The following is a 230,686-nucleotide window of genomic DNA, read 5'->3' on the forward strand; positions in this document are numbered from 1 at the left end:
CATACCTTTGTTTTCTTCATTTCAGTTTTAATAATGCGTGGTTGTAAGTATTGTTCAGCATTTTCAGCGTAGTGCTCACAAACCCAGGCGCATTTTTCAATTTCAGCTTTACCTGCTGTAATAGGTTTACCCATCTCTCTTGCAATTAATAAAGCCAGCTCATCCTTTTTATTTTTAAGTAGTTTTGCCATGTTTAACATCAGTTGCTTACGCTGAGAAAAAGGAGTTTTTTTCCATACCTTAAAGGTAAGCTGTGCGGCATCAATACAGGCCTCTATCTGCTCTTCATTAAGTAAGGGATATTCTTTTAATACCTCTTCCGTGGCCGGATTAACAGTTTGAATAATCATGTTATTACCTCCAAGTATTTTTCTTCAGTGTAGCTTATGATAGGCTGGACGCAAACTCTCAGTAAACGGTTATATTTAAAACAAAAAGTCCAACAGATGATAATTCTAACGACCAATATTTATAAAATTCATGAATTCCTTATTTAGTTTCTTGCACACTACTTTTGATTGTTGCTACTATTTTGCTAATTTTGGGTTGTATTGACTACTTTGTATTGACTACTCAATTAAAAACAAATAAAAAGCATTACGAACGAGTAACTACATAATTAGGATAAACAATGACGAAGAAAAAACTAGGCTACCACCCCGCTCATTATTTGGTTGCCTGGGCTGTGCATGCCTTCACAGCAAGTGCTGCCTGTTTCGGCGTACTGACTCTTGTCAAAATTTATCAACATAATTACATACAGGCACTATGGTTTATGGCTATTACGGTCGTCATTGATGCTGTTGATGGTACATTGGCAAGGTTAGTGCGCGTCAAAGCAGTTCTTCCTAATATAGATGGAACACTACTAGATAATATTGTTGATTATTTAAACTATGTGATTACACCTTGCTTTTTCCTTTATGTAAAACCCGACATGTTGCCTGCACATTATCTATTAATTCTTATCATAGCAATTACAATCACGTCGTCTTATCAATTTTGTCAAATAGATGCAAAGACACCTGATCATTTCTTCAAGGGCTTCCCCTGTTACTGGAATATTGCTGTTTTTTACATGTTCATTTTTGACACCTCAATGTATACCAATGCATGGATATTAGCTCTCTTGTGCGTACTTATTTTCGTACCCATTAAATATGTTTATCCCTCTCGTCTTGATTATTTGACTAAATATCGTTATTTAAAAATTATTATGCATACTTTCTCACTAATTTATGGACTTAGCTCAGCTTTGGTTTTGTGGACTTACCCTCATGTCGATTATCTTTGGTTATTCTTGTCTGTGAGTTATGTGGTTATGTATTTGGCTCTTAGTATGTACCGAACCTACTCACCAATGATCCAGACCAAAGTTGCAGTTAATGGCGAATAATATAAAGTTGATTCACTTTTAATGCAGTTATCATTAAAATACCGCTTCCCAAATTTTTATGAGGTTTTTCATGTCATTTTGTAGAGCAATGATGCCAGCAATAATGGTTATTATATATCTGGGTAAAGCATTTGGAGCTGTCTCTGCTCCTACACCATTTCCTCATGGTTGCGAAGTTAGAGGATTCGGTTTCAGCGACCATCACTTAATTCTTAATGAAACAGGTGAACAATCTTTTTATCTCATCCAAAACCGTAGCAGTAAACCTATTGAATTACAGCGGATTGAAACCCGTGAAGTATTCATGAGTCCCTCACTTACTGCAAAACTGGATCCTTTAAATTGGGCAGCTTTTGCTTCAGATGTTGAAAATTTACATTTTCAATGTTTTGTTAAAGAAGAAGAAACAATAAAGACGCTGGATTGTCGCGATGTGTTAGAGGTTTGCCAATATCCACGCGTCAAATTTGCTTTAAGTAATATGGGAAATTATTGGGTCTCTACTAATAAATCACAGAATGAAGTAATTACTGATGCAACAAAAAAAGGAATTTATTTACGCTGGTGATTAGGTGAAAACAACAAGACAGGATCAATTATTTCTTTTAGTCGGTGTAATCGGCTCGTTCATATTACTTTTGGGGCTGGCTAATACACCCGCCGAGAAATATTATGTGCTTGGATCCGCTTTACTGCTTCTTACCTCCATTCATTTCAAGTTAATTTATTTCATTGCACTTGAAATGATCCTTATGGCTGGTCATGGTGCCATTCTTTTGGGAATTGGCACCACCTTGCAATTGGCCTTACCCATTCTCCTTTGTATTCAATTGTTAGCATTCTATTTTATGAGTGGACAATTAAATAATATTTTTCTTCTAATAGGAATTACCGGTATTGCAGTCCTGTCAGTAGGTTTTTCTTATGAGAATCAATGGGTATTTTTCATAGGAAGCTTTTCCATTGCAATTTATGCGTTTTATACAACTTACAAGGGAAAATCGATTACCTTATTATGGGCAATTCTTAATTCATTATTTGCTCTAATTGCTGTTTTAAAGTTGTTTTTTTTACAAGGATAAAAAATTATGGCTAAAACTCCTTCAAATATGATTCCTTTAGGTACTCCCGCCAAACAATTCTCATTAGTTAACACTGTTAACAACTCCATAGTAAATTTCAATGAGAATTGGGATAGTAAAGCTACTGTCATCATGTTTATTTGTAATCACTGCCCTTATGTGAAACACATTAATTATGAATTAACAAAACTGGCAAATGACTATATGCCCAAGGGAGTTAGTTTTTTGGCTATTAATTCTAACGATGTGCTAGCCTACCCTGATGATTCCCCTGAAAACATGAAAAAAATAGCACTTGAACAGCATTATCCTTTTCCTTATCTATTTGATGAAACTCAGGAAGTGGCTAAAGCTTATCAGGCTGCCTGTACTCCTGATTTTTATATTTTTGACTCTAACCTTCTTTTGGTTTATAGAGGGCAATTTGATGATTCTCGTCCAGGGAATAACATTGACGTGACTGGTGATTATTTACGACAGGCATTAGATAGTTTGCTGGCAAATGAACCAGTTACTATTGAACAAAAACCTAGTTTGGGATGCAATATCAAGTGGAAAAATTAATCAACTACAAATTATCATTTTATGTTCCAAAGAGTCACCTTGAACAAGTCAAACAGGCGGTGTTTACAGCTGGAGCAGGTAGACAGGGTGATTATGAATATTGTTGTTGGCAATGCTTAGGACAAGGCCAGTTTAAGCCTCTGGCTGGTGCAAATCCTGCAGTTGGCACCATTAATACGCTGACTGTAGTTCCTGAATATAAAGTAGAGATGATCTGTTCAGCAAATTGTATTGATAAAGTAGTACAAGCCTTAAAATTTACTCATCCTTACGAAGAACCCGCTTATGAAGTAGTGCGTTTAGAGAATTATTAACAGGGTAAAAATTGGGAGTGGGAGTAAAAAGAATCTGCTAGTCGCAGATTCTTTTTATTTGGTTTTATTTTGCTGGCACAATTTGAACTTGCAAATTTGCAATAACATCGCTGTGAACATGAATTTCAACACTATACTCACCAATTGAATGAATTGGTCCTTCAGGCATCACAATTTCGCGCTTGCTGATTTCAATTGATTTTTCTTTCAACGCATCTCTGATTTCGTTAGGACCTACGGATCCATAAAGCTTGCCTTCGTCACTGGCCATTGCTGAAATTACAACAGTAATATCATTTAATTTGGCAGCACGTTGCTCAGCACTTGCCAGCGATTGCTGAGCTTTCTTTTCCAGCTCGGCACGACGCTGCTCAAAACGTTCAATGTTTTGCTCTGTAGCAAAAACAGCCTTGTTTTGGGGGATAAGGTAATTACGGCCATATCCAGCCCTTATATTAACTTTGTCACCCAAGTTTCCTAAATTTCTAATTTTTTCTAATAAAATCACTTCCATCTTATAACCCCTTATTTTGCTCAACCTGTTTTAACAGACAAGCGCAATCTAAAATTAAACAAACTATCTAAAGCACCTAAAATTACATAAATGGGAATTATGACAAACGGTAACAAAATTAAAGGGATTAATAGCAAAACTAATCTACCTATACCCCTTCTACCTTTGTTCAGTGCATTAAAGCCTATGCTTATTCCTGCACCTGCGTAATACACAGCCAATACGGGCAAAGCGCTTATTGCCAGAGGAATTTCCTGATAAGTACCTATTACAGCAATAACCAATAAAGCAACACCCGATGCACTGGCACGAAACTCAAGCATTTCCTGCCGATATCCACCTGGATAAAACAGACCAGACTGGACTGATCGCGCTAACATTAATGAAGCAATCGCTGATAAAATAATACTTACTGCCTGAATACCTATTACATAATTCGCAATAACAGCCGAATTCAGCGCACCTGGAGTGTTCAGGACATCAGCGATAACCTCATCGCCCTTAAGCTGCTTTAATACTGCCTGAATAAATTGATATTGCTCCGCTATAAACGCGGGAGCGAACCAATGGAGCAGTAAAATGCCTATTAATGCTTGCAAAACAATAAAGCTCATGGCAATACGCCAACTTGTAGTTGAATGCAACACGCCAGCAGTCAAATAGCAAGGTAAGAAAGCCATAACAGCAGTAATAAAAGCTAAAGACCAGGATAGAGAGAGTGATGATAGGAGCAATGATGTTAAAACTCCTGCCATCAACCCTTTAAATCCAGCCCCCCACCCTTTACGCAACGTTATCAAGGCTATCACTGCTACGGATAGCCATGCTGCGAAGGGCACTAAAGCTAAAATTGCGATGTAGATTAGCGCGTAAGTCTCATTTTCTAAGAGGAAACGCCCCTGCTTACGCAATAATTCACCAAAACGCGTCATTTTTTATCGGTGGCTATCACAATAGGGTAATAATCCCAAGAAGCGAGCCCATTTAATGGCTTGCGCCAACTGACGTTGAGGACGAGTTGGTGTACCAGTAATACGACTTGGAACAATTTTACCGGTTTCAGTGATATAATTTTTCAGCACATTAATATCTTTATAATCAATTTCGCTGCTACCTTCTGCACTGAAACGCATTTTCTTACGACGAAAATATGAAGTTGACATAATATTACTCCTTAAGCTGCTCTTTCATCTTTTTCTTTTTTCATTAACACGGATGGGCCTGTAATCGCGTGTTTACGCTTGATGATTAAATTTCTTAATATGGCATCATTAAATTTAAAAGCATTTTTCAATTCATCAAGGGCAGCCTGGTTACATTCAATATTCATTAATATGTAATGCGCCTTGTGGACGTCTTTAATGGTATAGGCAAGCTGTCTGCGTCCCCAATCTTCCTTACGATGAATTTTACCATCATGTTTGGTAATAATTCCCTCGTAGCGCTCAACCATTGCTGGTACTTGTTCGCTTTGATCGGGATGCACCAGAAACACTACTTCATAATGTCTCACTGAGTTTCTCCTTATGGGTAAGAGCCTTCTTCAATGTAAGATAAAGTAAGGCAAGGTTTAAAAAACGCACAATCATAACTGATTTTCTTATCAGGAGCAATTGCCATAGAATTTATTAAGGCAAAGCTACAGAGTAATTATAGAGTTTATTAATTTTATTTGTACTTCTCGAGACTTTTATTTTACTCAGCGCAAGAACTTCGATTTTATTTAACGCTCTTATAGAAAGCACGAACATGTAAATGACATTAGAAAGTATTAAACAAACAGCTCAGATTTTAATGCTTAATAATTAATTACCTGCTTTCCAGCAAAATTTAAAATTAAGACTACAATAATAGACAATAATCGCTGTTTGAGAGGTATTCTATGGGGTCATTAGAGGATAAATACCCTTTAGTCGATAACGAAACGTTTGATGCCCTTATTCAAACTCAAAGTGCTCGTGCCATGCAGTATTTATTGCTGAATGAAACCAATAATTATGAGAAGGAAATAAACAGTCTAGCAAAATCTTGCTCAAAGGTATTGCGACATGAGTCAGTTACCTCAGACTTTATAGTCGACCTCATGGAAAAATCCATGACTTCCAATTATTTACAAACATTGAAAAATGTTCAACAGGCAATCGATCTATGCCTGGAGAAGAAGAATAAAACCCTAGTGAATAGCTTTTATGGTGGAAAAGAAGCAGACGCTTTATCAAAGCGTATCGCAGTCTTGGAGCAAGCTAAAAGAATTTCTCCCCCGGTAATCATGGAGCAAGTCGTTCGTGATGTTTTGACTCAAGCTGCTGATAAACACCATGCTATAATTGACCGACATCTCTATCTCTATAATTCAAAAAATATTTAACCACTTGCTCAAGCTGTTATACCCCGCACCGATGTTCGCGGTATTTAGCAAGCTTGCAACATCACTGGATTCCATAGATGGATAGACCACAGAAGTAGAAAATAAAGTTTTTTTTATACGTAAATCCTGCAAGATTAACGTTGCATTTAGCCAGGTCATGCGATATAACATATTAAAAAGTAAAGAGGTTTTTATGAATATTATGACTATTCCCTTTGAAGAGCCACTCACTGTTAATATTAAAGGAATTGCTGTTCAGATAGTGGCATTTAAAACTTTGGAACATGGTAATATTAAATTTGGAGTGAATGCACCGCGTTCCATCGAAGTACATCGCGAAGAAATTTACCGTGCCATCAAACAAAAACAACATGATGATTCTGAATAATTTCCCCAAATGCCAAGAAATTTTCATTATTGCTCGGTTGTTTCTGCTTTTATTCTTGGCGTATTGGCATCAGTAGCTCTAGCTGTTAATTATTTCATCTATAAATTTCCCGGCAACAATTATTTCCCACCTAATACTATGTTAATTGCCCTACTTCTTTTTCTGGGCTTTCTGGGAAGTTATATACAATTTGGCAAAGCAAGTATTGTAGTTAAAATGACCAGAGAATTAATTTACTATTTCCTTGTTATGTCGATGATTGCTTTTGCAACTAACGCAGTCCAATACACGCCCTTCACTCCTGTCGATGAAATTTTAATAGAATTGGAAGCAGCGCTAAACATTAATATAGTCGCTATTGTTGGATGGACTCAACGTTATCCCTTGTTAACTCAAATACTGGTTTACATTTATGACAGTTTACCTTATCAAATGAGTGTTTTACCGCTCATTGCTATCGTCATACGAAAATTTTCTTACCTGAGAGAATTTTATTGTCTGTTACTTATCAGTGCTTTGCTAGGTTTTACAATTTATTATTTTTACCCTACTTTAGCACCCGCAACGGTGCTCAAGAGCGAGCTCTTTAGTTCAGCACAGTACGCAACGGGAATTAAATTTCAAGAAATTCACCAACACATTCCTCCCTCAACCATTGAAGGAGGAATGATTGCCTTTCCTTCCTTTCACGCAATTTGGGCTTGGCTTTGTCTTTACTTAATGCGTTGGTCACGCTTTATTTTTTTGCTGTTATTACCCATTAATAGTTTGTTAATAGTCTCTTGCGTGCTATTAGGCTGGCACTATCCTGTTGATTTGCTAGCAAGTGCAATCGTATTATTAATCACTCACGGATTATGTTTCCATTGCGCAAAAAGCAGGATATTCTAGCTTATTTTTTTGGGAATACCGCTTGGAGACTTTAGTTCAGCCTGTATTCTATTTTTTTAATATTGTTAAGCATCGCTATTCGCTTAAGTTGTATCTCAGCCAATGTGCTTAAATTTTGATTTTTTTGCTCTGCAAGAAGAGGATGTACCTGTATATACAATTCCCCCTGCAAGTAACCAAACTTAACCGGATTATTCAATACACGTACCGGTGTTCCTACTTTTACCAGTTTAAATAGATATTCCATATCTTCCGGCATCATTCTTAAACATCCTGCACTTACTCTGGCCCCTACACCATCCCGTCGATTAGTGCCATGAATAAGATAGGTAGCCCAACCAAGACGTAGTACATGCCTGCCAAGCGGATTATCCTCTCCTGCTGGAAATGCTCCGGGAATTTGTACCCCATGCTTTGCTGCCTCTTTCAATAAATTTGCTGTTGGCCGCCATACAGGATTTTTTTCTTTACCAATCACTTTTGTCTTGCCTATAGGGGTGGTCCAACCTTCACGACCAATACCTACTGGCATAGTAACAACAATATTCTCGTCAGGTAAAAAATAGTAAAGACGATATTCTGCCAAATTAATTACTATCCCTTCACGCGGTGCTGGGGGCAAAATAAACTGCGAAGGAATCAGTACAGTGGTGCGCTCATTTAAAAGATTGTGAGGGTTTACGTGGGGATTAGCGCGAACCATCTCGTAATAACCAATGTCATAGCGCATTCCTACTTCGCTCAGAGTCTCTCCCATTTCAGGAGTAACATATTGAATCTCGCCAATAATATCCTCTCTCTCAGGAAGCACAAAAGAAATAGCCCATAATGGTTGTAGCGTAAGTAAACTGACAATCAGAGTCAGTCTCTGTAGTCGACTTAACCGTTTCATACTCTTGCTTTTTCAAAAAAGCGGCAAGATAATGCTTGCCGCTAAATAAATCACTGAATTACAAACTTACATCTGCTTTAAACCGGTCGCCATATTGGGCCTCCAATTTAGCAAAAAGCTCATTGAGCTTATCATGACCAAAGTGCTTAGCATAATTCATTGGACCACCACGGAATGGCGCAAAACCTGTCGCAAAAATCATTCCTCCATCCAGCAAATCACTATCGGCAACAACCCCTTCACGTAGGCAAGTAGCAGCTTCATTGACCATTCTTAAAATTAAACGATGTGTTATATCTTTATTAGGCTTGGTAGCTGCTACTTTCTGCTTAATTGGTTTTCCATTTTTATAGCGATAGAAACCTTCACCTGTTTTACGACCAAGTTTGCCTTCTTTAACCATATCTCGCAGCCGTTGAGGCACAGTTCCACCGAAATGTGCAGTCAAATTTTCAGCTACAGCCAGACAGACATCCATGCCTACCGTGTCAGCCAACTCAACTGGCCCCATTACCATACCGAAATCTTTAGCAGCTTTATCAATTTCCTCACCGCTGTAACCTTCCTCAAGCAATTGCACACACTCCATGAGGTATGGCATTAATACACGGTTGATTAAAAATCCTGGACTTGATTTAACAGGTAGAGGCAAGCGGCCAATTTGGTTGACAAATGCGCAGGCATCTTTACCGACTTCTTTCGAAGTTTTGGAACTACTGACTACCTCTACAAGCTCCATTTTAGCAACTGGATTGAAGAAATGGATGCCAACCAAACGTTTGGGATTAATCATGACTTCACTAATGTCATCTAAAGGGATACTAGAAGTATTAGTGGCTATGATCGCAGTCTTTTTAGCCTTCGCTTCTACCTGCTTCATAATAGTTTGCTTAACTTCCAGATTTTCAAATACAGCTTCAATAATCACATCAGCTCGTGCAATGCCATAACCTTCAGGATCAGCAATCAATCTATCCATCGCGGCTTGTATTAGGCGAGGCTTACGTAGCTTCTTTTTAAATAAGGCATGTGCCCGGCCAATAGCAGGGGCAATTTGCAAATGGGATTTATCTTGCAAAGTGACGTGCAATCCGCGTAAAGCGCACCAGGCAGCAATATCACCACCCATCACACCAGCACCGATAACATGAACATGTTGTGCTTTAAAATCACTGTCTTTCGCAAAAGCTTTCATCCGCTCGCGTAATAAAAAAGCACGGATAAGATTGCGCGCTGTGTCACCTTCACTGATAAGCTGCTCAACAGAATCAGCCTCTTTCAGATAAGCACGTTCCCCAATGCCGCCCTCTTTCTCCCAGAGATCAATTACAGCAAACGGTGCCGGGTAGTGCTTTTTTGATATACGTTTAGCAACCTGCTTGCGTAAAAGAGGTGCTAGTAATGCGCGAACCCAGGAATAGTTGGTTACTGATTGCAAGAAGCTCGGCTTGTGCTTGGATGGCTTGTTTTTTACAAAATAAATCGCTGCTCGCTTTAATTGCCTTAGCGGGACAACCTCATCCAGAATACCGAAACGTTTGGCTTTTTCTGCACTTAGAGGTGCACCCGTTAAAATTACTTTAGAAAGTGCATCAAACCCACCAATTAGTCTTGGCAAGCGTACGGTTCCACCCCATCCAGGATGAATACCCAACATCACCTCAGGTAAACCTATACGCGTATCTTTATCGTCATTGGCAACGCGATAATCGCAAGCCAATGCTAATTCTAATCCACCTCCCATACAAAAACCATCAATCATGGCCACAGTGGGTATTGACAGCGCTTCCAAACGGGAGAATACGGCCTGACCCTTTCTTAAAAAATCAACAGCCTCAGCAGGTGTTGTAAATTGTGAGAAAGCATTAACGTCAGCACCCGCAATAAAACCTTTACTCTTTGCCGAATAAAGGACTAGGCCTTTTAAATTTGAGCGTTGTCCTATCTCTTGTAAAAGGCTGTTTAATTCATCCAAAACCTCGTGATTTATAGTATTGACAGCTGCATTCTGTCGATTTATTGCTAACCAGGCAATATGGTCGGCATCAGTTTGCAATTCCCAGTGTTTATAATTACTCATGTCCTTTCACCTCTGTCACACGTTCCAGATACATTGCTCCCCCTTGTCCGCCACCTATACAGATAGCAGCCATACCTCGACTTCCATTATGGTGTTTTAGTCCTTGAAGCACATGTAATACAATGCGAGCCCCACTTGCACCTATTGGGTGTCCCGCCGCTATTGCACCACCATCCATATTTAATCGACCTAATGATGGCGCACCCATTGCTTGTTTTAAACCTAACTGCGTACGGCAATATTCTTCATCTTCCCAAGCTGCCAGACAACCTAAAACTTGTGCAGCAAACGCCTCATTAATTTCCCAACAGTCAAAATCCGCAGGTTTTAAATTGTGACGCTGCATAATAGGTGTGGCCGCATGGACAGGTCCTAACCCCATTTGCGATGGATCGAGAGCAGCCCATTGTGAATCTACTATACGTCCTATTACAGATAAATTATATTTTTTAACTGCATCAGCACTCGCTAAAATTAGTAAACAAGCACCATCAGTAACCTGTGAACTATTACCTGCGGTTACCATACCATATTTTTTATCAAAATAAGGTTTTAGCTTTGCCAGTTTCTCAACGGTTGAATCGGCACGTATTCCATCATCTTGAGGATAAACTCGCCCTTTGCTATCAATGATCGGAACAACTTCTTCCATTCGTCCTTCTGCATAAGCAGCGGCCAATCGTCGATGACTTTCACAAGCAAAAGCATCCATTTGTTCACGAGTAATGTTAAAACGATAGGCAACTCTTTCAGCAGTTTGGCCCATATTCAAGCCAACAATGGGATCAGTTAAACCACGCAACAAGGCAATAACCGGGGCCAGGAAGGAAGGTCTGAATTTAGTCATTAGTACTGCCCGTTGTCCCATACTTTTGGCGGCAAACCAACTGGCTAGCCATGAGGCCATTTTTTGATTGAACAATAAAGGCGCATGACTCATTGCTTCAGTACCTCCAGCAAGAACCAAGTCACTACGACCACTGGCAATCTGCATAGCAGCATTGTCAAGTGCTTGCATACCGGAAGCACAATTCCTCATGACAGTAAATGCTGGAACTTTTTCTCCACAGCCAAGACGCAAAGCCACTACTCTGGCAATATTTGCTTCATCAGGGCCTGGCATGGCAGAACCAATGATTACCTCATCCAGGTCAGTAGGTAAAAAAGGCTGGCGATTTAACAATGGCATACCCGCCGCAACGGCCAAATCTGAACCAGTAAAAGGACCTACTCCTTTTGCCTTAAGAAATGGTGTCCGACTACCATCAACTATATATACCTCTCTGCCGCTTAAATTCGATTTGAGCTTCATTACTCCTCCTGATAGTTGCCATGCAGCTGACAATCGTTAAAAATTATCCTATAAAAGATAGCAGTTATCCTGCGCTTTTGTAAGCTTTTAGCGAATTGATAATAAAAACATTTTTAAAGAGAGTTGACGTAGGCTAAATACCTGCTATACTTCGCCTCCATTGAACGGAGAGATGGCCGAGAGGTCGAAGGCGCTCCCCTGCTAAGGGAGTATGGGAGAAATCCCATCGAGGGTTCGAATCCCTCTCTCTCCGCCACGTACACGCGCCCGTAGCTCAGTTGGATAGAGTATCTGGCTACGAACCAGGGGGTCGGAGGTTCGAATCCTTCCGGGCGCGCCATTTAAATCAGTAAAATCAAGGACTTACGAAAACCCTGGTAGAGGATCGTAAGTCACTGTGACCAAATGGGGTCTTCCCCAAATCCGGGGGCACTTTACTCATCCACAAAGCACTCTAACTCTTAATCTATAATTTTCAAAATTTCTAAACCCATAAGCCCTGCGTTGAATCAATTTCATCTTTCGATGAAACCCTTCAGTTATTCCATTATTCTTAGTAAAACGAAGCATTCTAACGACTTCCTCTCTCCATTTAAATAGTGTATTTCCTAAAGTTCTAAGCGATTGAAAAGCGCTTTGCTTTAGTTCTTTAACCATTTCCAAGAATTGCGGTAATAAGCGTTTACACTCTTTTGCTGTACAATGCTTCTTAGTTAATAGTTCATGCAACTGTTGTTTAAAATCATAAATCGCAGCAATCGCGGGTTGTTGTTTCAGGTATTGGTCGCGTTTGCTTAAACGTAATGACGTTAGATTCTCTGGCTTTGTCTTCAAAGCCATGAGTGTGCCTCTTTGATACTTCATTGTGGGATCAATTTGATGAAAGGTTTGCATGCTCAGTTGGTTAATTAATCGGATGACATGAAAGCGATCAGCCACAATCTTGGCCTTAGGAAAGTGGCGTTTCACCAAAGCCCGATAGCTGCTACTTAAATCGATACACACGACACGTACACGCTCTTTGCCTTCCAATGTTTTAAAATAAGCCTCTAAATCTCGCCCTGAGCGGCCTTTAACAATATCAAAAACCTTATGCTTACCTAAATCACATAAGGTAGTTACATAGCCCTGCTTCTTTGTAAACGAGTGTTCATCAATACCCAATACACGAGGACATAAGGGTGATGTAATCCGTTTCTCTTGCCGTTCATAACCATAATGATACCAACGTTCTATCGTTGATTTGCCTGTATGGAAATGACGGCTTAAATCTTTTTGACTAACACCCTCTGTATGATGGTGAAACACCTCTTTACGCAAGCTTTCTGTAGCTCGCTGGTATTTACCTATCCCCGGAAAACGCTGATTAAAATAGCGCTTACACCCATAGCACTGAAACTTATGCGATTTAATAAGTAAATAGCTATAACGTAATCCGATAGACTCATGACGTATCTTTCGATTAAAGCTATCTTTCTTCCTTAATCGCTTGCCATTGCAGTAAATACAACGCACAACTCGAGTATATCTTACTTCAATATAAACAGGATTGTTTCCTGTCACCTTGACTATTGTATAGCCAGGTAAATTTAGGATAATATCTTTTCTTGGCACTTTAATCCTCTTTTGATTGCGGAATCAAAGAGTTAGATTACTATAATCTGATTAAAGTGCCCCTACATTTGGGGTAGAGCCATTCTTTCTTTATTTATGGTGGGGCAATCGATGATGATCTTAATTAAACAATATGCCCAATTATAAGTCTCTTGACGAGCACACTAAATGGGTAATATTACCTAACAACTCGTTGCAACAATTCAATCTCAACTCTCTTTCATCTTAAAGGTGGTGAGTAAAATAAGCATATACACCAGTCTATTTAAGTTGCTTCCTTCATGTAACCCAGGGTAAATCGCCAGCTTGGCTGGCTGAAATGATTCATTGCATTAGAAATTTTTGATACCTCGTACAGTGTTCTCCAGCGCACTGACCTTCTCAGCAACTTCTGCTTTGAAGAAAGAGAAATGCTGGCCTGTAACTGCGACAGGTGGGTACCCTTCATCAATCAGAACAAGATGAGCCTCCTTAATGATCTCCTTACACTCTTTTTTAAATTGGGTGAGATCAGCGGGGAAGGTCTTCTCAAAACTTTGCAGTAATTTTTGATGGAGAGTATCTATCGCATCAGCGACGTTAAGATAGCCATCCGGCTTGCCGTCTTCTTTTTTAAGGGTAACTGCTTTCAATTGCGCTAAAGATATTCTTAATTCTTTTGGTAACAGTAAAAAGAGTGATTGACTAAACGCTGTCGCTTTTATAATGCTTTCATTGACTATTCTTTCCAAGGCATTTTCATAAGCCTTTATCTCATCTTTATTTTTGGGCAAGGGCACTTGAGACACGCGAGTGTTTGCTTTCTTGTAATAAGGACTCTCGCTCACTAAAAAGTGGTTCATGTACCGAAACAAGTCATTGGGAAGCTTGCTACATTCTTCTTCTATAATTTTAATTTCCTTTTTTCCATCCTTATTTTTTACTTCTACTTCAACCTCAACCTTGGAAATATACGGGGCCTTCGCATTAAAATAGCGATACAGCGGATTTATTTCCGGCGCCAGTGCCACTCTGGAAAGCTGAGCCTTACGCTTTTGAAAAGCAGCTTCCGCTACATCTTTTAAAATTACTTTGTCTCTTAAATAATCAGGTAATAAATTGGTAATTCGCTCTATAGAAGCATCTTCCTTGCCAGAAATCATGATGCTGTGCAAGCTTGAGCAACGGTTAAATACCCCATTACCAATAGAGACGACCCCTTCAGGAATGATGATAGATTGCAAGCCAATACAGCCGCTAAATGCATAATCACCAATAGAAGTGACCCCTTCAGGGATGGTGATGGATTGCAAGCCAATGCATTCGCTAAATGCATAATTATCAATAGAGGCGACACCCTCAGGAATGGTGATGGTTTGCAAGCCAGTACAGTCGCCAAATGCCCCATTACCAATAGAGGTAATACCTTTAGGAATAGTAATGGATTGCAAACCGCTGCAGCCGCTAAATGTCGCCTTACCAATAGAGGTGACCCCTTTAGGAATAGCAATGGACTGCAAGCTATTGCAACCATCAAATGCCCAATCACCAATAGAGGTGACACTTTCAGGAATAGCAATGGACTGCAAGCCTCTGCAAGCGTAAAATGCCCCCTCACCAATAAAGACAACCCCTTCAGGAATATCAAAAGAACCATCTTCTTTGATGTCACTATTAGCAATCTTTAACAGGATCTTGCCGTCTTCACTTAATTTCATACTATCTCTCTTATCATCAAACCTGGCACCACGCTTTTATGACTTCATCTCTAACTTTACGGATAGAAAGCAAACTGCACGCAGGTTTCATTCTTTCTTTATCTCATGGTGGCGCCAAGCGATGACATTATAATTAAACATTGTGCTCAATTATAAGCCTTTTAGGGGTGGTACTAAATGGGTAACTTTACCCACCAACTCATTTACCAACCAGGGTAAATCGCCAGCTTGGCTGGCTGAAATGATTCATTGCATTAGAAGTTTTTGATACCTCGTACAGTGTTCTCCAGCGCACTGACCTTCTCAGCAACCTCTGCTTTGAAGAAAGAGAAATGCTGGCCTGTCACTGTGACAGGTTGATATCCTTCACCAGCCAAAACAAGCTGAACCTTCTCAATGGCATCCTTACACTCTTTTTTAAATTGCGTGACATCGGTGGGAAAGGTCTTCTCAAAACTTTGCAGTATTTTTTGATGAAGATTATTCACAGCATCAGCGATATTAAGATAACCTTCCTGCTTATCTTCTTTTTTAAGCGTCATTCCTCTTAATTGCGATAAAGACTCTCTTAATCCTTTGGGTAACACTAAAAACAGTGAGTTACTAAACTCTTTCGCTTTTGCTATGCATTCATTGGCTATACTTTCCAAGGCATTTTCATAAGCCTTTATCTCATCTTTATTTTTGGGCAAAGGCACTTGATGCATACGGGTTTTTGCTTTCTTGTAATAAGGATTATCGTTTACTAAATAGCCGTTTATATACTTAAAAATATCATCTGGAAGCTTGCTGCATATATTTTTTCCATCCTCTTTCACTGTAATCTCGGAAATATATCCTGCTCCACAATTAAAATAGCGATATAGCGGATTTATTTCCGACGTTTGAGCCACTCTGGAAAGCTGAGCCTTGCACTTTTGAAAAGCAGCTTCCGCTACATCTTTTAAAATTACTTTGTCTCTTAAATAATCAGGTAATAAATTGATAATTCGCTCTATAGAAGCATCTTCCTTGCCAGAAATCATGATGCTGTGCAAACTTGAGCAATTGCTAAATGCCTCATCACCAATAGAGACGACTCCTTCAGGAATGGTGATGGTTTGCAAGCCAATGCAGCCGCTAAATGCCCAACTACCAATAGAAGTGACCCCTTCAGGAATGGTGATGATTTGCAAGCCAATACAGCCGCCAAATGCCCAAACACCAATAGAGGTAACTCCCTCAGGAATGATGACGGATTGCAAGCTGATACAGCCTCTAAATGCACAATTACCAATAGAAGTGACACTTTTAGGAATGGTGATAGCTTGCAAACCACTGCAACCATAAAATATACAATGACCAATAGAGGTGACATTTTCAGGAATGGTAATGGATTGCAAGCCAATGCAGCCTCTAAATGCCCCGTTACCAATAGAAGTGACACTTTCAGGAATGGTGATAGCTTGAAGTCTACTGCAATCGAAAAATGCATAATGACCAATAGAGGTGACCACCTCAGGAATGGTGATGGTTTGCAAGCCAATGCAACCATTAAATACAAAATCATCAATAGAGTTGACCCCGTCGGGAATATCAAAAGAACCATCTTCTTTGATGTCGCTATTAGCAACCTTCAACAGGATCTTGCCGTCTTCACTTAATCTCATACTATCTCTCTTATCATCAAACCTAGCACCATGCTTTTATGCCTTCATCGCTAACTTTACGGATAGAAAGCAAACTGCACGCAGGTTTCATTCTTTCTTTATTTATGGTGGGGCAATCGATGATGATCTTAATTAAACAATATGCCCAATTATAAGTCTCTTGACGAGCACACTAAATGGGTAATATTACCTAACAACTCGTTGCAACAATTCAATCTCAACTCTCTTTCACCTTAAAGGTGGTGAGTAAAATAAGCATATATAACAGACAAGGGGTCAGATCTTGCTTTTTGCTTTCTCTAAATGACCTCAAACTGTTTCAATAGGCAAAAGACAAGATCTGACCCTGTAGCTCGTAGCTCGCGATACCCATTGGCTACGAACCAAGGTCGGAGGTTTGATAAAATGCGAAGCGAAGAGCGCAAAGCCCGAAGGGTGAGAAGGAACGCAGTGACTGAATTAATCCTTCACGTAAACCTTGGAAAAATTTAAATTAATACCAAAGCAAAAATCACTCCCGAAATAAAGGTCAAAACACAAATGTTTTTGGCTCGGAAGGGTCGAACCGAAAAAAAATTATTGGCCTGCAGTGAAGAAATTACTCTCCGTTGTATGAGAATTAAAATTGATGGTTGTAATGCTGCTATCTTGCGGATTAAAAATTGGCAAGACTTTATTTTCCTCAATGGTAATTACTACAACAGCAGAAGAAACAGGCTCACCTAGTTTGCTTAATTTTTTGATACTTCCATCCGCATCAAAATCTTCTTGCGAGCTTTTTTTTTCTGAAGATTGCGATTTAATTAATTTAGACCGTAAGCCATACTCATCAGAATCAATTACTTTGTACCGGAGAACATTGCGCATATAATATTCTGCTTCTGTTGTGTCACCCACATTGTACTTATGATCCATCAAAAATTTCATATATTCATCAATTTTTTTGTCTTCTAGTTTATGTGCTTCCTTACCGCAAAGTGTGTCGAGATTATGGACATAGGCCAGCTTACTCTCAAAAATATCATGTCCATGTACGTAAGTTAGGGAGTACCCGTTTTTGCCGGCTGGACGTGTCTCTTCTATGTCTTTCATTGCTGTCCAGCGATTCCAGGTCAAATAAACCGCCGGCCAAGCGACACGTTCTTCCGCGGTCATATGGGCTACATCCTTGATTTCAGCAGTTGAAAATAGAGTATGTATGTTATTTGAATTCACAAAAGAAGAGAATTGATGATTGATTTGGTCGATAGTACGCCCTAAAGCCTCTTTAGTTGAACCATCGTAAATAACGTCTAACCGTCTTGCCAGCAATTCAATGCTATCAAATCGTACTGGCGCATGGGTAAATAAACTAATGCCATGTTCATTTAAGGTATAATCAAGAATTTTTAGAGAAGGCTTGAAGCTTCTGTTAATTAATGTGGTTAGTTTTTCACAACTGATAACATTGTTGTCTAACAATAGTTTAAGTCCCTGAATTGACTGGGTTTGGAAATCGGGAATAAACCCTGCGTTTTCGAATACACTACTCTGCACCATTTTTTCATAAGCATAAATAAATTCACAACCGTGATTGGAAAGTAAGTGAGTGGTTTTTAAATCATTAGTGGTTAAAAAATCTAGAATTCTTAAAGTCAAATAATCACAATTGCCTCTATCAGCGAACTCATCACCAAGAAATCTTATTAACACCTTGTGATTATTAATTTCCAACTTGTCCATCAACGAATTAAATTGTCCAATCAAATGAACAACTTGATCTTTAATCTCCTTAAATCTTTCTTCAATTAATTTATTAGAAGACGTGGTACTCGATAATTTATCGAACCACTGTTGTTTATCTTGCTTTAATAACTGATATTGATCTGATTGACTATCTAGCAGCATTAATTTCTGATTGATATGGGCTATTTGCGCCAAACAATTCTCAATTTTGACTTTTTGAAAATGTTGAAGCGTTTTGTTTTCTAGGCAAATTTGAAGAATTTCACCAAACTGATCATAAATTTTAACGAATTGCTCATAAACTGAATGAGGTGATTGAACATCTTCTTTAAATTTAATTATTTTATGGCGAAAAAGAATATGCAGAGCTTTAACCGGATTTCCATGTAAATCACCGATGGTTAATGAGCCAGAACAAGTTTCAAACTCATTGGGGTAGCTGTAAATCTGGATGTTTTTATTTATTATGCGACTAACCATGTCTTCCTCACTTTGAGCAATTAATCAAAAAATAAATCTCCTCCTGAATCCAATGAAATTGTATCGAACGATATCATCAAGTTGTGCTTGTGTCGCTCTTTCCCACCCTACCGAGTGGCGATCTTCCCAGTCTCTTGGTTTAAAGCTGTCTATCATACCCAAACTCTTTTAAGCGGGAGTAGATCGACTACCGAAATTGATACTCCTGGAATACCAGAGCCACTGTCGTAGTCTCTGATGCCGAAATTGATGATATAGGCCGTCTTTCCATCTCATGTAATCGCAATCTCATGAGGTAGGAAGGCAATCTTGTCTTATACCTGGAAAGGTTTTTTCCTGCACATATCCATGCTCTTATTCGACGCCAAAGTATTAATGAAGGATTTAATCAATAAGCTATTAAATAATCCCCCAAAATCCCGCTAACAGGATGAATAAAACAACTATGACATTATATAATTTTAAAAATGCCAGCAAGAGCCTAAATGATTAGGTAAGGGATTAGCTTTATATTTAATTACCTTCTAAATTGGCATCATTGCAATAGTGAATCTTTCCTTGATGAATCTGATACTTAGTTTCAATATGAAGCGATTCTAAAAAGTCCCTATCATGAGAGATGACCAACATAGCCCCTGGAAAATCGCGCAACACCTCAATGATGTGGGTACGTGTTTCCAGATCTACATTGTTGGTTACCTCATCTAAAATAAGTAATTTTGGTGGTTGAGCTGCAATCAACGCCATCGATAGTCTTACCTTTTCACCGCCTGAAAGACTTTTAACCTTAATTTCTACTTCTTCATTTTTTCGAAATAAAAAATCATTTAAATGAGCACGAATTTCTGCATGAGAGGCATGGGTCATCTTAGACCTCATTAAATCCAAGACCGTTTCATTCAAGCTCAAATGTTGATAATGCTGATCGAGATAGCCAATCGTATTCCAATTAGGAACAGTCCATTCGCCTGTCCTGATAATTTGTCTATCTTTTAATATTGCTTTGACAAAGGTTGATTTACCTGATGCGTTGTCCCCATGCAATGCCACCCGTTCGCAGCCACTAAGGTAAAAATGAATATCATCTAGAATCACAGACTCAGACTTGTAAGTAATAGAAGCATCTTGAATCCTTATTAAGCACTTATGATACTCCAGGCCATTTAATTTAAATTTGGGCTTAATAACTTCAGGAAGGTCAAAAGAAGAGAGCTCCTCTAGCAATTGTTGTTTTTTATGGTTAATGCGACTTAATCGTTTATCTCCCGTTACAATAGCATTAGCTAGTTTGCTGTGAGAACGAATTGTTGGCCACTTGCGTTGAGCTATCTTTTTTTCACCTTGCACACGCGAACGCTTGTTACGCTCTTGTTCTCTCATTAAAACAAGATGTGATTCTTTTTTCTGTCGTGCAATCCTTGATAACTCCTGTTCAATCGATGCTTTCTTGTCTTCAAGCATTTGTTGATAATCAAAATAAGCTCCTCTAAATACAGTCACTTGCCCTAAATTAATATGCCATAGAGTATCTGTGACTGTATTGATGAGTTCTGTATCATGAGAGGCAATGATCAATGTCCCAGGATAATGCTTAAGCATGCGCATTAAAGAACGACGATTACGGCTGTCCAGATGATTCGTGGGTTCATCTAACAACAAAACATTAGGATTATCAGACAATATCTTGGTCAATATTTGGTTTAATCGTTGAGCACCACTTAACTCAGGATACTCTTCAATCACTTGGGGTAAATAACCAAAATGAACATCCTGTGGCACTTTAATTTCACCAGCAGAGGCCAAACAAAGACCACACAGCATCTTGAGTAGGGTTGATTTTCCTGAGCCATTACGGCCAATGAGTGCAATACGCTCACCAAAATGAATTTCACCATTGAAGTCTTGAAAACAAGTTTTGTGCGGATAGATAAGACCTAGGTCTTTAAATTGAATCGGTTTATGGGTCATGATTACTCTTAAGTAGGTCTTTTAGGACAATAAAAAATAGAAAATCAATCATGATTTTCTCTCCTTACCCTATAGATGGGCGGACTTAAGAGGTAACTTTCATGGCGCTATAAACCTACCTTTAATATTTTCTTAAAATTAACTTTTAATCTTAAAGTAAAATAATTGAGAATGTCAATGCGATATCGAATTTTAAGCTTTATCCAAAAATTAAATAGATTCCGGCATCTTAATTTTTAATTAATTTTGGTAATCCAATTATATTTACAATAGGATTTTTATCATGTGAAGGAGAAGGCAAACTATCTTTTCCTACCGCATCTTCAGCCGTTGCTGAATATTTTTCCGCATCACTCCGAGCAGGGTCTAAAGTATTTCAATATCGTTGAGTTACTTCTCGTACGGAGTCTAGCTTAGCTGCTTCTGATATTTCATGTTCCGACACTCCTTCAGCATGTTGCATCTGGGATACTCTCCCTTGTCCACGAATCTGTCATATTTCAGAACATGATCCAAGGGTTTATCCAATTCGATTTGTTTTTTCTTGACAATATCATGTAATGGTTCATCTAGGTCGAGTTTATTTTCCTTTGCCCATTGTAATACCAGATAAGTAAATACAATTTTGCTCAACGAGGCTGCTGGAAAACGTGTATTAGTATCTACGGCAGTTATATTATCGGTGATTTTTTCTTGCCAATAGTGATTGACGTTCTTGTAAATTCATTTTTGCCTTTTTCTTTCGATTCAACATAAGCATAACCTACAGCTGAAATATGAGCAGGCTCTGTTATTTTTTGCAATGCATCACTAGATAGTTTAGGCATAATGTATTGAAAATAATCTAAAGCGATATTTATTATAAACAAATCTCCGTACAGGATAGTTTCAATCTTGACCGTTTTAAAGCATGAACCCATCCCGAAGATAAATAGATCGCTTTACTTTCATAAGATTAGAAGCAAGTTAGTTATTTGCAAAAATCATCAATGATTTCAGGTCAAGTTAATTACTCTTTAAAGCCATTTGTAGGCTTTGGTCCACTTGATATATCAAATGGATTTGGTGATTTATAAGAGGTAGCAACTCCTTTCTCATCAACCTTTAGTTCAACATTTTGATCAGCCTTATAGGCAATATCTGTCTTATAATTGTTGTCCGGAATTAAATTTTTATTCAGAAGTCTCGTAACAAATTGATCATATAATTTTAATTTTGGATCAGGGATATTAAGTCTCAAGTTATCCCCTTCTCTTGAGCGGCTAATATTTTGTGCATCTACTTCATCAGTAAACTTATTAAGCTCATCTTCAATCTTATCATAAAGCTCATTTAGATCCTTTTCATCGTCAGCACTGAGAAGTTCATTACCTTGAAAATGAATTAATCCCTTAGCTGCATCCAATTCAATCGAAAATATAGCTGAATCATTTTTAAAATGATAAAGAAAATCTTCTTCCGAATTCCAAACCTCACTATTTTCCAGATAAGAAGATAATGTTTTAACTTCTATAGTTTTAGGTACATATTTTGGGGTGGGGGCATTCTCATTGTTGAAGTTTTCATCTTTAGCTTCATCGCCACCGCCACCACCACCGCCGTGACCTTTGCAAACAGGCATACCAGAAGCACGACAAATACCGCAGGGATTATTTTCAAGAGCTTTTGATCGTTCATCCCTTCTATTTTCATATTTACTTCTCGATTCAGCTGACATTTTACCCTCTAACATTCATAAACTTTGTTCATATTCTAGTGTATTGAGTTAGGTTATAGAATAATGTCTGTGCTTTTTAACGCATTTTTAACGATTATGCCTTGCTCACTATTCAAACAAATAAATGTAAGAGCAATGAAGGAGAAATTTGAAAAAGTGACTAAATAACACTATTAATTAATATTAAAATAGTATTACAAAATCCTAATATTGGAAAACTTTATGGCTAAAGACGAGAAAAATCAGGAGCAGGAAAAAACCCATAAAAGGGAAGCAGAAGAACAATTAAAAACTGCAGAACAGATTGAAAAAAAGGCAAAAACTGAGGGCTTAGACCCCTTTGGTTCTTTTTTAAAAAACGCTATAGTGATTTAGAAAAGATTGCAGAAAATACGTTTAAGTTTGTTGTTGAAGGGAAATTAATTAACGAAGAGGACGATCCAAGTTTCACTTTTATTGAAAGCTATCAAACTGAAAAGTTCTCCCTTGAAAATGGTCAAGTAACCAATTTCAAAGAAATACTGGAAGGGCAAAATCCTGCCAGTATTGCCGATTTTATCGTAACCTACGTTAAACAGCATTCAAATGATTCTGCGCGAATTTTACAGGTTTCCTCTTATATAGAAACTTTACGCACAATCGCTAAAGGAGCAGCTTTAGAAACAGAACTGGAAAATGCTCTGGCTTTTTTAAATAAAATGGAAACTGCCATTATAGCCAATAAATTATCGCAAGCAGGAAGTTTTGGACAAACCCTTTTACATTTTTTTGCTGCAGAATCCTACCATACAGGCATGCTTATTTTGATAGAGGCAGGAGCTTCTATTAATGCACCTACGAAACACGGTACAACACCCATACATTTGTTATTTGGTGATGATCAAACCTGTCCTGAAAAATATCCTTCTAATGAATTTTTACAGAGATTAATTGATAATGGAGCCGATTTTTTTGCAAAAATTACTCGTGATTTTGACGATCAGGATGAGGTTATCACGCCGTTATCCAATCTGGCTTCAGGCTACATTTCAGAAGAAGATGAAGAATCAAAACGATGCCTTTTGTTTCTATTTGATGCTTTAAAAATCGATACTCCTGATAAAATTAAACAGGCATTACCGACCTTGCCTGAAGATGATTTAATCCAGATAATAAATTGATTTGTGGGGACTCAAGAGAGGAAACATTTCACATCTAATTTACTTCCAATTTCTAATTTTTATGGGTTAAGAAGAACATTGCTATCGACAGTTTAAGCCAAAGTTACATTTTTTACTCATTTGGCGTACAGTACTGAGTCCACTGTTACACTGTTTATATGAACTGATAACCAGGTGCCTGTTTACTATTAAAATCAAAGTGGCACATGAGTAGGGTTTTTTAACAGCGGATTCTGCTGCTTTATTAAGTTAAGAAAAACCAAATAAACCCCGTTTGTCCAACCAAAACCAGTTTCATTGCTGGAATAACTATATTTTATTTTATCTTTCGTTTTAACGCTGAGCGTTTCAACATCGTATTTTTCAAAAATAGTATGACCCTCCAGAAACCCCTTGTTGACAGTGCTAACAAATCGCTGCGCAATATCCAACGCTAAATCAGTATACCCATAGCGTTTTAAGCCATACACAGCGAAATACTGTAAGGGAGCCCAACCGAAAGGAGCATCCCACTGAAAGCCTGGATAATTTGTACTGGTCAGCAATCCTCCTTTCGCTAACAACTTGGGTAGATTATTGACAATTGCAGTAGCTTGTTCTTTTGAAGCAATGCCTGCCCAGAGAGGATAAAATGTAGTGGCATAAATGTAAGGACGCAATTCTTTATTTTTAAAATTGTAGTCAAAGTAGTAACCTTTTTGCTCATCCCATAAATAGCGGTTAATACGCTCAGCACGTTTTACAGCCAGCTCCCTCCATTTTTGAGCGGCGGGAAAATCATTTAAAATACGGTGAATTTCACTAGCCTCCTCCTCCAGTTTATAGAGAAGAACGTTCAAATCAACTGGAACGTAGTCCAAAATTGCAGCACTGAATGGGCCGTATTTTGCGGTAATGTCCAGACCAGACTCTCTAACCGTGCGATCAGCTCGATAAAACAGAGGAGTTAACTGATTCGTTTTTTTATCGTAGTACATTGATTTGTCATAGTCATTAATTTGATGAGTCTTAAAATAATCAGTGACTTTGGCATAATAGCTTAAGGATTCTTCAGGACATGGCCCTTCTCCCATTGCATAGTAACGTGACAAGCCAAGCTCAGCAATAAAATGAGGTGGTGACATCCAATATTGATATAGCTTATTAATAGCTGGTAGTGTTTTTGCCAGCCACTCTTTATCCCCTGTGCGGTGATAATAAGCTAATATCATTTCAGTTAGTAATGGAGGATGCGAACGTTCTAAATAATAACTGCGATTTGCATTAAGAATAGTACCGTAGTGATTGATTTCATAAATGATGTTATCCACCATATGGCGGGCAAGATTAAAGCGGTTATGCTCCAGTAAACCTAGTTCTATAAAATAACTGTCCCAGCCATACATTTCATTAAAACGTCCTCCCGGAACCACATAAGGATAAGGTAGATAGAGCAATCCATGTTCGCTTATGGTACTTATATCCTTTGGAAGATAGCGAAACTCGATTAGACGATTTTTGTTTGGAGGAAATTTTTTTATGGCCTCATTTCGAATCGCATTAATATCTTCTTCTTTCGATACATAAATAATTAGCCGTTGAGCTGTTAATTTCGCATCGTGCTGAGATTTTAAAAGATGATGATTATCCCGAACTAGGATATCCCAACTTTTTTCAATATAACGTGTTACTTCTGGATTCTGTGAATTTTTTAAATTATTTGCAGCCGTGTTAAGGCTGATGAAAGCAATAAAACAAATAATCGGTAGCTTACGCATCCTTTCCTCAAATTTCTTGGAACTGATCACATAGTTTAACCATAAAAATAAATTTGTTTAATTTTTTATTAGCATTACTACAATCCAGTAGATCACCTAACTTATCTTAGTTAGTGATTAAAGATTCCTTTTCCAGAAATGCTTTAAACTCTCTGACCCATGACGCACTTACATGATGTGGTAAAGGAATATTGGACTGACGATTTTCAGTGATGTCAAGAAAATGCACTTTTAGATGAGAGCGATAATACTCAAGATTTGGAACAACAAGGTCAATTATCTTGGCCTTTTCATCATTAATTCTTACCTGCAAAATCTCTTTGAAGAAAGGATGAGCCTCAAAATTTTTCATCTCCTCATTAAGCATTACTCCACCCTGAAAATTTAAAGTCCCTTTGCTTGCTGGAGAAAGACGGGTACAGTAGTTTGAATTTTTGCCAGCAAGGTAGCGTTTTGCTTCCACATGATAGCCAATCAGCAAACAAACTTTGGCTGACATTCCTAAGTCATAAGCCAGTTTGGCCCCAATCCACTCATGATAAAAAATGCCTAAATTATCCATGCTAAACTGCTGTGTTGGTGAGGCAAAATGGCCAATATCATGCAGTAAGCAGGCAAGAATGACTTCCCGGCTATGCCCTGCTTGCTCAGCAAAATAAGCGCACTGCAAAGCATGCTCCAACTGGGAAACAGACTCCCCAATATAATCAGAATGAGCTGCCTGAATTAAACAATCGAGCGTATTGTTAATTTTATTTTCCAAATTAATTTTCATTGTCTGTATTATTGATTGATTGGATTAGCCACATTGTAGACTGCCGCCCCTGCAGAGTAATCTTTGGTTGGATCACGCTCACAGTCTGGGGGAAATTTTTCCCGCTTATCTTTATAATACTCTTCCCGTTTTCTACCGCCTTCCGAAAATTTATTAAAGGTAATGAACATAGCTCGACGAGAACTATTGCTGCGATTAGATTCAGAATAATGGGGCAGATAAGAATCAAACAAGATAACATCGCCGCTTGCACACACAAGCGGTGACCATACCAATCTTTCCACTATCTTTTTTTGAATAGAACCATCAATCTCCTGCGGAAGAATTACCGGATTATTAGCGCCACCTTCGACCACTTGTAAACAACCATTTTCAAGTGTACAGTCATCAATAGCCACCATCATTGTAATATGAAATTTTTGGTTAAAACTTACAAATGCAGGAGCATCCTGGTGCGGCTTAAAGCCACCGCCACCAGGAAATTTGTAGTTAATTTTCTCCTTGAAGATAGCTGCAGGCTCACCCATTAATTCAGAGACAAGAGCCAAAGTACGCTCACCACTTGCAATTTCATTCAAAGACTTATGGTAGTCAATAAAATTTTCTATGCGACAAAGCTGGCGGCTTCCTTGATTATTTTTTTCATAGTATTTCATCCATTTTCCTGGAGTTTCTGGCAAGGCAGTTAACTCATCACACCAGCTTTTAAGCTGCCGTTTAATATGAAGAGGAAAAAAATCAGATAAGGTGATAAATCCATGTTGCTGCCAAAATCGTCGTTGCTCTTCATTTAATTGATAAAACATAATTTCCCCATTAAACAGATGATAGTATTGGTTCTGACACTAAAAACTTATCTTTTACTTTTAACTTTCTCTGCTCTTTTTCCAGAAGCTTGGTCAACAACCAACCGAGCAGCAACGTTCCAGATAAAATAGCAGTCGTTAGATAAATTCCTAGTTGCACTTGAAGCACAGGCAAAACTATCGTGCCACAGAATGCTCCAAGCTTACCAGCTCCGGCAGCCAATCCATGTCCTGTAGCCTTACAGTCTGGCTTGTAAAATTTTGCGGGCAGTAAGTAAGTGGTTAATCCAGGTCCAAAATTAATAAAGAAATTAAATAAAATAAAACCAGTAAATATTATACCTACATTGGATGACAGATAACTGATACTGAGAAGCAAGAGACCTAGAAATGACAGCAGAAAACCCCATTTCTGCAACTTCAGCAAAGGAACACTTGCCACAACAAATATAGCCGAAAATGCCCCTAGAGAAACAAACAAATTCACCAATAATGTACTTTTTAGAACGTCTGCTTGAGCGACACTCAAATTAGTTTCAACGGAAACATTAAATGCTTGTAAAACATAGGGAGTAAACAAACCTATTCCATAATAAGAAATATCGAGCAAGAACCAGCATAGACATAAGTACAAAGTGGTTTTTATCATGCTTGGGGAAAGCAGCTTTTTGTAGTGAAAAAAGAAACGTTCTTCGGAGGCCAATTTGAGTTGTTGATGAGTTTTCCATAAAAAACTTTCGGGTAATCTTGCTCTCAATAGCAAGCCGATTAAAGCCGGAATTGCACCTGAAGCAAACATTAAGCGCCACACTTCCATATGAGGATATAATTTAAACATTATCCAGGCTACAATGACACCGACGGGAGATGCCAAACAATTTAAAAACATGGCGGTAGCAATGAATTGATTTTTTTTATTTTCAGGTATCATTTCTGCCAGATAGGCAGCACAAATGGGATAATCTGCGCCTATGCCAAATCCTAAAAAAAATCGTAGAATACAAAGAGAGGTAATACTCCAGGCGCAAGCACTCAATAATGCAATGAGTACAAAAAACAGAAGATTCATGATAAGCATGCTTTTCCTGCCTATCGCATCAGCCAGGCGCCCGATTACAATAGCACCGAATGCAGCACCCAATGGTGCTGCCGCTTGAGTAAATCCTATCATCACAGCGGAGGGATGATATAAGGCATTAATAAAAGGTTCAGCAACAGACGCAATATACAAATCATACCCGTCAATGAATAATCCCAGCGCACAAACTATCCATACATGGGTGGCTAAGTGTTTATTTTCATCCATGAAAAATTCTAAACCGAGTTAATTTCTGTAATGGGTTAATCTTTTTATCATAAGCGATTTTTAAAAACAAATGGCAGATGTGTGCGAACATGGATGATGAAAATGATTGGATACAGCAAAGACTGCTTACGATCTTAAAAAAGAGGCAGGAATAGCGATATTTTTTGATGACTCTTCTTGAAATTCTTTTTCAAATTTTTGAAACATTTTTTCAGTTGATGAAGGCAATGATAAAACTCTGCTAAAAAAGCTGGGGGCTCGTTTTGTGTAAAGAACATCCCTTTCATGTTCCAGTATTTTTTGCAAAAATGTAGTCGCATCCAGAGTATTATCTCCTGCAGCTTTATGATAAATTGTTTTTAGAGCCTCAAATTTTTTTCTAGTCGCCGGATCCTCAGGATGTTTCTTAGGAATTTCTTCCAATCTTTTATAGATTTTTTCAAGCGTTGATACTTGTTTTTGCTTATCGCTAAAACCTGCCAATACTGTGGTCGGTGGCGGTGGAAGAATGTAAAAGGTATTCTCATCCGGGCTGCCATTGCGCAGCACCGTTTGGTAATTTGGATTAACAAAAAAATACTTTGAAATAGTCGTTTTAAACCCTAGGATCGCTTCGATAAGATTAATCGATGTTGTTCGACACGTATTAGTGATATGCAATTCTTGGACACCTTTTATGGTTGATTCTGGCACATTTTGTATTTTTTCTGTTGAAAATTTAACGTTGCTTAACTCCCTGTACTTTAGCGTTACATGATCCTTTCTACTTACATCGGATCTTCTGGTGGGGATATAACACTTTATTTTATTTCCCATTGCATCATCCTCTATTATTGGATTTTGCTGTTGGCTTTTCTCCATGATAGCGATAAGTTCTAAGAATTCTTTATATTGCTCATAACTAATCGCATAGGCTTGATAAGCGATAGCTTTATTCGTTTTCCCAAACATCGGTTCCTCTTGCATTCTGCTAGGAGCTCCTGGACCAAGTGCTTTTATGGCCGCTGTAACTAAACAGGCATTTCCCACATCACCCGTTTTACCCACTCTAGCTAACAATTGAGGGACCCCGTCTTCTTTAATCACCCCTAACATGACAAAACTATGAATATCCTGTTTGCCAATAGCAATAAAAAACTCACTATCTTTACGAACAACTATCGGTGGTGGTTTGTCTTTCGATGATTCATTATTTTGCTCTAGTTTTTCATCTTCTAGCTCACCATCCTCCTCTAGAGCATTACCTTCTAGCTCGCCTTCTTCGGGTTCTTTACCTTTCATCGCCACCCCAAAAGATATTTTAGTGTACTAATATTTCTATTATAGGCCACATAGATTAATTTTGACTCAATGGGTAAAAAAGTTCTCTTTGCTTTTGCAGGCACTGGCGATACCGCAAAAAACCTTGAACAAAAATATGAAAAGGAAGCATTCGATACGGATGTAATTCGAATTTATTTTAATGGTTGTCAAGACAAAGCCATCGGTGGAAGAACACCAGGAATTGGCTATATCAGCCCTAACTTAGACACTGTGGCCCGTAAATTACGTACCTGTTTTAACGATGATGGCGTGCTGTCCCTTAGAACCTTGAAACAAGAGTTCGGTAATGCTGTTGTCATTAGAGGCGTTGAAAACGAGAAAAAATTCAAGGTCGATGATATCAATATGACTGGCTTTAGCAGAGGTGCTGTAACCACGTTTGCAGTTGCTCGTCATCTCGATGATTTAGAGATTCCCATGTCTCTTTTCGCCAGCGACCCCGTTCCAGGCAATCCTAAACAAATCACTCACCACCGCTCAACATCATTTAATAAAAATTTTGATTTGAGTCATTGTGAAAATCTAAAGAAAGCGATTGTCATTTTAGGAGCTTATCAGAAAAATATTAACCCACTGCATAATAAATTTTTCCGACAAATGGCTCCCGTTTTTAACAAAAATTGTCAGTCTGCAGTTTACACTGTACCCAAAGCACAGCATCTCAGCTGGAGTGACTTTGCTGAAAATCATGAGCTTGATTTTCTTTATAACCAAGTTTTAACTACCGAATTAAATGTATATTCTGAAGAACACGCGTCTCTCTTTTTTACTCCCAAAGTTTTGCAACAAAAATTTCATGCAGGAGTAGATGGACGAGTTCAACTACCAAATCGCTATAAAGAAAAGCTTTGGGATACGCTCTCTATAGAAAATACAACTATAAAAAAATCAGATTCAGTTAAGATGGGTCTGGCGCTTTATGTGCTAGACGCCGCGCCTAAATTTGATGATAAAACAAAACTATACAAAACAATTAAAAAAAATACAGCTGAAGGCACTGCTCTTAGGGAATTTCTGGTCGAATTTGAAAGTATTAATCAATACTTATTAGCTAAAAATAAACATATTGCCCAACCGCTTGATGATGTTAAGCTTGCTGTACATCAATTATTAGCGAGTTATCCTATAGGAAGAGCAACTCACTTACAGAAGGAAAACTTGCAAAAAGCAATTCTTTCTATACTACAAACGACGTTAAAAGATAAAATTCCGAATAAGGCTTATTCTACGCTAAAAAACTTAATGGAAGATTTTTTGAAAACTAACATTGTTTTTCATTTGGATTTGGCAAAATACATCGATGAGTCGGAAACATTTCAAGCTGGGCCAACCCCTGTGAGTGATCCTGAGCAGTATTTTGTTGATATAGCCTCTATAAAGGATGCTGATAATCTTGCTGAAAGACTTTACCATATGTCTGAGCGTTCTCGAGCACGTAATTATGAAAAATATGGCCCTAATCTCTCTACCCTTATAAAAGATGAAAAACAGTTAGGCGATATTATTCGCTTTTTACCACCTGACAAAATTGCCAGGACGTTAAAAAACCCACAAATCAAACAGTTATTGAACAATATTGATGCCATTAATACGGTGATGGGAAAATTATTTACTGCTGAACAAAGAAAACAAGTCTTTGTCTCTGTGAAAGAAGTTATACCCTCTATGGAGTTTAATTTTGAACAATTAGGGCAATTGATGCAGTATCTTTCTTTCGATAAAAATAAACAACTTCTTGAGTTGGTTTCTTTTGATAAAATTGAAGAAAACTCGCCAACCGATGCAATTAAACTACTTGAACAATTAAGCTTGCAACAAATTAATCAGTTGTTACCGTTCATGGCATTGCATCTGAAAAAAATAATCGCTCAATCTGACAATCCTGCAGAGCTTCAAAATCTTCAAACATGGTTAAGCGAAAAAATAGAGGATGCCTCTGGTCAAAAAATGTTAGATGCCATTTTCTCGGAGCAACCAAAAACAAATCCAACCTCAAGGTTCAAAGCAAGATTACAAACTATCTCCGCTGAGCCAGGTGAGAAGCAAGAAAAACAAATAAAAATTATTTAATTATCGGCGTCTAAATTGAAAAAACTGGTATTAATTCCTCCACAAACGATAACTAACACCGAGTTATAATCATCCAGCACCGAATGGTTTGTATAAGCAAGTGATAAGGCTGCCCCTGCAGATAACTCGACTAAAATCCGCTTATCCCTGGCAAAAGCCCTGCAACCCTCTTCTGCGTCTGCATCACTTACCAAAACATTTTTTATTGGATGTTTAAAATGCCATTTAAATAATTGAGTAGCAATTTGCTTTGCACCAAGACTTGTTGCTTTGGAAGTAATTTTATCCAAAGTAATTTGCTTCTGGGCTTTTACAGATTGATAAAAGCTGTCAGCGCCGATAGTTTCTACCGCAATAAGTGGAATATCATTCCATTGAACCTGATGCATTCCTTCAAGAATACCACAAGCAAGACCTCCACCGCCTACAGCAACTACAATCGCTTCTGGCCGCAAATGTTTATTTGCTACTACTTCATGAATGATTGAAGCGTGTCCCTCCCAAATAATCGGGTGGTCAAAAGGCGGAATATAAGCTGCCTGTTGCTGCGCAGCAAATGATAAAGCTGCTTGATGCGCTTCGTCCCAAACCTCCCCTCCAACCACTACTTGTGCACCGTAGGCTTTAATTTCATCAACGTAAATCTGGTGACTTGTTTTTGGAATAAAAACTGTCGCTGGAATTCCTAATTTCATACCCGCATAGGCAACAGCAATACCCGCATTTCCACCGGAAGAGGCAACAAACTGTGTAACACCTTCTTTCTTATAGTGTTGACATAATTTACCGATGCCTCGAATTTTAAAAGATCCGGTCGGTTGTAATGCTTCCAATTTAAAAAACACCTCTCTTCCATAAGTGTTTTTTATAAATTGAGAGTGAATCAAAGGCGTTTCATCGTATAACTGTGTAGTAGCCATAGCTATTCTAAAATAGAGCAGAGGAAATAATTATAACATGTTATTGTATGCCATGCTATTTACCGTACATTTAATATCGTCAATCTTGCTTCAATTATAATTACCTTGAGTCGCTTGGCTCTTTTAAGCAAAAACATCAAGAAAACTTCAGAGGCAAAGGAATTATATAAAGCATAGACTTTTCTTTCTTAAATGTTGCCCTACCAGTTTTTTGATCTAATTCTCCTGCTAAACCAAAATCATTATCAGTAATCACTGCAATGTGTTTTTGCCCTACTAATGTAATCCCTTCAATCTTCTTTGCGTTTAGCCCTAGACTGGTTAAATTAATCAATTCTTGTTTATGCACCAATTCATCCTTGAGCAAATTACCCAAATGAATTAAAAAAATTTTTTTATTTTTTTTATTTTGTTCGATGACCAAAAAACGTTTTGAACCGACTGATACCATATCGCCAATTCGTCCATCTTGTTCGTCGAGTGGGTAGGAATATTGTGCTGTTGTTACTTGCTTATCGATATCAAACTCAACAATCGGTAAAGTTTTGGAGTTCTTTATACCACTTTGCAAAATAGCGAATACCTTTCGATTTTCCAGGGCGATGCCTTCAAATCCACGATTAAGTTTCCTTTGCTTTATATAGGCAGGTAATCCTTCTCCTGGCTGAAATAAATTGAGTAATTTACCTTGTGAAGAAAAATGAACAATAGAGGGACCGTATTCTTCGGCCATCCAATAACTTCCATCTTTTGCGATAGCAATTCCCTCAAGATCCATTCCCAATTTATCAAATGCCAAAGCTTTACCTTTAAGATTAACAGGATGTTCATTCGATCGTTCCCGGGGCAATCCTGTAAGTAATTTGCCTTTTGCATCCTTTAATTGAATTTGTTTTTTAATCCGCATTGTTTTTGTAACTATATCCGCCTCCAAAAAAATCAAGCGTGGGGTAAAGTTCGGCAGCATAAAAGGTCTTTGGACAATTCTGTCTCTTATATATGCCTCTGTGTTAGGTCCTCTATCCGTATGGGTTAGAAATAACAATTTCCCTTTGGAGGTTTGTCGCAAAAATCTCAGACCGGAAAAACCACCTATCGCTATTGACTGTTGTGCTTTGGTTTTATCAAGAATATCAGGATTTTTTAGGGTGATTTTGATGACTTCGTCAGCTGATAACTTCAACTGGGTACTTGCTTCACAAAAAGGTGAGTTAACAATCTGCAACAGCACGCAGCATAATAAAGCAGAAATAATTTTGTCGATCTTCATTATTATATCCCTATTTTTACAGCGATTAATCAAAACCATTATAGTACTTAATGAAAATAGCATTATAAAATAGCTTGCGTATGTATCAGCATTTAGAGAAAAATTTTATTTTCCCAATCAAAGTGTTATAGCTTGAATTACTCCTTTCCGGTAAGATGTGGGCTCTTGCGTTTTTAGAACTATTTAAGGGGTTTAAATGAAACGGATTTTAGTTTTGTTAAGTTATGTTTTTATTGCAGTAACTCATGCCGCTGTTTTCTCACCTGCAGAAATAGCAACACTAAAACAAAATTTTATTGCCAATATTACTGATACAGGTGCAGTCATTGCTTCACCTTCCAGATATTATCCTGATTACTATTATGACTGGGTACGTGATGCTGCAATTACTATGGATTTAATTGAAACCTGGTATGAAAAAGATAAAAAGCCTGAAGACAAAGCTCGACTGGTTAATTATGTACATTGGGTAGAAAAGGCACAGCATCAAACAGATACTCTACCGGGACAAGATATTTTAGGTGAGCCTAAATTTTATTTAGATGGTCGTGCTTATGATGGACCATGGGGGCGGCCGCAAAATGATGGCCCAGCACTTAGAGCATTAACATTAATACGTTTTGCTCATTCTCTGATAAAAAATAATGAACTGCCGTATGTCCAGGCTCATCTTTACGGTGGTGGGCTAGATCCTGAATCCATGGGAGCGATTAAAATGGATTTGGAATATATAGCGCATCACTGGCAAGAAAAAAATTATGACCTATGGGAAGAAGTTTATGGAGATCACTTCTTTACTGTAATGGTCCAGAGAAAGGCATTAATTGAGGGCGCTAAACTAGCACGCGAACTCAATGAAGCATCAACAGCCGCCTTTTACGAAGAACAAGCTCGTTTAATGGAAGAGCGATTAAACCAGCATATTGATCAAGACAGAGCCATTATACAAGCTACTCTCGCCCCACATCCGGGTCCTCAAAAGACAAATGAGCTGGATTCAGCAGTGATGTTAGGTGTCTTACTTGGGTATACTGAGAATAATCCATTTCTTCCTACGAATCCCTATGTTAGAAATACTGCAGATGCTCTAAGAGAGCAATTTAAAATGCTTTATCCTATTAATGATAATTACACTGATGCTTTGTTATTTGGACGCTATCCAGGTGATACTTATGATGGCTATCGTAATGATGGGCTAGGGAATCCCTGGTTTATTCTAACAGCAACAATGGCTGAATATTATTATAAAGTAGCTGCAATGCTTCCCGCTGACCGGAAACATCAAGCATTCATTAAAGCCAATGTAAAGCAGGGAGACCATTATTTAAGACTTATTAAACAGTATGCCCCTGATTTAACCATGAGCGAGCAGATTAATCTCAATACAGGCATTCAACAAGGTGCTAACTCCCTGACTTGGAGTTATGTCGCCGTTCTTCGAGCAATTAATTTGCGGGAATCATTGAATTTGCATTAATCACTTGTCTGATGCTGTCCCTTGATCACTTCTCTTTCTACGCCCCGCAGCTTGTCGTGGGCGTAGTTTCTAAATCCCGCACAAATCCTGAGATGATCACAAAATAAATGAATAAGTGCTTGTTTAGTATGAGGTTTAGACTGCCTACTACCACTTTATGTAGAATCCACCTTAATATTGATACGAGATTATAGATGCTGTGCATAAGGCACAGCATCTAGGCCAACAAGGAGCTTTTGTGCTAAACGTTAGATGCGTTCACTCTCAGGTTTAATAACAATAATGTGTTTACCCTCTAATGTCAGAGCCCTTTACCTAAATTACTCATAAACCAGCCCATCCTCATTAATTGAAGTAATTTCTTCATTTCGGCCCAGATCTCGTAAGGGATAACCGCGCATTAAATGATCTTCAATGGCTTCCAAGCTAAGATTTTTGGTTTCTGGCATGTAGTAATAGGCATAAAAAAGACCTAATAGACAGATTAAGGCATAAAGGGCAAAAGTAAATTCGATACCAAATTGATGATGCAAAATTGGAAAACTGAACACAGTTAACGTATTAAATCCCCAATTACTAATGGAAGAAAGTCCCATTCCTATACCCCGAACATGTAGGGGGAAAATTTCTGACATTGCTATATGAGGAACAGGCCCTATACTAATTGCAAAGGAAAATATATAAACCGTCAGACATAGCACGGAGAGGTAAGCTAATAAAGAGGCGTTATAGAAAGAAAAGAGGCTCAGTGAAGCCAAACTAATGCAGGCACCAGTAAAACCAATTAGCAATAATTTACGTCGACCTATTTTATCCACATACACCATGGCAATAATGGTAACTAATAAATTCACCAGCCCAATACCCATTGTTGCCAGAATCTGCCCTATTGTATTGGTAAAACCAAGATTTTTAAAAATTTCTGGCGCAAAATAAATGATGACATTAATCCCACTTAGTTGCTGCAAACAAAATAATGTCATCCCTAACAATAGCACAGGTAACAAGGGTTTTTTAAACATCATACGCCAGTTGTTTTCTTTAGGCTCATTAGCCAGAGTTCTTTGGATTTCAGTTAACTCCTGCTCAATGGATAAATTGCTACGCAGACGTTTTAATGCTTTAGCAGCTTCATCATCCCTACCCGCACTAACCAGCCAGCGCGGTGACTCTGGCAAAAAGAAAATACCCAATACCAGAATGAATGCTGGAAGTGCACTTGAAGCAAACATTGTTCTCCAGGCTTGATGTTCTATTAACAAATAGTTCACCGAATAAGCACACACAATTCCTATCGTAATAGCCAATTGATAAACAGCTACTATAGCTCCTCTAAGTTGCACAGGAGCAGTTTCAGCCAGATAAAGAGGTGTGGTAACCGCAGCTGTTCCAATGGCAATACCAAGAATAAACCGCGCAAAAATTAATATCCATTCTTCTGTAGCTATAGCAGTGCCTAATGCACCAATAAGAAAAAGAATTCCTGCAGCAAAAAGAGTAGAACGTCTACCAAAACCTTTAGCAAGACGCGAGGCTAGAACCGCTCCAATAAGCATGGAACCTATTAAGGCGCCAAAAGGTAAAGCAGAAGTCATAACGCCAACATCCGTGTGCGTCAAACCAAAATAATTTCGCACCAAATCCAAAGAACCAGCGATGATCCCTTCATCATAGCCAAATAAAAAACCTGTTACGGATCCAATAATTGCTACCAACCAGGCCATATTTTTATCCTTAATGTTCTATCCTGTTAATCAAAGTATACGGTTTACCTGCTCTCTTGCAGTTGCAGCTAACTCAGTAATACGATGCCATTTTTTTTCTTTCATTGCTTCCGCAGGCACAATCCAGCTTCCGCCCACACACTCTACATTAGGTAAACTTAAATAGTCCAGAAAGTTTTTTTCATTAACACCTCCTGTTGCACAAAACTTCAAACTCGAGAAAGGGGCGTAAATTGCTCTTAGCATCGCCATACCTCCTGCCACTTCAGCAGGGAAAAATTTAAAATAAGTATGGTTGAATCGCATCCCCTCCATTAACTCTGAAATACTTGAAGCGCCCGGAATAAATGGAATTTGAATTTCACGACATGTCTGTAACAACTCCACAGTAAGTCCAGGACTAATCATGAATTGTGCGTCTGCTTCAATACAAGCTTCTATCTGCTGTCCTGTAGTCACAGTACCTGCACCTATTACTGCACTAGGGATTTCTTTTCTTAATAGACGAATTGCTTCAAGTGCAACTGGAGTTCTTAACGTTATTTCCAATATGTTAATGCCGCCAGCGATGAGTGCATTTGCCAAAGGTAGTGCATCTTTGAGATCATGAAGCACGATTACAGGAATGATAGGGCTTAAAGAAAATAGTTTTTCAGCGTCAAATTTTTTATTGTCACATAACATAAGCACTCCTTCCCATGATTTGTTTTAAATAGGCAGCTGCACCTAACAAACCGGGCTGCTCCGCTGTGATGACATACGTGGGAATTTGAACGTTAAAACGACTGGATCGCCCCTTGTTCTCAAAACGTGCTCTAAAACTACTTGCTTCCATTAATGGCAGTAATTTAGGAACTATGCCCCCAGCAATATAGACTCCACCTAATGCCCCTAAAGTTAGTGCCAAATCGCCAGCATAACATCCAAGGCTAGCAAAAAACTGGTTGACTGCCGCAAAAGCCAAGTCACATTGCTTTGTTAACGCAAATGTTGAAATTTGTGCGGCCGATAAAGGTACTACCTTTATTTCTTGATAAGAGGCCAATGCTAAATAAATTGCCTCAAGACCTGCCCCAGATAATAGACGTTCACAAGATACATGCCCATACTTAGTGGTTAAATAACGTTGAATAAACCACTCCTGCTCCGTTTGAGCAGCCCAGGTTGCATGACCACCCTCACCTGCTATAGGGATAAATCCCTTGTCAGTTGGAATTAAATGAGCAACGCCTAAACCAGTACCTGCGCCTAATACAACCATTGGTTTGCTTAAATCAGCAGACCCTTGACCAACTTGAACTTTTTCCTCATTTCCCAGCAAAGGTAAACTCATTGCAGCTGCGGTAAAATCATTCATGACTTGTAACTCGGCAATATTTAGTTGCTCCTTTATCTCTCGAATAGAGAATTGCCAATGGAAATTTGTCATGCGAACCACATCATCAATAACAGGACAGGCAATAGCGATAGCAATGTGTTTTATCGCAGAAAGTTTCTGACTCTCTTGATAGTAAGCTAATGCTGCAACTAAACTTGGAAAATTAGCGCAAGGATAGACTGCCACTTTATCTACATGCCAATTACAAAAATCAACCCGACTAAAGCGTGCGTTAGTACCACCAATATCAGCCACAATGGCAAATTGCTCATCAATAGAGAAAATAGACTGTGAATTAATCATGGGCACCAACCTCGGTTGGAAATAAACAAGAGGCCCCTAGTTCTGCACCCGTTAGTTGTCTACGCATGTTGCAAAAAAGCTCTCGGCCCATGCCCAATGGAGTGCCTGAGTGTTCCTCTTCACTATGGCGCTTTGTCAGCTCTTCTTTTGAAACCAGCAGTTGCAAAATCCCTTTTCTGCTATCAATTAATATCATGTCACCTGTTTTAATCCTGGCAATCATACCCCCATCAGCAGCCTCCGGAGTAACATGAATAGCTGCAGGTATTTTTCCAGAAGCGCCTGACATACGCCCATCTGTAACCAAAGCCACTTGAAATCCCCGGTCTTGTAATACGCCCAGTGGTGGTGTGAGCTTATGAAGCTCAGGCATGCCGCATGCTTTTGGCCCTTGAAAGCGTACAACAATCACACAATCTTTATTCAATTCACCCGCCTTAAAAGCAACTTCAAGGTCATGCTGACTGGAAAATACCACTGCCGGAGCTTCGATTATTTCAGCATCAGGATGTAAAGCTGACGTTTTAATAATACCACGACCTATATTTCCTGAGAGAACTTGCAGTCCACCTTCTGCTTTAAAGGGATTGGAGGGAGATCTTAATACGGTTAAATCAAGTGACTCCCGAGGACCCTCTATCCAAAATAATTCTTTATTATCCAATACTGGTTGCTTGGTGTAATGGCGTAAGCCAAACCCCATTATCGTATTGACATCTTCGTGGAGCAATTCAGCATCGAGTAAACTACGAATCAAATAAGCCATACCACCCGCTTGCTGGAATTGGTTAATATCAGCATGTCCATTGGGATAAATCCGAGCGATTAAGGGGGTAACAGCAGATAAATCCGCAAAATCAGTCCAATTAATAAGCACCCCTGCAGCACGAGCAATAGCTACCAAATGCATGGTATGGTTTGTTGACCCTCCTGTTGCCAACAAAGCCACCATGCCATTAACAATCACTTTTTCATCAATGATTTTGGCAATAGGTAAATAATTATTATCAAGATGAGTCAGCTCAATTACTCGCCGAGCAGCTTCCTGAGTTAAGGCGTCTCGTAATGAGGTTCCTGGATTAACAAAAGAGGCACCAGGTAAGTGTAATCCCATTGTTTCTACAATTAGCTGATTGGAATTGGCTGTCCCATAAAAAGTACAGGTTCCTGGTGCATGATAGGATGCAGCTTCAACATCCAGTAATGCTTCTTTACCTACTTTTCCCTCTGCATAAAGCTCCCGGATACGTGCCTTTTCTTTGTTAGCAATGCCAGAAGGCATAGGGCCTGAAGGGACAAACACAAAGGGCAAATGGCCAAAGCTTAAAGCACCTATTAACAAGCCCGGAACGATTTTATCGCAAATTCCAAGCATTAAGCCCCCATCAAACATGTTATGTGACAGTGCGATAGCCGCCGACATTGCAATTATATCGCGGCTCATAAGACTGAGTTCCATTCCCGGCTGTCCCTGAGTGACGCCATCACACATCGCCGGAACGCCTCCTGCAAATTGAGCTGTTCCACCACTCTCACTAATTGCTTTTTTCAATATTCGTGGATAATCTTCATAAGGTTGATGAGCGGATAACATGTCATTATAGGCGGAGATAATGGCAATATTCGGTTTTGTTAAACCACGAAGCAATGCTTTTTCATGGGTTTGACAAGCAGCAAATCCATGCGCCAGATTTCCACATTGCAAAGAAGCACGATGAGGCCCCTTTTTCCGGGCCTGCTCAACTTGCTCCAGATAATTTGCTCGATAGTTTTTACTGCGATCCATTATTTGCTCAGTTATTTTTTTTATTACTGGGTGCATGTTCGGCCCTAAGGTGAATACATAATTTGAATGTTTATGGATGGATGATGTAAAAAAGCTCTGATCGGCATCTCTAGCGGGTTCACTCCAGCAAGTGCCTTATTGAGCGTTTCCAGCTTTTTCTTACCGACTAAATGTAGGAAAATTGTTCGGCTATTTAGCAACCGGGTTTTACTCAAGGAAATTCGGCGATAAGGTGCTGATGTGGGTTGAACTGTTAATACAGGATCAGAATTATCAGCAAGCCCCGCATGGATTTCAGCACTACAAGGAAACAGTGAGGCAGTATGTCCATCTTCTCCCATACCGAGTATGACTACATCAAACATTGGTAAAGTGGCAATCCAAGTTTTAATTTCATCAGCATCCTCATGCATTGCACGGTATAAACTGATGAATGTTGCTTTTTCAGCTTTATCCTTAAGCAGATAAGTTCGTACTAACTGCTCATTACTGTCACTTTCCCGTGGATCTATCCAACGTTCATCAGTTAGAATAATAATAACTTTTTCCCAATCTAAAGCGGTTACAGCCAGCTTCTGAAATAAATTTACCGGTGTTTTTCCCCCTGAAACTGCCAGATAGGCTCGACCACGTTCAGCGATCGCTTGCGTAATGAGTAGTGCAATTTTTTGGGCAAACTGCTGATTAAGCTGCTCAGCATTATCAAAGTGATGTAAGTGCATCTTATTCATCCCAGTTATGTCCACCGCGAGCCAACAATGACGTTGCAGCAACAGGTCCCCAGGTGCCTGCTTGATAAGGTGTCGGCGGTTCTTTAAAGTTATGCCATGCATGTAAAATTCCATCAACCCATTTCCATGCCTGTTCCACCTCATCCCGACGCACGAACAGATATTGATTTCCTAACATCACCTCAAGCAATAACCGTTCATAAGCATCAGCAATACGCTGGGATTTAAATGTTTCATCAAAACTTAGATCCAGTTTTGACTGTTGCAGCTGCATAGTCTCGCCCAGCCCTGGGATTTTATTCATCATTTGAATTTCCACCCCTTCGTCAGGTTGTAAACGGATAATCAGTTTATTAGGCGCCAAATGCTTATAAATTTGTTGAAAAATATTATGGGGTTGAGGCTTAAAGCAGATTGCTACCTCACTATGTTTTTTAGGCATACGCTTACCAGTGCGCAAATAAAAAGGTACGCCAGCCCAACGCCAATTATCAATGTTAACTTTAAGCGCTACAAAGGTTTCTGTTTTACTGTTCTGTCTGGCATCCGCTTCCTCCAAATAGCCAGGCACTGATCTACCATTGACAAATCCATGTACATATTGCCCTCGCACCGTATTTTCCTGAACATTAGTAAGATTAATAGGCCGTAATGCTTTCAGGACTTTAAGTTTTTCGTCTCGAATGCTATCTGCATCAAGATTTTGAGGTGGCTCCATAGCGATGAGTGATAAAATTTGCAAAAGATGATTTTGTACCATATCTCTGGTTTGGCCAGCATCATCATAATATCCCCAGCGCCCTTCTACGCCAACTTCTTCAGCGACAGTAATTTGTACATGATCAATGGCTGTATTGTCCCAGTGAGATGAAAAAAGTGCGTTGGCAAATCGTAAAACCAGTAAGTTTAATACTGTTTCCTTACCCAAATAATGATCAATACGATAAATTTGGTCTTCATTAAAATAGTTTGATACTTCATTGTTAATAACAATGGAGGAGGCCAAATCATGCCCAATAGGTTTTTCTAAAACCACACGAGCAGGCGCTTGTGTTAGCCCTATTAAGGACAATCCATGACTAATTTGACCAAATAAGGAGGGTGGTGTTGCAAAATAGCTCACAGGAACACGTGCGGTCGGCTTCGTGACAGTCAGCAGCTTTTCATAATCAATCGCTTGACTTAGATCAATTTTTGCATAGCTCAATCTTTGCTGTAAGCGTTGCCATACCTCAGCTTCTATCGGGGCTTTTAAAAATTGCTGCAGTTTGATTTCTACAGTATTAATATAACTATGATAATCCAGCTCTTCACGAGCTACACCCGTAATTTGAGTATCAGCATGAAGTAAATTTGCTTTCTCAAGTTGATAAAGTGCAGGTAATAGTTTGCGAGACGCTAAATCGCCTAAAGTGCCAAATAAAATCAAATCACAGGCTTGTTTGCTACCTAACATTCTTGTCATGTCTAATCCTTGACTCAATGCCTTCATAAGTTACTCCAGGGGCTTTGACCTGAGCCGACTTAACTACAGAAAGTGAAATTAATTCTACAGCACTCAAAGTAAGCGTCAACCTAATTCTCTGAGTGGATGATAGTTAAGCTAAAACGTTTCATCCCACAAGCTTAACTGATTTGGTAAGGATGATTTAGCGGGTGTTTTTTTGAATTTATCTGTACTCAGCTCATCCAGTGATTTTTGATTTAAATTAAATCGTTTACAAGCTAGGCGAAAACGAGTTTCTATTAAATTGGCAAACTCCCCCTCGCCTCGCATTCTTTTACCAAAAGTAGAATCATACTCCTTGCCACCGCGCATTTGTCGTATAAGACTCATGATATGCTCTGCTCGTTGAGGAAAATGTTGGGCAAGCCATTCTTTAAATAAATCCTTTACTTCATAAGGTAATCGGATTAAGACATAGCTTGCATATTCCGCCCCTGCTTCGCTAGTAACTTGTAGAATTTTTTCTATTTCCACATCGTTAACCATAGGAATAATAGGAGCCACCATGACACGAACAGGAATCTGATGCTCACTTAAATGTTTAACAACTTTAACCCTGGCTGAGGGTGCGGAAGTTCTTGGCTCCATTATATGTTTTAATTGTTTGGAAAGCGTAGTAATGCTAACGGCCACTCGAACGAGATTATCTTTGGCCATGTCGTTAAGAATATCGATGTCACGTTCAATTAACGAATTTTTGGTTATGATAATGACTGGATGTCTATGCTCCCTTAGAACTTCAAGAATACTTCTTGTAATTTGTAATTTAGATTCTGCCGGTTGATAGGGATCGGTATTTGCGCCAAGAACAATCGGTTTGCACCTATATTTCGTTTTATTTAGTTCTTCTTTTAATAATTTTTCCGCATTCACTTTGTAAAAAATCTTTGTTTCGAAATCAAGGCCGGGCGATAAGTTCATATAGGCATGACTGGGTCTTGCATAACAATAGATACAACCGTGTTCACAACCTCGGTAAGGATTGATGGACTGTTCAAAACCAAGATCAGGAGAATCGTTGCGGGTGATAACCGATTTGGAAGTCTCGGGTAATAAAAAAGTTTCTAAAGGAGGCAACGCCTCTTCTTCAAGCATCCACCCATCATCAAAATGTTCATACGCTTGGCTTTCGAAACGTCCCTCAGGGTTGCTGAGAGAACCACGATTTTTTGTTGAAATATTTTTCTTCATAAGGGAAGCTATTTAACCATACTGTCGCTAAGATAGCATAATTTAAAGAGATCGGGGATAACACCCTATTTTAAATCTTAATAAAAATTTTCTTTCGATAAAGAAGTGTTAATAGGAGTAACCAAACTAACGTATAGGTTAATGCATAAAGTAAAGAAGCGTTTTCAGGAGAAGCCCAACCAAAAAGTTGTTCGGTAATAAAGGAACGTAAATTTCCGGAAGGAGCAGGTGTCATAAGCTGAATCTTTAGAAAAAAGACATGTAAAAAATAAACTGCAAGGGCGTTAAGTCCAAAAATTTCAAAAGGTTTTGACCATTTTTTCCACTCTCTAATATCAACCAGCCAATAACATAGAGCGAATACCAACAATGCTTGTCCTCCGGTCACTAAGACATAGGAGCTTGTCCAAAGTGTTTTATTAATGGGAAATTGTAATCCCCAAACCCAACCGATTATCATACTTAACAAACCAACGCCTATTAATCCCATACATTTAACTGACGCTCTGCGTGAAGAAATTAACCAGCAACCCGTCAAATTTCCTAATAATCCGGTGGCAATAGCCGGAAGCGTACTAAGCAATCCTTCCGGGTCGTAAGATTTGCCGTATAGATGAGAGGCAGAAAAAAGCATACGATCGACAGCGGCTGCCACATTCCCCTGAGGTGTTAAATTACCAGCACCATAACCCTGTACAGGAATAAGAAACATTAGCAGCCAATAACCAATCAATAGCAAAACTAAAAGAATAAGTTGTGTGGTAAAACGGGTTGTTAAAAATAATACAGCACAGAGTAAATAACAGATTGCTATTCGTTGTAACACGCCAAAGACACGCAAAGTGGCTAAATCGAAGTGGTAAGGAAAGGCGTTTAAAAACAAACCAATTAAAAAAATAATAATGCTGCGTTTTAGAATTTTCGGAAGCATTTGTGTGGTAGTTATGCCCTGGGTTTTGGCTTTTGTCAATGAAAAAACCACAGAAACCCCAACAATAAAGATAAAAAAAGGAAAAACAACATCCGCCAGAGTACAACCATTCCAGGGAGAGTGCTCTAACCAGGTATAAACTGTATTATTACCGGGACTATTCACCAAAATCATTAAAGCAATTGTTAATCCACGAAAGACATCCAATGACAATAAACGAGGGAATTTTTTTTCTGAACTCGTCATAATTGATAAAAATATTGCTTACCTAAATCTGGCAGCATAACAATTATCGCTCGTTTTAGAAATTAAATCTTATTCTCTGCAGGACAAAATCATCCCATTTTTGCATTAATTCAACACTGTCAGCTTGCACAATTACTATCATTCTTAAACGAAGGGATTCTTCACTACGTTCAGAATGACATTTTATGCAGAATGACATTTTATGCCGTACGCCAAGGCTGTGCCTTTTTAAATTTGATTTTGACCTGTTACTCACTGCAAGAAATTCCCAATGAATTTAATCCTCTCTCAATATCATCGGGCATTGTCGGCCTTGCCAAAAGATATTCACCCGTACGATTTGTCCATTGCTCTCTAGCGACACGGTAGGCATCTTCCCACTCAGCTTCAGTATAATCGCCACGCCCTATGTACATCAGAGCGACTAGTGTGGCCTGTTGGTCTGGGCGTAAGTTATTGATTGCTTGTGTAACTTCTTGATAAGTAAGGTCATCTGCGTGATCAGCCAATACATAAGAGGCATCCATATCATCCGTCACTTCCGGAAAACTTACATTTTCCTTGGCCTGAAACTGACGTGCCTTAAGAAGTATATCGCAAATGATGCCTGAATTTACGTTCAACATAAATCTCTCCCTGGTTTATGTTTCTCTTTTAAATTTATTCTATCTATTAAAAAAACACAATTTTTAAGAGGATTAACCGCAAGTCTTATATAGCGTCTCACGAAATTATTACGAAAATTACTTGACCATTTTTGCTTATTGTGAGATCATTTTGAATTATTTTTGATCTCATTGTTGTATGGTGGTAATTCTATGGTAACCCTGACTGAAATAAACCAATTGCTTCAATCTTATAAAGCATTACAAGATAATAATGATCCTCTTAAGATCTCCAAGAAATGGAGTCATCTCTTATTTATTTATTTTCCCGAACACTCTACTCAAACAGAGTTTGAAAAACAATTTCTTTCCAACGCTTTAAAAGCGGACAGGGAGACACTGGGGGGATTGCAAAGCTAACATCTCTAGCTTTGCAATTTATAAAAAAAGACAAATTGACTAACGCTGCCCCTATACTAGCGCTATTGACAGAAAGATTGGCCAGCGAGCGTGAGTATTTAAATACGGTTAATCCAATCTTTTTAACTCCTAAACCAGGAGCCATCCCCAGTCCCCAAGAAATTCATGATCTTTATAAGCTAGAGTTAGCCTTTAAGTTAAATATCAGTGCCTATTATTCTTTAATGGGTGCACTACTAAACATTATAAAAGAATCGTTTACTTTAAAAGATAAAAGCAAACTTTTGGATGTCGATTCTCTTTATAGGGAAATTTCAGAGGACATCAAAGCACTAAATGAAGCCTTAGCACAATATGAAAATATTAAAGCTACAAAACAGCAACCTAAAGCTCAGGAAAACAAAAATTCAGTTAAAACAGAAACAGGAGACAAAAAATTTAGAAAATCCATCAAAAGAGCATCAACGTTTAGTCTAAAATGTGAAGAAATTACATCGGAAGAAGCAGAAGAAGCAGAAGAAGCAGAAGCTAAGGCAGTTGATCCTGATGAAACAATGATATCCGAAGAAACTATTACGGATAATCCTGAAAATTCTGACCCTGGTAATACTTCAGATACTATTAAAATTACAGAACCTAAAGCAAGAGAATCCATTGTAGAACGACCACATCGCCAAGAATTTGACTCTGCTCTGAATACTTTAGTAGAAAAATTACAGGACTTATCAAAGATAGCAAAAACAAATAAAAACTATACAAAAGCCGCAGCAGAAGCAAGCGCTTTACACCGAGCACTACATGAGGCTCGCGAGGCTTACTTTATTAATAAAAACACAACTACAGACACTTTTAAGAGCACCTGTATGGATGCAATTAAGACCGCTCGACAGGAATTAGCGCATCATCGCGGATGGAGCGAATTTTTGCTTAATTTAACGCATGTGGTATTGTCCATCGCCACATTGGGCTTAGCTAATATTGCCAGTGTACTTGCTACTGGCCGCTATCGCTTTATCCCTACGGTTAAAACGGATTCTGAGCAAAAACTGGATGAATTTGCTACTGTGCTAAACACACTGTAGAGATAATTTTAACTCACAGACCCAGATATCTAGGGCTGTGAGTTATTTTCCATGTCTTTAGTACTTCTTAGACCTCGAACTGGGATATCAATGTCATAGACATAGTGCTGAATGATTTGCTTAGCTTGCTCACTGGTCAAAGGTTTCGTTAGTGCTCCTTCCATAAAATAATCCACACAGTCATATTTAACCACATCGGCTTCATAACCAGTTAGGGCAATAATAGGCACACGATATTCTGATTTGTCTTCCATTTTTCGAATTTCTTTCGATACCACATAACCTGATGTCCCTTCAAGACCAATGTCCATGAACACCAAATCGTATTTACCGGGTTTAAATAGACTAATTGCCTTATCCCCTGAATCCGCCACATCCACGTGGCAATCCAGCTGCATCAGCAATGCCTGCGTTGCTTTTTGCGCGATGGAATTATCTTCCACCATTAAAATTTTAGGTATCTTTTTTAAATTGGCAGATTTGGCATGCCTCATGACTGGGACTGTGTGCGATTTTATATTGTTTTGTTGCAATTGCTCTTTTATTTTGGCTAATTGCTCTTGCATCCTTTTATAGGCTGTTACATCAGTTAAGATAACAACCAGTCCAACTACATTTTTGTCTTTATCCAAAATGGGCACTCTTGAAGATTCGTAATAGAGGACATTATCTTTAGCACGAATAATCGGTGGTTCACTCACTTTGTAGGCAGATTCACCTGATAGTAAAGCATTAATATCATCTCGTTTAAACATTTGAGTACGCTCGTCAGACCAAGGTAAAAATTCAGTCATTTCCTTATAGGTTTTACCTGCTAACTGCTCATTGTTTTCAAACCCTACAAGCGTTAGAAAATTCGTATTTGCTCCCACGAATGTACAATTTTTATCTAAAATATAAACAAGATTAGGCATTGCTGCTAGAATATCCTTACTGTATTGATGGATAATTTCAGACTCTTCCGTGCGTTTGATATGAGACATGACAACCATTCTCCCAAGGTTATGATTATGCTTGTAAAAGTATAGTACATAGCGAATGAATGGGGAGACTTGTACATCCATTAAAAATCCATTGAACAGATATTGCATCCTAGGCAACCGGGAATCCACATCTCCAGGACTTCAGAGGATGTTTTTTTAAGGTTATTCTAGAAAAATAATAATTTTTGCTCTATATCATTAGCAAGGGATAAATTTATAATGAGTTATCTTCTGTATGAAGTAGAGTGCTAATTAAACAAAAGAAAAGGGTTAAACTCACGTCATGGCAATTCCAGCAACTTTTACACAATTTCTTTCTGATATCGACAGAAATTATCGACAACAAATGCAACAAAATTCTCTATTTGATAAAACACAAACTTCTTGTTTGACGAGTAAGCAGAAACGTTTTTTTGCCGGTCTTTTTTATCATCTGCGGGGACATTTTATTAATTTCATGTGGTATGTGGCCAATTTTGCTAACGATGACTACACCAAAACAATAATACTGGAAAACATTCAGGAAGAGTTAGGATTAAAAAACCGGGTTTCACATGAAAAATTGTATGAAATTTTTGCAAAAGAGTGTGATCTCGACATTCATGACGAAATTGTTAACGAAACCCATTATTTACCTTTTGCCAAAGCATTTAACACAGGTCATTTACATTGGCTTTCTACTCATGATGCAAATGAACGCCTTGCTGCTTTTGCAGCCTATGAAAGACTGGACAATATCGATTATTTCTATCTTACCGAGTTTGCAAAATCGCTCCACTTACCTAAAGTTGCTACCGCATTTTTTAATGTGCATATGCATGTTGAGCATTTTGAGCCTGTAGTAGAAAAATTAACTCCTATCTGGTTAACGTCTGAAGAAAAAGTAAGAGATGCTTTTCATTTTATTTATTCTCACCAACGACAAATGTGGGAAGAATTATCAGCCACCATACTGGATATTAGCTCATAATGCCTTGTCAGTTTGAACAAAATGTCTAATCTACTTTAGGGAATTTTAGAATGAAATGCGCTTGCCCAGGCTGATTTCCATCACAAGTGATATCACCACCTGCGGCAGACATTAATAATTTACAATAAGCCAACCCTACACCAGTACCTCCTTTTCGCGTTGAATAAAAGGTATCAAAAATTTTTTCCGGATTATTAATCCCTTTGGCAGTATCTTTAAAATGCAAATAATTAAAATCATCTTTCTCTTCACCCGTTACCAGCCAAATAGTAATCTCACCTCTTCCGGTTTCCTCAATAAAATCCAAACTATTTTTTAGTAAGTTCCATAGTAAGTTCTTAAAGGCTACCTCTCCTATCCATATGGAGAAATCAGTTTCCAGATTCATATGAATGAATTTCTTTTGTTCCTTTCTTAAAGGATATTCTTCAACAGATCTTTTCAACAATGACTTAATGGGCATTATGGAAAAGCTTTGGGTATCAAGTTTATCACGCTGTATGTTGCTTAACTGCATGCTGATTAATTGATTACTCATCTCAATACCGCGAGTTATTTTATTGAGCCCTTCTTTCAGATGCTTTCTTACTTCGGGATTTTTCAGTTTTTCAACCAACATTTCCTGCAATTCTGCCTGCAGATGAATACTGGCCAATGGCGTGCGCAAATCATGAGCTATACTGCCAGCCAGCAAGCGCATTCCAGAAATTTTTCCTTCATAAATTAACTCCCTATCACGAGCAAACAGTGCTCCAATAACAATTGCCGCGATAAAAGTAATAATTAAGCTAAATAATGAAACATTTCCAGGATTATAATCAGCTACATGACCTGCAATATAAAAGAATCCAATAAAGCCAATACTCACACCCATCACTAACAGACTCAATGCTCCAACGACACTTGTTACCAAAAATAGAAAGAAAATCGCAGAGACACAATTCATAAGCCATAAAGTAGAACCATGGTTTAACAACGTCAGGTAGGAAAAAAAGAATGGGAGGCAAAACAATAATGTGAGATACCACAGCAGTGGTAATGCTTTAAGCCAGGATGAACGCCAAAATTGATGAGTAGCTAACATAGCACACAATGCTGTAGCAATCATTCGCAATACAAACTCTTCCGTCAACTGAAAAATTTCAAATTTCCACAGGACTCCAAAAAGAGGAAAATTAATCATCATAACCATGGCAAATAGCGTAATTTGATGACTAGCCTCTTCAGTTTGTTTACTTAAATATAGATAGATATAGAGAAGAGCTTTTTTTATTGCCCTCATAGCAGCCTAAGTACTCTTAAAAAGAGTACATATTACATCAGGCTTAAAGAGAGCTCTATCCTTTTAAAAATATTCCATGTGGATTCTAGGCAGACTCTCCGCTATACCACTTATGGGTTTCCGTTCTAGGTAAAGCAACCACGCCATGGGCTTCAATGAATGCAACAATTGCCCATCTTGCAAAAGGTTTACCAACCCGTGTTTCATCCAGTTGAATTACATCATGCCATCCTGCTGACAACTCCTCAGTAGGCATGATTTGCTTAAAATTACTCGAAAGCATAAAAATTGCATGACCCTCTTTGTGTTCCACCAACTTTAAGTTTTCCGGACAACTACCAATGCGTAAACCAGGAGAGCTTTCTGCAATTGCCAAGGTAAAAGAACCTGCATCAAAATGAGGTTTTGCCAAATATTTACCTGATTCCTGCCAGTCATATTTTAAAAATCTTAATAAAACATGGGCATGTTCCGTTTCAAACACTTTTTTAACCAGTGCAGGAAATTTTTTATCCAAAGCCTGTAAAATTCCATACACGGTCTTGTATGCTAAATCCCATATAGGTTTGGCTTTTAAAACAAAATCAAGCACAACAGCATTTGCCTTTAAAAACGTGTCATACTTTTCAAATAAGGCTGGATGGAAATGGAAAAAATCTTTCGAGTCATTATAGAGATGCTCATTAGCATGCCGATGTTTATAACCAACATCACCTCTTCGATGAAGTGGTGCAATAGTAAAATCAATGTGATTTTTGATATCCTCAGGTTCATTCAGAAATTTAAAAAAGGCATTTATGGCGTTTTCAACGACAACAGTTTCCAGTGGAAATGGGACTGGTGCATAATAGAGTTTCTGCAATTGTTTAAAAATCAACTCATTAGAAAACATGAGAGGCTCGACTCAGAAAACATGCTTTTGCTAATATTAGCAAAAGCATGTGGTGATGCCTAATAAAATTCTAATGCTATGCTAATCAAGTAAAGTTTATTTGATTAGCAGTCTTGGAACCGCGCTCATTCTCCCGGCTTATTGAACTTTGCAATTCAAGTTCACTTCTTAAGCTTCCCGCGAGCTCTTTTTCAATAAACCCACAGTGCCTGGTCAAAAGGTGATGAAATTTCTCAAACAGAGGGTGTGACTTTAATTCTTCTTCAGAAGAGCAATTTTTATTCAGATGCTCCCTTAGCCCCACCATAAGGTTAAAGAGAATCTTTTTCTTTATATCCACGCCAAAAGAGTCTGAACTATTTAAGAATTCCTCTGCAAGAGGTAATGCTTGAGAAATACGCTCGACCCTGCGATATAGCAGTATAATATTTGCCGCTAAAGCAGCGGCTGTTTCAATATCATTACTATCCTTACAAAGACGATGCATCTTCAATGCATCTTCATAAGTGATTAAACTAAGTTCTAGCTGCTGCATGGAATAATATTCTCTGGCTTTAATTCTTAATGTATCACTATCTCCTGAAACAGTTACCATTTTTTTAGACATTTCTGCCAGTTCAGAGGGTAAATACTCATCAAGAAATTTTTTATATTCAAGACAAAATTCGACAGATCGTCGAATAAAAGCATTATTTACTCTTTGTGTCTCAATGGTCTCAGAGATAACAGCTAATATATTGAATAGTATTTTCTTTTTTATTTCCGCCCCTGCTTCAACAGAGGATTCTAAAGCATTTTTGGCAACATCAAGCGCCTCGTAAGGTTGTGATAGTTTACGAAGCACCAAAACCATATTGGAGTAAAGAGTTACTACCTCTGAGTTAGAGTTGCTATCCACATTTTTATCTATTTCCAGCGCCTGACGGTATATTACCAAGGCCAAATCAAATTTTCCTGCCTTGAACAATTGATTTCCCACCTCTTTATAGAGAACAACAAGCCCCTTTAATCTTTTTTGGCCTCTTGAGCCTCATTATCAAATAAAGGCGGTAATTTAGTGCTTGCTTTCAGTAAACCCTCTGCTGCTTTAATTAAATTAGAAACCAAGACTCCCGGATTAAATCTTGGGACGATAATTTTATCTTGGTAAATATACGTGGTCAGGATATCGAGCGCATCATAATAAGCAATTCGCGCGGTTATTTCTTTTAAGCGCTCCTGAAATTGAGGCTTAGCATCAGCAATAAACGCTTCCTCATAATATCCTTTAGCCTCACGTAGCCATCTTAAAAAATGTTCCTTGCGTTCCTTATAATGATCAATGAGTGACTGTTGATGACGAGTCAGTGCACTTTTAACATCATGTTCATAATCTTCCTCATCAAAATAGTGAATTTTCCCGTCGATAATAATTAATCCTTTAATCATCGCGTCAATACGCTCAAAGGACTCGACAATCCCATGCGCCAACACATAATTAGGCTCAATTTGCGTATCCCCCTGAGTAATCACATAGGGTAGCCCTTTTTCCTGGTAAGAAAAGCGATTAAGCTGTCGTGGCTCGACTATAAAGGTGGTCAATCGTGGCTTTGATTGATATTTTTTTGAGGGCGGTAATTGCTGAAAATGAATTGCTGAATTGCCTGTTCCACACTCCAACACTGTTTGAAACCACTCCTCCTTTTTTTCTCCAGGAAGATTATCAGGAGCTTCCAAGTAAAAACAAACTTTATCTTTACCGAATGGCATACTGTAGCAACGTGGAAATGCCATTTCTCGCCAACCAAACTGACGCAAACGCTCCATGGCCTTTGCAAATTCCAAAGGTGATTTTCCTATAAGACTGTTGCTTTTATGGCTAGGATAGCGTTTAGACGCTAGAAAATCTCGTTGGCCCATGGTTACATAGGCCAACATATGGTTTTTAACCATGACCTCTTCAGAAACGGGTGATAGTTCAAAAGGCGGCGGATTCAGGCTTTGTTTTGCACGGTCATTGATTGCGTGAACCAAAGCTCGCTTTGAGCCTGTACAATCGAATGCAAAATCACAAGCTAAGAAACTCTCAACCTCCTGATTAGAAACGATAATTCCTTTTTTATCCTCTGAAAATTTTACAAAGGTTCCTTTTTCTATCGTAATACCCATATTAAGAGCAAGTTTATAGAGTTTACGCTCAATATCTTTAATATGAGCGGTTTTAGTGCTAGCGCGTAATTTTCGCCCGACACCCTCTTCCGCTCTTGTAAAAACCGAAAAATTTATGTGACCCGGTCTAACATATTTCCCGTCACGCGGACCAATCACTTTAATATTTTTTACACCAGCTTGCTTTAATCTAATGGCAGCATAAAGTCCACTTGGACCATCTCCAATAATTACAACACTCATAGTAAATCATAGTTGGTTGGTTAAATTTTGAATAGTTTATTTTAATGAGCTTAAGGAAATATTAAATGCTTGATTTGTATTTTCTGTTTCGATAAGATGTGAAATGCTGCCTAAAAAAAGAACATTAGTGGAAGCACACATGGGCATGAGTTAGTTCAACTCATAGCAAGAAACGAGGATGTTTTATGTCTCTCAATGAGATTACCGTGAATCTACCTGAAGCAGAAAGTCATATTTCAAAATGGCATAAGCAAGATACCGTCTGGATGCTCAGTCTTTATGGTACCGCAATTGGTGCAGGTACTCTTTTTTTACCGATTAATGCGGGATTAAATGGCATCTGGCCTTTAATTATCATGACCTTGCTTGCGTTCCCCATGACTTATTTCTCACATCAGGCTTTGTGCCGATTTGTGCTTTCTGGCTCCTCCCTTAAAGATGATATTACCACCGTTGTTGATGAGCACTTTGGTAACTTTGCCGGTAAAATATTAACCTTCCTGTATTTTTTTGCTATTTATCCCATTTTATTAATGTATAGTGTAGCAATTACTAATACTACCGAAAGCTTTATTGTAAATCAGCTGGGTATGCAAGCACCACCCCGCGTGTTACTAGCTATTGTACTGATTTTGGCTTTAATGGCTATTGTTCGTTTTGGTCAGCAGATGATTGTTAGATCCATGAGCTTTCTCGTTTACCCTTTTGTTAGTATTTTAATCCTGCTTTCCCTCTATTTAATTCCTCATTGGAACAATGCTATTGTTCAGCAAAGCAGCGCGATCAATGGCGAAGGTGCTCATGGATTGGCAATGACACTCTGGCTTATTATACCGGTGATGGTATTTTCCTTTAATCATTCACCTATCATTTCTTCATTTGCCGTGGCTCAAAAAAAGCAATATGGGAAAGATGCTGATGAAAAAAGTTCCTGGATTCTAAGATACAGTCATCTTCTTATGGTATCCACTGTCATGTTTTTTGTTTTCAGCTGTGTCTTTAGCCTCTCTCCTCAAGATCTTGCCTTGGCAAAACAACAAAATATTTCCATTTTATCGTATCTTGCGAACCACTTTCACACGCCAATGATGGCTTATATTGCTCCATTTATTGCCTTTGTCGCGATTTCAAAATCATTTCTTGGCCACTATTTAGGAGCCAGCGAAGGTTTGCAAGGATTAATTATCAAAGGATTTGCTAACCGTGGTAACGATTTAAATCCCAAAAAAATACAGTATTTCATTGAAGGATTTATGATCATTACCTGCTGGGTCGTGGCAACATTAAACCCCAGTATTCTTGGTATGATCGAAACGCTAGGTGGCCCAATTATTGCCGTAATTTTATTCCTTATGCCTATGTATGCCATTGCTAAAGTACCGGCAATGAAAAAGTTCAGAAATTCAGTGGTGAGTATTTTTATTAGTTTCATCGGCTTAATTGCTATATCCGCCATACTTTATGGCCTTTTTAATTCCTAATTGTTTACTGCGACCTCTTTGTCGCAGTTAGACCTCTCGCTAATTCATCATTTTTCGTATTTATTTTTTATAGATAGCGCCTTCTTCCGCCTATCTTCTCTATTATAGAGACAGGCAATTTAAAACTAAAATTCGCAATGAAACTTAGAATAATTGAGACTTAATATGCTAAAATTACTTCATAGATATAAATAATTTTCCCTCAAAAAGTGAAGCATAAATATACCACAAAAATCCATTTTTAAGATGGGAAAACTGCAAAAAACATGGAGATAAAATTTCAAAATTGCTAGAGTGGATGCAAACTGAGTCAAAAAAAATTTTTGTCATATTAGTGGTGAGATTATTGACAATAAATTACATCGAATCATTAAAAATCTTCAATATGATCCGCTTGATACAATTTAGCTTATGGAGAAAATTATGTATGGAAAAGTTCATTAATCGACATGAGGCAGGAAGAATTCTAGCGGATCAGCTGCGACACTATGCTCACAATCCTCAGGTCATTGTTCTGGCCTTACCCCGCGGTGGCGTGCCTGTTGGTTATGAAGTGGCAAAAGCACTTTCCGTGCCTCTTGATGTTTTTATTGTCAGAAAATTAGGTGTACCCGGTCATGAAGAATTGGCTATGGGAGCAATTGCTTCAGGTGCAACCACTATTTTTAATGAGGAAATAGTTGAAGCTTTGCATATTTCTCAAGAAGCGATTGACGAAGTTATTCAAACAGAAAAGAAAGAATTAAATAGACGAGAATCCCTTTACCGTCATGGCAAGCCTTTTCCTGATTTGAATAGTAAAACTGTTATTCTTGTAGATGATGGTATCGCTACTGGTGCGACTATGCGTGCTGCCATAAAAGCACTGCGAAAGCATAATCTAACTCGACTTGTTATGGCGATTCCCGTTGCTGCCTATTCTACTTTTAGCGAGATGGCTACACTGGTTGATGAAATTGTGTGTCCTTTGCAACCACTACATTTTTATGCAGTAGGCTTATGGTATGAGGATTTTGCTCAAACAACGGATGCTGAAGTGGCAGAATTATTAGCCAGTTTGCCTAACAATCATTTAAAGGACATCTCGCCTGTTTTATAAATAACTGTGCAAAGGGAGGTTGTATGGAGTATCCCCTGAATACAGAACATGACATAACCATCGTTAATGAGGATATTTCTCTTAATGGTTTTTTATACCTACCACAAGCTCCCTTAGGCTTGGTTTTATTTGCTCATGGTAGTGGAAGCAGCCGTTTTAGCAGCCGCAATCATTGTGTTGCTCAAGTTTTAAACAAAGCGCGACTGGGCACGCTGCTCTTTGATTTACTCATGCCACAAGAAGAAGCAATTGATCTTACTACTCGTGAATTTCGCTTCAACATTCCTCTCTTGGCTCAAAGACTGGTAATTGCAACGAACTGGTGCTCGGAAAAAACTTCAATTTGCCTATAGGTTATTTTGGAGCCAGCACAGGAGCAGCAGCCGCTTTAATAGCATCCACAGAATTAGAACAAATTAAAGCAGTAGTTTCGCGCGGAGGTAGACCTGATTTAGCGGATGAATTTTTACCGTCGGTTAAAGCGCCTACTTTGCTAATAGTAGGCGGTAATGACAATATTGTTATCTCCTTGAATGAAGAGGCTCTTTCAAAATTGAAGTGCATTAATCAATTAGAAATTGTTCCTGGAGCGACCCATTTATTTGAAGAAGCAGACACTCTTAATCAGGCTGCTCAATTAGCAAGAGACTGGTTTATTCGATATTTAACTCATCCATCTCAAACTTGGCAAACAACGTATGAGGAGATGTTATGAATAATCAGAATCAAAAAAAATTAATTGACGCTTTAAACAACAAAATAGAACCATTCGATCCAACAGCAGCTGATTATACCTCTCTCTTAACTAAAATTGGCAACGCACGTTTTGTGATGCTCGGTGAAGCTACGCATGGAACTGAGGAGTTTTACCAAAGCAGAATAGACATTACGCGCCGATTAATTGAGGAAAAAGGGTTCATGGCTGTTGCTATTGAAGGAGATTGGCCTGATGCTTATCGTGTCCATCGCTATATTCAAAGCAATAAACAGCTATCAGAGGATGCAGAACAAGCACTGGAAGATTTTAAGCGATTTCCCACATGGATGTGGCGCAATACAACCATCCCTCCATTTATTGAGTGGCTACGACGTTATAATAATGATTTGCCTCTAGGACAAGGAATTGGCTTTTATGGGCTTGATTTGTACAGTCTTAATACTTCCATGCAGGCTGTAATTGGTTATTTGATGCAGGTTGATCCAGAAGCAGCACAGCGAGCAAGAAAACGTTATGCTTGTTTTGATCATACTCAAATTGATCCGCAGACTTATGGTTATTTAACCAATATTGGTTTAAAAAAATCATGCATTAATGAAGCCATTGCTGTTTTAGTTGAACTCCAACATCATGCCTTTAAATATATGCGTGAGGATGGACTAACCGCTGAAGATAATTATTTTTTTGCCACGCAAAATGCCCGTGTAATTAAGGATGCGGAGGCTTATTATCGAGCCATGTTCGAAGGACGTGCCTCTTCTTGGAATATTCGTGATAAACATATGGTCGAAACACTAGCCATTCTTGCTGATCATCTGGAAAATCGCTTTAATCGACCTGCAAAAATAGTTATCTGGGCTCATAACTCCCACTTGGGCGATGCTCGTGCTACAGAAATGAGTGAACATGGCGAAATCAATATTGGACAGTTAGTTCGGGAGCAGCATGATAGAGACAGTTATGCACTTGGATTTTCTACCTACGAAGGCTATGTTACAGCTGCTAACGAATGGGGAGAGCCACCAGAACGCAAAAAAATCACTCCTGGATGTAAAAGTAGTTATGAGGAACTATTTCATCAATTAAAAGTGCATAATTTTTTATTAGATTTAACCCCTGAAGACCTTGAGCACTTTTTAAAAATTCCTCGATTGCAACGCGCGATAGGTGTTATTTATCGGCCAGAAACAGAGCGTCTGAGTCATTATTTCTTTACTCATCTAACTTATCAGTTTGATGCTATTGTTCACTTTGATCACACCGAAGCTGTTGTTCCTCTCGATAATAATTCTGCATGGACTATCTATTAACTCTTAAGTAATCAATGTTCTATACTATGCTGAAATAAACCTCACCAGAAGAGAGTGCAATGAAAGTGAATTACGTGATATGTGCTTCTCAGGAAGGATTTCACAAAATAGCTTACGCGGAGTGGGGTCTACCTGAAATAGAGGGCTCTGCAGTAATTTGTGTTCACGGTTTAACACGCAATCGTTGTGATTTCGATCCCTTGGCTCATTATCTAAGCAACCAGGGGCGCCATGTATTTTGTCCTGACATTGTCGGCCGCGGTGACAGTAGCTGGTTTAAAAATTCAAAGCATTACAACTTCCAACAATACATTAGCGATATGACAACCCTTATAGCAAGAACAGGGGCCCATACCATTGACTGGATAGGTACCTCAATGGGAGGACTTATAGGAATGGCGATTGCCGCTTTACCTAATTCCCCTATTCGATCCTTAGTGTTAAATGATATTGGTCCACAAATTCCCGTTCATGCACTTTGGCGTTTAGGACACTATGTAGGGAAGCATCCAGAGTTTGTCAGTGAAGAAGATGCAAAGCGCTACTTTAAAACTATCTATGAAAGTTTTGGCAACTTAAGTGAAGAGCATTGGAATTATTTGACCACTCACAGTATTAAAGAGCGTTCTCCTGGTGTTTTTGTTGCCAAAATAGATCCTAATATTAAAGATTCAAAATCAAGTGGGCAATTCATTAAGGAGTTTTTTGTTAATCCTCACCGGGCCCTGGAAGGAATAATTTTTGACATCGACTTATGGTACCTGTGGCAAAAAGTTACCTGCCCCGTACTGGTTATCCGAGGTAAAAATTCCGATATGTTATTACCAGAACATATTAAACGGATGCAACGAGGTCATCCTAATGTCGCTGTCATCGAAATAGAAAATGCAGGACATGCACCCATCTTATTTGAACCATCAGAGCATGAAAAAATTGCTGAGTGGTTAGCTACTAAAGGCAGTTCCTTATCCTATTAATTGATTTCTACTCCCCTTTTCTGTAGTATTCTATACCAAAGCTAATTTAGCTAAGCCCCACAAGTATTGCTCGAACAATAACAATAAGAGTTGGGTTCAATAATCAATCTACGAGGTTGTTAATGAAAACAAAAGTATTATTGTTAGGACTTTGTTGTTATCTACATTATAAATATTTAAAAGCCACCCGAAAAAAAATAACGCCTATTCGTATAAACCTTCAGGATTTAGCTTTGGCTATGGAGAGCTCATGGGAACAAACCCTCCATTAATCCATGAGATCCATGCTTAAAAATTTTTGATCTTTATTCAGTTTGCTCTAATATCATAAGATAGTATTATTGTTAAATAAAATGACAAGTATAACTCGAGCACCTAATATTTTATCCGTACTTTATGCATTGGTTTTTGTATGAATTGGGGATGCACTAGCAATAAGAAAGGCTAAAAAACTTGCTTATAAAACCAGACTTTAAAGCTGCATTTTAGAAACGATTAAATCAATTTCCCAAATTGCGTCATGTCGAAAGGAGACATTATGAGAAAGGAGCCTCAGATTAAACCAGCCTGGAATCGTGTTGCTTTTATATTTCAGGGCGGGGGAGCTTTGGGTGCGTTTCAAGTAGGGATCTACGAAGCACTACATAATGCAGGCTATGACCTTGATTGGGTTAGTGGTATCTCTATTGGTGCGATCAATGCAGCAATTGTTGCAGGAAATAAACCAGAAGATCGAGTGGCAAAGCTCAAAGAATTTTGGCAAATTATTACCACCCCTATACATTTTTCATGGTGGGATGACTATGTGGAAAATCTGGACATGAGACGTTGGTATAACCAATTTCATGCGCAAACTACCCTTCTTTTTGGACAGCCAGGATTTTTTCAGCCACGTTTAATTAACCCACATTTTATTTTAAATGCGACTCCTGATGATATTAGCTTTTATGACACCTCGTTGTTAAAAGAAACACTCGAACAGGTAATTGATTTTGATATTCTCAATAGCGGCAAAACACGACTAACCCTCTCTGCTGTTCGCATTGATAATGGTCAACAGGTTCTTTTTGATACCAAGCATCAAACACTCTCTCCGGAACATATTATGGCTAGTGGAGCCCTGCCTCCAGGGTTTCCGGCTGTTAAAATTGATGATGTGTATTATTGGGATGGCGGTATTGTTAACAACACACCCATTGAGGTTATCCTAAATGATTTACCCCGTGTGAGTACATTGTGTTTCATGGTGCAACTTTTTGATCCCGAGAGCAAATTACCTTCAACACTGGATGAGATCGAATTGAAGAAAAAAGACATGACCTACGCCAGCCATTATAAACGCGTTATAAAATCCTTTTGTGAAGCGCATGATTTGCGTCATGCGATTTCTGAACTTTACAATATGTTACCGGAAGATATTAAAAATCAGGCAAAAGCAAGGGAAATACGTTCAATGGGCTGCAAAACAATTATGACATTAGTAAGATTTCATCGACATGGCCTGGATACTGATTTGTCTTCAAAAGACTATGCTTTTTCACCCTTATCAATTAACGAAGGTATTCGATTAGGTTATGAGCAGGGTCAAGATGCTTTGAAACATTCACCATGGCTTCAATCTATTCCAGAAAATGTAGGTGCCGTTCTTTATGATGTAAGCCCACATGAAGAAAAAGAAACACTTTTTAAACACGGTCATAAGAAAACAATCTCTTCTTAGCAGGTTAACTACAATAAAAAGGAGTTTGTCATGTGTACTGCCAGATGTATCCTTCATGGAATTATTGCTGGTATCGTTGCAGGTGTAGTTTTCGCAATTTTTTTATTGATGAGCGGTAGGATTGAGACATTGGGATCAGTCATCAATATGCCCACCAAAACGGGAGGATTGTTGATTCATGCAGCTGTCAGCATTATTGCCGGTATTGTTTTTGCGCTTGTGTTAGGATGGCTTATACGTTCCTGGATAGCTGCTATTGTTTGGGGATTACTGTTTGGTTTTGGCATGTGGATAGTTGGACCAATGACTTTACTCCCCTATCTCACAGCAGGTACTTCTCTATTCTCTAAATGGACTCTTGTAGGCATTAAAGCCAATATTCCTCCTTTAATCGGCCATCTAATTTATGGTTTTGTGTTAGGCATTGTGTTTTATGCATTAAGAAGAAAAGCTTAGTGTTACAGTGATAAAAGCATTCTTGTCCGCAATACGTGACTGCGGACAAGAAGATAACTGCTTTTTACTGTGGTATAAACTTTGCTTCCATTTGCATCAGAGCTTAAATGAGGAGTCTCATGCGCATACTTATTGTTGGTGCCGGTATTGCAGGATTAACTTTAGCCGCTTTACTCAAACAACGGGGGATTAAAAGTGAGATTATTGAGCGGCAGCCTGATTTTGCTCACAGTGGTTATATGTTAGGCCTTTATCCGTTAGGCAGTAAAGTTTTATATGGTCTGGGACTGATGCAAAATTTCTTGGACTCAACCACCGCCGGTGATACCTATGTAATGTGTAATGGCGATGGTTCTGTTATTCAAGAATTAGCATTTCATGAGCTTTTTACTCACTATGGACCTTACCGTTGCTGCTCCCGTAAAGCATTGATTGAAACGCTAATGAAAAGTTGTGAAGGATTAGCCATTAAATTCAATACTACAATACAAACCCTCAATCAGTTTAACGCTAAAGTTCATGCCATTTTAACGGATGGCACCCAGGGAGAGTATGATCTTGTTGTCGGCGCCGACGGCATGCATTCCAGCGTTCGAAAATTAATTCTTACAGCAAAAGATTATAAATATTACGATACTGGCTGGGGTGGCTGGGTATGGTGGACTGATAGTGAAACGCTTAATAAAAATGAAATAAGGGAATTTTGGGGAGCCGGTAATTTTTTTGGTATTTATCCGACAGAGGAAAAATTTGGTGTGATTGCCGCAGGCCCTACCTCAGAAAAAGAAATAAAACCTTATGCCGGCCGTACTAAAGAGATTATAAAGCAATTTCCTGAACTGCATGCTCAATATCCAACAATTTTTTCACAATTACCTGCAGATAATGAAGACTCATTTTTTTATTGGCCGTTAAGCGATGTTCGTTCATAAAGATCGCGTTGTACTTTTGGGTGATGCCGCGGCAGGTTTTTTACCGACAGCAGGCATTGGTGCTTCAATGGCGATGGAGTCTGCTGCTGTGCTTGCGGAAGAACTTTCCAGAACAGACAGAACTTATCTTCACTGGGCTTTGTCGCTTTATCAAAAACGTCGACAGAAACGAGTGGAAAAGGCCCAAAACGATTCACGTCAACTGGCAAAATATATGTTCGTGAAATCGGAAGTTTGGGCCAAGTTAAGAAATAAATTATTAAAATATTATTCTATTAAAAATATGGCTAAAGGAATTGATAAAAGTTTTCAGGAACCTATTTGAATGGCTTATTTATACCATCAATTAACCGCGTATAAGGACGTTGGGTTGAAAACAATCAACCAACGAGTATATACAATTAATAGTTGGGTGAAAGCACTCAAACCTGACGCGATGGGATTCCTATGCTGAAATGAATCTTAATTCTACAAAACTCTATTATTATCTAATTCCTTCGTTGTTACTTGTTGCAACCATTTTCATTGAATGGCAACTAATTCTTGCTATTAACCATTCGTTTTTCAGCTACTCTCTGGATGACCCCTATATCCATTTATCACTCGCCAAACATATTGGCATCGGTGAATATGGGGTTAATAAAGGGGAAGTTTCCAGCCCCTCATCGAGCATCCTATGGCCTTTTTTGCTTGCCCCATTTTCTTTTTTCTCCTTTTTTGAGTTCGTTCCTCTTATCTTAAACAGCCTTTTCTCTGGCCTTATTTTAATAGTTTTTATTTCAGTATGCCTATCTGTAGAGACTGACCAATCAAAAGTACACTGGAAAAATGTGGTGCTTTTTTGCTTGCTAATTCCTTCGCTTAATCTGATTGGCCTTATATTTTCAGGCATGGAACACTCCCTGCAAATGTTGTTGAGTGTTCTTATCATGGCGGGACTCATTGAAGAAAGCAGGACACAACGTTATTCTAAATGGTTAGCCCTTGTTATCGTCCTGGCTCCTCTGGTACGGTACGAAACCTTGGCCATCGCTGTTCCTGCCTTGATTTTTCTATTTTACAGAGGACACCGAAGCGAAACTCTTATTACCAGTGTTATAATGCTGAGTCTGTTAGGGTTGTTCTCTCTATTTCTCTATTATATTGGTCAACCCCCTCTCACTGCCTCCATACTACTTAAAATTGATTTTGGCCATAACGTATCTTTGGGCGAAAAATTATTTGATGGATTTAGTCTAAATCTGACTCAACGTCAAGCGCTTATTTTTCTCATCCTGGCGTTCGGTTTAATAGTTATTATTGCTTTCTCTCAATGGGCTGCTGTTAAAAAACAATTATTAATTGTTGCTACTTCGGCGTTAATACTACATTTGGTTTTGGGTAGATTTAACTGGTTTCATCGCTATGAAGTGTACCTTTACGCAGCTGTTTTATTGCTCATTTTTTACCTTTATTTTGCTAATTATCATCAACTTAAAAATCCCATTCTTTGGTACATAATTTTTATAGGCGGCCTTATCTTTGGCAGTTATCCTTATTTCACAGTTTTGGCCAGTTTGCCAAAAGCAACAAACAATATCTATCATCAACAGTTCCAAATGCGAAGATTTGTACTGGAGTGGCTTAAGGGGCCAGTGGCGGTAAATGATATAGGCTGGATTTCTTTTAACAATCCTTATTATGTATTAGATCTCTGGGGGCTTGGAAACTATGAAAACTACCGAAAAAGAAGAAATAGAAAAGATCCTCTCTGGATGGATGAGGCTGTAAAAAAATCAGGTATTAAACTGGTTATGTTATATAACAACTGGTTTGATACGCTTCCCAGGAACTGGGTCTTGTTAGGTTGTTTATCTTTTTCAGGAGCTCGCGTATCAGCGGCAAATACAACAGTCTATTTTTATGCCACTGAGCAAAACTATGCTCCCGAGCTTAAACAAAAAATAAGTTTCTTTATCAATACATTACCCCAGGAAGATAAATTTAAATTTAATTGTAAATAATGCAGAATAAACGCCTCTAATAGCAAATAGATAATCTAATGGCAGGAATTCCCGCCAACTTCATAGATAGCGGTAGCAATGGTTTGCTGCCAGGATGATGAGTTGTAGCAGCTAGCATTGTGCCATACTTAACACAGACTATTTTCCTAATAAAGAAATAATTTGAAATAAATTCATGGTTACTAAAGAATGGCTTAATTTAACACCTCAAGGTCTTTATTGCATACCTGGCAAGTTCTACATTGATCCTGTTGATAAGGTAGAAAGTGCCATTATTACTCATGCACACAGTGACCATGCTTTGCCTGGTCATCACAAAATTTTAGCCAGTCCTGAAACGATAGCTATTATGCAATTGCGCTACGGGAAAGAATCAACACTCCATTGGCAAAGCTTATCTTGTTTTAATTCTATTGTTATTAATCAGGTGAAGCTGACTTTTTTGCCTGCCGGGCATGTACTGGGAAGCGTACAGGTCGTGCTTGAATACGCCCATAACCGCATCACTATTTCTGGCGATTACAAACGCCGCTTTGACCCAACTTGCCTTCCTTTTGCAACATTACCCTGTGACCTTTTTGTTACTGAAGCAACATTTGGTTTGCCCATTTTTAAACATCCACCCATTGAAAATGAACTTAAAAAATTACTAGATTCTCTGGCAACCTTCTCTACCTGCCACTTGGTAGGTGCGTACCCGTTAGGAAAGTGTCAGCGATTAATTAAGTCATTACGCGTATTGGGTTACGACGAACCCATTTATCTGCATGGGGCATTGGTTAAACTGTGTCAGCTTTATGAATCATTCGGTATTTCACTTGGTGAGCTTAGGCTTGCCAGTACATTGGATGCAAAGTCTTCGGCTGGAAAAATAATATTGTGCCCACCTGCAGCCCTTAATGACAGATGGACACGGCGTTTTGGTAGTCTAGTTAAGGCATTTGCTTCAGGATGGATGCAAATTCGTGCCCGAGCTAAGCAAAAATCAGTCGAATTACCACTTATCATTTCTGATCATGCGGATTGGCCTGAATTGTTAACAACAATTGAGGATATTCAGCCTGAGGAAATCTGGGTGACTCATGGACAGGAAGAAGCATTAGTCTATCAAGCACTAAAAGAAGGCTATAAAGCACGCCCTTTACATCTTATGGGTTATGAGGATGAGGACTGAACAATGAAAAAATTTGCTCAGCTATTAAACAGTCTTTATTTTTCATACAGCAATCTCGCCAAACTGCGCCTGTTACAAAATTTTTTCGCGACGACCCCAGATCCTGAGCGAGGCTATGCCATTGCTATTTTGGCTGATACACATGAATTCCCTACTTTTACACGCGCCTTAATACGTGAATTAATTGATGAACGCATTGATCATTATTTATTTTCCCTGGCCAATGATTATGTAGGTGATATCTCTGAAACATTGGCTTTAGCATGGCCTGAAGCAGTGAAGAAATTGCCTAAACTGCCAACGCTTACTGAGGTTATTCATACTCTTAATAAAATACCCGCAAGGCTAATGGCAGACTATCTTATTGAGTTATTGGATAACGCTAACGTCATTGAACGTTGGGCGCTGTTAAAATTAGGTACAGGAAGTTTAAGAGTTGGGGTATCTGCTCGCTTTGTCAAAAAGGCATTGGCCCAGTATGGAAAGGTCGATATTAAAGACATTGAACATGTTTGGCATGGTTTAAACCCCCCTTATATTGAACTATTTGCATGGCTTGAAGGAAAACAGGCTGCTCCCGAACTATCTGAAGCCGTTTTTTTTCATCCAGTGATGTTATCTCATCCTCTCAAAGAAAAAGATTTACCTTTAATTACTGCTGATATTTTTTTTGCTGAGCATAAATATGATGGTATTCGAGTACAACTGGTCAGCAGCGCACAGAATAAAGCCCTTTACTCCCGCACTGGCGATAATATTAGTGGTTCATTTCCAGACGTGTTGCGTGAAATCAGTACTGATGTTGTGCTAGATGGTGAATTAGTCATTAAAAGTAAAACAGCTATCGGTAGTTTTAATGATTTGCAGCAGCGACTGAATCGGAAAAAAATTAGCGACAAGATTCTTAGAGAGCAACCTGCTGCTATCGTTTTATACGATATTTTACAAGAAGGCTCTACTGATTTTCGTAGCTTACCTTTAAAAGAACGACGCCAAAAACTTCAAGATTGGTATAGACGTCATCAGCCCTCAAATATGTGGTTATCTGAACTTTTATCCTTCAGCGACACAGAGAGTCTTCTTCAGTTAAAAGAAACCGTTCTTGCAGAGCAACACGTTGCGGTTGAGGGGTTGATGCTAAAACGCAAAAATAGTCCTTATATTGCTGGTAGACCAGTAGGACATTGGTATAAATGGAAAAGAGATCCTCATTTAATCGATGCCGTGTTGATGTACGCGCAACGGGGACATGGAAAGCGCTCCTCATTTTATTCCGATTATACGTTTGGCCTGTGGCAAGGGAACAGGTTGTTGCCTATTGGCAAAGCCTATTTTGGCTTCACTGATGAAGAATTATATCAATTAGACAAATGGATTCGTCATCATACCCTGCACCACTATGGACCGGTGAGAGAGGTGGAAAAAGCGCTGGTTTTTGAAGTGGCATTTGATGCCGTGAATTTTTCCTCGCGCCACAAATCAGGCGTAGCGTTGCGTTTTCCACGAATCAACCGGATCCGCTGGGACAAGCCCGCTACTGAAGCAGATCAGCTGGAAACACTTTTAGCGCTTATTAACTAATTAAAACTTGTTATAAGAAGGACAAGATCACTTTGAACACGATTATTCTGCGCAAGTTACCGTCATCTTGAGCAGAGCCAAGGATCCCTAGCAGATAAATCCCGCTCTTTGAACGAAAGGATCCTTCAAGCGACGATGTCGCTTTCAGGATGACGTGTGTTGAACTCTTTTATATATTTTTTACCTCTCGTCATCCAGAACGCGGCAAAGCCGCATGAGGGATCTTCTGCAAGTAGAACCCTGAACCATATTGAATTCTTCGCTTTGCTCAAGATGACGTGTGTTGAGCTCTTTTATATTTTTTACCTCCCGTCATCTAGAATGCGGCAAAGCCGCATGAGGGATCTTCTACAAGTAAAACCCTGAACCATATTGAATTCTTCGCTTTGCTCAAGATGACGTGTGTTGAGCTCTTTTATATATTTTTTACCTCCCGTCATCCAGAATGCGGCAAAGACGCATGAGGGATCTTCTGCAAGTAGAACCCTGAACCATATTGAATTCTTCGCTTTGCTCAAGATGACGTGTGTTGAGCTCTTTTATATATTTTTTACCTCCCGTCATCCAGAATGCGGCAAAGACGCATGAGGGATCTTCTGCAAGTAGAACCCTGAACCATATTGAATTCTTCGCTTTGCTCAAGATGACGCCTTGTTGTTTATAATGTAGATAAAGTATGAGGTTGCCCAGTGGTCATAAGCTCTGAATCTTTTAAAAACTATTGCCATCTATTATAGTAAGGTAGCTTGATTAACTTGGGAAACACGGATGTCTTTACAGTTAAGTTGGCGTTTAATCAAAGAAACCATTGCAGGCTGGAGTAAAGACAGGGTCTCTACTTTGGCGGCAGCGCTTGCCTATTACACTATTTTTTCAATCGGTCCATTACTTATCATCTGTATAGCCATTGCCGGCTTGGTCTTTGGTAAAGAGGCCATACAAACCCAGGTTTTACACCAAATTGAGAATATGTTTGGTAGTGGTAGCGCAAAACAAATTCAAACCATGTTAATGCACGCTTTTGAACCTACCACCAGCCTGCTCGCACAAATTATCGGCATAATTATTTTACTTTTTGGTGCCGCAGGTGTTTTTAGTGAATTGCAGAACGGCTTAAATAAAATTTGGCATGTAGAAGCGAGAGCAGCCAAAGGGTGGCTTGGTATGATAAAAGACCGATTCTGGTCTTTTACAATGGTTCTAGGCATAGGGTTTTTATTGTTGGTTTCATTGCTTTTGACCGTTTTATTGACTGCAATGAGTGATTTTTTAAGCCAATTTTTGCCAGGCGGTGCTTTGCTGGGTCTAATGCTTAATTTTCTCATTTCTCTTGGCGGAATCACTGTATTATTTGCAATGATTTTTAAGATTCTACCTAACGTTGATCTTCGATGGCGTGATGTATGGTTAGGTGCTTTCATAACCACTTTATTATTTACAGTAGGCAAATTTTTATTAGGCATTTACCTTGGCAGCAGTAATATAGACAATGGTTTTGGAGCTGCAGCATCCTTAATTATTATGCTTATTTGGGTCTATTATTCGGCGCAAATTCTTTTTTTAGGGGCAGAATTTACCAAAGCTTATGTCAATCGAAAACATTGATCAAAAAATAAAGCTCATGTCCCCATCTTAAACATGCAAGCTCGTTTTTTTTCTTTCATATGTTAAAGTTTCACTGCGTTTTGGATTGTTTACGAACAGAAGAGAGAGGTCCTGTGAGTCGTGAGTTAATTTTTCGTCTTTTTACACGAAAATCTATTTATATAAAGCTACTTCTAATAGCTATTGCGTGCACTTTGCTTATCTTCGCTTATCAACTCTTTGGGGGATTAAAAAAACAAATAGACAATGAACCCTTAAAAATTGTCGAAGTGGAAGAAGTAGCATTTAAAAATATTCAACAAACGGCCGAACTAATTGGAACAATTCACCCTAAACATGCCACAATTTTAATTGCCAAAGCTAATGGCATGCTTGATGCATTTATTGCGACTGGTCAACGTGTTACAAAGGGTACTTTAATTGCCAAAATTGACAATCCCGACGTGGAAAAAAATCATTATCTTTCTGAAACTGCGGAAAATATTGCAAAAACTCAGTACGAACGATTATCCAGTTTGCTTAAAACAGGCTATGTCAGTGCAAAGGAAGTTGAAGAAAAAAAACAAGCCTGGATAGAAACATTGAGAAATCTTTCCAACACCAAAATTGAACTGGACACGCTGCGTTTTTATGCCCCCTTTGACGGTATTATAGGAGCTTATAAAAAACGGGAAGGTACTCAGGTTAATATGGGTGATCCCATCGTCACTTTATACGACCCCACAACCTTGACAGTTGATTTTGATATCCCTTGTACAACGATTAAAACGATAAAAGAAGGTCAGGAAGTGCGTGTATTAGGTGAATCCTATCGGCTTACCCATCTACAAAAAATGATTGATGAAGATACTCATATGTGTCCAGCCGATGTAGATATTCGCTGTGAAGATTGTGTAATAGGAGCCAGTATTAACGTAGAACTCGTAATACGGGAAAAGAAAAAAGTGATAGTTATTCCTCAGCAGGCTATCTTCCTTCGTAATGGCAAACGTTTTGTTTACCTCGTGAGCGACCATAAGGTGGAATTGGTTCCGATTCATGTTGGTCTGCAGGATAAAGCTTATATTGAAGTTACTTCTGGTTTAAAACCTGGGCAATTACTCGTTACCAAAGGTCAGGAGCGCCTCTATCCAGGAATGACTGTGGGAATTTATAAACCAACCACTGCCACTATAAACTAACTATGAATCTGCCAATTTATTTTATTAAACACCCTGTTACCGCTGTTGTTTTAAATTGTCTGCTTATTATAACAGGCTTGCTTTGTCTACATTCTTTGCCGATCCGCGAATACCCAAATATCAGTTTTCCGACAATTACTGTTTCAACGAGTTATCCCAATGCCAGTTCAGAACTTGTAGAATCTGAGGTAACTAATCTATTGGAAGAACGATTGGCTGGCGTAGAAGGCCTTGAAACAATCACCTCTCAATCCAGTTCAGGTTCATCCTATATCACACTTTCTTTTCGTCCAGGCAGCTCTATGGATAGATCTCTTAGTGCTACTCAGGACGCTGTTTCTCTAGCAAAACCGTTATTGCCCGTTGCAGTCAAAACGCCTGCAATCGAGCAGCAAAAAAAGTCGAATGGCTTACCTTTCATTGGACTTTCACTTGAATCATCTTCGATGGATTTTGGTGAGTTAACTCATTTTGCCAATCTTAATTTAAAAAATACCTTTCGTAGTTTAAAAGGGGTATCCTCTGTCGATGTATGGGGACAACCCTATACGTATGCTATTCGTCTTGATCCTAAAAAATTATTTAGCTTTGGAATTAATGTAGATGAAGTATTTGATGCCATTGCCAAAAGTAGTGTCTCCCTTCCGGCCGGTAATTTTCAAAACAAAATCCCGAGTACTGTCAATTTTGCATTAAAAACAACCAGAGATTATGAGAATTTACTAATAAAAACCAATAACTATCATCCAGTGTTCCTAAAATCAATTGCCAAAGTCAAACTCACAACAGACAAAGACCGGATGCGAGTTAGAGTGAATGGGCACACTGGACTTGTATTAGCAATCAATCGCGCCGACGATGCTAACCCCCTTGAAGTTTCCAGGCTTGTTCGTCAAGAACTTAATCATTTAAAGGAAAATTTACCTGGCGATGTAAAAATAAAAATTATTATTGATCAATCTGACTTTATTAATGCTTCACTAAAAAATATCCAGTCTTCAATTGTAGAAGCAATCCTTTTAGTGCTTATCATTGTTTTTATTTTTTTAAGAAACGGCAGAGCTACTTTTATTCCTCTGGTCACAATCCCAATCTCGCTGTTAGGTTCATTAATTTTTTTAAAATTATTTGGTTTTTCAATTAATTTGATGACACTTTTAGCCATGGTTCTGGCTGTAGGTCTGGTGGTGGATGATGCAATTATCGTATTAGAAAATATTTGGCGTCATATAGAGAATGGGCTATCCCCACTGAATGCTGCCAAACAAGGTTCAAAAGAAATTGGTTTTGCTGTTGTGGCTATGACATTAACACTGGCAAGTGTTTATGCGCCTGTTGCCTTTATACCAGGAATGCTTGGACAACTTTTTATTGAATTTGCCGTAGCATTGGCAGGAAGTGTATTTATTTCCGGAATTGTCTCGCTAACACTATCTCCTTTAATGTGCGCTCATCTTTTAAATAGGAATAATAGGATACGATGGCCTCGTTTCGATGATTTTTTAACCGTGTTGGAACAGAGATATGCCAATATTTTAAGCCACAATATCGCACGAAAAAAATTTATCCTTGCTGGCGTGGTTTGCCTTCTGGTTAGCAGTTTATTTTTCTATAGTTTGTTGCCCAGAGAAACAGCACCAAAAGAAGATCGTGGTTTAATGGGAGTATATACACCCATGCTGGCCGGAGAAAACCTGCAAACACTGGATAGAAAAATTTTACCCATAGAAGATAAAGTTAAAAACTTACCTGATATTAATAGCTCATTGACTTTTATTGGTGATTGGGGGGCAAGCGTTGTTCTTCCATTAAAACCACACTCCCAAAGAAGACTCTCAGCAACAGAATTAGTTAATAAGCTGCAACCACAGCTTAATAATTTTCCTTCGATGGATGCCCATGCCTGGAGCTGGGACACTGCGTTGCCAGGCATAGATGATGCTGGGAGTGGCTCTGAGCTGACGTTAGTTATTTCGACAGTGGATAATTTTCGTCAATTACTCAATGTGGTTGAAAAATTAAAGACAACACTTGATCAAAGCAAAGCATTTGCCGCTACTCGCTATGATCTGCGACTTGATTCGATGGGCTATAGTATTAAAATTGACAATAATGCACTTTCTCAACTGGGGCTCTCAGCTAAACAGGTCGCCAAAACAATAGAAGTATTTTTTAGCGGAGATAAATCACTTACCTTTCAAAAAGATGGCGTTAGTTATAATCTAACTCTACAAGGAACCCAAACGCCATGGACTTTAAATGAGTTATATCTTACTACGTCCACGGGCAAACATGTTTCTCTGGGCGCTCTGACAACAATGAAACCTAAAGCTCAGCCCCCTACTCTGGATCATCATAACCAAATGCGCTCAACAACCCTACATGTTAGTCTTCTACCTCAAGATTCTATTAAAAAAGGAATGGAAAAGCTTATTACCATTGCAAAGAGCGAATTACCCAGCAATTACAAAATGACTTGGGAAGGAGCTGCCAAAGCTTATACCCAATCCTCAAATACAATGCTTATTTTATTTGGTTTATCGCTGCTTTTTATTTTTGCCATTCTGTCTATTCAATTTGAAAATTTTATTGATCCTTTAATTATTATGTTTACTGTGCCTCTGGCCAGTAGTGGTGCATTATTGTTTGCCTATTTATTTAAACAATCTTTTAATGTTTATACCCAAATAGGACTAATTACCTTGATAGGCTTAATCAGCAAGCATGGAATTTTAATTGTTGAATTTGCAAATCAATTAAGAAAAAAAGGGTTACCCGTGTTAGAAGCGGTGCAAAAAGCCGCTGTTTTGCGCTTACGTCCCATTTTAATGACAACTGGAGCCATGCTTTTTGGTGTTTTTCCACTTATTTTAACGCATGATGCCGGCGCAGAATCTCGTCATGCCATTGGATTTGTTTTACTAGGAGGCTTAAGTTTGGGGACGCTGTTGACACTTTTTATTCTGCCAGCGGTTTATTTCATGGTAAAAACCAGAAACTCATTAAAATCTTGAGCTATAGTTAGACGAGAGGACTCTCTAAGGATATAAGAGTATGACTGAATTGGATATTTTGATGCTTTTTTATAATAAAATGAAAGCCCAAGGAAAGAGTCGCGCCCAAGTATTTTTAAGCATGGACGAAACAGCAGTTACCACACTTGCTGAAAAATTTGGTGATAGTGTTACTTTAGAAGAAGTTCATCGATTAACTGACATTTGCATTGCTAATGAGTGGTTAGAGCGGACTACTATTGATCCTGGTTATAATTTTTTATCACTTACTGCAGCGGGACTACAGATGGCATTAGTGCATGAATATAATCAGCGCTAATAAAAAAAAGCAACTGTTTTTCCTGTAAATTTTACCAGATATATCAAAGAAATGGCTTAAAATTACTCTTAATCTTTACTTAATTCCTTGGTAGCCGGGTTTGCATTAACGTCTATTTCGTGTAAAATTTGCCCAATGAAAAGAAAATTAATATATTCATTTCTCACTGCCGTTGTTGTTATTGCCGGTCTTTCAGTATGGTGGTTTTGGTCACAACCGAAGCCCTTACCCTTGGCTTTGCGACAAGGTTCCTTCGAACAGCTACCAGGCTGGAACAGGGCGAATGTAAAAAAATCACTGGAGACATTTCAAATCTCCTGTAAAACTTTTTTAAGACAGAATCCTGAGAAACTTGTAGGGAGCCATCACTTACACCTGAAGGCAAAAGATTGGCAGCCGGCCTGTCAGGCAGCGCTTACTATTAAACCAATCACAAACAAGAAAGCAAAAGAATTTTTTCAGCAATGGTTTAGCCCGGTGGAATTCTACAACAATCGTCCTGTGCAAGGCTTATTTACTGGTTATTACATGCCCTTGCTTTATGGTAGTCTTACTAAAACAGAAAAATATAATGTTCCTATCTATGGTGTTCCCTCTGATTTAGTCACCATTGATCTTGGGCAGTTTGACCCTAGTTTTAAACATAAAAAACTGGTTGGACGCGTAGCAGGTCATAAAATTGTGCCTTATTACACTCGCGCAGAAATTAACAAAGGGATGATTAAGAAAAAAGCACCTGTCTTGGTATGGATTGATAATCCAATTGATCGTGTTTTTCTGGAAATTCAGGGCTCCGGAATTGTTCAGCTTCCTGATGGTAAACAAATTTATCTAGGCTATGCTGCACAAAATGGCGCACCTTATACAGCTATTGCCAAAGTATTAATTGATAAAGGGGTTATGACCAAGCATAACGCCTCCATGCAAGCCATTAAACGATATTTAATGGCACATCCCAAAGAAATGCACAAAGTTCTCGATCAAAACAAATCTTTTGTTTTTTTTGAACTTCTCTCTCATAATGCAGCCTATGGTACGCAAGGAGTAGCATTAACACCCGGTTACTCCCTGGCGATTGATTTAAAATGGATCCCTATGGGAACACCACTTTGGTTGACCACTACCAGGCCAGACAGACGAAGCGATGATCAAAAGCCCTTTCAACGTCTAATGATAGCGCAAGATACAGGTGGAGCTATTCGTGGGTTAGTACGTGGTGATGTTTTTTGGGGTGCGGGCAAACGAGCAACTTACATTGCAGGTCATATGAAAAATGAAGGACATTATTGGCTTTTACTACCCCAACACGCTGTGGATCGTTTAAAACAGGAATTTGAAAACCTTCGTCTAGAGATAACGGATAAAAAACCATTAAATAAAAAATCTTCTTGAATAGGCATAGGGTTTATGGGTAATTTTACCCATGTAATTTTTGCAAAATAAGATTTATAATTGCGCAATAATGATTATAAATATTCAAAAAGATTCAATATGCCACAAAAAACCCTGATAAAAGCATCCGAAGTTACTACAGAAAGCAGATTATTTTCATCAAACCCCGATCCTTATTTATTACAACAGCAAGAATTTACGGGTGGCGGAAAGGAGCTCGGCAAAGGCAGTTATGCTCGGGTTGTCGAAGTTGTTTTTCGCGGTAAAAAGGCTGCCCTTAAAATTTTGGAAGATGAAAAAACAGGGACAAATGAAAAAGAAATCATGTGCTACCTGGCCGAATTTCACAATACTTGTATTGTACAATTTTTTGGCTACATGCTCTGCGATGGCTATTATCTTATTGCTATGGAGCACATGGCTAAGGGCTCTATAAGAAATAGAATAGAAGCCAGCAAGGAGCCTTTACCCTGGTCGCTAAGGCTTCAATGGATAAAACAAATTACGAAAGGCTTAGCATTCTTGCATGAAAATTTAATTGTTCATCGTGACATTAAAGGCGCTAATATCCTTATAGATGAGCATTCAAACGCTAAAATAGCTGATTTTGGTAGTGCTGTAAAAATAGGAGATAAGCCTTTAGAAGATATAGCTGGCACTCTATGCTGGATGGCCCCGGAAATTTTTCTTCAAGAACCCTATGATAAAGAAGTAGACATCTACAGTCTAGCTGTCACTTTTTGGGAAATTGTTAGCTGGAAAATGCCTGATATTGAAGAGATCGTTAATGCTAAAAACCTGGATACTAATTCAAGTAAAACAAGTGCTGAAGATACGAATGCTATCGAAGATATTTTTACCCCTTCAGATACCCTACTTCCCTTTTATAAAGCAATTCTTTCGGGCAAAAGATTACCCTTACCACACAATACACCACCTAAAATAGCTAAATACATCACTTGGGGATGGATGGGCAGATCTGACGAAAGACCCACCGCAGGTCAATTATTGTCTAAACTTGAAACCCACTATGAGGAAATCCTACACGCTTCTCAGCCAAAATAAAAAAGCACGTCTTCATAAGGAGAGCTACGGTGATGAACATGCCGTGGCACCCTCTCAATTTATTAACCTTTTTGATTAAACAGTGCTTTAAGAACACTGTCACTGAAAAACATGTCATAATGTTCGTCTTCTCCAGCAGGAGTATTAATTGCTTCAGCAGGGGCTGATAAGGCCTCTTCCAGGCTAATAATTTTATAACCGTTTTGTCGATACAGATCGATAATATCTCCTAAACAATGGCTATTTAATAAATTAGCGTGTATCAATAATATTTGTTTTACCGGTTTCCCTGGATTTAATTTTTCTGCCTTTTTTTCTGCCTTTAAGGTTTGATTCCAAATAAAATCCAGATATCGCTTTTTAAGTTGCGGTAGATTTTTTTCTCTTTGACGATAAGGAATGGCAAAAAGTTGCTGATTAAACACAAAATCCTTACTGTCCACGGTGACCGGAGCAACAGTATAATGGTGAGCCGCCAAATAATCATAAACTGCCTGCTTTTTCTGCCCAGAACTTTCGGCCAAATAGGGATAACGGAAATATTTATGTTTAGGGAATAAGGGCGTTAAAACTTTATCAGCCCTATCCACATCATCTATATATTTTTCTGCTGTAATACTGTTTAAACTTTTATGGGAATAGGTATGATTTCCCAACGTGAAACCTGCTTGACGAAATTGTTCTAACAGCTCCCATTGCCCCTTCTCTATAGAGCCTGCAATCACAAATCCTGTTGCAGGGACTTTTTTGTCAATTAAAGTCTGCAAAATTTTTAAAATACGCTCTCTCTCACGCTCTAATTTTGCCGGATTATTATTACTAGAACCCACAAAGGGCAGATCGTCAATGGTAATTGCAATTTCTCGCTCTTGAGCAAAGGCCAAGCTATTGATTACACATCCTAATGCCAAATAAAGCATCGTTTTTTTAACCATGTTGACTATCCCTCACTTGATAATCTGCAGTGCTATTTCTTTTGCAAACTTTATACCAAAAAGAGATGCCTTTGATTAAACTCGTTGAATGTATGCGCAAGTAAACGTTAAGCTTAATATATTACCCTTTATCCTTCATCCCAAATTCCAACCACTGTAACTTCCATAATTCAAAGAGAAAAAATATATCAGCCTCTTTTTGTAAAAATGGTTGTAATTTTTCAGTTACTATATGACGACAGTTTGCTATTAATTTAATCAAAGCAGTAGAAACACCTTCGACATTCCATTCATAACCATTTATAAATAAGAGCATGGATTTTTCCTCACCCTGGTAAGCAAATCTGCACAAAGGATTACGAAGTATTCTCTGACTTGTCTTTAATTCTTGCAGAAACTCATCAATGCTCACCTCTTCTGAAAGAGGATCAGGTAATAATTCTTCAGCATGCTGGTCTAATTTAGTTGCAAAACATCCGAACCATAATTTAAGTTGGGATTCATTTGCCAGCAGTTGTTGCATTAATTCTTTAGCATTTCTCCACGCTGTTGGTGGTAATTCCGAGGTTGCATTGATGGTCGTCCAGTCTGGATCTTGATATAAACTCTCAGCCTGCTTTTTTTCAGCAAGATACTCGCCAAAGCTATCCCACAACTCCTGACTTTGATAACTGCGATAGCCAAATGAATAGGTAATGCATTCCTCAGATAGAGCTACACCATAATGTCCAATATGAGAAGGCAAATATAACATATCACCCTCTTCCAAAAGATACTCTTCTTCTGTTTGAAAATTCTCCATAATCCTTAATTCAACATCGGGTAATCGATTATTTTTATGACAATTTTTCGTCGTTAATGACCATTTTCGCCTTCCTTGTGCCTGATATAAAAATACGTCGTAATTATCATAGTGAGGGCCGACGCTGCCCTGATTTACTGCATAACTAATCATGACATCATCAACGCGCCATTGAGGTATAAAATCAAAATAATTAAGCATGAGCGCAACTTCAGGGATAAAACGATCGACCGCTTGCACCAGCAAAGTCCAATGTGTTTTAGGTAATGTTTTAAAATCCTTCATAGAGAAAGGGCCACGCTTGAGATGCCAGTAAGGCGCCTTCCCAGGCGTTTCAATCACCATACGACTTTCTACCTCTTCTTCCAAAGCCAAACCAGCCAGCTCATCCGGAGTTAAGGGATTTTTAAATAGGGGCAAAGCCTTACGAATAACTAACGGTTTTTTTTGCCAATATTCACTAAGAAACGTTTTAACGCTTAAGTTGTTGAAATTAACCATAGTACTACTCTTTGTTTAATGAATTTTTTTAATCTATTATTTTCATAGTTATGGAAATAACAGATCTTAAAAATAAGGACCCCTGGTATGGATAGAAAATTAGGATTCCTATTCCTTTTTCTCTTATTATTTTCTGTCGCAAGTTTTGCAGAGAGTAATTCATTGTGTCAACGCAATGAACAAATTCTCTTCAGTTGTCCTACAAAAAATGAGAAAATTATTTCTCTTTGTGCGTCCGAAAACTTATCAGCGACTACTGGATACCTCCAATATCGATTTGGGAAAAAAAATAATATTGAATTGTATTATCCAGAGCGTGAAATTCCACCTGGTAAAGCGTTTACTGGCCGCTCCCAAATGTTTAGCGGAGGTGGTGGCATTTATTTACGGTTTAGCAAAAATAATTATGATTACATTATCTATAGTGGCATTGGTAAAGGTTGGGAAATTAATGGCCTTATTTTATTGAAAAATTTAACGTTTTTATCCTACTTTCCCTGTACCATGCACCCCATTTCTCAAATAAGCCCAGAACAACTGACTACCTTGAATATACCCATGGATCCCGCTAATAAAGAATTTTTCCCTGGAGATATACCTCAAAATAAAACAGAGACACTCAGACGATTTGATTTATCTTCTGAGGAATTAAAAAAAATTCAGACTTGTTATGAAAATGCAGTCACGACAGTAGCAATGAAAGCCTGTGCCCAGAGTGAATATGTATTTTATAATAATTTACTCAATAGGCGTTACAACACACTGCTCAACCTTTTATCTCAAACTAATCAGAATCTATTAATCACCACTCAAAAAGCCTGGTTAGATTACCGCAAAAAAGAATGTGACTTTGAGGGATTGCAAAACGAAGGCGGCACCTTAGAATCGCTTTCCGTTATTGAATGTTATACCAAACACAATAAAGAGCGGATAAGCGAACTTAATGAATTTATTAAAATTTACCAAAATTAAATCTGGCGACTATATTAGGTATATATAGCTAAAAATAATAACTAGTAAGACAATACCAATGGATGATCAAATTGTATGGATTATAGGAAGTCCTAAAGAGCTGGATCTCCCTTGTCCGGTTCGATGGGTCTCTTCAGACAAAGAGCTTCCTGAAAAAGCATGTTTTGCACTAGCCCTGGATTTAAACCTTGGGCACAACTATTTTGAGCTATTAGCAATCCTAAGACAGCGCAAGCCCTATCGCTTCACCCCAATTTTTTATTTAGGCCAACTAGAGGAAGATGATGCGGGCATTTTTGATGGCCAATTAGGAAAAGATTCACCAGGTATTGCACTAGCCATTCACGAACGTCTATCCTTAATTCCGCTTACAGGTTTACTGGAAGATCAGGAACTATTTTTATTAAGTTATTTATTTACACGCTCCAATCTGGTGATTCACGGCTATTTAACACCTCATTCTGCAAAAGGCATTTACTTTCCTTTGCTTCAAGTACTGTTTGGGGAGAGCAACAGTTTCGATGAATGGAGTTTTCTACAAAATCTGGTATCAAGGGATTTGCTTTCCCAGGAAAAGCTGGTTGATGAAATTCAAACCTGCCCCTCTTGCCATTCGGGCCTTTTGAACTATAAAAATGCTTGCCCGAACTGCCACAGCATTAATATACAAGTCCAGCAATTTATTCATTGTTTCAGTTGTGGCAACATTGAACCCTCAAGCGAGTTTTTAAGGCAAGAGCGTTTAATTTGCCCGCGATGCAATGCGAAGCTAAGACATATTGGGATGGATTATGATAAACCGCTTGAAGACAAGTTATGCAATCAATGTGGTTTTTATTTTCTTGACGCTGAAATTATTATAATTTGTATAAATTGTTCAAAAAATACCAGACCAGAAAATCTGGTTAGCCGTCGACTGTATACTTATAAACTTACAAAGCATGGGGAATTTTTAGCACGCGGTATCGAGAAAAAATTACAAACCCGCTTTAGTAACTTTTTTGAATTCATTGAGTTTGACATATTTTTTGCCATTATTAAATGGCAACTTAAATTGACAATGCGTTACAAAAACTTGCATTTTAGTGTCCTTGCTTTAAAAATTGTGAATGAAGAAGAGCTACTTGATGAACTGGGTCTTTTTCATACTGAAAAAGTATTGACTGAATTTTATGAGCGCTTGCGCTATGTTTTCAGAGATAGCGATCTGGCCTCACACGGCGAGAATTTTGTGCTCTTTTTTCTTCCTATGACCGATGATGAGGGATGCGAAGTTTTACTAAAAAGAATTCAAGCGTTTAGTGAGGAGCAACAACTTAATAAGAGCGAAAAAAAGTTAATTGTGCATATGGGTTTTATAACTTCCGGGGAAATTAATAAATCAAAGCAAGATGCTGAATATATGATTGCAAATTTACATTCAAGGATTGATAGGTATGAATGACTTTTTTTATCCAGTCTATGTTTATTTGATCACGATATTTAAGACAGATAATCTATGGTTTTTTGTTACATTTTTTTTCCCCTTTGTAATTTTATTAGAATTGCCTTTCTATACTATTACCCTTCTCTATGTCATTAAAGGTTGGTTACGCATACATTTTGAAAAAGAAATACCTTCTGCCTCCTATCCTCTCGTTAGTGTGGTCATAACTGCTTACAGCGAAAGTAAGGAAGAGCTTGAAATTTCCTTGCGTTCAGTTGTAGAACAACTATATCCAGGAAAAATAGAGCTCTTGTTTGTTATTGATGATGCAATAAGAAATTATAAAACTGTCTTGAGCATGAAACAATTAGCCTGCAAGTATAAAGATACTAAAAATTGTTTAATCCGCATTATTGAAAAAAAGACGCGTGGTGGCCATGCAAGTTCGATGAATCTGGGCTTAAAAATGGCGCGTGGAGAGATTTTAGTGATGATAGATGCAGATACCTCCATTGATAATTTAAGTATTCGAAAAATTGTTAAACATTTTATTGATCCTAACGTTGTTGCTGTTTCTGGTGCTATTCGCGTTAGAAACTGGTATGAGAATTTTTTAACCAAATTGCAAGCACTGGAATATATGCTGGGTATTCAGCTTGGCCGTTTTGGTTTAACGGAAATCAATATCACTAATAACATTTCCGGCGCATTTGGAATTTTCCGAACTAGTTTTTTACGACAAATGGGTGGTTGGATGAGCGGTACAGCAGAAGATTTAGATCTAACTTTGCGAATTCATGCCTATTGTCGACGTTACCCCCAATTTAAAATCGTTAATGAACCTGAAGCAGTGGCCTGGACAGTTGCTCCCTCAACGCTTAAGCGCCTTTTAAAACAGCGCATGCGTTGGGACGGCGATTTGTATTATATCTACATCCGCCGTCATTGGCGTATGTTCAGCAGTAAAATCATGGGTGGCAAAAAAGTATTTTTATTTAGTTGGTATGCTCTTTATTATCAGTTAATGCTTCCTTTCTTAATTTTGCTTTACTACCTCTATCTTCTCATTCGCTTTGATTTGCCAACAATGGCCGCTGTCAGTATTTTGGTTTATAGTTATTATTTTGCAGCCACTTTTTTTCTATATATTATTTTCTTACTACTAGTATCCGAGAGACCAAAATTAGACTTGAAATTAATAGGATGGATTGTAGTCACCCCTATCTATCAACAATTTATTCGCACCATGACAGCGCTATTTATAATGAATGAAATACTATTTAAGGGGCATCAGGATACGACGATGGCACCTTGGTGGGTAATCAGGAAGAGCAAATAATGGCCATTAAATTTAAAAAAATTACCGGCGAGCATTTAGCCACTAATTACGGCAGCGGCAAACGTACTCCCCCTAAATTACGATGGTTTTTATTGGTTCTCTTAATCAGCTTGCCATTAATTTTTTTAATCGCAAAACTGGCTACAGAATACCTATTCGTCCATTTTTCTGGCTTGGTCATCTTTGATACTTTCACAATTCGCGCCCCTGATTCAGGTTATATCAAATCACTTACAGTACGAACGGGACAACAAGTTCATCCTGGTGATGTTTTACTCCGCTTTGAGTCACCCACTCTTGAAGTAAAATTAAAGTATTTGCAGCAAGAAAAACTTCTTCTCGAAAACTTGATTCAGCAATTTAGTCTAGAGAATTACAAGCCTTTCGAAACAATGCTGAATATAGCCTCCCAGGATATACAGACTAGCAAAGAAGTATATGATCGCTTTAAAAATTATATGAAAAATGGAGACATGTCAGAATTGCAGCTTGAAGAGGCAAGAAAGAACTACGTGAGCGCCCAACGGGTACATTCGAATTTGCAGAAAGAAATTATAGACATTAAATTGCGCAACAAAACCACACTTGAAGTGAATTATCAACGTAAATTACGAGAAATAGACAACAAAATCACTCAATTAAACGAAAAACAAAAATATTTTTTAATTCGTTCAAATAAAGCTGGATCAATCATGCAAATTGATACTTACAACAATGAATTTGTTGCCAGCGGACAACAGCTTTTATCCATCGTTACGAAAGAAAATTTACGGATTATAGCGTTTATCGAGCCAAAGTACCTGGATAAAATTTATCTGGGTAAAGAAGTTTCCATTACTTTCCCAAATGGAGAGTCTATTCCAGGAAAAATCATCAATACACCCAGTTACGCGGAGAAGCTTCCTCTTTCTGAAGTCAATCCTTTAGCCACAAGACAAAATAAGCTAATAGCTATTATTTCGCCTCTTACCATAGTTCCAAAGGAATATCAGGTATTTGGCATCCCCGTTAAAGTCAGTTTAAAGTAAGCATTTATAAAAACAATAATTAATCTTTGCCTTTGTGCCAGATCCAGCACATAAGACAGCAATAAAATTTGTCGATGAGGCAATTAACTATTCCAAGCACCTAAATGAATATCTCCGTCCTATTATGAACTAGATCAATCTTTAAATGACACAATTTATTCAAATCACACTGCACCTTGACCCATATAATTATTCCTGCTACTGAAAAGACGGTTCTAGCGGTTTATCTCATTAAATTTTTTAATTACCATCAATACGTAATTAGAAGATTAGGTCTATTGCGCCGATAGAAATCAATATTATCGATTTCTATCGACGTTTTACAAATGAATAGAATCGTATGGAAATGGCTTTAGAAACATCATATTTATATAATTTTCACTCATCTTTAGGATCATAATTAAGTAACTTATTGAACTCATCTTTCTTCCATAAAGAATTAATACTTTAACATAAAATTCTTTTAGATCACGATAGAAATTTTCGTGCACACCAAGTGCTAACAAAAGGCTCCCATTTATAAGCTAAAAGAAACTGTTGATGATTAAAACTTATAGACATAAACACCAGCTAAATTTCCTTTTTTCTTCACCGATTTTAGGAGTGTTGATAATAACTCGCACAGCTTCATTTATTCATACTTTTTGTGAGGCAGGCAATTTTTTGTAAGCTTTTTTATATGATGTGATTAACAGCAAACCTTGTTGGACATTCATTAATGCTTTTGGTAACATTATGCGCTATTTAATAAATTGGTAAACGACTATGCTTGATTTGGCAATACTGACTGAATTTAACCATGCCTTAGTATATGGCTTTGAACCGGAGTCTAGCCCTCAACGTTTGGCAGGTTCAGAAACATTTGAAGATGCGCTTTTCCCAGAAGCTGGTCAACATCATGATGTCTTAAACGCTTATCTTTATGCTCAAAACATTATTCTTCCGCGAATTCAAGAAATTGGTTTACCTAATGTTAGCCCAACAATGTTGATTGAGTGGGTTAAAACTATACACGGTTTTATTGGAAAATCGTTAATGCAGGCTCACGGAAGAAAATCGGGTGAATATACTAATGAAATTGTTTTTCGATGGCATTTAGGTGCTGAGTTAGGTGTTCATTTTACTTTATACCTGTCTGACCTCCATGAATGCAAATCTCCGCAGCAATTTGCGAAGTTTTTAAACAAGCAATTTGATATGAATTATCAATCTGCTCTAGATTTTATTAATTTATTAGAGAAGATTGCTAAAGACAAAAATTATACGATTCATGAGTCACTGCAACCCTCTATCAATTATGAAAGTCCTGGAATAAAGGGAATTCTAGTACAAAGTAAACTGGCTAGCGCTTATAATCTCAATCTACTAAGCGAGCGTGAAAAGAGTACAGTCAACAAAATTGTCAAAATTTGCATGCTTCCTCCACTTATTCCTGAAGCTATGAATCGATGGGCCCAAACTACCCTATCTAACTTACATGCTTGTGATACCAAAGATTTGAAAAAAGTTTCCGAATTTTTAGCCATAACTTTTTATGAGCTTACAGAAGTTCATCCTTTCGGTAATGCAAATGGAAGAACAGCTACCTGCCTTATTAATACTTTTCTTCGCGCATTAGGCTACCCTAGCATTGTTTTACGCTACCCTGGAGAAAGAGAAGATAAAGATAGTCTATATCAAAAAGCACTTGCGGAAATTGATTCTTCTCTAGTGCTATTAATTGAGCTTATTCATACTCGTGTAATTGAAGCCCAAGAAAAAGCTTTTTCAAATGAAAAACTAAAAAAACTGATTACATTGCGAGTCGCCCTAAGTGACTTATTACAAGAAACAAAGTCAAAATATCCAGAGTTTAATCTAATTGCATTCCAAAAACAGGTATTTTCTTCCCCGGAGGTTTTATTCGCGATGCAGATGGCTGATGAGACTGAAGCCTCAATTTTTGTTCTCTCCATGAGTCTCGATAAACTGTCTCATGTACCTGAAAAATTAGAGCAAGAAAAACAAAAGCGACTCACTTTATTTTCAACGAGTACTTTAGATAGCAAACAAATAAATGCCGTAATAAACGCCTTAGAGAAAATATCAGGACAGTCTGGATGGAAACACAATGCAAAAAAGGGATTTGTCACTTGGCTAGAAATTTCCGATATGAAAAAAGCTAAAGAAATTGCTTGTCATATAGAGTCAACCAAAACAACCAAGGTTACTCTATCACGACGAGCTGATAATAAAATACCAGTTATAAAATGTGAAGATATCGATTATCAAAAACTCATTAATGCGGCTGATTTGGTCGATGACGAGAAATTGTCAAAAGATAAAGGCTTTGATTATAAATAAGCGATTACGCTCTTATATCTATCTTCGAGAATATTTTATTGATATGCACTTCACTTATTAGATTGGGATAAATTTACAGAAACCATCATCATTCAAAAATAAACAAACCATACCTAGAGTTGGTATGGTTTGTTGAACAAAATACTCACGGTCACTTAGACACTGCTCATTCGGTTCTAGCCAGGTATTTTTCTATTAATCAGGGCAACTATAAACGCCGCCTTAAAGGTATGTCTCTCCCTTTCGTAAAGATAGTAAAATTATATTCATACCTTAAATTAAGATACTAGTAGCATAGAACGCAAGAAATTATCCTTATAGAATCCTAAGTTTCATCTCTTTTTATCATTCGTGCGCACTTTCTCAATCAATTCTATAATTAAAACATTCCGTTTGCGGATAATCTGGAGAAATTAAATGAAAATTTCACGTAAGATGCTAAAAAAAGCAGTGGAAGCCAATATCCTCGATTCCAGGCAAGCGGAGAATTTGCTTGAATTTATTAAAAATCAACCCGAAGAAGCTCCCTCATTTAACTTAACCAATGTTCTCTATTATTTTGGTGGTTTGATTGCAATTGGCGCCATGTCTATCTTTATGAATTTAGGTTGGGAAGCATTTGGCGGATGGGGAATTTTTTATCTTTCTCTCGCTTATGCCTGTATTGGTCTTTGGCTAGCTCACCAATTTGCAAAACATGGGTATATCATTCCTGCAGGAATATGTGCCACTTTTGTAATCGCTATAACCCCTCTGGCAATTTATGGTTTTCAATTGGGCATGGGCTGGTGGCCAGATGATACGCCTTATCAACAATATCATCGTATTGTTCAATGGAACTGGTTTTTTATGGAGTTGGGAACGCTGCTTGTTGGTATTATTTTGGCCTGGATCTATCGCTACCCATTTATGATCATGCCTATAGCAATAACATTATGGTATATGTCAATGGATATCACCGAGATGCTCGCCGGTCAGTATATAACCTTTCAATTAAGCGCAATGGTATCTATGTATTTCGGTCTTGTTATGATTTTGCTGGCCTTTTGGGTTGATCTTCGCTCAAGAAATACACTGGACTATGCTTTTTGGTTGTACCTTTTTGGAGTGATCGCCTTTTGGGGCGGCTTAACCTGTCAGCATTCAGACAGTGAATTATCAAAATTCTTCTATATGTGCATTAATCTTATTATGATTGGTGTAGGTGTCATTTTGATGAGAAAAGTATTTGTTATTTTTGGAGCGATTGGCTGCGCCATTTATTTGGGTCACCTTGCATCACAAGTCTTTAAAGATAGTTTATTATTTCCCATCGCTCTGACCTGCATTGGTTTGTTAATTATTTATCTAGGTACTTTATGGCAAAAACATGAGGCTGCAGTCACGCAAAAGGCACAATCTATATTGCCCGTGCAGTTACGTGAGTTACTGCAGGCTCGCAGCAATGATGCATAACATCTGCGTATTCTATGAATTCGACTCTGACAGCACAAATAACCTCAGAGGCTTCCACAATCTCCTATTATCTAAGATTATCTAGGTGCGTCATAACGTTCTTTTAATCCTTTTGAAAAAACAATTTGCCATAACTGAAGCATTCTTGTGTTAAAACCGCCTGCACAACTGAGCAAATAATAATTCCACATTCTAAAGAATTTTTCGTCATAATTATTTTTAAGATAATCCCATGCTCCATTGAAATTTTGGTGCCATGCCAAAAGAGTCTTGTAATAATCCATGCCAAAATTTTGCCAATCTTCCATAATGAGTAATTTTTCGGTTGATTTACCTAGTTGCGCAATGGAAGGAATCATGCCATTAGGAAAAATATATTTTGAAATCCAGGGCATCGCTTGTGTTGTACTTTCATTACCACCAATGGTATGCAATAAAAATAAGCCCTCTTCTTTCAAGCACCGATCAATAACTTGCATATATTTACGATAGTTTAAATAACCAACGTGTTCAAACATCCCTAATGAAACAATCCTGTCAAATTTTTCATTCACTTCACGATAATCCTGAAGGCGAATTTCTACAGGCAGATTTTGGCAATGCGCTTTGGCAAATTCATATTGCTTTTCAGAGATAGTGATGCCCACAACGTCTACCTTATAATTTTCAGCAGCATATTTTGCTAAGGCCCCCCAACCGCATCCAATGTCCAACAAACGCATGCCTGGTTGTAGCAATAATTTTTTACAACTTAATTCCAGTTTAGCCAGCTGTGCCTCTTCTAATGTAGTTGCCTTTTTCCAATAACCACACGTGTAATTCATCCTGCTATCCAGCATAGCCACAAAAAGATCATTGCCAAGATCATAATGACGTCGCCCTACCTGAAAAGCACGTCTTTTTGATTGAAAATTAAAAAACTTAGACATCAGTAGTCGAAGTGCAAGATGGGGACTTATTTTTATATTAGTGTGAATGTTGGCATTCACAATGCGTTCAATTAACAAATCAATACGTTTACAATCCCACCATCCCTCCATATAGGATTCACCCAGGCCCAAATCAGCGTCACGCAAAACTCGCGAGTAGAATTGATCATTATAAATTTGCACATCCCAAAGCGCATTTCCATTAATGGTAATTCCTGCCAAATTTAAAATCCTGGTAACAAAGGATCTTGCTGCATTTATATTCTTGTACATTTTACTACTCCAACATTCCTTCTATTTATGTTTATACATAGCTTATTCATTGCTTCCACGAGGCAACTCATCCGCTTTTATTGATATTGCAGAATGTAGGCGGCCTGTTGAGAGAAAGCTGCGCCAAAATTTACTAGCTTGAGAAGTAAAAGGGGACTTAAATAATAGAAAAGCCCAGCCGTAGCAGCCAGGCTTTTTAACTCCCGTTATTAAGGGTTAGTAGTTGTTGTACTAGTACCTGTATCGGGGGTGGTTGTCGTGGTAGTACCTGTTGTATCTGTACCTGTAGTGCCAGTAGTATTGGTTGTATTAGTTGTGTTGGTAGTGTCTGTCGTAGTACTAGTTCCTGTATCAGGAGGGGTAACTACCGTTGTACTGCCAGGTGCAGTTGGGGTTGTTGCAGGTGTTTCTACATTAACATTGGTACCCGTTGGGGTCGTTGTCGTTGTTCGCGGGGCTCCAAAGAAATACCACAGTGCGATACCTGCCAGAATTATAATTACAATAATAGCAACAATACCAACACTGTTATCATTATTATCAGCCATGACTTTTCTCCTTATTTCCTTATCTTACTTTATAATTATAGTCACAAAAAATAATTTCTCATTTTTTCATAACTTAGGCCTACATCTAACAATAATAGCCATGATAAAAACACAAAGCTAGAGCTAGGGTGGTATAAAAGCAAATTTATTATTGCAGTTTCATTCTAATTGCTATTTACTAATTCAAATACAAGAAGGGAGTCAACGCAATGCCTATTAGTCCTGGAGTGAATGAGTTATTTGAGCAATTTATAAAATCCTATCGAAATTTAGAAGATGAATTCTATCCTCATCTTTACCCAAAATTGTGTGCAATTCATAAAGAGATAAAGCAACATCCTGAGCATTATTCTGACGAAGCCTTAATAGCTCGACTTGCCAGTTCTGCCATTGCATTAAAATTGCCCCCCGAATCAGGTTTCTCCAGATGCTTAAGAAATTTTTTAATCGCTTATGAAAAGAAAATAAATTCTTTACACATTCTGGCTGAATATAATGACGATGATTATGCGAATATTGAGCCTGATACACCTGCAGAGAACCCTCAGGTAACCGCCTCAACCAGCGCATTTTTTAAGGAATTACAAGAAGCAATTCGGCAGCGCGCTTTAAGAAGTGAGCAAAAAGAAAAAGAGGTTATCTCTATTTACCCTAAATAATTATTAACAACCTCAGGTTAATTTTATCTATGGATGAATCAATGAACGATCGCGTCTCAACAGGATGGGAATTAAAAATATTAGCTTTTCTCGCCATAATTTTCGTGCTGTACATTGCACAAGCGATTTTATTTCCTCTTGTGCTTGCCTTTTTTCTTTATTTATTATTTAACCCACTTAGTAAATTACTGCAACAGCTTAAAATTCCTAAACTTCTGACTTCAGCCACTATTACAGCCTTACTTTTAGCCCTGATTAGTTTTGGCATATCTTCGCTTACTGTACCTGCTGTAACCTGGATAGATCAAGCACCTGAAAAAATGCAAATTTTGGAACAAAAATTTTCTTTTGTAAAAAAACCTATTGCAAAATTGAGTGAAACCTTCAAAAAAGCACAAACAATTACAGAAACCAGACAGACTCCTAAAGTTGAAATTAAAACTGGTGTTACTGACATTGGCTATTCCATCTTTGATTTGACGACGAATGTTATATTATTTATTTTCCTTGTATTAATTTATTTATTTTTTTTACTCATTTATACCGACACTATTTTTAAAAACCTACAAAAAGTTATCACCTATCGGCAAACGAAAATTGCTAATAATTTTTTATTAACGATTGAAAAAGATATTTCTACGTATTTAATTACGTTTACGATAATTTGTATCTGTCTTGGTTTAGCCATTGCGACAATGCTATGGATGCTTGCTATTCCTAATGCTATTTTATGGGGAGTAATGGCTACTTGTCTTAATTTTATTCCTTATATTGGTCCGGCAATAGGGATTTTGGTTATATTTTTTGTTTCATTATTAACATTTGACTCCTATTTTTATATTCTACTCCCCCCATTACTTTACTTTCTAATCAATAATATCGAAGGACAAATTATTACGCCTATTTTACTGGGTAGTCGTTTAAATCTTAACCCACTTGTGGTTTTTTTTAGTATCCTTTTTTGGGCATGGTTGTGGGGTATCGGCGGTGCTTTGCTTTCTATTCCTTTATTAGTAGTTGCTAAAATTATGATGGCGCGCATTCCCTCTTTAGCCAAATATAGTTTGCTGTTAGAAAAATAAATAGGGATAAAACTCAAATGAAAATTGCATTAAAAAATCAAACCATACAACGAAAAAACAGTGAGCATTGTTTGGTTACTGAATACCCTGTCAATGACAAGAATATTGATTTTGCTTTGGTTAAAATCAATGGTCGCTACCCAGATACTCGCCGGGCAACCAATTTAACTTGCCAGGAAATTGTTTATATCAAAAGCGGAAGTGGTAAAGTTGTTGTTGAAGACCATGAGCATAGACTTAATCCTGGCGATGTAGTATTAATTGAAGCAGGTGAAAAGTACTTTTGGGAAGGAGAAATGGAGCTGTTAATTTCCTGCCGCCCTGCATTTCAAATAGAGCAACATCACTATGTGGATTAATTTTAAGTCTCAACATTCACAGTTTAGGTGGTTTTGCAGAGCTTATCACGGCCAGCATCAAAATTAAAAGGACCACAAATTTCATTCGTAGCTAACGAATAGCGCCAAATATTGTCTAGGGTTAAATGAACTCCACCTCGCCAACAATCAATCCCATTAATAGCTATCCAATCAGCATCACCTTGCGCTACTTGATCACCAAGAGCTGTCAACTCAAGTTCCGCATCGTCATTTCCTTTTATCTGCTTAATTTTAATTAAGGGATTTTCAGCTTCTGCCAATTGAATAATGAGTTGTTTAAAAGTTATATCACCCATACCTAAAAAATACTCTTCTTCTCTGAAGGGTAATTGACGAAATAATTCAACAATAGTGTTTGTTTCTGCAGTAATGGAATCCAGGATGTACTGCTCAGTCCAAGTTAATCCATTGTGAGTAGAGGGGAATTCCCGAAAATACCTTAACAAGGCCTTTTTCATAAAGGGTAAATCGGATAAATCACTCTTTGTTAACTTGAACAATTGTAAGGGTTCTGGTGCTGTAAATGCTTTCCAAAGTTGAGTTGCCAATTTTAATTGAGCTTCAGTTATTTTCTGACGACAGGGGAACAACGCTTTAATCTGTTGCTCCTCTAATTGTCCGAGCCCTAAAAATGGTTCTATCCCAGGATAGTGATTAATGCATATTAGAGAAAGTGCTCCAGGTGGTTTGTGGTGGTACAAATAAGACAATATTTGCAAGAGCTGCAATTGATCATAGCTATCATGCTCAAACCATAAAATAACTTCATCAAAATGCTTTAAACGAGTGAGTTGAGTTTGCAGTTTATGAAATGAAGCAGCTATCATGTCATAGCTACCATAGCCCCTATTGGCTAAATATTCTGCTCGCTTATTATTGAACTGTTCACTATTTAAATTGTCCTGGACAGGCCCTTCATACAAGATATCGCACAAGGCAATAACCTCTTGCGTAGTAAATGCCGTTTTTATTAACGCTGCGGCACAATCACCATTGGTTATATGGAGTAATTGCATAGTCATTACTAAGAAGGAAAGTCTTCCTAGTATACACTGCAGGCTTCTATGCCTCCACCATTACAGAGGCAGAAATTACTATTTTACAATTGTAAATTATTAGTAAGACAAGAGTACAAGTATTGACGCAAAAAGTACAAAAGAAGTACAATACCTTCACTTATACATGAGCAACCACTAATCACTTTGAATTATATTAGGGACGTAAACTTTCCAGGGACTGAAGTTGTTCTCGGGAGTTATACATGCCTAAGCCAAACGATTTAACTGAAATTTTTACGCTTTTACAACAAGAGAAGACTGCCCAACCCCATTATTTCTTATTTTTATTGGGGACGGACACTGTTTTTACTGAAAGACCCACTATTACGCTTAAAGATCCTGTAGAAAAAAAATCTTATGAGCGCGGAGAAACTTTATCCTATGCAGCTCAAGTCGTTGTCCGGATCTTGGGTGAAGAAGCTGAAATTACTAAATCAAATAGCCCTCTTTCCTATTGCTCTCCTTCAGTTGACGTCGTCAATGGGCCTACCACCTTAGGGAGTGAAGTGGGTGAGCGTATCGCACAGGGAGTATTTTTAGCCTTGCGTGCATTGGCATCGGGTAAAAAGACTATTCAAATTTCTGCACATAGCCGAGGTGCTGTTGAATCCATTTTAGTCATGCATGAATTAAAACGCATTCAAACTGCTCTTGAGAAAGAACCACAGAAACCACTCTTTGATATCCTTAGCGCGAGTCCTTGTAATTATACCCGCACTGCTATAGGAAAATTTTTTAAGAATACAGAGGCAGATAGTCAGGAGTTAAGGGCGGAACTGTTAAAGCGTTTACAGGAAGTAAAAGTTAATTCTTTTTTAATTGATCCTGTTCCTGGCGGCGGTTTCTTAAAAATTCCGGGTATCGCATGGAAAGATGAACGATTCTTTGAGCGACCTGCTTGTAATAACTATGAACTCCTGCTCTATCGAGATGAACGGACCCGCTGCTTTACTCCCATTGTGCCCAACGGGATGCAACCGCTTATCATTCCTGGTCATCATGGCTCAGCAAGTGGTAACCGCTACACTCAGCAGCTCGAGGAGGTTTCCGATAAAATTGAAAACAGGGACACGACGACCATTCAAGATCTCGTACTTTGTAAATTGTTTCATTTTTTTCACCAATCTACGGGTATATTCGCACCCTCTGCTTATAACCTGAATCTTGAACACAATGCCCTGGATGGTGTTCTCAATCTATTTTTAGAAGCTAATGAATCTGATAGATATCAAGTAATATTAAAGCATTATTTGGCTGTCGAAAAAAATAATGCAGCTTATTTATCTTTCGCTGATGGTTCTTATGCTTACCTCGGCGCTCAATACACAGAAGAGCGTGAACGCTTTGTTCATAATCGAGGTAATAGACATGATAAAATGCGTAATGTCGCTCCACAGATGACAGGCAGTTTTGTAAATACAGAGCATGCGATGCTTTTTTTACGAGACTACATACAGCTTGATCGCTTAGTTACTGCCACACCCGATAGGTTAGTGAAGGCAATTAGTAATGCCATGCAGGCCGTGACTGCTGAAATGGTCGCTAACAGAAAGGATTCCTCTAAATTATTGAAACTGGTTCAAGATGAACACGGACGTAAGATTCTCTTTGACGGGCTCTCAATATGCGTTGATTTAATTAGTCAAAAATACCTAAGAAATCATTTAACGGCAGAAGAAGCCATTAAGCTGCGCGAGGTAATCCAAGAACCGTTTGAAGTATTGAATATAGCTTTAACAGGTGCTAAAGGTGAGATATCAGAAGACAATCAGATTATTCTTCGTGAGTGCAAAAATTTCTTGCAGAATGGATTAAAACGAACTATCGAGACTCACTATCACTCAATCCTTGAACAAGTCGATGAACTTGATAAGCAAATAAACATTGCTCTTGCTTCACCTGAAGAATTCCAGAACACTTTTGATGCCTTTGTAAGAAACCTTAATGTTGAGACGGATGAAACTGGTGAGCTGAAACTGGTAAAACAGCGTCTACAATCACTTCAACGACCAGTCACTATTGAAATTGTCAAGAACATATTATCTGATGCGCTTGATCAAATCCGATTAAATGACAGTCTTTCTATCGAACAAAAAGGACAAATTAATGCCCTGATATTACAGGAGAAAAACACACACTTAGGACGCTTTTTTGAAGAAAGGCAAACGTCAACTGACAAGCATTTAGCAGATATCGAGCAACTTTATATTTTGGCAGAAAATTTAAAAAGAGATTATTCAGGGCTTAATAAGCTTTTATCACCAACCACCTTAGCCATCGATAATAAACAACTTCATTTCCGCTGCCTGCATTTAATTCATAGAGGGGCAATGCTGCTTAAAGAACGTCAGGTTAATTTACGCCAAAAACCAGCTTCTATTAGTCAGCGCTTTTTTGATCTTCTTAAAAGTGAGGCAATAGCATTAGGAGCTCCTTCTCCAGAAATTGCAGATCTAACAAGGCAAACAGCAGAAAAAGGAGAAACCATTGCTCAATTGGAAGAAGCAAAGCAAAAACTTCAAGAAGAACTTAAATCTGAACGAGAAAAGCTTTTAAATCAGGAGAAATTCTCTTTTAAACAATTGGCTGAGAAACTCGATCAAAAAGAAGAAATCAGGGAGTTAAAATTAGAAACCGAGCAATTACTCGAAAAATTACAATCAGCTGCTGAACTGAAAAAAGCGACATTAATTAATGAGAAGCTTATTCCTTTAGCCGATGATTATTTGCAGCATCTATTAAGTCAAGCCATAAAGTTAAACCCGGAGCTAGAAACACATGACATTCATCATCCATTACCAGCAGAGGATGAAGCAGCTTTAGGCTATAACAACATTAAAGAAAAATTTAATGCGGTGCATGATTTAAAACAAAAATTAGCAGACAGTAAATCGGTGCCTTTAGCCAGCGAGAGAATAGAGAAATTTAAAGCGGCCCTACCCGACATTGAAGCAAAACTTGGACTACATCGTGATTCAGCGTGGAAACGGTTTGTTAAGGGCTGTCTGGTCATTCTTGGTGTCATTGCCACAGGCGTTGTACCGGGTGTTGGTTTGTTCGTATATTCCAAGCTTACCAGCAAATCCCCTTCCTTCTTTAGTACTCAAACGAGAGGCAGTGCATTTATAGAAGAATGTCAGAAACTCGAGAATTCACTGAACAATTCTTAAGAGTTACGAGAGCATGGATGCTGTGCATAAAGAACAGCAAGTAGGCAAAAGAAGGGCCTTGAAATTAGATGCGTTTACTCTGTCTACCTCTTATTAAGCTCTATCTTGGTTAATTAAAATTCAATATCCTATAATTAAAAATGGGCCAATCTAAAGTTAAGGACAAGGTTATGTATTACTGTTCTGTTAAAAGATTTAGGTTGCTACCTGTTCTCATTACTTCTGTATTTCTTTTCCTTGCTGCAGGTTTTTTTGCAGCAACTGCTCAGGCAGCAACATCAACACCTTTAACGCCTAGTGCAAACAAGACGGAACTGGCTTATTTTTATGTTTACGACAGATACCCCGGTCGATATTGGGGACCAAGGAGGTATTATCATCGTAATGTTTATTGGACAGGTTGGCGTACTTACTATTATCGCCATGGCTACCGTTGCCAACGAAACTGCCTGATAAATCGTTGGAATGGGGCCATTATCCGTTGTGCAAAACGTTGTTTCTAGTTAGCTCAGAAGCCTGTTTATTATCGCGCCAAACCAGTACTTTGGGGCGCGATAATGTGTTCTTCACGTACTGTTTCTCGACATTCTTTCTGCCAAAAAGCCGGTAATTCATTGTAAAAATAAATGCGTGTGCTTTTTTTAATTTTAATTTTGATTACCTGATACTGCATGGTTTCTTTACCTGCTGAAACATCTGGTCTATTGGAAGAATTATTTATTTTATTATTTCCGACTTTCTTTGCCATATTACATTCGCTACCATATTTTGCTTGAGCTCTTTGATAAATCTTTTCCAATTCATCCGGTAAGCCAGGAGATTTTTCCTTCTGTTCACGCTTAATATCGACTAAAATTGCCATTTTTTTCTTAAAATTAGCCTGCTTACTTTCGTTATCCATATTTTGATCGAGTAAATAATTTAAGGTGGTAATATCTTTTGCTCTTAAAAATACGGGAACGAATTTTGTCGCTGATTTAGCTTGTGTGATTTCCTTACGGAGCTTTATAAAATTATTGGAAGGTGAAATCATGGCTATTTGATTAGCAAACTTCCTCTGATAAGACTGAGGTAAATGAGACGTTAACTTCAGTTTAATATCCAGTTGCAATAGTGCATTGATTATCAGAAATGCGCCTTCATAGCACTGCGCTTTGCGCAAATAGTCAGCGGTTTCAATCCATCGCTGAAAAGCCATGCATTGCAAATCATTTTTCTGATGCACTTCTACATTATTTTTTATATAAGATTCAAGAGTATTCCGTACCTCCAGGAAGTTTTTTACGCGAAAACTAGCCTTCTCTATTTCTGCAAATCCAGAAGGATCAGAAAAATCACTAATAAAAAGTTTTGAAAATGCCTGCCTCAATTTGCAATCAATAATTTTTGCCTGAGCTTTAACAATTTCCTTATTATTGTTAGCAAACTTCAAATTTTTATTAAAATCGGAAACTTTTTTCCCCACATTAAGCTGTTCCCAATCAAAGGGAATAACTGTTTCCAGAAGAAAATTAAAATTTTTTACCCAGGAAAAATTGACTTTAGACACTTTAACCATCCTTGTTTATTGCCTGAGTTTTACTATTGAACAGCAAAGTTATTTAGTCAAGAGCATTATGCAAAATAATCAACGATTCCTTTATTTTTAGGTCTTGGTAAAGGAGTGAGAAGGATTGTCTCTTCACCGTTTTCTTGTTCATAGGTTATTGATTCACTTTTCTGTGGTGACGGACTGCGCTGATGGTTATGGGCATCTATATTAACCTGAGAAAGGTTTACGCCTTGTTCAGACATCATTTCCCTTAATCTTGGCAGAGTCTGCTCAATCAACTCACGCACTTGAACAGTATGAGTGGTTATATTCACACTGGCCGTATCCTTTATCAACTTAAGGTTAACTTCCAAAGGACCTAACTCTTGAGGGTTTAACTTTATAATGGCTGTTTTAATTTTTTGTTGGCCTAGCCACATGATTTGCTGAGTAAAATTTTCTCCCCACTCAGGACTCGAAACAGTCTGCGTCAAATGCAGAACTTTAGGAGATACTGTTGCATTAAAGGGTACTTCTAAATTCTTGCTTGGGACCGTTTGCATGGCAGAAAAAGCAGATGTTTCCATAGAGGGCGGCTGAGTAATCCTGTTGCTGATTGGAAGTTTTATGTCGGTGATGTCAGCGAAACCATTTTTATTCGTCTTAAAGTCAGCTTCCTCTGCGTCATTGCTGAATAAAGCCACTTCATCCCCTCTTTTAAGAGAGGCAGTTTCTTTATCAGGGGGATTATCAGCTATTGTAATACCTGTTGCCAGTATCCTCATTTCTGCATCTGGTAATTCCTGCGGCAGAAGTTTCTTTCCTTGATCTGGTTTTAGTTGAGCTCCAGGCAGCGGTGAGGTGGTTATTGCTGCAGGAGATGCTTCAATCTCCTTACTATTTAATAAGTTGTTTGAGACTATAACGTTATTTAACATTTCAGGTTCTAAAGTAGACCCTTCTTTACTTTGTCTCACTTCACCAACCTTGGGAACTTCCCTATTGGGAGATTCAAAAATTGATGCATTAAACCAGGCTAACAGCAGAAGATCATCTGCTGGATCACGGGAGTCTTTTTCTTCTCTTGTAGATTCTATCTGGAGTATTTTTTGTGCTTCATCTGGATCATCTATCTGCATTAATTCAGAGACATTTGTGGCTATTATTTCTGGCTCAATTGGCTGTGTCTCGTCAGTCTCATCAGAGGTTAAGGGAATGGCTTGCAAGGTAAAAGAAACTTTTTCGTTTGAATCAGTGGGTGTGCTCTCAGCTAATAATTCAGCCATCAACGTTATGAAAGCAATTTCATCCTGCGCTGGTTGCAAGACTTTATCCTCCAGTTGGAGTGAGGCACTCTTCCCTGCTCCTGCCAATTGCATCGATATTAACTGAATTAAATCAAACATTAATACACTCCCTGTTTATCCTTATCTCTTGCAAAATCTATACCATCTTTATCTCGACTTTAGCGAATTCCCCAAATCCCCGCGGCGAAGACCGCGAGGCCCATCACTGAACTATGAACAAGAAATGGATCAGTTGCTCCATCTGTTGTCATTGGCAGCTTAAGACCTGATGTGGTAACTAGTTTAAGCAAAAGCTGTAGTATAATTTGAAATCGAAGTGGCCCCGCGGTCTTCGCCGCGGGGATTCGGGAACCGGAGAAGTTCGCTAAAGTCGAGTTTATCTAATTTATTTATAAAGGCACTTTCTAAAGAATAAGTTCTATTTTGTTAAAAATTATTACGCGGATGTAAAACTCAATACTTCATTTTCCAGTGCATGATAGGCTCATTTGGAATACACAAGCTCAGGATGAACTTATGCTAACTTTCTTTCAGTCAAAAGCAAAAATAAGTGAAGAGAGGATTAGTGCCTTAATTTCAAAAAGCTTAAAATATATTGAACATCAGCAAATCCTCTCAAACCTCATTATGCAAAAGCAATGGGCTTTCCAAAACCAGCTTTCTCATTCCCAAAATACCTTCGAAAAAAACGCCATCTTACGATGCTATGCCCTTTTTGCCCAAACACTCTTAAGTTGTATTCAAACGCCACAAAACATTAAGGAACTCATTGAGAATTATTATCAATCTTCTGATTATTGTCCTGTTGGACAGGAAGATAGCCATCCCTATACGTTATTTGATGAGGTAAATAATGTTCTTTTAAAAACCGGATTGACTGTCTTTGTTTTCAGCTTTATTACTCTTCCTTTTAGTGTACCGATTGGTTTGATTATACTCGGAGTATCTCTATCTATCACGCTACCAACTGCATTTTATGCCCTGGTAGAAATCATTCCTAATCAAGCAAAAATTAAAAATGAGGAAAAGGCTCTGTTTACTCAACTTTACTCCTGCTTAAACTCAGAGAAAGTAGCCAGTCCCATGGATAGTTATGCCACTCAGCCTGCAAACGCTTAATTCAGTGTCTCGTTGCTTGTCCAGTCTCGCAGCTATGTCATGGTATTTCCCTGCATACGCAAGAAATTGATGGCTATTTCCTTAAGTTTTTTGTTCTGAAATTAAAAATTTCGGAATATCGCCCTTCCCTCATGAAAACTTGCTCCATTTAGGCTATCATTACGTTTTTTTTTAACTCAATGGAGTTGGTATCTATGAAAGTGGGTCAAGACAGCCTTTCAACGGAATCACAATTATCCGTAGATGGTAAGACATATCATTACTTCAGTCTTAAAGACGCTGAGAAAAAACATTTTCCAGGAATTAATCGTTTACCGTATTCATTGAAAGTGTTGTTCGAAAATTTACTGCGCTTTGAAGACGGCACAACAGTTACTACAGATAACATTAAAGCAATTGCTCAATGGCTAGAAACAAGAACGTCACAACATGAAATTGCCTATCGACCTGCAAGAGTTCTTATGCAAGATTTCACTGGCGTTCCTGCTGTTGTAGATTTAGCAGCAATGCGTGATGCCCTGGCCAAATTGGGCGGCGATCCTCAACATATTTCTCCATTATCTCCTGTGGACTTAGTCATTGATCACTCTGTTATGGTGGATAAATTTGCAAGCCCGGATGCTCTCGAGGTGAATACAGCCATTGAAGTGAAGCGCAATAAAGAGCGCTATGAGTTTTTACGCTGGGGACAAAAAGCATTTGCAAACTTTCAGGTGGTTCCTCCAGGCACTGGTATTTGTCATCAAGTCAATTTGGAATACCTGGGGAAAACAGTCTGGTCTTGTCAAGAGGGTGATAAACTTTACGCTTACCCTGATACTTTAGTCGGTACAGATTCTCATACTACAATGATTAATGGCCTTGGTGTGCTTGGATGGGGAGTCGGTGGTATCGAAGCAGAAGCGGCCATGTTGGGACAACCTGTATCCATGTTAATTCCAGAAGTCATCGGCTTCAAATTAACCGGTAAGCTAAGGGAAGGTATCACAGCAACTGATTTAGTCTTAACGGTGACCCAAATGCTTCGTCAAAAGGGAGTAGTAGGTAAATTTGTTGAGTTCTATGGCCCTGGCCTTGCTGATTTGCCACTCGCCGATCGGGCAACTATCTCTAATATGGCTCCGGAATATGGCGCTACCTGTGGATTTTTTCCAGTTGATAAAGAGACATTGCGCTATTTAGAACTGACTGGTCGCGATTCACATACTATTGCACTCGTAGAAGCCTACTGTAAAGCACAGGGCCTATGGTATGACAAAGACACTGAAGATCCTGTTTTTACCGATGTTTTAAGCCTTGATTTAACTACGGTTGAACCTTCTCTTGCTGGCCCCAAAAGACCACAGGATAAAGTAACTTTAACATCACTTCCTGAGGCTTTCTGCACTTTTATGAAAGAAGTTGGCAAGACTCTTGAGCAAGAAATAAAATATCCGGTAGTAGGCCATGATTACAAAATGCAGCACGGTGACATCGTTATTGCAGCAATAACCAGTTGCACCAATACATCTAATCCCAGTGTACTTATGGCAGCTGGATTAGTCGCCAAAAAAGCAGTGGAAAAAGGCTTAAAACGCAAGCCCTGGGTTAAATCTTCTCTTGCTCCTGGCTCTAAAGTAGTTACGGACTATTTAAAACATGCCGGCTTACAAAAATATTTAGATCAATTAGGTTTTAATCTTGTCGGTTATGGTTGTACTACGTGTATTGGTAACTCGGGTCCATTGCCTGATCCCATTGCAGAGTGCGTCAATAACAATGACCTTGTGGTATGCTCTGTTCTTTCTGGTAACCGTAATTTTGAAGGTAGAGTTCATCCACAGGTTCGCGCTAACTGGTTAGCCTCCCCACCGTTGGTTGTGGCCTACGCGTTATGTGGTACCGCCTGTATTGATTTAAGTAAAGACCCTATCGGCCAAGAGGCAAATGGTAATAACATTTACCTAAAAGATATATGGCCATCAAATGAGGAAGTCGCTGCAGAAGTTGCCAAAGTCAATGGAGCTATGTTTCGCAAGGAATACGCTGAGGTATTTAAGGGGGATGAACATTGGCAAGCCATTCAAACAGGTAGCGGTTCGACCTATAATTGGAACGCTGAGTCTACTTACATTCAGCACCCGCCTTTCTTTGAAAATTTATCAAAAACTCCTGCCCCAATTAAACCTATTAAGAAAGCCTACGTATTGGCTCTTCTCGGTGATTCGATAACAACTGATCATATCTCTCCTGCTGGTTCAATTAAAGCAAGCTCGCCTGCTGGCTTATATTTAAAATCTAAAGGGGTGAGTGAAGCTGATTTCAACTCTTATGGTTCCAGACGAGGTAATCATGAAGTGATGATGCGTGGCACTTTTGCTAACATCCGCATTCGTAATGAAATAACGCCCGGTATTGAAGGTGGTATTACGCGTCATATTCCATCTAATGAAATTATGTCCATCTATGATGCCTCAATGCTCTATCAAAAAGAGAATCATCATTTGGTGGTGATAGCTGGTAAAGAATACGGTACTGGTTCTTCCCGTGACTGGGCAGCCAAAGGAACCAATTTATTAGGTGTTAAGGCTGTTATCACCGAGAGTTTTGAACGCATTCATCGTTCAAACTTAATTGGCATGGGTGTATTGCCATTACAATTCCAGGAAGGTACCAATCGCTTAACACTGGGTCTGGATGGCACTGAGCGAATTAGCATTGATATTGATGATTCATTAAAGCCTGGCGCCAAATTGCCTATGCTTATCGAGCGTTGGGATGGTACGCAGGAAACTGTTGAGGTTCTTTGTCGCATTGATACAAACAATGAGCTCGATTACTACCGACATGGCGGTATCCTGCAGTACGTACTGCGAAATTTAATGTAATCATTTAAGGTCTCCTGAGACTGAATCAGGAGACCTTAACATTCACCTTCTTTTTTCTTGACATCCACTAAGGATTTCACATGCGTCCTAAAAAGGTTTTATCGGTTTTTTCATTGGTAATGATTAATGTCATTGCAGTTGATAGCTTACGTACACTCCCCATAAGCGCAAAACTGGGATTACCTTTAGTAGCCTATTATGTCGTTGCTGCATTTACTTTTTTTATCCCAGTCGCTTTGGTTGCTGCAGAATTAGCAACGGCTTATCCAAATACCGGTGGATTGTACGTCTGGGTTCGTGAAGCATTTGGGCGACGTGCGGGCTTTATCACTATATGGCTGCAATGGATTTATAATGTCGTTTGGTATCCTACAATTCTGGCATTTATAGCCGCCACACTGTCTTATCTTTTTGCACCTCAATTAGCCAACAATAAATTCTATCTGCTAGGGACAACGCTAAGTCTATTTTGGATATTTACCTTGTTAAACTGTTTTGGCATGAAAATCTCAAGCATCGTCAGCGCTATCGGTGCTACATTGGGAACTATTCTGCCTATGGTTGGCATCAGTATTTTAGGTGTGCTATGGCTCATGCAAGGACGTCCGTTGGCTGTAGAGACCCCTTCCACCTGGTTGCCAGATTTTAGTTCTATTGGTAATTTATCGCTTTTTTCTGCTGTGTTATTTGGATTGTTGGGTATGGAAATGTCTGCTGTGCATGCAGAAGAGGTTAAGAATCCGCAACGAGATTATCCGCGTGCCATTTTATATTCAGCTCTTCTCATCTTTGCCACCTTAGTATTGGGCTCTTTAGCTATTGTCATTGTAGTTCCAAATCAACAGTTAAGCGTAGTCTCCGGCTTAATTGATGCCTATGCTGTATTTTTTAACGCTTATAATATGCCCAATATGACGGCCGTAATTGCTCTTCTTATTATTCTTGGAGGATTAAGTGGCGTTTCGGCATGGATTATAGGTCCAACAAAAGGTTTATTGGTTTCTGCACAAGATGGCTCCTTACCCGAAGTGTTCTCCAAAGTAAATCGCTATGGGGCTCCCGTAGCAATTTTAATTACTCAAGGTATTATTTTTTCTCTGTTGAGTTCAGTATTTATTTTATTCGATTCTATTAATGCAGCTTACTGGATTTTAAGCGATTTAAGTGCGCAGATGGCTTTATTGGTCTACGTGTTTATGTTTTCCGCAGCGATTAAATTGCGTTATAGCAAACCTGACCAGCCTCGCAGTTATAAAGTACCTGGAGGGAATGCAATGATGTGGTTGGTTGCTGGTATTGGCACATTGTGTTGCCTTATAGCAATGTTAATAGGTTTTGTACCGCCTACTCAAATTCCTATTAGTAATGTTTTCTTCTTCGAAGCTTTTTTAATTGGGGGTTTATTTTTATTCGTTGTTTTACCTTGGTGGTTCGCCAAAAAACATGAAGAAGTCTTTGACAAAACTCATCCTGATCATTATGTGGATTGAAGGATGGTCTGAAAGAGGACTCTGGTACTTATTTGCCTGAGCAACTTCTTTATTATCACCCAGGTATTGGTGAATCTTAAAAATTTAATTAAGAATTGATCCACCAGAAAAATTTACTTTTATCGAATTCAGGGTTCCTCACATTTTACAGTAGGGTTAAAATCCTTCAGGTAGAGACATTAAACTGGCATTACCGCCAGCTGCTGTAGTATCTACTGTATAAGTTCGTTCATGACACAGACGTAATAAATAGTAGGGGCCACCGGCTTTAGGACCAGTTCCTGATAACCCTTCTCCACCAAAGGGTTGTAATCCAACTACAGCGCCAATCATATTGCGATTAACGTAGCAATTCCCAACATGAACACGATCACGAATGTATTCCACTGTCTGATTGATTCGGCTGTGAATTCCCAAGGTTAGCCCATAGCCAGTACCATTAATTTGCTCGATTACATTATCCAACGCCTTACGCTTGTAGCTAATCACATGCAACACAGGCCCAAAAACTTCCCTTTTTAAGGCAGACATGTCTTTAAGAGCGATGACGGTAGGTGGCATAAAATAACCTTTATCACAATCTTCAGGCAATTCACATTGATAAATAATTTCATGTTCCTGTTGCATCGCATGAACATGTGCCTTTAAACCAGCCAGAGCATCATTATCGATAACCGGTCCAATATCTGTAGATAACCAACGGGGATCGCCTATTTGCAATTCAGCCATCGCTCCTTTTAACAGCTCAATCATGCGTGGATAAACTTCTTCTTGCACAAACAGTACACGTAAGGCTGAGCAGCGTTGACCAGCGCTTCCAAACGCAGAGGTAATTACATCCACTGTAACTTGTTCCAATAAAGCAGATGAGTCCACAATCATTGCATTCTGACCACCCGTTTCAGCAATTAAAGGAATAATTTCACCACCACGAGTCGCCAATGTTTTATTAATACTTGCTGCAGTTTGTGTTGAACCAGTAAATATAACCCCTTTGATGCGGTGGTCAGCAACTAAGGCGGCACCAATCACTTCACCACTGCCAGGCAATACTTGCACTACGTCAACAGGAATACCTGCTTCATGCATTAATTCCACGGCAAAAGTAGCAATGATAGAGGTTTGCTCTGCTGGTTTTGCAATAACACAATTCCCGGTTACCAAAGCAGCAACTACCTGGTCTGTAAAAATCGCTAAAGGAAAATTCCAGGGACTGATACAGGCAATTACTCCTCGGGCATGAAGACTTAACTCATTAAGTTCTCCGGTGTAGCCATGCAAACGCATTGGCTTTGCCATTAATTTCTTAGCCATCATGGTATAATAACGACAGAAATCAATAGCTTCACGCACCTCTGCAATACCATCATTCCACGTTTTTCCTGCTTCCAGACAAGTCATAGCGAGTAATTCAGGAGTATGTGCTTCCAAAAGCTCAGCAAAACGTTCAATGCAGGCAGCTCGCTCATTGACTGGCATGCATCTCCATGCAGAGAATGCTTGTTGAGCCTTGGTTAATGCCCAGTTTAAATCTTCTGCAGTTGCATTATTAACACGACCAATAGGATGATGAAAATTTTGCGGTGAAGTAACACTTCTATCGACTTCTCCTCCTTGTTTACCTGCTAAAAGTGGTTTAGCGTGCCAACGAGAAAAATCCATTGCTGCATACAATTGCTGTAACTTGGCGACAGCCTCTCTATCAGTAAAATCAATGCCACTTGAATTTTTTCGCTCTGGTAGAAAAATAGAGGCAGGTAAAGGAATATTTTGATTAATTTTTCCTAAAAGATGATTCGCTTTACTGACAGGATCTTCAACTAATGAACTAATGGGTGCATTTTCATCAACAATACGATTAACAAACGAAGAGTTAGCCCCATTTTCCAAAAGCCGGCGAACCAGGTAAGGCAACAAATCTTCATGACTACCTACTGGAGCATAAATACGACAAGGAATTCCCAGACGATTGGCTGGTACAATCTGCTCATAAAGCTCCTTTCCCATCCCGTGTAAACATTGAAATTCAAAATCTTTGTAGTCCCCTACCAAATTTAAAACCATAGCAACAGAATAGGCGTTATGTGTTGCAAAGGCTGGATAAATTGCATCGGTCATTGTTAATAGCTTTTTAGCACAAGCCTGAAAAGAAACATCCGTAAATACCTTACGTGTGAAAACAGGATATTCAGGCATTCCCTGCATCTGTGCTTTTTTAATTTCGCTGTCCCAGTAAGCTCCTTTTATCAGGCGAACCATCATACGACGCTGCTTGCTTCTTGCCAGGTCAGCTATCCAGTCCAGCAGATAAAATGCTCTTTTTTGATAAGATTGCACAGCCATTCCAAAACCATGCCAGCCATGCAAACTATCGTCCAGAAATACACGCTCGATAATGTCTAAAGAGAGTTCTAAACGCTCTGATTCTTCGGCATCAACAGTGAGTGCAATATCATATTTTTTAGCCAGTTGAGCCAACTCCAAGAGTTTAGGAGGTAATTCAGCCATTACTCGTTCATGTTGGGATTCCTGATATCGAGGAAATAAAGCAGAAAGTTTGATTGAGATACCTGGTCGCTGGTAAATAGTGGCATTTTTATCAACATTTAAACCAATTGCTTCAATTGCATTCTGATAGGCAATAAAATAGCGCTTGGCATCAGCAGCAGTGAGTGCTGCTTCGCCCAGCATATCATAAGAATAGCGATAACCTTTTGCCTCTTTCTTCTTGGCTCGTGATAACGCCTCATGAATTGTACGACCTGTAACAAATTGTTTACTCATGATACGCATCGCAGTATCAACAGCTTTACGCACCACACCTTCACCACTACGATTAAGTACTTTAAATAAAGCTTTACTTAAAACAGTATCCGCTTTTTCAGGAGTTAAAACTTTTCCTGTTAACATGAGTGCCCAGGTAGTAGCATTTACAAAAAATGACTCACTCTGACCACGGTGCGCCTTCCAGTCAGCACTGGTTAATTTGTCTTTAATTAAACTATCAACCGTTGCATTATCAGGTACACGCAGTAAGGCTTCAGCAAGACACATCAAAGCAATTCCCTCATCACTCGAGAGCGAGTACTCTGTTAAAAAGGAATCAATACCGGTGCTTTTCTTTCGTTCTGCTCGGACTTGTTCAACCAATCCTGTTGCCTTTTGGCGGATTGCAGTTACCTGTCTACTATCTAGTGCAGCCTTTTCAATAAGTTCACTCATCAATGTCAACTCATCCATTCGATAAGCTTTATTGATAAGCGCCCGAGAGCCTTGCGGAGGTTGAATAGAATACCGCTCAAGCATGTTTTTCTCCAATTGTAGCAGGTCAAAAATATCAGGGATAATAATGCAGAATAAGATGAATTAAAATCTATTTACTCTAAATTACTTCGATTTATATTGCTTAAATTTAGCTCAATTTAAGCCTTTCGTTTAAACATTGAGGGAAGAAAACAGATCTATTTATGGCAAATTAGCTTCTATTTTAGCCAACAAAGTGAGCAAATTTAATCACTTGTAGATCAAATTAAATTCTTATTGATTAATTTTGAATCAGATGTTAAACTATAGCCCTCCTTTAAGCCTCTGAATTGACTAAAGTTTCCCCCTTATGTATAAACAGTACCCTTGTAATTTTACATTTGTCTCAGTTGTAAATATAATCACCAATTTTTTGAGACCCTTATTCATGCGTTTTATCAAGAAAAAAGGAGTGTTATGAACACCATATTAAACTTTATTTCTGCAGCTTTTTTATCAACAAGCATGACTCAGACACCACCCCCAGCCAAAACTGGATTTGATATTAACACGGAGGTGCAACACCTTAGTCAAAAAGCGCCACAACTTAACAAAAACGTATTAAAGTTGGCACTTACTGCTTATAAGAAAGCTGCAGATAAAGGTGCCGTTAAAAAACCTGTTCTTACTGTAATAGACTATTCATTACCTTCTAACAAACAACGTATGTGGGTTTTTGATGTTCGTAGAGAGCGTCTTTTATACAATACCTATGTCGCTCACGGCAGAAATTCAGGCGATAGAGTTCCTCATCACTTCTCCAATAGACCCTCAAGCAAAGAAAGCAGCCTGGGAACCTATATCACGCGTAACACTTACATCGGCTCAAAAGGCTATTCTCTTAACTTACAAGGATTAGAGCGTGGATTTAACGATAATGCCTATAATAGGCGTGTAGTTATCCATGGTGCATGGTACGTAGAACCCGATTTTATCAAAAAATCAGGCCGTGCCGGACGAAGCTGGGGTTGCCCTTCTATTGCAAAAACTTTGGCTAAACCAGTCATTAATACCATCAAAAACGGCTCAGTGGTTTTTGCATACTACCCTGACCGATACTATTTATCGCATTCAGGCTATATAAGTGTATAAATAATAAAGCCAGGGCTGATACCCTGGCTTCGCAGTCTCCAATCAAGATATCCTATCTTGATATCATCCTTGACTATCACATTCCTATGATTGCAAATCCCTTTGAAAAGACCTCAAATCCGTTGAAGTCATACTTAAAATTTAGCAACTGGTGCTTTACTCTGCAAGAGTGTTTATTTAAAGAACCAACCATTATTTTTTAACCATTTTTTAAAAATTAAGTTAAATTCAATAGGTTATGTTGTATTGTAAGCCAAGGAATGCTCGGAAGATAGAGATCTCTTGTTCTACTTTGAGAAATTTCTTGGGTGGTCATGAGAAAAACACTATACGAATCTTCACTCAGGATCTAAGGAATGGGTCGAAAACGACCCAACCTACTCATTTTTGTGACGATTTCTCAGACTCAGTATGATAGGATTTTCACCAAATATCGTCATTCTATAAATTGTGTTTGAAAATTTCTATTTTGTTTAATCAATGTTTCCAAGCTGCCTCTTTCTTTTCCTTATAATCTTCAAATGCCTTAATTAAACCAAGCAGCACTTCAGCGCTGGTTTCAAACATGGCCTTACATTGAGGTTCATCTATTTTATTAATATCTTCACGAAGATGGTCAACTTGCTCTTGAAAACGCTGTTGCATTTTATCGACATGAGGTATAGGACTTTCAGTGTTCATGGCAGCCTCCTATATAAATTATTCCTTTATAGAATTATGGACTAGGATTGAACCGGCATGAGATTGTACAATGGAAACTACTGCTGGAGTGTATCGAGCAACCATTGATATTGTTTCAATTTTCACAATTACCCCTAAAACTTGCTTGCTAAAGTCAGTAATTATGATAGTTTAGATGCACTTAATTTTTCCTTTGAGATAATTATGAGTCAGCAACCAGAAAGCGTGAAAAAAGATAAATTGCAGATCATCGACTGGCTGATTGAACATTTTCCCAATGCTTTTTTTAAAAAGGGTAACCAAGTCAAACCCTTACAAATTGGTATTTTTGATGAAATTATCGATTTTTATGAACGCTTGGATACTCCTCCTTTCAGTAAAAAAGCGTTAAGAGAAGCACTAAGCTATTACAGCTCATCACCTGCCTATTTAAATTGTCAAAAACCCAATGTAGCTCGCGTCGATCTCTTTGGCAATGAGGTTGATGTTGTTACTGAAGAGCAAGCAAAATATGCTCATCAGCGTTATCAACAACGTTATGCAAGCCAAAAAGGTCATGGCTTGAAGCAAGAGACTAAATAATTAACTGCCACAGAATCATCTAATGTTGCCGCTTTGCTCCAGGGATTATAACTCATACCTGTGAGCTCGGTAAGTTCCATACCTGATTGTCGTATGAGGGCTAGAAGCTCGCTTGGCTTAATAAACTTATTAAACTCATGCGTTTGTCTGGGTAATAAGCCCAAAAGGTATTCAGCAGCCAAAATGACAGTCGTATAAGCTTTAAATGTTCGGTTAATCGTGGAGAGGAAAAGCATTCCGCCAGGTTTAAGTAACCGTGCGCAGTGGGTAATAATTGCTTGTGGATCAGGAACATGCTCCAGCATTTCCATGCACGTGATAATATCGAAACCTGGGTGCTCATAGTCTTCTATTGGACAACAAAGATAGTCAATTTTCAATTGATGAGAGACCGCATGAGATTTAGCAGCTTCCAATGCTTCTTCCGACAAATCGAGTCCTGTAACCTGGGCACCTTCACTGGCCATAGCTTCTGATAAAATTCCACCACCACAACCTACATCAAGAACACGTTTTTTATCTAAAGAACAATTTTTCTTAATAAATTCAAGACGTACAGGATTGATATCATGCAGGGTTTTTAATGGCCCATCTTTGTCCCACCAATGGGATGCATGTTGTGAAAATTTTGCAATCTCTTGCAGGTCAACAGTTGGTTTTATTTTCATAATTAAGCAAGTCCAGCGGTTTAAAAAATTCCAGCACTTGTGGATTATTAATAAAACTAAGATTGTAAGGATGTTCAGCAATTAAGCAAGAAGAAAACTTTGTTTGAGGTACTTCTTTGGCAATATTGCCAAATAAAAGCAATTTTAACGAAGGGTTATAAATAGCCAGTTGATCTAATAAACTATTCATGAAAGGTTTCCACTGCCGGGCATGTCTACGTATTCCATCATTGCTAAAAACCAGGGAAGCATTTAACAACAGAAACCCTCTGTTGACTAATGTCTTAAAAAAATCATTTGCTGTTTGACAAAAATGAGTTTTATCCAATTGTGCAATGGCCTTCTGTGATAAATCCCTTTGCAAATCCCCACGAGCAACAAGTAGCATTTTTATCCAGTTTCTGAATGATGTTGCTCGATTTACTTCCTTGCTAAGCCCTGTATCGCTCCACAGATTCTGAACAGCAGCATCCCAAAATGCATAACCGTTTGCAGATTGGGGACGAGGATAGGGAGATTCCCCCAATAAGAGATAATTTGTTTTTTCAAGAGGTATACTAAATGCGGCAAGTAAATTATCAATACCTGGCAACCAGTTTTTATCCAGCTCAAGTTGTATTAGGTAACTTTCATCCACCTCTTGTAATGCTTCCCTTAGCATAGAATGCCATTGTGGGTGAGTATTTTTTATTAAAGAATCGATTCGTTTAGTCATCATTTTTAAATCTGTTATTGCGAGTAATTCTAGTAAACCAATAAAATACTAGCACAATTGAGGGATCGTGAGCATAAAAATAATCTCTGGTTTAGAACAACCTGATTATCGTAGACTTATCTCATCTTTTCTTAAGAATTAAAAACTAGAATATTCGCTGTAAAAATAATAAAATGGCACTACTATGACAAAAACAAAATTAACTAGCGATAGTCTTCATAATAAAAACTGCTTTCTCTATTTAAGAAATTTAAAATTAACTGATACAGTCTTGGTTCATTTTTCTCCATCACTGGCCAATAAGCTTAAGAATATCCGAGCACAGTCTGAATATAACTGCAATTTTGCCTACGCTGATGTTTACACCGATTTTTTTACCGAAGTCGAAGGTAACATTGAAGCGATCTATGACAAACCAAGAAGTGAGAGCCTTTTAAAAACAGATGCTAAAGTCAATGATTATGATGATTTTGTCTTTTCCGTGTATCACAATGACAATACTATTCTTGAAGAAACATTTAAAGCCATCAAAGCGATTCCACTCAATCATACTTTGACCGATACTGAAATCCAAAAATCAATTTCCAGCGCCCTCGCAGATAAAGGAAACAAAGTTAACAAGCGCACATTGTCCCCAGCTGAAGCGGGTTCAATGCTAGGCAGATTTACAGCAATGATTGCTGATGATTTTAAACCTCAGCACACAACCAGTCTTGCGACTGTTCGCAAATATAATTACATCAGTAAGGCACCACAATTTTATCCGCAGGAATACCGTTTTGGTACCCAAGCACAACGTGCTCAAGGCATAGAGCGAGTGAGTCCTTTTTTTGAAAGATGGTTGCAAGTAAAGCATGAAAGAGCAAATGATAAATCAAAAATTCTCCACATTTATTTTAATAATCTAGGGCTTGACAGAACTGATACAGAGGGCAAAAAAGAACGTGCATTAACCAAAGCGCTTCATAAACTTGAAGATAATCATCCCAATATTGTGGTCATTACTCTCCCTGCAGACAAAGGTTTAATGTCCGGGACCCAATACCGAAAAACTAAAGATCGCATCAGTGCAATCGCAATTTATGATGAATTTCTTAAAATTGCACAACAGAACCCTGATGCCGAATCAGAAGTTAGAGATTTTTATATTAGTGACAAAGCACGACAACTTATTTTCAGGGATGAATTTGATAACTACAATGATATAGAAGAAAAAAAGCAACTTGAGCAATTATTAAAGAATAGCTTTAAAGCCTTAGGGTTTGAAAATAAATCCTTATTATCAAGCGCACAGAGGCAAGCCCTATGGTTTCATTTTATAAAATTCGAATTAACTAATCATGTTATTCAAAAGCTTCAACCGGAAAGTATTAATTTTTCATGCAAGGATGCTATTGACCGCGGTGGTGTTTCCTCTGCCTATTTCAATTTATTGAAGTCTTTTAAAACAGACACACCGATGAATCGAGAAGAATTTGAATGCGCGCTACATGCCGCACCGGCCATGGTTAAAGCACGTGGAATGAATCACCACTTGAAGACTCTTTGGAATGCAGTAGATGCTTACATTAATGCCCACTATGAAGATTTACAAAATAATAAAGACAAAGCCTGGCTTATAGAATGGCGTGATTATAACTGCCCTCATAGTCGCATTCATGATTTACTAGACTTAAGGGTTGAACAAAGCATAAGAGAACTTCTTGCAGCCAAATCCAATCATAAGAATAATCATTATTCCGATGAAACTGCGATTGATGTGAGTCTACGTATCCTAGAGCAAATCAGGTTACAAAAAAATATGGGTTGTAGCGGCAAACGCTTGTTACTTGAAGCAGCAGTTCGCACAACAGGGGTTACTTTAAATCCGGATACAGCAAATCTTAAAACCTATGAAGTATTGGCTGATAAACTTGCCATTCATTCACCTACCCTGCAAAAGCTGGCAGGAATTATGAAAATGCTTGCTGGTATTATTTTATATCCCCTCTCATTGGGACATTCAAAAGCGTGGATAAATTCGGGAATAGCAACCTATAAAGCCGGCGTTGAATCCAGTCAACGAAAGGAAATTCAACACGCTATGAAAGAAAAACTTCATTCTTTAAAAGAGAATTCAGACCCTGAAGAATCAATTGAAACGGATGCACAAGCATTTCATTAAATAATCCATGACAGTTATGTAGTCGCTATTTTTTCCGCAATTAGTATAGGTCTGAATGAGGATAGCGCTGATTTATTTTGAATAAGTAATAATTTGCTCTGTGGATAATTGACAGGCTTACAACTGCTACAATGTTGCTAAGGCTTTATTTTTCCGCTAATGTCATAAGCTTTGTAAATGGATTATAAATATGGACCATGCTTTAGAAGGATTGCTATCTTACCTTTATGCTGAAGAAAAGCACATGGTAGAGCAGTTACATCAATTTTGCGCTATCAATTCAGGGACTGAGAATTTGCCAGGTCTTGCCGTTATGTCAGAGGTGTTGGAAGCAGCATTTACCCCCCTGGCCGATGACATACAACGCTATTCACCACCTATGATTACCACTATCAATATGAAAGGCGAATCCATCAGCCAGCGTTGCGGGGATATTCTTTTCATTCGTAAGCGACCTCAACTTAAGCGCCGTATTCTCTTATGTGGACACATGGATACTGTTTTTGCGGCCGCTAATCCTTTTCAACATCTAACCTATATTAATAAAAATCATTTAAATGGTCCGGGCGTTGCTGATATGAAGGGCGGACTTATCATTATACTTCATGCCCTCACTGCGTTTGAAAAGCTAGGCATTGCCAACCAATTGGGCTGGGATGTAGTCATTAATGCTGATGAAGAAATAGGCTCACCAGCCTCCAGTACTTTCTTTGATGAAATTGCCATGAATTATCAGGCAGCTTTACTCTATGAGCCAGCGATGGATCCGGAAGGCACCTTAGCGAAAAATCGTCGGGGAAGCGGTAAATTAACACTTATCGCCACAGGAAAAACAGCCCATGCCGGAAGATCCTTTTACAAAGGAAGAAATGCAATTAGTTATTTGGCTGAGGCTATTGTTGCCATTCATGCTCTTAACGGTCTTCGCGAAGACGTTACCGTCAATGTAGGTAAAATTGCAGGAGGAGAGGCCTTAAATGTAGTGCCTGACAAAGCAGTGGCCAAATTAGATATTCGTATTGCAAAACCTGAAGATGAGCAATGGGTAAGAAATCAACTGAATACCATCATCACTAAACTGAAGCGTGAAGATTATTCAATAACTATTCAAGGCAGCTTTGGACGACCTGTAAAGCGCATTTGTCCTGCCACTGAAAAATTATTTTCTCGTATACAGCAGGTAGGACGTTTGCTTAATTTAGTGATTAACTGGGAAGATAGTGGTGGCTGCTGTGATGGTAACAATCTTGCTCACCATGGATTAGCAGTTATTGATACTCTGGGCGTTCGAGGAGGAAATATTCATAGTCCTGATGAATATATTTTACTGGACAGTCTAATCGAACGGACAGCGCTTAGCGCTCTTTTATTACAGAATTTAGCTCAGGGTGGGCTTGAGGAACTACACCCATGATGTTATTTCGCAGCATTCGTGAATCTGATTTGCAGGCCATTCATCAGCTGGCTGAACATAGTGGCATCGGCATGACAACTCTTCCTAAAGATAAAGAAGTACTGCAGAAAAGACTTACATGGGCCTGCTCCTCCTTTCAAAAAATGGTAAACCAACCAGTAAGTGAATATTATTTATTTGTGCTTGAAGACCCTGCAACAGGGAAAATAGTTGGTACTTCAGCAATAGAGGCAGCTATCGGCTATGAAATGCCTTTTTACTCTTATAAAATTTTAAAAAGAACACGTATTTGTTATTCACTTAATATTCGAAGTGATTATGATGTATTAAGTTTGGTTAATGATAATCAAGGGCGTAGCGAAATTTGTACACTTTTTCTCGAGCCTGAATATCGGCACAGCAATAATGGATTGCTTCTTTCTCGAGCAAGATTTTTATTTATGGCCAACTATCCCAATCGCTTTGCCTCTACAGTAATTGCTGAAATGCGTGGGATATCTGATGAGGAAGGACATTCTCCCTTTTGGGATAATGTAGGGCGTCATTTTTTTCATATGCCTTTTCCAGAGGCTGATCGTTTAACAATTTCAACCAATAAGCAATTCATTGCGGATTTAATGCCAAGAAACCCTCTTTACGTCAAGCTACTCGCACCAGAGGCACAGGCTGTAATCGGTAAACCCCATCAATCCACAGTTCCGGCAATGAATATCCTTATGAGAGAAGGATTTCGCTATAATTCCTATATTGATATTTTTGATGCTGGCCCTACCATTGAAGCACCACGTCAGCAAATTCGAACCATTGCCAGCAGTCAAGTAATGACCGTTAAAAACATTAGTGATGAGGTAAGCTCCAAGCGATTTTTATTAGCCAATACCAGACTGGATTTTCGCGCTACTATTAGCCAGGCAGTTTTTAATGCACAACAAAGCTCTTGTATTCTCAGTAAGGAAACAGCAGAACTGTTAGCTGTCAAACAAGGTGACTGTGTGCGCCTGGCTCCATTGAAAATTGAGGAACCAACTATTTACAGTGAGTCAAAGAATGAGAACAAGCCATCAAAGTAATACTGCAATTCATTATATCGGCGGCAACTGGATGCAGGGGAAAGGAGAGGTTTTTTATTCCAAAAATCCCGCTGATGGCAGTATTGTCTGGCAGGGAAATCACGCCACTGCCGAAGAAATTACGGCGGCTTGTGAAGCAGCTCATATAGCACTGCCAAGCTGGGCCTCCTTAAGTGTTTCAGCCCGAGCAGCTTATCTGCAAAATTTTGCCAAAGAAGTGAGTGCCAGGCAGCAAGAATTGGCTTATTTGATTGCTTTGGAGACCGGAAAACCATTATGGGAAGCAAAAACGGAGGTAAATTCTGTTATTGCCAAGATTAATTTATCAATGGAAGCTTATCAGGAGCGCACCAGTGAAAAATGCTTTAATACAGCTGACGCGCAAGCCTATCTTCGCTACAAGCCTCACGGCGTCGTCGCTGTTCTGGGCGCCTTCAATTTTCCCGCACATTTAAGCAATGGTCATATAGTGCCTGCTCTTTTAGCCGGAAATACCATTCTTTATAAACCTAGTGAATTAGCCCCTGCTGTGGCCCAATTTATTACTCAGTGCTGGCATGAAAGCGGTTTGCCTCAAGGTGTCATCAATTGTATTCAGGGAGGAATTCATTCCAGCAAAACCCTATTATCAGCTGATATTCAAGGCGTTTATTTTACCGGGAGCTATAAAGCGGGTAAATCTATTCATCAGTATTTTAGCGGGCGCCCTGATGTCATACTGGCACTTGAAATGGGCGGAAACAACCCATTAATCATTGATAAAGTGACTACTATCGATGCTGCAGTTTATCAAACTTTATTATCGACAATGATTACCACCGGACAACGCTGCACCTGTGCAAGACGCCTTTTTATTCCCAATAATACCAGTGGAGATAAATTTTTATCACGGCTTATTCAAGCTTGTGAGCAACTAAAGATAGCGCCTTTTACACATAAACCAGAACCTTTTATGGGCCCTGTAATTGACTATGAGCATGCACTTAATCATTTAAAAGCTCAGGAACATTTGATTAAATTAGGTGGTAGACCTTTACTTAAAATGGCTTTGATGGAAGAGAATACCGGCTTTCTCTCACCTGGTCTTATTGATATGACTGGCATTGCTGAAGTACCTGATGAAGAAATTTTTGCGCCAATAAGTCAAATTTACAGGTATGAAACGTTTGATGAAGCATTGGTTATGGCAAATCACACGCGCTATGGCTTATCCGCTGGCTTGCTGAGCGACAGCAAAAAAAATTACCAAAAATTTTATCATACTATTCGTGCGGGCTTAATTAATTGGAATCGACCTACTACAGGAGCAGCCAGCAGTCTTCCTTTTGGTGGGATTGGCTGCAGCGGGAACCATCGTCCCAGCGCTTATTTCGCAGCAGATTACTGTGCTTATCCCATTGCAAGTTTAGAACAATCAGAATTAACCTCACCGTCGCAATTGCTACCTGGAATTCAATTGGAATAACAACATGGCTGTTTTTGAATTAAATATGGATGGATTAGTGGGGCCAACTCATCATTATGCGGGGCTGGCAGCAGGCAATTTGGCATCAACAAACAATGCCTTAAGTTTCTCAAACCCGCAAGCCGCCGCACTTCAAGGGCTTGCTAAAATGCGTTTATTGCATAAATTAGGGCTAAAGCAAGCCGTATTGCCTCCTCATCAACGGCCTAATTTGCAGTTACTTTATCAACTTGGCTTCAGTGGAAATGCTGCTCAACAAATCACAAAGGCACATCAAACTGCCCCTGAACTACTTAGCGCTTGTTATTCTGCCTCAAGTATGTGGACTGCCAATGCCGCGACAGTATCTGCAAGTCTTGATACATCCGATAGCCGCGTTCATTTCACAGCAGCAAATTTAATTGGCAATTTACATCGTCATCAAGAGGCTGATTTTTCCAGTGATTTGTTAAAATATCTATTCGCAAATGAGCAATACTTCCAGCATCATCCCTTATTACCCAGAAGTTATACTACCGGGGATGAGGGTGCAGCCAATCACAATCGACTTTGCAAAAGCCACAATAATCCAGGAATTACTCTTTTTGTCTACGGCAAAAAAGGATTGACCAAGACTACTCTTGAAGGACCGATGAGGTATCCGGCCAGACAAACTCTGGAAGCGTCACAGGCAATTGCTCGAGCCCATTTATTAGCCCCAGAGCGAGTTATTTTTGCTTGTCAAAATCCTCTAGTCATTGATCAAGGAGTATTTCACAATGATGTAATTGGGGTTGCCAATGAATCTGTATTATTAATTCATGAGGAGGCTTGGCTTAAACAAGCCAGTATTTTACAAGAACTCCAAAGAAAAGCGGATTTTTCTGTGACTATAATAGAAATTAAACAGGAACAACTGACTGTCGCTGAAGCAGTGAATACTTATCTTTTTAATTCACAATTAGTCACATTACCAAGCACAGGCAATCAAATTCAGATGGCTTTAATTGCACCCATTGAGTGTCAAATCAATGAACGCGCCAAATCCGTCATTGATAATCTTATTGCAGATAATTCGAATCCTATTGTTGCCGTACATTTTCTGGATTTAAAACAAAGCATGCGAAATGGAGGTGGTCCTGCATGCCTTCGTTTACGTGTGCCTTTAAATCACTCCGAGCTTCAAGCCATGCATCAAGGTGTTTTAATTACTGAAACACTATTAATCGAATTGGAGGCTTGGGTTAAGCGCCACTATCGTTTTCAATTACATGCGAATGATTTGGCAGATCCCTTATTTATTAATGAAAATTTAACGGCTTTGGATGAATTAACTCAGATTTTGGCCTTGGGTTCTATTTATCCTTTTCAATGTGAGACCAGTCTCTGATGTGGAAAACGCTTTGGGGTGCTTGTGTTCATGAATCGACCAGCGGCATACGTGTTTACCAAAATTTTTTATTCCGTTGGCTAAAATTCAAAGGCACTACTCTCCAAACACTTTTAAATCGATATTTTCCGCATCGTCCTGGCCTGTACTATGTAAACTCTCTTACTTTATTTGTGCGCTTAAGTCCAGGCAGTTGCTGCATGCTTGGGCTCGGTGGTGCTGGCGTTGCTCATGCCCTTTCTCCGTTTCATCAGGTGAAACTTACAGCGGTGGAATACGATGGCGAAGTCATTAATATTGCAAAACAGTTCTTCAGGGTTAATGAGCTTAGCAACCTGGAAATTATTCATGGAGACGCTCAAGCATTCGCGATGCAGACGAATAAACAATTTCAACATGTCCTTGTGGATCTGTTTACCCATGATGTTTTTCCATCTCAATGTAATACCGAAGAATTTTTCTATCATTGCAAACGAATGTTAACCACAAACGGTATTCTCGCTGTTAACTTGGCTAATCGCAGCGAACAATGGCCTATATTTCAACTCATCCGGAAAAATTTCCACAATTCTACTTTGGCCGTTTCAGTTAAAAAATCAGCAAATATTATTATCTTTGCCACAAAGCATAAGTCAGCAAATTATTTAATAGACGTGCTTAAACAACATAAACAACTCAAGAATCTTTTTTGGGATGAGAAATGGGGATGTGTTGCAGAATTAAAACATTAAATATTCGCGATTAATTAAGCTTATCCGTGAAAAAGGTAATTATTAATACTATAGTAAAATTACCAATCACCGATTTAAAAGCATTTTATGAATAAATCCCTCAAGCAGAAAAACTTAAAAAAAGACAAACAAGAGAAAAAAATTTCGCCCCAAAAATTGACTGACGTCAGTGGTGGAAGATTTACTCCAGGAGGTAGACTACCTGGTCAAGGTAGTTCCTAACGCTGATGTAGTCTCTTGTTGCAATAGGACAGTCAAGTTTGCCCAGGGTGTTAGGGTCGAAAGCGACCCCAACTAAACCATGCGTACTGCTACTATTAGAGTAGGAGCCTGTCTTCTATCTAACGTGATTAAGCGAAGACAGTTATTTTCCCAATACTCACCTGTCCAGGAATTAAACTTCCATCAAATCCTTTTCTTTTTCAACCAACAGAGCATCAACCTCTGCGATGTATTTATCGGTTAATTTTTGAATCACCTCACTCGCACGACGCTCATCATCTTCCGAGATTTCCTTTGCTTTAACCAAGTCTTTAAGATGGTTATTGGCATCACGACGGATATTCCGAATAGCAACTCGTCCTTGCTCACCTTCTCCTCTTACCACGCGAATCATTTCTTTACGGCGCTCTTCAGTCAGAGGAGGCATGGGAACACGAATCGCATTTCCAGCTGTTGCCGGATTTAATCCTAAATCAGAGGTTAAAATTGCCTTCTCCACAGCCGCAACGATTGACTTTTCCCATGGAGTAACCAATAAGGTACGAGAGTCACTAACGGTAATATTAGCGACCTGGTTCAAAGGCGTAGAGTTACCATAATAGTCGACTTGAACATGATCCAAAAGACTAGGATTAGCACGACCCGTGCGAATTTTAGTTAAATCATTTTGTAGTGTTTCGACTGTTTTCTTCATACGCTTTTCAGCGTCCTGCTTGATATCATTGATCATGGTTTGCTCCTACTATGGTTCCAACCCGTTCACCGAGAACTATTTTCTTCAGCGCATTTGGAGCTGCCATATCAAACACCTGAAGCGGCATTCCGTGATCCTGGCATAAACAAATGGCCGTCGAATCCATTACCTCCAATCCTTCTCGTAACACTTGCTTGTAAGTTAAATAATCATAACGAACCGCATCAGGGTTTTTAAGAGGATCTGCCGAATAGATTCCATCAACTTTTGTTGCTTTTAATACAACATCAGCACCTACCTCGATTGCTCTTAAACAGGCTGCAGAATCGGTAGTAAAAAATGGATTGCCTGTACCCGCCGCAAAAATGACCACATGACCATTACGTAGATGAGTGATGGCCTTGCGTCGATGATAGGGATCTACAATTCCCAATATGGGAATCGCAGACATGATACGTGCAGGCAAATCAATACGCTCTAAAGCATCACGTAAAGCCAAAGCATTCATTACTGTCGCAAGCATACCCATGTGATCGCCTGTTACGCGCCCGAGACCAGCCTCCGATAACGCCTTACCGCGAAACAAATTACCACCACCAATGACTATGCCGACTTCAACTTCCATACGAATTAGTTCGGCAACATCTTTGGCCATACGGTCAAGAATTGATGGATCAATACCAAATTGTACTTTCCCCATCAATGCTTCACCACTGTACTTTAGCAAAATGCGCTTATATTTTAATTGCGACTGACTGGAATTCATCATTACTCACGAACCTGAGCCATTACTTCTTCAACAAAATTATCCTCTTTTTTCTCAATCCCTTCACCGACTTCAAAGCGAGTAAAGGAAATCACTTCAGCATTTTTTTCCTTTAACAATTGACCCACTTTTTTATTAGGATCTTTAACATATGGCTGACCTAAAAGACTAACTTCATCAACAAACTTATTGATACGGCCTTCGATCATTTTATCAATAATTTCCTGTGGCTTACCGCTTTCACGAGCCTGAGCAGTAAAAATTTCCCGCTCATTTTCAATTGCCTCAGCAGAAACTTGATCACGATTAACAACCATAGGACGGCTGGCAGCAATATGCATAGCGATATCTTTTGCAAGCGCCTCATCACCATTTTTCATATTGACGAGAACACCAATGCGGCTACCATGCAGATAATGACCAATTACACCATCAGAAGACATTCTTTCAATACGACGCAACTTAATATTTTCACCAATTTTGGCAACAAGCTCTTGTCTTGCCTGTTCGACGGTCAGATTGCTACCCAACATGGTTTGATTGGATAATTCTTCAATATTGGCAGCCGAAGAAGTCAGTGCAGTTTCGCTAACTTTCGTTGCAAAGTTTGTAAAATTCTCATCACGAGCAACGAAATCAGTTTCGCTGTTAATTTCAAGCATTACTGCTGAACGACTATCCGCAGAGCGAGCAATAACAATAACACCTTCTGCGGCGACACGATCGGCTTTTTTATCTGCTTTAGCTTGACCAGCTTTACGCATTTCAACAATTGCCTGTTCGATATCACCGTTAGTTGCGATCAGAAATTTTTTACACTCCATCATTCCCGCACCAGTACGCTCTCTTAATTGCATTACTAATGAAGCACTAATTGACATAATCCACCCCTCCACATAACAAAAAGGGGGTACGTCAATAAATCAACGCCCCCCTCTCTTTTAAAAGTTAATTATTCATCTGCTGCTTTTTCTACTTCTTTATTATTTGTAGGCACTTCAACGAATTCAGCATCCGATGCTACGCCCCCTACAGTATTACCTTGCTTGGCATCAAGAATCGCATCCGCAATACAGCGCACATAAATTTCTATAGCACGCATAGAATCATCATTGCCTGGAATCACATAATCTACGTTATCAGGACTATTGTTTGTATCAACAATACCAATAACAGGGATTTTCAAGCGGCGAGCTTCCTCGACTGCGATATGCTCAAATCCAACATCGACCACAAAAAGAGCATCAGGCAAACCGCCCATATCTTCAATACCGCCCAATCCTCGCTCCAGTTTTTCCAATTCGCGGGTGAGCATTAATGCTTCTTTCTTAATCATCATCTCAAATGCGCCTTTTTCACGCATTTCTTTTAATTCTTTGAGACGAAAAATAGATTGACGTACTGTTTTCCAGTTAGTCAACATACCGCCTAACCAACGATGATCAACATAAGGCATACCACAGCGCCTAGCATGCTCACGAATACTCTCCTGTGCTGCTCGCTTGGTACCTACGAAAAGAATTTTTGCTTTATTTGATGCTAAACGACCGACATAGTTAACTACATCATTTAGCATTGGTAGCGTTTTTTCCAGATTGATAATGTGAATTTTATTTCTGGAACCAAAAATATAAGGGGCCATTTTTGGATTCCAAAAACGGGTTCTATGGCCAAAATGAGCCCCCGCTTCTAGCAGTTCACGCATACTAACGTTCATATATTTCTCCAGGGTTAAGCCTCCACACTTCCCATGCGGTACCCTATCGGGACCCCACCGCATGTGACGAAGCGTGTGTGTCGTTAAAAGCGCCGTATTTATACCATAACCCAGCACAATCATCAACTTCATTGACTTTAATTCATTTTTTTTTATCATTATTATTCTGATTTTGAGGAAAAAATAAAAATCAGTGTCTATAATCGTTGCTGAGGAGTTTTTAATAATAACTTTAACTAAGGATAGTAAAATGAAAAAAATATCGCTAGTTGCATTGGTTTTATCTTTTGCTTTAGGACAATCAGCATTTGCTGCTCCTGCAAATGATACGTCTACTTCAAATCAAACCACATCCACTACTTCTTCCATGTCTTCAGACAATGGCTCATGTCCCTGTCCTGGTAAGCGCATGCAAGAAATGATGGATTCTTTGAATTTAGACGCTTCACAGCAGGCAAAAATCAAAGCGATTAAGGATCAACTGAAGCAAAGCCAACAATCAAATTGGGAACAAATGAAATCCATTCGCTCTCAAATTCATGATTTGATTGCAGCAGATACTTTGGATAATTCCAAGTTAAATAGCTTGATTAGCCAAAAGAAAGAACTGCTAGGCGAAATGATGAAAGCGAAAATTTCTGCTAAGCAACAAATTTATAGTGTTCTTAATGCAGATCAAAAGTCACAATTCAAACAACTGATGAAGCAATGGGAAGAAAAGCGCATGAATCATAAATGCTAATACTCTTCTTATAAGCCAATAGCCCTGGGCGAAACAACTGGATACCCCGGGCTACGGCTTTATCTTCCTCCAGCCAAGTGCTGCCAAATCTAAAGACCATTACCTACCCTTCATCATTTAAATTTTCTTTTATAATTAATAGAATCCCGTCATAATGTTCGACGAAAAGAAAGCTTATGCTACTATTTATATTTTGCGGATTAAAACAATGGCAGTAACAATAAAAACTCCTGAAGAAATAGAAAAGATGCGTGTTGCTGGCAAACTTGCTGCTGAGGTTCTGGAGATGATAGGTCCCTATGTTAAAGAGGGTATAACCACTGATGAACTCAATACAATTTGCCACAATTACATTGTTAATGAACAACATGCCATCCCTGCTCCTTTAAATTACAATGGCTTCCCCAAATCTATTTGTACATCAATTAATCATGTTGTTTGTCATGGCATTCCTGGTAAAAGAATTTTAAAAGATGGGGACATTATTAATATTGACGTCACTGTTATTAAAGAGGGTTATCACGGAGATACCAGCAAAATGTTTTTTGTCGGTAGCCCTTCTGTTAAAGCAAAACATGTAGTAAATATTGCCCATGAATGTCTATTCATTGGCATTAATATGGTAAAACCAGGGGTACGTTTGGGGGATATAGGTTATGCCATACAGCAACATGCTGAAAAAAACCGCTGCTCGGTAGTGCGAGACTATTGTGGCCACGGTATTGGTCGTATTTTCCATGAAGATCCTCAGGTGTTGCATTATGGAATTCCCGGTACTGGTGAAGTACTAAAACCTGGTATGACGTTTACCATTGAACCCATGATTAATATTGGCAAACACCATACCCGCTTGCTACCTGATAATTGGACTGTTGTTACTAAGGATCACAGTCTTTCAGCACAATGGGAACATACGCTGTTGGTCACTGAGGACGGGGTTGAAATTTTAACCTTACGCAATGAAGAACGCTAATCTTGCTCTAAAACAAGCAATTAAACAGTTCAAGGAAGAGCTGTGTAAAGAATTTTACCCCAAAAAAAATATTACCTCCCTTACCAATAAATTAGTTACGTTCATAGACAAGATATTACTGAGACTATTTCATCAACACCAACTGGATAAAGACAATAAATTTTGTCTTCTGGCTTTGGGTGGCTATGGACGACGGGAACTCCAATTATATTCAGATATCGATCTACTGCTGTTACACTCCGAAGAAATTTCAAAAATACACTCTCAGCGAGCACAGGCCTTTATACAATCTTGCTGGGATGTGGGGTTAGAGGTAAGTCACCAGATTACCACCGTTGAGGCCTGTGCGGATTTAGCCAGTAAAAATTTAAGTGTTATTTCTAGTATTCTGGATCTCCATTTAATTGAGGGTCACAGTAGTTTAATGGAAGAACTCCTCTACAAAACACACCCTCTCCACATGTGGCCTAGTAATCACTATTTCTTTGCTAAAAAACAAGAGCAGACTCAACGTTATGCTAAATATGGTGATACAGCTTACAATCTTGAACCTAATGTTAAGAACGGTCCGGGTGGCTTAAGAGATATTCATATTCTTCTAAACATTTGCAAACGCCATTTTGGTATTCATCAATTTGCTGACGTTATTCATAGTGGTTTTATCACTGAAAAAGAATATGAGGAACTTCAATTTTGCCAACATTTCCTTTGGAAAGTTCGTTTTGCGTTACATATGGTTGCGGGGAAACAGGAAGAGCGTTTATTATTTGACCACCAAATCAAATTAGCCAGTTTATTCGGTTTTACCGATAAATCACACAGTCTGGCTATCGAACAATTCATGAAAACCTATTTTAAAATTATCAAGCGCATTCGTGCACTTAATGAAATGTTATTACAATGGTTTGCAGAGGCTATCGTTTATCACGAAAAACAACAGATAACACCGTTGGACAGTAATTTCCAGCTCGCCAATAATTATATTGAAGTAAAACACCCCTCAGTGTTCAGACAAAGACCGCTGGCATTGTTGGAATTATTTTTATGGATAGCTAAACGTCCACATATAGTTGGTGTTCGAGCAAGTACTATTCGTCTAATTCGGGAGAGTCTGTATTTATTTACTCACAAAATTCGTAAATCACAAGCAGCGACAGCATGCTTTCTTGCTATTTTTAAAACAGCTGAAGATCCCTTTGAGACACTTCAGCATATGAATCGATATGGAATCCTCAGTTACTATCTGGATAGCTTTGCTGCAGTCACTGGACAAATGCAGTATGATTTATTTCATGTTTATACGGTGGATCAACATACTCTTTTTGTTATTCGTAATCTTGCCCGATTTTTAAAAGCAGAATATGCTGACCAATTTCCATTGGCAGCAGAATTAATGCCCATGATTAAACAACGCGAGATTTTGTATCTTGCAGCCCTTTTCCATGATATTGCCAAAGGTCGCGGTGGTGATCATTCAGAGCTTGGCGCTGAAGAAGCTCGCCATTTCGCTTGCCGTCATGGATTAAGTGAGGCCGAGCGTGAATTACTGGTTTGGTTGGTCCGCAATCACTTATTAATGTCACAAACAGCACAACGTCAAGATATTTATGATCCTAAAACCATTCAAACTTTTTGTAGCCAGCTTCCTCAGGCAGCCTATTTGGATTATCTGTATTTACTCACAGTGGCTGATATTTGCGCTACCAATCAAAAACTTTGGAATACCTGGAGAGACTCCTTGTTAAAAGAGCTTTATCGAGCAGCTCGTTTTGCTATGCAGGAAAAAAATCTACTGGATGAAGCCGCAGTTATTCGGTCTCGAAAAGATAAAGCCATGAAGTTTTTATTAAAAAGCGGTTTTAGTCAAGGAACAGTCGAAGCCTTGTGGTCTCATTTTAAAGATAAATATTTCCTGCATGAACCAGCCCATGTTATTGCCAGGCACACTAAAGCCATTATTAACAGCAAAGAGTATCCTTTGGTGCTCATTATGCCTCATCACAGCCAGGGCGGCACTGAAGTTTTTATTTACATGCCTCATCGTGATGAGCGCTTTACGATTACCACTACCGTGTTAAGTAATTATTATGCAACCATTCAGGAGGCTACTATTTTAACTTGTGACAATGGTTATGATTTAGATACCTATATTATTTTAAACGAGCAACATCAGGCTTTTTTTGATAAAGAGCGAATTATCATCATTCAAAATGCGCTAAAAGAGCAACTTACCAATAATGAAAAATTACCAACAACAACCAGACGCCGAATTACACGTACTCAGGCCCACTTTAATTTAAAACCGCAAATAAGTTTTAGTGAGGACAGTCAACTTCACCAAACCAGCCTGTTTCTAATCACTACTGATAGACCTGGGCTACTTGCTACTATAAGCCGTGTATTTTTAAAAATGGGGATTAGTTTACATAATGCAAAAATTGCCACCTTTGGTGAGCGTGTAGAGGATATGTTTTTTATTACGACAAAAAGGGGAAATCCTTTAAGTAAGGAAGAAAAAGAGCAGCTAAAGCATGCGTTAACACGAGAATTGTTTACTGAAAACTTCTGAGAATCGTTATTTACAGCACAGCGGCGTTCACTTTTGTAACCCATTATACTTAGGTCTTATTACGGCATTTAAAAATTGGATTTCTTGCGCTGTATCCCTAGGTTGTTTCATCGCTACGCTTATCGCAATGACGTCTATTGGGACTTGACCTCCGTTTTTAACGATCCATCAATTCTGACTCAAGCACAACGTGTAAATTTTCGTCATCCTCTGGCCTTGATAATGTAAGAAAAAGGGCTATGAGTGACAACCTCTACCCTACATTAACCTCTTTTTGCTTTAAAAAAATCAGTCAACAAAAGAGCACACTCTTGCTGCATAATTCCTTCGTCAATAATAACTCGATGATTTAAGGGATAGCCTTGTAATAGGTTGTAAACAGAACCTGCAGCACCTGCCTTAAAATCGCGCGTGGCAAAAACTACTCGTTTTACACGAGCGTGTACAAGCGCACCTGCACACATTGCACAGGGCTCAAGCGTGACGTAAAGGGTGGTATTTAGCAAACGATAATTTTGCAGTTGTCTAGCTGCTTCACGCAGCGCAATAAGTTCGGCATGAGCGCAGGGATCATGCTTTTGCAATACTTGATTCCACCCTCTTCCCAGGAGTTGGTTATTCTCAGCAACCAAAACAGCCCCAACAGGAATTTCTCCCTGATCTTTAGCCTTTAAAGCCAGATTGTAAGCTTCGGTCATCCAAAAAAAATCTTTTATTCCCATTCAATTGTCGCTGGAGGTTTGCCAGAAATATCATAAGTTACGCGAGAGACACCAGAAACCTCATTAATGATGCGATTAGATACCTTTGCCAGAAAATCCCAAGACAATTGGGCCCAATGAGCTGTCATGAAATCAACCGTTTCTACAGCACGAAGACAAATAACATAATCATAACGTCGACCGTCTCCCATTACCCCAACACTTTTAACGGGTAAAAAAACAGCAAATGCTTGGCTGACTTTGTGATAAAGCCCATTTTCTTTTAATTCTTCAATAAAAATAGCATCAGCTTGACGTAAAATCTCGGCATATTCTTTTTTAACTTCACCCAATATACGCACCCCTAAACCAGGACCAGGAAAAGGATGACGATAAACCATTTCATAGGGCAAACCCAATTCAAGCCCAATTTTTCGGACCTCATCTTTAAATAGCTCACGTAAGGGCTCCAGAAGCTGCAAATTTAATGTTTCAGGCAAGCCACCCACATTATGATGTGATTTAATAACCATGGAAGCGCCATTATTTTGGGTTGCTGCAGATTCGATAACATCCGGATAAATGGTACCTTGAGCCAGCCATTGGACATTAGGCAGACGTTGAGCTTCTTCATCAAATATTTCAATAAATGTGCGGCCAATAATTTTTCGCTTTTTTTCAGGACAATCCACACCTTGTAGGGCGTCTAAAAATTTTTCCTCTGCATTAACGGCAATAATTTGTATGCCCATGTGTTCACCAAACATGGTCATTACCTGATCTGCTTCATTAAGTCGCAATAGTCCGGTATCTACGAATACGCAAATTAATTGTTTACCAATTGCTTTATGTAAGAGAGCCGCAACTACAGAAGAATCTACGCCCCCTGAAAGTCCAAGTACAACCTGATCATCGCCCACTTGCTGACGGATAGTATGAATGGCTTCATCAATAATATTATCCGCTGTCCAATTCGTTTCAGCTTGACAAATATCAATAACGAAACGTTGTAAAATACGCAGACCTTGTATGGTGTGGGTGACCTCGGGGTGAAACTGTAAACCGTACCAATGCCGCGACCTATGAGCCATACCAGCAATAGGCGCATTACGTGTTTCACAGATGACTTCAAAACCGGGCGGCAACTGAGTTACCTTATCGCCATGACTCATCCAGACATCCAATAAAGCGCTGCCATCCTGTGTAGTTCGATCTTCAATATTTTCTAGTAATTTGCTGTGACCATGTAATCGCAACTCGGCATAACCAAATTCACGAAGAGTGGAGGATTGAACTTGTCCTCCTAATTGTACAGCCATGGTTTGCATTCCATAGCAAATGCCTAACAGCGGTATACCAGAAGTAAATAGCCATTCCGGAGCTTTGGGATTAATGTCCAGAGTTACCGTCGAAGGACCTCCTGACAAAATAATGCCACAAGGCATTAAGAGTTTGAGTACTTCTGCATCAACATTGTAAGGATGAATTTCACAATACACCCCCATCTCTCTTACTCTTCTTGCAATTAACTGCGTGTATTGTGAACCAAAATCAAGAATAACGAGGGGCTTGCGTTTAATAGTTGTCATAATTAATTGTCATCAACTTGATAATTGGGAGCTTGTTTAGTGATACTCACATCATGTACATGGGATTCACGCATGCCGGCGTTGGTTACTTGCACAAATTTTGCATTATCATGTAGCATTTGTATCGTTTTGCATCCTGTATATCCCATGCAAGAGCGCAAACCTCCCATTAACTGATGAATGATGGTTTGGACGGGCCCTTTATAGGGTACTCTTCCTTCAATCCCTTCTGGCACTAATTTATCATTCCCCTGACTTGCGTCTTGAAAATAACGATCACTGGAACCTTGTGTTTGTGACATAGCCCCTATTGATCCCATACCACGGTAGCTTTTATAAGTTCTTCCTTGATAAAGTTCGATTTCCCCTGGAGATTCCTCGGTACCTGCAAATAAGCCACCTAACATGACTGTATCTGCTCCTGCAGCCAATGCCTTGCAAACATCTCCAGAAAAGCGAATGCCACCATCAGCGATTATAGGTGCTCGACCTTTAAGTCCCTCAGCAACATTAGCGATGGCAGTAATTTGGGGTACACCAACACCCGTTACGATGCGTGTAGTACAAATAGAACCTGGACCGATACCTACTTTAACGGCATCAGCACCCGCATCCACCAAATCAAGCGCTGCTGCAGCCGTTGCTATATTACCACCAATTACCTGAATATCAGGGAAGTGTTTTTTTATCCAGGAGACCCGGTGGAGTACTCCCTGAGAGTGCCCATGAGCCGTGTCTACGACAAGAACATCAACACCAGCATCAACCAATGCTTCAACCCGCTCATCGGTTCCTTCACCAACACCAACAGCAGCACCTACGCGTAATTGTTCAAAGCTATCTTTACAGGCAAAAGGATTCTCCTTTGCTTTCTGAATATCCTTGACAGTAATTAAACCGCGTAAGTTAAAAGCATCGTTAACAACAAGTAATTTCTCGATACGATGCTTATGCAATAAACTGCGAATTTCTTCTCTGCTAGCTCCTTCTTTAACAGTGACTAAACGTTCTTTGGGCGTCATCACAGCGCTAACCGGTAAAGACAGATTTGTTTCAAAGCGAATATCTCGACTGGTTACTATGCCCACCAGCAACTCACCTTCAACGACAGGCATACCAGAAAAGTTATGTTTGGCCATGACCTCCAATAATTCTTTTACCGTAATATGGGGTGAAACAGAAATGGGATCTTTCACCATGCCGCTTTCAAATTTTTTAACTTTCCGGACCTCTTCCGCCTGAATAGCAATTCCCATATTTTTATGGATAATGCCTATTCCGCCTTCTTGTGCCAGAGCAATGGCTAATCGCGCTTCAGTAACTGTATCCATTGCTGCAGAAAGCAGAGGCATGTTTAATTCAATTTCACGTGTTAAACGAGTTTTCAAAGACACTTCTTTCGGTAATACGGCAGAGCGGGCAGGAATCAATAACACATCGTCAAAAGTCAGTGCTTGCTGTACGATAGAAAACATACCACACTCCTAAAATTAAATTAACCGAACATTATACGAACATTATAGGAAATAGCAAATAATTCTGGTGATCTTCCAGGGCAAATTTATACTTTATCTAAATAATAACCAACAAGGCGTCATTCTGAGCAAGGCTTAGGAAATCTTCTACAGAAATGAACAAGTCTATCTGCGCGTGTTAATTGTTTTTCAATAAAACGTTTGGTATCTATCGCATCTTTTGAGTCATCGTACAGCCAGTATAAAAGTGAGGCAACATAAATTGCAGTTAAACCAGTTTCTTCCATTGCTCGATGTAAATAACTAGCTGAGCGTTGGGCAGATTCGCGCCACCATTGAACAGTCCTGCTGACACGCAACAAGGATGAAAACTGGGTATGTAAATGACCTGGCTCAAGTTGAGCACAAATCATCTCTTTTGCTATCTGTCGATACTGTTGAATATACTCAAACCATTCTATGAGTAATAGAGCCAAGCGTTCTTTTGCAGGAAGTTGAACAATATCAGGCTGACTTCCTTTCAATAGCATTGCCCTATCGGCACGCTCAAAAAAATCATCCACCAACTCATTTTTCTCAAGGAAATGATGCTGAATATCTGCCAGATTGACATCAAGATAATGAGCAATATCAAACAATTTTAAATTTTCCCAAGAGCTTCTTTTAGCAAGAATAAGCGCTGTATCCACTATTTTTTCAGCCGTTAAATGCGAGGTTTGCATCACCTATTCCCTTATTTTTTCCACTTTATACTATTTATTATAGATAGTTCTGGGAATAGAATTAACACTCATACGGGCTTCGTTAATTTTGTAATTTAACACTGCTTTCCATGTCATAGTTCTTATCAATAACATCCTGTAAATGTTCCAGCATTTCCACTACCAAATCATACCGCTTGCTTTGCGATGTTTTCTTGGCTTCCAACCATTCACCTAAAGCATTTCTTAATGCCAAATCCCCCTCCCGAGTGGGTGGTTTTATAGTGTCATGCTGTTTAAATACCTCATCCAGTTTTATAGTTTCTTTCGTTCTGAACCAAGACGCAGCTTTGCTACCCTGTTGCCAATGCTTCAAAAAATAACCTGTTTCACTTAAATTTTGTCGATTTAGCTCAGCTAATTCTCTCTTTGGCACATGACTATTTTGCACCAAATCATGATAAATATTATTACGCAAACTCTCTACTTGATAGTAACGTGAGGTTAAAGTATTTTCCTTCATAATTAACCACTTGTCTGCCTGAATAAATAGCTTTTTCAGGCTTTCAATATCGTCTTTTGTTGTGACCCGAATTGTTTTCACTAAATCTTTGGTCAATTGAGTAGAGAAGCGCGAGGCATGTTTCTCTTGTCTGTTCCACCACGCAATTAAAGTTTCTTTTTTTGGCTGCCATGTCATGCCTTTTCGCAGGTTTATTGCAGGATGAAGTTTATCAAGATAGCGATAAGCTTCTTCTTTTTCTAAGCCAAAAAAACTCTGTAGTTGATTAACAGGTGGAAAGAGATTGGCCGGAAGATTTTCATAGTGAGAATAAGTCGATTTGGCTTCTTCTCGCTTTCGTTCAAAAGTCTCTTTTGAAATCACCCCTTTTTCATGGAGGTATTTAGCCACCTGCATATGCATGTGTTCTTCTCCACTTGGAGCATTAATCCTATTTTGATGATGGCTTTCACGTGGAATTAAAATAATTTGCCGCTCAGCCGTGCGTGGTAACTTGGGTAAAATTTGTGAAAAAAAACCGCGATGAATAGGACTCGTTACTTCACGTTGCGCTTCGGGTCTATATTCATGGGCAATCAATTCAAAAAAGGATCTGCTGCTTATAGTATATTTTTCTTCTTTACTTTGCGTGATTCCCAAAGATGCGAGATGGCTGCCCATTCTAGCATTTGTCTCTACGACTTCAGACTCACCGGTTGAATTTATGTAATAAACTTTATTTTTGTCACTAGCCATTAAATAGCTATTTTTATAAGGTTGCAAATCGTCAGGCATAGTTAAGCATGTATGCAAATCAACATGTGTAACTAGCGCGCCAGTGTAAGAACCTAAAATGACAGTGACATTTCTTAAATTAGATAGATTACTACAATCAGCAATGCTGCCAGCATTCGTTCCTGCTCCTTGATAGAAATTTCCAGGAACAGGTTGATCAGCCACTATGTTGACTGGAATATTGGGAGCTAGTTGATTTAATTGTTTTGCAACTTCAAAACAAGTAACCGCACCACGACTGTATCCGCATAAAGTAATACTCTCAATTTCCTCCTTGCCATCACCTGGTTTACTACGATCTAACCGTACTCCGATACTTTTTAGAACGTCTTCATTCACTTCAATCGTATTATTTCTTCCAAAAAGCTTTTGGGTAAAGCGTTTGGCAAATCTTTTTAAATCAGGGAAAGAAGCACTGTTGCAGACTTCAGGTTCATCACAACCTTTCACAAAAATTGTACGCACACTTTCAGATGGGTAATCATATAATTTAGGAAAATTATTTCCTGGATTACCCGTTCCGCAAAAATAAACAACAAGATGCATACTAAACTCCAAGGGTGGCACATTTTGAGTATAATGCATAAATGTTAAGCATATATTAAATATACGATTAAGATATTACTCCCTCTTCTACTCCAATCACACATATATTAATATTGAAAAATCAAACGGTTAAATCAATATATGGCTTGCTCTCCCTAACCAGGGATAACCAAAATTGTTGTATCTTAAGCTTGAATATCTGAAGTTCTATGACTACGCTTCACAATGAAGCATTCATATTTGTTAGATATTAAGTCCATGTGCATAATAAATGCACCAATTAATGCAAGGATGCTATCATGAAAAAAATAGCTTTTTTGTTGTTAATAGTAGGAGCTTCAGCACTAGTTTCTAGCTGCGGATTTTCAAATTGCTGTGGCACAAGTTCTTGTGGTGGCTGTGGAAGCTATACCGTGGCCTGCTGCGGCTCTAATGGTTGGTATTAAATTAGATATTGATTACCTACAAACCGGATTATGGTATACCATGGTCCGGTAATTATTTATGAAGACAATTCTTTTTTCCATTTTAAAAATTCAACCCTTTACTAAAGTTCAGGCATTATTAATAAATACCAAAAAATACTTACAAAAAATCAAAATTAGGAATGAAAATTAAATCTTTCCTTAAGCTTGAATTGACTAAACAATAACGTGTAAACTGAGTTAAAAAGTTAACTATAGGAAGATTTAACGTTGGCTAAAATTATAGTTGTCACATCAGGTAAAGGTGGTGTAGGCAAAACCACAACTTCAGCAGCAATTTCTTCAGGGCTCGCCATGCGAGGCCATAAGACCGTGGTCATTGATTTTGATATAGGGCTTAGAAATCTCGATATTATTATGGGTTGTGAGCGCCGGGTTGTCTATGATTTTGTCCATGTAATCAATGGGGAAGCTAATCTAAATCAGGCCCTCATTAAAGATAAACGTTTACCTGATTTGTGCATACTGCCGGCATCTCAAACACGTGATAAAGATGCCTTGACTCTCTCTGGGGTTGAGAAAGTTCTAAATGATTTAGCCAATGAATTTGAATTTATCGTATGTGATTCACCAGCAGGAATTGAAACTGGTGCTTTAATGGCAATGTATTTTGCGGATCATGCTATTGTTGTAACAAATCCTGAAGTTTCCTCTGTACGCGATTCAGATAGGATTCTGGGTATTTTGGCTAGCAAAACAAGAAGAGCCGTTGAGAATAAAACACCAGTCCAGGAACACCTGTTATTGACCCGCTATGACCCTGAAAGAGTTGAAAAAGGTGATATGCTATCCGTTGACGATGTTAAAGAAATTCTTGCAATTCCTCTAATTGGCGTTATTCCTGAATCTAAAGCAGTGTTAAAAGCTTCTAACACGGGAACTCCGGTGGTCCTCGACGAAATGAGTGATGCGGGCCTTGCTTATCAGGATGCTATTGCTCGTTTTTTGGGAGAAAGTCGCCCAATGCGTTTTGTAAATACTGAACGCAAAGGATTGCTCCGCCGCTTGTTCAGTAAAAACAAGGAGGATATTCCAGCATGAGTCTATTTAGCTATTTAAGAAAAAGAAACACTACAGCTTCCGTAGCAAAAGAGCGTTTACAAATTATTATTTCTCACGAGCGTTCGCAACGAAATACTCCAGATTATTTACCCAAGCTTCAGGAAGAGATTTTGGCCGTTATTGCAAAATACATTCGTATTAGTCGCGATCAGGTTAGCGTAAATCTCGAGCGCTTGGGAGATAGTTCTGTTCTTGAACTTAACGTTACTATGCCAGATGACGTTCTTGAGGAAGTTTGAGGTGCTCAAAATAATTTATTGAGTTATAAACTGTAAATTAAACTAAGAGCTACTAACGCGATAAAAAGTGCAATTATTGGTCTTTTTAATAGACGATATGCTGCTTGAGTAATACCGTTTTTAGCCATTATTCTCCATATACTTAATTTTTCGTGATATTTTTCTTTTAATAGACTGCCCATGGGGTCTGTAAGTTTTTCGCTAATATTAAAACGGTATTCTTCTGTCGGATCAAAATATTCTGGCCCATAATCAATGAACAATTGCTCCCCTTTTGCAATATTTCTTAAGGCGATAAAACCCACTACTTCAATACCATAGAGAAAATACCTTTTATAACCAAGATTGGCATAAAGCAATGAGGAGTCAAACTGTTTTACTCTGGCCAGTGCTGGAGCATGATTTATAAATCGAGCAATATTGCTACAAAATCGTGCGTCCGTTCCCAGACCAAGTACATCAAGATGAAAATTGAAATAATAGCGCTTCATGTCGGGGATACTTTTTTTGATCCCATGATACAAGCAAACAAATTCGCCACGTAGTATTGTTTCCTTCGCATAAACACCAAAGCCAATGAATCCATTTATATAACGTAATTCAATTTTTTCAAACGGATCTGCTTTATGTAGAAAAAGATAAGTCTTTTTATCAAAATTAAAAAGAGTATTCCCGTTAATTTTTGACGGCAGATTATCTAACGAAAGTGTCTCCTCAATTATTAGATTATCAATAAAGCGAAAAGAATGATTAGACAAGTGACTTATCAACTCATTCAATTGATTGACGCTAATACGATTTTTTGCAGGTTTATGAGGATCCAAAGAAAAAGGAATCTGATAAGTAGTTTTTAAAGAATGAAACTTTGGTGAAGGTGAAATGACAAACTGACAGTCCTCAGGTTTTTTGGACTGAAGAAGTGTAGCGTAAATATATCTTGCTGTCTTCAGCAACTCATCGACATTCGTATAGCTATAATGATAGGAATTAGAAGTGGATTGCAAAGCTGGATAAGTTAGTAGAGGGTGCTGAAAATTAATGGCCCGCAGATAATCTAGATTCTTCTCTTGATCATCAATGATGCAAATTTTTGAGCCAACATCCACAATAGCTTTTCTGTAAGAAGAATCGGGATTTTGATTGGTTAGGGTAATTTTTACCATGTTTATCGAACAGTTCTGGAGAAAGTAATTCTAATTATCTGACTTGATAACTCCTATTTTGCAGTGTGGCAGGATTAAACTGCGCTTAATCACACCACACTGGTCGTCTTTTTGCACGTTGAGCAAATAAAATTATATTACCTCTGCTGTTAAATCATCTTCACTGGGCGTTACTTCCTTTTTCTTAGCACCTTTTACTAATGAAGAATCAGCTGTAGGTCTTCGCAACTCATCATCACTGAAATCATCAACTGCAATAGCCTCTTGTCGTTTAATTTCAGCGGCTCTTAAGCGAGCTGCATCGTTTTCTTTTAATAAACCCTTCTGCTCTGCTTCATCAATCTGTTTTAATAAAGTTAAAGAAGTGAGTTCTCCATCCTTCACAGCACGACTTACTTTCTTCTCAAGTTCTTCAACTGCACAAATCATAGTAAACGTTTCTTCCAAACAACCTAAAGGACAATTTTGGATGGCTTCTTTAAATACAAAACGAGTTAAGCGTGAACGGGCTTCATTCGGTTGCGTGAGAAGTTGAGCTAATTTATGATCTAAATCATCTGCAGGTTTAGGACGCTGACTACCAAAGGGTTGTAGAATTAACTTCAGTACAATACGAGCCCAACGAGCAGGAAAATTCGAAATAACATCTCGAATGGCTACTTCACTATCATGTAACAATTGTTGACAGCACCAATCAACCAGAGGCAAATCTGTTATTGGTTCACCTTCATCATGGAATCTTTTTAAGACTGCAGAAGCCAAATATAAATTGCTAAGCACATCCCCCAAACGGGCAGACATTCTTTCTTTTCGCTTAAGCTCCCCTCCAAGCACGGCCATCGCAAAATCAGATAAAAAGGCCAAATTGGTGCTGTAACGATGAATCAACTGATAATAACGTCTGACATTACTTTTGGGCGTAAACACAAAATGGGCATCAGTTATTGCGAAAATAACTGATTTCGTCAGATTAGCAAACACAAAGGCAGCATGTCCCCAAAATGCTTCATCAAAAGCATTTAAATCTTTTTTCCTAACGCTTTCTAGCTCCTTAAATACATAAGGATGACAACGGACAGCTCCCTGACCATAAATAATAAGACTACGGGTCAGAATATTGGCTCCTTCTACAGTAATACCAATAGGCAGATTTTGATAACCACGTCCAAGGTAATTATTGGGGCCTAAACAAATACCTTTACCACCATGAATGTCCATAGCATCAATCGCTACCTGACGTCCCTTTTCAGTCGTATGATATTTTAATATTGCACCTGCTACTGAAGGTTTAGCCCCATGATCAATCGCTGCTGCCGCCATACTAAGACCAGCATCGATTAGATAAGTATATCCAGCAATTCTTGCTAATGGCTCTTCAATTCCCTCAAAATTGGCAATCGCTGTATTAAATTGCTTACGTATTCTTGCATAAGCGCCACTCGCTAAAGCAGCGGCTTGCGAGCCACCTGTCGCACTGGATGGCAAAGAAATAGCCCGACCTGCACTTAAGCATTCCATCAGCATACGCCAACCAGCACCAGCCATAGCAGCGCCACCAATTAAATAATCCATTGGAACGAATACATCCTTTCCTTGAGTAGGACCATTTAAAAAACCAGTGTTGAGTGGGAAATGACGGCGTCCTTTAATCACTCCAGGTGTATTTGCAGGGATTAATGCGCAGGTAATTCCCACATCAGTCCCCTTACCTAGCAGGTTTTCAGGGTCAAACAGGCGAAAGGCCAAACCAATCACCGTTGCAACAGGACAAAGGGTAATATAGCGCTTATTCCATGTTAAGCGGACCCCCAACACCTCTTTGCCATTAAATTCCTGACGACAAACTATTCCTTTATCTGGAATAGAAGCGGCATCTGACCCAGCGTTAGGTCCTGTTAACGCAAAACAGGGAATCTCTCTTCCGTCAGCCAACCGTGGCAGATAGTACTCCTTTTGTTCCTTTGTACCGTATTTTAACAACAACTCAGCAGGACCTAATGAATTGGGCACAGAGACGGTGCTACCTACGGTAACAGAACGGCCATACAATTTGGCAAGTATTGAAAATTGCGCAGTTGCTGAAAACTCCAAACCACCATATTGTTTAGGAATAATCATTCCTAAAAAGCCTTTTTCCTTAATAAACTGCCACATTTCAGGAGGCATGTCTGTTCGTACGTGTGTAATATCCCAGTCATCAATCATGCGACAAAGCTCGTTAACCGGACCATCAATAAAAGCCTGCTCTTCTGTAGTCAGTTTAACTGCAGGTGTGGCCAGTAAACGATTAAAGTCAGGAGCTCCACTGAATAAATCTCCTTCCCAACTGACTGTTCCAGCTTCCAGCGCTTCTCGCTCTGTAGAAGACATCGCAGGCATCGCTTTACTTACTATGCCAAATAGCCGACGCGTTAATAAATTTTTGCGTAGCGACTTAATAGAACCCAATACCAATACAGCAAATACGGTCCACAAAGCAATTTGGGTAATGACACCTGGAGAGCCATACTTTGTCACTAATAAAGCAAAAAGACCATAACTGATAGCCCATACGACAAGAGATGCTTGTTTGGCTAACAATAAGATAGCCGCGCTTACCGCTGCAAGAACGATTAGACTATGCACCACTATTCTCTCCTTTTAATAAGTTTGCTGGGGTTTGTAGTTTAATGAAACATTCTTAGAATAGGCTTAGAAGACGGCAGTTTTCAAGCAATTCAAAGGAAGTTGTCATTGTTTCAGTATAGCATCCAGTACAGTGAAAATTTGATTTGCAAGCTGCTCTGGCGCCTCCATAGGGAGCATGTGAGTACCGCTCATTCTGACGCTCGATATATTGTAATGCTTCTTCATGTAGCGTATATCCAGTTTATCAACCACTGTGCTTTTATCTCCATATATTAATGTCGCAGGGACTGTTAATTGACCTTCATATTCATGAAGAGTATGCGGTATAGTACGATAAATTAAATATTCTATATGGCGATCGAAGCGTAGTATATATCCATACTCAGTTTTTCTTAGCCCATAGTCAATATAATCCTGCAGACATTCAGGTGTAAATGTTTTAAATAAATCTCGAGTTTTAAGATAGTCAATGAGTTGTTCTTTGGTCTGCCAATGCTCCCTTCTACTTCGTGTTCTGAATGCAGGTGTAACCCTGTCAATAATTCCTAAGGCTTTGGCCAGTCGTACCATACTTGACTTAATTCGTCCTAAAAGTGGTGAATCAATCATTACCACTGCTTTAAATAAACTGGGCTTTTCAATGGCAGCCAGTAAACTTAACACACCACCTAATGAATGTCCTACTGCAATGACTGGTTGAGTGGCTTGCGACTCTACACTGGCTATCACCTCATCTACGAGGAGATGCCAGTTTTCTGTAACGGGAAACAGAGGATTATGTCCTATTTTATCGATGTAACAATAGTTATATTTTTTCTCTAGTTGTTTCAGCAGTTGTAAATAGCAGAGCGAAGGAAATCCATTTCCATGCGCAAAATGAATTAATTCCTTCACGAAACCACCAGCTTCTGACTTTCACGTTTTAGTGAGATAACAGCAAAGCTAAAATAAAATGCTAAAAGAATAATCAGTACTAAACCGAAACCTGGAAAAAGCCAATCAAGAGTTAAGCCTGATACAAGAAAAAGTATCTGTGGGGTTAAACTTACTGCCAATAAACGCGCTGTTTGTTTATAGCTAATAGTCAGGTGAAAAAAAAGTCTTGCAAGAAATTGCCCCATTAGCGCAAATACCAATAAAAAAACCAGATAAATAGCAAAAAATACGAGCGCTATAGTGGGATAAATGATTAATTGGGAAACTAATTTCACTCTGGATAAACCTGAGGATTCGACCCAGGTTTTACCATCAAATATTTGATTTATATCTTTACTGAGAGGCTGAACATAGACAGGATCTTTTTCTTTATTCGGCTGTTTTGTGAAAAAAAACTGTGGTGAAGGTACTCGATAATAAAATTTATCCTTGGTAATTAGCGTTGCTAAATGGGGATAGGTGTCATCAATGGATTTTATTGCTCCAGTAGTATCTATAATAGAAACGACCTCCCCTGACTCATTTTTTATAAAATAAGGCATGGGTTTATCAAAAGAAACCTCTCCATTTTGAATATAAATTGGCGGAAGTTGCTTAATAGGTTCTATAAGTTGCTGTTCGAAAAATGTATCAAAGTCAGAGATAATACGTAGGCCGAAAGGGAGGGTAAACAGAAACATCACCAGTAATAAATAAAGCATTCCAAATCCTTTCCATCGTTTACCTACATCAACATACAATCGTCGGCTATAAAAGGATAATATTATCGCTTGAAAATAATTATAAAGTGGAGCATCAATCTTTCTTAAAGCTTGTTTTTCTTCAGCCATGCCACCCTCCAAGGCGCAACCCTGTCTTTTGATGAAATAGATTAGCTTTATTTACAACAAGTTCCAAGGTAAATTGATTATCAATAATTTCAGTATCGGCAGGAACGCGCACTGTAAATTTGGCCTTGCCACACAAGGTAATAGCTTGCACCAGCTTGTCAGCTCCCATATCATCGACAAATTCAACTTTTACTGGTAAAGCGGTTGTTGTATTTTTTTCAGAAATTCGCAAGTGCTCGGGACGAATACCTATAATAACCTCAGTACCACAAGCAATAGGATCGTCTAGAGGGGGTAAAGGAAATGTTGCGCCCAGTTCAGTCATTACTCTTTGATGATTTAAATCAATCTTTGCAGGGAGCAAATTAATTGGATAGTGACCGGTAAAACTTGCAACAAACAACGATGCAGGTTGATTGTAGAGAACATGTGGGACACCAATTTGTTCAACCTGTCCTTTATTTAGCACGAGCACCTTTGAAGCCATTGTCATCGCTTCTGTTTGATCATGAGTAACATACAAACAAGTAGTATTCAGTTGTTGGTGCAGTTTTTTAATTTCATAACGCATTTCTGTGCGCAGCTTTGCATCAAGATTGGAAAGTGGCTCATCAAATAAAAATACAGCAGGTGAGCGCACAATTGCCCTCCCCATCGCCACACGTTGCCGCTGCCCACCTGATAAAGAGAGAGGCTTGCGTTGCAGATAATCTGACAATTGCAGCAGCGTTGCCACCTCATTAACTCGTTGCTGAATATCCTTAGCTTTCATCCCTCGCATTTTCAGACCATAAGCCATATTCTCAAAAACCGTCATGTGAGGATAGAGAGCATAGGTTTGAAAAACCATAGCCATATCACGCTTGGCAGGAGGAATTTTATTCACACATTGATTATTAATTAAAATAGCGCCACTGGTTACTGCATCAAGTCCAGCTACTAATCGCAGTAATGTCGATTTCCCACACCCTGAGGGTCCTACTACTGCTACAAACTCACCCTTTTCAATGTTTACATTGATTTTGTCCAGAATGAGTTGTTGGCCATAGTATTTACTTACATCAACTAAATTTACAGTAGACATTAATGGATTAACCCCTTTTCAAACCACCGTTGCATCACCAACACAACCAAGCAAGGAGGTAATAAGGCAATTAAGGCGATGGTCATAATAAAATGCCATTGCGGAATTTGGTCTGCAACGCCTGCTAAATAGCGGATGCCCATTACAATAGTTGACATGCTGCTATCGGTAGTAATAAGTAATGGCCAAAGATACTGATTCCAACCATATACAAAAAGAATAATGAATAGTGCCGCAATTTGTGTCTTTGATAAAGGAAAAAGGATATCTTTAAAGAACCGCAGCGGCCCTGCTCCATCAAGTGTTGCTGCGTCCACCAATTCTTTGGGGATAGTTTTAAAAAATTGGCGAAACAAGAAAGTTGCCGTAGCTGAGGCCATTAATGGTAGACTCAAGCCAGCGAAACTGTTCAGCCAACCAAAAGTGGCAACCACTTGAAAGGTAGGCACTATCCGCACTTCCACCGGTAACATTAGGGTTGAAAAAATTAAGGCAAAAAATACACCCTTTAGAGGAAACTGAAAATACACCAAAGCAAACGCAGACAATAAAGCCAATATGATTTTACCACTGGCAATCAATACTGCCATGATAAAACTGTTGACTAACATTTGCCATATCGGTTGTCCTCCGGTAGCTGTGATTCCTTGCGTTAAAACCGTCTTAATATTGTCAAACAGCATAAATCCTGGCCAAGAAGGAAGTGGCGCTTGCATCATAGCGGTTGCTTCGTGACTTGCAGCAACTAATGCTAAGTAAAGCGGCATAAATAATAAAAATACGAAACAAATTAACAAACCATGGTTTATAACCCGTATTAAGATTTTCATTCGTAATGCACCTTTTTTTCAAGGTAGCGAAATTGAATTAGTGTGAGCACAATAACCATAAACATTAAAATAACCGACTGCGCCGAAGAACTTCCCGGGTCTAATCCCACAAAACCATCTTTATAAACTTTATACACCAACGTGGTTGTGCTATTGTTAGGCCCCCCGTTAGTCATTACATCAATGATGCCAAATGTGTCAAAAAATGCGTAAATTAAATTCATTATTAATAAAAAAAAGCTTGTTGGGGACAAGAGTGGAAAAATAATTTGCCAAAAACGTCTCCATCCTGATGCCCCATCAATAATTGCTGCGTCAATTAAAGAAGAAGGTATTGCTTTAAGTGCTGCAAAAAAAAACAAAAAATTGTAACTTAATTGTTGCCAGCTCGCGGCTAATATTACTACAAGCAACGCCTGTTTGGCATTGGTAAGGTAATTAAAAGCAATACCAAAATGCTGCAGTGCATGGGTTAACCAACCTATGGTGGGTTGACACAAAAAGCGCCACAGTATGGCAGCGATTGCCGGAGCCACTGCATAGGGCCATAGAAATAACGTTTTATACACTCCCTGGCTTTTTTGCCGCGCGTGCACAAGCACCGCTAAGAGTAAACCCAGCCCTATTGTTAATAAGGTCACAAAAGAAGCAATTAAAAAGGTGACATAGACAGCCTGCAGATAACCAGGATCCTTCATCAAATCAAAAAAATTAGTTAATCCAGCAAATCGACTAGTTATACCAAACGCATCACTAAAGAAAAACGCCTGAATAACAGCGCTCAGTGCAGGCCAAATAAAAAATAAAACCGTGACAAGCAATTGTGGCAAGATAAGTATCAAAGCCAGTTTTTTATATTGTGTATAGTTAGCCATTAAACAATTAAATAACCTGGTTGTTTTGCAGTATATAACGAACGGTTTTCAATTGGCGAGCTTTAATAGAGGAATACTATGTTCCTTGTATGTTTCGCGTACTATAAATCCCTATATAGATTCTTCCCTTCTTCCTCCGAATTTGTATCGGTCGGTGTAGAACCTTGCGAAGTACCTTGATTGGATTGGGCAAAAAATTGAAAAGTACGGCGATGTGCATACTGTTTCTCAGCGTTTACGTCACTTTCACTAAGATAATGCACCAGATCATCAGCGATGGCTAACATTGTGGCAAGCACTATAATAACTACCGCACAAACAAATATTGCACCTCTTTTCTCAGATGAATCAAAAAATAAAGACAGCGGTGTGGTGTGTGTGATGATTAAAAACATATAGACCGAAGGGATACTAAGAGACAGTAATTCTTCAAACAGTTTAGCTGCTGAATTTGCTGTCATTGTTCTCGACATTATTTCTATTGTCTTATGATGATGCCTTTTTTTGTCAAGACGAAATAATCTTTTCGTTATTTCATCAGCATCTGGCAGGTTTATAATTAAGTCGCGCCAACCATAACTGGTATGTGATAGAGCCAGTTTTGATTGAATATCAAGAAACTTAAGAACTATTACTTTAATTTCTGGCGGTAAGTTTTGAAGTCCAGGCTCTGCCGGCTCATATTTTTCCTTCATGGTTCAAGCCTAAAATATTGTACCTTCTGCAACGATAAACTTTATTTTATGTAATTTTGGCTTCTGCAGAAATGATTTATTTGTATATAAACCATATAAAATACTTATATGGCAGGTACTGTAGGTTGGTATTTACCCTTATCTGGTTGCCGCTTAAGCGGCAACCAGGCTACAATTGATTAAACAAAACTCTCGGCAATATTATGCGTTGCATTTTAATAGAAAATTCAGGCCCACAAAGTCGTTTGATCATTAATGAGCAACCACTTCCTGTTTGTCAAAAGGAAGAACTGCTTATAAAAGTGAAAGCAACCGCTGTTAATCGAGCCGATTTATTACAACGTCAAGGCAAATATCCTCCACCTGCCGGTGAATCTGACATTCCTGGGCTAGAAATAGCAGGGGATGTGATTGCCATCGGGGATGAAGTAACACGTTTTAAAGTGGGTGATGCTGTTTATGGTCTTGTTGGCAGTGGAGGCTATGCTGAATATTGCTGCGTTAATCAGCATTTGGCAGAGCGAATTCCCAGCAATTGGGATTATGATCATGCTGCTGCATTGCCTGAAGCATTAATAACAGTACATGCTACCGTTTTTTTGTTGGGTCAATTAATGCAAGGACAAACTCTATTAATTCATGCTGCAGGAAGTGGAATCACATCGCTTGCCATTCAAATGGCTAAATTGCAAGGTGCTAAAATAATCAGCACTACTAGTACCCAGGATAAAATGCTCAAAGCCCAAAAATTAGCTTCAATCACTCTTATTAACTATAAACAGAAGGATTTCGAAGCAGTGCTAGGAGAGTGTACCGTAGATGTTATTGTTGATTTTATAGGTGGCTCTTATTTTCCCAAACACCTTAAACTTTTAAAAATACAAGGCAAACTTATCCAAATTGCCTGCATGCAAGGCCATCAAGTTGAAATGAATCTACTACGGATTATGGAAAAACGATTGCAAATTAATGGTTTTGTCCTGCGTTCACAATCATTAGCCGAGAAAGCGGAATTGTGGAAGTCCGCTCAACATCAATGGGGTACCGCCTTATTAAATCAACATATAATGCCTGTTATTGACTCCAAATTTGTCTTCGACGAAATAGAGCAGGCGCATTTGCGAATGCAAAATAATGAACATTTTGGGAAAATTGTAATAACCATGCAGTAAGTCTATACCGCATATAATGTGCGGCATGTAGAGAGTTTAATTATAGGTAAATGAAAGCTCGTGCTGTTGGGTTGACAAATTATCCGGTATTTGTAGCGGCTGTTTAAACTTTCCTAGTTTACTTGCCACGCCGTCTGAATTTCCAGTTATACGCCAATGTGAAAGCTGATTACTTTCTATCATCTCGCTGGTCGGGCTATCCCTCTCCAACTGTTGTTTTTTTACTGCCATAAAGATGAAACCTGGTTTTCCTTGCACGCCATTATTAAAGTTAAATTCAGTAGGATGACTATTGTCTTGCCCGTCCACATAAGATTTCCATCTAAACTCCTCGAGCACTTTGGCAGTTAAGTATTCAATAATTGCCAAAGTAATTGATTTTCCTCGGCATACACGAGAACCATCACCAAAGGTAGCCAAGGGTTGCAACCTGTTATAGTGTTGTTGATTCTCTTCGGGTTTAAATTCATTGGCAAAAGGTCCCCACTCTTGTGGGTCGCGATTGGCAATCCAGGTGCTGTAATGAAGTTTGTCCCCGGCTTTAATAGGGATTGTTTCGTCCTTATACTCGATTATAAAGTCTTCCAACGCTTCACCAGGTTGGGCATAAATTGTTGTATACAATCGCCCCACTTCTGTAATGTATAACTTAAGCGCTTCTGCTGTGGGAGTTTTAGACAAATACCGTTCACGAATTTTGTCATTACCAAATTCCACAAAAACATGATCTAAATATTTCTTAATATTGTCGCCACCGGCAAAAAGCAGGGACACAATAATTTGTCTTAAAATTTCTTTATCAATACTTTTTACATAGGATTCACGCAGATAAAACGTTTGGTCTTCTAACATGATTCTGTCAATGTAGGCACTTAAACGTTTATTAGCCTCAGCACGCAACGTGTTTAGATCAGCATGGGGGTTTACCATGCATTTAAACGCCAAATCGGAGACTGTTTCAATTTCTTGGGAAAGTTCATTTATCCAGCGGTCTTGCCAATTAGCATGAGGATAAAATCCTCTTAAAAAGATTTTCAATGCATAAAAGCGAAAATCAACATAACAAATCTCGTCTTGGCTAGACTCTGCAGCATTACGTATTGCTGCGACTAATTGCGCCGTTTCCTCTTTAATGACTTGAATAAATCTTTTTTTATACTTATTGTCTGAAAACTGATTTTCATTGTCCTCAATTGACTTAATCGTGAGGGTAGAAATCATTTCCTGTATAAAAGGTGTGTGTATTTCACTATCTGCACTTAAAATTCCCATGCCTATCGCTTCAAGTACTGAACCAAACGCCCTGCCCCCACTTATTTTGGGAGTATCTGGATGTGTTTCAAAATAGGAAGGGGAAACTGTTTCAGCACGCGGTATGCGGCGAAGTGCTTGCAGGATTACCGGATTACCAATAGCAACCACTCGGTCATACACTTGAGATTTGGTGGGAGAGAAAATAGGTATCGTTAATACCTTAAGCGTGTCATTTGAAATTTTACTGTATTGCTCTTCTAGCAATTTATGAAAAGCATTCGGGTCTTGGACAGCATTGTGATTTATAATCAAACGATAAAGATTGCCGACTCCCTTTCCGTACTCCACGATTTTTGTAAAAAGTTCCTGTCCTTTATTTACGAGATTTGCGATTCCACCTTTTCGCACTGTTTTAATGATAACCTTATTACCTTTGTTACTTTGGGGCATTTTTTTCCTACTCCAATTTAGGACAAATTTTTACGGCACATGCTGAAAGACGCTATTTATACTTACTGGCAACAACTGTTTGGCTTTTTTTTAAGGTGCGCGCTAACAGTTGGGTATATATGGGTTTATTACCCGCCAACTGTACAATAGTAGTTGATGTTAAACAACTCACCATCAGTGGTAAAATTAAAGAATAGTTTTGTGTCATCTCTACTACCAGAATAATACCTGTAACTGGTGCCCGAACTGCAGCTGAAAATAAAGCGCCCATCCCAGCTACAGCAAACATACCCGGTTGAACCGTGACATCATCAATCACATAATGAAGAATACCAGCAGTAGCTAAGCCTAATAAAGTACCCAAAGCAAGCATCGGGGCAAAAATCCCTCCAGGAACACTGGAAGAGTAACAAATCATTGTTGTAGCAAATCGAATAAAAATTAAAAGCCATAAAACGGTGAAAGAAGGCGTCATAGTCAATGAACGCTCAATAATCTCATAACCCCCGCCCACGGTTTCAGGAAAATGTTGTGCCAAAAATCCAACAAGCACACCGATCAATAAGACATATATCATTCGCAGGTTAGTCGACAATTTATCCGTTGCAGCCAACGTAGCCATTAAAATTTTATTAAAATAAAGCCCAACAAAACCAATTAAAATGCCAAAAATGAAAAAAAGCCAGAGGGAGCTTAAACTAGGTAAAGAAAATACTGACATGGGGATAGCGGGTTGCGGACCAATAATAAAATGCAAAGTAATGGTGGCCATTACACAGCAAATCGCTACCGTCTTAAAGTTTGTAAAGGAAAAATTAAATTGACGGCGCATTTCCTCCAACACAAAAAGGACACCCGCCAATGGCGCGTTAAAAGCGGTGGCCAATCCAGCAGCAGCACCTGCTGCTATTAATGCATCGCAACGCTTTGGCGATAAACGGAAAAACTCGCCCAGCATCTCACCAAGGTTCCCACCCATTTGAATGGTGGGTCCTTCACGTCCAAGCACCATTTTAGCGGTGATAGCCATCACACCACCAATAAATTTCACCGGCAACAAACGTCGCCAAAAAATGGGACGCTCATGCAATAGAGTTCCTTCAATTTCTTGTACGCCACTACCTGAAGCCTCCGGAGCAAACCCCCTCACTAAAAGCCAGGCAAGAAAAATTAAGGCAGTTGAAATCGCAATCGATACTAACGTTTTACCAGCCTCTGTGTGTGCAGTTTGTACAATCGAAACAACCAAATGATAGCCATACTGCACCGCCAACTGAAAAAAAGATCCTACTATCCCGGTAAGAATACCGAGGATAATGGCTATAAAATAGAGCGTTAAAATTTTATTACGCATTGCTACCAATCATTCCCATGAGGTTATTTATTATTTTTAACCCGGCTTGATTTGGCATGGAAAGAATAGTTTCCGGATGAAATTGCACAGCCTGGATTGGGAGGGAACGATGTGCAATTGCCATTACAATCCCATCTTTGCTAAGGGCAGTTACTTCAAGCTCCGCAGGCAACTGTTCCAACCGAGCATAAAGCGAATGATAACGACCGGCGGTAAACGAAGAACCTAATCCTGCAAAAAGACCGGCATTATTTTTAACCTCAATCTCAGAAGCTTTTCCATGCATAGGATAACTTAAGGTATCCAGTTTACCGCCAAAATACTCGACAATCCCTTGTAACCCCAAACAAACACCAAATAAAGGTAACTTATTTTTAAGGATGACATCAATAGTTTCTGAGACTTTAAAATCAGCAGGCCTCCCAGGACCTGGTGATAAAAGGACCAAATCAAAAGGCTCGCTTTTCAAATACTCCAACGCATGATCATTACGCACCGTAACTACTTCAGCACCGGTTTGACGTATATAATTCGCTAAAGTATGCACAAACGAATCTTGATGGTCCACTAGCAAAACGCGTTTACCCAAGCCATTGGTCGTTAAACAAGAAGCAGCGGTTAATTTAGCTTCAGGCTTTTGTAACATCTCTAAAAATGCGGATGCTTTTAAACGCGTTTCCTGCTCCTCAGCTTGAGGATCCGAATCAAACAGTAAAGTTGCTCCGACACGAATCTCAGCAATTCCTTGTTGTATACGCATGGTTCGTAAAACAAGCCCTGTGTTTAAGTTACCGTTAAAACCGAACCAACCGACAGCCCCCGCATACCAGCGTCGTGGTGATTTTTCATGTTCTTCAATAAACTTCAGCGCCCAAACTTTGGGGGCACCGGTTACGGTGACCACCCACATATGCGTAAGGAAGGCATCCACCGCATCAAAACCCTCCCGTAAAATGCCTTCTACATGATCAACGGTATGGATGAGACGGGAGTACATTTCAATTTGCCGGCGTCCTAAAACGCGTACACTGCCAGCCTCGCAAATTCTCGATTTGTCATTTCGGTCAACATCAGTACACATGGTTAGCTCAGAAGCCTCTTTTTCCGACTCGAGAAGAAGTTGAATATTGTGGGCATCTTCTATTGCATCAGCACCGCGTTTTATAGTGCCAGAAATAGGGCAGGTTTCTACCCGTTTGCCCTGTACACGCACATACATTTCCGGTGACGCCCCTACCAAGTACTCCTCTTCTCCTAGATTAATAAAAAATCCATAGGGAGAAGGATTAAGACGGCGCATACGACTGAATATAGCAGAGGGTTGTTCAGGACAATGCGCATAAAAAGTCTGACTGGGAACTACTTCAAATAGATCGCCACAGGCAAAACGTTGTTTAGCAACCTCTACCAGGTTGGCATATTCGCCTGACACATGGTCACAATTTTTCGCAGGTTTTAGCTCTGGCTTATAATTTTTAAATTCCCCCTCTCGTGGTAAAGCCTGCGTTGATTTACCTTGAAATTGAAAATTATAACGCCGAATAAAGGCTTCTTCCTTACGATGATTCACCACATAAATTTCATCTGGAAGATATAATACCATCTCACGCTGCTCTTGCGCTCGAGGTTTGCATTGCTCCAAAGTCTCAAATTGAAAAATTAAATCATAGCCAAAAGCCCCATAAAACCCTAAATAAGGTTCATCGGATTTGAAAAAGGCCAGTAATTTGCGCAATACGGTAAACACTGAAGGCTGATGACTTCGCTCTTCCTCGCTGAATATTTTTTTTCCAGGTTTCACTTCGATAGTGCAACGTTGTCCTGAATGTCCTGTAATTGATAATTCATCGCAACCCGATAAAACAGGGTGGATAATTTCCAAAAGGACTTCGCCGCGTTTGTTCAGTGCCTGTAATTGGATGGTATGAGCCTTGCAAATTATTGCGAGTGGAGGATTATAAAAACCAATGTCCCAGCAAGTATAACGCCCTGGGTATTCAAAACTCGACGCAAATAATGCACCTCTTTGAGTATCCAGACGCTCAAGAAGCGGTTCTATGGCATTTTCATAAGCCAAACCATGCTGTTCATACTCAATATAAATATCACCTGCCGTTTTTACCTGCTCTAACATAATGCACCCATCCAAAACCATGGTAAACCATTCTACTGTAAAACAGGGGCTCTGCAAGGTATTCGTTTAGTTTTTGATTTCCCAAGGGTTAAGGAGTTCTACTCCGGTTTCTTCAAAATCTTTGACATTCCTTGTTACTACCACAAATCCATGAACTAACGCTGTAGCAGCAATTAAGGCATCTCTTTCTGAGCGCCGTGGAATATGAATTTTTGCACATCGTTGGGCTACTACAATATCAATGTTTATAATGCGCTCTGAAAAAGCAGGAAGTACATGAGAACTAAGCCAGGTACGTAAAATAGCGCCTTGAGATGGGTCTTGACGTTCTTTCTGTAAAATTCCGATTTCTATTTCTAGTATGCTAATTACTGATAGGAATAAAGAGGCTGTAGAAGCTGTTTTAGCCCATGATATTACATTACCATTAGCTCTTGTACCTTTTCTTATTTCAGATACAACATTGGTATCCATTAAATACATTAATCAAACTCCTCTATATGATAAATTCCTTTTATTTTGGGTGCTTCAAACTCAATATCTGTCGCATCAGGCATAGCTAATAAGTCAACGATAGTTTCTTTAGTTTTAGATAATTTTAAATAGGCTTCGATTGTTAAAAGTACATGGGCTGGATGTCCTCTATCAGTAATAAAAACAGGGCCTTGTGCTGCTGCTTTCTTTATTTTACTGACATCTTGATTAAACTCACGGCTAGTAAATGTTGAAATTGTCATGATCATCTCTCTGTAGCTACGTAACTACAATATTAGAATAAACGTAGTTACTTGTCTACATATAACTAAACTTGCATATCCAATATTCTTAAACGGAGCAATGTCCTTTAAGTTTTTTCTTTTATCATTTGCGAAAAAAATGTATCTTAGTCCCCTGAAAGATGGCTTTTCTGGAAAAAAATGGCAATTACAAACGATGATTTAAAAAACATTGAACAGCTTGCTTATCTGGACGCAGAGACCAGTGAAAATACAAAATTGGCTGAAGAAATGAATGCCATCATGGATTTTGTTGAACAATTAAGGCAGGTCGATACAACGGGGATTGCCCCACTGTTTCATCCTTTTGATTTGCATCAACGTTTAAGACCAGATGAAGTGCATGAGCAAGACTGTACCAGGCAATTGGAAGAGATTGCACCACTTTTCGAAGAGAATTTGTATCTGGTTCCCAAAGTAATTGAGTCAGGACAATAGCAGATGCATCATTATTCTCTAAAAGAATTGTCTTATGGTTTGCAGCATGGAAAATTTTCAAGTGTTGAATTAACCCAATATTTTCTACGTCGTATTGAGCAGAATAAATCTCTCAACGCTTTTATAACGATTAGTGAAGAGAACGCTTTAAACGCTGCATCGCAGGCTGATAAATTGCTTCACACAGGTCAGGGCATGTCTTTAACGGGCATACCCATGGCACATAAAGATCTTTTCTGTACCTTAAAATTTCCCACGACCTGTGGCTCAAAAATGTTGGCTTCTTTTCAGTCTCCTTATCCAGCGACTATCGTCTCGCGACTTGAAAAAGAAGGTGCAGTCGTCGTAGGGAAAACCAATATGGATGAGTTTGCCATGGGCTCGGCAAATGAAAACAGCTATTTTGGCCCCGTTCGCAATCCCTGGGACACGAGCCGGGTTCCGGGAGGCTCCTCCGGAGGTTCTGCTGCAGCCGTAGCAGCCGGACTTGTTCCCTTCGCTACAGGCTCTGACACTGGGGGTTCTATTAGACAACCTGCCGCTTTTTGTGGTATTTCCGGTATAAAACCTACCTATGGTTTAATTTCCAGGTTCGGTATGGTTGCTTTTGCCTCCAGTCTCGACCATGCAGGACCTATGGCCCGTAGTGCGGAAGATCTTGCCATTATTTTACAGGCAATGGCAGGCTTTGATAATAAAGACTCTACGTCTGTTAATTATTCCTTACCCAATTATGCCTTAAGCTTGTCTCATCCTCTCAAAGGATTAAAAATTGGCTTACCGTCCTGTTTTTTTCAACCAGAAGTCAACAGAGCCATCCAGGCGGCCATACACGAGGCTGTTAAAATTTTTCAACAGGCTGGGGTTGAAATTATTGAGCTTGATTTATCACTGCAACCGCTTTGGGTTTCTTGTTATTATGTCATTGCCTGTGCCGAAGCCTCATCCAATTTATCACGTTATGATGGCATACGTTTTGGGCATCGCAGCGCAAAAACTGCATCCGTACGCGAATTGATTGTTAATTCACGTAATGAAGGGTTTGGCGAGGAAGTCAAACGTCGAATTTTGACAGGCACCCATGTGCTCTCTTCGGGTTATTTTGAGGCTTATTATTTACAAGCTTTAAAAATAAGGCGATTAATTCAACTTGAACTGCAAGATACCTTACGTCAAGTTGATATTATCTTAGGCCCCACCACCCCTACCTGTGCTTTTAAGATAGGTGAAAAAATTAATGATCCAGTACAAAATTATTTAGCAGATGTTTTTACTGTGGCCGCCAATTTGGCAGGGTTACCTGCACTTTCAATCCCTGCAGGTTTTAGTGAAGGTTTGCCAATAGGCATGCAATTGATTGGCAATTATTTTGATGAAGCGAAACTTCTTAACATGGCTCATTATTATCAACAGTGTACTGACTGGCACCAGGCCAGACCAACCTACAAAGGGTGATTTATGGCATGGGATACAGTGATAGGTCTTGAAGTTCACGCGCAATTAAAAACAACGTCAAAGTTGTTTTCTTCGGCGGCAACTGCATTTGGTGCCCCACCCAACTCGCAAACCAGCTTTATCGATGCAGGATTACCTGGTGTTTTGCCTGTCCTTAATCAAAAAGCAGTTTATATGGCCATTCAATTTGGGCTGGCTATCCATGCCCAAATTAACACACATTCTTATTTCGAGCGTAAGAATTATTTTTATCCAGATTTGCCCAAGGGTTATCAAATAAGCCAATTTCAAGCCCCTATTGTCTCACATGGTTATTTAATGGTTGAATTGGATGACAATAGAGACAAAAAAGTACCTATTGTTCGAGCCCATTTGGAAGAGGATGCGGGGAAATCGCTCCATGACGTCTTTTCTAATTACAGTGGAATTGATTTAAACCGTGCAGGAACTCCTCTATTAGAGATAGTGACGGCACCTTGTCTTTTTTCCGCTGAAGAAGCGGTGGCCTATTTAAAAAAATTACATCAGCTGGTTCGCTTTCTTGGAATTTGCGATGGAAACATGCAGGAAGGTTCTTTTCGCTGCGATGTTAACATTTCGCTTAAGCCCAAAGGTTCTGAGCAACTTGGGGTTAGAACTGAGCTTAAAAATTTAAATTCCTTTCGATTTATTGAAAAAGCGATTGCCTATGAACAGGCCCGGCATCAAGATTTATTAGAAAATGGTCAAGCCATTGCGCAGGAAACACGATTATATAGCCCAGACACCAATGCAACTTATCCCCTTCGCAGCAAAGAAAATGAAAACGATTACCGTTATTTCCCCGATCCAGACCTCTTGCCTCTATATATTAGTGAAGCGGATTTGGAAAAAATCAAACAAACCATGCCCCTTTTACCGGAAGAAATTAAGCAAACGTTTCTTAAAAATAAACTTTTCAACCACGAAGATATTAACTTCTTATTAGCCTCACCTGCACACTATAATTTCTTTCAGGCAGTAAAAGCACAAACTATTGCCGATGAAAAAATGATTATTAACTGGCTTAAAGGCACTCATGCAGCAGCTCTTAATGACGCCAACCTTGATTTTAAAAACTCCCCAGTCTCTCCTTCATCCATAGCTCAATTGCTTAACCATTTAAGCCAAAAAACTATTTCTGCCAACATTGCGAAGGAAATTTTCACACGGTTGTGGGCTGGAGAAAATGATGTGGATGAAATCATTGAACGTGAGGGATTTTCACAAACCATAGATGCTAATTTACTTGATGAAGCTGTTAAGACAACTATCCATCAATACCCACAACAAGTGGCTGATTATCGTGCAGGTAAAAACAAGCTATTGGCTTTTTTTGTCGGCCAGGTAATGAAGAAGATGAAAGGACAAGCTAATCCAGAAGACGTAAACCGTTTACTAAAAAATATTCTTGATTCTAAAACCTGATAGTTTTATGCACGATGTGCTTTGCACAGATAATATTTTTAATGGCGTCGTTGCGAACGAAGTGAAGCAATCCAGAAAGAAGCCTTGCTAAAGATCGTACTAGATTGCTTCGCTGATGCTCGCAATGACCCGATTCTATTTCTCTCCTATGCAAAACCAGAATACGGTGACTAAATAATCTGCGAACACAGTTAAACTTAAGTAACGCATTGCTGAAATCGAGTTAAAACAGTGTTCGCAGTTTTCCTTCAAGATGCAGTGAACCTCATTTAATAAGGCTTCACAATTACAGTGGTACCAATATCCATGAACTCTTGGTTTAACCATTTAGCCGCGCCAGGTAATACACGAATACATCCATGGCTTGCATTCCAATTAGGTACTTCATAGGCACCATGAATAGAGTATCCGCCGTTAAAATGCATACAATAAGGCATTTTTGCCCCACCATTAGTTTCAATGGGATAAAGGCTGGAAGTACAATCCTCCCCTTTCTTAGAATAAACTCGGAAAGTTCCTGTTACAGTGCGGCAAGGTCTACCAACGTCTTCACAAAAGTCTTTGCCTCCAGAGGCGCTACCTGTTTTAACGCGATTTCCTTCCGCATCATAGGCAGCCCATGCGGTTGCTTTAGGATCAAAAATAAATACTTTTCGACCAGTAGCAGCTCTTTTCTCTGGAAAATGGAAACTACCTTTGGTATCCGAAGCAAAACTCCTTGTATAGTGAACATGGCCAGCATCGTCTACGACTGAATCTCTATCCATCGCACAACCGACCGTTAATGCACACAGTGGCCCAATGAGAAGTTGTTTTTTCATTGGTTAACCCTCCCTCTTTTTTTAATGTTATCGGGAGGATTTTGAATAAATTTAGCTTTTTTGATAAAAATTTTTAACTATTTGATTATTTTATGTTCTTTTTGTTAAGAATAAATTTTCTCTTTAGGTCTGGAGGCAACATCGCTTCTATTGCTAACATTAACTGCTCATCGGAACACTCAAAACATCCACCACGTGGTGGCATTGCATTCAATCCCTCTTCCGTATGTTGAAATAAACGCCTTATACCCTGACTGAGGCGGATTTCCCAATCTTCTTTTTGTTCAATGCGAGGAGCACCAATGGCTATCAGTGGTTTAACAGCATGGCAGTTCGCGCAGAAATGCTCAACAATTTGTTTACCTTCATCAGGTTGTCCTTTAATTGATTCTAAAAATTCTTGAGGATGATGACTGGCCGAATAGGAGTATAGGAAAAATCCCCATCCCAAGAAAATCAAAAGAAGTCGATATAAAAACATCTCACCTCCTAAGTTGGCCCACATTTTGCTTAACCACGGTGTTTTGACTAATGAGATTACCGCAATGAAACAGGTTATTCTAGCTTTTTTCCTATTGATTACCCACCCTACTCTACAGGCTACAGAGAGCATTCAATCGCTCGATCTGCTTAAACAAAAAATTGAAAACTATGTTCTTGCCTCACTCGCCACTCAGCAGGATAGCAAAATTCAGGTAGCAGTTGACCAAATTGACCCAAGGCTTAAATTAAAAACCTGTCAGGAAAATCATCTTGAAGTGTTTAATCCTTATCAAGTTCCTGCGATACGCGCCAATACCCTGGGCATTAAATGTCAGGAAACAAATAATCGCTGGACACTGTTTGTACCAGTAAAAATTATCGTGCAAAAACTTGTCGTTACAGCAAAGCATCCATTAATCAAAGGAACTTTAATCACTGAGGATGATCTGGAAACTCAGGAAATAGATATTAGTCAGCTAAAGCAAGGGTATTTTAATAAAGTTAGTGACGTTATTAATCAAATTTGTAAAACAAATATTGCTCAGGGAGGCGTAATTACTCCTCATCTTTTGCGAGCCGAACCTCTCGTCCACAAGGGAGAGCGAATTGCCATTCAGGCTTTAAGTGAAAATTTCAGTGTAAGTATGGAAGGAATTGCTTTAAATGATGGGGCCGATGGTGACTTAATTCGTGTAAAAAATCTCTCTTCAAAAAAAATTATCGAAGCCCAGGTGAGCGCTAAAAGACAAGTTCGAGTTTCACTTTAAGTGAAAATATGATATAGGTTTATAAAAATACGAATTATTCTAAAGATTTCAGCTAAAGGAGCCGATAACGATTATGAGCGCAATTGAGAGTAATGTTATGGTAAATCCAATTAATGACTCCAATCCTTTTAAAATATTAGATACTGAGAGTCGACTACAGCAACGCAGCAAGGCTGTTATTTCAGATTCACAATCTGACGAGAGTAATCAAGTGAATTTTAGCGCCATTTCCAAACAACTTAATAAGTTAAAAGAATTTATTTTAAGCGCTCCAGAAGTTGATAATAAACGCGTTGAATTTTTTAAAGAAGAACTGGCCACTGGCCGCTATCAAATTAATAGTAAACAAATTGCCGATACCATGTTTCAAGATACTGAAATGTTCTGATTCCCTGGGTCCGCCTATTAAAAGGATTTTTATAGATGACTGACGCAAAACCCATTCAACTTATTCAAATCTTAGAACAGGAAATAAATTTTGTTGAGCAACTTATTGCGCTTTTAGAAGAAGAAAAAAATGCACTAATCACTCGCCAGTTTGACTTGCTGGAATCCTTGGCAAATCAAAAGCAAATGGTCTCTAATCAACTTGAACAAATCACTCAACAGCGAACCGATTTATTGGGAGTAGACCTGCAAGTCAAATCAGCCAAGGAATCGCTCAAAGACTTCTTAGCTCAATGCTCTACCCAGGAAGCAGCTCATGTTCAGATTTTAAATGCAAAACTTGCTGAAAAATTAATCCTTTGTCGTGAATTAAATGCGGTTAATGGACAAGTGATTACTAGCAATATCTATACACGTCAGGAAATTATTAATACTATCACAGGCCAAGTTCCTGAAAATACCACCAGTGTTTATACTGCCTCTGGTGGAATAAAATCATCCAATGACTCGAACAATTACCAAAAAGCATAATTGAGAAACAAAAAAAATAGTTTTTGAGAATTATAATCAATAATTGCACATCATGAGTATTTATGAGTATACTCTGTCCACCTCAATAGACAGAATGTACTCATGGCCAAGAACACGCTCTTTAATTTTCTCAATTCCCGTTTTACAAGGAATACTCTTATTCCTGAATGTAAAAAAATCACTCTTGATACCAATAAAGAAAACAACCAGTATTATCGGCTCGAATTATTACTCAATGAACCTGTATTTTTAAGAGTTAACAATCAAGCCTATGAACTACTGAATCACCATATTAGCATTTATGAAACAGAAAAACTTAATAATCCTCAGTTAAGTCAATACCATTACACCGCTTATTTTACCGACGATGGGGGAGAAATTTTTCGTCTTCATGTGTATTTTGATGCAAACGACGAACTTACCATGAATGCAGTCTTTGCCAAAGAAGAAGAGGAAAATAAATATATTCCAATTGAAACAGGTCAGCTAGACAATGACTTGATTAATTTAGCAATAACTTATGTGAAACCTGTTATCGCTAGCTTAAGAAAAGAGCAACATAAAATTATTGAACAATTGGAAGAAGATTTTTACAAACTTGAAAAAGAAGCAGCGGAACTATTTCAGGGACAGGAAGAATCTTCAGAAGAGTACTGCAACAAACTGGAATCTATTTGTGATGTGTTGAAGGCTCTAGCTCCTTTAGTTACACATAATCTTTATTTAAATAAGCTGCGCTTTTTTCGAAACATCCAAAAAACACTTGCAGCGGAGTCAACAGCTATTTCCAGTGCTGACGCTCTACACCCTCCGACGGAACTCATACAAGAAGATTTTTTTGAGACAGAAGAGGATAATTCTGTTGAAGAAATAAGCTCCTCCCTAAGTGAAAATAAGACACCTCCTCAATCGAAAAGAAAAAAACGTACGAAGACGGCAGATAGAGCTGAACAGAATCTCAGGCAATTATCTATAGAGCAACAATTACTCAAGCAGTTGGACAGAACTGCCCAAGCTCAAAAACTGGAAGATTTGCTTTCAAAAATTGAGGTGTTTTCCTTAAAACATCAGAAGGAAAAGCTGAGTTTAAGCACATTTGCAGAATTGCAACGCCTTCATCGGGAAATTTACTCACTTGGAGAAAAGGTTTTCCCCACCCTGTTATTTGAAAGAAAGTTTGATCTGGCGAAGCAATTAGTTTCCTGGCATCATTTGCTTAACGAAAAATACCTTAATCTTAGTTTACAAACAAAAAACCTGGGGCTTTTAGACTTCACTTTAACTCATGGTCATTTTAATCTTACTAATCAAAAGGTTACTATTAAAGATAAAGTCTATCCTTCTGCTGTGCATGCTTGTTTTGCGCTTGATAGTAAACAATCACCTATGGGAGATTGTTTATCGATTCTCCTTAAACATGGCGCATCACTTTGCGTGACCAATGAAAAAGGCTTGCCTTTGGCCTACGCCATTATGTCAGTACCCAATCATCCTTTTAAAGCAGCATTATTGGCTAACAGAGATAAGACCCTGGATTCCGTTAAGTTTTTAAAAGAGCTACGTTTTTTACTTAAGAATTGTTTAACCGCTCAATTCTCCCAGGAAGAAAAGGAGTCAATCCTGGAAGAGATTGACTATTGTAATTCACACCTGAACTTTCTATTGCAGCCTGACTTAAATACCTCTTCTGCCAAATTTTTTCAGAAAAAAAGTGATGAGTTTATAGAGAGACATTTGGGTAAAATCATTAAAAAACTTCGTACTGATCCTGAAATTACCTTTTTAATGACTCAAATGGACGCCTGTAGTAGAAGACTTGTATCACTTTTAGGCAAAGGAAAAACCATGGTCGCACAGCGTCAAGGCGCTGACACATTAGATTCCCTTGATAAGCTACTAGTCAATTACAAGATCGAGATGGATAATTTTGATGAAGTAAAATCTACTGTGATTAAACAGCTCCGCGGTCAATTGCAACTGGTTAGCAAAAGAATTGAACTTGTTGAGATGCAAAATGACATGGTTCGTTGCCAAGGGAGATGGAACAGGACGCAAAAAAAACTTGTTGAACAACAGAAAGTTCTTTTAAGAGAAATCGCAGAATTAGAAAAAGAATATGACCTTCAGCATCAAGTTGAAGCTGTACAAAAAATGGAGGATGAGTTAAAACAGTTGGAAACAGTAACCAGGGAACTCAAGAAAATGCTCCACAGCTTGTCAAACCTGGAAGATAGTAGCCTTACTGGTGTATTGAATGCTTTGCCTAAACTGGAGCCTAATGAGGATTCAAGCAAACATCTTGTTAAAGCGTTAACAACATTTTCTTCCATATTTCATCAATTTTCAGCGCAAAAATCAGCTAATGAGAACACCGAGGATGAAAAGCACAAGTGCCTTAAAAATTCATGATCATTTCTCCCCTCTAGCTTCTGCAATAGAAACAATTGTAGAAGCTAGAATTTCTCCAAATAGAGCACTTAGCGCGCTTGCATTCGTAATGCTCCGTCAAGACGAATGACTTCACCATTGATTAAAGTATTTTCAATAATATGTAAAACCAGCGCCGCAAATTCTTCGGGTTTTCCCAAGCGCTTTGGAAAGGTTACCGTTGCAGCCAAGCTCTCTTGGAGCTCTTTCGGCATATTTAATAATAAAGGTGTTGCAATAAGACCTGGAGCTATCGTATTAACGCGAATCGCAAATTGTGCCAGTTCACGTGCTGCAGGCAATGTCATTGCAACGACCCCTCCTTTCGAGGCGCTATATGCCATCTGCCCAATTTGTCCTTCAAAGGCAGCGATTGAAGCTGTATTTATAATGACGCCTCTCTCCTGTGATTTGGCGTCAATCTCCAAATGTGTCATTGCTTCGGCAATCACACGCATGACATTAAAAGTGCCTACCAAATTTATATCAATCACTCGCTTAAAATCGGCTAAGGGCATAGCACCCTCTTTGCTCACCATACGTTTGGCGGGCGCGATGCCTGCACAATTAATACAGATTCGAGGTCTACCTACTTCATTTATCGTTGTTTGGATCGCTTGTTCAACTTCTTCTGCTGAGCTGACATCACAGTTTATAGATAAGGCTACATTCTCAAGTGTATTTTCTGTTTGCTTATCCCAGATAACAACTCTTGCGCCGTGAGAACTTAATAGTTGAGCACAAGCTCTTCCCATACCTGATGCACCACCAGTAATGACAACGATTTGATTATCCAAATTCATTGGGTCTCCTTTAATTCATCTACCTTAAGTAAGTTTTACTCAATACTTTAAACGCTTCTGTTCCAGCTTGTCCTACCCATTCAAAAAATACCATTTCTGCAGTTATAAGTTGAATACCAGCCTGCTTCATCCGTTTCAGTCCATATTTATGATCTATTTCTGCTCTACTGCTGACAGCATCCACTACCACAAAAATCTCATAACCTGCTTTATGCAATTCCATTGCTGTTTGTAACACACAAACATGCGTTTCAATGCCTATCAAAACGAGTTGTTTTTTCTTAAGAACTTCAAGATTTTGTACAAATGATGGGTCACGACAGCAAGAAAAATGAACTTTTTCACTGCATTGGGCATGTGAAACCAGTGATTTTAAAGGTTCAATCGTGCTCCCCAAACCTTTTGGATATTGTTCGCTCACCAGCAATGGTACCTTTAACTCTGTGGCTAACCGTATTATCCAGGCGCAACGCGCTAGCAGTTTTTCGGATTCTCTGACGTGGGGAGCTAATTTTTCCTGGACATCAATAAGCAATACGCAAGATTGTTCCCTCTCCAATAACATCCCTCTCTCCAAAAGAAAAATACCATCTCAACCTAAATGTCTGGTGCTGTCAAATTATTTATTGACATCTCTATTCAGTGAGCATTACAATGTGATAATGTTTTATTACACTAATACATAACTATGAAATCACATTCCCACAAACAACATTCAATCCATCAACTTATGCAAGCGATTAGTTCAATTAAGAATCAGCAAGAAGCACTTGCCTTCTTTACTGATCTCTGTACCCCAGCTGAAATTGAAGCCATGGCTGATCGGTGGGAGGTAGTCCCTTTACTACGCAAAAATATTCCTTACCGAACTATTCATGAACAGACTGGCGTCAGTGTAACAACCATTACTCGTGTGGCTCGCTGTCTTACATTCGGCAGTGGTGGGTATCAACTTATTGCAGATCGTGTGGAGCAGTCGTGAAAAAGCGTTTACGTTTAGCGTTACAAAAAAAAGGCCGTCTGGCCGAAGAATCCCTTAGTTTATTAAAGCGTTGTGGCTTAAAATTTCGAATCAAGGAAAATGCCTTATTAACCCATGTTGAAAATTTTCCGATTGATTTATTGTTTGTGCGTGATGATGATATTCCCACCCTAATCTTTGATCAATTATGCGATGGCGGGATGGTAGGGGAGAATGTTTTATTTGAAGCAGCACTGGCTTCAAATGGAGCTTATGAGGTTGTATTACCGCTTGGCAGTTGTCGTTGCCGCTTAGCAATTGCTGTTCCCGATACCTTTGACTACCAGGGCCCCGGCAGTCTCGAAGGCAAACGCATAGCCACTAGCTATCCCTATCTTCTAGAACAATATTTGGAAAAGCAAAAAATTCGCGCCGAAAGTCTCATTCTGTCAGGCTCTGTTGAAGTCGCTCCCAGAATGGGAATGGCAGATGCCATTTGTGATCTGGTATCAAGTGGTCAAACACTGGAAGATAATCAATTAATTGATGTGGAGACCGTATTAACAAGTCAAGCCACTTTTATACGCACTACCATGCCTCTTGAATCACCCTTGCACGATCTTTTTATTACTCTAAAACGTCGTATTCAGGCCGTACAACAAGCGATTGAACGAAAATATATCCTCTTTCATGCGCCTAAATACGCTTTGGAGCGAATTTGTGAACGACTTCCAGGTGCAGAGTCCCCCACCATTCTTCCTTTGTCGGCTAATCCGGATAAGGTCGCAGTCCATGTCGTTTCAAGTGAAGGTGTATTTTGGAATACCCTTGAAACCATTCAAGCCCTGGGCGCAAGTTCGATTTTAGTCTTGCCTATCGAAAAAATGCTGGAGTAATACCTATGTTAACTTATTATTTCTGGAAAAATTATTCGACTGAGGAAAGACAATTATTATTAGCCAGACCACAACAAAGCAAATATTTTCAAAAGCAGGTTGAAACCATTATTTCCGCAGTCAAGTTGCAAGGTGATGCAGCGCTATATGCATTTACACGTGAGTTTGATGGCGTTGACTTAACCGGATTACAAATTCCCTCAGCGTCTATCAATCGTGCTGAAATCAGTGCCTCTGCTATGGATGCCCTTACAACTGCTATAAAGACTATTACGTCTTATCACCAGACTCTATTACCACAGCCCAGCATATTTTCTACAATAGAGGGCGTAACAATAGAACGCATTTACAGACCTATTAATCGAGTAGGCCTATATGTGCCGGGCGGTAACAAGACACCGCTAATCTCCTCGCTCCTTATGCAGGCAATTCCAGCCAAAGTTGCTGGCTGTCCTGTTAAGATTTTGTGTACCCCTCCCAATCCAGAAGGGCAACTTGATCCTCACCTCCTGGTTGCTGCCAAATTATGTGGCATTGAAACAATTTATCAGGTAGGCGGTGCTCAAGCTATTGCAGCAATGGCCTATGGGACAGACTCAATACCCAAAGTGGATAAATTATTTGGACCAGGCAATAGTTTTGTAACTGAAGCCAAAAGTCAGATTGCAAGAGATCCTTTAGGCGCCGCAATTGATATGCCTGCTGGCCCATCAGAAGTCATGATCGCAACAGATGAACAAGCTAGTCCTGCATTTGTAGCTGCCGATTTACTGGCGCAGGCAGAGCATGGCGTGGATTCACAAGTAATTTTACTTTGTGAAAGCGAGCAATTTGCCAATAAAGTCAAAGAAGCAGTAGCTCAGCAACTCGTCAATTTATCCAGAAAAACAATTATTAAGCAGGCCCTGCAACACAGTCGAATTTTAATTTGTTCCAATGCTCTGGAACAGTGCAATATTATTAATGCCTATGCACCCGAACATCTGATTATTAACCGGAGCGATGCATTATCCTGGGTACCCAATATTCAATCGGCAGGAACTGTTTTTCTAGGTCAGTGGGCAGCAGAAACACTAGGTGATTACGCTACAGGCAGCAACCATGTGCTTCCTACCAATGGTTATGCCAGGAACCACAGTAGTCTTGGTACGATGGATTTTTTAAAGACGTTAAGTGTGCAGCATGTCACCTCTCAAGGTCTAGTCCACTTAAGTCATGCAGCACAAACTTTGGCATTAATCGAAGGACTGGATGCGCATGCAAATGCGGTAAAGCTTCGTCTGAATGCGTTGGAATAATTTATTAAATGGAGAATTGCCATGTCTGTATTAGATTTAATACGTCCTGATTTACTGAATATTCAACCTTATGTGCCAACAGGTGACGAGTTGGAAGTACGCTTGCATGCCAACGAACTCCCCTGGTCACCTATAGAATTTAAAAATGTGTCTCTCAATCACTACCCCAAAGCATCGGAGCAACAAGAAGTCCAACGACTCATGGCTGACTATTTTGAAGTCAAACCAGAACAATTGGTATTAACTCGAGGCAGTGACGATGGTATTGATTTAATCATGCGGTTATTTTTACGTACAGGATTAGACAGTATTTTACAGTGTCCACCAACTTTTCCCATGTATGCTTTTTATGCTCGTCTGCAACAAGCCCAGATCCTAAATTGTCCTCTGGATATTGACAAAAACTTCGAATTGTCAGTTGAAAAACTGCGAACTACCTGGCAACCAAACTGCAAATTAATTATGTTATGCCAGCCCAACAATCCTACTGGCAGTCTCCTTGCGATAACCAAGATAGCGGAATTATGTGATTACTTTACCAATAAAGCTGTCATTGTTGTTGATGAAGCTTATATTGATTTTTCTGAGACGAAGACAGCCGCAAGTTTACTTACTTCTTTCGATAACTTGATAATTCTGCGCACCCTATCTAAAGCCTGCGGGTTAGCAGGGTTGCGCCTCGGTGGCGTTATCGCCCAACCACAAGTTATTCAAGCCATACGGAATGCCATGCCGCCCTATACGCTTTCTAGCACAGTGATAGCCTTAGCAAAAGAAGCTTTAGCCAATAAAGAATGGTTCCGTAGCAATATTCAACGTATCGTTACAATGCGTAAAAATCTCGTTGTGCAACTTAAGCAATCACCGTGGATAGAGACCATTTACCCCAGCCATACCAATTTTATTTTAGTGGCAAGCCCCCATGCACATGCTTTAAGTGCTTGGTTTTCACAACATGAGATTGCTGTCCGTCATTTTGCAAACAGTCCTTTAGAAGACATGATGCGTATTACTGTAGGCGATGAGCAACAAAATACGCAGTTAATGCACACTTTAAAAATTTTTAACCCCGACAGGACATAGTCATGCAAAAAGTTTTATTAATTGATAGAGATGGTACTCTGGTTGAAGAGCCTGACGATTTTCAGGTTGACCGTCTGGAAAAAATTAAACTATGTAAAGATGTTATACCTAACTTACTTATGTTAAGTAAAGCAGGATTTAAGTTAATCATGATTAGTAACCAAGATGGTCTGGGTACAGATCGTTTTCCACAGGATACTTTTCAACGTTGTCATGATTTTATCCTTAATTTGTTTATCTCTCAGGGAATTCATTTTAGCGAGATTTTTATTTGTCCACATACAGAAGCTTCGAATTGTAGCTGTCGTAAACCTAAAGCAGGTTTATTGCTCGACTTTCTACGAAATACATCTGTTGATAGGGACAATAGCTGGGTGATAGGCGACAGAGAAACAGATAGACAACTTGCAGAGAATATTGGAATAGCTTTTCTTCCTGTAGCCAGCAATCACGGCTGGGACAAAATAACACCGGCCATCTTGTTGCGCGAACGTTCAGCCTACGTCAATCGTATTACAAGAGAAACAGCCATTGAAGTAAAACTCACTCTCGACAACAGTGCCTGTACAGCGATAAAAACACCGCTTGGTTTTTTTAATCATATGCTGGAACAAGTGGCCAAACATGGCGGTTTTGGTTTAGAGATAAATGCCAAAGGTGACATAGAGATTGATGATCATCATCTTATTGAGGACACAGCGCTAGCTTTAGGGGAAGCTTTAAAAAAAGCCTTGGGTGATAAATGGGGCATTGCCCGCTACGGTTTCACCTTGCCAATGGATGAATCATTAGCCATGGTCGCTCTTGACCTTGGTGGGCGAAGTTATTGTCGGTTTGAAGCGCAATTCACACGTGAATTTGTAGGTGATATGGCTACAGAAATGGTCTCACATTTTTTTCATTCACTGGCGAGCAGTCTTGGAGCAACCATTCACGTAACCGTTACAGGAAAAAATCACCATCACATGATTGAAGCCTGTTTTAAAGCATTAGGACGGGCTTTACGTCAGGCCTATGTCCAATGTGATAAAGACCTACCTTCTACCAAAGGAATTTTATGATTGCTGTAATTGATATCGCTGGAAATAATCTGACTTCATTGACCAATGCCATTATGCAATTGGGTTATCAATATATACTTACTCACGATAGGACGCAAATAAAAGAAGCCTCTCATGTTATTTTGCCGGGAGTGGGAACTGCTGCCTTTGCAATGGCCGCACTACAACGTTATCAATTAATAGATACTTTATCGGAACTATCTCAACCCTTATTAGGAATTTGCCTGGGTATGCAATTACTCATGGAATATAGTGAAGAAGACCACATTGTTTGTTTAAAACGTATTCCTGGTCATGTAAAAAGACTTACTTCTCGTGAAAATTACCCTGTCCCGCATATGGGTTGGAATCAGCTAATCTGGCAAAAAGACTCCCCACTAGCCCAAGGGTTAACTGCCAACGATTATGTCTATTTTGTTCACAGTTATGCCCTGTTTGAGGCAGAGAATGCAATTGCTCGATGTCAATATAGCCAGGAATTTACAGCGATTGTGCAACATCAAAATGTCTTCGGAATGCAGTTTCATCCTGAAAAATCAGCAACCGTGGGTTTAAAACTACTAAATAACTTCTTGCAGTTGGAGAGTGTATGCTAATCATTCCAGCAATTGATTTACAACAAGGTCAGTGTGTGCGTTTACGCCAAGGGAAATTCGACCAACTTTCAATCTACAATAATAAACCAGCCATGCTTGCCAAAGATTATGCAAAACAAGGGGCTTCTCGCATACACGTTGTTGATCTTGATGGTGCTCAACATGGAAAAATGATGCAGCTCTCTTTAATTAAACAATTAAAATGGCCTGGACTTTCTCTTCAATTAGGTGGTGGTATTCGCAGCTTGGCTTGTGCTCAAGCTTGTCTCAACAATGGCATTGACAAACTGGTTATTGGCAGTATTGCAATTACAAATCCTGTTTTAACCTCACAACTTATTAAATTAGTCACGGCTGAAAATATTGTGTTGGCTTTGGATGTGAAGATTCAGAATGACATACCAAGGCCTGCGATTCATGGCTGGCAAACGACAACAACAAACAATCTATGGCAAATTGTCAGTAATTATCAATTATTGGGTGTGCGAGAGATATTATGTACTGACATTGCACAGGATGGGATGATGACAGGGCCAAATTTTAAACTATATGAAGAAGCCGTTAAACGATTTCCCACTATTTCATGGCAAGCCTCGGGAGGTATTCGCCATGCGAACGATTTAAAGGATTTGGAAGCATTGGGCGTATCTGCGGCCATTTTAGGACGTATGCTGTATGACACTGACTTTAATTTGGCGAATTATTTAGGGAGAAATGTTTATGTTAGCTAAACGTATTATTCCTTGTCTTGATGTTCGTCATGCTCAAGTTGTTAAAGGGGTTCAATTTAAAAATCATCGGGTAGTGGGAGATATTCTCACACTTGCAGAAAGTTACTCTCAGCAAGGCGCTGACGAGCTGATTTTTTATGACATTACAGCCAGTAGTGATGGGCGATGTGTTTCTCAACAATGGATAAATCAGATAGCTGCAAAAATTAATATCCCCTTTACTGTTGCCGGCGGAATTCGCAATTTGGACATAGCAAAAGCAATTTTACATGCCGGTGCCGATAAGCTATCACTGAACAGTCCTGCCCTTGAAACACCTGGCTTAATTAACCAGCTGAGTCGTATTTTCGGGAGTCAATGTGTGGTCATCGGTATTGATAGTCAGTGGATCAACGATGATTTTTACGTGTATCAATATACTGGCGATGAATCTAAAAGCAGAAATTCCCGACGAAAAACGCGAGACTGGGTGCAAGAAGTACAAGATAGAGGCGCTGGCGAAATTGTTCTTAATTGCATGCAGGCAGATGGTGTACGAAATGGTTATGATCTTGAGCAATTGCAACTTATCCGTTCAATAACTACTGTGCCGCTCATCGCTTCAGGCGGTGCGGGCAGATCAAGTGATTTTGTCGAGGTATTTCAACAGACAAAAGTTGATGGTGCTTTGGCAGCCAGTGTTTTTCATAATCAGATTTTAAGCATCAATGAGGTTAAATTTACGCTTGCAGAAAATGGCATAGAGGTACGACGATGAAATCTAATTTAAATTGGAAAAAAATGAATGGTCTTATCCCTGCAATTATCCAGGACAATAGTACAGGCAATGTACTTATGCTTGGCTATATGAATGAAGGAGCCTTATCAATCACAATGGAAACGAAAGAACTTACCTTTTTTAGTCGCAGTAAACAGCGATTATGGCGTAAAGGTGAAACCTCTGGTAATACCATGAAGGTAGAATCTATCACTACAGATTGCGATGGAGACAGTCTTTTAATTCAGGTTCAACCAGCAGGCCCTGTCTGCCACTTAGGCTATACCTCCTGTTTTCAACCTGCTTTTGAATCTAAATTCAGCTTTTTACATCGTTTAATTGAGCTCATAACACAACGAGCGAACACTAACAATACAACGAGTTACACCACACAACTACTTACCACTGGTATTAGTCGTTGTGCTCAAAAAGTGGGGGAAGAAGCTGTTGAAACAGTAATAGCAGCTATCCAGCAGGATAAAGGCGAGTTAATTAATGAAGCTTCTGATTTATTTTTTCATCTACTAGTTCTACTTCAAGCCTGTAAATTGAGTTTCTACGATATATTGGCATGCTTGCATAAGCGCTCTACCGCACCAGATGCGAGGATAGAATAGAAATTTTTATTTGAATCTTAGTAAGACCTTTTTAATTACACCATCGCCAGTAAGACCGCCGTCAAATAATTGCCTTCAGGAAAAGCCGGCAGTGTGGGATGGCAATTCGCCGGCCCAAAAATACCCAGCACACGGGCACTCTTGCCAACTGCTGCTGCTTGACTGGTCACCAAGGCAGTAAATTCCTCAGTAGATAGCGCGGAAGAACAGTTGCAAGTCATCAATAAGCTACCAGCGTGCATTGCTTTAAAAATTTCCCGATGCAAGAACCGATAATAATTTTTGGCGCGCTGCAAATGTTGTTGGGAAGGGACTAATTTAGGGGGATCAAGAATAATTAGATCATATTCGCCAGCACTTGCAAGATAATCTCTGGCGTCTGCCTCAATAAAATCAATGCCTTTCACGTGATTAAGAGCAGCATTTTGTTTTGCCTTAAGAATTGCTGGTGCTGAGCTGTCAACAGCGGTAACTTTCACAGCTCCTGCCTTAGCTGCATGCAGGGCAAAACCGCCGGTATAACAGTAAAGATCCAGCACTTTTTTTCCTTTCGATAAAGCTGCAATGCGTCCATGATTTTCACGCTGATCTAGAAATAAACCGGTTTTTTGAGTTTGTGAAAAATCAATGTGATATACAATACCCTCTTCTAAAACCTGGGTATTGATTGATATGGTTTCTTCATCTGTCAACTTCCAGCCATCTTGAGCGAGTGGTTTGGGTTGAGCCAGCCACACCAGCTCACCTGATAATTGCTCCCGAATGCATTTAGAAATTATCGCTTTATTTGCCTCAACCCAATAAGCTGAACTGGCTACTACCGTAATTTGATTAAACCTATCAATCGTCAATCCTGATAAACCATCTGCCTCACTATTAAATAAACGAAATGCGTTAGTATTCTCATTGGGAAGATTTAATTGCTTGCGAATAGCTAGTGCTTGAGTTAATCGATGCGCAATAATTGCATTTAATGAAGAAGTATTGATTTTTTCCCAGTTGAAGGCTAAAACGCGAACTCGATATAAAGAATGTTCATTGTAAACTCCTACCCCAAGTAATTCACCCGCTTCATTAAAAATATCAACCAATTGCCCGGTAGTGGGTCGGCCCTTCATTTTCACAATAGCCTTTGGAAAAATCCAGGGATGCCCTCTTTTAATTGTGTTTTGCTTAGTTTTATGTAAATAAATCGCGCTCGTCATAAACCTATTTCCCAAATGCTAAAAGTCGGCTAATCTACACTACTGTCCTTCGAAGCTGCAAGGTGATTTCAGAATGTTTAAAAATTTTATGCGAGTATCTACTACAGGACTATTAGGTTTTTGTTACTTTTCTGCAAATATTACCTGGGCAGGCCCCTGGTTTACGGGCCCTTTACTAGCCCCGGCAGGACATACTATTCCGCGTGGACATTCAAATCTTGAAATCTATGGTTTCTATACAGACAACGAAGGCATTTATACAAGACATTGGAAATTGGTTCATACCCCTCATAGTGAAAGTCTTGTTGGTAGCCCCATATTCAGTCATGGCTTAACAGACAAACTTGATATCCAATACGGTGTACCTTACGTTTACAATAAACATAGGGGCGCTCAAGCCCAGGGATTAGGTGATACTTCCGTTACTCTAGGCTATCAATTGCTTGAGCAGAAGGAATCAAGATGGCGACCTGATTTACGGGTGACGGTGCAGGAAATATTTCCTACGGGGAAATTCGAGGCATTGAATCCTTTAAATAATGGTGCAGATGCCACCGGTTTAGGAAGTTATCAAACCGGTGTTGCACTTAATTTTCAGCACCTGTTACCCGTTGGGGAAACTCATTACTTGCGTACCCGCTTAAGCTTAAATTACCTTTATGCAAATACCGTTGACATACAAGGAGCAAGTAGTTTTGGTGGCACTCCTTTAACCCGGGGAAATATTGATCCCGGAGATTTGTTTACTGCTGATCTGGCTGCAGAATTTACGCTGACCCAAAATTGGGTTGCCGTTATGGAAGGCTATTATGCATCCCGAGCAGCAACTCAATTTCGAGGGTTTATTGGCAATAATTCTCAAGGCATTCCCGCTTCTATAGGCCATGGTAATATTGAAGAAGTGACTCTGGCACCTGCCATTGAATACAATTTCTCACCAAATATAGGCATTATCGCAGGTCCCTGGTTTACTGTAACAGGGCGTGAAACAACACAATTTGTTTCTTATGTTGCTGCATTTAATGCTTATTGGTAAATTACTTTCAGTGTCAACGCTATTGATGATTTTCAAAAACAGAGGATTTCAGCTGACATGCTCAAGAAAAACCTTTAGGCAATCCGGTCTACCAAGACTATAAAGGAAATATAGGATGATATTTCAGAACCTCTTTCGACGCTCTCAGCCAATCCCTATGAATGGCAAAATAGAGAAGCCAGGGCTATATACTCTACGCCATCCAAGAGTGATTGATAAACCATTAATTATCGATTGCGATGATGTAGAGATAAACTTAGACGGATATTCTATTTTCTGCGTAGAAAAAAGCTGTGATTTCGGTTTCCTCATCAGCTCAACCTATAAAAATATCAGCATAACAAACGGGAAAATATCAAGGTGTCGCATAGGTATTCATGCGCCATTTACAGATAATCTCTTAGTAAAAAATATACAATTTGAGAGTTGTCTTTATACCGGAATAAATATTGGCGGAAAAAACACCTCAATTTGCAACAACGACTTCGTATTGATTAATGGCGATAAAGGAGAAGCCTACAGTATTGGCATTAACATGAGCGAAGGGCAAAATGCGCTCATTAAAAGTAATAATTTCTATGAAATTTACAGGCAATTTTCATCAGAACCTGACATGGTTGGCGAAGGTGTTGGTATTTTACTAGGCCATGACACAAAAAACTGCATAATTAAAGATAATTATATTGGAAACACTATTTATCGTACTCACACCTATGGCATTTGGGCTGCAGGCGAAAACCATACAGTCAACTACAATACTATTCGAAATATGCAGCACGGCATCCATCTACGTCGCTCATATGCAGAAAATAATGAACTATCTCTTGATGAACAGTATGAAGATTCAAAAGCGTTTTGCGGTGGCATGGGAGTTTTAAAAGGAAATAACGTTAAAAATTACCATATACATTATTGGAATAATCTACAACAAAATATTCCTGGAACGGAGCCGTTTAGGATATTAGAGCATTAATAATGAGAGAGTAAAAGAATATAAGATACAGTAAATAGGATGCCAGCTTTAGGTCATCCCGGATTTATATTGAAAAACTAGGCATATTTCTACCCATAGGACATTACCATCAACGCTTTCAATGCAGTTTTGGATGAGATGTTACAGTCTCTTTTTGAGAGATTTTGTGATATTTTTTTAATGACTTAGGCTTTTTTTTCTCTTTTTGTGCAGATTTCTGAACTTGATTGCCAAGCCAATTTAAAAATTCTCCTTTTAAATAATGCATCTTTTCTTTAATAATAAGGGCTTCTTTCTCTGAAATTACTTCCTTGGCTTTCTCGAATATTTTTCCTTCTTCTTCGCGGACATGATGATCAACAATTTCTTTTAATTTTGATACTGCTTGCTGCCAATTTTTACCTGATTTTTCATTCAAAGAGCCAATTTGTTCTTCAATTTCGATATGCTCTTTTTTCCCATGCTCAGCTAATTCTTTTGTTGCTGAATGCTGAGCCAAATAGTTATAAAAAGTCTCTTGTTCAGAATGAGCATGTACGAGTAACTCTTTACTAATCAGAGAAACTATCTGTTGTTGGCGCTCCAGGATGTCAGATTTTTCAAATAATTCAAATAAATGTGAAACCTTGGCATGATCCATTTTTAAATACTCATAAATGTCCATCTTAAATTCTCCTAAGGTGTCATTACCACTTTGATGCAGCCCTTTTCTTTTTCTAAAAATGTTTGGTACGCTTCAGGTGTCGCTTTAAGCTTGATACGGTGTGTGATGATTTTTGAGGGATCTATCTCTCCCTCTATTATTTTTTTCAAAAGCTTGGGCAAATAGCGCTGTACATGAGTTTGTCCCATTCTGAACGTCAATCCTTTATTCATAGCTGCACCAAAGGGAATATTATCCAGTTTATCCAGATAGACACCCGGAATAGAGATAGTTCCTGCTTTTCCACAACATTGAATTGCTTCCCTTAAAACATGGGCACGATCAGTAGCCAGATAAGTAACTTGTTTGACACGATCAACGATAGAGTCAAAGGTTGGTCCCACATGAGCTTCACAACCCACAGCATCAATACAACATTCAGGTCCCAAACCTTTTGTCATCACCATTAAGGCATCAAAAACATTTTCATCCTGAAAGTTTATGGTCTCAGCCTTACCTAATTTCTCAGCAAGCTTTAAGCGTTCCGGCACGCAATCAATTGCTATAACCCGTCCTGCTCCTAACATCCAGGCACTTTGTATCGCAAATTGCCCCACTGGTCCACATCCCCAAATAGCAACGGTGTCTCCAGCTTCTATATTGCAATTTTCGGCAGCCATATAACCCGTTGGAAAAATATCAGACAAAAACAAAACTTTCTCATCAGGAATCTCGGCAGGAACCTTTATTGGTCCGATATCTGAAAACGGTACTCTGACATATTCTGCCTGTCCTCCTGAAAAACCGCCTAACATGTGAGAATAACCAAACATTCCAGCAGGTGTTTGTCCCATTTGCTGCCTTGCCATTTCTGCATTTGGATTGGACAATTCGCAACATGCGTATAATTTTTTCTTACAGAATTTGCATTTACCGCATGAAATAGTAAATGGTACAACGACCTTGTCACCAACTTTTAACTTTTTATTGGCCGATCCCACCTCAACAACTTCTCCCATGAATTCATGACCCAAAACATCTCCCGACTCCATGGTAGGCATTAATCCATTATAAAGATGAAGATCAGAACCACAGATTGCAGAAGCCGTAACCCGAATAATTGCATCTTGTTTATTAATAATTTCAGGGTCAGGAACGTTGTCTACTCGTACATCCTTTTTTCCATGCCAACATATAGCTTTCATTTTATCTTTCCTTGATTAATCCGAGGACGGAAGTAAGATTAAGGTTAATCCTTTACTTAAGAGATAGGACATTTTCTGTACTCTTTCAAACCAAGTGGCAAGAGCACCGGTGTTATTCATTAGAATAAAAATGATTAGCTTTTGAATTTAATTTAAAATTGCCGATTAAAATAATTAATTTATTTTTTACCATTAAATTGCCCATTGCCTGTTCTTGACCTGCGCATTAAGAATCGCAGAGCTCTCAGAAACATGCTAGCATCCTCTTTTTTAAAATGAGGAACTAGCATGTGGTTTAGTAATACACTTATTTATCAATACGAGTTTAAAGAATCGGTAGAGTTAACAACAGCCTTAGCCGAGGAGATATTAAAACCTTGTCCACCACATGCCCGCTTTATTTATGGCTGGCTACCCGCTTATGCCGATGAACTTGTTCAGGAAGTAGCAGGCTGTTCTCTTATCTGCCTGGGAAAAGAGGAAAGAATTCTGCCACGAGGTGTAATCAAGCGCTTGCTCGCAGAGCGCATACAAGCTCTGGAAGCGCAGCAGCAACGAACCGTTAAGCGCGCTGAACGCCTACAACTCGCTGAAGATTTAGAATTTGAATTATTACCCAAATCATTTTGTGTGCAAAAGCAATTATTCGCTTTACTGGATACCGTCAGTAATCGGCTAATAGTCAATGCGGCAAGTAATAATCAAGCTTCCCAGCTTACGTCTTTGCTGCGAAAATCAGTTCCCGGTATTCATATTGAACCACTGGCTTGTCAGGAGAATCTGGCTATGCGCTTTGCTCAATGGATTAGTGATCCTTCCTCACTCCCCGCTTCCTTTCAACTCGCATCCGATTGCCTGCTTTTTTCTTTAGATGATGAAAAAAAGCGTGTAAATTGCAAAGGCTATGAATTACCCGCAGAAGAAATTCTGACTCTACTGTCCCAAGGCTTGGCGGCCGCTGAGATTTCTTTGATTTGGAATGAGCGAATTCAATTTACCTTAACTCATGAGTTGATTTTCAAGCGCTTAAAGAGTTTGGATTATCTCATTGATGAATTTGAAGAAATACGGCAATTAGAAGAAGAATACCAACAACGAGATGCGGCATTAACATTATTGAGTGGCGAGCTAAGAGCGCTAATAAACGATGTATTATCTGGGTTAAGCACCCCTCATCAGCAAGTACAAGTTACATCGCAAGACGAAGTATGTCTCGCTTAGGAGTCAACTGATTTATATGCAACAATTCCTACACCCGCGGCTTGTTCCCGCGGGGTCAATTATTTAACGCAAATGCTTCGTGAACCCGCGGAACACGTGGGAAAACAGAGTGGGCAGGGTTTTCAGACACGTGTAGAAGAGTTAGGGCTAAGCCCGCAGCTCAAAAATCTTCCAGTTAAAGCTAAATCACAACATTAGCAGGCTGCTTATGATAAGTCGCTTGATAAACAGTCAGTGCATCCTCGGCAGCTTTATTTAATCCAAGTGCCTTGTTTGCATAATAAATAATGGCCAAGGCTTCTTGTGCACTGGGCGCTTGAGGATAATTTTTTACCAAATAACTTGCTCGCTCCGCAGCGGCTACATACATTTTTCGTTGATAATAATATTTCGAGGTATTTAATTCGCGCTGAGCGAACATATTTCTCAAATAAATCATACGCTGTAACGCATTAGCCTTGTAATGACTATCAGGGAATTTTTGTACTAAAGTAGCAAAATCACTATACGCTTGCGCTTGGGTACCTGGATCACGCCATGACTCATTGATAGGAAGTTTATCGGCAAAAGCACCGCGAGGCTGTTGGAAATTGGCAAGTCCTTTCATGTAATAGGCATAATCAACCTTTTTAGAGCGTGGATAAAGATGAATGAAACGCTCTGCAGTCGCAGCGGCAGAAGGATAATCGTCTTTTTTATAATAAGCATAAATTAAATCCAGTTGCGCCTTCTCTGCATAATCACTAAAAGGATACATAGACTCCATTGCTTCAAGACGCTTGGCAGCACTTTCATATTGTCCCTTATTTATTGCCGTTTCAGCCTCAGTTAGTAATTGTTTAGCGGTCATTCCCTGATAGGGATTATAGTCATCATCATCTTTACTCCACCATTTGGAGCAAGCTGTTAAAGCTAACAAAAAACTAATAAGAAGCAGCGCTTGAATTCGTTTCATATAAACACCTATTGTTATGAACGCTATCGGTAAAGCTTTCACCAATTTTATGTCCTGCCTTGGAGTGAAAGTCAATCTTGATTTTATCAATTGATGACATTTAACCTCATTAAGAATTAAGGCATTTTAATTGAGAATAGCTTTATCACAAACGGGCCCATTATACCCATCCTACATAATTTTGCGAACTGAAACCTAAGAATTAGGGATAAATATATCTAGTAGCGCAAATTAAAGCCTATCTGCATGGGGTTTACCCTGACATCAGGGAAAAATCATCCCATTTTGAATTAATTTAACACTACTTTTTGCACAATTACCGTTATCCTGAGTAAAGCGAAGGATTCTCAGCAGATAAAATCCCGCTCTTTGAACGCAGATCCTTCAGCGACGATGTCGCTTTCAGGATGATGACGTATGAGAGTCTTTATATATTTTTTTCATCTCGTTATCCGGAATGCGGCAAAGCCTGATAAAGGATTCTGCAAGTAGCATCTCCTATTCAATCCTTCGCTTTGTAAAGATGGCACCTTGCTATTTATAATTTAAATAAAATACGATTTTGCCCTGATAAGTAAAAAAATTTATTTGCAATGCCGCCAGTGTTGATATATATTTCGCCCTATCGGAGAGGTGGCTGAGCGGTCGAAAGCGGCGGTCTTGAAAACCGTTGAAGGGCAACCTTCCCAGGGTTCGAATCCCTGCCTCTCCGCAACATCATTTTCTCCCACTCCCTTATTTAACATTGCAGCTTAAGCTATTTTTAATGGCCTATATTTAAAGATGTTTTTCCTTACATCGAGGTGTGCTATGAAAAAGCCAGGAAAAATTCAACCCAGAAAAAATAAAAAACTTCAGGTTGAAAAGTTAGATAAGGCCTCAGGAGGACTTTATGAACCACTTCCAGAACTTATTAAATGTGGAAAGGAAATTATTGAAAAGCTAATTGAAAACCCTGATCTTATAAAGAACCGATAGATGATACGATTCTATTGGCGCAAATGCGTCAATAGATTTCAGCTATTAATAACCTAGATTAATGCAAGACTCTCCTTTGCCACCCTATCAAGCGCCATTAAACTCTCAAGTAAAGGTTTCATTTTATCTAAGGGCCAACTATTTGGACCATCACTTAAAGCTTCGTCAGGATTGGGATGAGTTTCCATAAAGAGCCCCGCGATGCCTGCAGCAACAGCCGCTCTTGCCAAAACAGGAATAAACTCTCTCTGACCGCCAGAAACACCATTATTTCCGCCGGGTAATTGGACTGAATGCGTAGCATCATAAACTACTGGACAATTGGTCTCTCGCATGATTTGTAATGATCGCATATCAGACACTAAATTGTTATATCCAAAACTCACGCCCCTTTCACATACCATGATCTGCTCATTACCACAGGCCTTCGCCTTGGCTACCACATGTTGCATTTCCCAGGGAGAAAGAAATTGTCCCTTTTTAATGTTCACAGGCTTGTTCATTGCAGCCACTTTTTGAATAAAGTTGGTTTGGCGGCATAAAAAAGCAGGAGTCTGTAAAACATCAACAATACTAGCTACTTCAAATAAAGGAGTATCCTCATGTACATCGGTTAATACAGGTACGCCAATTTGTTCTCTTACCTTCTCTAAAATAATCAATCCTTTTTCAAAACCAGGGCCTCGATAACTGTTGACTGATGAACGATTGGCTTTATCAAAAGAGGACTTATAAATAAATGGTAATTTTAATTGACTACATAATTCTTTAAGGTAGCCCGCAGTCTCTAAGGCGAGTGCCTCACTTTCAATCACACAAGGACCTGCTATCAAAAATAAAGGAGCTGAGATCCCCGCTTCAAAACCACATAGTTTCATACTGTCTCCTTTTGCTGATGATGCTTACGTGCTGCTTGCACAAATTGCTCGAAAAGAGGGTGTCCATCACGAGGGGTAGAAGTAAATTCCGGATGAAACTGACAAGCCACAAACCACGGATGATCTCGTAACTCAATCATCTCAACCAAATTACCATCTGCAGAACGCCCTGCGATAACAAGACCATGTTGTATCAGGGTATTCAAAAATTGATTGTTCACTTCATACCGATGGCGATGCCGTTCAATAATTTCTGGTTTTTGATAAATTTTATAAGCCAGAGAATTGGTATCCACATGGCAGGGCTGTGCTCCTAAACGCATGGTACCACCTAAATCCGAATGTTCATTACGCAAATTGATTTTGCCATCTGCTTCCATCCACTCACTAATTAAGCCAATCACTGGATAAGGCGTAGTCTTATCAAACTCCGTTGAATTAGCACCTTTCAGTCCTGCTACATTTCTCGCATACTCAATCACTGCCGTTTGCATTCCTAAACAAATACCAAGAAAGGGTACTTTCTGTTCACGAGCATGCTTTACTGCTTTGATTTTACCTTCAATTCCTCTTTCCCCGAATCCACCCGGGATTAGGAGGGCATCAACGGAATTGAGAATGTCTGCGCCATTTTTTTCAATGAGTTCAGCATCGATATAGACAATTTCTACTTTAGTTTGCGTATGAATACCGGCGTGAAGCAAGGCTTCATTGATGGATTTGTAGGCATCATTTAGTTCCGTGTATTTCCCCACCATGCCGATTTTTACCGACATCGTCTGAATTTTTTGTGAAGCGACTACTTTTTCCCATTCACTTAAATCAGCTGCTTTTACATTTAACCCCAATTTTTTTACAACAATCTCATCCAAATCCTGCTCATGCAGAATCATTGGGATTTGATAAATACTTTCTGCATCTTGTAAAGAGATTACCCCTTCTTTTTCTACATTGGTATATAAAGCAATTTTCGCTCTATCGTTTGATGAAAGTGGTTTTTCAGAGCGGCAAATTAAAATATCAGGCTGTATCCCAATAGAACGCAATTCTTTCACTGAGTGTTGAGTAGGTTTGGTCTTTGTTTCGCCAGAGGTAGGAATATAAGGAACCAGGGTCAAGTGAATAAATAAAGCCCGCTGTGCCCCTAATTCAATGCGCATTTGTCGGATAGCTTCCAGAAACGGTAAGGACTCTATATCGCCTACCGTTCCTCCAATTTCAATCATTGCTATATCGAAATTATCAGCACCCTCTTTAATTGAGCGTTTAATTTCATTGGTAATATGTGGAATAACCTGTACTGTTCCTCCAAGATAATCCCCGCGTCGTTCTTTTTTTATCACGGTTTCGTAAATTTTTCCCGAAGTAAAATTATTACGTTTGGTCATTGTAGTACGTACAAAGCGTTCGTAATGTCCCAAATCAAGATCAGTTTCTGCGCCATCATGGGTTACAAAGACTTCCCCATGCTGAAAAGGACTCATAGTACCTGGATCAACATTGATGTAAGGATCAAGTTTGATTAAGGTTACGCTTAAACCTCGTGCTTCAAGGATAGCTGCAAGAGAGGCAGAGGCAATACCTTTTCCGAGAGAAGAAACTACCCCACCTGTGATGAAAATATAATTTGTCATAATGACCCCGTTTGGAATGCTCCGCGTACTTAAGCGAATAAATAAAAATGCATGTAAACGGGGTTTTATTGTAACAAAAGACGAGCAGAATTAATAGATTATTTTCATGTTTTTGCTCTGCACATGACAAAAAAATCGGTCATGCCCGCGCGGTTATAGACTGGATTTATAATTGGTTGAGGTTAGCAATACCAGCATCAAGCTATTTATGAAACTGTTCTAACTGACGTGTGATTTGATACATTTCAATAGCACAATCCGCTGCGTCACGACCTTTATGACCATGCTGTCCCCCTAATCTATCCCAGGCTTGCGCTTCATTCTCTGTCGTTAACACACCAAAAATGACAGGAAGGGTATGATCCAGTGCAATTCGCTGACAACCATTACTGACTTGCTCACAAACATAATCATAATGGCTGGTATCGCCGCGAATTACAGCACCCAGAGCAATAATCACTTTAACCAGACCGCTCATAGCCACTTGTTTGGCAATTAAAGGGATTTCAACAGCCCCTGGCACCTCGATAAGCGTGATATCATGAGAAGCAACCCCACACTCCTGCAATCGTTCCACAGCACCTCGTTGCAATTCTTTGGAAATGCCTTCATTAAAGCGGCTCACCACAATAGCTACAGGAAAAGAATTGACGGTTTCATTGGTATTTATTTTAATAAGTTGCATGCTGGCCTCTAATCAATCGCTAATAAATGTCCCAGTTTTTGTTTTTTAGTTTCTAAATAATGCCGATTTTCACTGGTAGGATGCACCATTAATGGAATACGCTCCTTTACTGTAATGCCGTATTTCTCAATGGATTCGACTTTCTTGGGGTTATTCGTTAACAATCGAACTGCATTAATGTCGAAGTGCTTTAAAATTTGAAAAGCAACTGCATACTCTCGATTGTCTGCAGGAAAACCAAGTTGGAGATTTGCCTCAACGGTATCATAACCTTGCTCTTGTAAAGCATAAGCTTTCAGCTTATTGGCTAAACCGATGCCTCGTCCCTCCTGGCGCAAGTAAACTAAAATCCCTCCCTCATCAGCTATTTTCTGTAGCGATTGTTTTAATTGAGCACCACAATCACATTTGCAAGAACCGAACACATCACCCGTAATGCATTCAGAATGAATACGTACTAAAGGTATACGGTTTGGAATTTTCGGTGCCTTGATTAAGGCAAAGTGCTCACAAGAATCAATGGCATTTTTAAAGGCAGTCATTAAAAAGTTACCATAATCCTGCAAAGGAAGCCTGGTGGTTGCAATTTCTTCTACCAATTTTTCCTGACAAATACGATAGTCAATTAAATCTTTGATGGTTACCATAGGAACATCATGTTCCTTGGAAAAACGTGCCAAATCATCGCGGCGGCTCATCGTACCATCATCATTAATGATTTCACAGATAACAGCAGCAGGTGTCAGACCAGCAAGAATAGCCAGATCAACACTCCCTTCTGTTTGCCCAGCCCGCTCCAATACACCACCAGGTTTTGCGCTTAAAGGGAACACATGTCCTGGAGAAATAAGATCTTGAGGAGTACTTTTCGGATCAATAGCAACCTGAATGGTATGGGCTCTATCTCTGGCTGAGATTCCAGTGGAGACACCCCGAGCCGCTTCAATAGAAATGGTGAAAGCAGTTCCATAAGGTGAGCGATTATTTCTAGCCATTAAAGGCAGCTGCAGCCTCTCAATAAGACTTTGTGCCATTGGCAAACAAATAAGGCCGCGACCATAGCGAGCCATAAAATTAATAGCTTCTGGTGTCACATGTTGAGCCGCTATTACCAAATCACCCTCATTCTCGCGATTCTCATCATCAATCAAAATAATCATGCGGCCGGCTTTTAATGTTGCAATGGCCTGCTCAATGGTTGCGAAAGGACTTGTCATACTTCAACCTCTTTATTTAATTGTCCCGCGATCTTGAGCTGATGTGCCACGATACGAGTCAAATAATCAAATTCCACATTTACACGCTGGCCAATACTTAATTGACCTAACGTAGTTTTTGCCAGAGTGTGCGGCACCAGCATTAATTCAATCTCATTTTCCGCGACTTTGTTAATAGTAAGACTCACACCATCAAGCGTAATACTACCTTTAGGCAAAAGATACATACTAGCACAAACTGCAAAATCACCGACGATGATTTTTAAATACTCACCTATTGATGCCATTGCCTTAAGAGAAGCTGTGGTATCCACATGTCCGCTCACATAATGCCCCCCAAAACGGGCCGATGCGGACATAGCACGTTCCAAGTTAACCCAATCACCTTGCTGCAACCGATTTAATGTGGTTAAGGACAAGGTTTCTGGAGATACATCAAAAGCAAGATGCTCGCCCTGTTCTGGTAATAATGTCAAGCATACTCCATTAACAGCGATACTCTCACCTGCTTGCAATTGTCCAAAGGGCGATCTGATAATAAGTCGATTTGCCACCTTATTTTGAACATTGGAAATAACTTCACCGCGTTCTTCAATTAATCCAGTAAACATCAATTCTCCTGCCAGTCCAGACATGCTATGACATTGTCAGCTTTTACTTCCCATGAAACCCTCTTTTTTCTGGTAAACACAAAATCACCACAAAATGCTGGCGTCGTATTCTCACCTAAAACAGTGGGCACCAGATAGAGATAGGTTCGCTGTACTAAATTTTCCCGATGCAATGCTGAAAATAAAATGCCGCCAGCCTCAACCCACACATCGTGAAATCCTAAGCGGCCAAGATGATAAATTACAGCCTTAAGATTAAGCTGCTTGTTCTTAACAGGTACAGCATGATAACTGCATTTTGGCAAAGGCATTTTAACGGAATAACCTTCCTGATAAAAAATATGACAATGCGTGGCCGTGCTAAAAATTTCTTCCTTCCCTGTCAAACTTAAAGACCTATCAATAATGGCCAATGGTTTGCTGTAAGTCTTGTCCTTTAAACGCACATTTAAACGTGGATTATCTTTAATAATTGTCTTTGCCGTTGTCAGAATAATATCGGTATATAGCCGTTTTTGATGAGTAAATTCATTACAATCAACGTTAGAGAGTTGACAGGGAATACCATTGACACCAGCAATTTTACCATCCAAAGTTTGTGCAATTTTAGCAGTAACCCAAGGTTTTTTGGTTAAGGTCCAATAACGATAACTCTGGTAAAAACTATCAATCTCCTTAAGAGGATAATGTAATACTTCAAGTCCTGCGTTTTGTAAAAGCTTTGGCGTATCATTGGCAGCAACCAGCGGATTAGGATCAGAAAACCCATAAACAACTTGCGCGATATTTCGTTGAATGATCGCTTCAACACAAGGTGGCGTCCTACCCCAATGATTACAAGGTTCCAGAGTCACATAAAGCGTGACATCTCGTAAATTTTCAGGAACTTGCTGCAATACCAATTGTTCTGCATGTGGGTTTCCTGCCCCTGGATGCCAAGCACGAGCTATAATCTCACCGCGATGTACAGCAACAGCACCCACGCTTGGATTTGGCGCACAAGTACCCCGTCCGAGCCAGGCTTGTTCGAGGGCAGCCAGCATAAAGTAGTTGTGCATAGTAAAATCAATAATTAAAAATCGGAATATGTTAACAAATTATTCAATTTTTGAGTAGCCCAAGATTGCATCTCTTAACATTCATTATGAACGTAGCTTACCGATTTTTATCCATTCCGTGATATACTATTCTACTCTTGCATATAAAAGCATTGATACAAGACGCCTTTAACTTCCAACGGGCAGACTCATGACTCTATTACACTGTTTTAAACGACAAGTTTTAAAGCGCTGTATTCCCTGGATAATGTCAATCCTGTTGTTCCCGGGCTTTATGGTTGATAGCTATGCACTCTCCCCTTATTCAACACGCGAACTTGAAGCGCTGGAAAAGGAATTTATTCAATTAATAAATCAATCAGACAGTATTGAACGCAATCCTTTGGCCATTCAATATATTAACCATCTGGGGAAAAAATTGGCTCGATTCGCCCAAATTCCCACGCCTTATTTTTTTATTGTTAAATCCGGTGAAATTAATGCCTTTGCAGGCCCTGGAGGCTATATTGGCATTAATACTCAATTAATTCTGGCGACTAAAAACGAGAGTGAACTTGCAGCTGTCATGGCTCACGAAATTGCTCACGTTCGCTTGCATCATCTTTATCAGCGGATTCAGCATGAAAAGCAAATGCGTATTCCCCTGCTAGCCTCCATGTTAGCCTCCCTGGCGTTAGGTGTTGTTAATCCCACCTTAGGAAGTGGCGCCATGATGGCTTCCTTAAGCGGATTCGCACAAGATAACATTAATTTTACGCGGGCAAATGAGAAAGAGGCTGATCGTATTGGGATTGATATGTTAATTAAAGCTGGCTTTGACCCACGTAGTATGGCCAGTTTCTTTAAAAAAATGCAGGAAAACTCCCGTTACTATTACTCTGCCAATATTCCAGCAATTTTAAGAACCCACCCTCTTGATGACGATCGAATTGCTGAGGCTGAAAATCGTAGCCAGCGGCTAACTGCCAAAAACATACCAGATGCCTTGGATTATCGTCTGTTTAAAGAATTAATTCGTGTTTCTGTTGCTAGCAACAACAAGCAATTACTGGATTATTATCAGCTTGAATGTTCTAAGAAAAATAGCGATGCAGCTTGCCAATATGGCCATGCCCTGGCTTTTCTTGGCATTAATCAATTTCAACAAGCTCAAGTTTATTTAACACCCTTGCTAAACCATGATCAGGATAATCTTTTTTATCAGATTGCCATGGCACAAGCAGAAACAGGCAACAAGCAATTTGAGGTAGCACTGAAAAGACTTGCTAATTTGCAGGCTAATTACCCTGAGAATTATGCAGCCCTAATGGCTCAAGCTCAAGGCTTATTGGCAGCAGATAAAACAGAACAAGCCGCTAGCGTGTTGTTAAAAGGCTCAAGATTGTTTAAACAGGATTTACCCTTGTGCGAGACATTAGCACAAGCACAAGCAGCTTCTCGACATAAAGATTATGCTTATTTCACCCAAGCGCGTTGCCAACTTTTGCAGGGACGAAAAAGAGAGGCCATGCGTCAATTAAAGCAAGCTAAATTACTTGCTCAAAAAGATCAATATTTGCAAGCGCGTATTACAGCAATGATGGAAGAGGTTAAATTTTTGTCTGAAAACTAGCGCCAAGGGTTCTACAATTGGATTCCAAACCAACCGCCAGTATCTCCTCCTGCCCAACATTCTATGTTTTTACAACCTGGGATTTTCTGTGAACATAATTGCTTGAATTGGTTCACTGCACTAATATCTTTATTAAGATAGCCTTCAGGCTGACATATCCTTCCTTGATATTGTCCTTTTACGCGGATTTGCCCCATGACATAGATAGAAGGTGAAACAGGATAAATCCCTTTAACGTGTGAATAACAAGCTATATAACAGCCAGGCGCATCGGTATAACTATTATCTGTTGGTAACAAAGCTCGTTTGGATCCAGGATAAGGGTGATTAACTACACCGGAATTACCCAACACAAAAACGGGAAGTGGAGAGGGTAATAGCTGTGTGTTTGGATTTATGTTACCCACAGAGACTGCTATATCGTTGTTTGATGCAGCATAGGAAATAGCAGAAAAGCACAGCAAAATAGGGATAGTAATCTTCATGACTGCTTCCTCTTTAAACAAGTGCTTCTTTAGTATAGTTGACGCCATTTGTTTGTACTTAGGCAGCCCTCATTTTTACCCAGAGGTACTCAAAATGTTGACTTATTTTCCGGTGCAATTTCAGGAATCATTTTTTCAATCTTGGAAACATCCTGAGCTGTTTTAGGAGCAAAAAAGAAATAGCGTCCATTAACGGCGCGGTTAATCATTAATGCTGCACCATAAAAAATACCTATACCCACAATAGCCAAAACAATATTCCCAATGATTTGTTTCAATTGTCCGTACTCTTTACGGTGTCTTTCCAGGGCAGGTTGATGTTTTTGAATAGCTGCAAGACTTTGTTGGCTGAATAGTTCAAACGCTTTTTCATTGGGGTTTTTAACAAAATCATTAAAAGCTCTGTGGAGCTTATCATACAAAGCCCCCGTTGCTTCTGCAGCTCGCTTATAATCCAACGACTGATTTTCTTTCGCTTTGAACTCTTTTGCCTTTTGTTCGAGTTGTACAAGTTGTTGATAAAAATGCTGCAGTTTCGCATTATTCAAATTTTCCGGATTAATGTTTTCGCGCACTTCGTCAGGATGTTCTTGAATTTCGCTAGTACTCACGCCCACTGAAACTGATAGAGGATCACGCTGCTCACCTACTTCAGTTAAAGACAGTAAATTTATACCATCCCCACTATGAATAGGGCTTTCAGGAGTTTCAGAAGGTAAATGTTCTTTTTGTTCTCCACTTGTCGAAGGGCCTACCTCTTCTGTCTGTGGAGTTCTTCCCATTTTTTCCTTTAATTTGTCTAAAAATTTAGGTAGATTTTTTATAAGCGCATCTAAAGGATTAACCTTATTATTTTCAGGAATAAACAACTCGACAGGCAAAGAATTAATCCCCTCATCTTCAAGAAGCACCTCGACAAGATTAGAGTTATTATCCTTATCTTCAGGAATAAGCGCCTCAACAAAGAGGGTTTCTTTTATAAGTTCCTCTGCTACTCGTTTTTGGGCCAATAATGCTTCCCGATTCTGTAGATAGTGCTTTTGTTGCAAAGGGTAATGTTGCAATAACTCTATGGTTCTAGGATTTGTCAGAAGCTTATAATGTCCTTCATTTAACTTCAGCATCAATTCCAAGAAAGGAATCGTATCACAAACTAAAACTGCCCCATTTTCACTATAAATGGCATAGGGAACAAGATTTGCTAAAATAGGGTCAACATCAGCATAAGATATCTTGGTATTGGATAAATTTAAAAACCTGCAAAAATTTTCATACCCTTCTTTATGCCAGTATGTCTTAATAGATTCCAAATCTGTATTTGCAAGAGCTTCATTAAAAAAAGCTTTATTTCCTAGATAGATAGGAAAATCCTCGTACTTCCTCTCAAACGTGCGCACAAAATTTTGCTGTTCTGCTGCCAAATTGAAATTAAGCTCCGCTTTCGCTTCATTGATGAAATCATTTAAAAGTTCATGTGTATCTGTAGCTTTTAACTCCTTTTGAGCATCGTCAAGCACATCTAATAGTTTTTTAAGAACCTGCTTGGATTTTTCTAGAGGTGAAATGGGATTTGATGAATTTTTTTCATCTGTCTCCAATGTAGCAATAGAAGCTTCAATTATATTCGGTAGCTGTTTAAGTGCTATAAAAACATTGTTGGGAACATCGACTGATAAGTCCAATAATTGTTGTAATGTAGGAAGTTTATTTTTAAAATCCTGCACAAGACTTCTTGCCTTCAAAACAGGAGTGAACAAAGCATCCTGATACTCACTCACCATCCGCAAGAAAGTAAAAGCGCGAATGTCGCCATTATAAGTCTCACCTTTAAACTCAAAGAGGGCATCCCGAGCGGTTTCGCTATGAAACAATTGTGTACAAAACCAGCTACGCAATAAAATACCTAAAATTAATGTTTTTTCGAATAAATAGTCTGGCGTAGCAGCGGTAGTAAGTTCCTCTTGCAGCACCCTATCGTCATGTAACCTTTCTTTTAGAGTGACGACATGTGTTCCGTCAAATTCAGTTAAATCAAATAAACCAGGGGGAAATGCATGCTGATTACTTAAGAGATGTAAAGCGTAAGCATGGAAAAAACAGTTATTAAGAGCCGGTGAAACGTCAATCGCCTCATCAATTCGCTGCTTTCTTTTCTCAAGTCTTACTGCTTCTTCTTTTTCCTCTAATAAAAGCTTTTCTGCTTCACCTGAATTTAACATTGTATTTCTCAAAATGCCTTACTTTATTAATGATAACAAAGCAATCATTAACTAAACATTAAATTTAGAAAATAATTCGCACATAGGCAACAAATTAACCAATTTGTAACGCAATACGCTTACTTTCATATTGACTAAACGAATAAATGCCCATATTATGTCTTATTGGCGATATTTTTTACTGGAAGTATAATATGAGCAAAGCCTACCGCTTTTTCGAAAGCTTCTCTCTTAACCTCCTCCGCTAAGGCGGAGCATGCATCTGAATAACCACGTAAAATCTCTACCATCCTCTAATTAAATCTATTTAGCAGGTATCGTTAACTTTTGATGAAGTAGAAGCTATGAATAAGTCAATCACACGTATAGTCGCCTGGGGAATATGGCTAGTAGCCTCCTTATTTTATGCCTATCAATACATTTTGCGCGTAATGCCCAATATTATGCTCGACAATTTTATCCAGCAATTTCATATTGATTCTGCGGTTTTTGGGCAATTTTCAGGGATTTATTACATTGGCTATTCATTAATGCACTTACCGATTGGCATTATGCTCGATCGTTTTGGCCCAAGAAAGGTAATGACTTGCTGCATTCTCCTTACAGTCCTTGGACTATTACCCATTGTTTTTGCTGAACACTGGATTTATCCCATGATTGGACGTGCTTTAATAGGCATGGGATCTTCCGCTGCCATTTTAGGAACATTCAAGATAATCCGTATGGGTTTTAAAGAAGAACACTTTACCCGTATGCTCAGTTTTGCGGTAACTATCGGTTTAATTGGGGCGATTTATGGAGGTGGACCTGTCAGCTTTTTGTGTACCGTATTAGGCTATAAAGTAGTTGTTGAACTTTTTGCTATATTTGGTCTCTTACTGGCTGCATTTACTTATTTTATTATCCCTGAAATTAACAAACCTTCCTGTACAACAAGTATTATCGCGGATGTAAAAAAAGTGGTTACCCACCGTCAAATTATTGCTCTATGCCTATTGTCAGGCTTGATGGTCGGTCCTCTGGAGGGGTTTGCAGACGTCTGGGGTTCAGCCTTTATAAGAGAAGTTTATGGGTACAATCGCTCACTTGCCAGTTATTTACCTTCCATGATTTTTATCGGTATGTGTTTTGGTGCGCCTGTGCTCAGCTTTATTGCTGAAAAAACACGTAATTATTTAGGAGTAATTATTGGCTCAGGCTTTTTAATGATGGTTATTTTTATAGCATTAATTTCAAAGCATATGACGAGCGAAACGATGGCATTGGGATTTATTCTGGTAGGGGTATGTTCTGCTTATCAAATTTTGGCCATTTATAAAGCCTCTACTTATGTGCCTGAACAAGTTGCAGGTATAACAACTGCAGTAGCTAATATGATTATTATGAGTTTTGGGTATGCCTTTCATACAACCATCGGAATGATAATCAATCGTTTTGGTGGGATTAAAGTGTCCTCTGCTTTCATTTATGGTCTGGGCGTAATCCCTATAACCTTAAGTATTGCAGTGATTGGATTCTTTATTCTTTTTTATCAGGAGCGAAGAAGATCATTTTTAGTCGCCACTGCGTAGTGTTTGCGCACTAAGAGCCCCTCTCTACGTATTGTAGACGTGCGGTACGTAGGTAAGGGTGATAATAAGGGCTATTTAGATTACATCACACTCATTTTAACTTGCTCTGCAAAATCATGGATTGCAACCACTTCTTTTGAGGATTTAAATAAACCATAGCCTACCAGGCCACCACTTATTAGACCCAATGTTCCACTTACTGCTAGCGTACCTTTAGCAAACGCAGCTCCTGTTAGGATACCACTGATAAATGCGCCGGGTCCTGTCCACAAACCTGCAGCAAATCCAAGACCAAAACCAATTAATCCTACAACAATGGTCACCGTTGCCACTGCGGCTAGAGTAAGTACCACATTGAGAACATGCTGATGCTTTCTCTCTAAAATATTGTGGCAGTTTTGGCTAAAGGTTTGAATTGCCTTTTCTTTTACAGTGATGTCTACAGATTGCTCTAATTTCCACTTTAAATTGTCTATTTCTTCCGTTATGGCAGTAAATTTGGCATAAGGTAACTCTTGAATCTGTCTTTTTAATGAGGACACGGCCATTTCCCATGGCGACAAAGGACGATCCCGCTCCTCCTTTCGTTTTGCCAAGAAAGCATTTCGTTGAGTAATACATTGTAATGCGGTAATTAGCTCATAAAGACCGTCGTCCTCACCTGATATAGTGTAGCCAGCAGGAATATAAAAACCATTCTCTTGCAATTCCTCTCTTATTGATTGAAGTTTTTCTTTTCCCTCCGCTGCACTTAACTCATTATTTATCCCTACCAGAATTACATTAGAAAAATGGCTTAAATGTTGAAATTCTTTAATCTCATTGGCCATCTCAATCGATGGGGCTAATAAATCAATACAATAAACACCAGTGCTTTCAGATCGATAATATAAATTTCGCAGCGCTTGAAAGCGAGGATCATTGTTCACAATCGAAATTTCTAGCTCACTGGTTTTAGCAAAATACGCTGCACTTAAATTTAATGTAATATTAGTCGCTTCTTCCTTGGAAAATTTTTGCATTAAGTGAAGAAGTTGAATTCCTGCTTGTGTATTACCAAAAAAAACAATGGACATTTACAGCCTAGACTAATTTAAGAAACAAAATTATACTTTTTTTACCTTAAGAGAATCTTATATAGGTAAAAATTATGCAGAAATGGCATCTATTTTTTATAGAAGATGATTGGTTTACCCCCAAGAGCAAATTATACTTTATTCATCTTTCACTTAATTGCTGCGATGATGAATACGCTATTTCATTTGGCATTCCCAGTGCATGATTTTGCACAAGCAAAAATTTTTTACCATGACCAGCTAGGCTTCAATATAGGGAGAGAGTCAGAACATGCCTTAATTTTTCAATGTGGTGCTGGTCAAATTGTAGCTCATAAAGTGGAGACACCTGTTCCTGAACAAAAAGGAATTTACCCACGTCACTTTGGTTTAATTTTCCTCAACAAACAAGAATTTGACGAATTTGCAAATCGCATTAATGCTCAGAAAATAAAATTTGAGATAGCCCCGAAACGTCGTTTTGCTAACACCAGAATTGAACACTATTCTTTCTTTTTAAAAGATCCGAGCAATAATTTACTTGAGTTTAAGCATTATATTTATCCCTCTGCCATTTTTGGTGAAACTACTTTTAAGCAGGTTGGAGAAAACCGGTAAACCCCCTAAATTTCCATGTAATTCACCGGTGTTTGGCTTGAGCGCTCTTGATATTGACAAATAGCGGCAACAAAACTAAGCTTTTATTGTGCAGTGCAACATAAAAGGAGGTCTTATGCAACAGGATTACATTGAAAATTGGAAAGATGCGTTTAATCAATTTCAAAAGCCTTTACGCGAAATGATAGAATTAAACGTTAAAACCTTACAAAAAATAGCTTATTTAAAACCCGATGAACTTTCGCATTTAAAAAAGCCTGAAGATGTATTGGAAAAAAATGTCGACATTATTATTCAAAATGGCCACAGAGCACTGGATTACATGCAACAGGCATTTGGTATTTTTGAGAAACATATGCTCGCTGTGACCAGAGATCTCAATGGTAAACATGAAAGAAGTCACTATTATCATCATTGATAACTGTATAAATATATTAAGTAACCATTCAGGATAGGTTAATAAATTCTTTATCACTACGTACTGCGGCTTGTCCGCAGTACACATAAGCATACTACACTTTTACATTTAAACTTTCTGGGTCACCGCGAACAGGTTTGAGAGAAATAGGACTTACTAACAATGCAGTAGATTATTATATATTAGGACTTCCTTTTTTTCTTACGGAAAGAGATTGTTTATCTTCAGAAATTGCATCAACTTTGCTAAAAAAGAAACTGTCCAATGATTTTCTGTGTAAGCGTAGAGATAGCTTTCCTCTTGTCCCTTTTTCATTTCCCTTATTTTTTGACAACAATAGGTCTGTCTCAAGTACTTGATGCTCAGCAAATGCTTGTTTCGATAATGTCAGAACAGGCTCATCCTTTAATTTGGATGATAATTTTTTTTCCCCTTGATCAATTCGCGAGCCAACACATTCTGAGGAATGAGATTTAGGTAATTTTAACTCTGTAGCTGACTGAACAACGGCATCATTGCTCTCTAAAAAGAAAGAAGAGCGGTGCGTTTTAGTGGGTGTATTTGCATTTTTTCGACTGGAATCGAGTAATTGTTTTTTTAATTGAATAACTACATTTTTAAAATAAAATAGATTCATTTCATTATGAGCAGGTTGTTGACAATAATAGTTGTTATTCACAGTCACAAATTTAGGAATTATTGATTCTAGTTGTTCAATTTGGTTCTTTAATTGGCTAATTTTCTCTGCTGAGAGGATATCAGCATGCTGAACTTGGTGGCTGAAATATGCAATGAGCTTTTGTAACAATTGTGAAGGAGAATAAGCTGTTTCTTGTACTTTAACAGTTAGAATAATGCCTTCAGCTAATCCATCCTCCAACTTGTCCAGAATAGATTCCAAACTCTCTTCCTTGGGTAAAATGATGACGTCAGTCTTTCTTGGGCATAACCGTAGCGAGATTCCATATAATTCATCTTCCGATACTGAAATGTAAGCTTGTAAAAATTGAGGTAAATTGGAATAAAATCGATTTAAAGCCAAGTTATTTAATTGTTTTACTTCTAAAAAGCTGAATAAAATTTTTCCTGCCATTTCTGCTTGAATCAGCAAATGTGATTGCTCTCTGGCAAAGGTAAACTCGCCTAGCAGAGCAGGAATAAAAGGTAAAGCAGTCTGGTTGTTACGATACACTGAACGCATCCATTTCCAATTTTTCCTTGCATCTAATAATTTTTCCAACTCCTGCATCAATTGAAACTCTCTTTTTGGAAGCTTCTTAAAAGACACTAATCGATCTAAACTCTTATTATTTAAAACACTATGAATCATCATTAAGTGTTGGAGATCAGGATAATTTTCACCCTCCAGATGACCAAGTTCCCGGCTTAAATGAATTAAAAATTTAACACCATGAAGTAGTTTTTTTCGTGGCAGGTTCAATATTTTAGAAAGAAAATAGTTATTAAGCGAATTAAAATAATTAGTAAACACAACAATATGAGGAGCCTTGGATTGATCTTTCAACCAGTTGCCGTTCGCAAACTCACTGATTTCAACCTGCTCAAAAAATATTCTACTTAGGGTTTTAAGCTCATGAGTCACCAGTGTTACTTCATGTTGCCAATCAGTACTTCTTTTAGTGAGAGCATTGTTGATCAATTGATCAAATGACAGTAAAGAGTGACTCAAATTACTATGACGAGTCCATTCCTGTATTAATTGATAATTACACCATACTGGCTGCAAGCAAAAATTTTGACATCGTCTAATTAATCGCGTAAATCGTTTTCTTACTTCATTTGCAAAACTTGTTTCCTCACTTTCAGGAATATAACGAGCCAAAAATAGATTTAAATGATTCACCGTTGTTTTTTCGAGTTTAAAACTGGCCGCTACATTCAAATTAATTAATTCAAGTACAAGATAATTAGCAACAAGCTTTTGATGTTGAGTAAAATGGGGATGAAGTTCTGTTAATAAATTTATAATTTTGTCGAATGAGAGGAAATTTTGCAGGCCAAATGCACGCCGACTAAGTTTTAGAAAATCTATCTCACCTTTCTCGTCATGCTGATTTTCACAAGCAGTAATACGCCAGATGGTCTCCAATATTTCAACTCGTCTACTGACATCATCAATCTCCAGCAAGAGCTGTTGTTGTATTGCAATCGCAGCAAAGTCTGGTTTCTTACCAGGTTCAGATATATTGTTTAGCCCTTGCTTAAATAACAATATCCGAAGTTCCGTAGAAATTTCTTCGTTGCGCATTGTGAAAGCAGAATGCTCCTCCTTGATTTCAAGAAAAAGCTGCTGCAGGATGTCATAAAGACAAGATAAACATTCAGGCAAGCTATGTACAAGATTGGACAAGGCATCATTGGGTACAAGATTCCACTCATTACACAGCTTGCAAAATAGTGTCAGCAATTCCTTATATTCAAATGAATTTTTATCTTGTTGATATTCATAAAATAGCCTTTTAAAAAGCTGTTCAATATTTTCAAAACTACTTAATAATTTTTTATCATTCCCATTTAATCCTTTATGGGTTTCTCTTAGAGCCTCTTCCCAGGTTAATAACTTTGGTGAATTAGAAGGACTTCGTCTTTCCATTGATTCCAATGATAATTTTTCTTTTCTTTTAGCAGAAAGAAGAGGAAACTGTCTTGCAAAATCAGACTCCACCACCCTCTGCTTCGCTCGAATTCTATTGAGGGAATTAGCCTGTTCCAGATCAAGATGCATTAGCGCACTGATAACTTCACTATTATTTTCAGCCAATTCTAAAGGAGTTTTTTGATCTTTATTTTCAATCGTCTTATCCGCACTTTTTACAAGCGTTCTAATAGCCCATAATTGTTTGCTTCTCACCGCTTCATGAAGCGGTGTATTTCCTGATTTATTAGCTACATTTAATAAATTCGGCACGAGTTCAATCAATAAATCCAAGCATTCTTGAAAAGTTTCATCCTGTCTGGCTGCATAATGCAAACTGGTTTGACCTGTTCTGTCTCCTACTACAGCCAATTTTTTAAATTGCTCCATGTTTAATAATCGACTAATAATTTGAGGTTTGTTTTTTAATACCAGAATGTGAAGGATGGTCCGTTCCAGCGGTAGGAATGTCAGATTCCTTAGAGCAGGGTTAGCAGAAAATAGCTCAACCAGAATTTCTGCCTTAGTCGCATCATTTTCGCGAGAAGAGTCAATTAAGTTCAGAATAGATCGGAGAGACTGATCTTGCCCGGCAACAGTTGCTTTTTCTTGTTTCGCTTGCATATACGCTTTCCTTATAGGATAACCCGTCTCCTAACTGACGCTTTAGGACCTGTAAAGTAACACGGGAGTATTGTAGTGAAAAATGAGGTAATTTATTCAATTTCCTATAAAATGGATAGCCTCGCTTTTCAGCCTTATATATCTAAAAAAATGCTATTTTGGGTTAAAAAAAACCACTTTTCAAGTTAAAGTTTTAGAGAACTCCCTAATGCCTCTTGCCGCTTTAAATACCCTCTCTTCCCTAAAGGAGCTCATCATACCAAGGGGCTTAACGATTGGAGTGATAACTTCGACATACCCTCTCCTATCCGGGATCCATGGTTTAGCCTAAACGTGAGACGTGATTTTTTAGCACGAATTTTCAGCAGACTGTAGTCAAATCCTAGCAGGGGAGAAATAGAAAAATATTTTACAAAAATTATATAATTTATTCATTATGAACTATATTTAACTTTAAGAATAATAATTCACCGAGTGCAATCAAGGAGATACCATGAAGAAACGCCTGCTATTCGTTTTAGCAGTCACTTCGGCCTGTTTTTCCCTGACTTCAGCAGCCCCACTCCAAAGGGAATTACACCCTCAAAATAACCCCGTGATAAAAGTTTTTCATTCTATTGTTAATAATCAATATCAATACCCCCGGATGACTACTATTCCTTTGAGTGGGATAAGAGAAATGTTACATCAGGAAGCTCCTACTTTGAATACTGCGGTTATTAATAAGGTTTTAACCTCAGTAAAATGTGCTGAGCAGTTCAATGTGCCGCATAATAATATTCTGACCATTATTGATTATTCACTACCTTCCAGTGAAAAACGTCTGTGGGTTTTTGACATGGATAAGAAAAAATTATTGTTTCATACCTATGTCTCTCATGGTATTCGTTCGGGAAGTCTGGAAACCAATTATTTTTCAAATAAACATAACAGCAAAGCGAGCAGTATTGGTGTCTATCTCACAGATAGTACCTACTACGGACGTGACGGTCTCTCTTTAAAATTAACAGGTTTGGACAAAGGTTTTAATGACAATGCGACAAGTCGCTATGTGGTTATGCATGGCGGATGGTATGTGGACGAAAATTTTATAAAAAAATACGGCAGAGCTGGACGAAGTTGGGGTTGTCCAGCCTTGCCGCTTGATCATACCAAAGACATTATTAACACTATTAAAGATAAATCACTGTTTGTCATTTATTATCCTAATGAGAATTGGTTTGAACAATCCAGATTTTTAAATTGCGACCGATACTCCTCAAATTCAGCAAATAAGCAGATCATTGATGCTTTTCCTATTGAAAATGACATGCGAGATGAGATTCTTTTTGCCGATCTAAACCATAACAAATACCGTGAAGAAAGTGATCCTGTGGTAGTGATGTCAGCTGTTGACTATGAGCGTGTATTTCAAACCACTCCACCAGTCGGCCGTATGCTTAGACGTCAAATTAATAACGTGGAATACATTGCGCTCAGTGAACCAGAATTTAAAAAAATTTTAGTTCTCAGTCATCAAAGTATGGAGTATCAGTCTATTTGGAATGAAATACATTTTGTAGTTCCTGATGTACAGTTACAAAGAGGCTATTACATTACCCATATGAAATTAGTTCCTCTTGGTAAAATAAAAGACGTCAAGCCCAATATTGAAGAGATAGATAATACTCAACAAATTAAAAGTTACTCTGTACAACTTGATGATAGAGTGGTTCAGTTAAAGGCCACGAATCAATTTATACGGTGGTTGGGACTGTAATTTTAAACAAAATATTTAGTTAGGAGGCTGTTGCCGCGTGCATCCTGCTTATTTCATCCAGTGCCAGATTTAACTCCAACACATTAACTCTTGGCTCTCCCAGAACAAGCATAGTACGCTTCTTTGTTAAGCGATTGATTAACGCTTCAAGAGTTTTTGCAGGTATATTTCGAGCCTTTGCTACACGCGAAACTTGATAGAAAGCAGCCAATAAACTTATCTCTGGATCTAATCCACTGCCTGAAGCTGTGATTAAATCAATGGGAATTAAACGATTATCGCTCGGCTCATATTCGCGAAAATGAACAATACGTTTCTTAATTGTCGTTAAAAAAGCAGGACTTGATGGACCCCAATTCGAACCAGCTGATCTGGCAGCATTATAGGGATAAGGAGTCGTTGCAGAAGGACGTCCCCAAAAATAATAGGGACCACTAAATGCCTGACCAATTAACATAGAACCTACTACTTTGTTATCTTTCTTTATTAAACTACCATTGGCTTGCCACGGGAAAAAAAATTGGGCGATTCCTGTTACTATTAAAGGATAAAATCCCCCCGTCACCAAAGTAAGTATGAGGAGAAGTATGGCGGCCGATTTTAATTGTTTACAAGCTTCCTTAATCATTATTTATCCTGTAATCATTATTTATCCTGTTAAGCCAAGTGTGACTAAAACTATGTCTATTATTTTGATACCCACAAATGGCACGATTAATCCTCCCAATCCATAAATGATGACGTTGCTACGCAGTAATCTTATGGCAGACACATGTCGATAACGCACACCGCGTAATGCAAGCGGTATAAGGCAAATAATAATCAGTGCATTAAAGATAACTGCTGAGAGAACTGCGCTATCAGGCGTTGCAAGATGCATAATATTTAATGCATTTAAAGCTGGATACGTGGTCGAGAATGCTGCAGGCAAAATTGCGAAATATTTTGCCACATCATTGGCAATACTAAAGGTAGTAAGCGCTCCTCTAGTCATTAAAAGCTGCTTGCCAATTTCGACGACTTCAATTAATTTAGTAGGATTTGAATCCAAATCAACCAGATTACCTGCCTCTTTGGCAGCTTGCGTTCCTGTATTCATCGCCACAGCAACGTCAGCTTGTGCAAGTGCAGGTGCATCATTAGTACCATCACCAGCCATTGCTACCAGATGACCTTCCTGCTGCAAGCGACGTATTAATTTTAATTTCTCTTCAGGGTTTGCATTTGCCAGAAAATCATCGACACCAGCCTCTCCGGCTATAGCCGTTGCTGTAAGTGCATTGTCACCTGTTACCATAATAGTCTTAATACCCATGCGTCTTAGTTGAGCAAATCGCTCACGAATCCCTCCCTTAATGACGTCTTTTAAATAAATAACGCCCAAGACTTTCGCTCCTTCTGCTACAACGAGTGCCGTACCTCCCTTGCGAGAAATATTTTCCACATTTGAAATTAAATTCTCTGAAAAACTACCTCCCTGTGCTTTCACATATTGTTCAACCGCTTCCGCCGCACCTTTGCGAATTTCACGATTTAATAAATTAACCCCACTCATTCTTGTTTGTGCTGCAAAAGGAACAAAGGTAGCGCCTAGCCTGGAAACATCCCTGCCACGCAAGCCATATTTTTCTTTGGCTAAAATGACAATACTACGACCCTCGGGTGTTTCATCAGCAAGCGATGCTAATTGAGCTGCATCAGCCAATGCTTCAACAGGGACGTCAATCTCTGGAATAAATTCTGTTGCCTGACGGTTACCTAAAGTAATTGTTCCAGTTTTATCCAGCAATAATACATCGATATCACCGGCTGCCTCCACTGCTCGTCCGCATAAAGCAATCACATTCGCTTGAATCATTCTATCCATTCCAGCAATACCAATCGCCGATAATAACCCTCCAATGGTGGTAGGCGCCAGACAAACAAAAAGCGCCACTAAGACAGTAACAGTGATAATATTCCCACTACCGGCCGATGTAACGCTATAAATAGAAAAGGGGAGTAAAGTTGTACAAACCAGCAAAAAAACCAGAGTCAATGCAGCCAATAAAATAGTAAGAGCAAGTTCATTCGGTGTTTTTTGACGCTTTGCCCCTTCTACCAGAGAAATCATTTTATCTAAAAATGTTTCTCCCGGGTTGGAGGTAATACGTACCATCAGCCAATCCGAAATGACCTGTGTTCCTCCAGTTACAGCACTGCGATCACCCCCGCTTTCCCGTATAACGGGTGCACTTTCCCCTGTTATAGCACTTTCATTGACTGAAGCAATCCCCTCGATAACTTCACCGTCATTAGGAATAAGATCACCTGCTTCTACCAAAACAACGTCTCCTACACGCAAGTGAGTTGATGGAACAATGCTTATTGTTGCTTCACGTGATGGTTTAGCTAATTTTTTTGCATGAATGTCGCGGCGAGTTTTACGTAAAGCCTCTGCTTGCGCTTTACCACGCCCTTCAGCCATTGCTTCAGCAAAATTGGCAAATAGCAATGTAAACCAAAGCCACAAAGCAATGGTTAGAATAAAACTTGACGGTGCTTCCCCTTCTCCCCCCAAAGCCTGCACAAAAAGAACACTGGTAAGAATTGCGCCTATATACACCGTAAATAACACTGGGTTTCGTAATTGATAATGGGGTGATAGTTTTAAAAAAGCAGCGATTAACGCTGTTATGATTATCTTAACATTCCAAACTGAACGTTTTTTACTACCCATATTCCCTCCAGAGCATGAGCTGTTCCACAATTGGCCCAAGAGAGAGCGCGGGAAGAAATGCCAATGCACCTACAATTAGACTTATTCCCACTAGCAGGATAATAAATAGAGGAGTATGTGTTGCTAATGTTCCTGAACTTATAGGTATCCGTTTTTTTCGAACTAAAGACCCAGCGATTGCCATCACAGGAATAGCGATCCAAAAGCGACTTATTAGCATACTTACTGCACCAACGAGGGTATAAAAAGGGGTATTTGCATTTAATCCTGCAAAAGCACTTCCATTGTTATTTCCCATGGAAGTAAATGCGTAAAGAATTTCCGTAAAACCATGAGCACCCGGATTGGCTATAGAACGCACACCCATAGGAGTCACGGCGCCCATAGCTGTGGTAATCAGAACGAGAACAGGCATCAGCAAAACAACAAAAGATGCCATTTTTATTTCATAGGGTTCAATTTTTTTACCCAAATACTCAGGCGTTCTCCCAACCATTAATCCTGCAACAAACACCGTGATAATCACTATCACTAACATGCTATATAGTCCTGAACCAACGCCCCCAAAAACAATTTCTCCTAATTGCATCATCCATAATTGTACTAAACCACCGAGAGGTGTAAACGAATCATGCATGGCATTCACAGAGCCGTTTGATGCCGCAGTGGTTGCAGTTGCCCAAAGTGCTGAGCTTACGATACCGATACGCGTTTCTTTGCCTTCCATATTACCTGCAGGATAGAGATCGTCTCCGTGCATAGAATCAACATCTAAAGTTACCAGCGCGGGGTTACCTTGATGCTCAGCCACAATGGCTACAATAGCACCTGGAATAAACATAATAGCCATTGCAATTAATATTGCCCAACCCTGCCGTTTATCATGCACCATTAAGCCAAAGGTATAACATAGGGAGGCAGGAATTAGTAATAGGGCAAGCATTTCTAAAAAATTAGTTAAGGGCGTGGGATTTTCAAAAGGATGGGCAGAGTTGGTATTAAAAAAGCCACCACCATTGCTTCCTAATTGCTTAATTGCTACCTGGGAGGCAACAGGACCCATCGGAATCAGTTGTTCCATCTGTTGTGCTGCCTCCATTTGAGAGCTCACCTGGCTCTCTTGAATGTTGTTTCCTAAAGTATCCTGTAGAGAAATAGCCTGGCTTTCTCCCTGTAGAGGGATAAATTTTTCGTAGGGTTTAAAATTTTGAATGACTCCTTGTGAGGTTAATATAACAGCTAATATCAAGGAGAGAGGCAAAAGAATATAGAGTATACTTCGGACCATATCCACCCAGAAATTTCCCAATCCGCTCTCTTCATGTTTTGCAATACCTCTTATGACCGCTACTAATACAGACATACCTGTTGCGGCTGAAATAAAATTTTGTACTGCAAGTGCAAGCATTTGAGTAAAATAACTCATTGTCTCTTCACCACTATAGGCTTGCCAGTTGGTATTGGTAATAAAACTTACCGCTGTATTGAATGATAAATAAGGTGAAGGCGCTACAAATTTTTGTGGATTAAGCGGTAGGTAAAATTGCAAGCGTTGTATTAAATAAACGATAAGTAACCCTAATAAATTAAAAATAAGCATTGCACTTAAATAATTTTTCCAACTCATTTGCTCTTCAGGGTTAATATTACATAATCGATAAATACCTCGCTCCAGCGACCTCCCTAACCAATTTAAACCACATGGCCTATTTTCATAAACTTGCCTCATATACCAACCAAGCGGCTTGATGAGTAGAAGAAGAACAAAAAAGTAGAGCACCACTTGAAGAATACTTATCTCTAACATAGAAAATCCATTTACACCTGACTAAAACAGTTCAGGCTTAAATAAAACAATCAATAGATAAATGAATACAATCAATGCAATTAAGCCACACAGCCAATAAACACTCATTCGTTTACTCCTTAGACAAGGAATCAAAGAATTTAATTAGAGCAAAGGAGAGATAGAAAAAAATTAACGCAACACTGATTAATAGAATATCCATATTCAAATTCCGGCTAAACAAGCGTCAATCCTACCATAGAGTATCACTAAACTGAAAGTAGGATTCTTCTGCAAGCCTGCGAAAGGCAGACAGCTGCCAAGAAAATACCTGGAGCGCTATCGGGAGCAATCTCAGACTACAAGAGATTAATGTTGTATTTTTGGATTTTTATATTGCAGCCACAGCAGTATAAATCCGATGACTGGGATAATAATATCACTCCAAAAAATTGAGCCGGCATTTCCTGGAGAAAAATTATCGGCTGTTACCATTTGATAAAGATGACCACCAGCAGCTCCCCATAAAAACATAGCAGGTCCAATGAGTGTTGCTGCCCGAAAACCAAGCCCACTCCAGAAGCTGATAATACCCACTACCGAAAATCCCAAACTGGCAAAGCCAACTTCAAGTTGAAATGGACTTTGTGCCCATCCAATGAACTGCGCAGTAAAGTCGCCAAAAAATACATGCATAATAAAATTATACAAATAGCTAATACCCACATTGAACAGCAGGAAATAAGAGAACAAAACATCGATGATTTCAGCCTTGCTTAGAGGTTTTGGCCTAAACAATAAAACAAGAGAGGCCACTATCATACTTAAGATAAATAAAGTCCAGGTAAAATTGCGAAGAGCAAGAGTAATTATTTCTTCCATATTTTTCCTTGTATTCTAGTGAGAAAAATTTCAAAGGTGATTCGTAAGCAAACGAATAATCTACCAGCCATTTTCAGAGTCTATTATGCCATCTAATAAATTTCTTATAAATCCCATTACTCTGCGTCTTTGTAATCAGCACGCTAATCAATTACTGACAACAAAACTCTACAGGTATTTCTCTTTTAGGTACAGGAGTTATTGAATTATCCGCTTTAAACAAACGGTAAATATCATAAGAAAGCTTTTTTTTGTCTTTATCCCGATAGGTTTGTTGATAATTATCGAATATTCGATAAGTCAAATAAGACACCGTTAAAATACAAGCAATGGGCCAAGAGATGGCGGCAGCAGTAATAATGCACGCGGTTGCTGTTGTATTAAAGATTAATGTCTTCCAAAAGATTTTGTTGGCCTGTAAAGATTCGGCATGCAACTGATGGAGCAATTTATAATGGCAATCATCTTCTGACGTTTTGCCATTACTCTTTTCCCGAGAAACAGAGATACTTGCTTGCTTGTACTTTTTGTATTCATCAGAAGTATTATAAAGAGCATTACCAAACATGCTAAGCGCGGCAAAAACACCTAAGGCCAAAGGACCAAAGCCAATCAATGTGGCAGCAAAAGCCACAATTAATAGGCTGGCTGCAACGATATTAAATTGATAATAGGCGCACTCCACTTTCCATTCATCATGCATAATATCAAGCTGTCGACTAATCACAGCCTGCTCAAGAGAAGAACAAACTTCCCTTTTTTGTTGTTTAAGCTCTTCTACACGTCGACTATAGTCCCTTCTATCCACTGACCAGTGCACAATAAACAATGCAAGATCAAAGACTAAAAATGCTAAATTAATTTGCGCAATAATCAAAGAAGATAACTGAAAAAATCGATTATAGTTACTTAACAGATTTACGCTCCCCCAGACCATATCATTGGCCATAGTAAAGCCGCGTTTTTCTATTTCCTGAGTCAGCACTTTTTTGCTTGATAATTTATTACTTATTGCAGCATTTATAACGTGCTTGAGTAAAACCATTAGATTGGTCATAAAGCGAAACACATACAGCATAATACTGGAGAGACGTAAAATTTTCTGCGGTTTATCCAGCCATTTCATAAAAGCCTGCAAACTATAATGAGGACCTATTTTTTCATTAATCGTTTTCATAAAAGCGGCAAAACCATTTTCCTGTAAATAAATAATGAGATAATTCGCAAGGCTGCGACTGTAATTCCAATAGGAGCAATTTGTAATTAAAGTAGACGTGTATTCACGACATCTGCTAGAGCGGGTCAGTATTAAGGTACAATCTGAAGTGCTTTTTTTTGTTTCACCATATATCACTGAATAGGTCTTATTTGGATTCGCTCTACAGCATTCTTGTTTTATAAACTGTTCTATTTCTTTTTTCTTTAGTAATAATCTGCTTAAATCTGCCTCAACGTAATCGAGCTGATAGTAACCCATCATTACTTCGCATAAATAATTTAGATATAAAAGAAGTTCACTCTCTTTTGTAAGAGTACCTTTATTGGAAATAAAGAGCTGATAGGTTGAGGAAAATTCTAGATTAAGCTGCTTTAAATCGAAATCACTCTCTTTAAATTGCAGCTCCTCAAGTTGGCTTGGTGATCTCGTAAAAAAATTGTGTTTTATTTGGTTTATTTTTAACATGATACCGTTATAAAGCTAGAGATTTTTCTCCACTTCATTTTATACCATTGCAATTTTTTAAACTATTTTTCTACACACGGTTATCTTGCACAAATTACCGTCATCTTGAGCAAGACACCGCATCTTCTACATCTCTCTGAAAACTCAGTCCAGCTCTCGCTTTCCGAAGTCCCGCGGCTTGTCCGCGGGGTGTAGGCAGAAATGTGGTTAAGAGACAGAGCAAACCGAGGATCCTCAGCAGATAAAAGCCCGCTCTTTGAAGGAAGAAACCCTTCAGCGACTATGTCACTTTCAGGGTTGTATTGGAGTCTCCTAAAATCGTGGAAAACGTCCTGAATGTGGATACATGCCTTGATCTGAATGATGGTGTACATGCGGAGGATTATGGCCAGGATGGCTATGAACAGAAACCACAGTCGTCGTATTAGTATGACTAGGGTGATGTCCTGCAGGAACATTATTGACTGGAGGAGTGAACATAACCCCGGGATAACCGTGATATTGCCTTGGATAACCTTGAGCTAAATGACCTGATTGATTGACATGACCATGTGCAGGCTTATTTCTCAACATAAGTAGTCCTTTTATTATGATTAAACTTTTACTATACGATAATTATTCTGGCAACAAAAGAGCAACCACACCTTATTGCGAGTGAACCCTCTAACAGGCTAAATTAAAGTTTTCTCCTTTCTTTGCTGTTTCTTTACGCACAATTAATCCCTAAAATTTCTATAATTAGGAAGACACAGGATGAAATAAGGAGTTGTCATGAAGACTCGTTCTCTATCCTTTTCAACGTTATTAGGGCCTCTGGCATTTGGTACTCTGTTGATTAGTGGCGTATTTTACTCATCCGCTACAACGGCTGCTCAAGGCTGTGGTTTTGGTTATCATATGACCATTAATGGCAGATGCGTACCCAATCATCCAGGCCCAGGCGCCGTAATGGTACCTGGACGCCCAGATTGCTGGATTAATTATCGAGGCCAATTCCGCTGCTGGAGATAACAATGTCTCTTGCGCCAGCAAATGCGCAAGAGCCTTATTCACTTGGCATCAATCCTGCTAATCAACCAACTATCTCATGAAAATGAAAGAATAATTGCATTCTAAGGAAAAGAATATGGAATCCTTGTCTCCCTCTAATGCTCATAAAAAGAGTGGATTGCTCACCCCTCTTAAGAAACTGCTAAATGGCGATATACCCTTGTGGATTACTTTTTGGGTATTTGGTGTACTGGTTATTACAGTAATCAACATTGGATTCTATATTATCGCAACCCATCTCATTACAATTATTAATAAAGTAGGTACTCTACCGATTTATATCCTGATTCTGCTAGCAATGATTTACACCCTTTTCATTTGGATTGCTATTTGGAACAGTGCTACGCAATATAAAGGCTCTAAAATTTTAGCACTATTTACTAAAGTTATCGTTATCCTAAGTGTTCTATTGACTCTACTATTCTTCTACTTTAATTCAACCTATTATACTCAGAGTACTGAGCAAAAATTAAATGCTATTGCCACCCTGCTTAATAAAAACTTACCTGCTAAAATTGATAATCACACTGAACTAGTCAAAGTAGAGTCTAATCAAAATAAGCTATTGTATTATTTCCAATTAGTTAACTTTAATGAAAATCAAAAGAATTATATCTTGAACAGTCAGGAGGAAGCGTTTCAAACGCTGGATGCATCAATAAAATCCAACGTTTGCTCAAGTCGTGAGATCAAACGATTTTTTGATCAAAATATTGAACTTGTCTATAACTATGCGCTGGACGGGCAACCATTATTTTCAGTTCCCATAAATAAACAGACTTGCAATTAGCCAAAAGATGAACAGCAACATAGTTCACATGTTCTTAAAAAGATTCCTAATCATAAATTTGAAATTCACCTTGAGCGTTCATGAGTTTACAATTGGAGAGAAGGATAATTTTCTTCCAGTTGTGTGGAAAAATAAGAAAGTAAGGCAAGAACACAGCTACTTGCAATAATAACTCCACCAAACAGAACATGACGGCTTGAAAATAATGATTTCGCTGCAGCGATTTGTTTATGCGGCTGATATCCCTCTGCCTTTGAAGAAATAGCAGCCACTTCAAGCCAGGTGTGTGTTGGTGAAAATAAGCGAGAGCCAGGTTCTAGACTTTTGTAACGCTCAAGCAGGATATTAAGTTGCCCTTGGTGTTTGGCAGAGTGCGCCCATGCCTCTTCTTTTGTAAGAAGAGAAACACATGCTTCTAATGGGGAGTCTTTTAACACCAGCTCACACTTTTGATAGAGCTCATCAATTTCTTTAGCAACCTGATGGTATCTAGTAGCTGCATTTCTTCTTAGTATAGCTTGGGCATGGGGAGGTATTTTTTCATCAAATTCCATGTGAGGATTTTCCCTTACCTTTTTAGCAAGTGTCAAAATACACTTAATGATTTTGGCACTATCAAATTGGCACTGCTTTTGTATTTCCGTGACAGGTTTTGACCTTATTGAAAGATCAACCTCTGCGTACGCTGCGATTTCAGCCAATACTTCTAATTGTTTGGAGGTGCGTGTATCTACCGTAGTATGGATATTATTTTCATCCAACAATTTACCCGCATAAGCACGCAGGTGCTCTTGCTCAATATAAAATTTTACCTGATCAAAAAGATTATAAAAGACAGAATCATCAATTTGATCAGCATCCTTATTGGCTTGAATTTCATCCAGTAAACGCTTTCCAAAGAATAAGAGCTCATTTACTTCATCGTAAACAAGAGCAGCATTTAAACGAGCATCGGGGCCAATTCCTCTGGAGGCGAGACTGACATATTTTTTAATTTCCACGTCAATGAGTTCTGCTAAAAACTCAAAAAGCAGCTTATTTTTATTCATTTTAACTCAGTAAAACCTGTATTTTTTACATTAAAAAGAGAGAACATTCTATCCTACTCTTTCGAAGACAACAAAGACCTCAGCACTCATGCCAGGCCCCACCGATAAGGTTCCTTGTGCATTACCTTGATTTCTGGAAAAATGACCTGCTAAATTTCCATATTCAGTCATGATTGTTACTACACCATTCATACAGGCACCCATAAGCTCTTCATGCGCATGCTTGGGACACAATACACTACCAGAATCCTTATCTGCAGTCACTTCTACTTTAAAATGACCAGAACTATCAAGGCTACTGAGTATGCCTGCACCATGGTATTGGCATTCCCCTGTTAACCAGTTGGTTGCTTTTCCATGACCAGTCCACTTCCCCGGAATATCTTCACATGCCGTGGAATGAGCTGATTGAAAAATAAAATCAGCGTATGACACCGAAGTAAAAGAAAATGCTGTTAGCATCAATCCTGTTAATAAATACCGTTTCATTATTATCCTTAACTTGTTGAATTAAATTATGAGGTCTGGGGTCTTATAAGTGGAGTTGATTATTGCGTTATAATTCAATGATTGCAATTAGAAAATACCTACCATTGAAATAGGTAACGGCCAATCAGAAATAGTTGTCTACCCTGCGAATAATAACAAAAATTTTTATTCTGCACCGACTCTCTGCAAAAAAAGTTGACTGCGCTTGGCAAGATCACGAAGATTAATGTTCCGATAGATTTTAATTCCAGGAGCAAGCTCATGAGTTCGAAATTAATAGATTTAACCGGAAATAATTATAGCTTTATTTTAAAATGCATGGCTGCATTAGCAACAGGAGCGATATTAACCTTGGGAATTGTAGCAGCATTCACAATGAAAGCGACAGCTGTCGCAGCACCCATTCTTTTTTCAGCCGCGGCCACTGGTGTTGCTGGCGCAGTCACCGTTGCAGCTGCACCTATTTTACCCATTGCTGCTTTGTTGATAACGCTTGGTGGTATTTGCTTACTCCCCTTTTGTTTTGGAGGCTCCTGTACAAACTCAAGACACACTCATACCCACTGGGGCACTCCTTTTCACTTTTATCCTCGCGCATTTCCAGCAGGAGCCTATGTTGAAAATCATCATCACTCTCATTCAGGGCCCCCCCATCATGGCCATTTCAGTTCTAATCACCATAGGCACCTTTAACAGTGGTAGCCCTTAATGCCTTGTATGTCATGAAAATTTACCCTCTTAAAAAGCCTAGGTCGGTTCCTTGAGAACCAACCTAGGCTAATATGTCAGCCTTAACCACTCATCACGTCATTTAGCCATCTATCGCAGGTTTATCTCGGCGCCAATAGAATATTTTTTGCTCAACCTGCTTTAACATTAAAATTTAAATAAAATCAATGGGGTGTAATATTTTGTCTCTTAAGTTTCACATAAGCTAACTCTGTTATGATTAGCTCCACTTTTGATTAATGAGAAAAAAATAGCATTATTCAAATAGTTCAGCTTGCAAAAAAATAAGCAATAGGAGGTCTATTTCTATTTTAAAGAGAACATTAGAAATTAGCTCGACGCTTGGCTGTTTAAAGTTTTGTCACAAACCCTGTGACAGAGACGTTTTATCATGAGCTACATCGATCTGATTTTCTGTTTAACACAGAGTATTTAAATTATTCTCTTTTTTTATTATGCTGCTCCCAATTTTAGGGTGGCTTTAGTAACAAGAAGTTTGTTTTGATGAGGAGCGTCCTGTGCCAGCTAATATTGAAAATAAGTACCTGCAATCTTTATTCGAGAATTTAACCGCTACCTATGAAACAGAAATAAACTATACCCCTGTTGAAGTCACGCTTGATCCCCATCAAATCAAGGAAGAAGAGATTGACATCCTTCTGCAATTTGTTCAGGAAAAACGTAAACGACTTTTCCTTTTCAAACTTCCTCATGCTGAACAAAGTAGTAACATTCTTGCTTTTAACGCACGACGAGCCTTCCTAAATCAAACTGCAGAGGTCTTATTAAATGCAACGACTGAACCGAAAATTAATGCTTTAAAGGAAGCATTAACGAATGCTTCTTCGACAATACGTGCCAATATTCAAATTCAAAAAAGTATTCCTCTTCCTAAGTACCCAGATACTGCTGCACAAAGACCTCGTAGTGAACAAATTGAACAACTGGAGATACCAAATCTTGCCTATGTTCCCATTGATTTACCAGCACTTCCGAGTCTTGTTAAACAATTATCCGCTCTAGGTATTCAGAGGTTACAAGAGACAGCAGCAAAAAAAATTAAAGAGCATCCTCATGCTTTTACAGATGGAATTATTCCCAGAAATCTAGTGAAAGGTTTTTATATCGATAGTGAAAAACATGCTTTATGTTACACGGATACCCCCCAGCGACTTCCCTCTGCCCTTGCACCCATACTAGACACACCTGCACCGCTCAAACTGCCTACTCTTGAAGAAGCACAAAGGTTGCTACCAAACCTCTCTGAAATCATTTTAATGCATCTATTGGATACAAAAGATCCTTTAGTGCAAAAAGAGGGCCTAACGAATGCCTCACCTGTTAATGCAAGAGAGGTATCTGCTCTTCTTGGTACATATAGCCCAGAAGACGCCGGATTTATTGTGTCTGTCCTGGCAAAATTATTTATTCTCGGTGGTGAAACTCACACCAGATTATTTATAAAACTTCTGCGACATTGTCTAAATAAAAATTTAAATATTGAATTTTTACGAGATCCTGTTGCTCAAGATGCTTTTTTAAGTCCGCGTGGGATTAAAAATTTGCAAAAACTTCTTAAGCTTCCAGCCGAACAGAAAGAATGGTGGAATACTCTGACGATTGCTCATCTTAAAAACAGCCAACATCACTTTGATTTTAATCATTTTTTTGAAGCTTATTCGCAGGTTTTTTTACCTCGCATTGCTGATAAAAACCTTACCCTACCCAGTCCTTGTCCTGTTAAGCATGACGGTCATTTTTTAATAACCTTGAATCGCGTACTGGATGTTTTAGAACAAGCCCAAAATCCACAAGAGCAATGTTTAGCGCTGGAAGATCTCCATTGGGGACCCACTGGTGTTCATTATGCGATGGTACAAGCCCCAAAATCAGAGCGATTTTTACAAGTAGCAGCCTGTATGCGACTTGAAAAAACTGAAGACACAAAACTTACTTTGGAGGGTGTATATACTCATCTCAATGAGGAAGCAGAAAATTTAAAAATACTGCTGTTTCGTTACCTGGGACAGCATTGGAAAAGCAAAATCCGATTAGCAGATATTCAAGCACAATTTGCAGAGATACAGAGCCAGACAACCTGGAGTCCTGAGCAAAGAAATCAATTAATGTTTATTTTGACATGCACTTTTGCCGAGGAGGAAACACTTACTGTCGAACATTGGCAGAAAATGCTAAAAAGCAGCATTAACTTACTACAAACGCTCCCTGGTGCTGACCGAGCTGATTTACTTCAAGCCCTTTCACGTTGTTTACAATTTAAACCAATTCCTACCTTTCTACAAATACAAGCACTTCTTCTGCGATTGCTTGAACTTAAAACGTCTTTTCCGGACAAAGATTTTAAAGATGAACTCCTTCTGCCCTATATTTCCTGCCTGGAAAATGAAGGATTTCAACTCATTGAGACCTTGCAGGAGCGCATTCAAAAGACAAACAATATTCCTGATGAAAATTTAACCATTTTAACCGCTATTGCCTCCTTCTCTGCACTTTTGCAAAAAAATCGTCAGAATCTGGACCTGAACACCATCAAGTTACTGGCAGCAATAGATGAACCTAATCTGTCTCAAGATACTATTGATGACTTGGTGGCCGCGATTGAAACGCTGAAAGAAAGTAAAGGGATAGCCTATTGTAATATTTTGCTAAATCTTTTAGGCAAAATTAATATTGCAAAATCCCAACCATTGCCCAAGAGCCAACAAGTTCAGGCACTTATCAATTCACTCTTAGAGTCTGTCCACCCTCTAAAAGAGGATGAGCCTGAACAACAGGAACAATGGCTAAAAAACATTATTATTGAAAAAAATTTATTACCTGGATGTGTTTTCGGTAATGGAGATATTTCAAAACTTGATGACCTTATCGTCGATGCACTTACTGATGCAGTGAAGAAACGAAGTGATATATTACACATAAAAAGCCTTGAAGCTTCGCTAAGAGAAAATCTTCAAAGTAAGCTTGTACCCGATCAATTAAGAGAGCAACTAAATCAGGAATTATTCCCGCTTTTTGATGCCTTGGCTAACCTCGTTGAACTTCTACAAACACCTAACCCAAGCTTTGAAGCCATTATCGCTAAATTTAGATATTTCGAAGAAAAAAAGCCAAGACTGCTTAACTCAACCTATAGTTTGCGTGGTTTAGGGGACACCAAAGGGGAGTATATTTTAAGTTACATCCTTACCGGCAAAAGAAAATCCACTGATAATGTAACAGGAAGAATATTTTCCGGCATTTTAGCCCAACTGCATGGTCTTATAAGTCGCGAAATTCATGCCTACTTTAATGATGAACACAATAGAAATAAAGTGACTGATGTAGACGCTAACCTATGTCTTGAATGGTTAGCAACCTTTAATGATACTCACTCCCTTACTTTTTTATTCAAGGAAGAACTGGTACAGAAAAAAGTTTTACCTGCGCTTAAAAAAACCTTGCAACAATTAAATACCCAGGATCCAGAGTTTGAAAATAGTATTTTGGAAGCAGCCGCCAGGCTTGTTGAAGATCAACCTGCTGATCAAGCACTTCAAAATTATAAAACCACGATAGAAACTATTGTGAGTTATCTTAATTTTCTTATTGATGTTAAGGATAAAGCATCCGCGCAATTTTATACGATATATAAGCAGCTGCAAACTCCTCCTCTTGCTCGTCTCAATTATCGCCAGAAGCAAGCGCTGGTAAATACTCTTCTGCATGCCAACCCGGCCTCATTGGGTTTATACCTAAAATTCACAACTGAAGCACTCGAAGAGAATCCTTTGGCAGATACTACTGCTATTGATCGTGCTTTAAATGGCTTGAAGGACCTTTTTGAATTAGCCGGCCTGGAAACAGAGACACAGAATTTATTTTTTAAGATGAGCCTGGCTCATAACTTAAAAAACCCAAGCCCATTTCCTTTGGCAATTTTAAATGAATTAAAGAAATCGAATCTAAAAGAGGAAACAAAATCTTTAATCCTAAAGCAAATCATTCAAATTTTAAGCCGAGTCACCGTGAATGACTCTCATGAGTTGGTGCAAGACTTAGTGCACCGTACACAAACTTTTATAGTGGAAAACCCAACCCATGCCCCCCTTTGTATCGCTTTGCTAAAACGTGTGTCCTTAGACAATCTCAGTCGAGATTTAAGTACCTATGCCAAAATTCTTACTCAATTAGCCTCACACCATGGCGAAAACAGAGAAATACTTATTACAATCCTGACACATCTTGCGAACAGCAAAAAGGATGATACCGTTAATTTACCCATCTTACTTGACATTGCCGAAGGCTTGGGCCGACGCTCTGCAGTCGACCTGACTCAAGTCATGCAGCTTTTTGCCACCCCTCCCTATCCCATTGCCCAAACACTGAACTCAGCACTGTTAGTCCATGGTCCAGAAAAACTTCAAGCCTATTGTTCCAGCTTTGATACTAATCCGTTTGCAAAAACAGGAGAGACGCGCCCACTTGCTGAACATTTTGCTACCAATAGGATTCAGGAAGCTTTATTAAGTCTGGAAGATTTACTGCATGAAATTAATCTTCCCCCGTTACTTCAACTGCAACTGGCAAGACAGCTTACCTATATAGAAACCTTAGGTTATACTGATCCTTTAAACCCTTACGATTATAGTCAACTTAAAAAGTTAACAGCCTGCTCTCGTCATCAATTAAAAGAACGAGCTACACAATTACTTGATCAATTGCGTTCAAACCAGGTTCCTGAAGAACAACTCGAACTAACGCAAATGGAACTTCTTGCTCACCTGCGAGAAATTTATTTCCGTACTACAGGCTTGTTCCCAAATACCACACAAATGCTGATGTTGTTGCTTTCTCTGCATACTCCTGATGCCAACTTACTTATGCGTATTAATACAGGAGAGGGTAAGAGTCTAATTGCACCAATTCTTGCAGTTTTACAGTGGGCACGAGGAGGTACAGTGGATGTATGCACTGCAAATAGTACTTTGTTAGTCAGAGACTATGAAAACAGTTGCGAGCCCTTCTTTAAGTTTTTGAAGATTGATTCAGCACTTATTCAGGCAGATAGTCAGCCTAAAGATTATCAACTAAATGGTATTAATTGTTCAACATTGGAAGATATGGCGCTTTTCCGCCTTGCTGCCAAGGAGGCGAAGCAGGAAATTTATGTTCAAAATGGAAATCCCATTCATCTTGTTTTAGATGAAAGTGATGACGCGTTGCTTGATAAAACCACCCTCTATAAATTGGTTGCAGAAAATCCATCCTCTGAGGTAAAAGACATCCATGCTCAATGGATTTACCCTCTCGCTTATCAATTTATTAATCTTCCAACCTTTCGCAACACTGATCCTGCGAAAGGAAAGGTCTGGGATGAAGACGAGGATGTTGAGCAGTTCCGCCTCTATATTAACAAAGAAATTAATGAAAAATTTAACGGTGATGCTAATAAGCAAAACTTTATGTTGGCCACCAGCAATAGCCAACTTAAACAATGGATCAACGCCAGTTGCAAGGCAGCAAAGCTTGTCGAGAATAAGCATTTTATTGTTCGCCCCATTAAGGAAAAAGATGAAACCGGTAATGGGGTAACCAAAAAAATAGTCTGTGTTCCACTGGTACGCAGTACGCTTAAAACAGGTTGTATTTTTACCGATGGAGTGCAGCAAGCTTTACAAGCTCGATTGAAGGCAGAGAGCAATGAGCAGGCGCATTATTTCTTTATCGACGCTGATCCACAAGTTCTCGCCAGCCAATCTGCCCGAGGTTTGGTGCGCTTTTATCAAAACACTGGAGGGCGACTCGTGGGAATTTCAGGCACCCCTGGTGACCCAATCGAATTGCAATATTTAGCAACACAACTCGGTACGCAAGCAATCAGTGTAGCACCTTATGCAGGCGATAATCGCAAAACACATCCTCCAATTTTCACGTTTTCACGTAAGGAAACAATTCACGCTATCCATAAAGCAATCGATGCAGTTAAACGTCCTATTAAAGAACCAATATTAAGATATAATGCCGATACTCCTTTCCTAACGCTGGAAGATCGAGAGGCTTTTTGTTTGAAAGGCAAAGATGCTCTCGAAAAATGGAGTCAAACCCAAACTCAACCCATTCTCGTCATCAGTGAGGATTTTGATGATGCCCAAACCATCGGGCAAAGTTTAGAAGCTTATAGGCAGGCAGGATTTAAGATTCAAATTGTCACTGGTAAAGAAAGCCCAGAAGAGCTGGATCGCATCATTAAACAAGCTGGTAAGGCGAATACAATTACCATTGGCACGGCGATGCTTGCAAGAGGGATTGATATTAATCCTGGTGATCATCCTGAGGGATTGTTTGTTATTCAAACCTACACGGACAGTGAGCGTATGACCACACAGATTGCCGGACGCGCTGCCCGAAATGGAAAACCTGGGCAATGGCTTCCCATTTATCAAGTTCCAGCACCCAGCAATTGGTTTACCCGATTAATGTATTTTCTTTTTCCGAGCTATCGGCAGCTCCAGTCTGAAAAAGCTATCAAAAAAATGCAGGATGATATCAAATTACAAGCCACACTCGATAGACTATATACTCAGGCAGTCGATAGAGCACAGCAAACGTTAATGCAACAAGTGCAAGCTTGGGAAAGTTTACTGCTAGAACTCTACCCAGCAGATAACCATTTGAAAAATGAGCTTTATCAATGGCGTCAAGTACTTCTAAATGAGCTTTCCAATGTACAGGAAACCAGTATTTCGGCCGATACCCTTGAGGCAAGCGTTGCGCAATTTCAAAACACTATTTGTAAAATTTGGGAGATTGTCAGGGAAGAGAAATGGATAGCGAAAGCTCAACAAACTGTAGCGCTTACCGCTATACAACGTTTGAAACTTAATTATTTAAAACAGTTAGATCTTGAAAAAGAAATGAACATTCAGGAAGCTTTACAGGACAAATCTCCTTCATTTAAAGCCTCAGCTGCTGCATTAATCCAGCAAAATTTGGAGGCCGTCATTTTGGATAAAGCAGGAGCCGTTCTTGAATTTACTCAACCTCCTGAAGAAGATAAAACACAGCTGGAATTAGCGCAGAGCCAACAGCTTCTTCCTCATTTGATAGGTGAACTCTGTGCTGTTTATCCAGAGGCCATTAAATCACTTAACACTGACGACAAAGCACGATCTTCTTCATTTTTCCCAGCAATTCTGGTGTCGCTTGCCGAGAAAGTAATACAACAGAAAAATAAGGTACTGCGAATTGAAGATACCAAGCAGATTACTAAATCAACTATCGAATTTTATCAACAGAAATTAAGTCAAGCCAATGCAACGACAATTCAAGAGTTACTTGTGAAAATTAAACCACTAATCTTGACGCATACGCAAACCGTCTCTTCAATGCCGCTGATCGATAAATTTAAAATGCAAGGCCTGGTTCTAACCTTTACGCAACTTTATCGACAAGCCGGTCTTGAACTGGATGAGCAATTAGTCGCCTTAAACACCCAGTATAGCGATGAAATCATGAAAATGCTGGCTCATCATCTTCTCAATGAATTTGCCTGGGCCAATCAAACACCACAACCCTTGCATGCACGCCTGGAATCCACTGTTGCTAAAGAAGCTGCCTACAAGGTTTATCAGCTAGCCGAAGAATTAAGACAAGCTCCCCAAGATAAAACAAAAATTCAAGCGCTCTATACTGCTCTTCAAGAGCAACGTGTGAAGTTACAGGGTCAATATCTCTTTTCGTTGACTCACAGAAACCCTCGCAGTGTTATAAATACTGCTTTAACCGCGATTGAATCCCTGGTATTCGTACCTCATTGTGATAAAGAATTTCAGGAAAGCTGTAATGACGCGGTATTGTCAGCTTATCATCTTGCTCAATTTCGCTCTCGTCTTGAAGAGCTGTCGCTACAATTTAATGAGGATGCCGTATGGGATCATCTGAAAACAATACTGATTAAGATAAGTGAGGATAATAATCGAATTTATCTTATTGAGGAATTGCATGAGACAGTAGAGCGTTTTCAATCCTATGCAGCTTATCAACCTTATAAAGGTGCACTCAACGCGCTAAAAAATCAATTAAGTCGTTCAATCAAGTTACTAAAAAAAGCGGATGGTTTCAAACAAGACACCAAAGATAATTTATTCACTCATAAAGCATCACAATTTGCCGCTTTATTTCAGGTTTCAGCCGATCAGGTACGGATTCGCACTGGTTGTGACGGCGTGCAGTCTTATATTGAAGTGCAAATTAATGACGCCTCCTTAAAGGAAGGTTTCACAGGATACCAATCCTCTACTTTATCAACACTTGAAAAAGAGCGCGCACAATTGACGTTGCAAAAAGAACAATTCGAGCATCATCGTGAAGCGGTGCTTACTTTAACGGACACCAAAGCCTTTGAAATACTCCCTCTGGTTAAACAAAAAGAATTTAAAAAACTTTGGAAGTTAAAAGATTTACTAAAAATAAATTGGAAGGAACTCAAAGCTCTTGAGAAATTACCTGAACCTATTCAAACTCTCCATCAATATATTCAACGACTCGCTTATTGGGATTGGACTTCACTGCCTGAGTTAAATGAGATTGAACAACTATTGGACAAAAAGATACCTGAACTTTATGCCGATCTACCAGAAAAACATCGGGTTATAAACAAGCATTTAAAAGACATACAATTAAAAAAATCCGCAGCAGAGCAAGTCATTGAAGAAAAAATGCGTGAAATAGCTGCTGAAGAAAATAAAATAACCACAATAAATGCCCAGTTGGAACGACCAGAATGCACCTGGACAAAGAAATTGGGAATGAATGCTGAAATCCTGCGCATTAAATTCAATATTTCCCATCTACAAACTAAACTTTCTGAGCCCATTAAAGCTTTAGCAGCTATCAAGGAAGAAGAAGAAATTTATCAACGACATTTACATCAACTCATTGAAGCATTTACTTTACAAACAGACAAGATTATAGCTGCTTTGCAAGAACAGGCTCAAAATCATCTTACAGAATATTTAAATGAAGAATGTAAAACACTTGTCAATGATTATGAGCAAGAATTAAAGGCAGCAGCTACTACATTAGGACAATTAGAGCAAGTAGAGTTTAAAAAATCCCGTTTTCAAACACGACGTTTTTTTAGTTCAAAAGAACTATTAAATTATGAGGCAAGCCTAAAGCAAGAGGAAACGCTGATTCCCGTCCATTCGACATTAAAACATCCACAATCCTCCCTGTTGACCAAGTTTTTCTGGGAACCTGTAAGGCAGGTTAGCACAAAGTTAGAGGAGCTAAGTTTGCGACTATAGTCGATTTTCTCCAGTCCAAAGCACTTTTTGCCATGCTTTCCTTTGTTAATGACTAATGTTCCAAGTACTTATAAAGGGAATGCTAGGCAACGCTTATAAAGCATCTTCTATAATAAGAGAAAATAGTTTAGGGAAAAATTATGTACTTACGTATAGCTATTTTAGCCTGTTTGATTGGTGTTACAACTGTTCAGGCAATGGCCGCAACTCACCCAAAAGTGATTTTAGAGGTTGTAATTCAAGTGATGCGTCAATGTTATGAAGTAAAGCAGCAAATGGGAGCTCAGCTAGCTCAGTGTATGGGTCAGGTATTTGAAAAAATACCCAATCCAGAACAGTATAAAATTTATCTTGATGGGGACATACCTGGAGAAGCTAAATTACTGATTTATAATCAGGCCGGCTATCAAATCCATTGTGAGCTCTTTACAGGAAAAACCCTAATAGTTAAGCAATGTCTTGATTATGAAGGCAACCCTCTCACAAAAGGACAGAGTCTCTCGATTACTCCACCGCAAAACTAGTCTGAAAATTTTCATAGCTAGTAATGGGTACTACTGCACATTCGTGCGGGTAATTTTAATTTACCTTTCACTTCTCAAAAATTTAATCTGAAGCAGCCTATTAAACCTCTCAATTTATCTCTTGGTTAGACAGTAGCATGTCGGTGGAATCCTTTCCTGACCTCTCCTGTCCAGAGAGCCATTAAGTCTCCATAACCACATACATGCGTTTATTTTGAGAATAAGGTATTGCCTCAGTGTCTACAGAGTTTGGAAGCTGTTGCTTCAGTAACGCCAGATTTCTTTTTTCTCTGGCAGCTGCATAATCAGCAAAAAATCGATATTTTATAGCGTTGTAATTGTCAATTGCATGAGAAGCAATTGTTTCCATCATTTCGCCGGACAATTGTCCCAAATAACAAATTTCTTCTTTATCGTTAGTTTCTTGATCCCAGGACCGCTGTGCCTGAAAGAACAAACGTGCTAATTGCAGATTTTTTATTAGGGGAATTTTAAGTTTGTTCCTATTGCATATTCTGGCAACAGTATCTAAAAATTCATCCTCTATAAATTCCTCCGCGCAACGAACATCAATTTCAACAAGCGTGGTATTGTTAATTAAAGCATCAAGAAATAACTGCTTTCTTTCTTTCTTAATATCTAACCTGAGTTTTGTGAGAGTTCTATTATTGGCCAACGCTATTGCGCTTTTTCCAATATTGTTACCATAAATATCCAAACCGGTAATTGTTTCATTGCAAGCTAATGCTCGAGCACCCTTACTTCCGATTCGGTTGTGCGCAATTACCAACGAGGTAATCGTTTGATTACTAGCCAGTGCCTGAGCTCCTTCATCACTAATATTATTAAAAGAAGCATTCAATATGGTAATCGTTTTATTGGCAGTTAATGCTTGTATATCTGCATCTCCAATTTCATTATCAGCAATACCAAGACTAGTAATTATCTTATTGTCAGCAAAATATCGAACACCTGCTCCAATCTTGTTACAAGCAATATTTAAAGAGGTAATCGTTTGATTATTGGCCAGATAGCGTGCACCACTCTCTCCGAGATCATTTTGCGCTATGTATAAAGAGGTGATCGTTTGATTAGTAGCCAGTACCTTAGCACCTTCCTCTTCAAGTTGGTTAAAAGAAATATCCAGAGACTTGATAGTTTGATTACGTGCCAATAATTGGGCACCTGTCACTCCAATATTATTAAAGGAGAGATCCAAAGTAGTAATGTGTGGATTCTCTTTTAAGAAGTCACAAATTAAGAACACATCATCGTCATTAAGCGACAATCTCTTTAAATTAAGCAGGTTACCACTAACGCCCGCGTTAATTCGCTCAATGGTTAAAGACATAATAATAACTCCTCTACAGACTGATTAATCTCAATTAAGAAGATAAGCACGTAAAAGAATTATTAGAAAAGAATAGGTACTCTCGCTGAAATAAATCAATTACATGATTATCTTCAGCGATGAACCCGTTTAAAGATGGTTAAACTAGACTATTCGTCAGTCCCCTGACCTTTCTACAGGGAAGACACATCGCATTGAAAAATAATTATACAAAAATACATTTTTTGTGTCAATATGGAATATTTTTAATAGGGTAATTTTTCAAAGTTTTGTCGCAGAAACTCAAAATCCGCTTTTTCTCTGGCAGCAGCATAATTAGCAAAAAAGCGATATCTTGCGGGGTTGAAATCTTTAATTGTATGAGAAGCAATAATTTCCAGCATTTCGCAAGGCAACCGCCCTAAATAACAAATGTCTTTATTTTCTTCATCGTCGTTAACGGAATTACTCCAAGAGCGTTGTGATTGAAAGAGCAATCGCGCCAACATTATTTCTTTCACACTTTTATTGTACTTATTTCTGTAAATAACATTATTAATCCTATTTAAAAAGTTCTTATCGAGGAAATGCTTATATAAAAAATGCATTTCAACCAGCGTGGTATTTTCTTCTATAGCGTCGATAAATGATTGAGGCGGGTAATCATCAATATCCAATATTATTTTAGCAATGCTTTTGTTGTTAGAAACCAAAGCCATTGCTCCTGATACGCCGATGTAATTCCGAGAAATATCCAGAGTAGTAATCGTTTGATTGCTAGCCAATACTTGAGCTCCTTCTGCTCTGAAACGGTTACCCGATACATTTAAATCGGTAATGGTTTGATTACCAGCACAATCGTAAGCACTCTCGGTCTCAAGCTCATTACAGGCAATATTCAAACTGGTAATGATGTTATTTTTAACCAAGGCTTGAACACCTGCATTTTTAATATGGTTAAAGCCGATATTCAATGTGATAATGATTGGATTACATGCCAAGGCTTGAGCCCCTCTTTCACCAATATTACAACTAGAGACATCTAAATTGGTAATGGTTTGATTGGAAGCTAGAGCATATGCACCTTTGTCTCTGATGTTATTCATAGCAATATTCAGTGTGGTAAGCGTTTGATTACGAGCCAGTTGTTGAGCGCCTGCCACTGCAATATTATTTCTACTCAGATTCAAAGTAGTAATGTGTGGCTTATCCTTTAAAAAATCACAAATCAATGAGACATCGTTATCATTAATAGACAGTCCATGCAGATTAAGTACGTTACCACTAATCCCTGCTTCAATTCTTTCGATTGTTAAAGGCATACATACCCTCGAAATGTGCTAATAAGCTAAATAATGAGGCAAGCACGTAAGAGGATTTATTAGGAAAAAGGAGTCCGGATTATTCTCGCTGAAATAAATCAATTACATGATTACCTCAGCGATGAACCCGTTTAAAGAGATGGTTTAAACTAGACTACTGTCAGTTCTCAGGCCTTTCCACAGAGAAGACACATCGCCACTAAACCTGTAAATTATACCTATCGTTTAACAAACTTCAATAAGAACAAAGCATGGTGGTTATTGGTATTCCCTACCCCATTCCTCAGCAAAACAAATCTCTTTTAACTGACGGCGCCCTGCATATTTTTTATCCTCACCTTTTCGCTTACCTATAGCTAGCAAAGCGACTACACGTATATCTTCTGGAATACCCAGCAAATTTTTAACTTTATCTTCAAAAAAACCTTCCATAGGTGCTGTGTCATAGCCAAGAATTTCAGCCATCCACATCATTGTGGTAAAAGCAATCATCACATGACGGTTAACCCACACCGCATAATCAGGCGCAAGTCCCATCGCGTTACCTGCTGGCGCATCAAAGGTTTTTTTAATGATTGCTCTTACTTTTTCGTTTTGTTCTTTACTGAAGCCATGTTTTTCGGATTCAGTCAATATTTTATCCAAACTTTGTCCACGATGCGCATTTAAGTCACCACAAAAGACAATTACAGCCCCCGCTTCTTCAACTTTAGGCTGATTCATAGCTGCCTCGCGTAAATCCTGTTTTTGCTTTTGGTCCCGAACTACTATAAATCGCCATGGTTGAAGATTATAGCCACTTGGTGCTTCTATTCCTGCCCTTAAAATTTTACCAAGCACATCGTCTGGGACTGGTGAACCGTCAAAACTTGATGTGGCGCGCCGCTCACTAATGATTCTATTGAAAAGCTCCTCTGCAGAGCCAGCATCTTTTAATAGTTTATCCATACCTGCCTCACATAGTCCTTATTCGCTTACTTATAGTGTATCAGAGTGAACACCAAAAGCTTAAATGAGCAACAATTTGGTGGCACAGGTTTGCATCCACATTAAGGGGTAAGAGTAGATATTAATTATTTATATAAATCTCATATCAATAATTGATTTTTCATACACACAGGTAAATGCTAGATTATTCATTGCTCAATTAATGAACAAATAGTTTTATTGTTACGTGAGATGATTATGAAAATGAAACATGAATTGAATGAGATCTTAGAAGAGTTTCCTCTGCCGAATGAGCTTACTACTCAACTCTTTAATGAACTAGAGGATCGATTGGATCAACGTAATTTTGTCATGAGCTCCCGCTTCTTTTATTATAATTACCGTTTAGAGTGGTTAAAGAAGCGGCTAGCAGAAGCTACAGTTATCGGTAATCAGAATACTGTGCAAAAAATCCTGCAACATTATCCTGAATGGTTAATTGAAAAAAGAAAAACACTAGAGGATAAATCAGGTCGTGTCTTCTTTAATCTATCTATTTGGGAATACACTTTATGGGCACTCGATGTTCGTTACATGGCCCCTATGATGCTTGACTGTATTCCTGATGGAGAGCGAGGTAACGCCATACACCAGGAACTTGCTAAACAACTGGCTAAAGTAGAAACACAGGGCGTTACTTATCAATTAAATGGTCAGAGTTATCACGAAAGACATTATGATTTTGCCATTCTCCCCGCACTGGCTAATTATAATTTAAATTATTCTCGGTGGAATGAGAAAAGTCGCAAGGAATTTTGGTGCACAACCATTGGAGAATTACAGTGGCTTCTGCCTGCCCATATAGCCCAGCATTATTGTGATTATGAAAATGGATTTAATCCTACACCAACCTTTAAAAATGAGAAATTTACGCGTTCACTTCGCTATTATAATGGTATTAGCGGAAATTATGAAAATTGGTATTCACCCCGCTCCAAGACCGAAGGACTTGGTATCAATTTTGCAATATCACCTGTTTTTCTTTATCCTAAAGAAATTACAGGTGCCTTTGACATGCTCGAGGATTTTTGGGTATCTGTCGATATACGAGCTCTGACAGTGCTACAAGAAACGAGACTTGACGATTGGAAATTACTTAAAGAGCGATTGCAAGGTTCTCTTTTATTTGATTGTAAAAACTGACTCTACTCAAGTAAAACTGCTTAATTCACATTGAAAAGTTTAAAACATCATTTGGGAGTGAAACCCCTTAGGAGCCCAAAATTTAACTTAAAAATGAAAGGAAACCTTCATTGTTTTAATTTCTAAATCCCTTAAACTAAGGGTGATAGTCACAGCAACGGATTGTTAATCCAGACCAATACTTAAGGAGATCACTATGCCTCATCAAAAATATCAATCTTGTATTGATGCTTGTAACGCTTGCACTGTTGAGTGCGAACACTGTACAACGGCCTGTTTACAGGAAAGTGAAGTTAAAAATTTGGTTTAATGCATTCAATTGAATAGAGATTGCGCTGCCATTTGCAGCTTTGCTGCTACCATCATGGCACGAGGCTCACAATTTGCTAGTGAAATCTGCCGACTTTGTGCCGATATTTGCAAAGCCTGTGGCGACGAGTGTGCTAAACATACGCACATGGAACACTGTAAACGTTGTGCAGATGCCTGTTATCAATGTGAAGATGAATGCCGCAAAATGGCTAATTCCCTGTAAGTCTGTTATCTTTTTATTCGCTTAATGAATTGGCTTAAGTCGTATTTTTTAATACGGCTTAATTTTTTTAAGTCATATTTACCTGAAAGATAAAATTAATAGTAACTCACAAATCAATAAGCTGATTTGAGGCTTTCTCATTTTTCTATACTTAAGATAAGGAGAATATAATTCAAGGAGGAAAAGATGAAAAGAAAGACCATTTTTTTGGGGGTTGTTATCGGTTTTTTTGTTAACTCACATATTTTATTGGCCGATCACTCAAGCCATCGACAATTCTCTGCAGCGAAGGTACCAGCTGCTGGCGCAAATATGCCCCCCGGATTACAAAAACAGGGAATGCCAAAGGGATTAATTGAAAAAACACCTTATGGTTGGTCAAAGGGAGAAAAAAAAGGTTGGAATCAACCTGCTGTTCCTCATAAAAGTGGATTAGGCACTCAGAAACGTCATAAAAAATGAATCTCTTCGACGTAATTCTGACACATTAGCCGCAACAGGGTTCCATTTGAAAAAAAAATTGTCGCTGTCAATACCTTCACCCAGCTGTTCTTATTTGTTTCCCCTGGATATTCCCATTTGAAGTATTATCTTCTTTTGCAGGACGACCCGTTTTTACACTTAATTGAATTAAATTAAATTTGTACAATTAGATAATTAATTGTGCTATGTTTAGCCATAAGTTAATATTTGATTTAGCTGCAATGAAGGACGCCCAAGAAATTCTATTTGATTATATTAAAGATGATCATGTTGAGAACATTTTGATTGCAGAAGATCATCTTCATCATTCCCCAAAAGAGATTCTGATAGAACTTATTACTACCCTATCGAAAGCAAAAGACAATAAATTACGTTCAATTGTTTTAGTTTTAGAACACTTATCATATGACCACAACGTGCTTTTAAAAGAGGCCATTAAAAAAAAAGAATTCACTCCTGAGTTAAGAAAAATATTCGACAAATTTCCATTTTTTGATGCTAAAAATTTAGAATTGAACCTTTATTCAGAGCTTGCAAAAGTGGCTATCGAAAATGGAATTTTAATTGTGGGAGCAGAAACTAAAGGTAGCTCAGCAATTAGAAAAGGGGAGCTCCAACGGATAAAAGAGGGTAATGAATCCTTTGAGAAGACATTTACTAACACCTCTTTGAAAGATTCTAATTCTGTTAAAATTTTTTTAGGTGGTGCTGCTCATATAGCTGACTTGGAAAGCTATGATACTGTGACCAATGAAAAAATTACTATAAAAGGATTAAAATCATTTCTCAATGACGATGAAGAGCGAGGGCTTACTAAATCGATATATATAAAAGATCGAGCTTCTCTCCCCGAAGAAGATCCAAAAGCTGTCAAATTAGGAAAATATATTGGTAAAAATTTTGATGAAGTTATAGAGACTACACCTAAAAATAATATAATTTCTACTGCCCCCAAGCCAAATTTGGAAGTTGATGAGTTTGAAAATCGTTTCAGAAATTTCTTTAGGTAAAGCTTAACATCATTACTGACAGGCAAGAGAATACCCTTTTGAATTAATTTTACACGATTGTCTTGCACAAATTACCGTCATCCTGAGTAAAGCGAAGGATCCCCAGCAGATAAAATCCGCTATTGAACGAAAAGATCCTGAAGCGACTATGCCGCTTTCAGGATCGTGTGTTAAACTCTCTGCCTATTTTACATCTTGTCATCAGAATGCAGCAAAGCCGCATGAAGAATTCTGCCATGACAACCGCAAATAATCGAAAGTTTTTAATGTTCATTCACTAAAAAATAAATTTGATTATCTTTCATGCCGATTAGAATGCTGGTTTTAAAAAGGTCAATAATATGAATTTTTTTCCGCGTAAACGCTTATTCTTACTGATTACCCTTACAATTATTTTTATTAGTACTTTTATTCCTGCCTTTGCCAATACCGAACCCACTCAATTGATACCTATAGAGAAAAAATTCGAAGTGCTTGAGGCCTCTATGAATGGACGGATTGGTGTCTTCGCAATAAATACGGCAAATAACCAACACATTCAATATCGAGCTGATGAACGTTTTCCAATACAAAGTACTTTCAAGGTGATGGCTGTTTCCGCCATCCTAAAGCAAAGCATGACAGATAAACACTTGCTTCAACAGAAAATGACTTATACTAAAAAAGATTTGGTGTTTTGGTCGCCCATTACAGAAAAGCATCTTGCCAGTGGAATGACAATCTCTGAGCTATGTTCTGCAGCAATAATGTACAGTGACAATACTGCAACAAATCTAATAGTGAAAAAGCTGGGCGGACCTAACGCTGTTACCGCTTTTGCTCGCTCTATTAAGGATAGTACATTCCGAGTGGATAACTGGGAACCTGAATTAAACTCAAATCCTAACAACTTACTTGATACCTCAACACCTATCGCTATGGAAAAGAGCTTACAAAAATTAACACTTGGAAATACTTTAGCATTACCCCAACGAGAGCAATTAGTTACTTGGATGAAAAACAATACTACCGGAGATGCTCGAATCCGTGCTGGCGTTCCCAAAAGATGGATTGTTGCTGATAAAACAGGCTCTGGCAATGGCTACGGTATATCCAATGATATTGGAATAATTTGGCCGCCAAGTTGTGCCCCTATCGTTGTCACAATATATTCTGTACATAACGAAAAAGCTACAACTCCCCGTGACAATGTTATCGCATCAGCTACACGCCTTATAATTAAGGAATTTGCACAAACAGATAAATGTATAAAAGAACAAGCCTCTAATGCTTGAGATAAGAGAAATGGATCACGAGCTGATTATCTTGACCATGGCATCTTACTTTTAGAGGAATTTGTTCTATCTTCATCACTATTTTCCTATGATGGCATGAATACTAACTACCATACTTGTTCATTTAATAATATTTCATAATCTTAGTGGGTCTAATTTTCACAAATCTCACTGTTTAGAGTGAATTATGAAGGTTTAAAATTCAAAAGCGGGATGCGCCATTTTTTGCAGTAAGAAAATCTTTTTTATATGTCGCACTGTTTCAGCAATATATTCAAGTTGCATCGTGGAGATACCGCTATTAACCGTCATTCGTAGTAGGGTTTCTTTGGGAGGGGTAGCGGGTTGAAAAAAAGGAGAAAGATAAATATTTTTGCTATCAAAAGCAAGCCGTAAGCAACGACAATCTTTTTCTTCCCCGCAAAAAATACTAACAATAGGGGAGCGGTTATCCTCCGTATATAGTCTGTATTTCTCCTCAATCAAGCATTGCCTTAATTTCGCGCTTAATAAGTACAGTCGGGCTCTCAATGCATCACCTTCTTCTGCCGTCAGGATGTGCAGCATCGCTTCCATTCTGGCAATATCGTAATTAGGAACGGCAGAGCTAAAAATCATTGACGTTGATTTTTCTTTCATGAAAAGAATAAAATCATCGCTTCCGCACACCAACCCCGCACGAGTACAAAAAGATTTTGATAAGCTTGCCGTAATACAATCCACTTCCGATGTAAGATTTAATTGTGCTACTAACCCTGAGCCTTTATTTCCGAATAATCCCAGACTGTGGGACTCATCTACTACCAAAAAACAATGATGTGCTTTTTTTATTTGGACTATCTGGACAAGAGGGGCCATAGTTCCCTGGGCACTGTAAACCGAGTCAATAAAAATAGGCCCAGCCCCGTATTTAAAAATTTTATTTTCAAGATCATCTACATCATTATGGCGAAAAGGAATTATTTTTGCTCTAGTGAAGCGCAAACCAAACCATAACGAAGCATGGGCTCTTTGATCAATGTAGACAGGTATATTAGCATCGGTAATTGCCTCAGTAACACTAATATTGGCGCAAAGCCCCGACTGAAATATACATCCTTTCTCTTTTCCAAGGTAGTTAGCCAGCTTTTGCTCCATGTCAAATTGATAACTTCCTGCGCTTAGAAAAACGCCAGACATCATAATCTTATTTTTCTCCTTACTGAGTGAATTTATCTGGGCCTCTATAACTTTAGGATGGCAGGCCAGTCCCAGATAATCATTATGGTTTAACAGAATGGTCTTCTCAGTCGGGGCAGGTTGGGTTAGTAGATAATCAATGATGCCTTTTCTTTCTTTTGTGCGAGTATGTCGGTAGCGGTTAAATAGCTCTTCCATCTGCTTCACATAAGGCTTTTTATCTGACATATTGATTACACTGATAGTTGACAACTTAGAAATAATTATAGCTAAATTGATCAAAAAATATACATTTTGGTTTGGCACTCACTGCGTTCTAAATTAACAAAATTAATTTAAGCTTTATCGAGATTTAAAAATAACGAGTCGCTTTACGCCAATGGTATAGGGTCAGATCTTGCCTTTGTTTGGAAAAATCCTTGATGGCAAAAGACAAGATCTGACCCCTATATTTCCCTATATTTCTATATTTATTTGTTGTGACCCCTATATTTGCTATATTCTGACCTCCCCTTCTAATGATTAGCTTTAGAATCACGAAAAGCACAAATGCTCGCAAAAACCAATAATTTTTTGTTCAACCTCAATCACCAATATTTTTTACATTCTGTTCTATAAGGTCATGCCATTATTGGTACTCTATAATGACACTTAAAGGCTAAAATAAGAGATATGATGGAACTATTTGGGGAAAAAAATTATAGAAAGAATGGAAGCTTCAAACACGCCAACTTAATAGGCTCCCAATGCCCATCACCTTAAAAAACATAAACTATGCGTTCAAAGTCACCTCATTACACCACAAGGTGGTCGAAACTTTCAAAAGCTTATTTAAAATAATTCATGCCATTAACGTTTGAAACGCTCATCAATTATACGACGAATCTCATCAGGATCCGGTAAATCGTCGGGAATAAAAACTCCTCTACCTCCAGAAATATTTTTTAAATACTCCTTTCTAACTTTTGGTTTAGTATATTTTTTTTGAAGTACTGGAAGAAGACTTTTTCATAATTTTGTCCTATAACAAATAAGGTACTTTGTAAGAATAGTTCAAATTCCACTCAAAGGATGTTACATGTGCGGTCGCTTCACCATCGATACCGATTACGAAACCATTAAAGAGCAGTTTGGTATTCATCAGATTGAGCCATTACCCAATAGTTTTAACGCAGCCCCAACTGAAACCACCTTTGTCTTATGAATACTGGTGAAGGACTAGAAGCCGTGCTGGGTATTGTGCCTTGGTATGCCAAAGAAAGGAAAATGCACTGCTAATTAATGCCCGCGCTGAAACAGTCGGTAAAAAACCTGCCTTCCGACAAATTTTAACCAAATTCGTTTTACAAGGTAAAATGTGACACTTATATGGATATCTTGACCGAAAATGTCTTTATTTTATGTTAGGGGAATGTAATGCGTAAGGGATAACGCTAAAACTCTTCGTAAGGTATTACTCGGTATCTCTAGTTCATAGCTAATAATAACACCATACGGAGTTTGAGTGGGAGTTGGGAACGTTAACATTTCACCATACACCATTACCCCACACTGAGATGAGATGGGACAAGCATGAATGATCATACCTTTCGGTAAATAGATTTTATTCTCGCTCGTTTCTATAGCTGCGGTCAAAGGACAATTTTCTCTAAATTTCATTGTGCATGTGAACGTTTGTTGATAAGTATCTGGCGCAGCATGTAGTCAGCCTGCATTCGTTCTTTCTGGTCTTGTGGCATTCGAATTCGACCAACAACTTAAAAATGCACGATTTAAATACGCTTGCTCTCTAATTTAGTCTAAATGATTTAATTTATTGCTTCATGCTATAATAATGACGTCAAAGTGAAACTTCCAATGAATAAAATTCAAAAACTTGAAGACTTAAGAAAGCACTAAAAATCAGAAAGATAAATGATGAATGTGTACCTGATAATAACAATTGAGAAGGCGAAAAATTGTGCAAGCTAAAAAGGCATTTAGTTGTTATCTCATAGGAGATGATAATATAACCCTACAATGTGCTTCGATGATCTTAGCAAAAAATCATCAATTATTAGGTTTGATATCTTCATCAAAAATTATCCAAAAATGGTGTCAAACCAATGCCATACCTTACATCAAAAATTTAAAAGAATTTGCAGAAAATCATATGCATAACCCATGTGATTTCTTATTTAGCATTGCCAACGGCTACATTCTTCCGAATTCCATTCTTTGCTATCCACGTTTTTACGCTATCAATTACCATAACAGCCCTTTGCCTAAATATGCAGGTTTATATGCTACATCCTGGGCAATTCTTAACAATGAAAAAGAACATGCGATTAGTTGGCACATCATGAATGAGAAAGTCGATGCGGGGGATATTTTAAAACAACCCTATTTTTCAATAGAAGAAGATGAGACAGCGCTCAGTTTAAATTTAAAATGCTATGAACATGCAGTACGAGCATTTGAGGAGCTTATAGACGAACTAAGTCTAAACACAGTAAACCTGATTAAACAAAATTTATCTTCGAGATCTTACTATGGATTGAGGCATAAGCCTGACGGTTTTGGTTTTATTTCATGGAATAAATCATCCGATGAGATTGACAGGTTGTGCAGGGCTCTTACGTTTGGGCATTATAAAAATGAACTGGTTACCCCTAAAATAATGCTCGATGATGAAATATATATCATTAACTCCTATCGAAAATTAGGTATATCTTCAGGAGAAGCGCCAGGAACAATAGTCCACACGTCGTCAACTGATATACAAATCACCACACAAACCACTGACATCGTTCTTTATGAATTGATGAGTCTTGCTGGTGAAGTAGTTTCTATTGACCGATTGATTGACTCACATAAGCTTACTGTGGGTCAAAAATTTCCTGAAATTGATCCAGATTATATTCAAAAATTAATGGAACACCCTGCTGTAACTTACCCTAAACATGAGCAATTCTGGGTGAAAGAATATTTAAAATATATTCATGGCGGTGTTTCATTTTTATCCCACCTCATAAAATTAGATGATGAACATTCATTGTCGTGCCAAACACACAAAAGGATAAAAATACCTGAAGAGTTACAAAAAAAAGTAATGTTGTATTCCCAAGAGAAAAATTCACAAGCGAAACATTTTATTTTTGCACTTCTTTTAACTTATTTATATCGCCTCAATAATTATGTAAATTTTTCTTGCATCTATAGCCCTTCCTCACTCAAAACAAAGGTTGGCTTTTTAGGTAAAATCCTTGAAAACTATCTTCCTTTAACCTCACATTTGACGTCTGAGATGGTTTTTAGTGATGTTTTATCCTTTATTGAGAAGGAAAACGAACGACTTATATCACATGGAACTCACTGTAGAGACATTTTTAGTCGTTATCCAGAATTAAACGGCTTGACTAATGAATTAGATATCAGCATTTCATTTTTTGAATCAATAAACCGCCCTACCCTTATTTCTAATAAAAAATTAAATTTCTACCTCTCAGAAGATGCCTCCTGGATTATTATTCATAATAATACCAATTATAAAGTCCATGAAGAGTCGTATGCTTTTTTTAATAACATGGAACAGCATCTTTGTAATTTGTTAAAAGATGCACTGAAGCATCCTGATAAAAAGCTTTTTGAATTATCGTTCCTTAGTAACAATGAAGAAAATTGCCTTTTAAAGGTGTGGAATGATACCAAACGTCCCTACGATACCAGCAAATTATTGCACCAATACATTGAAGCGCAAGTGGCTAAAACGCCTCATGCTATAGCGGCTATTTTTAATGGGGAGACGATTACTTATGAAGAATTAAACAAAAAATCCAATCAAATAGCCCATTGCTTGATTTCTAATGCAATCAAATCTAATGACATCATTGGAATTTATCTCCATCGAAGCATGAATATGTTAATTAGTATTCTTGGAGTTTTAAAATCAGGAGCAGCTTATCTGCCCTTAGATCCTCATTATCCTGATAAACGAATTAATTACATGCTGGAAAACAGCCAATCAAAAATTCTACTCACTCATGAGTCTTCCGTTTCTAAACACATTCATGACTACAAAGGATTAATCATCGATGTTGAAAAGATTTTAACAAATGAAGAGTACGCCTCGACTACGCCACTCATTTCGACTACATCTTCTGATTTAGCTTATGTAATTTATACCTCAGGAACGACAGGCACGCCAAAAGGCGTATCGATTCCACACAAAGCTGCCTGCAATCATATGGTATGGATGAAAAATGCTTATGATTTTAATGAACAAGATGTTTTTTTACAAAAAACCCCCTTTTCGTTTGATGCCTCCGTATGGGAATTCTTTATGCCGCTTTTGGTAGGCGGAAGATTAGTTCTAGCACCCGATGATGCGCATGCAAGCCCTAAGGAATTAATTACTCTAATTATCAAACACAAAGTGAGTATACTTCAGCTGGTTCCTTCAATGCTTCGTGAAATGACGTTGACAGAAGGGTTTCGGAAATGCACCTCACTACGACATGTCTTTTGTGGTGGCGAAGTCTTGTTACCAGAAACCATACATATCTTTTTTGAACATAATACGTTTGGCTGTTTACTCCATAACCTTTATGGCCCCACTGAAGCAACCATAGATTCACTCACTAAAACCTGCTCACCTAGCGATGCACTCCTACCTGTCAGTCGTATTGGAAAACCGATTTCTAATGCGAAAGTCTTTGTTTTAGATGAAAAAATGCAGTTGGTTCCCACAGGAATTTTAGGCGAACTTTACATCTCTGGTGATGGGTTAGCAAAGGGCTATCTTAATAATGCAGCACTCACCCAACAAAAGTTCTTACCCAACCCATTTGGTACCCAAAAGGATGAATTGGTTTATAAAACGGGTGATTTAGTAAAATGGCAGAGTAATGGGATTTTGGAATACCATGAGCGTCGAGATAGTCAGATAAAAATTCGTGGTTTTAGAATTGAAATTAGTGAAATTGAATCTTGTCTTGATAAAATTCCTTGTATTTATCAATGTCTAGTGAAACCTGAAACAGCCTCTAATGGCGCACTGACCTTATCTGCATACCTCGTTCTCCTTGAAAATGAGCAGTTAACAGCTACCGAAATTCGTTCTTTTTTAAAAAGTGAACTTCCTGATTATATGATCCCAACGCGCTTTTT

Annotated in this window: 203 protein-coding genes and 3 tRNA genes (2 of these 206 only partly in view); 105 read left to right on the forward strand and 101 right to left on the reverse strand. The window is 38.7% G+C overall.

Features of this window, described 5'->3' with window-relative positions; translation table 11 throughout:
• Positions 1-350: the beginning of an NAD-dependent succinate-semialdehyde dehydrogenase gene (locus tag clem_RS07010; RefSeq protein ID WP_094090979.1), read on the reverse strand. 1,018 nt of this gene lie to the left of the window's left edge; only the first 350 of its 1,368 coding nucleotides appear in the window; its start codon is at positions 348-350; its stop codon lies off the left edge, out of view.
• Between the two features lie 281 nt (positions 351-631).
• Here clem_RS07010 and pcsA point away from each other — a divergent pair, with 281 nt between their 5' ends.
• The 5 genes from pcsA (at position 632) to clem_RS07035 (ending at position 3,356) form a co-directional block, all read left to right on the forward strand.
• Complete coding sequence (gene pcsA / locus clem_RS07015; RefSeq protein WP_094090980.1) at positions 632-1,396, forward strand: phosphatidylcholine synthase; 765 nt, start codon at positions 632-634, stop codon at positions 1,394-1,396.
• A 103-nt stretch (positions 1,397-1,499) separates the two neighbouring features.
• Complete coding sequence (locus clem_RS07020) at positions 1,500-1,964, forward strand: enhanced entry protein EnhB (protein ID WP_232505591.1); 465 nt, start codon at positions 1,500-1,502, stop codon at positions 1,962-1,964.
• Between the two features lie 4 nt (positions 1,965-1,968).
• Positions 1,969-2,478 carry a hypothetical protein gene (locus tag clem_RS07025; protein WP_198333208.1) on the forward strand — a complete coding sequence of 170 codons (510 nt, stop codon included), beginning with the start codon at positions 1,969-1,971 and terminating at the stop codon, positions 2,476-2,478.
• A gap of 6 nt (positions 2,479-2,484) precedes the next feature.
• Complete coding sequence (locus clem_RS07030; RefSeq protein ID WP_094090981.1) at positions 2,485-3,042, forward strand: thioredoxin family protein; 558 nt, start codon at positions 2,485-2,487, stop codon at positions 3,040-3,042.
• A complete protein-coding gene (locus clem_RS07035; RefSeq protein ID WP_232505592.1) occupies positions 3,030-3,356 on the forward strand; it encodes an NGG1p interacting factor NIF3 in 327 nt (108 codons plus the stop codon). The genes clem_RS07030 and clem_RS07035 overlap by 13 nt, the downstream gene beginning before the upstream one ends.
• Before the next feature lie 64 nt (positions 3,357-3,420).
• On the opposite strand, the gene rplI is transcribed toward clem_RS07035, so the two are convergent.
• From rplI to rpsF, 4 genes are read right to left on the reverse strand one after another with little or no spacing between them, the layout of a single operon-like run.
• Complete coding sequence (rplI, locus tag clem_RS07040; RefSeq protein ID WP_094090983.1) at positions 3,421-3,870, reverse strand: 50S ribosomal protein L9; 450 nt, start codon at positions 3,868-3,870, stop codon at positions 3,421-3,423.
• Positions 3,871-3,890: 20 nt separating this feature from the next.
• Positions 3,891-4,802: a hypothetical protein gene (locus tag clem_RS07045; RefSeq protein ID WP_094090984.1), complete on the reverse strand. Its 912-nt coding sequence runs from the start codon at positions 4,800-4,802 to the stop codon at positions 3,891-3,893.
• 3 nt (positions 4,803-4,805) lie between these two features.
• A complete protein-coding gene (gene rpsR / locus clem_RS07050) occupies positions 4,806-5,033 on the reverse strand; it encodes a 30S ribosomal protein S18 (protein ID WP_094090985.1) in 228 nt (75 codons plus the stop codon).
• Between the two features lie 11 nt (positions 5,034-5,044).
• The gene (gene rpsF / locus clem_RS07055) at positions 5,045-5,383 is read right to left on the reverse strand and encodes a 30S ribosomal protein S6 (protein ID WP_094090986.1); all 339 of its coding nucleotides are present in this window, start codon (positions 5,381-5,383) and stop codon (positions 5,045-5,047) included.
• Between the two features lie 369 nt (positions 5,384-5,752).
• On the opposite strand from rpsF, the gene clem_RS07060 reads away from it, so the two are divergent.
• The 3 genes from clem_RS07060 (at position 5,753) to clem_RS07070 (ending at position 7,517) form a co-directional block, all read left to right on the forward strand.
• Complete coding sequence (locus tag clem_RS07060; protein ID WP_094090987.1) at positions 5,753-6,238, forward strand: hypothetical protein; 486 nt, start codon at positions 5,753-5,755, stop codon at positions 6,236-6,238.
• A gap of 193 nt (positions 6,239-6,431) precedes the next feature.
• Positions 6,432-6,626, forward strand: coding sequence for a carbon storage regulator (locus clem_RS07065; RefSeq protein ID WP_094090988.1), 195 nt, complete (start codon positions 6,432-6,434; stop codon positions 6,624-6,626).
• A gap of 9 nt (positions 6,627-6,635) precedes the next feature.
• Positions 6,636-7,517: a phosphatase PAP2 family protein gene (locus clem_RS07070; protein ID WP_094090989.1), complete on the forward strand. Its 882-nt coding sequence runs from the start codon at positions 6,636-6,638 to the stop codon at positions 7,515-7,517.
• A gap of 31 nt (positions 7,518-7,548) precedes the next feature.
• On the opposite strand, the gene clem_RS07075 is transcribed toward clem_RS07070, so the two are convergent.
• From clem_RS07075 to clem_RS07085, 3 genes are read right to left on the reverse strand one after another with little or no spacing between them, the layout of a single operon-like run.
• Entirely contained in the window at positions 7,549-8,409 is an 861-nt protein-coding gene (locus clem_RS07075; RefSeq protein WP_094090990.1) for a L,D-transpeptidase family protein, read from the reverse strand.
• A gap of 58 nt (positions 8,410-8,467) precedes the next feature.
• Entirely contained in the window at positions 8,468-10,489 is a 2,022-nt protein-coding gene (locus clem_RS07080; RefSeq protein ID WP_094090991.1) for a 3-hydroxyacyl-CoA dehydrogenase NAD-binding domain-containing protein, read from the reverse strand.
• Positions 10,482-11,801, reverse strand: coding sequence for an acetyl-CoA C-acetyltransferase (locus clem_RS07085; protein ID WP_094090992.1), 1,320 nt, complete (start codon positions 11,799-11,801; stop codon positions 10,482-10,484). Before clem_RS07085 ends, clem_RS07080 begins: the two co-directional genes overlap by 8 nt.
• A 166-nt stretch (positions 11,802-11,967) precedes the next feature.
• Between clem_RS07085 and clem_RS07090 the strand changes: the two genes are divergently transcribed.
• A tRNA-Ser gene (locus tag clem_RS07090) sits at positions 11,968-12,057 on the forward strand.
• A gap of 7 nt (positions 12,058-12,064) precedes the next feature.
• Positions 12,065-12,141: transfer RNA gene (locus clem_RS07095), tRNA-Arg, on the forward strand.
• A gap of 98 nt (positions 12,142-12,239) precedes the next feature.
• Here clem_RS07095 and clem_RS07100 read toward each other — a convergent pair.
• The 8 genes from clem_RS07100 to clem_RS07135 all read right to left on the reverse strand — a co-directional run bounded on the left by clem_RS07100 (position 12,240) and on the right by clem_RS07135 (position 22,666).
• On the reverse strand, positions 12,240-13,415 hold the full coding sequence (locus tag clem_RS07100; protein WP_094090993.1) for an ISL3 family transposase: 1,176 nt from the start codon (positions 13,413-13,415) through the stop codon (positions 12,240-12,242).
• Positions 13,416-13,747: 332 nt separating this feature from the next.
• Positions 13,748-15,112, reverse strand: coding sequence for a leucine-rich repeat domain-containing protein (locus tag clem_RS07105; protein ID WP_094090994.1), 1,365 nt, complete (start codon positions 15,110-15,112; stop codon positions 13,748-13,750).
• Positions 15,113-15,366: 254 nt separating this feature from the next.
• The gene (locus tag clem_RS07110) at positions 15,367-16,761 is read right to left on the reverse strand and encodes a leucine-rich repeat domain-containing protein (RefSeq protein WP_094090995.1); all 1,395 of its coding nucleotides are present in this window, start codon (positions 16,759-16,761) and stop codon (positions 15,367-15,369) included.
• Between the two features lie 576 nt (positions 16,762-17,337).
• Positions 17,338-18,966 (reverse strand): Dot/Icm T4SS effector Wip, encoded by a 1,629-nt coding sequence (wip, locus tag clem_RS07115; RefSeq protein ID WP_094090996.1) that lies wholly within the window; start codon positions 18,964-18,966, stop codon positions 17,338-17,340.
• Between the two features lie 513 nt (positions 18,967-19,479).
• Entirely contained in the window at positions 19,480-20,934 is a 1,455-nt protein-coding gene (locus clem_RS07120; RefSeq protein WP_094090997.1) for an ATP-binding cassette domain-containing protein, read from the reverse strand.
• Positions 20,935-21,342: 408 nt separating this feature from the next.
• Positions 21,343-21,567 carry a hypothetical protein gene (locus clem_RS15410; RefSeq protein WP_094090998.1) on the reverse strand — a complete coding sequence of 75 codons (225 nt, stop codon included), beginning with the start codon at positions 21,565-21,567 and terminating at the stop codon, positions 21,343-21,345.
• Positions 21,568-21,605: 38 nt separating this feature from the next.
• On the reverse strand, positions 21,606-21,761 hold the full coding sequence (locus clem_RS14800; RefSeq protein ID WP_157698197.1) for a hypothetical protein: 156 nt from the start codon (positions 21,759-21,761) through the stop codon (positions 21,606-21,608).
• A gap of 182 nt (positions 21,762-21,943) precedes the next feature.
• Positions 21,944-22,666 (reverse strand): hypothetical protein, encoded by a 723-nt coding sequence (locus clem_RS07135; protein ID WP_094091000.1) that lies wholly within the window; start codon positions 22,664-22,666, stop codon positions 21,944-21,946.
• A 207-nt stretch (positions 22,667-22,873) separates the two neighbouring features.
• On the opposite strand from clem_RS07135, the gene clem_RS14805 reads away from it, so the two are divergent.
• Positions 22,874-23,026 (forward strand): hypothetical protein, encoded by a 153-nt coding sequence (locus tag clem_RS14805; protein ID WP_157698198.1) that lies wholly within the window; start codon positions 22,874-22,876, stop codon positions 23,024-23,026.
• Between the two features lie 323 nt (positions 23,027-23,349).
• Complete coding sequence (locus clem_RS07140; protein WP_094091001.1) at positions 23,350-23,811, forward strand: ankyrin repeat domain-containing protein; 462 nt, start codon at positions 23,350-23,352, stop codon at positions 23,809-23,811.
• Positions 23,812-24,005: 194 nt separating this feature from the next.
• Here clem_RS07140 and clem_RS07145 read toward each other — a convergent pair whose 3' ends face one another.
• The 5 genes from clem_RS07145 to clem_RS07165 all read right to left on the reverse strand — a co-directional run bounded on the left by clem_RS07145 (position 24,006) and on the right by clem_RS07165 (position 29,736).
• Positions 24,006-25,568 (reverse strand): trehalase family glycosidase, encoded by a 1,563-nt coding sequence (locus clem_RS07145; protein ID WP_094091002.1) that lies wholly within the window; start codon positions 25,566-25,568, stop codon positions 24,006-24,008.
• 106 nt (positions 25,569-25,674) lie between these two features.
• Positions 25,675-26,343, reverse strand: coding sequence for an HD domain-containing protein (locus clem_RS07150; RefSeq protein ID WP_094091003.1), 669 nt, complete (start codon positions 26,341-26,343; stop codon positions 25,675-25,677).
• Positions 26,344-26,351: 8 nt separating this feature from the next.
• On the reverse strand, positions 26,352-27,149 hold the full coding sequence (locus clem_RS07155) for a phytanoyl-CoA dioxygenase family protein (protein WP_094091004.1): 798 nt from the start codon (positions 27,147-27,149) through the stop codon (positions 26,352-26,354).
• A 10-nt stretch (positions 27,150-27,159) separates the two neighbouring features.
• A complete protein-coding gene (locus clem_RS07160; protein WP_094091005.1) occupies positions 27,160-28,455 on the reverse strand; it encodes an MFS transporter in 1,296 nt (431 codons plus the stop codon).
• A 126-nt stretch (positions 28,456-28,581) separates the two neighbouring features.
• Positions 28,582-29,736 (reverse strand): hypothetical protein, encoded by a 1,155-nt coding sequence (locus clem_RS07165; protein ID WP_094091006.1) that lies wholly within the window; start codon positions 29,734-29,736, stop codon positions 28,582-28,584.
• A 69-nt stretch (positions 29,737-29,805) separates the two neighbouring features.
• Here clem_RS07165 and clem_RS07170 point away from each other — a divergent pair, with 69 nt between their 5' ends.
• On the forward strand, positions 29,806-31,848 hold the full coding sequence (locus clem_RS07170; RefSeq protein ID WP_094091007.1) for a hypothetical protein: 2,043 nt from the start codon (positions 29,806-29,808) through the stop codon (positions 31,846-31,848).
• Here the strand turns inward: clem_RS07170 and clem_RS07175 are convergent.
• Together clem_RS07175 and clem_RS07180 are read right to left on the reverse strand one after the other, a co-directional pair.
• Positions 31,845-32,768 (reverse strand): pyridoxal-phosphate dependent enzyme, encoded by a 924-nt coding sequence (locus clem_RS07175; RefSeq protein ID WP_094091008.1) that lies wholly within the window; start codon positions 32,766-32,768, stop codon positions 31,845-31,847. The genes clem_RS07170 and clem_RS07175 overlap by 4 nt on opposite strands.
• A 136-nt stretch (positions 32,769-32,904) precedes the next feature.
• Positions 32,905-34,038: an esterase-like activity of phytase family protein gene (locus clem_RS07180; RefSeq protein WP_157698199.1), complete on the reverse strand. Its 1,134-nt coding sequence runs from the start codon at positions 34,036-34,038 to the stop codon at positions 32,905-32,907.
• 196 nt (positions 34,039-34,234) lie between these two features.
• Between clem_RS07180 and clem_RS07185 the strand changes: the two genes are divergently transcribed.
• Positions 34,235-35,515 carry a glycoside hydrolase family 15 protein gene (locus tag clem_RS07185; protein WP_094091010.1) on the forward strand — a complete coding sequence of 427 codons (1,281 nt, stop codon included), beginning with the start codon at positions 34,235-34,237 and terminating at the stop codon, positions 35,513-35,515.
• A 320-nt stretch (positions 35,516-35,835) separates the two neighbouring features.
• On the opposite strand, the gene clem_RS07190 is transcribed toward clem_RS07185, so the two are convergent.
• The 9 genes from clem_RS07190 to clem_RS07230 form a co-directional block, all read right to left on the reverse strand.
• Entirely contained in the window at positions 35,836-37,239 is a 1,404-nt protein-coding gene (locus clem_RS07190) for a sugar porter family MFS transporter (protein ID WP_094091011.1), read from the reverse strand.
• Between the two features lie 30 nt (positions 37,240-37,269).
• The gene (locus tag clem_RS07195) at positions 37,270-37,923 is read right to left on the reverse strand and encodes a bifunctional 4-hydroxy-2-oxoglutarate aldolase/2-dehydro-3-deoxy-phosphogluconate aldolase (RefSeq protein ID WP_094091012.1); all 654 of its coding nucleotides are present in this window, start codon (positions 37,921-37,923) and stop codon (positions 37,270-37,272) included.
• On the reverse strand, positions 37,913-38,920 hold the full coding sequence (glk, locus tag clem_RS07200) for a glucokinase (protein ID WP_094091013.1): 1,008 nt from the start codon (positions 38,918-38,920) through the stop codon (positions 37,913-37,915). Before glk ends, clem_RS07195 begins: the two co-directional genes overlap by 11 nt.
• Positions 38,913-40,742 carry a phosphogluconate dehydratase gene (gene edd, locus clem_RS07205; RefSeq protein ID WP_094091014.1) on the reverse strand — a complete coding sequence of 610 codons (1,830 nt, stop codon included), beginning with the start codon at positions 40,740-40,742 and terminating at the stop codon, positions 38,913-38,915. The genes glk and edd overlap by 8 nt, the downstream gene beginning before the upstream one ends.
• Before the next feature lie 8 nt (positions 40,743-40,750).
• Positions 40,751-41,437, reverse strand: coding sequence for a 6-phosphogluconolactonase (gene pgl, locus clem_RS07210; RefSeq protein WP_332460211.1), 687 nt, complete (start codon positions 41,435-41,437; stop codon positions 40,751-40,753).
• Positions 41,430-42,902: a glucose-6-phosphate dehydrogenase gene (zwf, locus tag clem_RS07215; RefSeq protein WP_198333266.1), complete on the reverse strand. Its 1,473-nt coding sequence runs from the start codon at positions 42,900-42,902 to the stop codon at positions 41,430-41,432. Before zwf ends, pgl begins: the two co-directional genes overlap by 8 nt.
• Positions 42,903-43,040: 138 nt before the next feature.
• Positions 43,041-44,135 (reverse strand): PA0069 family radical SAM protein, encoded by a 1,095-nt coding sequence (locus clem_RS07220; RefSeq protein ID WP_094091016.1) that lies wholly within the window; start codon positions 44,133-44,135, stop codon positions 43,041-43,043.
• A 70-nt stretch (positions 44,136-44,205) separates the two neighbouring features.
• The gene (locus clem_RS07225; RefSeq protein WP_094091017.1) at positions 44,206-45,312 is read right to left on the reverse strand and encodes an acyltransferase family protein; all 1,107 of its coding nucleotides are present in this window, start codon (positions 45,310-45,312) and stop codon (positions 44,206-44,208) included.
• A 248-nt stretch (positions 45,313-45,560) separates the two neighbouring features.
• The gene (locus tag clem_RS07230; protein ID WP_094091018.1) at positions 45,561-45,938 is read right to left on the reverse strand and encodes a DUF3775 domain-containing protein; all 378 of its coding nucleotides are present in this window, start codon (positions 45,936-45,938) and stop codon (positions 45,561-45,563) included.
• 192 nt (positions 45,939-46,130) lie between these two features.
• Here clem_RS07230 and clem_RS07235 point away from each other — a divergent pair, with 192 nt between their 5' ends.
• Positions 46,131-46,337, forward strand: a complete 207-nt coding sequence (locus tag clem_RS07235) for a hypothetical protein (RefSeq protein ID WP_094091019.1) — start codon at positions 46,131-46,133, stop codon at positions 46,335-46,337.
• Between the two features lie 65 nt (positions 46,338-46,402).
• Positions 46,403-47,419, forward strand: coding sequence for a hypothetical protein (locus clem_RS07240; RefSeq protein WP_232505424.1), 1,017 nt, complete (start codon positions 46,403-46,405; stop codon positions 47,417-47,419).
• 29 nt (positions 47,420-47,448) lie between these two features.
• Here the strand turns inward: clem_RS07240 and clem_RS07245 are convergent, their stop codons facing one another.
• Entirely contained in the window at positions 47,449-48,402 is a 954-nt protein-coding gene (locus tag clem_RS07245) for a response regulator (RefSeq protein WP_232505425.1), read from the reverse strand.
• Positions 48,403-48,685: 283 nt separating this feature from the next.
• On the opposite strand from clem_RS07245, the gene clem_RS07250 reads away from it, so the two are divergent.
• Positions 48,686-49,372 carry an iron-containing redox enzyme family protein gene (locus tag clem_RS07250; RefSeq protein ID WP_094091021.1) on the forward strand — a complete coding sequence of 229 codons (687 nt, stop codon included), beginning with the start codon at positions 48,686-48,688 and terminating at the stop codon, positions 49,370-49,372.
• A 25-nt stretch (positions 49,373-49,397) separates the two neighbouring features.
• Here clem_RS07250 and clem_RS07255 read toward each other — a convergent pair whose 3' ends face one another.
• The 4 genes from clem_RS07255 to clem_RS07270 all read right to left on the reverse strand — a co-directional run bounded on the left by clem_RS07255 (position 49,398) and on the right by clem_RS07270 (position 53,937).
• A complete protein-coding gene (locus tag clem_RS07255) occupies positions 49,398-50,654 on the reverse strand; it encodes a sensor histidine kinase (RefSeq protein WP_094091022.1) in 1,257 nt (418 codons plus the stop codon).
• 85 nt (positions 50,655-50,739) lie between these two features.
• Positions 50,740-51,546, reverse strand: coding sequence for a hypothetical protein (locus tag clem_RS07260; RefSeq protein ID WP_094091023.1), 807 nt, complete (start codon positions 51,544-51,546; stop codon positions 50,740-50,742).
• 85 nt (positions 51,547-51,631) lie between these two features.
• Positions 51,632-52,489, reverse strand: a complete 858-nt coding sequence (locus tag clem_RS07265; protein WP_157698201.1) for a hypothetical protein — start codon at positions 52,487-52,489, stop codon at positions 51,632-51,634.
• Positions 52,490-52,551: 62 nt separating this feature from the next.
• A complete protein-coding gene (locus clem_RS07270) occupies positions 52,552-53,937 on the reverse strand; it encodes a ubiquitin-activating E1 family protein (RefSeq protein ID WP_094091025.1) in 1,386 nt (461 codons plus the stop codon).
• A 185-nt stretch (positions 53,938-54,122) separates the two neighbouring features.
• On the opposite strand from clem_RS07270, the gene clem_RS07275 reads away from it, so the two are divergent.
• The 20 genes from clem_RS07275 to clem_RS07360 all read left to right on the forward strand — a co-directional run bounded on the left by clem_RS07275 (position 54,123) and on the right by clem_RS07360 (position 75,964).
• Complete coding sequence (locus tag clem_RS07275; protein ID WP_094091026.1) at positions 54,123-55,418, forward strand: serine/threonine transporter; 1,296 nt, start codon at positions 54,123-54,125, stop codon at positions 55,416-55,418.
• 427 nt (positions 55,419-55,845) lie between these two features.
• A complete protein-coding gene (locus clem_RS07280; protein ID WP_094091027.1) occupies positions 55,846-56,517 on the forward strand; it encodes a phosphoribosyltransferase in 672 nt (223 codons plus the stop codon).
• Between the two features lie 23 nt (positions 56,518-56,540).
• The gene (locus clem_RS15335) at positions 56,541-56,870 is read left to right on the forward strand and encodes a hypothetical protein (protein WP_332460213.1); all 330 of its coding nucleotides are present in this window, start codon (positions 56,541-56,543) and stop codon (positions 56,868-56,870) included.
• A complete protein-coding gene (locus clem_RS15340) occupies positions 56,861-57,232 on the forward strand; it encodes a dienelactone hydrolase family protein (protein ID WP_332460214.1) in 372 nt (123 codons plus the stop codon). Before clem_RS15335 ends, clem_RS15340 begins: the two co-directional genes overlap by 10 nt.
• On the forward strand, positions 57,229-58,545 hold the full coding sequence (locus clem_RS07290) for an erythromycin esterase family protein (RefSeq protein WP_094091028.1): 1,317 nt from the start codon (positions 57,229-57,231) through the stop codon (positions 58,543-58,545). The genes clem_RS15340 and clem_RS07290 overlap by 4 nt, the downstream gene beginning before the upstream one ends.
• 59 nt (positions 58,546-58,604) lie before the next feature.
• Positions 58,605-59,522 carry an alpha/beta fold hydrolase gene (locus clem_RS07295; protein WP_094091029.1) on the forward strand — a complete coding sequence of 306 codons (918 nt, stop codon included), beginning with the start codon at positions 58,605-58,607 and terminating at the stop codon, positions 59,520-59,522.
• A gap of 122 nt (positions 59,523-59,644) precedes the next feature.
• Positions 59,645-59,794, forward strand: coding sequence for a hypothetical protein (locus tag clem_RS15090; RefSeq protein ID WP_232505426.1), 150 nt, complete (start codon positions 59,645-59,647; stop codon positions 59,792-59,794).
• A gap of 266 nt (positions 59,795-60,060) precedes the next feature.
• A complete protein-coding gene (locus clem_RS07300) occupies positions 60,061-61,242 on the forward strand; it encodes a patatin-like phospholipase family protein (protein ID WP_094091030.1) in 1,182 nt (393 codons plus the stop codon).
• 30 nt (positions 61,243-61,272) lie between these two features.
• Entirely contained in the window at positions 61,273-61,698 is a 426-nt protein-coding gene (locus clem_RS07305; RefSeq protein ID WP_094091031.1) for a hypothetical protein, read from the forward strand.
• Between the two features lie 119 nt (positions 61,699-61,817).
• Positions 61,818-62,630: an FAD-dependent oxidoreductase gene (locus clem_RS07310; protein WP_157698202.1), complete on the forward strand. Its 813-nt coding sequence runs from the start codon at positions 61,818-61,820 to the stop codon at positions 62,628-62,630.
• Complete coding sequence (locus tag clem_RS15295; RefSeq protein WP_094091033.1) at positions 62,617-62,955, forward strand: FAD-dependent oxidoreductase; 339 nt, start codon at positions 62,617-62,619, stop codon at positions 62,953-62,955. Before clem_RS07310 ends, clem_RS15295 begins: the two co-directional genes overlap by 14 nt.
• Positions 62,956-63,085: 130 nt before the next feature.
• Positions 63,086-64,633: a hypothetical protein gene (locus tag clem_RS07320; protein ID WP_094091034.1), complete on the forward strand. Its 1,548-nt coding sequence runs from the start codon at positions 63,086-63,088 to the stop codon at positions 64,631-64,633.
• Between the two features lie 175 nt (positions 64,634-64,808).
• Positions 64,809-65,807 carry a ligase-associated DNA damage response exonuclease gene (locus clem_RS07325; RefSeq protein ID WP_094091035.1) on the forward strand — a complete coding sequence of 333 codons (999 nt, stop codon included), beginning with the start codon at positions 64,809-64,811 and terminating at the stop codon, positions 65,805-65,807.
• Between the two features lie 3 nt (positions 65,808-65,810).
• Positions 65,811-67,388 (forward strand): cisplatin damage response ATP-dependent DNA ligase, encoded by a 1,578-nt coding sequence (locus clem_RS07330; RefSeq protein ID WP_094091036.1) that lies wholly within the window; start codon positions 65,811-65,813, stop codon positions 67,386-67,388.
• Positions 67,389-68,156: 768 nt separating this feature from the next.
• Positions 68,157-68,993 (forward strand): YihY/virulence factor BrkB family protein, encoded by an 837-nt coding sequence (locus clem_RS07335; RefSeq protein ID WP_094091037.1) that lies wholly within the window; start codon positions 68,157-68,159, stop codon positions 68,991-68,993.
• Between the two features lie 59 nt (positions 68,994-69,052).
• Positions 69,053-70,174: an efflux RND transporter periplasmic adaptor subunit gene (locus clem_RS07340; protein ID WP_094091038.1), complete on the forward strand. Its 1,122-nt coding sequence runs from the start codon at positions 69,053-69,055 to the stop codon at positions 70,172-70,174.
• A gap of 2 nt (positions 70,175-70,176) precedes the next feature.
• Complete coding sequence (locus clem_RS07345; RefSeq protein ID WP_094091039.1) at positions 70,177-73,188, forward strand: efflux RND transporter permease subunit; 3,012 nt, start codon at positions 70,177-70,179, stop codon at positions 73,186-73,188.
• 40 nt (positions 73,189-73,228) lie between these two features.
• Positions 73,229-73,507, forward strand: coding sequence for a hypothetical protein (locus clem_RS07350; RefSeq protein WP_094091040.1), 279 nt, complete (start codon positions 73,229-73,231; stop codon positions 73,505-73,507).
• Positions 73,508-73,642: 135 nt separating this feature from the next.
• A complete protein-coding gene (mltA, locus tag clem_RS07355; RefSeq protein WP_094091041.1) occupies positions 73,643-74,899 on the forward strand; it encodes a murein transglycosylase A in 1,257 nt (418 codons plus the stop codon).
• Positions 74,900-74,998: 99 nt separating this feature from the next.
• A complete protein-coding gene (locus clem_RS07360; protein WP_094091042.1) occupies positions 74,999-75,964 on the forward strand; it encodes a protein kinase domain-containing protein in 966 nt (321 codons plus the stop codon).
• Positions 75,965-76,026: 62 nt separating this feature from the next.
• On the opposite strand, the gene clem_RS07365 is transcribed toward clem_RS07360, so the two are convergent.
• Entirely contained in the window at positions 76,027-76,899 is an 873-nt protein-coding gene (locus clem_RS07365) for a polysaccharide deacetylase family protein (RefSeq protein WP_094091043.1), read from the reverse strand.
• A gap of 121 nt (positions 76,900-77,020) precedes the next feature.
• The gene (locus tag clem_RS07370; protein WP_094091044.1) at positions 77,021-78,202 is read right to left on the reverse strand and encodes a cupin domain-containing protein; all 1,182 of its coding nucleotides are present in this window, start codon (positions 78,200-78,202) and stop codon (positions 77,021-77,023) included.
• 87 nt (positions 78,203-78,289) lie between these two features.
• On the opposite strand from clem_RS07370, the gene clem_RS07375 reads away from it, so the two are divergent.
• The 6 genes from clem_RS07375 to clem_RS07400 all read left to right on the forward strand — a co-directional run bounded on the left by clem_RS07375 (position 78,290) and on the right by clem_RS07400 (position 86,765).
• A complete protein-coding gene (locus clem_RS07375; protein ID WP_094091045.1) occupies positions 78,290-79,174 on the forward strand; it encodes a lysozyme inhibitor LprI family protein in 885 nt (294 codons plus the stop codon).
• Between the two features lie 58 nt (positions 79,175-79,232).
• Entirely contained in the window at positions 79,233-80,618 is a 1,386-nt protein-coding gene (locus clem_RS07380) for a TackOD1 domain-containing metal-binding protein (protein ID WP_094091046.1), read from the forward strand.
• On the forward strand, positions 80,611-81,939 hold the full coding sequence (locus clem_RS07385; protein ID WP_094091047.1) for a glycosyltransferase family 2 protein: 1,329 nt from the start codon (positions 80,611-80,613) through the stop codon (positions 81,937-81,939). The genes clem_RS07380 and clem_RS07385 overlap by 8 nt, the downstream gene beginning before the upstream one ends.
• Positions 81,939-82,967, forward strand: coding sequence for an HlyD family secretion protein (locus tag clem_RS07390; RefSeq protein WP_094091048.1), 1,029 nt, complete (start codon positions 81,939-81,941; stop codon positions 82,965-82,967). The genes clem_RS07385 and clem_RS07390 overlap by 1 nt, the downstream gene beginning before the upstream one ends.
• Positions 82,968-83,732: 765 nt before the next feature.
• The gene (locus clem_RS07395) at positions 83,733-85,310 is read left to right on the forward strand and encodes a Fic family protein (protein ID WP_094091049.1); all 1,578 of its coding nucleotides are present in this window, start codon (positions 83,733-83,735) and stop codon (positions 85,308-85,310) included.
• Between the two features lie 417 nt (positions 85,311-85,727).
• Positions 85,728-86,765, forward strand: coding sequence for a DUF2157 domain-containing protein (locus tag clem_RS07400; RefSeq protein WP_094091050.1), 1,038 nt, complete (start codon positions 85,728-85,730; stop codon positions 86,763-86,765).
• A gap of 77 nt (positions 86,766-86,842) precedes the next feature.
• Here clem_RS07400 and cfa read toward each other — a convergent pair whose 3' ends face one another.
• Together cfa and clem_RS14810 are read right to left on the reverse strand one after the other, a co-directional pair.
• A complete protein-coding gene (gene cfa / locus clem_RS07405) occupies positions 86,843-87,967 on the reverse strand; it encodes a cyclopropane fatty acyl phospholipid synthase (protein WP_094091051.1) in 1,125 nt (374 codons plus the stop codon).
• Between the two features lie 209 nt (positions 87,968-88,176).
• Complete coding sequence (locus clem_RS14810; protein WP_157698203.1) at positions 88,177-88,515, reverse strand: hypothetical protein; 339 nt, start codon at positions 88,513-88,515, stop codon at positions 88,177-88,179.
• Between the two features lie 209 nt (positions 88,516-88,724).
• On the opposite strand from clem_RS14810, the gene clem_RS07415 reads away from it, so the two are divergent.
• The 3 genes from clem_RS07415 to clem_RS07425 are packed head-to-tail and all read left to right on the forward strand — an operon-like array spanning position 88,725 to position 90,615.
• Positions 88,725-89,174, forward strand: coding sequence for a hypothetical protein (locus clem_RS07415; RefSeq protein WP_094091052.1), 450 nt, complete (start codon positions 88,725-88,727; stop codon positions 89,172-89,174).
• 41 nt (positions 89,175-89,215) lie between these two features.
• A complete protein-coding gene (locus clem_RS07420; protein ID WP_157698204.1) occupies positions 89,216-90,256 on the forward strand; it encodes an AI-2E family transporter in 1,041 nt (346 codons plus the stop codon).
• A gap of 17 nt (positions 90,257-90,273) precedes the next feature.
• Positions 90,274-90,615 (forward strand): cupin domain-containing protein, encoded by a 342-nt coding sequence (locus clem_RS07425; protein WP_094091054.1) that lies wholly within the window; start codon positions 90,274-90,276, stop codon positions 90,613-90,615.
• A gap of 23 nt (positions 90,616-90,638) precedes the next feature.
• Here clem_RS07425 and clem_RS07430 read toward each other — a convergent pair whose 3' ends face one another.
• Complete coding sequence (locus clem_RS07430) at positions 90,639-91,652, reverse strand: DUF1835 domain-containing protein (RefSeq protein WP_157698205.1); 1,014 nt, start codon at positions 91,650-91,652, stop codon at positions 90,639-90,641.
• 245 nt (positions 91,653-91,897) lie between these two features.
• Here clem_RS07430 and clem_RS07435 point away from each other — a divergent pair, with 245 nt between their 5' ends.
• Together clem_RS07435 and clem_RS07440 are read left to right on the forward strand one after the other, a co-directional pair.
• Positions 91,898-94,864 carry a coiled-coil domain-containing protein gene (locus clem_RS07435; RefSeq protein WP_094091056.1) on the forward strand — a complete coding sequence of 989 codons (2,967 nt, stop codon included), beginning with the start codon at positions 91,898-91,900 and terminating at the stop codon, positions 94,862-94,864.
• 170 nt (positions 94,865-95,034) lie between these two features.
• Positions 95,035-95,367 carry a hypothetical protein gene (locus clem_RS07440; protein WP_094091057.1) on the forward strand — a complete coding sequence of 111 codons (333 nt, stop codon included), beginning with the start codon at positions 95,035-95,037 and terminating at the stop codon, positions 95,365-95,367.
• A 20-nt stretch (positions 95,368-95,387) separates the two neighbouring features.
• Here the strand turns inward: clem_RS07440 and clem_RS07445 are convergent, their stop codons facing one another.
• Both clem_RS07445 and clem_RS07450 read right to left on the reverse strand, forming a co-directional pair.
• Positions 95,388-96,413, reverse strand: a complete 1,026-nt coding sequence (locus tag clem_RS07445) for a RasGEF domain-containing protein (protein ID WP_157698206.1) — start codon at positions 96,411-96,413, stop codon at positions 95,388-95,390.
• Positions 96,414-96,478: 65 nt separating this feature from the next.
• On the reverse strand, positions 96,479-97,801 hold the full coding sequence (locus tag clem_RS07450) for a flagellar hook-length control protein FliK (protein WP_094091059.1): 1,323 nt from the start codon (positions 97,799-97,801) through the stop codon (positions 96,479-96,481).
• 417 nt (positions 97,802-98,218) lie between these two features.
• Between clem_RS07450 and clem_RS07455 the strand changes: the two genes are divergently transcribed.
• The 3 genes from clem_RS07455 (at position 98,219) to clem_RS07465 (ending at position 103,178) form a co-directional block, all read left to right on the forward strand.
• Positions 98,219-98,821, forward strand: coding sequence for a lpg1689 family Dot/Icm T4SS effector (locus tag clem_RS07455; RefSeq protein WP_094091060.1), 603 nt, complete (start codon positions 98,219-98,221; stop codon positions 98,819-98,821).
• 194 nt (positions 98,822-99,015) lie between these two features.
• The gene (acnA, locus tag clem_RS07460) at positions 99,016-101,688 is read left to right on the forward strand and encodes an aconitate hydratase AcnA (RefSeq protein WP_094091061.1); all 2,673 of its coding nucleotides are present in this window, start codon (positions 99,016-99,018) and stop codon (positions 101,686-101,688) included.
• Between the two features lie 80 nt (positions 101,689-101,768).
• Positions 101,769-103,178, forward strand: coding sequence for an APC family permease (locus clem_RS07465; protein WP_094091062.1), 1,410 nt, complete (start codon positions 101,769-101,771; stop codon positions 103,176-103,178).
• 156 nt (positions 103,179-103,334) lie between these two features.
• Here clem_RS07465 and putA read toward each other — a convergent pair whose 3' ends face one another.
• Entirely contained in the window at positions 103,335-106,484 is a 3,150-nt protein-coding gene (putA, locus tag clem_RS07470; RefSeq protein ID WP_198333074.1) for a bifunctional proline dehydrogenase/L-glutamate gamma-semialdehyde dehydrogenase PutA, read from the reverse strand.
• A 414-nt stretch (positions 106,485-106,898) separates the two neighbouring features.
• On the opposite strand from putA, the gene clem_RS07475 reads away from it, so the two are divergent.
• The gene (locus clem_RS07475) at positions 106,899-107,573 is read left to right on the forward strand and encodes a murein L,D-transpeptidase catalytic domain family protein (RefSeq protein ID WP_094091064.1); all 675 of its coding nucleotides are present in this window, start codon (positions 106,899-106,901) and stop codon (positions 107,571-107,573) included.
• A gap of 477 nt (positions 107,574-108,050) precedes the next feature.
• Here clem_RS07475 and clem_RS07480 read toward each other — a convergent pair whose 3' ends face one another.
• A complete protein-coding gene (locus tag clem_RS07480; RefSeq protein ID WP_094091065.1) occupies positions 108,051-108,254 on the reverse strand; it encodes a hypothetical protein in 204 nt (67 codons plus the stop codon).
• A 204-nt stretch (positions 108,255-108,458) separates the two neighbouring features.
• Here clem_RS07480 and clem_RS07485 point away from each other — a divergent pair, with 204 nt between their 5' ends.
• Positions 108,459-108,836, forward strand: a complete 378-nt coding sequence (locus clem_RS07485) for a ProQ/FINO family protein (RefSeq protein ID WP_198333076.1) — start codon at positions 108,459-108,461, stop codon at positions 108,834-108,836.
• Here the strand turns inward: clem_RS07485 and ubiG are convergent.
• Both ubiG and clem_RS07495 read right to left on the reverse strand, forming a co-directional pair.
• On the reverse strand, positions 108,809-109,507 hold the full coding sequence (ubiG, locus tag clem_RS07490) for a bifunctional 2-polyprenyl-6-hydroxyphenol methylase/3-demethylubiquinol 3-O-methyltransferase UbiG (protein WP_094092306.1): 699 nt from the start codon (positions 109,505-109,507) through the stop codon (positions 108,809-108,811). The genes clem_RS07485 and ubiG overlap by 28 nt on opposite strands.
• Positions 109,482-110,222 carry a uracil-DNA glycosylase family protein gene (locus clem_RS07495; RefSeq protein ID WP_232505428.1) on the reverse strand — a complete coding sequence of 247 codons (741 nt, stop codon included), beginning with the start codon at positions 110,220-110,222 and terminating at the stop codon, positions 109,482-109,484. Before clem_RS07495 ends, ubiG begins: the two co-directional genes overlap by 26 nt.
• Before the next feature lie 181 nt (positions 110,223-110,403).
• Here clem_RS07495 and clem_RS07500 point away from each other — a divergent pair, with 181 nt between their 5' ends.
• From clem_RS07500 to clem_RS15300, 7 genes are all read left to right on the forward strand, one after another.
• Positions 110,404-112,383, forward strand: a complete 1,980-nt coding sequence (locus tag clem_RS07500) for a hypothetical protein (RefSeq protein WP_094091066.1) — start codon at positions 110,404-110,406, stop codon at positions 112,381-112,383.
• 190 nt (positions 112,384-112,573) lie between these two features.
• The gene (locus clem_RS07505; protein WP_094091067.1) at positions 112,574-113,797 is read left to right on the forward strand and encodes a hydrolase; all 1,224 of its coding nucleotides are present in this window, start codon (positions 112,574-112,576) and stop codon (positions 113,795-113,797) included.
• A complete protein-coding gene (gene astA, locus clem_RS07510) occupies positions 113,794-114,867 on the forward strand; it encodes an arginine N-succinyltransferase (RefSeq protein WP_094091068.1) in 1,074 nt (357 codons plus the stop codon). The genes clem_RS07505 and astA overlap by 4 nt, the downstream gene beginning before the upstream one ends.
• A complete protein-coding gene (gene astD, locus clem_RS07515) occupies positions 114,845-116,332 on the forward strand; it encodes a succinylglutamate-semialdehyde dehydrogenase (RefSeq protein ID WP_094091069.1) in 1,488 nt (495 codons plus the stop codon). Before astA ends, astD begins: the two co-directional genes overlap by 23 nt.
• 4 nt (positions 116,333-116,336) lie before the next feature.
• Positions 116,337-117,701: an N-succinylarginine dihydrolase gene (gene astB, locus clem_RS07520; RefSeq protein WP_094091070.1), complete on the forward strand. Its 1,365-nt coding sequence runs from the start codon at positions 116,337-116,339 to the stop codon at positions 117,699-117,701.
• Positions 117,701-118,432 (forward strand): spermidine synthase, encoded by a 732-nt coding sequence (locus tag clem_RS07525; RefSeq protein WP_094091071.1) that lies wholly within the window; start codon positions 117,701-117,703, stop codon positions 118,430-118,432. Before astB ends, clem_RS07525 begins: the two co-directional genes overlap by 1 nt.
• 87 nt (positions 118,433-118,519) lie before the next feature.
• Positions 118,520-118,654 carry a hypothetical protein gene (locus clem_RS15300; RefSeq protein ID WP_269766781.1) on the forward strand — a complete coding sequence of 45 codons (135 nt, stop codon included), beginning with the start codon at positions 118,520-118,522 and terminating at the stop codon, positions 118,652-118,654.
• 172 nt (positions 118,655-118,826) lie between these two features.
• Here the strand turns inward: clem_RS15300 and frr are convergent, their stop codons facing one another.
• The 4 genes from frr to rpsB all read right to left on the reverse strand — a co-directional run bounded on the left by frr (position 118,827) and on the right by rpsB (position 121,831).
• The gene (frr, locus tag clem_RS07530) at positions 118,827-119,384 is read right to left on the reverse strand and encodes a ribosome recycling factor (protein ID WP_094091072.1); all 558 of its coding nucleotides are present in this window, start codon (positions 119,382-119,384) and stop codon (positions 118,827-118,829) included.
• The gene (pyrH, locus tag clem_RS07535) at positions 119,374-120,117 is read right to left on the reverse strand and encodes a UMP kinase (protein ID WP_094091073.1); all 744 of its coding nucleotides are present in this window, start codon (positions 120,115-120,117) and stop codon (positions 119,374-119,376) included. The genes frr and pyrH overlap by 11 nt, the downstream gene beginning before the upstream one ends.
• Positions 120,117-120,998 (reverse strand): translation elongation factor Ts, encoded by an 882-nt coding sequence (gene tsf, locus clem_RS07540; protein WP_094092309.1) that lies wholly within the window; start codon positions 120,996-120,998, stop codon positions 120,117-120,119. Before tsf ends, pyrH begins: the two co-directional genes overlap by 1 nt.
• A 68-nt stretch (positions 120,999-121,066) precedes the next feature.
• Entirely contained in the window at positions 121,067-121,831 is a 765-nt protein-coding gene (rpsB, locus tag clem_RS07545; RefSeq protein WP_094091074.1) for a 30S ribosomal protein S2, read from the reverse strand.
• Positions 121,832-122,081: 250 nt separating this feature from the next.
• Between rpsB and clem_RS07550 the strand changes: the two genes are divergently transcribed.
• From clem_RS07550 to glnD, 3 genes are all read left to right on the forward strand, one after another.
• A complete protein-coding gene (locus tag clem_RS07550; RefSeq protein WP_094091075.1) occupies positions 122,082-122,573 on the forward strand; it encodes a Spy/CpxP family protein refolding chaperone in 492 nt (163 codons plus the stop codon).
• 208 nt (positions 122,574-122,781) lie between these two features.
• Positions 122,782-123,546 carry a type I methionyl aminopeptidase gene (gene map / locus clem_RS07555; RefSeq protein WP_094092310.1) on the forward strand — a complete coding sequence of 255 codons (765 nt, stop codon included), beginning with the start codon at positions 122,782-122,784 and terminating at the stop codon, positions 123,544-123,546.
• Positions 123,533-126,115 carry a [protein-PII] uridylyltransferase gene (gene glnD / locus clem_RS07560; protein WP_094091076.1) on the forward strand — a complete coding sequence of 861 codons (2,583 nt, stop codon included), beginning with the start codon at positions 123,533-123,535 and terminating at the stop codon, positions 126,113-126,115. Before map ends, glnD begins: the two co-directional genes overlap by 14 nt.
• A gap of 263 nt (positions 126,116-126,378) precedes the next feature.
• On the opposite strand, the gene tadA is transcribed toward glnD, so the two are convergent.
• The 5 genes from tadA to clem_RS07585 form a co-directional block, all read right to left on the reverse strand.
• Positions 126,379-126,813 (reverse strand): tRNA adenosine(34) deaminase TadA, encoded by a 435-nt coding sequence (gene tadA / locus clem_RS07565; RefSeq protein WP_094092311.1) that lies wholly within the window; start codon positions 126,811-126,813, stop codon positions 126,379-126,381.
• A gap of 14 nt (positions 126,814-126,827) precedes the next feature.
• A complete protein-coding gene (gene guaA / locus clem_RS07570) occupies positions 126,828-128,405 on the reverse strand; it encodes a glutamine-hydrolyzing GMP synthase (protein ID WP_094091077.1) in 1,578 nt (525 codons plus the stop codon).
• Between the two features lie 2 nt (positions 128,406-128,407).
• Entirely contained in the window at positions 128,408-129,880 is a 1,473-nt protein-coding gene (guaB, locus tag clem_RS07575) for an IMP dehydrogenase (RefSeq protein ID WP_094091078.1), read from the reverse strand.
• Between the two features lie 119 nt (positions 129,881-129,999).
• A complete protein-coding gene (locus clem_RS07580; protein WP_094091079.1) occupies positions 130,000-130,602 on the reverse strand; it encodes a ubiquinone biosynthesis protein COQ9 in 603 nt (200 codons plus the stop codon).
• A gap of 82 nt (positions 130,603-130,684) precedes the next feature.
• Complete coding sequence (locus tag clem_RS07585; RefSeq protein ID WP_094091080.1) at positions 130,685-132,424, reverse strand: hypothetical protein; 1,740 nt, start codon at positions 132,422-132,424, stop codon at positions 130,685-130,687.
• A 375-nt stretch (positions 132,425-132,799) separates the two neighbouring features.
• Here clem_RS07585 and clem_RS15305 point away from each other — a divergent pair, with 375 nt between their 5' ends.
• The 3 genes from clem_RS15305 to minE all read left to right on the forward strand — a co-directional run bounded on the left by clem_RS15305 (position 132,800) and on the right by minE (position 134,210).
• Entirely contained in the window at positions 132,800-132,922 is a 123-nt protein-coding gene (locus tag clem_RS15305) for a hypothetical protein (protein WP_269766782.1), read from the forward strand.
• Between the two features lie 197 nt (positions 132,923-133,119).
• Positions 133,120-133,950 (forward strand): septum site-determining protein MinD, encoded by an 831-nt coding sequence (gene minD / locus clem_RS07590; protein ID WP_094091081.1) that lies wholly within the window; start codon positions 133,120-133,122, stop codon positions 133,948-133,950.
• The gene (gene minE, locus clem_RS07595) at positions 133,947-134,210 is read left to right on the forward strand and encodes a cell division topological specificity factor MinE (RefSeq protein ID WP_094091082.1); all 264 of its coding nucleotides are present in this window, start codon (positions 133,947-133,949) and stop codon (positions 134,208-134,210) included. Before minD ends, minE begins: the two co-directional genes overlap by 4 nt.
• A gap of 23 nt (positions 134,211-134,233) precedes the next feature.
• On the opposite strand, the gene clem_RS07600 is transcribed toward minE, so the two are convergent.
• The 8 genes from clem_RS07600 to clem_RS07635 form a co-directional block, all read right to left on the reverse strand.
• Positions 134,234-135,373 carry an SET domain-containing protein-lysine N-methyltransferase gene (locus clem_RS07600; protein WP_094091083.1) on the reverse strand — a complete coding sequence of 380 codons (1,140 nt, stop codon included), beginning with the start codon at positions 135,371-135,373 and terminating at the stop codon, positions 134,234-134,236.
• Between the two features lie 132 nt (positions 135,374-135,505).
• Entirely contained in the window at positions 135,506-138,001 is a 2,496-nt protein-coding gene (locus clem_RS07605) for an acyl-CoA dehydrogenase (RefSeq protein ID WP_094091084.1), read from the reverse strand.
• A 102-nt stretch (positions 138,002-138,103) separates the two neighbouring features.
• The gene (locus tag clem_RS07610; RefSeq protein ID WP_094091085.1) at positions 138,104-138,895 is read right to left on the reverse strand and encodes an alpha/beta fold hydrolase; all 792 of its coding nucleotides are present in this window, start codon (positions 138,893-138,895) and stop codon (positions 138,104-138,106) included.
• Positions 138,892-139,767 carry a DUF1189 family protein gene (locus tag clem_RS07615; protein ID WP_232505429.1) on the reverse strand — a complete coding sequence of 292 codons (876 nt, stop codon included), beginning with the start codon at positions 139,765-139,767 and terminating at the stop codon, positions 138,892-138,894. Before clem_RS07615 ends, clem_RS07610 begins: the two co-directional genes overlap by 4 nt.
• Positions 139,760-140,851 carry an ABC transporter ATP-binding protein gene (locus clem_RS07620; RefSeq protein ID WP_094091087.1) on the reverse strand — a complete coding sequence of 364 codons (1,092 nt, stop codon included), beginning with the start codon at positions 140,849-140,851 and terminating at the stop codon, positions 139,760-139,762. Before clem_RS07620 ends, clem_RS07615 begins: the two co-directional genes overlap by 8 nt.
• Entirely contained in the window at positions 140,851-141,681 is an 831-nt protein-coding gene (gene ugpE / locus clem_RS07625) for a sn-glycerol-3-phosphate ABC transporter permease UgpE (protein ID WP_094091088.1), read from the reverse strand. Before ugpE ends, clem_RS07620 begins: the two co-directional genes overlap by 1 nt.
• Entirely contained in the window at positions 141,678-142,556 is an 879-nt protein-coding gene (gene ugpA, locus clem_RS07630) for a sn-glycerol-3-phosphate ABC transporter permease UgpA (protein ID WP_094091089.1), read from the reverse strand. Before ugpA ends, ugpE begins: the two co-directional genes overlap by 4 nt.
• 101 nt (positions 142,557-142,657) lie before the next feature.
• The gene (locus clem_RS07635) at positions 142,658-143,251 is read right to left on the reverse strand and encodes an F-box protein (RefSeq protein ID WP_094091090.1); all 594 of its coding nucleotides are present in this window, start codon (positions 143,249-143,251) and stop codon (positions 142,658-142,660) included.
• 203 nt (positions 143,252-143,454) lie between these two features.
• Here clem_RS07635 and clem_RS07640 point away from each other — a divergent pair, with 203 nt between their 5' ends.
• Complete coding sequence (locus clem_RS07640; protein WP_094091091.1) at positions 143,455-144,423, forward strand: NAD(P)H-quinone oxidoreductase; 969 nt, start codon at positions 143,455-143,457, stop codon at positions 144,421-144,423.
• A gap of 36 nt (positions 144,424-144,459) precedes the next feature.
• Here clem_RS07640 and clem_RS07645 read toward each other — a convergent pair whose 3' ends face one another.
• The 5 genes from clem_RS07645 to clem_RS07665 form a co-directional block, all read right to left on the reverse strand.
• Positions 144,460-146,127: a cytochrome P450 gene (locus clem_RS07645; protein ID WP_094091092.1), complete on the reverse strand. Its 1,668-nt coding sequence runs from the start codon at positions 146,125-146,127 to the stop codon at positions 144,460-144,462.
• A gap of 52 nt (positions 146,128-146,179) precedes the next feature.
• The gene (clcA, locus tag clem_RS07650; protein WP_094091093.1) at positions 146,180-147,481 is read right to left on the reverse strand and encodes a H(+)/Cl(-) exchange transporter ClcA; all 1,302 of its coding nucleotides are present in this window, start codon (positions 147,479-147,481) and stop codon (positions 146,180-146,182) included.
• Positions 147,474-149,615 (reverse strand): anthranilate synthase component I, encoded by a 2,142-nt coding sequence (locus clem_RS07655; RefSeq protein ID WP_094091094.1) that lies wholly within the window; start codon positions 149,613-149,615, stop codon positions 147,474-147,476. The genes clcA and clem_RS07655 overlap by 8 nt, the downstream gene beginning before the upstream one ends.
• 66 nt (positions 149,616-149,681) lie before the next feature.
• Complete coding sequence (locus clem_RS07660) at positions 149,682-150,098, reverse strand: type II toxin-antitoxin system VapC family toxin (protein ID WP_094091095.1); 417 nt, start codon at positions 150,096-150,098, stop codon at positions 149,682-149,684.
• Positions 150,098-150,352, reverse strand: coding sequence for a type II toxin-antitoxin system Phd/YefM family antitoxin (locus clem_RS07665; protein WP_094091096.1), 255 nt, complete (start codon positions 150,350-150,352; stop codon positions 150,098-150,100). The genes clem_RS07660 and clem_RS07665 overlap by 1 nt, the downstream gene beginning before the upstream one ends.
• 180 nt (positions 150,353-150,532) lie before the next feature.
• On the opposite strand from clem_RS07665, the gene gatC reads away from it, so the two are divergent.
• Genes gatC through gatB form a run of 3 tightly spaced genes read left to right on the forward strand, consistent with a single transcriptional unit; the run spans position 150,533 to position 153,730 of the window.
• Complete coding sequence (gatC, locus tag clem_RS07670; protein WP_094091097.1) at positions 150,533-150,829, forward strand: Asp-tRNA(Asn)/Glu-tRNA(Gln) amidotransferase subunit GatC; 297 nt, start codon at positions 150,533-150,535, stop codon at positions 150,827-150,829.
• Positions 150,830-150,832: 3 nt separating this feature from the next.
• A complete protein-coding gene (gene gatA, locus clem_RS07675) occupies positions 150,833-152,284 on the forward strand; it encodes an Asp-tRNA(Asn)/Glu-tRNA(Gln) amidotransferase subunit GatA (RefSeq protein ID WP_094091098.1) in 1,452 nt (483 codons plus the stop codon).
• A 3-nt stretch (positions 152,285-152,287) separates the two neighbouring features.
• Complete coding sequence (gatB, locus tag clem_RS07680; protein ID WP_094091099.1) at positions 152,288-153,730, forward strand: Asp-tRNA(Asn)/Glu-tRNA(Gln) amidotransferase subunit GatB; 1,443 nt, start codon at positions 152,288-152,290, stop codon at positions 153,728-153,730.
• A 269-nt stretch (positions 153,731-153,999) separates the two neighbouring features.
• Here the strand turns inward: gatB and clem_RS07685 are convergent, their stop codons facing one another.
• Both clem_RS07685 and clem_RS07690 read right to left on the reverse strand, forming a co-directional pair.
• Complete coding sequence (locus tag clem_RS07685) at positions 154,000-154,551, reverse strand: L,D-transpeptidase (RefSeq protein ID WP_094091100.1); 552 nt, start codon at positions 154,549-154,551, stop codon at positions 154,000-154,002.
• Between the two features lie 85 nt (positions 154,552-154,636).
• Positions 154,637-155,032 carry a c-type cytochrome gene (locus tag clem_RS07690; protein WP_094091101.1) on the reverse strand — a complete coding sequence of 132 codons (396 nt, stop codon included), beginning with the start codon at positions 155,030-155,032 and terminating at the stop codon, positions 154,637-154,639.
• A gap of 64 nt (positions 155,033-155,096) precedes the next feature.
• Between clem_RS07690 and flgA the strand changes: the two genes are divergently transcribed.
• The 4 genes from flgA (at position 155,097) to clem_RS07710 (ending at position 159,128) form a co-directional block, all read left to right on the forward strand.
• Positions 155,097-155,801 carry a flagellar basal body P-ring formation chaperone FlgA gene (flgA, locus tag clem_RS07695; protein WP_094091102.1) on the forward strand — a complete coding sequence of 235 codons (705 nt, stop codon included), beginning with the start codon at positions 155,097-155,099 and terminating at the stop codon, positions 155,799-155,801.
• A gap of 73 nt (positions 155,802-155,874) precedes the next feature.
• On the forward strand, positions 155,875-156,189 hold the full coding sequence (gene flgM / locus clem_RS07700; RefSeq protein WP_094091103.1) for a flagellar biosynthesis anti-sigma factor FlgM: 315 nt from the start codon (positions 155,875-155,877) through the stop codon (positions 156,187-156,189).
• Between the two features lie 35 nt (positions 156,190-156,224).
• Positions 156,225-156,719, forward strand: coding sequence for a flagella synthesis protein FlgN (locus clem_RS07705; protein WP_094091104.1), 495 nt, complete (start codon positions 156,225-156,227; stop codon positions 156,717-156,719).
• A gap of 102 nt (positions 156,720-156,821) precedes the next feature.
• Positions 156,822-159,128: a hypothetical protein gene (locus clem_RS07710; RefSeq protein ID WP_094091105.1), complete on the forward strand. Its 2,307-nt coding sequence runs from the start codon at positions 156,822-156,824 to the stop codon at positions 159,126-159,128.
• A 68-nt stretch (positions 159,129-159,196) separates the two neighbouring features.
• On the opposite strand, the gene clem_RS07715 is transcribed toward clem_RS07710, so the two are convergent.
• Together clem_RS07715 and clem_RS07720 are read right to left on the reverse strand one after the other, a co-directional pair.
• Positions 159,197-159,949, reverse strand: coding sequence for an SDR family NAD(P)-dependent oxidoreductase (locus tag clem_RS07715; protein WP_094091106.1), 753 nt, complete (start codon positions 159,947-159,949; stop codon positions 159,197-159,199).
• Positions 159,950-159,968: 19 nt separating this feature from the next.
• Positions 159,969-160,514 (reverse strand): hydrolase, encoded by a 546-nt coding sequence (locus clem_RS07720; protein ID WP_094091107.1) that lies wholly within the window; start codon positions 160,512-160,514, stop codon positions 159,969-159,971.
• Between the two features lie 123 nt (positions 160,515-160,637).
• On the opposite strand from clem_RS07720, the gene clem_RS07725 reads away from it, so the two are divergent.
• From clem_RS07725 to hisIE, 9 genes are read left to right on the forward strand one after another with little or no spacing between them, the layout of a single operon-like run.
• Positions 160,638-160,931 (forward strand): YerC/YecD family TrpR-related protein, encoded by a 294-nt coding sequence (locus tag clem_RS07725; RefSeq protein WP_094091108.1) that lies wholly within the window; start codon positions 160,638-160,640, stop codon positions 160,929-160,931.
• Entirely contained in the window at positions 160,928-161,806 is an 879-nt protein-coding gene (gene hisG / locus clem_RS07730) for an ATP phosphoribosyltransferase (RefSeq protein ID WP_094091109.1), read from the forward strand. The genes clem_RS07725 and hisG overlap by 4 nt, the downstream gene beginning before the upstream one ends.
• A gap of 5 nt (positions 161,807-161,811) precedes the next feature.
• Entirely contained in the window at positions 161,812-163,104 is a 1,293-nt protein-coding gene (gene hisD / locus clem_RS07735) for a histidinol dehydrogenase (protein WP_094091110.1), read from the forward strand.
• A 21-nt stretch (positions 163,105-163,125) separates the two neighbouring features.
• Positions 163,126-164,187, forward strand: a complete 1,062-nt coding sequence (gene hisC, locus clem_RS07740; RefSeq protein WP_094091111.1) for a histidinol-phosphate transaminase — start codon at positions 163,126-163,128, stop codon at positions 164,185-164,187.
• A gap of 2 nt (positions 164,188-164,189) precedes the next feature.
• A complete protein-coding gene (gene hisB, locus clem_RS07745; protein ID WP_094091112.1) occupies positions 164,190-165,248 on the forward strand; it encodes a bifunctional histidinol-phosphatase/imidazoleglycerol-phosphate dehydratase HisB in 1,059 nt (352 codons plus the stop codon).
• Complete coding sequence (hisH, locus tag clem_RS07750) at positions 165,245-165,844, forward strand: imidazole glycerol phosphate synthase subunit HisH (RefSeq protein WP_094091113.1); 600 nt, start codon at positions 165,245-165,247, stop codon at positions 165,842-165,844. Before hisB ends, hisH begins: the two co-directional genes overlap by 4 nt.
• The gene (locus tag clem_RS07755; RefSeq protein ID WP_094091114.1) at positions 165,838-166,575 is read left to right on the forward strand and encodes a 1-(5-phosphoribosyl)-5-[(5-phosphoribosylamino)methylideneamino]imidazole-4-carboxamide isomerase; all 738 of its coding nucleotides are present in this window, start codon (positions 165,838-165,840) and stop codon (positions 166,573-166,575) included. Before hisH ends, clem_RS07755 begins: the two co-directional genes overlap by 7 nt.
• The gene (hisF, locus tag clem_RS07760; protein WP_094091115.1) at positions 166,565-167,332 is read left to right on the forward strand and encodes an imidazole glycerol phosphate synthase subunit HisF; all 768 of its coding nucleotides are present in this window, start codon (positions 166,565-166,567) and stop codon (positions 167,330-167,332) included. Before clem_RS07755 ends, hisF begins: the two co-directional genes overlap by 11 nt.
• Positions 167,329-167,949: a bifunctional phosphoribosyl-AMP cyclohydrolase/phosphoribosyl-ATP diphosphatase HisIE gene (hisIE, locus tag clem_RS07765; RefSeq protein ID WP_094091116.1), complete on the forward strand. Its 621-nt coding sequence runs from the start codon at positions 167,329-167,331 to the stop codon at positions 167,947-167,949. Before hisF ends, hisIE begins: the two co-directional genes overlap by 4 nt.
• Before the next feature lie 35 nt (positions 167,950-167,984).
• On the opposite strand, the gene clem_RS07770 is transcribed toward hisIE, so the two are convergent.
• Positions 167,985-169,154, reverse strand: a complete 1,170-nt coding sequence (locus clem_RS07770) for a class I SAM-dependent rRNA methyltransferase (RefSeq protein ID WP_094091117.1) — start codon at positions 169,152-169,154, stop codon at positions 167,985-167,987.
• Positions 169,155-169,227: 73 nt separating this feature from the next.
• Between clem_RS07770 and clem_RS07775 the strand changes: the two genes are divergently transcribed.
• Both clem_RS07775 and clem_RS07780 read left to right on the forward strand, forming a co-directional pair.
• Positions 169,228-170,190, forward strand: coding sequence for a hypothetical protein (locus tag clem_RS07775; RefSeq protein ID WP_232505430.1), 963 nt, complete (start codon positions 169,228-169,230; stop codon positions 170,188-170,190).
• Positions 170,191-170,347: 157 nt separating this feature from the next.
• On the forward strand, positions 170,348-171,163 hold the full coding sequence (locus clem_RS07780) for a right-handed parallel beta-helix repeat-containing protein (protein WP_232505431.1): 816 nt from the start codon (positions 170,348-170,350) through the stop codon (positions 171,161-171,163).
• A 118-nt stretch (positions 171,164-171,281) separates the two neighbouring features.
• On the opposite strand, the gene clem_RS07785 is transcribed toward clem_RS07780, so the two are convergent.
• Both clem_RS07785 and clem_RS07790 read right to left on the reverse strand, forming a co-directional pair.
• Positions 171,282-171,827, reverse strand: coding sequence for a hemerythrin domain-containing protein (locus tag clem_RS07785; protein WP_094091119.1), 546 nt, complete (start codon positions 171,825-171,827; stop codon positions 171,282-171,284).
• A gap of 11 nt (positions 171,828-171,838) precedes the next feature.
• Entirely contained in the window at positions 171,839-173,011 is a 1,173-nt protein-coding gene (locus clem_RS07790; RefSeq protein ID WP_094091120.1) for a zinc-dependent alcohol dehydrogenase, read from the reverse strand.
• Between the two features lie 288 nt (positions 173,012-173,299).
• Between clem_RS07790 and clem_RS07795 the strand changes: the two genes are divergently transcribed.
• The gene (locus clem_RS07795; RefSeq protein WP_094091121.1) at positions 173,300-174,232 is read left to right on the forward strand and encodes a recombination-associated protein RdgC; all 933 of its coding nucleotides are present in this window, start codon (positions 173,300-173,302) and stop codon (positions 174,230-174,232) included.
• A 181-nt stretch (positions 174,233-174,413) separates the two neighbouring features.
• Here the strand turns inward: clem_RS07795 and clem_RS07800 are convergent, their stop codons facing one another.
• Positions 174,414-175,187, reverse strand: a complete 774-nt coding sequence (locus clem_RS07800; RefSeq protein WP_094091122.1) for an outer membrane protein assembly factor BamD — start codon at positions 175,185-175,187, stop codon at positions 174,414-174,416.
• A 627-nt stretch (positions 175,188-175,814) separates the two neighbouring features.
• Here clem_RS07800 and clem_RS07805 point away from each other — a divergent pair.
• Positions 175,815-175,899: transfer RNA gene (locus tag clem_RS07805), tRNA-Ser, on the forward strand.
• Positions 175,900-175,997: 98 nt separating this feature from the next.
• Positions 175,998-176,165, forward strand: coding sequence for a hypothetical protein (locus clem_RS14815; protein ID WP_157698207.1), 168 nt, complete (start codon positions 175,998-176,000; stop codon positions 176,163-176,165).
• 53 nt (positions 176,166-176,218) lie between these two features.
• On the opposite strand, the gene kdsA is transcribed toward clem_RS14815, so the two are convergent.
• The 6 genes from kdsA to ribD form a co-directional block, all read right to left on the reverse strand.
• Positions 176,219-177,043, reverse strand: a complete 825-nt coding sequence (gene kdsA / locus clem_RS07810) for a 3-deoxy-8-phosphooctulonate synthase (RefSeq protein WP_094091123.1) — start codon at positions 177,041-177,043, stop codon at positions 176,219-176,221.
• Positions 177,040-178,677 carry a CTP synthase gene (locus tag clem_RS07815; protein ID WP_094091124.1) on the reverse strand — a complete coding sequence of 546 codons (1,638 nt, stop codon included), beginning with the start codon at positions 178,675-178,677 and terminating at the stop codon, positions 177,040-177,042. The genes kdsA and clem_RS07815 overlap by 4 nt, the downstream gene beginning before the upstream one ends.
• Before the next feature lie 202 nt (positions 178,678-178,879).
• Positions 178,880-179,362, reverse strand: a complete 483-nt coding sequence (gene ribH / locus clem_RS07820) for a 6,7-dimethyl-8-ribityllumazine synthase (protein ID WP_094091125.1) — start codon at positions 179,360-179,362, stop codon at positions 178,880-178,882.
• 8 nt (positions 179,363-179,370) lie between these two features.
• A complete protein-coding gene (ribB, locus tag clem_RS07825; RefSeq protein ID WP_094091126.1) occupies positions 179,371-180,579 on the reverse strand; it encodes a 3,4-dihydroxy-2-butanone-4-phosphate synthase in 1,209 nt (402 codons plus the stop codon).
• The gene (locus clem_RS07830; RefSeq protein ID WP_094091127.1) at positions 180,576-181,190 is read right to left on the reverse strand and encodes a riboflavin synthase; all 615 of its coding nucleotides are present in this window, start codon (positions 181,188-181,190) and stop codon (positions 180,576-180,578) included. Before clem_RS07830 ends, ribB begins: the two co-directional genes overlap by 4 nt.
• Positions 181,190-182,248, reverse strand: a complete 1,059-nt coding sequence (gene ribD / locus clem_RS07835; RefSeq protein ID WP_094091128.1) for a bifunctional diaminohydroxyphosphoribosylaminopyrimidine deaminase/5-amino-6-(5-phosphoribosylamino)uracil reductase RibD — start codon at positions 182,246-182,248, stop codon at positions 181,190-181,192. Before ribD ends, clem_RS07830 begins: the two co-directional genes overlap by 1 nt.
• A gap of 247 nt (positions 182,249-182,495) precedes the next feature.
• Between ribD and clem_RS07840 the strand changes: the two genes are divergently transcribed.
• Complete coding sequence (locus clem_RS07840; RefSeq protein ID WP_232505613.1) at positions 182,496-183,860, forward strand: M48 family metalloprotease; 1,365 nt, start codon at positions 182,496-182,498, stop codon at positions 183,858-183,860.
• Positions 183,861-183,871: 11 nt separating this feature from the next.
• Here clem_RS07840 and clem_RS07845 read toward each other — a convergent pair whose 3' ends face one another.
• Positions 183,872-184,345 (reverse strand): hypothetical protein, encoded by a 474-nt coding sequence (locus tag clem_RS07845; RefSeq protein WP_232505432.1) that lies wholly within the window; start codon positions 184,343-184,345, stop codon positions 183,872-183,874.
• Between the two features lie 89 nt (positions 184,346-184,434).
• The gene (locus clem_RS07850) at positions 184,435-186,564 is read right to left on the reverse strand and encodes a hypothetical protein (protein ID WP_094091130.1); all 2,130 of its coding nucleotides are present in this window, start codon (positions 186,562-186,564) and stop codon (positions 184,435-184,437) included.
• A 344-nt stretch (positions 186,565-186,908) separates the two neighbouring features.
• Here clem_RS07850 and clem_RS07855 point away from each other — a divergent pair, with 344 nt between their 5' ends.
• Positions 186,909-188,135, forward strand: a complete 1,227-nt coding sequence (locus clem_RS07855; RefSeq protein WP_232505433.1) for an MFS transporter — start codon at positions 186,909-186,911, stop codon at positions 188,133-188,135.
• 80 nt (positions 188,136-188,215) lie between these two features.
• On the opposite strand, the gene clem_RS07860 is transcribed toward clem_RS07855, so the two are convergent.
• A complete protein-coding gene (locus clem_RS07860) occupies positions 188,216-189,211 on the reverse strand; it encodes a hypothetical protein (RefSeq protein ID WP_094091131.1) in 996 nt (331 codons plus the stop codon).
• 105 nt (positions 189,212-189,316) lie between these two features.
• Between clem_RS07860 and clem_RS07865 the strand changes: the two genes are divergently transcribed.
• Both clem_RS07865 and clem_RS07870 read left to right on the forward strand, forming a co-directional pair.
• Positions 189,317-189,808, forward strand: coding sequence for a VOC family protein (locus clem_RS07865; RefSeq protein WP_232505434.1), 492 nt, complete (start codon positions 189,317-189,319; stop codon positions 189,806-189,808).
• 115 nt (positions 189,809-189,923) lie between these two features.
• Complete coding sequence (locus tag clem_RS07870; protein ID WP_094091132.1) at positions 189,924-190,226, forward strand: hypothetical protein; 303 nt, start codon at positions 189,924-189,926, stop codon at positions 190,224-190,226.
• A 175-nt stretch (positions 190,227-190,401) separates the two neighbouring features.
• Here clem_RS07870 and clem_RS07875 read toward each other — a convergent pair whose 3' ends face one another.
• On the reverse strand, positions 190,402-193,506 hold the full coding sequence (locus tag clem_RS07875; protein WP_094091133.1) for an ankyrin repeat domain-containing protein: 3,105 nt from the start codon (positions 193,504-193,506) through the stop codon (positions 190,402-190,404).
• Between the two features lie 493 nt (positions 193,507-193,999).
• On the opposite strand from clem_RS07875, the gene clem_RS07880 reads away from it, so the two are divergent.
• On the forward strand, positions 194,000-195,265 hold the full coding sequence (locus clem_RS07880; protein ID WP_094091134.1) for a murein L,D-transpeptidase catalytic domain family protein: 1,266 nt from the start codon (positions 194,000-194,002) through the stop codon (positions 195,263-195,265).
• A gap of 19 nt (positions 195,266-195,284) precedes the next feature.
• Here clem_RS07880 and kdpC read toward each other — a convergent pair whose 3' ends face one another.
• The 7 genes from kdpC to clem_RS07915 all read right to left on the reverse strand — a co-directional run bounded on the left by kdpC (position 195,285) and on the right by clem_RS07915 (position 202,909).
• The gene (gene kdpC / locus clem_RS07885) at positions 195,285-195,893 is read right to left on the reverse strand and encodes a potassium-transporting ATPase subunit KdpC (RefSeq protein ID WP_198333085.1); all 609 of its coding nucleotides are present in this window, start codon (positions 195,891-195,893) and stop codon (positions 195,285-195,287) included.
• Between the two features lie 21 nt (positions 195,894-195,914).
• Positions 195,915-197,984, reverse strand: a complete 2,070-nt coding sequence (gene kdpB / locus clem_RS07890; RefSeq protein WP_094091135.1) for a potassium-transporting ATPase subunit KdpB — start codon at positions 197,982-197,984, stop codon at positions 195,915-195,917.
• On the reverse strand, positions 197,977-199,791 hold the full coding sequence (kdpA, locus tag clem_RS07895) for a potassium-transporting ATPase subunit KdpA (protein WP_094091136.1): 1,815 nt from the start codon (positions 199,789-199,791) through the stop codon (positions 197,977-197,979). The genes kdpB and kdpA overlap by 8 nt, the downstream gene beginning before the upstream one ends.
• A gap of 21 nt (positions 199,792-199,812) precedes the next feature.
• The gene (locus tag clem_RS15415; RefSeq protein WP_094091137.1) at positions 199,813-199,899 is read right to left on the reverse strand and encodes a potassium-transporting ATPase subunit F; all 87 of its coding nucleotides are present in this window, start codon (positions 199,897-199,899) and stop codon (positions 199,813-199,815) included.
• 240 nt (positions 199,900-200,139) lie between these two features.
• The gene (locus tag clem_RS07905; RefSeq protein ID WP_094091138.1) at positions 200,140-200,652 is read right to left on the reverse strand and encodes a DUF6790 family protein; all 513 of its coding nucleotides are present in this window, start codon (positions 200,650-200,652) and stop codon (positions 200,140-200,142) included.
• Positions 200,653-200,803: 151 nt separating this feature from the next.
• Positions 200,804-202,336: a hypothetical protein gene (locus clem_RS07910; protein ID WP_094091139.1), complete on the reverse strand. Its 1,533-nt coding sequence runs from the start codon at positions 202,334-202,336 to the stop codon at positions 200,804-200,806.
• Positions 202,337-202,648: 312 nt separating this feature from the next.
• Complete coding sequence (locus clem_RS07915) at positions 202,649-202,909, reverse strand: hypothetical protein (protein WP_094091140.1); 261 nt, start codon at positions 202,907-202,909, stop codon at positions 202,649-202,651.
• A gap of 198 nt (positions 202,910-203,107) precedes the next feature.
• On the opposite strand from clem_RS07915, the gene clem_RS07920 reads away from it, so the two are divergent.
• Both clem_RS07920 and clem_RS07925 read left to right on the forward strand, forming a co-directional pair.
• The gene (locus tag clem_RS07920; RefSeq protein WP_094091141.1) at positions 203,108-203,347 is read left to right on the forward strand and encodes a GCG_CRPN prefix-to-repeats domain-containing protein; all 240 of its coding nucleotides are present in this window, start codon (positions 203,108-203,110) and stop codon (positions 203,345-203,347) included.
• Positions 203,348-203,462: 115 nt separating this feature from the next.
• Positions 203,463-204,176 carry a hypothetical protein gene (locus clem_RS07925; protein WP_094091142.1) on the forward strand — a complete coding sequence of 238 codons (714 nt, stop codon included), beginning with the start codon at positions 203,463-203,465 and terminating at the stop codon, positions 204,174-204,176.
• An 86-nt stretch (positions 204,177-204,262) separates the two neighbouring features.
• Here the strand turns inward: clem_RS07925 and clem_RS07930 are convergent, their stop codons facing one another.
• Positions 204,263-205,225 carry a hypothetical protein gene (locus clem_RS07930; RefSeq protein ID WP_094091143.1) on the reverse strand — a complete coding sequence of 321 codons (963 nt, stop codon included), beginning with the start codon at positions 205,223-205,225 and terminating at the stop codon, positions 204,263-204,265.
• A gap of 48 nt (positions 205,226-205,273) precedes the next feature.
• Entirely contained in the window at positions 205,274-205,714 is a 441-nt protein-coding gene (locus tag clem_RS07935) for a hypothetical protein (protein ID WP_094091144.1), read from the reverse strand.
• Between the two features lie 261 nt (positions 205,715-205,975).
• Between clem_RS07935 and clem_RS07940 the strand changes: the two genes are divergently transcribed.
• The 3 genes from clem_RS07940 to clem_RS07950 all read left to right on the forward strand — a co-directional run bounded on the left by clem_RS07940 (position 205,976) and on the right by clem_RS07950 (position 216,275).
• Complete coding sequence (locus clem_RS07940) at positions 205,976-206,407, forward strand: hypothetical protein (RefSeq protein ID WP_094091145.1); 432 nt, start codon at positions 205,976-205,978, stop codon at positions 206,405-206,407.
• Positions 206,408-206,961: 554 nt separating this feature from the next.
• Entirely contained in the window at positions 206,962-215,751 is an 8,790-nt protein-coding gene (locus clem_RS07945; RefSeq protein ID WP_094091146.1) for a preprotein translocase subunit SecA, read from the forward strand.
• A 140-nt stretch (positions 215,752-215,891) separates the two neighbouring features.
• The gene (locus clem_RS07950) at positions 215,892-216,275 is read left to right on the forward strand and encodes a hypothetical protein (protein WP_094091147.1); all 384 of its coding nucleotides are present in this window, start codon (positions 215,892-215,894) and stop codon (positions 216,273-216,275) included.
• Between the two features lie 181 nt (positions 216,276-216,456).
• Here the strand turns inward: clem_RS07950 and clem_RS07955 are convergent, their stop codons facing one another.
• The 3 genes from clem_RS07955 to clem_RS07965 all read right to left on the reverse strand — a co-directional run bounded on the left by clem_RS07955 (position 216,457) and on the right by clem_RS07965 (position 219,875).
• Positions 216,457-217,626: a leucine-rich repeat domain-containing protein gene (locus clem_RS07955; RefSeq protein WP_094091148.1), complete on the reverse strand. Its 1,170-nt coding sequence runs from the start codon at positions 217,624-217,626 to the stop codon at positions 216,457-216,459.
• A 245-nt stretch (positions 217,627-217,871) separates the two neighbouring features.
• Positions 217,872-218,927, reverse strand: a complete 1,056-nt coding sequence (locus tag clem_RS07960; protein WP_094091149.1) for a leucine-rich repeat domain-containing protein — start codon at positions 218,925-218,927, stop codon at positions 217,872-217,874.
• A gap of 258 nt (positions 218,928-219,185) precedes the next feature.
• Complete coding sequence (locus tag clem_RS07965; protein WP_094091150.1) at positions 219,186-219,875, reverse strand: nitroreductase family protein; 690 nt, start codon at positions 219,873-219,875, stop codon at positions 219,186-219,188.
• 237 nt (positions 219,876-220,112) lie between these two features.
• On the opposite strand from clem_RS07965, the gene clem_RS07970 reads away from it, so the two are divergent.
• The 5 genes from clem_RS07970 to bla all read left to right on the forward strand — a co-directional run bounded on the left by clem_RS07970 (position 220,113) and on the right by bla (position 224,359).
• A complete protein-coding gene (locus clem_RS07970) occupies positions 220,113-221,057 on the forward strand; it encodes a hypothetical protein (protein ID WP_094091151.1) in 945 nt (314 codons plus the stop codon).
• 319 nt (positions 221,058-221,376) lie between these two features.
• Complete coding sequence (locus tag clem_RS15095; protein ID WP_232505435.1) at positions 221,377-221,592, forward strand: four-helix bundle copper-binding protein; 216 nt, start codon at positions 221,377-221,379, stop codon at positions 221,590-221,592.
• Between the two features lie 186 nt (positions 221,593-221,778).
• Entirely contained in the window at positions 221,779-222,054 is a 276-nt protein-coding gene (locus clem_RS07980; protein ID WP_094091152.1) for a hypothetical protein, read from the forward strand.
• A gap of 206 nt (positions 222,055-222,260) precedes the next feature.
• Complete coding sequence (locus clem_RS07985; protein WP_094091153.1) at positions 222,261-223,085, forward strand: hypothetical protein; 825 nt, start codon at positions 222,261-222,263, stop codon at positions 223,083-223,085.
• A gap of 341 nt (positions 223,086-223,426) precedes the next feature.
• The gene (gene bla, locus clem_RS07990; RefSeq protein ID WP_094091154.1) at positions 223,427-224,359 is read left to right on the forward strand and encodes a class A beta-lactamase; all 933 of its coding nucleotides are present in this window, start codon (positions 223,427-223,429) and stop codon (positions 224,357-224,359) included.
• 195 nt (positions 224,360-224,554) lie between these two features.
• Here bla and clem_RS07995 read toward each other — a convergent pair whose 3' ends face one another.
• Positions 224,555-225,766, reverse strand: a complete 1,212-nt coding sequence (locus tag clem_RS07995; RefSeq protein WP_094091155.1) for an aminotransferase class I/II-fold pyridoxal phosphate-dependent enzyme — start codon at positions 225,764-225,766, stop codon at positions 224,555-224,557.
• Between the two features lie 850 nt (positions 225,767-226,616).
• Here clem_RS07995 and clem_RS15100 point away from each other — a divergent pair.
• Both clem_RS15100 and clem_RS08000 read left to right on the forward strand, forming a co-directional pair.
• Positions 226,617-226,742, forward strand: coding sequence for an SOS response-associated peptidase (locus clem_RS15100; RefSeq protein WP_232505436.1), 126 nt, complete (start codon positions 226,617-226,619; stop codon positions 226,740-226,742).
• A gap of 825 nt (positions 226,743-227,567) precedes the next feature.
• A protein-coding gene (locus tag clem_RS08000) for an amino acid adenylation domain-containing protein (protein ID WP_094091156.1) crosses the window boundary here: on the forward strand, positions 227,568-230,686 show its 5' portion. 1,093 nt of this gene lie beyond the right edge of the window; only the first 3,119 of its 4,212 coding nucleotides appear in the window; the start codon lies at positions 227,568-227,570; its stop codon lies beyond the right edge, outside the window.

This window comes from Legionella clemsonensis (assembly GCF_002240035.1).
GTDB classification, from domain to species: Bacteria; Pseudomonadota; Gammaproteobacteria; order Legionellales; family Legionellaceae; genus Tatlockia; species Tatlockia clemsonensis.

Excerpts from the sequence above, each read along its gene's own strand:
- clem_RS07830 (WP_094091127.1), bottom strand. The coding sequence starts at position 181,190 with ATGTTTACTGGATTAATTGAAGAACGCGGTGAAGTTATTTCCAATGTT.
- gatC (WP_094091097.1), top strand. The coding sequence starts at position 150,533 with ATGGCAATTACAAACGATGATTTAAAAAACATTGAACAGCTTGCTTAT.
- clem_RS07865 (WP_232505434.1), top strand. The coding sequence starts at position 189,317 with ATGATTGGTTTACCCCCAAGAGCAAATTATACTTTATTCATCTTTCAC.
- kdpC (WP_198333085.1), bottom strand. The coding sequence starts at position 195,893 with ATGATTAAGGAAGCTTGTAAACAATTAAAATCGGCCGCCATACTTCTC.
- glnD (WP_094091076.1), top strand. The coding sequence starts at position 123,533 with ATGAAGAACGCTAATCTTGCTCTAAAACAAGCAATTAAACAGTTCAAG.
- clem_RS07220 (WP_094091016.1), bottom strand. The coding sequence starts at position 44,135 with ATGAAGAAAAATATTTCAACAAAAAATCGTGGTTCTCTCAGCAACCCT.
- pgl (WP_332460211.1), bottom strand. The coding sequence starts at position 41,437 with ATGAATAAGATGCACTTACATCACTTTGATAATGCTGAGCAGCTTAAT.
- guaB (WP_094091078.1), bottom strand. The coding sequence starts at position 129,880 with ATGTTTTCTATCGTACAGCAAGCACTGACTTTTGACGATGTGTTATTG.
- clem_RS07770 (WP_094091117.1), bottom strand. The coding sequence starts at position 169,154 with ATGACGAGCGCGATTTATTTACATAAAACTAAGCAAAACACAATTAAA.
- clem_RS07300 (WP_094091030.1), top strand. The coding sequence starts at position 60,061 with ATGAGAAAGGAGCCTCAGATTAAACCAGCCTGGAATCGTGTTGCTTTT.
- clem_RS07790 (WP_094091120.1), bottom strand. The coding sequence starts at position 173,011 with ATGAAAGCTATATGTTGGCATGGAAAAAAGGATGTACGAGTAGACAAC.
- clem_RS07840 (WP_232505613.1), top strand. The coding sequence starts at position 182,496 with ATGTCAATCCTGTTGTTCCCGGGCTTTATGGTTGATAGCTATGCACTC.
- clem_RS15090 (WP_232505426.1), top strand. The coding sequence starts at position 59,645 with ATGAAAACAAAAGTATTATTGTTAGGACTTTGTTGTTATCTACATTAT.
- bla (WP_094091154.1), top strand. The coding sequence starts at position 223,427 with ATGAATTTTTTTCCGCGTAAACGCTTATTCTTACTGATTACCCTTACA.
- clem_RS07345 (WP_094091039.1), top strand. The coding sequence starts at position 70,177 with ATGAATCTGCCAATTTATTTTATTAAACACCCTGTTACCGCTGTTGTT.
- clem_RS07615 (WP_232505429.1), bottom strand. The coding sequence starts at position 139,767 with ATGGCTGAAGAAAAACAAGCTTTAAGAAAGATTGATGCTCCACTTTAT.
- rpsR (WP_094090985.1), bottom strand. The coding sequence starts at position 5,033 with ATGTCAACTTCATATTTTCGTCGTAAGAAAATGCGTTTCAGTGCAGAA.
- clem_RS07170 (WP_094091007.1), top strand. The coding sequence starts at position 29,806 with ATGGGTAAAAAAGTTCTCTTTGCTTTTGCAGGCACTGGCGATACCGCA.
- clem_RS15295 (WP_094091033.1), top strand. The coding sequence starts at position 62,617 with ATGTTCGTTCATAAAGATCGCGTTGTACTTTTGGGTGATGCCGCGGCA.
- clem_RS07235 (WP_094091019.1), top strand. The coding sequence starts at position 46,131 with ATGGTAACCCTGACTGAAATAAACCAATTGCTTCAATCTTATAAAGCA.
- clem_RS07980 (WP_094091152.1), top strand. The coding sequence starts at position 221,779 with ATGAAAAGAAAGACCATTTTTTTGGGGGTTGTTATCGGTTTTTTTGTT.
- clem_RS07190 (WP_094091011.1), bottom strand. The coding sequence starts at position 37,239 with ATGGCCTGGTTGGTAGCAATTATTGGATCCGTAACAGGTTTTTTATTT.
- clem_RS07030 (WP_094090981.1), top strand. The coding sequence starts at position 2,485 with ATGGCTAAAACTCCTTCAAATATGATTCCTTTAGGTACTCCCGCCAAA.
- ribB (WP_094091126.1), bottom strand. The coding sequence starts at position 180,579 with ATGACAAGTCCTTTCGCAACCATTGAGCAGGCCATTGCAACATTAAAA.
- clem_RS07140 (WP_094091001.1), top strand. The coding sequence starts at position 23,350 with ATGGAAACTGCCATTATAGCCAATAAATTATCGCAAGCAGGAAGTTTT.
- clem_RS14810 (WP_157698203.1), bottom strand. The coding sequence starts at position 88,515 with ATGGCTGATAATAATGATAACAGTGTTGGTATTGTTGCTATTATTGTA.
- clem_RS07225 (WP_094091017.1), bottom strand. The coding sequence starts at position 45,312 with ATGACGAGTTCAGAAAAAAAATTCCCTCGTTTATTGTCATTGGATGTC.
- wip (WP_094090996.1), bottom strand. The coding sequence starts at position 18,966 with ATGGTTAGTCGCATAATAAATAAAAACATCCAGATTTACAGCTACCCC.
- clem_RS07195 (WP_094091012.1), bottom strand. The coding sequence starts at position 37,923 with ATGTTATGTGACAATAAAAAATTTGACGCTGAAAAACTATTTTCTTTA.
- putA (WP_198333074.1), bottom strand. The coding sequence starts at position 106,484 with ATGCTTGAGCGGTATTCTATTCAACCTCCGCAAGGCTCTCGGGCGCTT.
- clem_RS07045 (WP_094090984.1), bottom strand. The coding sequence starts at position 4,802 with ATGACGCGTTTTGGTGAATTATTGCGTAAGCAGGGGCGTTTCCTCTTA.
- clem_RS07690 (WP_094091101.1), bottom strand. The coding sequence starts at position 155,032 with ATGTTTTTATATCGACTTCTTTTGATTTTCTTGGGATGGGGATTTTTC.
- clem_RS07485 (WP_198333076.1), top strand. The coding sequence starts at position 108,459 with ATGAGTCAGCAACCAGAAAGCGTGAAAAAAGATAAATTGCAGATCATC.
- ugpE (WP_094091088.1), bottom strand. The coding sequence starts at position 141,681 with ATGAAAATCTTAATACGGGTTATAAACCATGGTTTGTTAATTTGTTTC.
- clem_RS07775 (WP_232505430.1), top strand. The coding sequence starts at position 169,228 with ATGTTTAAAAATTTTATGCGAGTATCTACTACAGGACTATTAGGTTTT.
- clem_RS15415 (WP_094091137.1), bottom strand. The coding sequence starts at position 199,899 with ATGAGTGTTTATTGGCTGTGTGGCTTAATTGCATTGATTGTATTCATT.
- astB (WP_094091070.1), top strand. The coding sequence starts at position 116,337 with ATGGCTGTTTTTGAATTAAATATGGATGGATTAGTGGGGCCAACTCAT.
- clem_RS07475 (WP_094091064.1), top strand. The coding sequence starts at position 106,899 with ATGAACACCATATTAAACTTTATTTCTGCAGCTTTTTTATCAACAAGC.
- clem_RS07915 (WP_094091140.1), bottom strand. The coding sequence starts at position 202,909 with ATGTTGAGAAATAAGCCTGCACATGGTCATGTCAATCAATCAGGTCAT.
- clcA (WP_094091093.1), bottom strand. The coding sequence starts at position 147,481 with ATGCGTAATAAAATTTTAACGCTCTATTTTATAGCCATTATCCTCGGT.
- clem_RS07275 (WP_094091026.1), top strand. The coding sequence starts at position 54,123 with ATGTCTCTCAATGAGATTACCGTGAATCTACCTGAAGCAGAAAGTCAT.
- ribD (WP_094091128.1), bottom strand. The coding sequence starts at position 182,248 with ATGCACAACTACTTTATGCTGGCTGCCCTCGAACAAGCCTGGCTCGGA.
- clem_RS07525 (WP_094091071.1), top strand. The coding sequence starts at position 117,701 with ATGTGGAAAACGCTTTGGGGTGCTTGTGTTCATGAATCGACCAGCGGC.
- clem_RS07930 (WP_094091143.1), bottom strand. The coding sequence starts at position 205,225 with ATGAATAAAAATAAGCTGCTTTTTGAGTTTTTAGCAGAACTCATTGAC.
- clem_RS07110 (WP_094090995.1), bottom strand. The coding sequence starts at position 16,761 with ATGAGATTAAGTGAAGACGGCAAGATCCTGTTGAAGGTTGCTAATAGC.
- clem_RS07230 (WP_094091018.1), bottom strand. The coding sequence starts at position 45,938 with ATGTTGAACGTAAATTCAGGCATCATTTGCGATATACTTCTTAAGGCA.
- clem_RS07635 (WP_094091090.1), bottom strand. The coding sequence starts at position 143,251 with ATGAAGGAAAAATATGAGCCGGCAGAGCCTGGACTTCAAAACTTACCG.
- clem_RS07365 (WP_094091043.1), bottom strand. The coding sequence starts at position 76,899 with ATGGTTAAAAAAACGATGCTTTATTTGGCATTAGGATGTGTAATCAAT.
- clem_RS07305 (WP_094091031.1), top strand. The coding sequence starts at position 61,273 with ATGTGTACTGCCAGATGTATCCTTCATGGAATTATTGCTGGTATCGTT.
- clem_RS07665 (WP_094091096.1), bottom strand. The coding sequence starts at position 150,352 with ATGACAATTTCAACATTTACTAGCCGTGAGTTTAATCAAGATGTCAGT.
- clem_RS07335 (WP_094091037.1), top strand. The coding sequence starts at position 68,157 with ATGTCTTTACAGTTAAGTTGGCGTTTAATCAAAGAAACCATTGCAGGC.
- clem_RS07085 (WP_094090992.1), bottom strand. The coding sequence starts at position 11,801 with ATGAAGCTCAAATCGAATTTAAGCGGCAGAGAGGTATATATAGTTGAT.
- clem_RS07950 (WP_094091147.1), top strand. The coding sequence starts at position 215,892 with ATGTACTTACGTATAGCTATTTTAGCCTGTTTGATTGGTGTTACAACT.
- clem_RS07390 (WP_094091048.1), top strand. The coding sequence starts at position 81,939 with ATGGCCATTAAATTTAAAAAAATTACCGGCGAGCATTTAGCCACTAAT.
- clem_RS07850 (WP_094091130.1), bottom strand. The coding sequence starts at position 186,564 with ATGTTAAATTCAGGTGAAGCAGAAAAGCTTTTATTAGAGGAAAAAGAA.
- rplI (WP_094090983.1), bottom strand. The coding sequence starts at position 3,870 with ATGGAAGTGATTTTATTAGAAAAAATTAGAAATTTAGGAAACTTGGGT.
- clem_RS07645 (WP_094091092.1), bottom strand. The coding sequence starts at position 146,127 with ATGCCCCAAAGTAACAAAGGTAATAAGGTTATCATTAAAACAGTGCGA.
- clem_RS07165 (WP_094091006.1), bottom strand. The coding sequence starts at position 29,736 with ATGAAAGGTAAAGAACCCGAAGAAGGCGAGCTAGAAGGTAATGCTCTA.
- clem_RS15300 (WP_269766781.1), top strand. The coding sequence starts at position 118,520 with ATGAATAAATCCCTCAAGCAGAAAAACTTAAAAAAAGACAAACAAGAG.
- clem_RS07290 (WP_094091028.1), top strand. The coding sequence starts at position 57,229 with ATGAATAATCAGAATCAAAAAAAATTAATTGACGCTTTAAACAACAAA.
- minE (WP_094091082.1), top strand. The coding sequence starts at position 133,947 with ATGAGTCTATTTAGCTATTTAAGAAAAAGAAACACTACAGCTTCCGTA.
- clem_RS07755 (WP_094091114.1), top strand. The coding sequence starts at position 165,838 with ATGCTAATCATTCCAGCAATTGATTTACAACAAGGTCAGTGTGTGCGT.
- clem_RS14815 (WP_157698207.1), top strand. The coding sequence starts at position 175,998 with ATGAAAAAGCCAGGAAAAATTCAACCCAGAAAAAATAAAAAACTTCAG.
- clem_RS07340 (WP_094091038.1), top strand. The coding sequence starts at position 69,053 with ATGTTAAAGTTTCACTGCGTTTTGGATTGTTTACGAACAGAAGAGAGA.
- clem_RS07720 (WP_094091107.1), bottom strand. The coding sequence starts at position 160,514 with ATGTTATTGGAGAGGGAACAATCTTGCGTATTGCTTATTGATGTCCAG.
- clem_RS07065 (WP_094090988.1), top strand. The coding sequence starts at position 6,432 with ATGAATATTATGACTATTCCCTTTGAAGAGCCACTCACTGTTAATATT.
- clem_RS07440 (WP_094091057.1), top strand. The coding sequence starts at position 95,035 with ATGTATTACTGTTCTGTTAAAAGATTTAGGTTGCTACCTGTTCTCATT.
- glk (WP_094091013.1), bottom strand. The coding sequence starts at position 38,920 with ATGATTAATTCACAGTCTATTTTCTCTATTGATGAGCAATTTGCCATT.
- clem_RS07640 (WP_094091091.1), top strand. The coding sequence starts at position 143,455 with ATGCGTTGCATTTTAATAGAAAATTCAGGCCCACAAAGTCGTTTGATC.
- map (WP_094092310.1), top strand. The coding sequence starts at position 122,782 with ATGGCAGTAACAATAAAAACTCCTGAAGAAATAGAAAAGATGCGTGTT.
- ugpA (WP_094091089.1), bottom strand. The coding sequence starts at position 142,556 with ATGGCTAACTATACACAATATAAAAAACTGGCTTTGATACTTATCTTG.
- clem_RS07795 (WP_094091121.1), top strand. The coding sequence starts at position 173,300 with ATGTGGTTTAGTAATACACTTATTTATCAATACGAGTTTAAAGAATCG.
- clem_RS07320 (WP_094091034.1), top strand. The coding sequence starts at position 63,086 with ATGAATCTTAATTCTACAAAACTCTATTATTATCTAATTCCTTCGTTG.
- clem_RS07855 (WP_232505433.1), top strand. The coding sequence starts at position 186,909 with ATGAATAAGTCAATCACACGTATAGTCGCCTGGGGAATATGGCTAGTA.
- clem_RS07465 (WP_094091062.1), top strand. The coding sequence starts at position 101,769 with ATGCGTCCTAAAAAGGTTTTATCGGTTTTTTCATTGGTAATGATTAAT.
- clem_RS07495 (WP_232505428.1), bottom strand. The coding sequence starts at position 110,222 with ATGATGACTAAACGAATCGATTCTTTAATAAAAAATACTCACCCACAA.
- clem_RS07910 (WP_094091139.1), bottom strand. The coding sequence starts at position 202,336 with ATGTTAAAAATAAACCAAATAAAACACAATTTTTTTACGAGATCACCA.
- clem_RS07255 (WP_094091022.1), bottom strand. The coding sequence starts at position 50,654 with ATGAGGGCAATAAAAAAAGCTCTTCTCTATATCTATCTATATTTAAGT.
- mltA (WP_094091041.1), top strand. The coding sequence starts at position 73,643 with ATGAAAAGAAAATTAATATATTCATTTCTCACTGCCGTTGTTGTTATT.
- clem_RS07135 (WP_094091000.1), bottom strand. The coding sequence starts at position 22,666 with ATGTTAGAGGGTAAAATGTCAGCTGAATCGAGAAGTAAATATGAAAAT.
- clem_RS07260 (WP_094091023.1), bottom strand. The coding sequence starts at position 51,546 with ATGTTTTCTAATGAGTTGATTTTTAAACAATTGCAGAAACTCTATTAT.
- clem_RS07245 (WP_232505425.1), bottom strand. The coding sequence starts at position 48,402 with ATGTCTCATATCAAACGCACGGAAGAGTCTGAAATTATCCATCAATAC.
- hisIE (WP_094091116.1), top strand. The coding sequence starts at position 167,329 with ATGAAATCTAATTTAAATTGGAAAAAAATGAATGGTCTTATCCCTGCA.
- clem_RS07500 (WP_094091066.1), top strand. The coding sequence starts at position 110,404 with ATGACAAAAACAAAATTAACTAGCGATAGTCTTCATAATAAAAACTGC.
- clem_RS07580 (WP_094091079.1), bottom strand. The coding sequence starts at position 130,602 with ATGCAAACCTCGCATTTAACGGCTGAAAAAATAGTGGATACAGCGCTT.
- clem_RS07715 (WP_094091106.1), bottom strand. The coding sequence starts at position 159,949 with ATGAATTTGGATAATCAAATCGTTGTCATTACTGGTGGTGCATCAGGT.
- clem_RS07935 (WP_094091144.1), bottom strand. The coding sequence starts at position 205,714 with ATGAAACGGTATTTATTAACAGGATTGATGCTAACAGCATTTTCTTTT.
- gatA (WP_094091098.1), top strand. The coding sequence starts at position 150,833 with ATGCATCATTATTCTCTAAAAGAATTGTCTTATGGTTTGCAGCATGGA.
- clem_RS07705 (WP_094091104.1), top strand. The coding sequence starts at position 156,225 with ATGACTGACGCAAAACCCATTCAACTTATTCAAATCTTAGAACAGGAA.
- clem_RS07120 (WP_094090997.1), bottom strand. The coding sequence starts at position 20,934 with ATGACCCATAAACCGATTCAATTTAAAGACCTAGGTCTTATCTATCCG.
- clem_RS07105 (WP_094090994.1), bottom strand. The coding sequence starts at position 15,112 with ATGAAATTAAGTGAAGACGGCAAGATCCTGTTAAAGATTGCTAATAGT.
- hisB (WP_094091112.1), top strand. The coding sequence starts at position 164,190 with ATGCAAAAAGTTTTATTAATTGATAGAGATGGTACTCTGGTTGAAGAG.
- clem_RS07185 (WP_094091010.1), top strand. The coding sequence starts at position 34,235 with ATGAAACGGATTTTAGTTTTGTTAAGTTATGTTTTTATTGCAGTAACT.
- clem_RS14805 (WP_157698198.1), top strand. The coding sequence starts at position 22,874 with ATGGCTAAAGACGAGAAAAATCAGGAGCAGGAAAAAACCCATAAAAGG.
- kdpA (WP_094091136.1), bottom strand. The coding sequence starts at position 199,791 with ATGTTAGAGATAAGTATTCTTCAAGTGGTGCTCTACTTTTTTGTTCTT.
- clem_RS07435 (WP_094091056.1), top strand. The coding sequence starts at position 91,898 with ATGCCTAAGCCAAACGATTTAACTGAAATTTTTACGCTTTTACAACAA.
- clem_RS07815 (WP_094091124.1), bottom strand. The coding sequence starts at position 178,677 with ATGACAAATTATATTTTCATCACAGGTGGGGTAGTTTCTTCTCTCGGA.
- clem_RS07020 (WP_232505591.1), top strand. The coding sequence starts at position 1,500 with ATGGTTATTATATATCTGGGTAAAGCATTTGGAGCTGTCTCTGCTCCT.
- clem_RS07875 (WP_094091133.1), bottom strand. The coding sequence starts at position 193,506 with ATGCAAGCGAAACAAGAAAAAGCAACTGTTGCCGGGCAAGATCAGTCT.
- clem_RS07380 (WP_094091046.1), top strand. The coding sequence starts at position 79,233 with ATGGATGATCAAATTGTATGGATTATAGGAAGTCCTAAAGAGCTGGAT.
- cfa (WP_094091051.1), bottom strand. The coding sequence starts at position 87,967 with ATGTACAAGAATATAAATGCAGCAAGATCCTTTGTTACCAGGATTTTA.
- clem_RS07175 (WP_094091008.1), bottom strand. The coding sequence starts at position 32,768 with ATGGCTACTACACAGTTATACGATGAAACGCCTTTGATTCACTCTCAA.
- clem_RS07920 (WP_094091141.1), top strand. The coding sequence starts at position 203,108 with ATGAAGACTCGTTCTCTATCCTTTTCAACGTTATTAGGGCCTCTGGCA.
- clem_RS07060 (WP_094090987.1), top strand. The coding sequence starts at position 5,753 with ATGGGGTCATTAGAGGATAAATACCCTTTAGTCGATAACGAAACGTTT.
- clem_RS07550 (WP_094091075.1), top strand. The coding sequence starts at position 122,082 with ATGAAAAAAATATCGCTAGTTGCATTGGTTTTATCTTTTGCTTTAGGA.
- clem_RS15100 (WP_232505436.1), top strand. The coding sequence starts at position 226,617 with ATGTGCGGTCGCTTCACCATCGATACCGATTACGAAACCATTAAAGAG.
- clem_RS07070 (WP_094090989.1), top strand. The coding sequence starts at position 6,636 with ATGCCAAGAAATTTTCATTATTGCTCGGTTGTTTCTGCTTTTATTCTT.
- clem_RS07725 (WP_094091108.1), top strand. The coding sequence starts at position 160,638 with ATGAAATCACATTCCCACAAACAACATTCAATCCATCAACTTATGCAA.
- clem_RS07145 (WP_094091002.1), bottom strand. The coding sequence starts at position 25,568 with ATGCGTAAGCTACCGATTATTTGTTTTATTGCTTTCATCAGCCTTAAC.
- tadA (WP_094092311.1), bottom strand. The coding sequence starts at position 126,813 with ATGACCGAAGCTTACAATCTGGCTTTAAAGGCTAAAGATCAGGGAGAA.
- clem_RS07330 (WP_094091036.1), top strand. The coding sequence starts at position 65,811 with ATGAAAAAATTTGCTCAGCTATTAAACAGTCTTTATTTTTCATACAGC.
- clem_RS07685 (WP_094091100.1), bottom strand. The coding sequence starts at position 154,551 with ATGAAAAAACAACTTCTCATTGGGCCACTGTGTGCATTAACGGTCGGT.
- guaA (WP_094091077.1), bottom strand. The coding sequence starts at position 128,405 with ATGACAACTATTAAACGCAAGCCCCTCGTTATTCTTGATTTTGGTTCA.
- clem_RS07480 (WP_094091065.1), bottom strand. The coding sequence starts at position 108,254 with ATGAACACTGAAAGTCCTATACCTCATGTCGATAAAATGCAACAGCGT.
- clem_RS07585 (WP_094091080.1), bottom strand. The coding sequence starts at position 132,424 with ATGCATCTTGTTGTTTATTTTTGCGGAACGGGTAATCCAGGAAATAAT.
- clem_RS07985 (WP_094091153.1), top strand. The coding sequence starts at position 222,261 with ATGTTTAGCCATAAGTTAATATTTGATTTAGCTGCAATGAAGGACGCC.
- kdsA (WP_094091123.1), bottom strand. The coding sequence starts at position 177,043 with ATGAAACTATGTGGTTTTGAAGCGGGGATCTCAGCTCCTTTATTTTTG.
- clem_RS07620 (WP_094091087.1), bottom strand. The coding sequence starts at position 140,851 with ATGTCTACTGTAAATTTAGTTGATGTAAGTAAATACTATGGCCAACAA.
- clem_RS07360 (WP_094091042.1), top strand. The coding sequence starts at position 74,999 with ATGCCACAAAAAACCCTGATAAAAGCATCCGAAGTTACTACAGAAAGC.
- clem_RS07860 (WP_094091131.1), bottom strand. The coding sequence starts at position 189,211 with ATGTCCATTGTTTTTTTTGGTAATACACAAGCAGGAATTCAACTTCTT.
- clem_RS07295 (WP_094091029.1), top strand. The coding sequence starts at position 58,605 with ATGAAAGTGAATTACGTGATATGTGCTTCTCAGGAAGGATTTCACAAA.
- flgM (WP_094091103.1), top strand. The coding sequence starts at position 155,875 with ATGAGCGCAATTGAGAGTAATGTTATGGTAAATCCAATTAATGACTCC.
- clem_RS07385 (WP_094091047.1), top strand. The coding sequence starts at position 80,611 with ATGAATGACTTTTTTTATCCAGTCTATGTTTATTTGATCACGATATTT.
- clem_RS07870 (WP_094091132.1), top strand. The coding sequence starts at position 189,924 with ATGCAACAGGATTACATTGAAAATTGGAAAGATGCGTTTAATCAATTT.
- clem_RS07415 (WP_094091052.1), top strand. The coding sequence starts at position 88,725 with ATGCCTATTAGTCCTGGAGTGAATGAGTTATTTGAGCAATTTATAAAA.
- kdpB (WP_094091135.1), bottom strand. The coding sequence starts at position 197,984 with ATGGGTAGTAAAAAACGTTCAGTTTGGAATGTTAAGATAATCATAACA.
- clem_RS07160 (WP_094091005.1), bottom strand. The coding sequence starts at position 28,455 with ATGGATGAAAATAAACACTTAGCCACCCATGTATGGATAGTTTGTGCG.
- rpsB (WP_094091074.1), bottom strand. The coding sequence starts at position 121,831 with ATGAACGTTAGTATGCGTGAACTGCTAGAAGCGGGGGCTCATTTTGGC.
- clem_RS07970 (WP_094091151.1), top strand. The coding sequence starts at position 220,113 with ATGAAAATGAAACATGAATTGAATGAGATCTTAGAAGAGTTTCCTCTG.
- clem_RS07965 (WP_094091150.1), bottom strand. The coding sequence starts at position 219,875 with ATGGATAAACTATTAAAAGATGCTGGCTCTGCAGAGGAGCTTTTCAAT.
- clem_RS07310 (WP_157698202.1), top strand. The coding sequence starts at position 61,818 with ATGCGCATACTTATTGTTGGTGCCGGTATTGCAGGATTAACTTTAGCC.
- acnA (WP_094091061.1), top strand. The coding sequence starts at position 99,016 with ATGAAAGTGGGTCAAGACAGCCTTTCAACGGAATCACAATTATCCGTA.
- clem_RS07955 (WP_094091148.1), bottom strand. The coding sequence starts at position 217,626 with ATGTCTTTAACCATTGAGCGAATTAACGCGGGCGTTAGTGGTAACCTG.
- clem_RS07075 (WP_094090990.1), bottom strand. The coding sequence starts at position 8,409 with ATGAAACGGTTAAGTCGACTACAGAGACTGACTCTGATTGTCAGTTTA.
- frr (WP_094091072.1), bottom strand. The coding sequence starts at position 119,384 with ATGATCAATGATATCAAGCAGGACGCTGAAAAGCGTATGAAGAAAACA.
- clem_RS07450 (WP_094091059.1), bottom strand. The coding sequence starts at position 97,801 with ATGTTTGATTTAATTCAGTTAATATCGATGCAATTGGCAGGAGCAGGG.
- clem_RS07325 (WP_094091035.1), top strand. The coding sequence starts at position 64,809 with ATGGTTACTAAAGAATGGCTTAATTTAACACCTCAAGGTCTTTATTGC.
- clem_RS07600 (WP_094091083.1), bottom strand. The coding sequence starts at position 135,373 with ATGGTAAAAATTACCCTAACCAATCAAAATCCCGATTCTTCTTACAGA.
- clem_RS07905 (WP_094091138.1), bottom strand. The coding sequence starts at position 200,652 with ATGGAAGAAATAATTACTCTTGCTCTTCGCAATTTTACCTGGACTTTA.
- clem_RS07660 (WP_094091095.1), bottom strand. The coding sequence starts at position 150,098 with ATGTATTTAATGGATACCAATGTTGTATCTGAAATAAGAAAAGGTACA.
- clem_RS07455 (WP_094091060.1), top strand. The coding sequence starts at position 98,219 with ATGCTAACTTTCTTTCAGTCAAAAGCAAAAATAAGTGAAGAGAGGATT.
- clem_RS07710 (WP_094091105.1), top strand. The coding sequence starts at position 156,822 with ATGGCCAAGAACACGCTCTTTAATTTTCTCAATTCCCGTTTTACAAGG.
- clem_RS07785 (WP_094091119.1), bottom strand. The coding sequence starts at position 171,827 with ATGGACATTTATGAGTATTTAAAAATGGATCATGCCAAGGTTTCACAT.
- clem_RS07270 (WP_094091025.1), bottom strand. The coding sequence starts at position 53,937 with ATGAGTGTTGTAATTATTGGAGATGGTCCAAGTGGACTTTATGCTGCC.
- clem_RS07655 (WP_094091094.1), bottom strand. The coding sequence starts at position 149,615 with ATGTTAGAGCAGGTAAAAACGGCAGGTGATATTTATATTGAGTATGAA.
- ribH (WP_094091125.1), bottom strand. The coding sequence starts at position 179,362 with ATGCAACTTATTAAAATAAATACCAATGAAACCGTCAATTCTTTTCCT.
- clem_RS07250 (WP_094091021.1), top strand. The coding sequence starts at position 48,686 with ATGGCAATTCCAGCAACTTTTACACAATTTCTTTCTGATATCGACAGA.
- clem_RS07400 (WP_094091050.1), top strand. The coding sequence starts at position 85,728 with ATGAAAATTTCACGTAAGATGCTAAAAAAAGCAGTGGAAGCCAATATC.
- clem_RS07395 (WP_094091049.1), top strand. The coding sequence starts at position 83,733 with ATGCTTGATTTGGCAATACTGACTGAATTTAACCATGCCTTAGTATAT.
- clem_RS07505 (WP_094091067.1), top strand. The coding sequence starts at position 112,574 with ATGGACCATGCTTTAGAAGGATTGCTATCTTACCTTTATGCTGAAGAA.
- clem_RS07880 (WP_094091134.1), top strand. The coding sequence starts at position 194,000 with ATGAAGAAACGCCTGCTATTCGTTTTAGCAGTCACTTCGGCCTGTTTT.
- hisH (WP_094091113.1), top strand. The coding sequence starts at position 165,245 with ATGATTGCTGTAATTGATATCGCTGGAAATAATCTGACTTCATTGACC.
- clem_RS07925 (WP_094091142.1), top strand. The coding sequence starts at position 203,463 with ATGGAATCCTTGTCTCCCTCTAATGCTCATAAAAAGAGTGGATTGCTC.
- clem_RS07800 (WP_094091122.1), bottom strand. The coding sequence starts at position 175,187 with ATGAAACGAATTCAAGCGCTGCTTCTTATTAGTTTTTTGTTAGCTTTA.
- pyrH (WP_094091073.1), bottom strand. The coding sequence starts at position 120,117 with ATGATGAATTCCAGTCAGTCGCAATTAAAATATAAGCGCATTTTGCTA.
- clem_RS07780 (WP_232505431.1), top strand. The coding sequence starts at position 170,348 with ATGAATGGCAAAATAGAGAAGCCAGGGCTATATACTCTACGCCATCCA.
- clem_RS07940 (WP_094091145.1), top strand. The coding sequence starts at position 205,976 with ATGAGTTCGAAATTAATAGATTTAACCGGAAATAATTATAGCTTTATT.
- clem_RS07280 (WP_094091027.1), top strand. The coding sequence starts at position 55,846 with ATGGAAAAGTTCATTAATCGACATGAGGCAGGAAGAATTCTAGCGGAT.
- clem_RS07180 (WP_157698199.1), bottom strand. The coding sequence starts at position 34,038 with ATGAAGATCGACAAAATTATTTCTGCTTTATTATGCTGCGTGCTGTTG.
- clem_RS07995 (WP_094091155.1), bottom strand. The coding sequence starts at position 225,766 with ATGTCAGATAAAAAGCCTTATGTGAAGCAGATGGAAGAGCTATTTAAC.
- hisC (WP_094091111.1), top strand. The coding sequence starts at position 163,126 with ATGTCTGTATTAGATTTAATACGTCCTGATTTACTGAATATTCAACCT.
- clem_RS07150 (WP_094091003.1), bottom strand. The coding sequence starts at position 26,343 with ATGAAAATTAATTTGGAAAATAAAATTAACAATACGCTCGATTGTTTA.
- clem_RS07155 (WP_094091004.1), bottom strand. The coding sequence starts at position 27,149 with ATGTTTTATCAATTAAATGAAGAGCAACGACGATTTTGGCAGCAACAT.
- clem_RS07350 (WP_094091040.1), top strand. The coding sequence starts at position 73,229 with ATGACTGAATTGGATATTTTGATGCTTTTTTATAATAAAATGAAAGCC.
- clem_RS07960 (WP_094091149.1), bottom strand. The coding sequence starts at position 218,927 with ATGCCTTTAACAATCGAAAGAATTGAAGCAGGGATTAGTGGTAACGTA.
- clem_RS07080 (WP_094090991.1), bottom strand. The coding sequence starts at position 10,489 with ATGAGTAATTATAAACACTGGGAATTGCAAACTGATGCCGACCATATT.
- edd (WP_094091014.1), bottom strand. The coding sequence starts at position 40,742 with ATGCACCCAGTAATAAAAAAAATAACTGAGCAAATAATGGATCGCAGT.
- clem_RS15335 (WP_332460213.1), top strand. The coding sequence starts at position 56,541 with ATGGAGTATCCCCTGAATACAGAACATGACATAACCATCGTTAATGAG.
- clem_RS07370 (WP_094091044.1), bottom strand. The coding sequence starts at position 78,202 with ATGGTTAATTTCAACAACTTAAGCGTTAAAACGTTTCTTAGTGAATAT.
- pcsA (WP_094090980.1), top strand. The coding sequence starts at position 632 with ATGACGAAGAAAAAACTAGGCTACCACCCCGCTCATTATTTGGTTGCC.
- hisD (WP_094091110.1), top strand. The coding sequence starts at position 161,812 with ATGTTAACTTATTATTTCTGGAAAAATTATTCGACTGAGGAAAGACAA.
- gatB (WP_094091099.1), top strand. The coding sequence starts at position 152,288 with ATGGCATGGGATACAGTGATAGGTCTTGAAGTTCACGCGCAATTAAAA.
- clem_RS07375 (WP_094091045.1), top strand. The coding sequence starts at position 78,290 with ATGGATAGAAAATTAGGATTCCTATTCCTTTTTCTCTTATTATTTTCT.
- clem_RS07425 (WP_094091054.1), top strand. The coding sequence starts at position 90,274 with ATGAAAATTGCATTAAAAAATCAAACCATACAACGAAAAAACAGTGAG.
- zwf (WP_198333266.1), bottom strand. The coding sequence starts at position 42,902 with ATGACAAGAATGTTAGGTAGCAAACAAGCCTGTGATTTGATTTTATTT.
- clem_RS14800 (WP_157698197.1), bottom strand. The coding sequence starts at position 21,761 with ATGCCTAAACTATCTAGTGATGCATTGCAAAAAATAACAGAGCCTGCT.
- hisF (WP_094091115.1), top strand. The coding sequence starts at position 166,565 with ATGTTAGCTAAACGTATTATTCCTTGTCTTGATGTTCGTCATGCTCAA.
- flgA (WP_094091102.1), top strand. The coding sequence starts at position 155,097 with ATGAAACAGGTTATTCTAGCTTTTTTCCTATTGATTACCCACCCTACT.
- clem_RS07845 (WP_232505432.1), bottom strand. The coding sequence starts at position 184,345 with ATGAAGATTACTATCCCTATTTTGCTGTGCTTTTCTGCTATTTCCTAT.
- clem_RS07420 (WP_157698204.1), top strand. The coding sequence starts at position 89,216 with ATGAACGATCGCGTCTCAACAGGATGGGAATTAAAAATATTAGCTTTT.
- clem_RS07430 (WP_157698205.1), bottom strand. The coding sequence starts at position 91,652 with ATGCAATTACTCCATATAACCAATGGTGATTGTGCCGCAGCGTTAATA.
- astA (WP_094091068.1), top strand. The coding sequence starts at position 113,794 with ATGATGTTATTTCGCAGCATTCGTGAATCTGATTTGCAGGCCATTCAT.
- astD (WP_094091069.1), top strand. The coding sequence starts at position 114,845 with ATGAGAACAAGCCATCAAAGTAATACTGCAATTCATTATATCGGCGGC.